185 protein-coding genes and 3 pseudogenes (1 of these 188 only partly in view) are annotated in these 229,863 nt (G+C 73.9%); 95 read left to right on the top strand and 93 right to left on the bottom strand.

Annotated elements, in window-relative coordinates; all coding sequences use genetic code 11:
- A protein-coding gene (locus FHX73_RS44010; RefSeq protein ID WP_145911756.1) for a serine/threonine-protein kinase crosses the window boundary here: on the top strand, window positions 1-776 show its 3' portion. It extends 1,027 nt beyond the left edge of the window; only the last 776 of its 1,803 coding nucleotides appear in the window; the start codon falls outside the window, past its left edge; it ends in the stop codon at window positions 774-776.
- Window positions 777-836: 60 nt separating this feature from the next.
- Here FHX73_RS44010 and FHX73_RS44005 read toward each other — a convergent pair whose 3' ends face one another.
- From FHX73_RS44005 to FHX73_RS43990, 4 genes are all read right to left on the bottom strand, one after another.
- Complete coding sequence (locus FHX73_RS44005; RefSeq protein WP_145911755.1) at window positions 837-2,489, bottom strand: APC family permease; 1,653 nt, start codon at window positions 2,487-2,489, stop codon at window positions 837-839.
- 340 nt (window positions 2,490-2,829) lie between these two features.
- Complete coding sequence (locus tag FHX73_RS44000) at window positions 2,830-3,471, bottom strand: DUF2461 domain-containing protein (protein ID WP_145911754.1); 642 nt, start codon at window positions 3,469-3,471, stop codon at window positions 2,830-2,832.
- Between the two features lie 171 nt (window positions 3,472-3,642).
- Complete coding sequence (locus tag FHX73_RS43995) at window positions 3,643-5,019, bottom strand: S53 family peptidase (protein WP_246214260.1); 1,377 nt, start codon at window positions 5,017-5,019, stop codon at window positions 3,643-3,645.
- 287 nt (window positions 5,020-5,306) lie between these two features.
- Window positions 5,307-6,191, bottom strand: coding sequence for a hypothetical protein (locus FHX73_RS43990; protein ID WP_145911752.1), 885 nt, complete (start codon window positions 6,189-6,191; stop codon window positions 5,307-5,309).
- A gap of 321 nt (window positions 6,192-6,512) precedes the next feature.
- On the opposite strand from FHX73_RS43990, the gene FHX73_RS45920 reads away from it, so the two are divergent.
- The 3 genes from FHX73_RS45920 (at window position 6,513) to FHX73_RS43975 (ending at window position 9,664) form a co-directional block, all read left to right on the top strand.
- Window positions 6,513-8,105, top strand: a complete 1,593-nt coding sequence (locus FHX73_RS45920) for an alkaline phosphatase family protein (RefSeq protein ID WP_211786525.1) — start codon at window positions 6,513-6,515, stop codon at window positions 8,103-8,105.
- 120 nt (window positions 8,106-8,225) lie between these two features.
- A complete protein-coding gene (locus FHX73_RS43980) occupies window positions 8,226-8,990 on the top strand; it encodes an MOSC domain-containing protein (protein WP_145911751.1) in 765 nt (254 codons plus the stop codon).
- Window positions 8,987-9,664 carry a Type 1 glutamine amidotransferase-like domain-containing protein gene (locus tag FHX73_RS43975; protein ID WP_145911750.1) on the top strand — a complete coding sequence of 226 codons (678 nt, stop codon included), beginning with the start codon at window positions 8,987-8,989 and terminating at the stop codon, window positions 9,662-9,664. The genes FHX73_RS43980 and FHX73_RS43975 overlap by 4 nt, the downstream gene beginning before the upstream one ends.
- Before the next feature lie 64 nt (window positions 9,665-9,728).
- Here the strand turns inward: FHX73_RS43975 and FHX73_RS43970 are convergent, their stop codons facing one another.
- Window positions 9,729-10,253: an RICIN domain-containing protein gene (locus FHX73_RS43970; protein WP_170305356.1), complete on the bottom strand. Its 525-nt coding sequence runs from the start codon at window positions 10,251-10,253 to the stop codon at window positions 9,729-9,731.
- A gap of 265 nt (window positions 10,254-10,518) precedes the next feature.
- On the opposite strand from FHX73_RS43970, the gene FHX73_RS43965 reads away from it, so the two are divergent.
- Window positions 10,519-11,706, top strand: coding sequence for an alpha/beta hydrolase family protein (locus FHX73_RS43965; protein ID WP_145911748.1), 1,188 nt, complete (start codon window positions 10,519-10,521; stop codon window positions 11,704-11,706).
- Window positions 11,707-11,736: 30 nt separating this feature from the next.
- Here FHX73_RS43965 and FHX73_RS45430 read toward each other — a convergent pair whose 3' ends face one another.
- Window positions 11,737-12,306 carry a hypothetical protein gene (locus FHX73_RS45430; protein ID WP_170305355.1) on the bottom strand — a complete coding sequence of 190 codons (570 nt, stop codon included), beginning with the start codon at window positions 12,304-12,306 and terminating at the stop codon, window positions 11,737-11,739.
- 248 nt (window positions 12,307-12,554) lie between these two features.
- On the opposite strand from FHX73_RS45430, the pseudogene FHX73_RS43950 reads away from it, so the two are divergent.
- From FHX73_RS43950 to FHX73_RS43935, 4 genes and pseudogenes are all read left to right on the top strand, one after another.
- Window positions 12,555-12,961, top strand: a pseudogene (locus tag FHX73_RS43950) (FAD-dependent oxidoreductase); the annotation flags it as partial.
- A gap of 14 nt (window positions 12,962-12,975) precedes the next feature.
- On the top strand, window positions 12,976-13,947 hold the full coding sequence (locus tag FHX73_RS43945) for a nitronate monooxygenase (RefSeq protein WP_145911746.1): 972 nt from the start codon (window positions 12,976-12,978) through the stop codon (window positions 13,945-13,947).
- Between the two features lie 67 nt (window positions 13,948-14,014).
- Window positions 14,015-14,761, top strand: coding sequence for a nucleotidyltransferase domain-containing protein (locus FHX73_RS43940; protein WP_145911745.1), 747 nt, complete (start codon window positions 14,015-14,017; stop codon window positions 14,759-14,761).
- Window positions 14,762-14,961: 200 nt separating this feature from the next.
- A complete protein-coding gene (locus FHX73_RS43935) occupies window positions 14,962-15,555 on the top strand; it encodes a hypothetical protein (protein WP_145911744.1) in 594 nt (197 codons plus the stop codon).
- 127 nt (window positions 15,556-15,682) lie between these two features.
- Here the strand turns inward: FHX73_RS43935 and FHX73_RS43930 are convergent, their stop codons facing one another.
- The 3 genes from FHX73_RS43930 to FHX73_RS43920 all read right to left on the bottom strand — a co-directional run bounded on the left by FHX73_RS43930 (window position 15,683) and on the right by FHX73_RS43920 (window position 18,498).
- The gene (locus FHX73_RS43930; RefSeq protein WP_145911743.1) at window positions 15,683-15,892 is read right to left on the bottom strand and encodes a hypothetical protein; all 210 of its coding nucleotides are present in this window, start codon (window positions 15,890-15,892) and stop codon (window positions 15,683-15,685) included.
- 207 nt (window positions 15,893-16,099) lie between these two features.
- On the bottom strand, window positions 16,100-16,921 hold the full coding sequence (locus FHX73_RS43925; RefSeq protein WP_145911742.1) for an alpha/beta fold hydrolase: 822 nt from the start codon (window positions 16,919-16,921) through the stop codon (window positions 16,100-16,102).
- Window positions 16,922-17,055: 134 nt separating this feature from the next.
- Window positions 17,056-18,498 (bottom strand): GntT/GntP/DsdX family permease, encoded by a 1,443-nt coding sequence (locus FHX73_RS43920; protein WP_211786524.1) that lies wholly within the window; start codon window positions 18,496-18,498, stop codon window positions 17,056-17,058.
- Window positions 18,499-18,692: 194 nt separating this feature from the next.
- Here FHX73_RS43920 and FHX73_RS43915 point away from each other — a divergent pair, with 194 nt between their 5' ends.
- Together FHX73_RS43915 and FHX73_RS43910 are read left to right on the top strand one after the other, a co-directional pair.
- On the top strand, window positions 18,693-20,321 hold the full coding sequence (locus tag FHX73_RS43915) for a sensor histidine kinase (protein WP_145911741.1): 1,629 nt from the start codon (window positions 18,693-18,695) through the stop codon (window positions 20,319-20,321).
- A complete protein-coding gene (locus FHX73_RS43910; protein WP_145911740.1) occupies window positions 20,318-20,980 on the top strand; it encodes a response regulator in 663 nt (220 codons plus the stop codon). Before FHX73_RS43915 ends, FHX73_RS43910 begins: the two co-directional genes overlap by 4 nt.
- A gap of 40 nt (window positions 20,981-21,020) precedes the next feature.
- Here FHX73_RS43910 and FHX73_RS43905 read toward each other — a convergent pair whose 3' ends face one another.
- Window positions 21,021-21,671, bottom strand: coding sequence for an ankyrin repeat domain-containing protein (locus FHX73_RS43905; protein WP_145911739.1), 651 nt, complete (start codon window positions 21,669-21,671; stop codon window positions 21,021-21,023).
- 237 nt (window positions 21,672-21,908) lie between these two features.
- Between FHX73_RS43905 and FHX73_RS45425 the strand changes: the two genes are divergently transcribed.
- Entirely contained in the window at window positions 21,909-22,061 is a 153-nt protein-coding gene (locus tag FHX73_RS45425; RefSeq protein WP_170305354.1) for a hypothetical protein, read from the top strand.
- Window positions 22,062-22,312: 251 nt separating this feature from the next.
- The gene (locus FHX73_RS45420; RefSeq protein WP_170305353.1) at window positions 22,313-22,465 is read left to right on the top strand and encodes a hypothetical protein; all 153 of its coding nucleotides are present in this window, start codon (window positions 22,313-22,315) and stop codon (window positions 22,463-22,465) included.
- Window positions 22,466-22,566: 101 nt separating this feature from the next.
- Here FHX73_RS45420 and FHX73_RS43900 read toward each other — a convergent pair whose 3' ends face one another.
- Window positions 22,567-23,991 carry an alkaline phosphatase family protein gene (locus FHX73_RS43900; protein ID WP_145911738.1) on the bottom strand — a complete coding sequence of 475 codons (1,425 nt, stop codon included), beginning with the start codon at window positions 23,989-23,991 and terminating at the stop codon, window positions 22,567-22,569.
- A 308-nt stretch (window positions 23,992-24,299) separates the two neighbouring features.
- Here FHX73_RS43900 and FHX73_RS43895 point away from each other — a divergent pair, with 308 nt between their 5' ends.
- Window positions 24,300-25,706 carry a S41 family peptidase gene (locus FHX73_RS43895; RefSeq protein ID WP_246214259.1) on the top strand — a complete coding sequence of 469 codons (1,407 nt, stop codon included), beginning with the start codon at window positions 24,300-24,302 and terminating at the stop codon, window positions 25,704-25,706.
- 77 nt (window positions 25,707-25,783) lie between these two features.
- On the opposite strand, the gene FHX73_RS43890 is transcribed toward FHX73_RS43895, so the two are convergent.
- Window positions 25,784-26,287 carry a DinB family protein gene (locus FHX73_RS43890; RefSeq protein WP_145911736.1) on the bottom strand — a complete coding sequence of 168 codons (504 nt, stop codon included), beginning with the start codon at window positions 26,285-26,287 and terminating at the stop codon, window positions 25,784-25,786.
- Window positions 26,288-26,350: 63 nt separating this feature from the next.
- On the opposite strand from FHX73_RS43890, the gene FHX73_RS43885 reads away from it, so the two are divergent.
- Window positions 26,351-27,082, top strand: coding sequence for an ArsR/SmtB family transcription factor (locus FHX73_RS43885; RefSeq protein ID WP_145911735.1), 732 nt, complete (start codon window positions 26,351-26,353; stop codon window positions 27,080-27,082).
- A gap of 123 nt (window positions 27,083-27,205) precedes the next feature.
- On the opposite strand, the gene FHX73_RS43880 is transcribed toward FHX73_RS43885, so the two are convergent.
- Complete coding sequence (locus FHX73_RS43880; protein ID WP_145911734.1) at window positions 27,206-27,898, bottom strand: SMI1/KNR4 family protein; 693 nt, start codon at window positions 27,896-27,898, stop codon at window positions 27,206-27,208.
- A 123-nt stretch (window positions 27,899-28,021) separates the two neighbouring features.
- Here FHX73_RS43880 and FHX73_RS43875 point away from each other — a divergent pair, with 123 nt between their 5' ends.
- Window positions 28,022-29,524: an ArnT family glycosyltransferase gene (locus tag FHX73_RS43875; protein ID WP_145911733.1), complete on the top strand. Its 1,503-nt coding sequence runs from the start codon at window positions 28,022-28,024 to the stop codon at window positions 29,522-29,524.
- Window positions 29,525-29,567: 43 nt separating this feature from the next.
- Here the strand turns inward: FHX73_RS43875 and FHX73_RS43870 are convergent, their stop codons facing one another.
- Complete coding sequence (locus FHX73_RS43870; protein WP_246214258.1) at window positions 29,568-30,749, bottom strand: MFS transporter; 1,182 nt, start codon at window positions 30,747-30,749, stop codon at window positions 29,568-29,570.
- A 188-nt stretch (window positions 30,750-30,937) separates the two neighbouring features.
- Here FHX73_RS43870 and FHX73_RS43865 point away from each other — a divergent pair, with 188 nt between their 5' ends.
- Both FHX73_RS43865 and FHX73_RS43860 read left to right on the top strand, forming a co-directional pair.
- On the top strand, window positions 30,938-34,639 hold the full coding sequence (locus FHX73_RS43865) for a choice-of-anchor D domain-containing protein (protein ID WP_145911731.1): 3,702 nt from the start codon (window positions 30,938-30,940) through the stop codon (window positions 34,637-34,639).
- Between the two features lie 29 nt (window positions 34,640-34,668).
- A complete protein-coding gene (locus FHX73_RS43860) occupies window positions 34,669-35,142 on the top strand; it encodes a COG4315 family predicted lipoprotein (RefSeq protein ID WP_145911730.1) in 474 nt (157 codons plus the stop codon).
- On the opposite strand, the gene FHX73_RS43855 is transcribed toward FHX73_RS43860, so the two are convergent.
- From FHX73_RS43855 to FHX73_RS43835, 5 genes are all read right to left on the bottom strand, one after another.
- On the bottom strand, window positions 35,132-35,662 hold the full coding sequence (locus FHX73_RS43855; RefSeq protein ID WP_145911729.1) for a GNAT family N-acetyltransferase: 531 nt from the start codon (window positions 35,660-35,662) through the stop codon (window positions 35,132-35,134). The genes FHX73_RS43860 and FHX73_RS43855 overlap by 11 nt on opposite strands.
- Before the next feature lie 32 nt (window positions 35,663-35,694).
- Window positions 35,695-35,901 carry an MbtH family protein gene (locus tag FHX73_RS43850; RefSeq protein ID WP_145911728.1) on the bottom strand — a complete coding sequence of 69 codons (207 nt, stop codon included), beginning with the start codon at window positions 35,899-35,901 and terminating at the stop codon, window positions 35,695-35,697.
- 21 nt (window positions 35,902-35,922) lie between these two features.
- Window positions 35,923-55,644 (bottom strand): non-ribosomal peptide synthase/polyketide synthase, encoded by a 19,722-nt coding sequence (locus tag FHX73_RS43845; protein ID WP_145911727.1) that lies wholly within the window; start codon window positions 55,642-55,644, stop codon window positions 35,923-35,925.
- Between the two features lie 106 nt (window positions 55,645-55,750).
- Window positions 55,751-72,697: a non-ribosomal peptide synthase/polyketide synthase gene (locus FHX73_RS43840; RefSeq protein WP_145911726.1), complete on the bottom strand. Its 16,947-nt coding sequence runs from the start codon at window positions 72,695-72,697 to the stop codon at window positions 55,751-55,753.
- A 133-nt stretch (window positions 72,698-72,830) separates the two neighbouring features.
- Complete coding sequence (locus tag FHX73_RS43835; protein ID WP_145911725.1) at window positions 72,831-74,162, bottom strand: serine hydrolase domain-containing protein; 1,332 nt, start codon at window positions 74,160-74,162, stop codon at window positions 72,831-72,833.
- A gap of 977 nt (window positions 74,163-75,139) precedes the next feature.
- Between FHX73_RS43835 and FHX73_RS43830 the strand changes: the two genes are divergently transcribed.
- Window positions 75,140-76,876 carry an ABC transporter permease gene (locus tag FHX73_RS43830; RefSeq protein ID WP_145911724.1) on the top strand — a complete coding sequence of 579 codons (1,737 nt, stop codon included), beginning with the start codon at window positions 75,140-75,142 and terminating at the stop codon, window positions 76,874-76,876.
- Window positions 76,877-76,885: 9 nt separating this feature from the next.
- Window positions 76,886-78,217, top strand: a complete 1,332-nt coding sequence (locus FHX73_RS43825) for an ABC transporter ATP-binding protein (RefSeq protein ID WP_145911723.1) — start codon at window positions 76,886-76,888, stop codon at window positions 78,215-78,217.
- 25 nt (window positions 78,218-78,242) lie between these two features.
- On the opposite strand, the gene FHX73_RS43820 is transcribed toward FHX73_RS43825, so the two are convergent.
- Window positions 78,243-79,202 (bottom strand): LysR family transcriptional regulator, encoded by a 960-nt coding sequence (locus tag FHX73_RS43820; RefSeq protein WP_170305352.1) that lies wholly within the window; start codon window positions 79,200-79,202, stop codon window positions 78,243-78,245.
- A gap of 129 nt (window positions 79,203-79,331) precedes the next feature.
- On the opposite strand from FHX73_RS43820, the gene FHX73_RS43815 reads away from it, so the two are divergent.
- Entirely contained in the window at window positions 79,332-79,991 is a 660-nt protein-coding gene (locus FHX73_RS43815) for a hypothetical protein (RefSeq protein WP_170305351.1), read from the top strand.
- A 12-nt stretch (window positions 79,992-80,003) separates the two neighbouring features.
- Here FHX73_RS43815 and FHX73_RS43810 read toward each other — a convergent pair whose 3' ends face one another.
- The gene (locus FHX73_RS43810) at window positions 80,004-80,834 is read right to left on the bottom strand and encodes a class I SAM-dependent methyltransferase (RefSeq protein ID WP_145911720.1); all 831 of its coding nucleotides are present in this window, start codon (window positions 80,832-80,834) and stop codon (window positions 80,004-80,006) included.
- Between the two features lie 57 nt (window positions 80,835-80,891).
- Here FHX73_RS43810 and FHX73_RS43805 point away from each other — a divergent pair, with 57 nt between their 5' ends.
- The gene (locus FHX73_RS43805; protein ID WP_145911719.1) at window positions 80,892-81,488 is read left to right on the top strand and encodes a TetR/AcrR family transcriptional regulator; all 597 of its coding nucleotides are present in this window, start codon (window positions 80,892-80,894) and stop codon (window positions 81,486-81,488) included.
- Window positions 81,489-81,491: 3 nt separating this feature from the next.
- On the opposite strand, the gene FHX73_RS43800 is transcribed toward FHX73_RS43805, so the two are convergent.
- On the bottom strand, window positions 81,492-81,908 hold the full coding sequence (locus FHX73_RS43800; protein ID WP_281292795.1) for a universal stress protein: 417 nt from the start codon (window positions 81,906-81,908) through the stop codon (window positions 81,492-81,494).
- Window positions 81,909-81,951: 43 nt separating this feature from the next.
- Window positions 81,952-82,098: a hypothetical protein gene (locus tag FHX73_RS47015; protein WP_246214256.1), complete on the bottom strand. Its 147-nt coding sequence runs from the start codon at window positions 82,096-82,098 to the stop codon at window positions 81,952-81,954.
- A 606-nt stretch (window positions 82,099-82,704) separates the two neighbouring features.
- On the opposite strand from FHX73_RS47015, the gene FHX73_RS43795 reads away from it, so the two are divergent.
- On the top strand, window positions 82,705-83,130 hold the full coding sequence (locus FHX73_RS43795; protein ID WP_145911717.1) for a DUF6542 domain-containing protein: 426 nt from the start codon (window positions 82,705-82,707) through the stop codon (window positions 83,128-83,130).
- The gene (locus tag FHX73_RS43790; protein WP_145911716.1) at window positions 83,123-84,439 is read left to right on the top strand and encodes an LCP family protein; all 1,317 of its coding nucleotides are present in this window, start codon (window positions 83,123-83,125) and stop codon (window positions 84,437-84,439) included. The genes FHX73_RS43795 and FHX73_RS43790 overlap by 8 nt, the downstream gene beginning before the upstream one ends.
- A gap of 7 nt (window positions 84,440-84,446) precedes the next feature.
- Here the strand turns inward: FHX73_RS43790 and FHX73_RS43785 are convergent, their stop codons facing one another.
- Window positions 84,447-85,031: a helix-turn-helix domain-containing protein gene (locus FHX73_RS43785; protein ID WP_145911715.1), complete on the bottom strand. Its 585-nt coding sequence runs from the start codon at window positions 85,029-85,031 to the stop codon at window positions 84,447-84,449.
- A gap of 79 nt (window positions 85,032-85,110) precedes the next feature.
- Here FHX73_RS43785 and FHX73_RS43780 point away from each other — a divergent pair, with 79 nt between their 5' ends.
- Window positions 85,111-86,712, top strand: a complete 1,602-nt coding sequence (locus tag FHX73_RS43780) for an FAD-dependent oxidoreductase (protein WP_145911714.1) — start codon at window positions 85,111-85,113, stop codon at window positions 86,710-86,712.
- A 140-nt stretch (window positions 86,713-86,852) separates the two neighbouring features.
- Here the strand turns inward: FHX73_RS43780 and FHX73_RS43775 are convergent, their stop codons facing one another.
- The 6 genes from FHX73_RS43775 to FHX73_RS43750 all read right to left on the bottom strand — a co-directional run bounded on the left by FHX73_RS43775 (window position 86,853) and on the right by FHX73_RS43750 (window position 94,241).
- Window positions 86,853-88,016: a cytochrome P450 gene (locus tag FHX73_RS43775; RefSeq protein WP_145911713.1), complete on the bottom strand. Its 1,164-nt coding sequence runs from the start codon at window positions 88,014-88,016 to the stop codon at window positions 86,853-86,855.
- 259 nt (window positions 88,017-88,275) lie between these two features.
- Complete coding sequence (locus FHX73_RS43770) at window positions 88,276-89,991, bottom strand: methyltransferase (protein ID WP_145911712.1); 1,716 nt, start codon at window positions 89,989-89,991, stop codon at window positions 88,276-88,278.
- 49 nt (window positions 89,992-90,040) lie between these two features.
- A complete protein-coding gene (locus FHX73_RS43765) occupies window positions 90,041-91,210 on the bottom strand; it encodes a 4-hydroxybenzoate 3-monooxygenase (protein WP_145911827.1) in 1,170 nt (389 codons plus the stop codon).
- A gap of 174 nt (window positions 91,211-91,384) precedes the next feature.
- Complete coding sequence (locus tag FHX73_RS43760; RefSeq protein WP_145911711.1) at window positions 91,385-92,224, bottom strand: hypothetical protein; 840 nt, start codon at window positions 92,222-92,224, stop codon at window positions 91,385-91,387.
- Between the two features lie 89 nt (window positions 92,225-92,313).
- A complete protein-coding gene (locus FHX73_RS43755) occupies window positions 92,314-92,958 on the bottom strand; it encodes a response regulator transcription factor (protein WP_145911826.1) in 645 nt (214 codons plus the stop codon).
- A 38-nt stretch (window positions 92,959-92,996) separates the two neighbouring features.
- On the bottom strand, window positions 92,997-94,241 hold the full coding sequence (locus FHX73_RS43750) for a sensor histidine kinase (RefSeq protein WP_145911710.1): 1,245 nt from the start codon (window positions 94,239-94,241) through the stop codon (window positions 92,997-92,999).
- A 154-nt stretch (window positions 94,242-94,395) separates the two neighbouring features.
- On the opposite strand from FHX73_RS43750, the gene FHX73_RS43745 reads away from it, so the two are divergent.
- Window positions 94,396-95,139 carry a hypothetical protein gene (locus FHX73_RS43745; RefSeq protein WP_145911709.1) on the top strand — a complete coding sequence of 248 codons (744 nt, stop codon included), beginning with the start codon at window positions 94,396-94,398 and terminating at the stop codon, window positions 95,137-95,139.
- 16 nt (window positions 95,140-95,155) lie between these two features.
- Here the strand turns inward: FHX73_RS43745 and FHX73_RS43740 are convergent, their stop codons facing one another.
- Complete coding sequence (locus tag FHX73_RS43740; protein WP_145911708.1) at window positions 95,156-96,157, bottom strand: DUF3048 domain-containing protein; 1,002 nt, start codon at window positions 96,155-96,157, stop codon at window positions 95,156-95,158.
- An 88-nt stretch (window positions 96,158-96,245) separates the two neighbouring features.
- Window positions 96,246-97,055, bottom strand: a complete 810-nt coding sequence (locus FHX73_RS43735; protein ID WP_145911707.1) for a DUF6585 family protein — start codon at window positions 97,053-97,055, stop codon at window positions 96,246-96,248.
- A 91-nt stretch (window positions 97,056-97,146) separates the two neighbouring features.
- Between FHX73_RS43735 and FHX73_RS43730 the strand changes: the two genes are divergently transcribed.
- Together FHX73_RS43730 and gap are read left to right on the top strand one after the other, a co-directional pair.
- The gene (locus FHX73_RS43730) at window positions 97,147-98,103 is read left to right on the top strand and encodes a GlxA family transcriptional regulator (protein WP_145911706.1); all 957 of its coding nucleotides are present in this window, start codon (window positions 97,147-97,149) and stop codon (window positions 98,101-98,103) included.
- 114 nt (window positions 98,104-98,217) lie between these two features.
- A complete protein-coding gene (gene gap / locus FHX73_RS43725) occupies window positions 98,218-99,216 on the top strand; it encodes a type I glyceraldehyde-3-phosphate dehydrogenase (RefSeq protein WP_145911705.1) in 999 nt (332 codons plus the stop codon).
- A gap of 43 nt (window positions 99,217-99,259) precedes the next feature.
- Here gap and FHX73_RS43720 read toward each other — a convergent pair whose 3' ends face one another.
- On the bottom strand, window positions 99,260-99,817 hold the full coding sequence (locus tag FHX73_RS43720; RefSeq protein WP_145911704.1) for a hypothetical protein: 558 nt from the start codon (window positions 99,815-99,817) through the stop codon (window positions 99,260-99,262).
- Between the two features lie 143 nt (window positions 99,818-99,960).
- Here FHX73_RS43720 and FHX73_RS43715 point away from each other — a divergent pair, with 143 nt between their 5' ends.
- From FHX73_RS43715 to FHX73_RS43705, 3 genes are all read left to right on the top strand, one after another.
- Entirely contained in the window at window positions 99,961-102,351 is a 2,391-nt protein-coding gene (locus FHX73_RS43715; protein ID WP_145911703.1) for a helix-turn-helix domain-containing protein, read from the top strand.
- A gap of 163 nt (window positions 102,352-102,514) precedes the next feature.
- Window positions 102,515-103,651, top strand: a complete 1,137-nt coding sequence (locus tag FHX73_RS43710; RefSeq protein ID WP_246214255.1) for a serine hydrolase domain-containing protein — start codon at window positions 102,515-102,517, stop codon at window positions 103,649-103,651.
- Between the two features lie 43 nt (window positions 103,652-103,694).
- Window positions 103,695-104,798, top strand: coding sequence for an alpha/beta hydrolase (locus FHX73_RS43705; RefSeq protein WP_145911702.1), 1,104 nt, complete (start codon window positions 103,695-103,697; stop codon window positions 104,796-104,798).
- A 72-nt stretch (window positions 104,799-104,870) separates the two neighbouring features.
- On the opposite strand, the gene FHX73_RS43700 is transcribed toward FHX73_RS43705, so the two are convergent.
- The 3 genes from FHX73_RS43700 to FHX73_RS43690 form a co-directional block, all read right to left on the bottom strand.
- Complete coding sequence (locus FHX73_RS43700) at window positions 104,871-105,881, bottom strand: alpha/beta fold hydrolase (RefSeq protein WP_145911701.1); 1,011 nt, start codon at window positions 105,879-105,881, stop codon at window positions 104,871-104,873.
- A 130-nt stretch (window positions 105,882-106,011) separates the two neighbouring features.
- Complete coding sequence (locus FHX73_RS43695) at window positions 106,012-106,374, bottom strand: fluoride efflux transporter FluC (RefSeq protein WP_145911700.1); 363 nt, start codon at window positions 106,372-106,374, stop codon at window positions 106,012-106,014.
- Window positions 106,371-106,832, bottom strand: coding sequence for a fluoride efflux transporter FluC (locus tag FHX73_RS43690; RefSeq protein WP_145911699.1), 462 nt, complete (start codon window positions 106,830-106,832; stop codon window positions 106,371-106,373). Before FHX73_RS43690 ends, FHX73_RS43695 begins: the two co-directional genes overlap by 4 nt.
- Window positions 106,833-106,973: 141 nt before the next feature.
- Between FHX73_RS43690 and FHX73_RS43685 the strand changes: the two genes are divergently transcribed.
- The 3 genes from FHX73_RS43685 (at window position 106,974) to FHX73_RS43675 (ending at window position 107,907) form a co-directional block, all read left to right on the top strand.
- The gene (locus tag FHX73_RS43685; protein ID WP_145911698.1) at window positions 106,974-107,264 is read left to right on the top strand and encodes a hypothetical protein; all 291 of its coding nucleotides are present in this window, start codon (window positions 106,974-106,976) and stop codon (window positions 107,262-107,264) included.
- 171 nt (window positions 107,265-107,435) lie between these two features.
- A complete protein-coding gene (rpmG, locus tag FHX73_RS43680; protein WP_145911697.1) occupies window positions 107,436-107,600 on the top strand; it encodes a 50S ribosomal protein L33 in 165 nt (54 codons plus the stop codon).
- 58 nt (window positions 107,601-107,658) lie between these two features.
- The gene (locus FHX73_RS43675) at window positions 107,659-107,907 is read left to right on the top strand and encodes a type B 50S ribosomal protein L31 (RefSeq protein ID WP_145911696.1); all 249 of its coding nucleotides are present in this window, start codon (window positions 107,659-107,661) and stop codon (window positions 107,905-107,907) included.
- Window positions 107,908-107,969: 62 nt separating this feature from the next.
- Here FHX73_RS43675 and FHX73_RS43670 read toward each other — a convergent pair whose 3' ends face one another.
- The 5 genes from FHX73_RS43670 to FHX73_RS43650 are packed head-to-tail and all read right to left on the bottom strand — an operon-like array spanning window position 107,970 to window position 112,125.
- A complete protein-coding gene (locus FHX73_RS43670) occupies window positions 107,970-108,446 on the bottom strand; it encodes a Fur family transcriptional regulator (RefSeq protein WP_145911695.1) in 477 nt (158 codons plus the stop codon).
- Window positions 108,447-108,469: 23 nt separating this feature from the next.
- A complete protein-coding gene (locus FHX73_RS43665) occupies window positions 108,470-109,318 on the bottom strand; it encodes a metal ABC transporter permease (RefSeq protein ID WP_246214254.1) in 849 nt (282 codons plus the stop codon).
- The gene (locus tag FHX73_RS43660; RefSeq protein WP_246214253.1) at window positions 109,315-110,229 is read right to left on the bottom strand and encodes a metal ABC transporter permease; all 915 of its coding nucleotides are present in this window, start codon (window positions 110,227-110,229) and stop codon (window positions 109,315-109,317) included. Before FHX73_RS43660 ends, FHX73_RS43665 begins: the two co-directional genes overlap by 4 nt.
- Entirely contained in the window at window positions 110,216-111,157 is a 942-nt protein-coding gene (locus FHX73_RS43655) for a metal ABC transporter ATP-binding protein (RefSeq protein ID WP_246214252.1), read from the bottom strand. The genes FHX73_RS43660 and FHX73_RS43655 overlap by 14 nt, the downstream gene beginning before the upstream one ends.
- A complete protein-coding gene (locus FHX73_RS43650; protein WP_145911693.1) occupies window positions 111,154-112,125 on the bottom strand; it encodes a metal ABC transporter solute-binding protein, Zn/Mn family in 972 nt (323 codons plus the stop codon). The genes FHX73_RS43655 and FHX73_RS43650 overlap by 4 nt, the downstream gene beginning before the upstream one ends.
- Before the next feature lie 228 nt (window positions 112,126-112,353).
- Between FHX73_RS43650 and FHX73_RS43645 the strand changes: the two genes are divergently transcribed.
- Window positions 112,354-113,592: a GTP-binding protein gene (locus tag FHX73_RS43645; protein WP_145911692.1), complete on the top strand. Its 1,239-nt coding sequence runs from the start codon at window positions 112,354-112,356 to the stop codon at window positions 113,590-113,592.
- Window positions 113,593-113,664: 72 nt separating this feature from the next.
- Here FHX73_RS43645 and FHX73_RS43640 read toward each other — a convergent pair whose 3' ends face one another.
- Window positions 113,665-114,231, bottom strand: coding sequence for an ArsR/SmtB family transcription factor (locus FHX73_RS43640; RefSeq protein ID WP_145911691.1), 567 nt, complete (start codon window positions 114,229-114,231; stop codon window positions 113,665-113,667).
- Window positions 114,232-114,360: 129 nt separating this feature from the next.
- Between FHX73_RS43640 and FHX73_RS43635 the strand changes: the two genes are divergently transcribed.
- Together FHX73_RS43635 and FHX73_RS43630 are read left to right on the top strand one after the other, a co-directional pair.
- Window positions 114,361-115,308, top strand: coding sequence for a DUF2218 domain-containing protein (locus tag FHX73_RS43635; protein WP_145911690.1), 948 nt, complete (start codon window positions 114,361-114,363; stop codon window positions 115,306-115,308).
- A 179-nt stretch (window positions 115,309-115,487) separates the two neighbouring features.
- Window positions 115,488-115,913 (top strand): hypothetical protein, encoded by a 426-nt coding sequence (locus FHX73_RS43630; protein WP_145911689.1) that lies wholly within the window; start codon window positions 115,488-115,490, stop codon window positions 115,911-115,913.
- Between the two features lie 64 nt (window positions 115,914-115,977).
- Here FHX73_RS43630 and FHX73_RS43625 read toward each other — a convergent pair whose 3' ends face one another.
- A complete protein-coding gene (locus FHX73_RS43625) occupies window positions 115,978-116,724 on the bottom strand; it encodes a serine hydrolase (protein ID WP_145911688.1) in 747 nt (248 codons plus the stop codon).
- A 97-nt stretch (window positions 116,725-116,821) separates the two neighbouring features.
- On the opposite strand from FHX73_RS43625, the gene FHX73_RS43620 reads away from it, so the two are divergent.
- On the top strand, window positions 116,822-117,241 hold the full coding sequence (locus tag FHX73_RS43620) for a cytidine/deoxycytidylate deaminase family protein (RefSeq protein ID WP_145911687.1): 420 nt from the start codon (window positions 116,822-116,824) through the stop codon (window positions 117,239-117,241).
- Window positions 117,242-117,275: 34 nt separating this feature from the next.
- The gene (locus FHX73_RS43615; protein WP_145911686.1) at window positions 117,276-118,340 is read left to right on the top strand and encodes a hypothetical protein; all 1,065 of its coding nucleotides are present in this window, start codon (window positions 117,276-117,278) and stop codon (window positions 118,338-118,340) included.
- Between the two features lie 3 nt (window positions 118,341-118,343).
- Here the strand turns inward: FHX73_RS43615 and FHX73_RS43610 are convergent, their stop codons facing one another.
- Window positions 118,344-118,868, bottom strand: a complete 525-nt coding sequence (locus FHX73_RS43610; protein ID WP_145911685.1) for a hypothetical protein — start codon at window positions 118,866-118,868, stop codon at window positions 118,344-118,346.
- A 192-nt stretch (window positions 118,869-119,060) separates the two neighbouring features.
- Window positions 119,061-120,584 carry an FAD-dependent monooxygenase gene (locus tag FHX73_RS43605; protein WP_145911684.1) on the bottom strand — a complete coding sequence of 508 codons (1,524 nt, stop codon included), beginning with the start codon at window positions 120,582-120,584 and terminating at the stop codon, window positions 119,061-119,063.
- A gap of 84 nt (window positions 120,585-120,668) precedes the next feature.
- Between FHX73_RS43605 and FHX73_RS43600 the strand changes: the two genes are divergently transcribed.
- From FHX73_RS43600 to FHX73_RS43590, 3 genes are all read left to right on the top strand, one after another.
- Window positions 120,669-121,316 (top strand): TetR/AcrR family transcriptional regulator, encoded by a 648-nt coding sequence (locus FHX73_RS43600; protein WP_145911683.1) that lies wholly within the window; start codon window positions 120,669-120,671, stop codon window positions 121,314-121,316.
- 78 nt (window positions 121,317-121,394) lie between these two features.
- On the top strand, window positions 121,395-121,886 hold the full coding sequence (locus FHX73_RS43595; protein WP_145911682.1) for a hypothetical protein: 492 nt from the start codon (window positions 121,395-121,397) through the stop codon (window positions 121,884-121,886).
- Window positions 121,883-122,317: a hypothetical protein gene (locus tag FHX73_RS43590; protein WP_145911681.1), complete on the top strand. Its 435-nt coding sequence runs from the start codon at window positions 121,883-121,885 to the stop codon at window positions 122,315-122,317. The genes FHX73_RS43595 and FHX73_RS43590 overlap by 4 nt, the downstream gene beginning before the upstream one ends.
- Here the strand turns inward: FHX73_RS43590 and FHX73_RS43585 are convergent.
- A complete protein-coding gene (locus tag FHX73_RS43585) occupies window positions 122,307-123,071 on the bottom strand; it encodes a metallophosphoesterase (RefSeq protein ID WP_145911680.1) in 765 nt (254 codons plus the stop codon). The two genes, FHX73_RS43590 and FHX73_RS43585, sit on opposite strands and share 11 nt — an antisense overlap.
- Complete coding sequence (locus tag FHX73_RS43580) at window positions 123,068-124,135, bottom strand: NAD(P)-dependent oxidoreductase (protein WP_281292794.1); 1,068 nt, start codon at window positions 124,133-124,135, stop codon at window positions 123,068-123,070. The genes FHX73_RS43585 and FHX73_RS43580 overlap by 4 nt, the downstream gene beginning before the upstream one ends.
- Here FHX73_RS43580 and pdxR point away from each other — a divergent pair.
- Entirely contained in the window at window positions 124,048-125,445 is a 1,398-nt protein-coding gene (pdxR, locus tag FHX73_RS43575) for a MocR-like pyridoxine biosynthesis transcription factor PdxR (RefSeq protein ID WP_145911678.1), read from the top strand. The genes FHX73_RS43580 and pdxR overlap by 88 nt on opposite strands.
- Window positions 125,446-125,465: 20 nt before the next feature.
- On the opposite strand, the gene FHX73_RS43570 is transcribed toward pdxR, so the two are convergent.
- Window positions 125,466-125,921 carry a VOC family protein gene (locus FHX73_RS43570; RefSeq protein WP_145911677.1) on the bottom strand — a complete coding sequence of 152 codons (456 nt, stop codon included), beginning with the start codon at window positions 125,919-125,921 and terminating at the stop codon, window positions 125,466-125,468.
- Window positions 125,922-125,959: 38 nt separating this feature from the next.
- Between FHX73_RS43570 and FHX73_RS43565 the strand changes: the two genes are divergently transcribed.
- The 4 genes and pseudogenes from FHX73_RS43565 to FHX73_RS45915 all read left to right on the top strand — a co-directional run bounded on the left by FHX73_RS43565 (window position 125,960) and on the right by FHX73_RS45915 (window position 128,582).
- Window positions 125,960-126,424, top strand: a complete 465-nt coding sequence (locus FHX73_RS43565; protein ID WP_145911676.1) for a DUF6193 family natural product biosynthesis protein — start codon at window positions 125,960-125,962, stop codon at window positions 126,422-126,424.
- A 906-nt stretch (window positions 126,425-127,330) separates the two neighbouring features.
- Window positions 127,331-127,608: pseudogene (locus tag FHX73_RS47005) on the top strand (NF041680 family putative transposase); the annotation flags it as partial.
- Between the two features lie 75 nt (window positions 127,609-127,683).
- On the top strand, window positions 127,684-127,995 hold the full coding sequence (locus FHX73_RS43550) for a transposase (RefSeq protein ID WP_170305349.1): 312 nt from the start codon (window positions 127,684-127,686) through the stop codon (window positions 127,993-127,995).
- On the top strand, window positions 127,926-128,582 hold the full coding sequence (locus tag FHX73_RS45915) for an IS3 family transposase (RefSeq protein WP_211786528.1): 657 nt from the start codon (window positions 127,926-127,928) through the stop codon (window positions 128,580-128,582). Before FHX73_RS43550 ends, FHX73_RS45915 begins: the two co-directional genes overlap by 70 nt.
- 75 nt (window positions 128,583-128,657) lie before the next feature.
- Here FHX73_RS45915 and FHX73_RS43540 read toward each other — a convergent pair whose 3' ends face one another.
- Window positions 128,658-130,385, bottom strand: coding sequence for an IS1634 family transposase (locus FHX73_RS43540; RefSeq protein WP_145908878.1), 1,728 nt, complete (start codon window positions 130,383-130,385; stop codon window positions 128,658-128,660).
- A 130-nt stretch (window positions 130,386-130,515) separates the two neighbouring features.
- Between FHX73_RS43540 and FHX73_RS45405 the strand changes: the two genes are divergently transcribed.
- Together FHX73_RS45405 and tgmC are read left to right on the top strand one after the other, a co-directional pair.
- A complete protein-coding gene (locus FHX73_RS45405; RefSeq protein WP_342795374.1) occupies window positions 130,516-130,926 on the top strand; it encodes an IS3 family transposase in 411 nt (136 codons plus the stop codon).
- 206 nt (window positions 130,927-131,132) lie between these two features.
- The gene (gene tgmC / locus FHX73_RS43530; protein WP_145911672.1) at window positions 131,133-132,275 is read left to right on the top strand and encodes an ATP-grasp peptide maturase system methyltransferase; all 1,143 of its coding nucleotides are present in this window, start codon (window positions 131,133-131,135) and stop codon (window positions 132,273-132,275) included.
- A 122-nt stretch (window positions 132,276-132,397) separates the two neighbouring features.
- Here tgmC and FHX73_RS43525 read toward each other — a convergent pair whose 3' ends face one another.
- Window positions 132,398-133,534 carry a barstar family protein gene (locus FHX73_RS43525; RefSeq protein ID WP_145911671.1) on the bottom strand — a complete coding sequence of 379 codons (1,137 nt, stop codon included), beginning with the start codon at window positions 133,532-133,534 and terminating at the stop codon, window positions 132,398-132,400.
- Window positions 133,535-133,860: 326 nt separating this feature from the next.
- Here FHX73_RS43525 and FHX73_RS43520 point away from each other — a divergent pair, with 326 nt between their 5' ends.
- On the top strand, window positions 133,861-134,586 hold the full coding sequence (locus FHX73_RS43520; protein WP_145911670.1) for an MgtC/SapB family protein: 726 nt from the start codon (window positions 133,861-133,863) through the stop codon (window positions 134,584-134,586).
- A 43-nt stretch (window positions 134,587-134,629) separates the two neighbouring features.
- Here FHX73_RS43520 and FHX73_RS43515 read toward each other — a convergent pair whose 3' ends face one another.
- Window positions 134,630-135,166, bottom strand: a complete 537-nt coding sequence (locus tag FHX73_RS43515) for a GNAT family N-acetyltransferase (protein ID WP_145911669.1) — start codon at window positions 135,164-135,166, stop codon at window positions 134,630-134,632.
- 207 nt (window positions 135,167-135,373) lie between these two features.
- Here FHX73_RS43515 and FHX73_RS43510 point away from each other — a divergent pair, with 207 nt between their 5' ends.
- From FHX73_RS43510 to FHX73_RS43500, 3 genes are all read left to right on the top strand, one after another.
- Window positions 135,374-136,024 carry an acyl-CoA-like ligand-binding transcription factor gene (locus FHX73_RS43510; protein WP_145911668.1) on the top strand — a complete coding sequence of 217 codons (651 nt, stop codon included), beginning with the start codon at window positions 135,374-135,376 and terminating at the stop codon, window positions 136,022-136,024.
- Window positions 136,025-136,091: 67 nt separating this feature from the next.
- Window positions 136,092-137,681: an FAD-dependent monooxygenase gene (locus tag FHX73_RS43505; protein WP_246214251.1), complete on the top strand. Its 1,590-nt coding sequence runs from the start codon at window positions 136,092-136,094 to the stop codon at window positions 137,679-137,681.
- Between the two features lie 168 nt (window positions 137,682-137,849).
- Window positions 137,850-138,218 (top strand): hypothetical protein, encoded by a 369-nt coding sequence (locus tag FHX73_RS43500; protein ID WP_145911667.1) that lies wholly within the window; start codon window positions 137,850-137,852, stop codon window positions 138,216-138,218.
- A 78-nt stretch (window positions 138,219-138,296) separates the two neighbouring features.
- On the opposite strand, the gene FHX73_RS43495 is transcribed toward FHX73_RS43500, so the two are convergent.
- Entirely contained in the window at window positions 138,297-139,760 is a 1,464-nt protein-coding gene (locus FHX73_RS43495; protein ID WP_170305346.1) for a DUF2207 family protein, read from the bottom strand.
- 310 nt (window positions 139,761-140,070) lie between these two features.
- Here FHX73_RS43495 and FHX73_RS43490 point away from each other — a divergent pair, with 310 nt between their 5' ends.
- Complete coding sequence (locus FHX73_RS43490) at window positions 140,071-140,781, top strand: N-acyl homoserine lactonase family protein (protein ID WP_145911665.1); 711 nt, start codon at window positions 140,071-140,073, stop codon at window positions 140,779-140,781.
- A 97-nt stretch (window positions 140,782-140,878) separates the two neighbouring features.
- Here FHX73_RS43490 and FHX73_RS43485 read toward each other — a convergent pair whose 3' ends face one another.
- The 5 genes from FHX73_RS43485 to FHX73_RS43465 all read right to left on the bottom strand — a co-directional run bounded on the left by FHX73_RS43485 (window position 140,879) and on the right by FHX73_RS43465 (window position 146,567).
- Entirely contained in the window at window positions 140,879-141,922 is a 1,044-nt protein-coding gene (locus tag FHX73_RS43485) for a sugar ABC transporter substrate-binding protein (protein WP_145911664.1), read from the bottom strand.
- An 80-nt stretch (window positions 141,923-142,002) separates the two neighbouring features.
- A complete protein-coding gene (locus FHX73_RS43480) occupies window positions 142,003-142,737 on the bottom strand; it encodes a FadR/GntR family transcriptional regulator (RefSeq protein ID WP_145911663.1) in 735 nt (244 codons plus the stop codon).
- Window positions 142,738-142,867: 130 nt separating this feature from the next.
- On the bottom strand, window positions 142,868-143,899 hold the full coding sequence (locus FHX73_RS43475) for an ABC transporter permease (RefSeq protein WP_145911662.1): 1,032 nt from the start codon (window positions 143,897-143,899) through the stop codon (window positions 142,868-142,870).
- A complete protein-coding gene (locus FHX73_RS43470) occupies window positions 143,883-145,439 on the bottom strand; it encodes a sugar ABC transporter ATP-binding protein (protein ID WP_145911661.1) in 1,557 nt (518 codons plus the stop codon). The genes FHX73_RS43475 and FHX73_RS43470 overlap by 17 nt, the downstream gene beginning before the upstream one ends.
- Before the next feature lie 81 nt (window positions 145,440-145,520).
- Window positions 145,521-146,567, bottom strand: a complete 1,047-nt coding sequence (locus tag FHX73_RS43465; RefSeq protein WP_145911660.1) for a sugar ABC transporter substrate-binding protein — start codon at window positions 146,565-146,567, stop codon at window positions 145,521-145,523.
- Window positions 146,568-147,108: 541 nt separating this feature from the next.
- Between FHX73_RS43465 and FHX73_RS43460 the strand changes: the two genes are divergently transcribed.
- The 4 genes from FHX73_RS43460 to FHX73_RS43445 all read left to right on the top strand — a co-directional run bounded on the left by FHX73_RS43460 (window position 147,109) and on the right by FHX73_RS43445 (window position 150,640).
- Window positions 147,109-148,488 (top strand): L-fuconate dehydratase, encoded by a 1,380-nt coding sequence (locus tag FHX73_RS43460; protein WP_246214250.1) that lies wholly within the window; start codon window positions 147,109-147,111, stop codon window positions 148,486-148,488.
- Window positions 148,485-149,249, top strand: coding sequence for an SDR family NAD(P)-dependent oxidoreductase (locus FHX73_RS43455; RefSeq protein ID WP_145911658.1), 765 nt, complete (start codon window positions 148,485-148,487; stop codon window positions 149,247-149,249). The genes FHX73_RS43460 and FHX73_RS43455 overlap by 4 nt, the downstream gene beginning before the upstream one ends.
- 2 nt (window positions 149,250-149,251) lie before the next feature.
- A complete protein-coding gene (locus FHX73_RS43450) occupies window positions 149,252-150,241 on the top strand; it encodes an aldo/keto reductase (protein ID WP_425461489.1) in 990 nt (329 codons plus the stop codon).
- Window positions 150,242-150,328: 87 nt separating this feature from the next.
- On the top strand, window positions 150,329-150,640 hold the full coding sequence (locus tag FHX73_RS43445) for an L-rhamnose mutarotase (RefSeq protein ID WP_145911656.1): 312 nt from the start codon (window positions 150,329-150,331) through the stop codon (window positions 150,638-150,640).
- 110 nt (window positions 150,641-150,750) lie between these two features.
- On the opposite strand, the gene FHX73_RS43440 is transcribed toward FHX73_RS43445, so the two are convergent.
- Window positions 150,751-153,840 carry a hypothetical protein gene (locus FHX73_RS43440; RefSeq protein WP_145911655.1) on the bottom strand — a complete coding sequence of 1,030 codons (3,090 nt, stop codon included), beginning with the start codon at window positions 153,838-153,840 and terminating at the stop codon, window positions 150,751-150,753.
- A 731-nt stretch (window positions 153,841-154,571) separates the two neighbouring features.
- Here FHX73_RS43440 and FHX73_RS43435 point away from each other — a divergent pair.
- Window positions 154,572-157,352 (top strand): hypothetical protein, encoded by a 2,781-nt coding sequence (locus tag FHX73_RS43435; protein WP_145911654.1) that lies wholly within the window; start codon window positions 154,572-154,574, stop codon window positions 157,350-157,352.
- Between the two features lie 99 nt (window positions 157,353-157,451).
- Here the strand turns inward: FHX73_RS43435 and FHX73_RS43430 are convergent, their stop codons facing one another.
- Entirely contained in the window at window positions 157,452-157,919 is a 468-nt protein-coding gene (locus FHX73_RS43430) for a GreA/GreB family elongation factor (RefSeq protein WP_145911653.1), read from the bottom strand.
- A gap of 594 nt (window positions 157,920-158,513) precedes the next feature.
- Here FHX73_RS43430 and FHX73_RS43425 point away from each other — a divergent pair.
- The 6 genes from FHX73_RS43425 to FHX73_RS43400 all read left to right on the top strand — a co-directional run bounded on the left by FHX73_RS43425 (window position 158,514) and on the right by FHX73_RS43400 (window position 163,227).
- A complete protein-coding gene (locus FHX73_RS43425; RefSeq protein WP_211786523.1) occupies window positions 158,514-159,365 on the top strand; it encodes an ABC transporter substrate-binding protein in 852 nt (283 codons plus the stop codon).
- Window positions 159,366-159,405: 40 nt separating this feature from the next.
- Entirely contained in the window at window positions 159,406-160,182 is a 777-nt protein-coding gene (locus FHX73_RS43420) for an amino acid ABC transporter permease (protein WP_145911652.1), read from the top strand.
- Window positions 160,175-160,915, top strand: coding sequence for an amino acid ABC transporter ATP-binding protein (locus FHX73_RS43415; protein WP_145911651.1), 741 nt, complete (start codon window positions 160,175-160,177; stop codon window positions 160,913-160,915). The genes FHX73_RS43420 and FHX73_RS43415 overlap by 8 nt, the downstream gene beginning before the upstream one ends.
- Window positions 160,916-161,243: 328 nt before the next feature.
- A complete protein-coding gene (locus FHX73_RS43410) occupies window positions 161,244-161,762 on the top strand; it encodes a MarR family winged helix-turn-helix transcriptional regulator (RefSeq protein WP_145911650.1) in 519 nt (172 codons plus the stop codon).
- Between the two features lie 118 nt (window positions 161,763-161,880).
- Entirely contained in the window at window positions 161,881-162,321 is a 441-nt protein-coding gene (locus FHX73_RS43405; RefSeq protein ID WP_145911649.1) for a hypothetical protein, read from the top strand.
- Between the two features lie 39 nt (window positions 162,322-162,360).
- Window positions 162,361-163,227, top strand: a complete 867-nt coding sequence (locus FHX73_RS43400) for an NmrA family NAD(P)-binding protein (protein WP_145911648.1) — start codon at window positions 162,361-162,363, stop codon at window positions 163,225-163,227.
- A 7-nt stretch (window positions 163,228-163,234) separates the two neighbouring features.
- Here the strand turns inward: FHX73_RS43400 and FHX73_RS43395 are convergent, their stop codons facing one another.
- Window positions 163,235-163,537 (bottom strand): hypothetical protein, encoded by a 303-nt coding sequence (locus tag FHX73_RS43395; RefSeq protein WP_145911647.1) that lies wholly within the window; start codon window positions 163,535-163,537, stop codon window positions 163,235-163,237.
- 220 nt (window positions 163,538-163,757) lie between these two features.
- Here FHX73_RS43395 and FHX73_RS43390 point away from each other — a divergent pair, with 220 nt between their 5' ends.
- From FHX73_RS43390 to FHX73_RS43365, 6 genes are all read left to right on the top strand, one after another.
- Entirely contained in the window at window positions 163,758-164,492 is a 735-nt protein-coding gene (locus FHX73_RS43390) for a response regulator transcription factor (protein WP_145911646.1), read from the top strand.
- Window positions 164,489-165,868, top strand: coding sequence for a sensor histidine kinase (locus FHX73_RS43385; protein ID WP_145911645.1), 1,380 nt, complete (start codon window positions 164,489-164,491; stop codon window positions 165,866-165,868). Before FHX73_RS43390 ends, FHX73_RS43385 begins: the two co-directional genes overlap by 4 nt.
- A 668-nt stretch (window positions 165,869-166,536) precedes the next feature.
- Entirely contained in the window at window positions 166,537-167,511 is a 975-nt protein-coding gene (locus tag FHX73_RS43380) for an FAD:protein FMN transferase (protein WP_145911644.1), read from the top strand.
- Window positions 167,508-168,221 carry a ferric reductase-like transmembrane domain-containing protein gene (locus FHX73_RS43375; protein ID WP_145911643.1) on the top strand — a complete coding sequence of 238 codons (714 nt, stop codon included), beginning with the start codon at window positions 167,508-167,510 and terminating at the stop codon, window positions 168,219-168,221. The genes FHX73_RS43380 and FHX73_RS43375 overlap by 4 nt, the downstream gene beginning before the upstream one ends.
- Window positions 168,218-169,534, top strand: coding sequence for an NADH-ubiquinone oxidoreductase-F iron-sulfur binding region domain-containing protein (locus FHX73_RS43370; RefSeq protein ID WP_145911642.1), 1,317 nt, complete (start codon window positions 168,218-168,220; stop codon window positions 169,532-169,534). Before FHX73_RS43375 ends, FHX73_RS43370 begins: the two co-directional genes overlap by 4 nt.
- A gap of 5 nt (window positions 169,535-169,539) precedes the next feature.
- Window positions 169,540-169,749 carry a ferredoxin gene (locus FHX73_RS43365; protein WP_145911641.1) on the top strand — a complete coding sequence of 70 codons (210 nt, stop codon included), beginning with the start codon at window positions 169,540-169,542 and terminating at the stop codon, window positions 169,747-169,749.
- 315 nt (window positions 169,750-170,064) lie between these two features.
- Here FHX73_RS43365 and FHX73_RS43355 read toward each other — a convergent pair whose 3' ends face one another.
- Window positions 170,065-170,580, bottom strand: a complete 516-nt coding sequence (locus tag FHX73_RS43355) for an RICIN domain-containing protein (RefSeq protein ID WP_170305345.1) — start codon at window positions 170,578-170,580, stop codon at window positions 170,065-170,067.
- A 381-nt stretch (window positions 170,581-170,961) separates the two neighbouring features.
- Here FHX73_RS43355 and FHX73_RS43350 point away from each other — a divergent pair, with 381 nt between their 5' ends.
- The 4 genes and pseudogenes from FHX73_RS43350 to FHX73_RS43335 all read left to right on the top strand — a co-directional run.
- Window positions 170,962-171,165, top strand: coding sequence for a helix-turn-helix domain-containing protein (locus tag FHX73_RS43350; protein ID WP_211786522.1), 204 nt, complete (start codon window positions 170,962-170,964; stop codon window positions 171,163-171,165).
- Window positions 171,166-171,217: 52 nt separating this feature from the next.
- On the top strand, window positions 171,218-171,733 hold the full coding sequence (locus tag FHX73_RS43345) for an RES family NAD+ phosphorylase (RefSeq protein WP_170305344.1): 516 nt from the start codon (window positions 171,218-171,220) through the stop codon (window positions 171,731-171,733).
- Window positions 171,734-171,774: 41 nt separating this feature from the next.
- A complete protein-coding gene (locus FHX73_RS43340) occupies window positions 171,775-172,263 on the top strand; it encodes a toll/interleukin-1 receptor domain-containing protein (RefSeq protein WP_170305343.1) in 489 nt (162 codons plus the stop codon).
- A gap of 217 nt (window positions 172,264-172,480) precedes the next feature.
- A pseudogene (locus tag FHX73_RS43335) lies at window positions 172,481-172,761 on the top strand (helix-turn-helix domain-containing protein); the annotation flags it as partial.
- 219 nt (window positions 172,762-172,980) lie between these two features.
- Here FHX73_RS43335 and FHX73_RS43330 read toward each other — a convergent pair.
- Window positions 172,981-173,577, bottom strand: coding sequence for a hypothetical protein (locus FHX73_RS43330; protein ID WP_145911636.1), 597 nt, complete (start codon window positions 173,575-173,577; stop codon window positions 172,981-172,983).
- A 146-nt stretch (window positions 173,578-173,723) separates the two neighbouring features.
- On the opposite strand from FHX73_RS43330, the gene FHX73_RS43325 reads away from it, so the two are divergent.
- Entirely contained in the window at window positions 173,724-174,296 is a 573-nt protein-coding gene (locus FHX73_RS43325) for a suppressor of fused domain protein (protein WP_145911635.1), read from the top strand.
- A 31-nt stretch (window positions 174,297-174,327) separates the two neighbouring features.
- On the opposite strand, the gene FHX73_RS43320 is transcribed toward FHX73_RS43325, so the two are convergent.
- Both FHX73_RS43320 and FHX73_RS45910 read right to left on the bottom strand, forming a co-directional pair.
- Window positions 174,328-175,005, bottom strand: coding sequence for a class F sortase (locus tag FHX73_RS43320; protein WP_145911634.1), 678 nt, complete (start codon window positions 175,003-175,005; stop codon window positions 174,328-174,330).
- On the bottom strand, window positions 174,992-175,681 hold the full coding sequence (locus FHX73_RS45910) for a hypothetical protein (RefSeq protein WP_211786521.1): 690 nt from the start codon (window positions 175,679-175,681) through the stop codon (window positions 174,992-174,994). Before FHX73_RS45910 ends, FHX73_RS43320 begins: the two co-directional genes overlap by 14 nt.
- 563 nt (window positions 175,682-176,244) lie before the next feature.
- Here FHX73_RS45910 and FHX73_RS43310 point away from each other — a divergent pair.
- Window positions 176,245-177,360 carry a hypothetical protein gene (locus tag FHX73_RS43310; RefSeq protein ID WP_145911633.1) on the top strand — a complete coding sequence of 372 codons (1,116 nt, stop codon included), beginning with the start codon at window positions 176,245-176,247 and terminating at the stop codon, window positions 177,358-177,360.
- A 79-nt stretch (window positions 177,361-177,439) separates the two neighbouring features.
- Here FHX73_RS43310 and FHX73_RS43305 read toward each other — a convergent pair whose 3' ends face one another.
- On the bottom strand, window positions 177,440-179,047 hold the full coding sequence (locus FHX73_RS43305) for an FAD-binding oxidoreductase (protein WP_246214249.1): 1,608 nt from the start codon (window positions 179,045-179,047) through the stop codon (window positions 177,440-177,442).
- 170 nt (window positions 179,048-179,217) lie between these two features.
- Here FHX73_RS43305 and FHX73_RS43300 point away from each other — a divergent pair, with 170 nt between their 5' ends.
- Both FHX73_RS43300 and FHX73_RS43295 read left to right on the top strand, forming a co-directional pair.
- The gene (locus FHX73_RS43300; RefSeq protein ID WP_145911632.1) at window positions 179,218-180,666 is read left to right on the top strand and encodes an NAD(P)/FAD-dependent oxidoreductase; all 1,449 of its coding nucleotides are present in this window, start codon (window positions 179,218-179,220) and stop codon (window positions 180,664-180,666) included.
- Between the two features lie 81 nt (window positions 180,667-180,747).
- On the top strand, window positions 180,748-181,386 hold the full coding sequence (locus FHX73_RS43295) for a LysE family translocator (RefSeq protein ID WP_145911631.1): 639 nt from the start codon (window positions 180,748-180,750) through the stop codon (window positions 181,384-181,386).
- A 22-nt stretch (window positions 181,387-181,408) separates the two neighbouring features.
- Here the strand turns inward: FHX73_RS43295 and FHX73_RS43290 are convergent, their stop codons facing one another.
- On the bottom strand, window positions 181,409-184,273 hold the full coding sequence (locus FHX73_RS43290; protein WP_145911630.1) for a helix-turn-helix transcriptional regulator: 2,865 nt from the start codon (window positions 184,271-184,273) through the stop codon (window positions 181,409-181,411).
- 266 nt (window positions 184,274-184,539) lie between these two features.
- Between FHX73_RS43290 and FHX73_RS43285 the strand changes: the two genes are divergently transcribed.
- Together FHX73_RS43285 and FHX73_RS43280 are read left to right on the top strand one after the other, a co-directional pair.
- The gene (locus FHX73_RS43285; protein WP_145911629.1) at window positions 184,540-184,884 is read left to right on the top strand and encodes a recombinase family protein; all 345 of its coding nucleotides are present in this window, start codon (window positions 184,540-184,542) and stop codon (window positions 184,882-184,884) included.
- Between the two features lie 161 nt (window positions 184,885-185,045).
- On the top strand, window positions 185,046-185,936 hold the full coding sequence (locus FHX73_RS43280) for a class I SAM-dependent methyltransferase (RefSeq protein ID WP_145911628.1): 891 nt from the start codon (window positions 185,046-185,048) through the stop codon (window positions 185,934-185,936).
- Between the two features lie 18 nt (window positions 185,937-185,954).
- Here the strand turns inward: FHX73_RS43280 and FHX73_RS43275 are convergent, their stop codons facing one another.
- The 4 genes from FHX73_RS43275 to FHX73_RS43260 form a co-directional block, all read right to left on the bottom strand.
- Window positions 185,955-187,043 (bottom strand): NAD(P)-dependent alcohol dehydrogenase, encoded by a 1,089-nt coding sequence (locus FHX73_RS43275; RefSeq protein ID WP_145911627.1) that lies wholly within the window; start codon window positions 187,041-187,043, stop codon window positions 185,955-185,957.
- A gap of 9 nt (window positions 187,044-187,052) precedes the next feature.
- Entirely contained in the window at window positions 187,053-188,441 is a 1,389-nt protein-coding gene (locus FHX73_RS43270; RefSeq protein WP_246214248.1) for an aldehyde dehydrogenase family protein, read from the bottom strand.
- Window positions 188,438-189,166: a (5-formylfuran-3-yl)methyl phosphate synthase gene (locus FHX73_RS43265; RefSeq protein WP_145911626.1), complete on the bottom strand. Its 729-nt coding sequence runs from the start codon at window positions 189,164-189,166 to the stop codon at window positions 188,438-188,440. The genes FHX73_RS43270 and FHX73_RS43265 overlap by 4 nt, the downstream gene beginning before the upstream one ends.
- A 186-nt stretch (window positions 189,167-189,352) precedes the next feature.
- On the bottom strand, window positions 189,353-189,775 hold the full coding sequence (locus tag FHX73_RS43260; RefSeq protein WP_145911625.1) for a MarR family winged helix-turn-helix transcriptional regulator: 423 nt from the start codon (window positions 189,773-189,775) through the stop codon (window positions 189,353-189,355).
- A gap of 57 nt (window positions 189,776-189,832) precedes the next feature.
- Here FHX73_RS43260 and FHX73_RS43255 point away from each other — a divergent pair, with 57 nt between their 5' ends.
- Complete coding sequence (locus FHX73_RS43255) at window positions 189,833-190,342, top strand: DUF6790 family protein (RefSeq protein ID WP_145911624.1); 510 nt, start codon at window positions 189,833-189,835, stop codon at window positions 190,340-190,342.
- A gap of 15 nt (window positions 190,343-190,357) precedes the next feature.
- Here the strand turns inward: FHX73_RS43255 and pyrF are convergent, their stop codons facing one another.
- Genes pyrF through FHX73_RS43240 form a run of 3 tightly spaced genes read right to left on the bottom strand, consistent with a single transcriptional unit; the run spans window position 190,358 to window position 193,285 of the window.
- On the bottom strand, window positions 190,358-191,062 hold the full coding sequence (pyrF, locus tag FHX73_RS43250; RefSeq protein WP_145911623.1) for an orotidine-5'-phosphate decarboxylase: 705 nt from the start codon (window positions 191,060-191,062) through the stop codon (window positions 190,358-190,360).
- 34 nt (window positions 191,063-191,096) lie between these two features.
- On the bottom strand, window positions 191,097-192,485 hold the full coding sequence (locus FHX73_RS43245) for an MFS transporter (RefSeq protein ID WP_145911622.1): 1,389 nt from the start codon (window positions 192,483-192,485) through the stop codon (window positions 191,097-191,099).
- Window positions 192,482-193,285: a glycerophosphodiester phosphodiesterase family protein gene (locus FHX73_RS43240; RefSeq protein WP_246214247.1), complete on the bottom strand. Its 804-nt coding sequence runs from the start codon at window positions 193,283-193,285 to the stop codon at window positions 192,482-192,484. The genes FHX73_RS43245 and FHX73_RS43240 overlap by 4 nt, the downstream gene beginning before the upstream one ends.
- A 321-nt stretch (window positions 193,286-193,606) precedes the next feature.
- Here FHX73_RS43240 and FHX73_RS43235 point away from each other — a divergent pair, with 321 nt between their 5' ends.
- The gene (locus FHX73_RS43235; protein WP_145911620.1) at window positions 193,607-194,026 is read left to right on the top strand and encodes a TOBE domain-containing protein; all 420 of its coding nucleotides are present in this window, start codon (window positions 193,607-193,609) and stop codon (window positions 194,024-194,026) included.
- Window positions 194,027-194,093: 67 nt separating this feature from the next.
- Window positions 194,094-194,618, top strand: coding sequence for a hypothetical protein (locus FHX73_RS43230; protein WP_145911619.1), 525 nt, complete (start codon window positions 194,094-194,096; stop codon window positions 194,616-194,618).
- 123 nt (window positions 194,619-194,741) lie between these two features.
- Here the strand turns inward: FHX73_RS43230 and infA are convergent, their stop codons facing one another.
- Window positions 194,742-194,966: a translation initiation factor IF-1 gene (gene infA / locus FHX73_RS43225; RefSeq protein WP_145911618.1), complete on the bottom strand. Its 225-nt coding sequence runs from the start codon at window positions 194,964-194,966 to the stop codon at window positions 194,742-194,744.
- A gap of 74 nt (window positions 194,967-195,040) precedes the next feature.
- Complete coding sequence (locus FHX73_RS43220) at window positions 195,041-195,814, bottom strand: GNAT family N-acetyltransferase (protein WP_145911617.1); 774 nt, start codon at window positions 195,812-195,814, stop codon at window positions 195,041-195,043.
- Between the two features lie 418 nt (window positions 195,815-196,232).
- On the opposite strand from FHX73_RS43220, the gene FHX73_RS43215 reads away from it, so the two are divergent.
- The 3 genes from FHX73_RS43215 to FHX73_RS43205 all read left to right on the top strand — a co-directional run bounded on the left by FHX73_RS43215 (window position 196,233) and on the right by FHX73_RS43205 (window position 202,777).
- Window positions 196,233-197,945: an LCP family protein gene (locus FHX73_RS43215; protein ID WP_342795373.1), complete on the top strand. Its 1,713-nt coding sequence runs from the start codon at window positions 196,233-196,235 to the stop codon at window positions 197,943-197,945.
- Window positions 197,946-198,162: 217 nt separating this feature from the next.
- Window positions 198,163-200,406 (top strand): protein kinase domain-containing protein, encoded by a 2,244-nt coding sequence (locus tag FHX73_RS43210; RefSeq protein ID WP_145911615.1) that lies wholly within the window; start codon window positions 198,163-198,165, stop codon window positions 200,404-200,406.
- Window position 200,407: 1 nt separating this feature from the next.
- Window positions 200,408-202,777, top strand: a complete 2,370-nt coding sequence (locus tag FHX73_RS43205; RefSeq protein WP_145911614.1) for a protein kinase domain-containing protein — start codon at window positions 200,408-200,410, stop codon at window positions 202,775-202,777.
- On the opposite strand, the gene FHX73_RS43200 is transcribed toward FHX73_RS43205, so the two are convergent.
- Window positions 202,778-204,976 carry an MMPL family transporter gene (locus FHX73_RS43200; RefSeq protein WP_211786520.1) on the bottom strand — a complete coding sequence of 733 codons (2,199 nt, stop codon included), beginning with the start codon at window positions 204,974-204,976 and terminating at the stop codon, window positions 202,778-202,780. It lies immediately after the preceding gene.
- 131 nt (window positions 204,977-205,107) lie between these two features.
- A complete protein-coding gene (locus FHX73_RS45905; RefSeq protein WP_246214246.1) occupies window positions 205,108-207,618 on the bottom strand; it encodes a collagenase in 2,511 nt (836 codons plus the stop codon).
- Between the two features lie 295 nt (window positions 207,619-207,913).
- On the opposite strand from FHX73_RS45905, the gene FHX73_RS43190 reads away from it, so the two are divergent.
- Window positions 207,914-208,642 carry a heparin lyase I family protein gene (locus tag FHX73_RS43190; protein WP_246214245.1) on the top strand — a complete coding sequence of 243 codons (729 nt, stop codon included), beginning with the start codon at window positions 207,914-207,916 and terminating at the stop codon, window positions 208,640-208,642.
- Window positions 208,643-208,698: 56 nt separating this feature from the next.
- Here the strand turns inward: FHX73_RS43190 and FHX73_RS43185 are convergent, their stop codons facing one another.
- Window positions 208,699-210,660 carry an APC family permease gene (locus FHX73_RS43185; protein WP_145911612.1) on the bottom strand — a complete coding sequence of 654 codons (1,962 nt, stop codon included), beginning with the start codon at window positions 210,658-210,660 and terminating at the stop codon, window positions 208,699-208,701.
- Window positions 210,661-210,868: 208 nt separating this feature from the next.
- On the opposite strand from FHX73_RS43185, the gene FHX73_RS43180 reads away from it, so the two are divergent.
- Complete coding sequence (locus FHX73_RS43180; RefSeq protein ID WP_145911611.1) at window positions 210,869-211,732, top strand: FAD-dependent oxidoreductase; 864 nt, start codon at window positions 210,869-210,871, stop codon at window positions 211,730-211,732.
- A 62-nt stretch (window positions 211,733-211,794) separates the two neighbouring features.
- Here FHX73_RS43180 and FHX73_RS43175 read toward each other — a convergent pair whose 3' ends face one another.
- From FHX73_RS43175 to FHX73_RS43150, 6 genes are all read right to left on the bottom strand, one after another.
- On the bottom strand, window positions 211,795-212,916 hold the full coding sequence (locus FHX73_RS43175; protein WP_246214244.1) for a hypothetical protein: 1,122 nt from the start codon (window positions 212,914-212,916) through the stop codon (window positions 211,795-211,797).
- Window positions 212,917-213,015: 99 nt separating this feature from the next.
- Entirely contained in the window at window positions 213,016-213,414 is a 399-nt protein-coding gene (locus FHX73_RS43170; protein ID WP_145911610.1) for a nuclear transport factor 2 family protein, read from the bottom strand.
- A 109-nt stretch (window positions 213,415-213,523) separates the two neighbouring features.
- The gene (locus FHX73_RS43165) at window positions 213,524-214,882 is read right to left on the bottom strand and encodes an aldehyde dehydrogenase family protein (RefSeq protein WP_145911609.1); all 1,359 of its coding nucleotides are present in this window, start codon (window positions 214,880-214,882) and stop codon (window positions 213,524-213,526) included.
- Between the two features lie 15 nt (window positions 214,883-214,897).
- Window positions 214,898-215,911, bottom strand: a complete 1,014-nt coding sequence (locus FHX73_RS43160) for an NADP-dependent oxidoreductase (protein ID WP_145911608.1) — start codon at window positions 215,909-215,911, stop codon at window positions 214,898-214,900.
- Between the two features lie 28 nt (window positions 215,912-215,939).
- The gene (locus tag FHX73_RS43155) at window positions 215,940-216,479 is read right to left on the bottom strand and encodes a TetR/AcrR family transcriptional regulator (RefSeq protein ID WP_246214243.1); all 540 of its coding nucleotides are present in this window, start codon (window positions 216,477-216,479) and stop codon (window positions 215,940-215,942) included.
- A gap of 1 nt (window position 216,480) precedes the next feature.
- Window positions 216,481-217,179 carry a type 1 glutamine amidotransferase domain-containing protein gene (locus tag FHX73_RS43150; RefSeq protein WP_145911607.1) on the bottom strand — a complete coding sequence of 233 codons (699 nt, stop codon included), beginning with the start codon at window positions 217,177-217,179 and terminating at the stop codon, window positions 216,481-216,483.
- Between the two features lie 185 nt (window positions 217,180-217,364).
- Between FHX73_RS43150 and FHX73_RS43145 the strand changes: the two genes are divergently transcribed.
- Both FHX73_RS43145 and FHX73_RS43140 read left to right on the top strand, forming a co-directional pair.
- Window positions 217,365-218,282 carry a LysR family transcriptional regulator gene (locus FHX73_RS43145; RefSeq protein ID WP_145911606.1) on the top strand — a complete coding sequence of 306 codons (918 nt, stop codon included), beginning with the start codon at window positions 217,365-217,367 and terminating at the stop codon, window positions 218,280-218,282.
- An 80-nt stretch (window positions 218,283-218,362) separates the two neighbouring features.
- A complete protein-coding gene (locus FHX73_RS43140; protein ID WP_145911605.1) occupies window positions 218,363-219,400 on the top strand; it encodes a LacI family DNA-binding transcriptional regulator in 1,038 nt (345 codons plus the stop codon).
- A gap of 7 nt (window positions 219,401-219,407) precedes the next feature.
- Here the strand turns inward: FHX73_RS43140 and FHX73_RS43135 are convergent, their stop codons facing one another.
- The 3 genes from FHX73_RS43135 to FHX73_RS43125 form a co-directional block, all read right to left on the bottom strand.
- Complete coding sequence (locus FHX73_RS43135; RefSeq protein WP_145911604.1) at window positions 219,408-220,322, bottom strand: glutaminase; 915 nt, start codon at window positions 220,320-220,322, stop codon at window positions 219,408-219,410.
- Between the two features lie 112 nt (window positions 220,323-220,434).
- Window positions 220,435-220,671, bottom strand: coding sequence for a hypothetical protein (locus tag FHX73_RS43130; protein ID WP_145911603.1), 237 nt, complete (start codon window positions 220,669-220,671; stop codon window positions 220,435-220,437).
- 24 nt (window positions 220,672-220,695) lie between these two features.
- Window positions 220,696-222,360, bottom strand: coding sequence for an alpha/beta hydrolase (locus tag FHX73_RS43125; RefSeq protein ID WP_246214242.1), 1,665 nt, complete (start codon window positions 222,358-222,360; stop codon window positions 220,696-220,698).
- A 137-nt stretch (window positions 222,361-222,497) separates the two neighbouring features.
- On the opposite strand from FHX73_RS43125, the gene FHX73_RS43120 reads away from it, so the two are divergent.
- Together FHX73_RS43120 and FHX73_RS43115 are read left to right on the top strand one after the other, a co-directional pair.
- A complete protein-coding gene (locus FHX73_RS43120) occupies window positions 222,498-223,175 on the top strand; it encodes a response regulator transcription factor (RefSeq protein WP_145911602.1) in 678 nt (225 codons plus the stop codon).
- A 7-nt stretch (window positions 223,176-223,182) separates the two neighbouring features.
- Entirely contained in the window at window positions 223,183-224,472 is a 1,290-nt protein-coding gene (locus FHX73_RS43115; protein WP_145911601.1) for a sensor histidine kinase, read from the top strand.
- A gap of 20 nt (window positions 224,473-224,492) precedes the next feature.
- Here the strand turns inward: FHX73_RS43115 and FHX73_RS43110 are convergent, their stop codons facing one another.
- The 5 genes from FHX73_RS43110 to FHX73_RS43090 form a co-directional block, all read right to left on the bottom strand.
- Window positions 224,493-225,014 (bottom strand): hypothetical protein, encoded by a 522-nt coding sequence (locus FHX73_RS43110; RefSeq protein WP_145911600.1) that lies wholly within the window; start codon window positions 225,012-225,014, stop codon window positions 224,493-224,495.
- A 125-nt stretch (window positions 225,015-225,139) separates the two neighbouring features.
- Window positions 225,140-225,703: an NADPH-dependent FMN reductase gene (locus FHX73_RS43105; protein ID WP_145911599.1), complete on the bottom strand. Its 564-nt coding sequence runs from the start codon at window positions 225,701-225,703 to the stop codon at window positions 225,140-225,142.
- 5 nt (window positions 225,704-225,708) lie between these two features.
- Complete coding sequence (locus FHX73_RS43100) at window positions 225,709-226,269, bottom strand: YceI family protein (RefSeq protein ID WP_145911598.1); 561 nt, start codon at window positions 226,267-226,269, stop codon at window positions 225,709-225,711.
- A gap of 130 nt (window positions 226,270-226,399) precedes the next feature.
- Window positions 226,400-226,819 carry a nuclear transport factor 2 family protein gene (locus FHX73_RS43095; RefSeq protein WP_145911597.1) on the bottom strand — a complete coding sequence of 140 codons (420 nt, stop codon included), beginning with the start codon at window positions 226,817-226,819 and terminating at the stop codon, window positions 226,400-226,402.
- A 126-nt stretch (window positions 226,820-226,945) separates the two neighbouring features.
- Window positions 226,946-227,458, bottom strand: a complete 513-nt coding sequence (locus FHX73_RS43090; protein WP_145911596.1) for a MarR family winged helix-turn-helix transcriptional regulator — start codon at window positions 227,456-227,458, stop codon at window positions 226,946-226,948.
- A gap of 116 nt (window positions 227,459-227,574) precedes the next feature.
- Between FHX73_RS43090 and FHX73_RS43085 the strand changes: the two genes are divergently transcribed.
- Window positions 227,575-228,126 (top strand): hypothetical protein, encoded by a 552-nt coding sequence (locus tag FHX73_RS43085; protein WP_145911595.1) that lies wholly within the window; start codon window positions 227,575-227,577, stop codon window positions 228,124-228,126.
- A 147-nt stretch (window positions 228,127-228,273) separates the two neighbouring features.
- On the opposite strand, the gene FHX73_RS43080 is transcribed toward FHX73_RS43085, so the two are convergent.
- On the bottom strand, window positions 228,274-228,993 hold the full coding sequence (locus FHX73_RS43080; RefSeq protein ID WP_145911594.1) for a DUF2470 domain-containing protein: 720 nt from the start codon (window positions 228,991-228,993) through the stop codon (window positions 228,274-228,276).
- A gap of 341 nt (window positions 228,994-229,334) precedes the next feature.
- Here FHX73_RS43080 and FHX73_RS43075 point away from each other — a divergent pair.
- The coding region (locus FHX73_RS43075; RefSeq protein ID WP_246214241.1) for a G1 family glutamic endopeptidase at window positions 229,335-229,863 on the top strand (529 nt) is incomplete at its 3' end.

Below are 229,863 nucleotides of genomic sequence, written 5' to 3'. Positions count from 1 at the left end.
CGAGCGGGAGCCCGTCGGGCGCCTCGGCGTCGGCGGCGCCGAGCGGGAGCGCGTCCGGTGCGGGAGCGGTGCCGTCCGCCGTCGCGCCCTCGTCCGCGCCTGCCGCGCCGTCGTCGGCGCCGCCGTCGTCAGCGGCACCGTCCTCGGCACCGCCGCCGAACAGCGCGCCGGCCGCGCCGGTGACCTCGGCCGCTCCGGCCGGGGGCGGCGGCGTGTCGAAGCCGGCGAGCGGCTCCGGGGGCGGCAGCGCGGGCGGCACCTCGGGCGGGGGCGCGCGCGGCACCGGCGGCGGGTCGGGCTCCTCGGGCGGGGGCACGAGCGGCGGTTCCGGCGGGGGCGGCAGCTCGGGGGGCTCCTCGGGCACGGGCGGCGGCACGTCGGGCGGTACTTCCGGCGGCACCAGCGGCGGCTCCAGCGGCGGAGGCGGCGCAGGTGGCGGTACGTCAGGCGGTGGCGCGCCGACCCCCGCCCCGCCGCAGGGTTCCCCGCCGGCGGCCATGCCCGGGTTCGACGCGCGGTACAACGAGGCGTGCTTCGGCTACTGCGCCTCGATGCCGCTGACGCTGACCTGGAACACGGTGGCGAACGCGACCCGCTACGACATCCAGTACGACAACCAGACCTCGAAGGTGAGCAACGTCTACTCGTCCGGCGGGACCAGCTACGTGATCACCGGTCCGGCCTCCGGCGACCACATCTGCGTGGCGATGCGGGCGGCCAACCAGTTCGGGGCCTCGGCCTGGACCCAGAGCGGCTGTTTCGACACGCCGTACTGACAGCGGCCGGGCCCGCCACCGCGCAACGCGGTGGCGGGCCCGGTGAGCCGTGACGACGGGTCAGGCAGGCACCGCCGCGCCCTCGGTCGGCTCGGCCGACTCGGCCGCCCGCTCGGCGGTCAGCTCCGCGGTCACCTGCGCCAGCGAGGGGTTCGCCCAGGCGCTGCGCACGCCCCAGTAGTAGAAGGCCAGGCCGAGCAGGGCCACGACCACCAGGTCCAGCGGCTCGGGCAGGTAGCCGCGGCCCCCGTAGGCCTTGCTGCCGGCCCACGAGACGCCGGCCATGACCAGCAGGTAGGCGATCATCCAGGCGCCGGCCTTCAGGTGCGGCTTGAGCACCTCCCACGGCTTGCGCAGCTCGTACCAGGCCCAGATCGGCAGGCCGGCGGCCATCAGCAGGATCACCTTGCCGGTGAGCGGCCAGCGGGCCCAGTAGAGCACCAGCGAGCCGAAGACCATGGCGACCGGGGCGATCACCGGCATGGCGCGCAGCCGCACCGGGCGCGGCAGTTCGGGGGCGAGCCGGCGCAGCGCCATCACGGCGACCGGGCCGGTGACGTAGGAGATCACGGTGGCCACCGAGACGATCGAGGCCAGCGAGCCCCAGCCGCGGAAGACGGCCAGGAAGAGGAAGGCGATGAACAGGTTGAGCAGCAGGGCCGGGCGCGGCACGCCGGTCTTGGGGTCCACCCGCCCGAAGATCGTCGGCAGGTGGCCGTTCTCCTGGACGCCGTGGATCATGCGCGAGGTGGTCGCGGCGTAGATCATGCCGGTGCCGCTGGGCGAGATGAAGGCGTCCGAGTAGAGCAGCAGGGCCAGCCAGTTGAGGCCCCAGGCGGTGGCCAGGTCGGCCAGCGGCGACTTGTAGCCGATCCCGGACCAGCCGTGCGCCAGTGCGTCGTGCGGCAGCGCGCCGAGGAAGGCGGTCTGCAGCGCCAGGTAGATCACCAGGGCGATCAGGATGGAGCTGATCACGGCCTTGGGCAGCGACTTGCCGGGGGTCTTGGCCTCGGCCGCCAGGTTCAGCGGGGACTGGAAGCCGTTGTAGGCCCAGACGATGCCGGAGGTGGCGACGGCGGTGAAGACCGCGTTCCAGCCGTGCGGGGCGAAGCCGCCGCGGGCGGTCAGGTTGTGGCTGTCGAAGTGCGCGAGCAGCAGGGCGCCGGCGGTCAGCGTGGGGACGACCACCTTGAACACCGTGATCGCGGTGTTGGTCTTCGCGAAGAGCGTGATGGCGAACCAGTTGAGCACGAAGTAGACCACCAGCAGCACGCTGGCGAGCGCGACCCCGCTGCCGGTCAGCTTCTCGCCGTCGTACAGCCCGTGCGCCCAGCCGAAGCTCCAGGAGCTCATGTACTGCACGGAGGCGGTGGCCTCACCGGGGATCACCGAGACGATGGCGATCCAGTTGGCCCAGGCCGCCAGGTAGCCGGCCAGCGAGCCGTGCGAGTACTGGCCGTAGCGGACCATGCCGCCGGCCTTGGGGAACATCGAGCCGAGTTCGCTGTAGGTGAGCGCGATGACCAGGGCCACCGCCGCACCGATGACCCAGGCGAGCAGCGCCGCCGGTCCGGCGAGCTTGGCGGCGCGCTCGGCGCCGAACAGCCAGCCGGAACCGATGATCGAACCGAGACCGACAGCGGTCAGGCTGATGGTGCCGAGCGTTCGGCGGTAGTTGTGATGCGAGGCCTGGGAGGGCTCGGGCGCACTCAACGTCTAGTCCTTTCGTCCTGGGTCACGCGCGGGCCCCGGCGGCGACGCCCGCAGGCGTCGTCACCGGGGCCGGTGCACGTCCAGCCGAGGCTATGCGCCCGGTTTCGGTGCACACCTCAAACGAAGCTCAGATCCTTCGATCGTTGCGTTTTCGTGTCCTCAGACCATTGACTTATCGAATGCATTCGGAATGGGGCCGTGGAATCGTCTATGCTTTCGATCGGGCGCGCGAGCGAGGGCCCTTTCCCGACACATTCGGGTCGAGTACGAAGCCCTTGACCAGGGCGGACCCGGCGGCGGACGCAGTGCGCAGCGGCTCGGTTCAGCGCGGCGGCCCGGTTCAGCGCGGCGGGAGCTCGCTGGGCCCGACGTGGCCGTCCAGCCAGTCCTTCAGCGGCTGGGAGGCGCGCAGGAAGTCAGTGATGCGGGGGTAGGCCGCGGAGGTGCCGAGCCAGTCCGCCGGCTCCCACTCCTGCCACGCCACCAGCCCCTTGTTGCGCAGCAGCGCGATCCGCGCGTGGTCCTTGGAGTAGCCGCGCGGGGCCGTCTTCAGCGGGTCGCGCCCGGTGACCTCGGGGCCGGCCGCGACGACCCGGGCGATCACCCGCTCCAGCTCGGCGCCGGTCACGTCCTCGGCCACCGCGAGGCGATAGCGGTCCAACTGGTCGGGGGCCAGCCGGTACATGCCGTTGCCGCAGGCCAGCCCGTCGGCGGAGAGCTGGATGTAGCCGCCGGTGCGCAGGTGGGCGCCGATGTGGGTCTTGTACGGGGTCTTGTCCGCGCTGAACCGGACGTCGCGGTTGGGCCGGAAGACCTTCCCCGGCCCGAACTCCGGCTCCAGCTGCTCCAGCAGCGCCTCCATCGGCTCCCGCACCGCCCGCTCGTAGACCTCCCGGTGCTCGGTCCAGAAGGTCTTCGAGTTGTCGTGCTCCAGGCGCTCGTAGAACTCCAGCGCCTCGTCCTGCCAGCCTTCGAAGGTCACCGGCCCAGGCTATCCAACGGAGCGTCAGCCGCGCGCGCCGCCGCACGGGTGCGGCGGCGCGCGCGGCGCCGTGGGCGGCCTTCCCTGGTCGCCGCCCACGGCGCCTGATGGTGCGTCGGATGCCCACCGTCCCTGACGGTGCGTCGGGTCCCGCGCACCGGTCCTGCGGGCCTACAGGTCGTCGCGCCCGCTGAGCGACTTGACGAGCTGGTAGCCGTCGAGGGTGCCCCAGCCGGTGGCGAGGTTGTAGCCCGGGCCGGCCTGGTAGCCGGTGACGCCGTTGGCGCTGTTGTCGCCGCTGGTCACGTCGACGATCCCGTGCGGGTGGTCGGCGTCCTGGGTCTGCGCCAGCTGGTAGAGGCGCGGGCCCAGCGCGCCCAGCCGGGTGCCGGCGGCCTGGTCGGCCATCGCGGTGATCCCGGCCATCATCGGCGTGGCCTGGCTGGTGCCGCCGGTGACCTCCCAGCCGGTGTGCGCCGGGTCGTAGCTGCCGTAGATCCAGGCGCCGCCCTTGGGGGAGGCGCTCATGCTGATGTCGGGCAGGCCACGGTGGTCGCCGGTCACCCCGGCCACGCCGTCCTGGTAGGAGGGGCGGGCGAAGACCCGGGAGGTGCCGCCGCCGGTGGCGCCGCCGTCCCCGTCGTTCCACACCTCGTCGGGCTGCAGGCGGTTGCCGTCGTCGTCCAGGTACATCCGGGTGCCGCCGACCGCGGTGACCAGCGGGTCGGAGGCCGGCCAACCGACCTGCGGGTTCGGGAAGAAGGTCTTGCCGTCGAGCTTGCGGTCGGTGGCTCCGGCGTCGCCGGCGGCGGCCAGCACGGTGGTCTGCTGGGCGTCGGCGGCCTGCAGGCCGTAGCGCAGGTCGTTCAGCAGGTGGTAGTCACCGGGGCGGCCGGCCTCCTCGGCGAAGCTGTCCTCGGTGGCGCCCAGGCTGAAGCTGACCACGTCGCCCCGGCCCTGCGCGGCCAGCGACTTGACGGCGTCCATCATCTCGGGGAAGCCGGCCGTGCCCTCGGCCTCCGAGGTGCCGGTCTCCACCAGCAGCAGGTGCGCGCCGGGTGCCACCGCGTGGGCGTACTCGACGTCCAGGGTGGTCTCGCCGGCCCACTCGACCTGGTCCTTGACCTTGGGGTCGAAGGTCGGCACGTCGCCCCACTTGACCACCTCGACCTGGGTGTCCGGCAGGCCGTACTGGCGGTCGAAGACCTCCAGGTCGTGCTGGACGGTCGGCGAGCCGAAGGAGTCGACGATCACGATCGTGCGGCCGCTGCCGTCGATGCCCTGGTCGTAGAGCGGCTGCAGGTCGTAGGCGGCGCGGTACTGGGCGGGGCCGTAGCAGTCGCTGCCGTAGCGGTCCTGGCAGTCGGCGGTCGAGGACGGGGCCGTCGCGTCGACCGTGCGCAGGTGGCCGGCGATGGCCGGGCGCGGGCCTATTCGCAGGGCCGCGGCGCCGGCCGGCGCGGCGGAGCCGGTCGGCAGGAAGGCCGAGGTGGCAGCCACCGCGGTGGCGGAGGCGAGCAGGACCAGGCCGACGTGCTTGGAACGCACAGGGTTCTTCCTCTCCGGAGCAAGGTCGATCGGCGCGGCCCGCGACGCACGCTCCTGGGTCGTGGGCGGGGGCCGCGGGCCGCGCCGGCCCTGCCGACCGCGGATGCCCGTGCAGGGGCCGGTCGGCAGGCTGGGCAAAGCCTGGCGTCTGCCGGGGCGCGTGCGACACCCGCCGAACGGCTGGTCGGCGGGCCGTCGATCGGCGGTTCCGGCGCGAGCGGCCCGGCTGCTATCCGCTCCGGGGCTGGTCAGCCGGTCAGCCGGCCACCTGGGCATCCGTCAGCCGGTCAGCCGGTCCAGCGCACCCCGTGGAAGCCCGGCGCCGTGTCGGCGACCAGCAGGTGCGCCACCCGGTTGTCCAGCAGCCGCAGTTGGCCGAGGTCCTTGTGCGGGCGGCTGCGGTCGGTGCGCCAGATCCGGTGCAGCCGGGCGACGGGCACCTCCGGGGCGAACCGGATGGTGGCCTCGAAGGCGGCGCCGGCGTTGAACAGCCAGTGGCCGCAGTAGTCGTCGGCCGCCCCGGTCTCGGTGCGGTGCTCCAGGCAGTAGGTCTCGCCCTTGCCGAGCGGCGGGAAGAGCAGTTCGACGGCGGCCAGCGAAGCCTCCTCGTCCACCGCCGTGCGGCCTGCCGTGCAGTGGCGGCCGGCGGTGATCCGCGCCATCGCACCGCTCTGCGTGTGGCACATGACGACCCGTCGGTCCAGGCCCGCCCGCCGGGCCCGGATGGTGGTGCGGATCTCCTGCCGCAGGCCGTCGGCCCGGATCGCGGCGTCGATCCGCACGGCCAGCACGTCGAAGCCGGGGTCGTCCGACTGGTCCAGCCCGGCGCGCAGTCGGCTGACGGCCTGTCTGGGGGTGCCGATCGGGGCGGGCCTGGCGCGGCCGCGCGGGCCGGGCTCCCCGAGGTGGCCGAGCAGGGTGCCGGGCGGCAGGCCGAGGATCGCGTCGAGCCGGGCCACCGCGGCCAGGCTCCGCGGGCGGTGCGGGCGGGTCGCGCCGCGCTGCCAGTTGCTCAGGGTGGAGACGGCGACCGGCAGTCCGAGCTCGGCCAGGCGGTCGCGGATCCGGTCCAGGCTGAGTCCCTTGGCGCAGATCGCGCGGCTGAGCGCGGCGTGGAAGGGGCCCGCCGCGAGGACCTCGTCGGCACTGCCGGTGGGGGGCAGGGCGGTCATGGCGCCACACCCTACCGCCCGCCGTCCGGTCCGTGATCGGGGCGGGCGGCGGGAACCGCGCGGCGGTGCACGGCAGTTGGGTTACCGGCGGGTATCGAATTTTCCGCGGTTCCCAGCGTTTTCCCAGCTGGCGCGGACGGCGACCGCCCGGACCGTGCGGGGACGGCCCGCCGGCGGCTTCCCAGGGCGGGGGCGCAGCCCGCACCATGTCTGCCGACCCCGTCCACCACTCCCACTGGTGACCGCACACACGGGGTCTGGCAGTACACCGTCAATCCCCGCACCGCGCTCCCCCGCACCCGCCCTCACCAAGGACACTCCATGCGCGTACCCCGCCTCGCCGGCGCCGCCGCCGTGCTCGGCCTACTCTGCGGCCTCAGCACCTCGGTCGCCGCCGCCACCCCCGCGTCGGCCGCCGGCCCCGCCCTGCCCCGGCCCGACCACGTCGTGGTGGTGATGTTCGAGAACACCTCGGAGAGCTCCATCCTCGGCAACTCGCAGGCCCCCTACTTCAACCAACTGGCCAACACCGGCGCGAACTTCACCGACTCCTCGGCGATCGAGCACCCCAGCCAGCCGAACTACCTGGACCTGTTCTCCGGCTCCGACGAGGGCGTGACCGACGACTCCTGCCCGCAGACCTTCAGCACCGACAACGAGGCCGCCGAACTGGCCGCCAAGGGCCTGAGCTTCACCGGCTACGCCGAGGACCTGCCCACGGACCTGAGCACCTGCACCTCGGGCGAGTACGCGCGCAAGCACGTGCCGTGGGTGAACTTCACCAACGTCCCGGCCTCGGACAGCAAGCCGTTCAGCGCCTTCCCCACCGACTACTCCCAACTGCCCACCGTCTCCTGGGTGATCCCGAACCTGTGCGACGACATCCACGACTGCTCGATCGCCACCGGTGACACCTGGCTGAAGAACAACCTGGACGGCTACGTCCAGTGGGCCAAGACCCACAACAGCCTGCTGATCACCACCTTCGACGAGAACGACGGCACGGCCGGCAACCAGATCGCCACCTTCTTCGACGGCCAGCCGGTCAAGCCCGGCAACTACGGCGAGGCGATCGACCACTTCAGCGTGCTGCGCACCATCGAGGACATGTACGGCCTGTCCTACGCGGGCGCCGCCGCCCAGGCCACCCCGATCACCGACGTGTGGAACGGCGGGGGCACCACCGGCAGCGTCTCGGTCACCGCCCCCGGCAACCAGACCGGCACCGTCGGCGCCGCCGCCTCGCTGCAGTTGCGGGCCTCCGACACCGCCGGCGGCACGCTCGGCTGGAGCGCCTCCGGCCTGCCGGCCGGACTCTCGATCTCCCAGAGCGGCCTGATCACCGGCACCCCGACCGCCGCCGGCACCTCCAGCGTCACCGTCACCGCCACCGACTCCACCGGCCCGAGCAGCACCGCCACGTTCTCCTGGACCGTCAACCCGGCCGGCGGCGGCGGTTGCACGCCCGCCCAGCTGCTCGGCAACCCCGGCTTCGAGACCGGCTCCGCCGCGCCCTGGAGCAGCACCAGCGGCGTGGTCAACGGCGACCTGAACAGCGAGCCCGCCCACTCCGGCAACTACGACGCCTGGCTGGACGGTTACGGCAGCGCCCACACCGACACCCTCGCCCAGACCGTCACGATCCCCGCCAACTGCACGGCCTCGCTCTCCTTCTGGCTGCACATCGACACCCAGCAGACCGACGGCACCGCCCACGACACCCTCACCCTGCAGGCCGGTTCCACCACCCTGCGGACCTGGTCCAACCTCGACGCGAACACCGGCTACGCCCAGCAGACCCTCGACCTGTCCGCCTACGCCGGGCAGAGCGTCACCCTCACCTTCACCGGCACCCAGGACGGCGCCGCCCAGACCAGCTTCGTCATCGACGACACCGCCCTGAACATCTCCTGAACACACATCAGAAACGAGAGATCCTGCCCGGATCCGGGCAGGATCTTTCCGTTCCACCGGCGATTTCGGCTAGGTTCTCCGCTGCACCGACCGGCGGTGCGTCACGGGGGAGGCACGGACATGCGCGGCGCGGGCGGGATGACGGTCGAACGGATCTGGCGCTACCCCATCAAGTCCACCGGGGGCGAGCTGCTGGATCGCGTCGCCGTCGACGGCCGCGGCCTCGCCGGCGACCGCCTGCACGCGGTGCGCGACGCCGCCGGCGGGATCGGTTCCGGCAAGACCACCCGCCGGTTCCGCCGGATGCCGGGCCTGCTGCGACTGCGCTCCCGCTACCCCGGCGGCCTGGTCACCGAGCCGCCGGAGCTGCTGGACCCGGCCGGCGTCCCCGTCCCGGACCCGACCGCCTACCTGCGCGGCTACCTGGGCCGCGACGACGTCGAGTTGGCCGCCGAGGGGGCCGTCTCGCACTTCGACCAGCTCCCGCTCAGCCTGCTGACCACGGCGACCCTCGACTGGGTCCGCGCCGCCGTCCCCGGCGTCCCGGTCGACGAGCGCCGCTTCCGCCCGAACCTGCTGATCCGCACGCCCCCGGGCACGCCGCCCTTCGTCGAGGACAGTTGGATCGGCGCCGCCGCCCGGATCGGCGACGCCGTGCGGCTCACCGTCGAGCGCTCCAGCGATCGGTGCGCGATGGCCAACGAGGCCCAGCAGGACCTCCCCCACTCCCCCAGGATCCTCCAAGTCCTCGCCCACGCCCACGACATGCGCCTGGACGCCCTGGCCACGGTCGCCCACCCGGGCACCGTCCGGGTCGGCGACCGGTTCGCGGTCGACCTCGGGGCGGTGCCGGTGTCAGACCCCCGCTCTACGGTGGTGCGATGAAGCTTCTCCTCACCGACTCCGGTGTCAAGAACGCCAGCATCCTCGCGGCCCTGGTCGAACTCCTCGGCAAGCCCATCGCCGAGGCCACCGCACTGTGCATCCCCACCGCCGGGTACGGCGGCCCGTACGGCGGCCCGGGCGGACCCTGGCGGTTCGTCAGCGGCCGGGCCCCGAGCCCCATGACCGGCCTGGGGTGGAAGTCGGTGGGCCTGCTGGAGCTCACCGCGCTGCCCAGCATCGACAAGGAGCTCTGGGTCTCCTGGGTCCGGGAGACGGACGTCCTGCTGGTGAACGGCGGGGACGCGCTGTACCTGAGCCACTGGATGCGGGAGTCCGGACTCGCCGACCTCCTCCCGTCGCTGCACGACAAGGTCTACGTCGGACTCAGCGCCGGGAGCATGGTCCTGACGCCCCGCATCGGGGAGGCCTTTGTCGGCTGGAAGTCGCCCACCGGTGACGACCGCACGCTGGGAGTCGTCGACTTCTCCATCTTCCCGCACCTCGACCACCCGGACTGCCCGGAGAACACCATGGCCGAGGCGGAGCGGTGGGCCGCCACCGAGATCACGGGCCCGGCGTACGCCATCGACGACCAGACCGCCATCAAGGTGGTCGACGGCGAGGTCGAGATCGTCTCCGAGGGACACTGGCGGCCGTTCAACCAGCCGTCCTGACGGGCGGGGCCGGGAGCCTGCGCCGTGCTCGGCGGACCTAAGGGCGTGTCTCTCGGATCACGCCCTAGCCGAACCACTCGTCGGCGGCGTTCGGATCGCAGTAGTACTGGATGATCCACGCGCCGTCGTTGCCGCTGTTCCCGGCCACGTTCAGGCACTTGTCGCTGTTCTGGTTGCGCCACAGGTAGTAGCCGCTGCCGATCTCGCTGGGGTTGAACCGCTCGTCCGACTGGCCGTTGCAGTCCCACAGCACGATCTTCGCGCCCGCGTTCTGGCTCTGCCCCTGGACGTTGAGGCACTTGTTGGTGGCGACGTTGCGGATGCGGTAGTAGTACAGGCCGCCGTTGCTCTCGTAGTAGTCGATGCTCCACTTCTGGGCCGCGCTGCCGTTGCACTTGTACTGGTCGATCGTGTTCCCGTCGGCGTTGTGGCTGCGCCAGTTGTCCAGGCACTTGCCCGTGCTGCCGATCAGGATCTCGCCCCCGCCGCCGGCCGCCTGCGCGCTGGTCGCCGGCCCGAAGGCGATCAGACTGGCCGCGACGCCGAGCGCGGCGACGGTGGCGGCGCTCCTGCCCTTCCCCTTGGTCATGGCTGGCCTTCCCCTCTGTGATCGAGTCGCTCCGATGGCCAGTAGCTTCGCGCGGCGGGCGCGCCGCGTCGTCCACCCGCGGGTTGACGGCCGATCTCCAACCAGGGCGGTAGACGGGCCTGGTGAGCTTCGGCGGCACCCTCGGCCGGCCTCCCGGAGTACCCCCGCGGGCATACGGCGACGGCGGTTCGCGTCATCCTCCGGGCCGACCCGATCGTTCCCTGAGCTGACGTCAACTCCCGTACCACGAACCTATGGTCGTCACATGAACGGAATTCGCCGCACTGTCGCGGCGGCGGGGCTGTTGCTCGCCCTGCCGCTCTCCATCGCCACCTCCAGCACCGCGTTCGCCGCCGCTCCGGCCGCGCCCGCCGCCACCTCCGCCGCCACCGCCGCCGGGACGGCCGGCGCCCACGCCGTGCTGCCGCGCCCGACCGGCCCGTACGCCGTCGGCCGGGACGTCCTGCACCTGGTGGACCAGGACCGGCCCGACCCGTGGGTCCCGTCCGCCGGGCCCCGCCAGCTGATGGTCTCGATGTACTACCCCGCCAAGCCGGACACCGGCGGCCCGGCCCCGTACATGACGCCCGAGGCGGCCCGGCTGCTGCTGGACGCCAAGCTGCCGGGCAACAGCATCCCCACCGACGCGCTCGCCGGCGTCGGCGACTGGTCGCGGACCGACGCCCGCCCGCAGCCGGGGCGCTTCCCGCTGGTGCTGCTCTCCCCCGGGTTCACCATGCCCCGCGCCTCACTGACCAGCCTGGCCGAGGACCTGGCCAGCCGCGGGTACGTCGTCGCGCTCGTCGACCACACCTACGAGAACACCGGCACCACCTTCCCCGACGGGCAGACCCTCACCTGCGCCATCTGCGACGCCCCGCCGCCCGTCGGCCTGCCGGGCATCGAGACGAGCCGGGCGACCGACCTGTCCTTCGTCGTCGACCAGCTGACCGCCCACCCGCACCCCGCCTGGCAGTACTCCCGGATGATCGACGAGCAGCGGATCGGCGTGGCGGGCCAGTCGCTCGGCGGGGCGACGGCCGTGCCCGCCCTGGCCACGGACGCCCGGATCCGGGCGGGGGTCAACCTGGACGGCACGATGTTCTACCCCGTCCCCGCCGACGGGCTCGGCGGCAAGCCGTTCCTGATGATCAACCACCCGCTGCCCGGTGGGGCGGAGGACCCGACCTGGACGGACGCCTGGGCCAAGCTGGACGGCTGGAAGCGCTGGCTGACCTTCGCCGGCTCGGACCACGAGACCTTCACCGACGACCAGTTGCTGCTGAACGACTTCGGCTACCCGAACCCGCCCGGCAACACGCTGCCGGCCGAGCGCGGCATCCAGCTGACCCGCGAGTACGTCGCGGCCTTCTTCGACCTCCAGCTGAAGGGAATCCCGCAGCCGCTGCTGGACGGGCCGACGGCGCAGAACCCGGAGGTCGCCTTCCACTAGCGAGCGGGCCGCGGCGGCGGCCGGCCTGCTCTAGCCCGTCGCGGTCGGCCGGGGGATCGGCGCGAGCGTGACCACGGTGGCACAGCTCGCGCTGCCGTTGAGCTCGTGCAGGAGCACCTGGCCCGGCGGGCAGCTGGTCGGGTCGACGGTGGGCACGACGAAGGACGGACGCGGGCCGGGGTTCGGCAGTTGGGCGGCCTGCCGGGGCGTCAGACGCGTGGTGCCGGGCGCCGACGCGGCGGCGCTCCGGTGCGGGGCCGCCGACGGCTTCGGCCGGGCGCTGGGCGCGGTCGGGCTCTCCGGGGTACCGGCGGCCGGGGCGCTCGGGGCTGGGGTATTCGGGGGAGGCGGGGTCTGTTGCGGGCTGGGCGGGGCGGACAGGACAGGTGCCATGGCGGCGGCACCCGGGCTCGGGCCTGCTGCGGGCTGCGCGGGACCGGCCGCGACCGTGTGCCCGGGGTCAGCGGTCGTGGTGCCGTGTCCGCCGCTTGCGGCGAGCGCGGCACCACCGGCCAGCGCGAGGACGGCCACACCGACACCCGTGGCCAGGAGCGGCTTCCCGCGCAGTGCGGCCCACCTCGGCTCGTCGACGTCCGCCACCGCTTCTCCCACCCTGTTCCGACGTTCGGGCGCCCGGGCGTCTGAGCGTCCGGGCCGAGCGGATCGTAGCGAGCGCGCGGACCCGTTGCGGCGCCGGGGCCAGTGCTCAGCGGAGCGCGGCGGCCAGCAGCCCCACGAAGGTGTCACGGGAGATGGTGCCGCCGGTGAGCAGGCTCTCCATGACCAGCCCGTCGATGCAGGCGAGCAGGGTGCGGGTGCGGGCGCGGGTGCGGGTGCGGGTGCGGGTGTGGCACGCCGTGCTGACCCTGCCGCCCGGCACCCGGTTCGCCGATCCGCTCGCCGAGCTGCGCCGCCGGTTCGCCGGCAGGCACGAGCCGGTCGCCGAGCTGCTCGCGGCGACCCGCCCGGAGGCCGTCATCCAGCACGACGTCAACGAACTGCGCGCCCCGCTGCCCTCGTTCGTCGGTGGCAGGATCGCGCCGCGCTCGCCCCGTACGACGCAGAGCGGCGCCCGCGCAGCCAGGCCGTCGCCAAGGCGGCCCGGCAGGCGGGCCGGATGGGCCATCAGCTCTCCCACCCGCCGGCCGTGGCGCCGCGCAACACCGCGATGCGGCTCACCCCGTCGCGCGCCGCGGTGCGGATGATCCTGCGTCACCACACCTGGGAGCCGCCCCGGTTGACCTCGGCGGCCTGAGGGATGATGGTCCCATGGCATTGACCACGGAGCTGACCGAACTGCTGGACCTGCGCTACCCCATCGTGCAGGCCCCGATGGGCGGATCGGCCGGGGGCGCGCTGGCGGCGGCCGTCTCCCGGGCCGGCGGGCTCGGGATGGTCGGCGGCGGGACCGGCGACCGGGAGTGGCTGGACCGGGAGCTGCCGCTCGTCGCGCGGGCCACCGACCGGCCCTGGGGCGTCGGCTTCCTGACCTGGGGGGTCGACGCCGCCGCCGTGGAGCGGGCGCTGGAGTTCGGGCCGGCGGCGGTGCTGCTGTCCTTCGGCGACCCGGGCCCGCTCGCCGAGCGGATCCACCGGTCGGACGCCCTGCTGATGGTCCAGGTCACCGACCTGGACGAGGCCCGGCGGGCGCTCGACGTGGGTGCTGATGTGATCGTGGCCCAGGGCACCGAGGGCGGCGGCCACGGCGCCCGGCGCGGGCGGTCCACGCTGCCGTTCGTGCCGCTGGTGGTGGACCTGGCGGGGTCGGTGCCGGTGCTGGCCGCCGGCGGGATCGCCGATGGCCGGGGCATCGCCGCCGCGCTGGCGCTGGGCGCGGCCGGCGCGCTGCTCGGCACCCGGTTCCAGGCCACGGCCGAGGCCTTGGTGGATCCGGCCGTCACCGCCGCGATCCTCGCCGGACGCGGCCAAGACACCGAGCGCAGCGCCGTGCTGGACCTGGCGCGTGGCTCGCACTGGCCCGTCGGGAAGTACACCGCCCGCACCCTCGGCCACCCCTACCTCGACCGCTGGCGCGGCCGCGAGGCCGAGCTGGCGGCGGACGCCCCGGCCTGCCAGGAGTACCTGGAGGACGTCGCGCGGGGCTCGGTCCCGCCGCTGCCGGTCTGGGCGGGCGAGGCCGTCGACCTGGTCACCGACGTTCCGTCAGCGGCCGAGCTGGTCGCCGCCCTGGCCGAGCAGGCGCAGCAGGCCCTCGCCCGCGCGGGCCGCCTGCGCCCCTGACACGGCTGGCGAAACGGCTCGTGAAACGGCTCGCGCCCGGCGGCCCCGGTCTGGAACCATGATCACCATGGATCAGGACCTGACGGCCCAGGCGCACCGCCTGGTGGCCGAGTACTTCCCCGACGCGCTCGCCGCCCTGCTCGCGGGGTCGGCCGCGGCGGGGCGGGCGAGTGCGTCGAGCGATCTCGACCTCGCCGTCCTGGTTGCGCCGGGCGGCGAGACCTACCGCGAGACGGTGCGCTTCGAGGGGCGCCCCGCCGAGCTCTTCGTGCACACCGAGCCCGGCCTCGCCGAGCTCTTCGCGTTCGACGCGGCGTCACGTCGCGCGGTGCTCCAGCACATGTACGCCGACGGCGTGCTGCTGCTCGACCGTGCCGGAGCGGGCGCCCGGGCGCGGGCCCGGGCGGCGGCGGAGCTGCGGCAGGGCCCGCCGGTGCTGGGCCCGCAGGCCGTCGAGGCGAAGCGGTACGCGCTCACCGACCTGCTCGCCGACCTGCCGGACGCCCGCGAGCCGATCGAGCGCCTGGCCGTCGCCGGGGCCGTGCTGGACACGGCCGCGGACCTGCTCTGCGACCACCGGCGGGCCTGGACCGGCAGCGGCAAGTGGCTCCCCCGCCGCCTCCTGGCCGCCGACCCGCAGCTCGGCGCAGCGCTGCTGGAGGGCCACCGCCGGCTCTGCGAGACGCACTCCCCCACCCCGCTGGCCGACGCCGCCACCGCCGTGCTCGACCTGGTCGGCGGCCCGCTCTGCGCCGGGTACCGCCGCACCTGGTCGGGCACCGGCGGCCCGGCCCACTCGGCGCCGCGCGGCTGACGGTCACGCGGCTGACGCCCTGTCAGCTGCGCGCCTGGATCGGAGGGAACCATTCCGCGCCGAAAGCGGCTCACACGGGTGGGGAACCCGTCAACTTCCTACCTTCAATGCTCCCGAATTCCAGCTCGGGCAGCGGGCACTCCCTCCGCCCGATGAGTTACTGCTTCAACCCCTACACCGAGTAGGAGCGAGCAAGCACGATGAGGCACTCAACGTCTCTGGCGAGTGCGGCGGTCATCGCGACCGCCGCACTCGCGGCCGCCTGCACGAGCAGCAGCCAGCCCGCCGTGCAGGCGCGAACGCCTTCCGCGTGGGCGCTCGAATCAACACCGCAAGTACAGATCAGCTCCGACACGGCGGCGGAGATCAATACCCCGTCATCGAGCTCGCGCCCCCGAGTGATCGGGCTGGTCACGGTCCACAATGCGACGATCGTGTTAGCGACAATCGACAACCTTTGCAAGGCATACGTCCTGCCCGAAGGCTCTACGCCCGATTCGACCCCCCAGCTCTTCGCGGTCGGGGCACAGCGGCCGGAAGGCAATTATCCGAAAGTCGATCCGAGCAACTTCGCGGGGGCGGTCATCACCGAGAACTACTCCCAGGGTTCCGCCAGCGCCTCGCCGTATTTCGACTACCTGACCACGATCTGCTCCGAGCACGCCGTGCTCGTGAGTATCGAGGGCATACCGCCAGGATCCAGCGCCCAGAGCACCGGTGCTTCCGTTCGGACCTGGGAGTCCGCCGGATACCTTTTCATCGCCGCGGGAGACCCGAAGGTCATTCACTCATGATGAGCCGCAACCCTTCGGTTGAGGCTGATCATGAGGTCCGAACAGGTCGAACTGCCGACGACATCGGCATGCGCACCGCGGAGCTCCTCCCCTGCCGCCGCTACGCGATCTCCGGGGACGGTCGGATCTACCTGTCCGGGTCGGAGAAGGTCAGGCCGCCGACCGCGAGCGGACGCTGGATCGGGGCGGGAACGGCCGCGGTCTCGCCGGGCGGCTGGCGGAAGTCGGCGCCCTGCTCGATCGGCGGCAGCCGACGCTCGCCGGACTGGGCAGGCAGGGGCGCATCGGCGGCGGGGTCGGAGAAGGCGGGCAGCGAGATGCTGCGAGGGTCAGTCATGATCACCAGTGTCGCAGGCCGGGCGGGCAAGGCGGACCGGATTAATGTCACAGGCGCTTCTGATCGGGCCGGCCAGCAGGCCCGAACACCCGCCGAGCGCTGGTGGCGCCCGGCGAGGCGGCCCTGGTCAGGCCTGGTGCGCCCCCCTTTGGGCAGCGCGACCGCGGCGCGGGGCCGCAGCTGCCAGAAAACCGCCTGACGGAGCCGTCAGCGGCGGAGCCGGTCCTCGGCGAACGCGGTCAGCAGGGCCGCCAGCGCCTCCGGGCGCTCCAGCTGCGGCGAGTGCCCGACGCCGACGATCGTCTGCACCCCGCCCCGCCACAGCTCCGGCAGCGCGAGGGAGTCCAGGTGCGCGCCGCTGACCAGCTGGTCGTGCTCGCCGTGCAGGATCGCCAGCGCCGGGCCGAGGGCGACGGCCACGGCGAGCTCGTCGGCGAAGCCGCCGGTGGTGAGGCTGGCGCCGAGACCGCCCCGGGCGGCGGGGTCGGTGGCGAGGATGTCGGCAGCGAGCGGCGCGACCGGATACTCGGAGCCGGGCGCGAACTGGCCGGCCGCGTAGGCGCTCGCCTCGGCGGCGGTCGGGTTCGGGGTGAAGCCGATCTCGACCAGCGGGTTCGGCAGGAAGGCGTGCGGCATCGCCGCCAGGTCGGCCATCGGCGGTGTCCCGAACACTGCGAACCCGGCGGCCCGGCCGAGCGCGGGCGCGGCCTCCAGGGCGATGTGCCCGCCGAGGCTGTGGCCGACGATCAGTGCGTCCTCGGCGCCCAGGGCCTCGGCGAACCGGCGCAGCACCGCCGCGTAGCCGGGCAGCGAGTAGCTCTCGGCGTCGGGTGCGGGCGCGGAACCGCCGTGCCCGGGCAGGTCGAACGCGAGGCAGCGGAAGCGCTCGCCGAAGGGGCCGTCGAGCAGGGGCTGCCAGGTGCGCGAGGACGAGGAGTTCCCGTGGATCAGGATCACGGGGTGGTCCTGGCCGGCGCTCTGGCGGTACGCCAGGTGCCGGCCGTCGAGACGGAGTGAGCTGATGGTCATTCAGGCACCCTACGACTCGGGCACTCTACGGCTCACGGACTGTACGACTCACGGACCGTACGACTGCGGGCCGGCGGCGGCCGGGCATGGGGGTCTCGGCCGGCGCCGGCCCGCAGGACCGGGGGGTGCGTCCGCTAGGACGTCACGGCGTACAGCGCCAGCACGCCGGCCAGCGAGGTGACCGAGAGCAGGGTGTGCGAGACCGTCCAGGTGCGCAGGGTGCCGCCGACGGAGAGGCCGAAGTACTCCTTGAAGAGCCAGAACGCGGCGTCGTTGACGTGGCCGAGGAAGGCCGCGCCGGAGCCGAGGGCGAGCGCGAGCAGTGCGGCGTGCGAGTCGGAGAGGCCGTGGGCCATCGGGCCGATGATGCCGGCGGCGGCCACCGTGGCGACGGTGCCGGAGCCGGTGGCGGTGCGCATCAGCGCGGCGACCAGCCAGGCGAGCAGGATCAGCGGGATGTGCAGGTGGCCGGCGGCGCGGCCGATCGCGGCGTTGACGCCGGAGTCGGCCAGGGCCTGCGAGTAGCCGCCGCCGGCGCCGACGATCACCAGGACGCCGGCGATCGGCGGGAAGGAGCGGTGCAGGGTGCGCTGGACCTGCTCGCGGGTGGCTCCGAGCCCGTAGCCGAAGGTGACCAGGGCGACCAGGATCGCCACCAGCAGCGCGACCGCCGGGGTGCCGAGGAACTCCAGCACCTGGTAGGCGGTGGTGCCGCGGGCCCAGCCGAAGGTGTCGCAGCCGGCCTTGACCATCATCAGCGCGATCGGGAGCAGCACGGTGGCCAGGGTGACCGAGAACCGGGGCAGCTTGCGCGGGCCGCGGTCGGACAGCTCCTCGTCGGCCAGGGTGGTGAAGGCGGCCAGCGCGGTCTCGGGGATGGTGGCGGGCACCTTGGGCCAGATGTAGGCGGTGAAGAGCGGGCCGACCACGACGGCGCACGGGATCGCCACGATCAGGCCGTAGACCAGGGTCAGGCCGATCTGCGCGTGCACGGCGGCGATCGCGACCAGCACGCCGGGGTGCGGCGGGACCAGCGCGTGCACGGTGGCCAGGCCGGCCATCGCGGGGATGCCGACCCGCAGCACCGGGTAGTCGGCGCGCTTGGCGATCTGCAGCACCAGCGGGACCAGCAGCACGAAGCCGACCTCGAAGAACATCGACAGGCCGACCAGGCAGGCGACCAGGGTCACCGCCCAGGGCAGGCCGCGCGGGCCGACGGCTCTGGTGAGGGTGGCGACGATCTGCTCGATGCCGCCGGAATCCGCCATCAATCGGCCGAGCACCGCGCCGAGAATGATCAGGATCCCGACCTTCCCGGTGATTCCGCCGAGACCGGTGGTGAACGAATCCGCGACCTTTCCGAGACTTTCCCCGGAAAGCAGCGAAACCGCGAAGGAACCCACCATCAGGGCCAGGAAGGCGTGCAGCCTGACCCAGCTGATCAGCACCACGACCAGGGCGATCGATATGCCGACCACGGCCAGCAGCCAGCTGTCGTGCCCGGTCCAGGCGGTCCCGGCGGAGGCCTTCGCGGTCTGCGCCAGGAGTGCCGGCGATGATGCCAACGCTGCCATCATGCGTGATTCCTTCTCTGCGTGCGGGGGTGCGCGATTCGGTTCTCATTCGCGCTGCCGGGCACCGTATGCGGCCCGGTGTCGGCCGCACCAGATCCGGTGGAATTGCGCTGGTTGCGTGCGGCGGAAAAACTTCCGCGCGTTCTGTGCGATTTGTGCACGGCGGCCGTCGGCGGACCCGCCGGTACCCTGGTCGGATGCTCCGCCGCCCCCGTCCCCGGCTCGCCACCCAGACCCTGCTCGCCCAGGTCGCGGTGCTCTGCCTGGTGCTCGGCGGCGGCTTCGCGCTCACCGCGGACCTGCTGACCGGCTCGGCCGAGCACAACTACGAGCAGCGCGCCCTCGCGGTGGCCCGGGCCACCGCGGAGAACCCGGTGGTGGTGTCCCGGATCGCGGCCGGCGACGACCCGCGGGGCGAGGTGCAGCAGGCCGCGCTGGCGGTGGCGGGCCGCACCGGGATGCTCTTCGTGGTGGTCACCGACAGCCACGGGATCCGCTACTCGCACCCGGACCCGGCGCAGGTCGGCAAGGAGGTCTCCACCACGCCGACCGCGCTCGACGGGCAGGAGTCGGTCTCGATACAGCGCGGCACGCTCGGCGACTCGGCCCGGGCCAAGGTGCCGCTGCGGTCGCCGGACGGCCGGGTGATCGGCGAGGTGAGCACGGGCGTGCGGCTGAGCACGGTGGACGGGGCGGCGACCCCGCTGATCCGCCGGGAGGGCTTCTTCGCCGGCGGCGCGCTGCTGGCCGGCGCGGGCGCGGCGGCGCTGCTGACCCGGCGGCTGAAGCGGCAGACCCTGGGCCTGGAGCCGGTGGACCTGGCCGACCTGCTGCGCGAGCAGCAGGCGGTGCTGCACGGGGTGGGCGACGGCGTGCTCGCGGTGGACCCGGACGGCCGGGTGACGGTCTGCAACGAGGAGGCGGCCCGGCTGCTCGGCCACCCGCTGCCGGCCGGCACCGCGCTCGCCGACGCCGGGCTGCCGCCCGCACTGGAGCGGATCCTGACGGGTCGTCAGGAGTTGCGGCAGAGCGTGCTGGTGGTGGGCGAGCGGGTGCTGGTGGTGACGGCGCAGCCGGTGCGGCGCGGCGAGCACCAGCTGGGCCACGTGCTGACCCTGCGCGACCGCACCGAGCTGGACGAGCTGGAGCGCGAGCGGTCGGCGCTGCGGGCGCTGTCCGACGCGCTGCGGGCCCAGGCGCACGAGTACACCAACCGGCTGCACACCCTCTCCGGCCTGCTGGACACCGGCGCCACCGCCGAGGCCCGCGGCTACCTGCGCGAGCTGGCCGCCGCGCCGCTGGCGACCGAGGGCCGGGACGGCGCCCGGCTGGCCGACCCCTACCTGCGCGGGCTGCTGGCCGCGAAGGCCGCCACCGCCTCCGAGCACGGCGTCGCGCTGCGGCTGGACCAGGACTCCTACCTGCCGCGCCGGCTGACCGAGCCGCTGGACGTGGTGAGCGTGGTCGGCAACCTGCTGGACAACGCGGTGAAGGCGGCCGCGGCCGGGCACCGCCGCCCGGCCTGGGTGGAGCTGAGCGTGCTGGCCGAGGGCAGCACGCTGCACGTGGCGGTGCTGGACAGCGGTGACGGGGTGGCCGGGGCGGACGCCGAGCGGCTGTTCCACCAGGGCTTCACCACCCGCGCGGGTGCCGACCGGGACGGGCACGGCATCGGGCTCACGCTGGCCCGGCAGCTGGTGCTGAAGTACGGCGGCGAGCTGCGCCTGGAGCGCACCTCGGGTCCGGAGCACGGCGCCGTCTTCGTGGCCCGGGTCCCGGACGTGCTGGAGCGGGCGGACGACGAGGGCGAGGGAGGCGAGCGGTGATCCGGGTTCTGGTGGTGGACGACGACTACCGGGTGGCGGAGCTGCACGCCCGGTACGTGACGGCGACCGACGGCTTCCAGGTGGTGGGCACGGCCGGGTCGGCGGCCCGGGCGCTGGAGCTGGACCGGGAGCTGGCACCGGACCTGGTGCTGCTCGACCAGTACCTGCCGGACCGGCTGGGCAGCGAGCTGCTGCCCGAACTCGGCGCCGACGTGTTGATGGTGACGGCGGCCGCGGACGCCGGCCAGGTGCGGGCGGCGCTGGGCGGCGGTGCGGTCGGCTACTTGATCAAGCCGTTCGACGCCGCCGCGCTGACCGACCGGCTGGCCGGCTACGCCCGCTTCCGGCTGCAGCTGGGGGCCGACCGCACGCTGGACCAGGAGCAGGTGGACCGCGCGCTGCGGGCGCTGCACGGCACCGACCGCGGCGGTCGGCCGCGCCGACCGCGCGAGACACCGACCGGCGAGCGGGTGGCCGAGGCGGTGCGCGGCGCGGCCGGCCCGGTGACGGCCAGTCAGCTGGCCACCGTGCTGGGCGTCTCCCGGCCGACCGCCCAGCGCTACCTGGCTGACCTGGCGGCCGACGGCACGGTGCGGGTGGAGCTGCGGTACGGCGCGGCGGGGCGGCCGGAGCACCTGTACTCGTGGAACGGCGGCTGACGCTCCCGCTGCGGCTGCGGCAGTGTCAGCTGAAGCGCCGTCACCCCCAGCCGTTCTCGATCAGGGCGCACTCCTCGGGGGTGATCCGGTGCGTCTGGCCGGAGCCGCCGGCCACCCGGCAGAAGCTGCGGACCTCCAGCTGGACCTGATCGGCCTTCAGTTCGGTGGTGAATCCGCCGTACATGCCCGGCACCGCGAAGTGCAGGCGGGCGTCCGGGAGCTCGCCGAGCACACTGACCTGCGGCGGCAGCAGTCGGGCGGTGATCCCCATCGACTCGGTGCGCACCCGGATCAGCGCGTGCAGGAAGTGCTCCATGGCGCGCAGGTCGCCGTCCGCCACCTCGTGCCGCGGGGCCGGGCGGAGCAGCGGAACCAGCTGGTGGTGCCCGAGCCTGGTGGCGATGTCCACCGGCCGTTCACCGTCCACCGCGCGGATGGTGCGCCAGGCGCCGGCGGCCAGCAGCTGTTCGGCCACGGCGACCGGGGCCCCGTGGAAGGCGGCCTGGTGGAGCGGTGTCCACCCGCTGCGGCCGCCGACCCGGCGGGAGTTGGCGAGCTCCGGCGTCGCGTCGACCGCCGTCAGCACCGCGTGCCAGTCGCCGCGGTAGGCGGCGTCGGCGAGTGCGTCGCGTTCCGCGAGGAACCGCTCGCTGTAGACGTCCCGATCGGCCACTCCGTACCAGTCGGCCACGTGCCCCTCCACTGTCCCGTCACTGTCCGTCAGATCAGACGGATCATCGTAGTCCCGCGCGGCGATGGTGGACGGCAGGCGTCCGGCCCTTGAATCGGCTGGCGAGCGCCTGAACGGACCGTAAATTGAAAGGCGCGAGCCTCGTTTGGGTGTAGAATCTCAACCAGAAGGGCGGATCCGGCAGAAGATCTCAGGCCGAGACCGACGGACCGTCCGCATCCTTGGGGGAAGACGAAGATGACGTACCAGCTCGACACCGCACGGGTCACCATCGACGCGCGCCTGCTGGAGGCCAAGGAGTACCGGGTCGCCCGCGCGCTGCAGCTCATGAACCGCGCCGAGCGCACCGGCCGCCGTGCCCGGCGGGCGCTGACCAGCCTGATCGCATGAGCACCCGCACCACGGAGGGGCCGTCACCACGCCGGTGACGGCCCGTTCTGTCTGTCCGGCAGGCGACGATCGGGACAACCCAGGTGAATCACCGGTGAATCCTTCGATCGATAGGTGACCTGCCACACAGGGCGCGAAATTGAAGGACTCGGGTCACGATCTGGTGTAGAATCAGAAGTGCCAGGGCGGGACCGGCAACAGACTCCACGAAGGAGCCGACGGACCGTCCACTACCAAGGGGGCAGAACACCATGACGTACCAGCTCGACACCGCGCGTGCCACCATCGACGCCCGCCTGCTGGAGGCCAAGGAGTACCGGGTCGCCCGCGCGCTGCGCCTGAAGAACCGCGCCGAGCGCACCAGCCGTCGCGCCCGCCAGGCGCTGACCAGCCTGACCGCATGAGCACCCGCACCGCAGACCGGCCGTCACCACATCGGTGACGGCCGGTTCCGCTTGTCGGGGGTGACTGTTCGTCAGGGGATCGGTTCGTCGGTGGTAGTCGGTCAGCGCCGGGGGCGCCGGCCCGGCTCCTGGCGGGGGAAGGACTGACGGGCACCGGGCAGGGTCGGCTTGGGGTTGTCGGCCACCTCCTGCTCGGCCAGCGCGAGCTGAGCGGCCGTCGGGGGCAGCGGCGGCGCGGCGGCGGCCCGGCCGAACTGGAAGGCGGAGGTCAGGTCCCCGAAGGTCCGGCGCCGCCAGTCGGTGACGTTCGCGGCGCTCACGCCGGTGAAGCGCTCCAGGAACTGCAGCACCGAGGTGTGGTCGAAGGCCTCGGAGGCGACCCAGCCGCCGACCGTCCACGGCGAGACGATGATGCACGGCACCCGGAAGCCGCCGCCGATCGGCAGGCCCTGGATGTGCTCCCCCGGTTCCTGGGGGTCGCTCGGGACCGGCGGGGCGACGTGGTCGAACAGGCCGTCGTTCTCGTCGTAGTTGAGGATGAAGACGGTCTTGGCCCACAGCTCCGGATTGGACGCGATCGCCTCGATCTTGGCGGCGACGAAGTCGGCGCCGGCCGCCGGCAGGTAGTCGGGGTGCTCGGACTGGTAGCTGGTCGGCAGGATCCAGGAGACGGCGGGCAGGTTGCCGTTGCGGGCGTCCTCCTCGAAGGTGCCGGTCGGCTGGGCGGCCATGCCCTTGTCGTAGAGCGGGTCGCCGGGCTGCGCGTTCTGGAAGTTGGCGAACAGCGAGAGCACGTCGGTGCCGTAGTTGTCGCTCTCCTGGTAGACCTTCCAGGAGACGCCCGCGTCCTCCAACTGCTCCGCGTAGGTGGTCCAGGTGAGCGGGGTCGGCGCGGAGTTCTGGATGATCGGGCCGCCGCCGGTGCCGTCCGGGTCGATCGAACCGGTCATCCAGTAGAGGCGGTTGGGCCAGGTCGGGCCCTGCACCGAGCAGAAGTAGTTGTCGCAGATGGTGAAGGCGTCCGCCAGCGCGTACTGGAACGGGATGTCCTCGCGGGTGTAGTAGCCCATCACGTACGGGCCGTTGACGCCGTCGGCCGCCCGGTGCGCGGGCAGCCACTGGTCCATCCGGCCGTTGTTCCAGGCCTGGTGCTGCACCGCCCAGGCGTGGCTGGTGGACGGGATCGCCTGCGCGCTGGTGGTGCGGGTGTCCAGGTGGAACGGGAGCAGGTAGCCGTCCGGGTTCACGCTGTCGGGCTGGTAGAAGACCGGACGCCCGTCGGGCAGCCGCAGCGCGTGCGGGTCGGCGAAGCCGCGCACCCCGGACAGGGTGCCGAAGTAGTGGTCGAAGGACCGGTTCTCCTGCATCAGCAGGACCACGTGCTCCACGTCCTGCAGCGAGCCGCTGCGCGGAACACCGGCCGCCACCGCCTGCTGGACGCTCGGCGGCAGCAGCGACATCGCGGCCGCGCCGCCGGCCACGCCGGCCGCCGCGCCCAGCAGCCTGCGTCGGGTCATCGGGGACATGGTGGTGCACCTGCCTCTCGGTCAGAAGGTGTGGGGTTGAGCACATTTGACTGTGCATCAGCTCGATGGCCGGACCGGCCGCAACTCGGGTGAACATGTCACGAACTTCCGGCTGGCCGTACCCCGCGGCTCCTCCTGCCGGTGGAAGGTCGATACGCCGGGAGAACGGTTCGCGGATGACGGACCATCAGCCGATCGGCTGGCCCGGGCGAGCTCTTCGGGTGACGCCCGGCAACGGACGCGCTCCATAGTCTTGGTGCATCGCGGAACCGCGGTATCGCTGTACCAAGCACCTGGAGGTGAGCAAGGTGACGCGACGTCACACCACGGCGGCGGTGGCACTCGGCCTGGCGGGAGTGCTGGCTCTCGGGGCCGCCCCGGGCACCGCCTGGGCCGGCCCGTCCGGCGGTCGGCTGGACGGGATCTGGCAGACCGACGGGTACGGCATGGTCCTCAGCATCCGGGGCGGGCAGCTGACGGTGTACGACCGCACCGCCGCCGACTGCCTGCCGGACCAGCTCAGTGCCCAACAGCTCGGCTCCCCCGGGCCGGACGGTACGACGGTGTTCGCCAGCGGCGGGGTGCCCGTGCTGACCATCACCCCGCAGGGGCGGCGGCGGGCCGTGGTCGCGCCCGACGGTTCGGTCGGGCACATCCACCTCGACCGGCTCGCCACGCTGCCCGCGCTCTGCGCGTCGCCGCCGCCCAGCACCCCGCTCACCGTCTTCGACGACTTCTGGGCCGGCTACGCGGAGAACTACCCGTTCTTCGCCCTGCGGGGCGTCGACTGGCAGGCCGTCAGGGACCGGTACCGACCGTTGGTCACGCCCGGCACCACCGACGACCAGCTGCGGCAGATCCTCACCGACATGATCAGCCCGCTGCACGACGCCCACACAGCGCTGCTCTACCAGGGAACCGAGGTCTACGGCGGCCTGCGGCCCGGCACCCAGGTGCCGACGCCGCAGCTGCGGGCCGCGGCCCAGGCCGTGATCGACGGTCAGCTGGTGGCGCCCGAGCAGACCTGGGCGGGGTGGCGGCTCGGTGTCGGAGAGCTGCCGGGTCACATCGGGTACTTGCGAGTCTGGTCGTTCGACGGGCTGGCGGACGGCGGGTACCAGCAGCAGGCGGCGGTGCTGGACCAGGCGCTCGACGCTGTGCTCGGTCAGCAGGGCCTGCGCGGGCTGGTCATCGACCTGCGGCTGAACGGCGGGGGCTCGGACGCCCTGGGACTGCGGATCGCCTCTCGACTGACCGACCAGCCCTACACCGCGTACCGCAAGCGGGCGCGGAACGACCCGGGCGATCCGACCCGGTTCACCCGGCCGGAGCCGATCACCGTCGCTCCCGCCCCCGGTCCCCGGTGGGACGGACCGGTCGCACTCCTCACCAGCGACCGCACCGCCAGCGCCGGCGAGACCTTCACCCAGGCGATGATGGGCCGCAGCCCGGCGCCGACCCGGATCGGGAGCACCACCCAGGGCGTCTTCTCCGACGTGCTGACCCGCACCCTCAGCGCGGACTGGACCGCTGTGCTGCCCAACGAGGAGTACCTGGACCCGCAGGGGCACACCTACGACGCCACCGGCATCCCGCCCCAGATCTCCACCCCCGTCTTCACCCCGGCCGAACTCGCCGCCCACCAGGACAGCGCGCTGGCCGCCGCCGAACGCGCCCTCGGGCCCGCCGCTCCGCGGACGGCGGGATCGCCGTGAGCGGGGCGGCGGTGCGCCGGAGCCGATCCTGGCGGGGCCGGGCGGGGCCTGGCGGACCTGGCGGACCTGGCAGTGGGTCAGCCCCGGTTGTGGTCGCCGGTGGCGCCGTCGATGAGCTCGCGCAGGATGTCCATGTGGCCGGCGTGGCGGGCGGTTTCGGTGGTCATGTGGGTGAGCACCCAGCGCAGCGCCACCTCGGGGCCGTACCAGGCGGTGCCGCGGTGGTCGAGGTCGAACCGGTCGATGACCTCGTCGGCGGCGGCCCGGGCGCGGGCGTAGAAGGCGAGCACGTCGGCGGTCGTCTCGTGCGGCTCGACCCGCATGTCCGCGCCGTCCTCCGCATCCAGGTCGAACGGGAGCGGGCCCATCTCCAGGCCGAAGGTCTCCCGGAACCAGCCGAGTTCGGCGCCCCCGAGGTGCTTGACGAGGCCCAGCAGGTTGGTCCCCGTGGGCGTCATCGGCCGGCGCAGCTGCTCGTCGTCCAGGCCCTGGAGCTTCCACACGACCGCGTCGCGGTGCCGGTTCAGGGCGGCCCGCAGGATCTCCTTCTCGCTGCCGGTGTACGGCACGTTCTTGGTCATCCGGGGAAGGTACCAGAGGACGCTTCGGTCCCCACCGAACCGTTCCCGCCCTACGGTAGGGGCATGAACGGAGACGTCGACTTCGCGCCGGTCGCCGCCCTGCTGGGCGAGCCGGGCAGGGCCCGGGTGCTGGCCGCGCTGGCGGACGGGCGGGCGCTGCCGGCGAGCGTGCTCGCCGCCGAGGCCGGCCTGGCCGCCTCGACCACCAGCGGCCACCTGTCCAAACTGCTGGACGGCGGGCTGCTCGTGGTCGAGCGGCACGGCCGGCACCGCTACTACCGGCTGGCCGGCCCCGAGGTGGCGGTGGCGCTGGAGGCGCTCGCCCGGCTCTCGCCGACCCGTCCGGTTCGCTCGCTGCGCCAGGGCAACCGGGCCCACGCGCTGCGGGCGGCCCGCAGCTGCTACGACCACCTGGCCGGCCGGCTGGGCGTGGCGCTGATGCGGGCGCTGCTCGAACGCGGCGCGCTGACCGGGCACGACGGCAGCTTCGATCCGACCGCGGCCCAGGCCGACCGGCTCTCCGCGCCCGGCTGGGACGTGGAGTACCGGCTCACCGAGAGCGGGCGGCAACTGGTCGACGGGCTCGGCCTGGTGGTCCCGGTCGGCCGGCGCCCGCTGATCCGCTACTGCGTCGACTGGAGTGAGCAGCAGCACCACCTGGCCGGCCGGCTGGGCGCGGCCTTCCTCGACCACGCGCTGGCCGAGGACTGGGTGAGCCGCACCCCCACCCGGGCGCTGCGGCTGACCGAGCGCGGGCGCGAGGCGTTCGAGGGCCGGCTGGGGCTGGCGGTCTGATCAAGGCGCGCCGACACCTGCCGACCGACCCGCCGACCGACCTGCCGACCGACCTGCCGGCTGCCTGACGGTCGGACCCGCCAGTCGGACCCGCGGCGCCGGCTGACGGTGGGTCGGGCCAGGTCAGCCGTTCAGCCAGTCCCCCGGCACGGTCTCGCGCAGCGCGTCCAGCGCCTGCGGGGTGCGGGCGCGCGCCTGGAGGCAGAAGCCGTCGAGCTCGCGGATCAGCACGCCGTCCCCGGCGAACCAGCGCAGGTCCCGGCCGAACCCGGGCAGGCGCTGGAACAGCCCGTCCAGCGGCTCCCCGGTCCCGTCCACCTCCAGGTAGTCGGTCAGCCCGTCGTCGACCAGCACCGACTCCGACATCACCAGTTCGACGCAGGCCTCGGTCAGGCTCTGCTCCCAGGGCTCCCAGCGCTCCTGGGACTTGTCGGCGAGGTCGGGGCGGATCACCGTGCCGGGGTCGTCCCGGTCCAGCTCGGCCAGCGCGATGCCCCAGGAGGCGGCGCCCTGGTTCTCCGCCCGGTACACCAGCGCGCCGTCGGTCACGTACAGCTCGTCCGGGCCGAGCAGTTCGTCGTGGTTGCTGGTCAGGTCGGTGCGGCGGCCGAACCGCAGGTAGGCCTCGCGCAGCGGGTCCGGCAGGCGCAGGCCCAGGCGCCGCTCGGCCGCGTCCAGCTCCGCCGGGTCGAAGCCGTCGCCCGGGGCGATCGGCTGCCGCCAGTGCGCGGCGAAGTCGGCGATGAACTGCCAGGCCGTGGCGCGGTCCTGCCGCACGCGCAGCAGCCCGGCCCGGAGGTCGAAGATCTCGGTCATGGCCAGCACACTAGGCCGGGATTCTGACACCCCATCAGTGGGCGCCCTCCGCCGGGCCAGCCTCCACGGGCCCGGCTCCCCACCGGCCTCCCCTCGCCGGGGCGGGTCTGCCACAATCGCGCCGTGGACATTCGGGGGAATGTGCCGGCGGTGGACGGGGAGCCCGTTCCCGCCGTGCCGGAATTCGGTGCGCGGCCGGTGCTCGTCGTCGCGGCCGTGCTGATCGTCGTTCAACTGCTGCTCGCCGGGCGGTACGGGTTCCACCGGGACGAGCTCTACTTCATGGTCGCCGGACGGCACCTGGCCTGGGGGTACACCGACCAGCCGCCGCTGACCCCGCTGCTGGCCCGGGTCTCGGTGGACCTGTTCGGTGCCACCCCGACCGGTCTGCGGGTGGTGCCGGCCCTGCTGGGCGGGCTGGACGTGCTGCTGGTGGCGCTGCTGGCCCGTGAGCTGGGCGGTGGCCGGCCCGCGCAGCGGCTGGCGGCGGTCGGCGCGGCCTGCTCGGCGATCGTGCTGGGGGTGGGGCACATGCTCTCCACCGTCAGCTTCGACCTGGTGGCCTGGCTGGCCCTCGCCCTGCTGACGCTGCGTCTGCTGCGCACCGGGGAGCGCCGCTGGTGGCTCGCGATCGGCGCGGCGACCGGGCTGGCGCTGCTCAACAAGGACCTGGTGGTGCTGCTGGTGCCCGCGCTGGTGCCGGCGGTGTGGGTGCTCGGGCCGCGCCGGGTGCTGCGGGGCTGGTGGCCGCCGGCCGGGGTGCTGGTGGCGCTCGCGGTGGCGGCGCCGAACCTGTGGTGGGAGGCCCGGCACGGCTGGCCTGAGCTGACCGTGGCGGGCGGGATCAGCGGCCAGGACGGCCTGGCCAACCGGATCACCTTCGTGCCGATGCAGTTGCTCTACCTCTCCCCCGTGCTGGTGCCGGTCTGCCTGGCCGGGCTGCGCCGGCTGTGGAGCGCGCCGGAGCTGCGCTGGGCCCGGGCGTTCGCGGTCGGCTATCCGGTGGTCTGCCTGCTGGTGCTGGTCTCGGGCGGCAAGCCCTACTACGCGCTGCCGCTGCTGCTGGTGCCGATGGCCGCCGGGTGCGAGCCGCGGGTGCGCCGGCCGCTGCGGCGGTTCGCGCTCTGGTTGGCCTTCGGCGCGCTGCTGAACGCGGTGATCACCCTGCCGGTGCTGCCGGCCCGGGCGCTGCCGGCGGTGAACTGGATCTACCCGGAGCAGGGCGCGCAGCTGGGGTGGCCGCGGCTGGTCGCCGCGGTCGGGCAGGGCTGGGCCCAGCTGCCGGCCACCGACCGGTCGCGGGCGGTGGTGTTCACCGCCAACTACGGGGAGGCCGGCGCGATCGCGCAGTACGGCGCGCGGTACGGGCTGCCCGAGCCGTACTCGGGGCACATGTCCTTCGCCGACTGGGGTCCGCCGCCGGACGGCGCGGACGGGCCGGTGCTGGTGGTCGAACCGGCCGGGCCGAGCGGGCTGACGCGGGCGTTCACCGGCTGCCGCCAGGTGGCCGTGGCGGACAACGGCGTCGGGGTCGCCACCGACGACCAGGACGCGGCGGTGCTGCTGTGCACGGGCACGGTCGAGCCCTGGTCGAAGCTCTGGCCGCACCTGCGCCACTACTACTGACGCACTGCTGACGCCCTGCCGACGCACCACCAACGACGCGTACTCAGGCGGCCACCGGCTGCGGCAGCACGCCCTGCCGGGTGCGCGCGCCCCAGGAGGCGACCGCCGGGCCGCCGGCGCCGAGCGCGGCGAAGGCGAGTCCGAGGGCGCACCAGCCCCAGCCGCCCAGGCCCAGGCAGAGGGTGGTGAGCAGGGCCGGCCCGATCGCCTGGCCGAGGTCGAAGCCGAGCCCGAGCAGCCCCTGGTACTGGCCCTGGGCGTGGTCGGGGGCCAGGCCGAAGCTGACCGCGAAGGCGGCCGAGCTCTCCCAGATCTCGCCGAGGCTGTGCAGCACGATGGCCACCACCAGCAGGGCGATGGCCGCCCAGGAGGGCACTCCGGCGGCCAGCGCCATCAGCGGGCAGCTGACCAGGAAGAGCAGTCCGGCCCGGCGGAAGGCCCGCCCGCCCTGTTCCGGGGTCTCCACCCGGCGGCCGAGCCGGGCCTGCAGCAGCACGCAGACCGCGGCGTTGAACGCGCTGATCGCGGCGACGGTCCAGCGCGGGGCGTGGGTGTGCGCGGCGATCCAGATCGGCAGCACCAGTCCGACCACGGTGTACTGCAGGCCCATCGCGCCGTACAGCGCGGCGAAGGTGACGAACGGTCGGTCGCGCAGCGCGCCGAACCGCGGCTGCTCGGCCGGGCGGGGCAGCGGCGGGTAGTTGGGCACCCGCAGGAGCAGCAGCCCGCAGACCACGTAGCTGGCGGCGTTGGCCAGCACCAGCGCGGTGTAGGCGGCGCGGCTGTCCAGCTGCACGGCGAAGCCGGCGCCGACCGTGCCGAACACCACCCCGAGGTTGACGTAGGAGCGCAGGGTGGCCCGGAAGGCGGCCGGCTTCTCGCCGCCGACCCGGGCGATCACGGCGCCGCGGGCGGCGTTGTTGGCCGAGAGGGCGAGCAGGTCGAGGGTGGCGACGGCGGTGAAGGCGCCCCAGCTGCGCACCACGACGAAAGCCAGCATGCTGAGCGTCTGGACGGCCAGGGTGACCAGCATGACGGTGCGCGGGCCGCGCCGGTCGGCGAGCCGCCCGGCGGGCACGCCGGCCAGCAGCCCGATCAGTCCGGCCAGGGTGAGGCCGAGGCCGACGCCCGCCGGGGTGAGGTGCACGACGCGGGTGAAGTAGAGCGCGGCGACGGGGTTGAAGAGGCCGTTGCCGACCCGGTTGGCGAAGCTGGAGAGGATCATGGCCCGCTCCTCGCGGGCCGCCGGCAGCAGTCTGACGGCGCGTCGGCCCGCCCTCCCCCGAATGATCATATGAGGAGGTTAGCAGTCGACCGACCACCTGTTCGGCGGCGTCGACGGTGCCGCCACCCGCGTGAACCGGGCCGTGTCCTGCCCGGAATTCGAGTTGCGTAGACCCGACGATCCTACGTATGACCATCCGAGCATCAGGACTGCGCCGCCCGATCTCCGCGCTGCTGACCGTCGGCCTGCTGCTCGGCGGCCTCCTGACGGAGTGCGGGGCCACCGCGCGGGCCGACGAGACGACGGTCTCCCAGGAGACCCTGCGCACCGGCTGGGACGCCAACGAGCCGGGGCTCGCGCCCTCCCAGGTCTCCAGCACCGACTTCGGCCAGCAGTTCGCCACCGCCGTGGACGGCCAGGTGTACGCGCAACCGCTGGTGGTGGGCGGCACGGTGGTGGTCGGCACCGAGAACGACAACGTCTACGGCATCGCCTCCGGCAGCGGCGCGGTCAGCTGGTCCCGCTCGCTCGGCGCGCCCTGGCCGGCCTCGACGATCGGCTGCGGCGACCTGGTCCCCAACCTCGGCATCACGGCGACCCCGGTGGCGGACCCGACCACCGGCACCGTCTACCTGACCGCGAAGGTCAACGACGGCGCGGACGCCAACCACCCGCACTGGTACCTGCACGCGCTGGACGCGGCCACCGGCGCCGAGAAGCCGGGCTGGCCGGTGGTGATCCAGGGCGCGCCGGTGAACGACCCGACCCACCCGTTCGACCCGTTCTCGGTCAACCAGCGCCCGGGCCTGCTGCTGATGGGCGGCTCGGTCTACGCGGCCTTCGGCTCCGAGTGCGACCTCGGCAGCTACGCCGGCTACCTGGCGGGGGTGAACACCAGCACCGGCGCGGTGACCCTGTGGACCACCGAGAACACCTCCAGCAGCGCCCGGGCCGGGATCTGGATGTCCGGCGGCGGCCCGGTCTCCGACGGCCCCGGACGGATCATCGTCAGCACCGGCAACGGCATCAACCCGCCGGCCGGCCCGGGCACCCTGCCACCGGGCACGCTGTCGGAGTCGGTGGTCCGACTGGGCGTCAACAGCGACGGGACGCTCTCCGCGCAGGACTTCTTCAGCCCGGCCAACGCGCCGACCCTGGACCAGAACGACACCGACTTCGGCTCCGGCGGCCCGGTGGCGCTGCCCTCCCCCGCCTTCGGCACCGCCGCCCACCCGCACCTGCTGGTGCAGGTCGGCAAGGACGGCCGGATCTTCCTGCTCGACCGGGACAACCTCGGCGGCCGCTCGCAGGGCGCCGGCGGCACCGACGCGGTGCTCGGCACCACCGGCCCGTTCGAGGGCGTCTGGGGCCACCCGGGGGTGTTCGGCGGCAGCACCCCGTTCGTCTACACGCTCGGCAGCGGCGGCCCGCTGCGCGCGCTCTCCTACGGCACCACCGGCAGCGGCCAGCCGGCGCTGACCGCGACGGCGGCCAGCAGCGAGACCTTCGGCTACACCTCCGGCTCCCCGGTGGTCACCTCCACCGGCTCGGACCCGTCCACCGCGCTGGTCTGGGTCGAGTACACCGACGGCGGCAACGGCACCAACGGCCAACTGCGGGCCTACGACGCCGTCCCGGTCAACGGCAGCCTGCACCTGCGCTACTCCGCACCGATCGGCACCACCTCGAAGTTCGCCGTGCCGGCCACCGACGGCGGCCGGGTCTTCGTCGGCACCCGGGACGGCCGGCTGCTCGCCTTCGGCCGCCCGGACAGCGCGGCGCTGTCCGGCCAACCGGTGGCCTTCGGCAACGTGATGGTCGGCGGCACCGGCAGCGCGACCGCGACCATCACCGCGATGCGCACGGTGACCGTCACCGGACTGTCCGCCGCCGCGCCGTTCGCGGCCAACCCGCCGAGCCTGCCCGTCACCCTGACGGCGGGTCAGTCGCTCGCGGTGCCGGTCACCTTCTCCCCCACCACGCCGGGCCCCGCGGTCGGCCAACTGACCGTCAGCACCGCGGCCGGCGCCACCGGCCTCGCGCTGACCGGCTACGGCACCCAGCCCGGGCTCCAACCCAGCCCCGGCACGCTGACCTTCGGCACCGTGCCGACCGGCACCACCCGCACCCTCGGCGTGACCTTCACCAACACCGGCACCGCACCCGAGACGGTGAGCGCCACCGCCGCGCCCGCCGCGCCGTTCAGCGCGAGCGGACTGCCCGCCAACGGCACGGTCATCCAGCCGCAGCAGTCGGTCGCCGTCCAGGTGACCTACACGCCGACCACCGCCGAGGACGACACCGGGAGCCTGTCGGTCACCAGCACCAGCGGCACCGCGACCGTGCAGCTCAACGGCACCGCGGTGACCGGGCAGGCGGTGCTGACCCTGACCCCGACGGCCACCGACTTCGGGCAGGTCCGGGTCGGCACCACGGCCACCGCGAGCTTCGACGTGAGCAACACCGGCAACATCCCGCTGACCATCACCAAGGCGGCCCCGCCGGCCGCCCCGTTCACCACCAGCAACCCGCTGAGCGAGGGTCAGGTGCTCGGCCCCGGGCAGGTGATCCACCAGAGCGTCGCCGTCACCCCGACCGCCACCGGCGCGCTGACCGGCAGCTACCAGATCAGCTCGGACGACGGGCGCGGCCCGCAGAACGAGACCCTCACCGTGACCGGCACGGTGCCGACCGGCGACGTGGTGCTGCCCACCCCGGGGGCCGGCGGCTGGCAGCTCAACGGCAGCGCCCAGCTGGCCGGCGACGACCTGATCCTCACCCAGGCCACCGCCTACCAGACCGGTTCGGCCGTCTTCCCGACCCCGGTGCTGACCAGCGGCCTGAGCGCCTCCTTCACCGCCGTGATGGGCGGCGGCACCGGCGCCGACGGCGAGACCTTCGCCCTGCTCGACCCGACCACCGCCACCGCCACCTCGCTCGGCTTCGGCGGCGGCGGCCTCGGCTGGTCCGGCATCCCGGGCGTGGCGGTCACCCTGGACACCTACAAGAACGCCAACGACCCGTCGAACAACTTCGCCTCGATCGCGATCAAGGGCACCAAGGACGCGCTGACCTACGCCCAGACCAACACCAACGTCCCCAACCTGCGCTCCGGCCCGCACCAGGTCTCGATCGCGGTCACCGGTACCACCGTGACCGTCTCGCTGGACGGCGCCCAGGTGCTCAGCTCCACCGTGCCGAGCCTGCCGCCGGCCGCCCTGGTCGCCTTCACCGGCGCCACCGGCGGCCTCACCGACATCCACACCGTGCGCGGGGCGGCCGTCTCCGCCGCCGGCTACGCGCTGGCCCCGCCCGGCCCGGCCGCCTGGACGCTGAACGGCTCGGCCAAGCTGAACGGCACCGACCTGGTGCTCACCCCGGCCGTCGGCAACCAGGCGGGCAGCGCCTTCGACCGCACCCCGGTCTCCGGGGCCCGGCTGCACGCGCGCTTCACCTCGCAGATCGGCGGCGGCACCGGGGCCGACGGCACCGCTCTGGTGCTGCTGGACGCCGCCAAGGCCGGCCCGACCTCGCTCGGCTTCCCCGGCGGCGGGCTCGGCTGGTCCGGCCTGCCCGGCCTGGCCGTCTTCCTGGACACCTGGCACAACCCGGGCAACCCGTCGAACAACTTCGTCGCCGTCGCCGTCAAGGGCGTGCGCGACTCGATCACCTACGCGGCCACCTCCACCGCGATCCCCGCCCTGCGCCAGGGCACCCACACGGTGGACGTGACCGCCACGCCGGCCGGGCACCTCCAGGTCGCGGTGGACGGCACCCAGGTGATCGACACGCCGGTGACGCTGCCGCCGAACCTGCTGGTCGGCTTCAGCGGCGGCACCGGCGGCGCGACCGACGTGCACACCGTAAGAAACGTTACGATCAGTTACTAGAGGCCCTGTACCGGGCCGAGGAGCACACCATGCGCAGCAGAGCAGCAGCCACCGTCCTCGCGCTGACCGCGGCCACCGTACTGGCCGGGTGCGCCCAGCAGCCCCAGGCGCGGATGGCGCCGGTCGCCGCGACGGCCGCGCCCTCCCCGCCGCCGCTCTCGGTGGAGGTGGTGGACACCCCCACGATCGGACGGGTGCTGGCCGACACCAACGGCCACACCCTGTACCTGGACACCCAGGAGCACCCCGGGGTGTTCGTCTGCGTGGGCGGCTGCACCAAGACGCGACCGCCGCTGGCGCACCAGGAGGGCGCGGCGCTGCGGCTGCCGACCGGGCTCGCCGGCATGCTCACCGTGGTCACCCGGCCGGACGGCTCGCAGCAGCTGGCCTACGACGGATCGCCGCTGTACACGTACACGGGCGACCAGCAGCAGGGTGACGTGTGCGGCATCGCCCTGCACTGGCACGCGGTGCAGCCCGCGAACGCGCCGCTCAGTCGCTGACGCCGGCGCTGCCGGTGGCGCCGGTGGAGATCACCACCACCTTGGTCACCGTGCCGTCCTCGTCGGTCAGGTCGTGCAGTTCGCGGAAGCCGATCCGGCGGCACAGCGCCAGGCTGGCCGTGTTCCCGGCGCCCACCAGGCCGTAGGCCTCGGTGAGGCCGAGGGTGTCGCCGGCGTAGCGGATCAGCCCGCGCACCGCCTCGCTGCCCAGGCCGTGCCGCCAGAAGGCGGGGGCGAGCGCGGTGATCATCTCGTGGCCGGGCACGTTGCCGGTGGGTTTGATCTCGGCGTGGCCGGCGTACTCGCCCTGGTGCCACAGCCCCCAGACGTCGAAGAGCGCACGGGGGTAGACCTCGCCGAGGATGGCGCGGAACAGCGTGCGCAGGTCGGGCTCGGGCACCAGGTCCTGGCCCATCCAGCGGCACACCTGCTCGTCGCGGAGCAGGCCGACGAAGGCGTCCTCGTCCTGCGGCCGGTAGGGCCGGAACTCCAGGCGGTCGGTTCTCAGCTCGGGTGTCACTTCGGTTCTCCTCCAGTGCTGCTGACGGTGGTTCAGGCCTGGCCGGACATCCGCTCGCGCAGGCTGCGCGGGCGCATGTCGGTCCAGACCTCGTCCACGTGGGCGGAGCACTCGGCCTCGGTGCCCTCCTTGCCGACCGGCTGCCAGCCGGCGGGCACCTCCAGGTCGGCGGGCCAGAGCGAGTACTGGTCCTCGTCGTTGCGCAGCACCTGGTAGCGGGCGGTGTCCTGGTCGTCCATGGCGGCTCTCCTCACGAGTGGTCAGCGGCTGTGCCGGGCGTGGTCGGCGATCCGGCGCAGGGCCGAGGCGAAGTCCTCGGCGAGCCGCGCCACGTCGGCCGGGTGGTGGCTGTCGGTGCGGTGGTGCCAGGTGAAGGCGAGCCGGCCGTCCTGCACGGCGCCGACCACCTCCAGGGGGTGCGATCCGGGGTCGCGGGGGTCGTGGTGCTCGCCGACCGAGCCGAGCTCGGCCAGCACCAGGCCGGTGGCGGCGGCCGGCCGGTCGGCGTCGGGCGCCGGGCCGGCGTGCTGCGGGCGGGCGTCCCACTGGCCCAGGTAGTTGAAGACCAGCTCGGCCTGGCCGAGCGCGCCGAGCCGCTCGCGCACCTCGGGCGGGCCGAAGGTGCGCAGCGCGCCGAAGCCGATCCCGTTGCCGGGCACGGCGCGCAGCTGGCGGCGGACCGATTTCACCAGGGCCCGCCAGTCCCGCTCGCCGTCCACCTGCCCGGGGTCCTCGACGGTCAGCTCGACCGGCTGGACGGTGGTGAACCAGCCGACGGTGCGGGTCAGGTCGACGCCGTCGAGCAGTTCCTCCCGGCCGTGGCCCTCCAGGTCGAGCCGGATCCGCCCGTCGCCGCCGTCGCGGCGGGCCAGGGCGAGCGCGAGGGCGGCGAGCAGCACGTCGTTGACCCTGGTCCGGTAGGCGGCCGGGGCGGCGCGCAGCAGGGCGGCGGTGTGCTCGCGGTCCAGCTCGACGGTGAGCGCGGCGGCCGGGCCGGCCGCCGCCGGGACAGTCCGGGCGGTCGGGCCGGTCGGGCCGGGCTCGGCGGCCAGCCGTTCCCAGTGCGGCAGTTCGTGGTCCAGGCCGCCCTCGCGGACGTGGTCGGCGAGCCGGCGGGCCCAGTCCCGGAAGGAGGTGGTGCGCTCGCCGAGGGCGACCGGTTCGCCGCGCCGGGCCTGCTGGTAGGCGGTCTCCAGGTCGTCGCTGAGGATCCGCCAGGAGACGGCGTCCACCGCGAGGTGGTGGGCGACCAGGAGCAGCAGCGGGTGGCCGTCGGGGTGGCCGGTGAAGAGCGCGGCGCGCAGCAGCGGGCCGTGCGCGAGGTCGAAGCCTCGGTGCAGCCGGTCGGCGACCCGCTCCAGTTCGGCGTCGGCCTGCGGCGGGGTGAGTCCGGTCAGGTCGTGTCCGGTGAGCACCTGGTCACCGGGGGCCGGCGGCGGGTTGAACTGGCGCCAGCCGTCGGGCTCCTGGGTGAAGCGCAGGCGCAGCGCGTCGTGGTGTTCGAGCAGGGCGTCGAGCGCGGCGTGCAGGGCGGCCGGGTCGGGGGCGGTGGCCAGGCGCAGCAGGGCGGACTGGTTGAACTGCCGGTGGCTGGCCCTGGGGGTGGTCAGGAACCAGTGCTGGATGGGGGTGAGCGGCAGTTCGCCGGTGACCGGACCGCTGTCGCCGGTGCGCGGCAGCACCCGGATCACGCCGGCCAGTTCGGCGACGGTCTGATGGGTGAACAGGTCACGGGTGGTCAGGTGCAGGCCGTCCCGGCGCAGCCGGGAGACCACCTGCATGCTGAGCACCGAGTCGCCGCCGAGGTGGAAGAAGTTGTCGTGCGCGCCGACCACGGGCACGCCGAGCACGTCGGCCCAGATCGCGGCGATCCGGCGTTCGGTGTCGGTGCGGGGCTCGGTGACGGGTCCGGTGGCCAGGGCGGCGGGGTCGGGGTCGGGCAGGGCCCGGCGGTCGGTCTTGCCGTTGGGGGTGAGCGGCAGTGCCGCCAGTGGGACGAGGACGGCGGGGACCAGGTGCGGGGGCAGTTCGCCGGTCAGCCGGCTGCGCAGTGCGGCGGTGTCCAGGTCGCCCGCGGGGACCAGGTAGCCGACCAGGCGGGCGGGTTCGCCGCGCACGGCCACGGCGGCGTCGGCGACCTGCGGGGCGCGGCGCAACGCGGCTTCGATCTCGCCGGGTTCGATCCGGAAGCCGCGCAGTTTGATCTGGTCGTCGGCGCGGCCGGCGTAGCGCAGTTGGCCGTCGGCGTCGCGGCGGGCCAGGTCGCCGGTGCGGTAGAGCCGGTCCCCGGGGGCGCCGTGCGGGTCGGCGACGAAGCGCTGGGCGGTCAGGCCGGGGCGGGCCAGGTAGCCGCGGGCCAGGCCCGGGCCGCCGAGGTAGAGCTCGCCGACCACGCCGGCGGGCACCGGCCGCAGGGCCCGGTCCAGCAGGTGCACCCGGGTGGCGGCGGCGGGCCGGCCGATCGGCGGCGCGGCGGGTGCGGGGGTGAGCGGGCCGGTCCAGCTGGCGACGACGGTGGCCTCGGTCGGGCCGTAGGAGTTGATCATCCGTCGGCCCGGTGCCCACTGCTCCACCAGGTCGGCTGGGCAGGCCTCGGCGCCGACGATCAGGGTGCGCAGGTCGGGCAGTGCGGCGGCGGTGCCGGCCGGCGCGGTGGCCAGCACGGCGGGCGGGATCAGCGCGTGGGTGATCCGCCGTTCGGCCAGTGCCTCGGCCAGCCGTTCGCCGACCAGCGGGCCGGGCTCGCCGGTGACCAGGGTGGCGCCGGTGAGCAGCGCCGTGCACAGCTCCAGTACCGAGGCGTCGAAGCTGGGCGAGGCGAACTGGAGCACCCGGTCGCCCGGCAGGGCCGCGTACTGCTCGGCGGCGGCCGCGGCGAAGGCGGCCAGGCCGCGGTGGGTGACCACGACGCCCTTGGGGGTGCCGGTGGAGCCCGAGGTGTAGATCACGTAGGCGGGGTGGCCGGTGTCGCGGGGCGCGGCGGGTGCGGTGTCGGGGCCGTCGGCGGTCCACAGGGCTTCGGGGTCGTCCAGCACCACTGCGGCGGCGGAGTCGCGCAGCAGGAAGGCGCGGCGCTCCTCGGGGTAGTCCGGGTCGACGGGGAGGAAGGCGCCGCCGGCCTTGCTGACGGCCAGTTGGGCGAGCACTGCGGCCGCGCCGCGCGGCAGCACCAGGGCGACCAGGGTCTCGGGGCCGACGCCCCGCTCGATCAGCCGGTGGGCCAGCCGGTTGGCGGCGCGGTCGAGTTCGGCGTAGCTGACGGGGCCTTCGGAGAGGGCGGGCGCGTCCGGGGTGCGGGCGGCCTGGCGTTCGAACAGCTCGGCCAGGGTGGCCTCGCGGACCGGCCGGGCGGTGCCGGCGGACTGCTCCAGCAGTGCCTTGAGCTCCTGGTCGCGGGCGAGCGGCAGCTCGCCGAGGCGCCGGTCCGGGTCCTCGGCCAGCGCGGTGAGCAGGGCGGCGAGCTGGGCGGCCATCCGTTCGGCGGTGGCCGCCTCGAACAGGTCGGTGCTGTAGGTGAGCAGGCCGTGCAGGGCGCCGGTGTCGGTCTCGGCGAACTCCAGGGTGAGGTCGAAGGCCGAGTGCTGGAGCTCGGGTTCCAGGTCGGCGACGGTGAGGCCGGGCAGGTCGAGCCCGGCGGCCGGGGTGTTCTGCAGCACCACCATGACCTGGAAGAGCGGGGTGCGGCCGGGGTTGCGGACCGGCTGGAGCTCGTCGACCACCCGCTCGAACGGCACGTCCTGGGCGGCGAGGGCGTCGAGCACGGTGTGCCGGACCAGGTCCAGGAAGTCCGGGAAGGCCTGGGCGGGGTCGGCCTGGGCGCGCAGCACCAGGGTGTTGACGAAGAATCCGATCAGGTCGCGGGTCTCGGCCCGGTCGCGGCCGGAGACCACGGTGCCGACGGCCACGTCCTGATCGCCCGTCAGTCGGGACAGGTAGGCCTGGGCGGCGGCGACCAGGGTGGTGAACAGGGTGGCGCCCCGGTCCCGGCCGATCCGGGCGAGCCGGCGGGCGGTCTGCGGGGGCAGCACCAGGCGGGTGCTGGCGCCGCGTCCGGTGCGGATCGGCGGGCGGGGCCGGTCGGTGGGCAGTTCCAGCGGGGCCAGGCCGGCCAGCCGTTCGCGCCAGTGGGCCAGCTGGGTCTCGTCCTCGCCGGCGGCGCGCTGGTGGTGGGCGTAGTCGGCGTACTGGATCGGCAGCGGGGGCAGGGCGGGGGTGCGCGGGTCGAGGGCGGCCCGGTAGTGGTGGGCGAGTTCGGCGGTGAGCACGGAGGTGGACCAGCCGTCGGTGACGATGTGGTGCAGGGTGAGCGCGAGCACGTGCTCGTCGGCGGCGAGCCGCAGCAGCCGGGCGCGCAGCAGCGGGCCGCGGCGCAGGTCGAAGGGGCGCTCGCGGTCGGCGGCGAGTTCGGCGGCCAGCTGCTCCTCGTCGAGTTCGGTGAGCGGCAGCGGGACGGGTCGCGGCGGGTGGACGGTCTGCCGGTCCTCGTCGAAGGTGGTGCGCAGCGCCTCGTGCCGGGCGACGACGGCGCTCAGTGCGGCGGCGAGGGCGGCCGGGTCGAGGGCGCCGCGCAGCCGCAGGGCGAGTGCGGTCGTGTATTCGGCGCTGTCGGGGGCGAACTCGGCGAGGAACCACAGGCGCTGCTGGGCGTGCGACATCGGCGAGCTGACGCCGCGTTCCACGGGGCGCAGGGCGGCGGCGGCCGGCGCGGTCGCGGTGTCCAGCAGGGCGGCCAGGCCCGCGGGGGTCGGGTGGGTGAGGACGGCGCGGGGCGACAGCTCGGTGGCGAACTCCTCGGCCAGCCGGGCGGCGAGGCGCAGGCTCAGGATGGAGTCGCCGCCGAGCCGGAAGAAGTCCTCGGTCACGCCGGGCTCGGCCTGCCCGAGGACTTCGCCGAAGATCCGGGCGGTGCGCTGCTCGGCGGGTGTGCGCGGCTCGATCCGCCGGGCCTGCGGTTCGGCCTGCGGGGCGGGCAGGGCGGCGCGGTCGAGCTTGCCGTTGGCGCTGAGCGGGAGGGCGGCGAGCGGGACGACGGCGGACGGCACCAGGTAGTCGGGCAGCTCCCGGCGGGCGTGGTCGAGCAGCTCGTCGGGGGTGGCGGCGCCGACGGTGTAGGCGACCAGTCGGCGCTGCCCGGGCGCGTCCTCGCGCGCGAGCACCGCGACGTCGGTGACGGCGGGGCAGGCGGCCAGCACCGCCTCGACCTCGCCGGGCTCGATCCGGAAGCCGCGGATCTTCACCTGGTCGTCGGCGCGGCCGAGGAACTCCACGGTGCCGTCGAGCCGGCGGCGGGCCAGGTCGCCGGTGCGGTAGAGCCGGTCCCCGGGGGCGCCGCAGGGGTCGGCGACGAAGCGGGCGGCGGTGTCGCCGGGCCGGCCGAGGTAGCCGCGCGCGACGCCTTCGCCGCCGAGGTACAGCTCGCCGGCGCTGCCGGGCGGGACGGGGCGCAGGGCGGCGTCCAGCACGTGCACGCGGACGTCGTCCAGCGGGCGGCCGATCGGGAGGGTGTCGGGCACGGCGGCGGGGTCGGTGAGGGGGTGGGCGGTGGCGAAGGTGGTGGTCTCGGTCGGCCCGTAGCCGTCGACCAGGGTCAGCCCGGGGCAGGCGGCCAGCACCCGGCGGGCGGCGGTGGCGGGCACGGTGTCGCCGCCGGTCCACAGGCGGCGCAGACCGGTGAAGCAGTCGGGCGCGTCCTGGGCGAGCAGGCGGAACAGGCCGGCGGTGAGCCAGAGGGCGGTCAGTCCGGCCCCGGTCACCAGACGGCGGATCAGCTCCGCGTCCACCGGCCCTTCGGGCGCGATGACGATCCGTCCGCCGGTGAGCAGCGGCGCCCACACCTCGAAGGTGGCGGCGTCGAAGGCGACCGGCGAGTGCAGCAGCACGCCGTCGCTCAGGCCCCCGGCGAACCGGCTGTCGGTGGCGAGCGCGGCGACGTCGCGGTGCCGGACCGCGACGGCCTTGGGGCGCCCGGTCGAGCCGGAGGTGAACATCACGTAGGCGAGCTGGTCGGGGTGCGGGGCGGGCAGGCCGGTGCGGGGCGCGGGGCGGTCGCGGACCGCCTCGACCTGGTCGGCGGTGAGCCGCAGCGCCGCGCCCGCGTCGGCGAGCAGCGCCTCGCGGCGGGCGGCCGGGGCGCGGGTGTCCACCGGGAGGTAGGCGGCGCCGGCCTTGAGGACGGCGAGTTGGGCGACCACGAGTTCGGCGGAGCGGTCCATCAGCAGGGCGACCCGGGATTCGGGCGCCAGGCCCTCGCCGCGCAGCTGGGCGGCGAGGGCGTCGGACCAGTCGGCGAGCCGGCGGTAGGTCAGTTCGCGGGGGCCGTCGAGGATCGCGACGGCGTCGGGGGTGCGGGCGGCCCGGGCGGCGAAGAGCGCGACCGGGGAGCGCGGGTCGGCGGGGCGGGCGGTCGCCTGCCAGTCCTGGAGCAGCAGCCGGTCCGCGTCGGTGAGGGCGTCCAGGTCGGCGAGGTCTCCGCCCAAGCCGGTCGCCAGGTGGGTGAGCAGGTGGGTGAGGCGCTGCGCCGCGCGTTCGGCGGTGGCGGCGTCGAACAGCGCCGGGTCGTAGGCGAGGTCGAAGCCGAGCCGGTCGTCCAGGTAGGCGCGCAGGCAGAGCGGGAAGGTGGTGGCGTCGTCGGTCCGGACCTCCTCGACCCGGACGCCGGAGCGGGCGGCGGCGGCCTCGTCCACCGGGTAGTTCTCGAAGACCACCATGCTGTCGAAGAGCGCCTCGCCGGCCGGCACCGCGCTCAGTGCCTGGATCCGGGCGAGCGCGAGATGGTCGAACGGGCGGGCCTCGCTCTCCCGGCGCTGGAGTTCGCGCAGCCAGGGCAGTACCGCACCGCCGCGCGGCACCGGCACCCGGGTCGGCACGGTGTTGATGAACATCCCCACCATGGTCTCGACGCCGGGCAGTTCGGCGGGCCGCCCGGCGACCGTGGTGCCGAAGACCACCTCGTCGCGGCCGCCGGCGCGGGCCAGCAGCAGCGCCCAGGCGCCCTGGACCAGGGTGTTGACGGTCAGTCCGCCGTGCGCCGCGCGCTCGCGCAGGCGCCGCGAGAGTTCGGCGTCCAGCTCCTGGTGCACCATCGCCGAGGAGCGGGCCCGGTGGGCCTCGGCGGGCGTGCGGTCGAAGGGCAGCGGGGTGCGGGTGGTGAAGCCGGCGAGGACGTCGGCCCAGTGGCGCTCGGCGAGCCGCTCGTCCTGGGCGGCGAGCCAGCGCAGGTGGTCGGCGAACGGGCGGCGGGTCGGCGGCTCGACGACCCCGCCGGGCGCCGGCGGCTCGACCAGGCCCGCGTACCGGTCCTGTACCTCGGCGAGCAGTTGGCCGCTGCTCCAGCCGTCGAGCGCCAGGTGGTGGGTGGACCAGAGCAGCAGCAGCTGGTCGTCGGGCAGCCGGGCCAGGGTGAGGCGGGTGAGCGGGGCCCGGGCCAGGTCGAGGCCGGCGGCCCGGTCCTCGGCGAGCAGCCGCTCGGTGCGCTGCTCGCGTTCGGCCTCGGTCAGCTGCCGCCAGTCGACCAGGGTGATCGGCAACTCGACCTGTTCGTGGACGAGTTGGACGGGCTGCGGGAGGCCGTGGCGGCCCCAGTGCACGCTGGTGCGCAGCGCCGGGTTGGCGTCGGCGGTGCGCTGCCAGGCGGTGGCGAAGGCGGCCGGGTCGGCCACGCCGGAGAGCCGGACCAGGATCCGGTCGAAGTAGGCGTCGGCGTCGTCGACCAGGCCGTGGAAGAGCATGCCCGCCTGCAGCGGGCTGAGCGGCAGCAGGTCGCTGACGCCGCGTCCGTCGCCGACCAGCGCGTCGACCTGGGGCTGGGTCAGCTCGACCAGCGGGTAGTCGCAGGGGGTGCGGCCGCCCGCGCCGGGCTCGGCGCAGTGCGCGACGATCTCGCGCAGCGCCTGGCACATCCGCTCGGCGAGCTCGCGCACGGTGGGCTCGTCGTAGACGGCCGGCGGGTAGGTCCAGCCGAGTTCGAGCCGGCCGTCCTGCACCACGCCGGTGACCTCCAGCAGGTACGGGCGTTCCTGCGCCGGGTCGCTGTCGCGTCCGACCGGCGGCAGGGCGGACCGGAACAGGCCGGTCTCGGCGGCGCCCACCTCCCACTGGCCGTGGTAGTTGAACCCGACCTGCGGGCTGGGGAGTTCGGCCAGTGCCGGGTCGGCGGCCAGGTGGCGCAGCGCGCCGAAGCCGAGGCCGTGGCCGGGTACGGCGCGCAGCTGCTCCTTGACGGAGCGCAGTGTGTCGCGCACCCAGTCGTCCTGCTGACCGATCGTCAGGGCGACCGGGTACTCGGCGGTGAACCAGCCGACCGTCCGCGAGAGATCCAGTTCCTCGAACAGGTCCTCGCGGCCGTGGCCCTCGACGCCGATCAGCACCGTCTCCCCCGCGCACCAGTGGGCCAGGGTGCGGCCGAGGGCGCTGAGCAGCACGTCGTTGACCTGGGTGCGGTAGACGTCCGGCACCTGGCGCAGCAGGGCGGCGGTCGTCGCGGTGTCGAGGGTGGCGGTGAGGGTCTCGGCGGCGCCCTGGGTGTTGCGACCGGGACCGCCGGGCCGGCCGGCGGGCAGTGCGGCCCCGGCGGCGCGCGACCAGTGGGCCGACTCGCCGTCGAAGGCGCCGTCCTGGGTGTGGCGGGCGAGGCGGGCGGCCCAGCTGGTGTAGGCGCTGGTGGTCTCGGGCGCCGTGTCCCGGTCGTTCTCCAGGTCGGCGAGCAGGATCCGCCAGGAGACGCCGTCGACGGCCAGGTGGTGGATGGTGAGGACGAGTCGGGGACTCTGGTCGGGCCCGAGGTCGAAGAGCAGGGCGCGGATCAGCCGGCCGGCCACCGGGTCGAGTGAGGCCTGGGCGGCTTCCACCTCCTGCTCCAGCGAGGCGGTGCCGTGGTGGCGGCTGACGACGGTGTGCGGCGGCGCGTCCAGCACCTGCTGGCGCCAGCCCGCGGCGTCGCGGTGGAAGCGGGTGCGCAGTGCGGCGTGCCGGCGCACCAGCGCGTCGATCGAGCTGCCGAGGGCGTCGAGGTCGGTGCCGGGGGCGAGTTCCAGGTGCTGGGTCATGCTGAACCGCATCGGGTCGCCCGGCTGGAGGCCGTCCAGGTACCAGCGCTGGATCGGCGTCAGCGGGGCCTCGGTCGGGGCCGGTTCGGCGAGCGCGGCCGCGCGCGTGCCGACGTGCGGGGCGAGTTCGGCGATGGTCTGGTGGCGGAAGACGTCCTTGGTGGTGAGGGCGAGTCCGGCCTGCCGCGCCCGGGAGACGATCTGGATGCTCAGGATGGAGTCGCCGCCGAGCGAGAAGAAGTTGTCCCGGGCGCCGACCGGCCGCACACCCAGCACCTCGGACCAGATCCCGGCGAGCGTGCGCTCGACGCCCTCGCGCGGCTCGACGTGTCCGGCCGCCGCTGCCAGCACCGGGGCGGGCAGGGCGCGCCGGTCGGTCTTGCCGCTGCTGGTGCGCGGGATCCGGGCGAGGCGGACGAAGGCGGCCGGAACCATGTGCTCGGGCAGGGTGCGGCGCAGCTGGGCGCGCAGCTCCTCGTCGTCCGGGGTCCGCTCCCCCGCCAGGTAGCCGACCAGCAGCACGCGTCCGGCGTGCTGACTCGTCGTCACTACGGCTTCGGTGACGCCGGGTTGGTCGAGGAGGGCGGCCTCCACCTCGCCGGGCTCGATCCGGAAGCCGCGGACCTTCAGCTGCTGGTCGGCGCGGCCGAGGAACTCCAGCTGCCCGTCGGCTCCCCAGCGGGCCAGGTCGCCGGTGCGGTACAGGCAGGCCCCGGGAGCGCCGAACGGGTCGGCCACGAACCGCTCGGCGGTCAGGGCGGGCCGGCCGGCGTAGCCGCGGGCGACCTGCGCACCGCCGAGGTACAGCTCGCCCGGCACGCCCGGCGGCACCGGCCGCAGCGCCGCGTCGAGCACGTAGGCGCGCTGGTTGCGGCCGGGTCGGCCGATGGCCGGCAGCGGCCGGTCGGCGATCCGCAGGTAGGTCGCGTCGACGGTGCACTCGGTGGGCCCGTACATGTTGTAGGCGCTCACCCCGGCGTGCGTCCGGGCGGCGGCCAGCTGCGCCCAGAGGTCGGGCCCGAGGGCCTCGCCACCGACGAGCAGCACGGCCGGGCGGTGGCGCTCGGATGCCAGCAGTCCGGCGGCGAGCAGCTCGCGCAGGAAGGACGGGGTGACGTTGACCCAGTCCAGCCGCTGCTCGGCGACCTGGGCGCAGAACGCCTCGGGGTCGAGCCGGACCTCCTCGTCGATCAGGTGCAGCTGCTGGCCGGCGGCGAGCAGCAGCGGGCCGATCCAGAAGGTGTCGAAGGAGGGCGAGGCGCTGAGCGCGGCCTTCAGCCGGCGGCCGTCGGCGGTGTGCGGGGCGATCAGGCCCTGCTGGTGGTCGTGGCAGAGCGCGGCGAGTTGGCGGTGCTCGACCGCGACGCCCTTGGGGCGGCCGGTGGAGCCGGAGGTGTGCACCAGGTAGGCGGTGTGCTCGGGGCGCAGCGGCGCGGTCCGGTCGGCGTCGGTGGGGTCGTGGGCGGGCAGCGCCGCCCAGGGCACTCCGCCGAGCGCCTCGGGCGTCAGGACCAGCCGGGGGTTGCTGTCCCGGAGCAGGAACTCGGCGCGTTCAGCTGGCAGTTCGGGCTCGATCGTGACGACCGTGCCACCGGCCTTGAGCACGGCGAGCAGGGCGACCAGCAGGTCGCTGGTGCGCGGCAGGCGCAGCGCGACCAGCTGCTCGGGGCCCACACCGGCCGCGATCAGGTGGTGGGCGAGGCGGTTGGCGCGCGCGTTCAGGGCGGCGAAGTCGAGGGTGGCGTCGCGGGCGACGAGCGCGGTGGCGTGCGGGAGGCGTCGGGCCTGCTCCTCGAAGCGGGTGTGCAGCGCTCCGCCGGGGACCGGTTCCACCGCCCCCTGCCAGTCGGCCAGCACCCGCTGCCGCTCGCCGTCGGTGAGCAGGCGCAGGTCCGCGGCGGTGCGGCCCGGGTCCTCGGCGGCCGACTCCAGGAGCATCCGCAGCCGGTCCGCGAGTCGCTCCACCGTGGCCGGGTCGAAGAGCCCGGTGTTGTACTGGAGGTACCCGGTCACTCCCCCGTCGCGTTCGACGAAGTCGAAGGCGAGCTCGAAACTCGCCTGCCGCACCGGCGGGGTGACGGCCGCTACGGTCAGGCCGGGCAGCTCGGGCAGCTCGCCGCCGAGGTTGTGCAGGGCGACCATCACGGCGAACAGCGGGGTGCGGCTGGTGTCGCGCTCGGGCTGGACGGCGTCCACCACCCGCTCGAACGGCACCTCCTGGTGCTCGAAGGCCGTCAGCACGGCGGCCCGGGTGCCGGCCAGCAGCTCGCGGAACGGGGTGCGCGGGCCCATCCGGCCGCGCAGCACCAGGGTGTTGACGAACATGCCGACCAGGTCGGTCAGTTCGGAGCGGTCCCGGCCCGCCGTCACGGTGCCGACGGCCACGTCCTGCTGTCCGGTCCAGCGGGCCAGCAGCAGCTGGACGCCCGTCACCAGCACCATGAAGAGCGTCGCGTCGGCCTCCCGGCCGCGCTCGCGCAGCCGTTCGGTGAGCGCGGCGGGCAGGGTGAACTCCAGTAGCGCGCCGTCGCGGGTGCGCTCGGCCGGGCGGGGGCGGTCGGTGGGCAGCTCCAGCGGCGCCAGGCCGTCCAGTTCCCGCCGCCAGTGGTCGAGCTGGCGCGTGACGTCGCGGCGGCGCTGCCAGGCGGCGTAGTCGGCGTAGCGCACGGGCAGTTCGGGCAGCCGGGCCGGGCGCTGGTGGTGCGCGGCGGCGTAGAGCTCGCCGAGGTCGCGACCGAGCACGGCGGTCGACCAGCCGTCGGTGACGATGTGGTGGACCGTCAGGACCAGCACGTGCTCGTCGGCGCCGGTGCGGACCAGCCGGGCCCGCAGCAGCGGGCCGGCGGCCAGGTCGAAGCCGGTGGCGGCCTCCTGTTCCAGGGCCGCGTCGAGGTCGCCGTCGGTCAGCGGGCAGTCCACCGGTCGGGGCGGGTGGACCAGCTGGTGCGGGCGGCCGTCGCGTTCGGCGAAGGTGGTGCGCAGGCTCTCGTGGCGGGCCACCAGGGCGTCGAGGGCGACGCGCAGGGCGCCGAGGTCGAGCGGGCCGCGCAGGCGCAGCGCGGAGAGCGTGTTGTACTCGGCGTTGCCGGGTTCGAAGCGGTCCAGGAACCAGAGCCGCTGCTGGGCGGGCGAGAGCGGCACCTCGGCGCCGGGGTCGAGCGCCGGGATGTTCCCAGCAGTGTCAGGGAGTTGGCTGGTGGTCAGCTCGGCGGCGAGCGCGGCGACCGTGGGGTGGGTGAAGAGCAGCCGGGGGGAGATCTCCGCGCCGAAGGCCTCGCGCAGCCGCGCGGTGGCCCGCACGGCCAGGATGGAGTCGCCGCCGAGCGCGAAGAACCCGTCGCCCGCGCCGAGTTCGCCGGTCAGTCCGAGCACGTCCGCGAAGGCGGCCGCGACGGCCCGCTCGGCGGGGGTGGTCAGGGTGGTCCGCTCGGCCTCGGTGGCCAGCCCGTCGGCGCCCGGTGCGGGGAGCGCGCGCCGGTCCAGCTTGCCGTTGACGGTCAACGGGAGGGCGGCGAGCGGGACGTAGGCGGCGGGCACCATGTGCGCGGGCAGCAGCGCGCCGAGGTGTTCCCGCAGCTCGGCGGCCGAGGGCGCGCCGGCCGTGCCCGCGGGCGCCACGGGCACCACGTGTGCGACCAACCGCCGTGTGCCGCCCGCGTCCTGGTGCACCCCGACCGCCGCCGCGGCGATGCCGGGGTGGCTGCGCAGCGCGGCCTCGATCTCGCCGGGCTCGATCCGGTAGCCGCGCAGCTTGACCTGCTGGTCGGCGCGGCCGAGGTAGGCGAGGGTGCTGCTCCCGTCCTGCGCTGCCCGGCGGCGGGCCCGGTCGCCGGTGCGGTACATCCGGGTGCCTGGCGCGCCGAACGGGTCGGCGAGGAACCGGGTGGCGGTGAGGCCGGGGCGGGCCAGGTAGCCGCGCGCCAACCCCTCGCCGGCGACGTACAGTTCGCCGATCGCGCCGGGCGGCACGGGCGCCAGGTGCCGGTCCAGCAGGTAGACCCGCAGGTCGGGTATGCCGGTACCGAGGCCGTCGCCCGCCAAGTCGAGCGGCGCGTAGGTGACGTGCACGGTGGTCTCGGTGATGCCGTACATGTTGACCAGGCGCGGCGCGCCCTGCGGGTGGCGCGCGTACCACGGCGCCAGCTGGCCGGTGTCCAGCGCCTCGCCGCCGAAGACCACCGTGCGCAGCGCCAACCGGTCGCCGAGCTCGGGGTGTTCGGCGTCGGCGCGGATCAGCGGGTAGAACGCGGAGGGGGTCTGGTTGAGCACGGTGACCCGCTCCTCGACCAGCAGCCGCAGGAAGTCCTCCGGGGAGCGTGCGGTGTCCTCGGGCACCACGACGAGCCGGCCGCCGTGCAGCAGCGGGCCCCACAGCTCCCAGACCGAGAAGTCGAAGGCGTAGGAGTGGAAGAGGGTCCAGACGTCCGCGCCGGAGAACGCGAACCAGTCCCGGGTCCGCTCGAACAGCCGGACCACGTTGGCGTGCGGCACCACCACGCCCTTGGGCACGCCGGTGGAGCCGGAGGTGTAGATCGCGTAGGCGGGCGTGTCGGGCAGCGCCCGGCGGGCCGGCGCCAGGGGCTGACGCGCCGCCAGGTCGGCCCGCACGCCCGGCTCGTCCAGCCGCAGCACCGGCACGGCCGCCGCCACCGGGCCGGCCGCGACCACGGCGACCGGCGCCGCATCGGCGAGCAGCCGGGCGATCCGCTCGGCGGGCAGCGCCGGGTCGACCGGCAGGTAGGCGGCGCCGGTCTTGAGCACGGCGAGGATCGCCACCACCTGGTCGGCGGAGCGCGGCAGGGCGAGCAGGACGAACCGCTCGGGCCCGGCGCCCAGCTCGGCCAGCCGGTGGGCCAACCTGGCGGCGCGCCGGTCGAGTTCGGCGTAGTCGAGCCGCTCCTCGCGGTGGCTGACGGCGATCGCGTCCGGGGTGCGGGCCGCCTGCGCCTCGAAGAGCTCGGCCAGGGTCGGCTCGGGGCGGCCGTGCGCGCGGCCGCTCCCCTCGGCCAGGATCCGCTGCCGCTCCTCGGGGGTGGTCCAGGCGAGCCGGTGCAGCGGCCGGTTCGGGTCCTCGGCCAGCTCGGTGAGCAGCAGGCGCAGCCGGTCGCCGAGCGAGCGGATCGTGGCGGCGTCGAACAGGGCCGGGTCGTAGGCGAGTTCGAGGCCGAGCCGGTCGGCCTGGTGGGCGCGCAGCACCAGCGGGAAGCTGGTGGCGTCCCGGGAGGAGACGTCGAGCAGGCGCACGCCCGCGGCGGCGGTGCGCTCGGCGTCGAAGGGGTAGTTCTCGAACGCGACCATGCTGTGGAAGAGCGGTTGCCCGGCGCCGAGCGGGTGCTCCCCACCGCCACCGCCGCCGAGTTCGGCGAGCGAGACGGTGGCGAACCGGCGGTCCTCGGCCTGGGCCTGCTGGAGGTCGCGCAGCCAGTCGGCGGCGGCCCGGTGGCCGTCGACCCGGACCCGGGTGGGCAGGGTGTTGATGAACATGCCGACCATCGACTCGACGCCGGGCAGTTCGTCGGGGCGGCCGGAGACGGTGCTGCCGAAGACCACCTCGGGCTCGTCGGCGTAGCGGGCCAGCAGCAGCGCCCAGGCGCCCTGCACCAGGGTGCTGACGGTCAGTCCGGACTGCCGGGCGGTGCGCGCCAGCCGCTCGGTGAGCGGCTCGGTCAGGCCGGTACGGTGCACGGCGTCCGAGCGGCTGCGGTGGGATTCGCGCGGCGGGCGGTCGAAGGGCAGCGGGGTCGGCTCCGCGAGGCCGGCCAGCACTGTGCGCCAGTGCGCGCGGGCGGCGCCGGCGTCCTGCTCGGCGAGCCAGCGCACGTAGTCGCCGAACGGTCGGCGCAGCGCCGGCTGGGCCGGGCGGCCGGCCACCAGCGCGGTGTACTCCTCGCAGACCTCGGTGAGCACCTGGGCCAGGCTCCAGCCGTCCAGGATCAGGTGGTGCGAGGTCCAGAGCAGTCGCAGCCGGGCGCCGGGCAGGCGGATCAGGGTCAGGCGCATCAGCGGGGCGGCGGCCAGGTCGATGCCGAGGGCCTGGTCCGCGGCGCGCAGCCGCTCCAGGTCGGGCTCGGTGTCCCGGCCGTCCAACTGGGTGACGGGCAGCCGGACCGCCCGCTGGACGACCTGCACGGGCGCCGGGACGCCCTCCCAGACCACCCGGGTGCGCAGCGCGGGCGTGCGGTCGGTGACGCGCTGCCAGGCGAGCGCGAAGGTGTCCGGGTCGCTGATCCCGTCGAACAGCAGGGCGGCCTGGTCCAGGTAGACGTCGTCGGGCCCGCCGATCAGGCGGTGGAAGAGCATGCCCTCCTGGAGCGGGGTGAGCGGCAGCACGTCCTCGACCCCGCGCCCGTCGCCGACCAGCGCGTCCAGCTGGGCCTGGTTCAGCCCGGCGAGCGGGAAGTCGGACGGGGTGCGGCCGCCGGCGCCGGGCTCGGCGCAGTGCTCGACGATCGCGGCGAGCGCGCCGGCCATGCCGTCGGCGAGGGCCTGCGCGGTGGCCGCGTCGTGCACCGATTCGCTGTAGTGCCAGGTGAGTTCGAGCTCGCCGTCGGCGACCAGGGCGACCACGTCGAGCAGGTGGTCGAGCGGCTCGTCGGCGGCGCTCTCCCGCCCTGGCACCTCGCCGGCGGGTGCGAAGGCGCCGCCGGGGGCGGCCTGCCACTGGCCGTGGTAGGTGAAGCTGACCTGGGGCAGCGGCAGTTCGGCGAGCGTGCGGGCGGCGGGGTCGGGCGAGCCGAGCCGGGCGAGCGCCTCGAAGCCGAGGCCGCGCCGGGGGACGGCGCGCAGCTGCTCCTTGACAGCCTTCAGGGTGGCGGCCCAGCCGTCCGGCGCCGGGGTGAGGGTGACGGGGTACTGGCTGGTGAACCAGCCGACGGTGCGGGAGAGGTCGAGCTCCTCGCGGCCGTGGCCCTCCAGCAGCACGGTGACCCGCTCGGCGCGGGCCCAGTCGGCGAGCACCCGGCCGAGCGCGCTGAGCAGCACGTCGTTGACCTGGGTGCGGTAGGCGGCGGGGACGGTGCGCAGCAGCGCCTCGGTGGTGGCGCGGTCGAGACGGGCGCGGACGGTGCGGACCGAGCCGGCCAGTGGGGTGCCCGGGCGGTCCACGGGCAGCGGGCTGCGGGGCGCGGCGGCTTCGGCGAGCCAGTGCGGCAGGTCCTCGTCCAGTTCGCCGGCCCGGACCCGGTCGGCGAGGTGGGCGGCCCAGTCGGCGAACGGGACGGGTTCGGGGGCGAGTTCGATCGGCCGGCCGGCGGCGGCCTGCTGGTAGGCCTGGGCCAGGTCGGCGAGCAGGATCCGCCAGGAGACGCTGTCGACAGCGAGGTGGTGCGCCGTCAGGAAGAGCTGACGGTCGTTCAGCAGGGCGGCCCGGAAGAGGGTGCCGGTCTGCGGGTCGAGGGCGCCCCGGGCGGTGGCGGCGGCCTCCTCGGGGTCGGTGTGGCCGGTGCTGAGGATGTTTCGCGGGATGTTTCGCGCACCCGCGAAACCTGGCTGCTGCCGCCAGCCCTCCCCCGTGCGGCGGAACCGGGTGCGCAGCGCGGGGTGGCAGGCGGCCAGCGCCTCCAGTGCGGCCGCCAGCGCCGCCGTGTCCAGCGGCTGCGGCAGGTCGAGCAGCAGCGACATGCTGAAGTGCCCGAGCGGCCCGTGGGTGGCCAGGAACCACTCCTGGACCGGGGTCAGCGGGGCGGGCCCGTCCGCCCGGACCCGTGGCGCGGCGGAAACCTCGGGCCCCGCCGCCCCTGCCGCCCCGCGGGCCACCGCCGCAGCCGCCAGGTCGGCGACCGTCTGGTGCCGGAAGACGTCCTGCGAGTCCACCCGCAGCCCGGCCGCCCGGGCCCGGGTGACGGCCTGGATGCTGAGGATGGAGTCGCCGCCCAGCTCGAAGAAGTTGTCCGTGGCGCCGACCGCCGCCACGCCCAGCACCTCGGCCCAGATCCCCGCCAGGGTGCGCTCCTCGGCGCTGCGCGGCGCGACGAACTCCCGCTCGCGCTCCTGCGGCTCGGGAGCGGGCAGGGCGCGCCGGTCGAGCTTCCCACTGGTCGTCAGCGGCAACTCGGCGAGCAGCGTGTAGGAGCTCGGCACCAGGTGGTCGGGCAGCACCCGGCGCAGCGCGGCGCGCAGCTGACCCGCCGTCGGGCGGGCCCCGGCCGCGGGCACGGCGTAGGCGGCGAGCCGGGTGTGCCCGCCGCGGTCGGTGACGGCGACCACGGCGGCGCCGGCCACCTCCGGCAGGTCCAGCAGGGCGGCCTCGATCTCGCCGGGTTCGATCCGGTGGCCGCGGACCTTGATCTGGTCGTCGGCCCGGCCGAGGTAGTCGAGCTGCCCGGAGGCTGCCCAGCGGGCCAGGTCGCCGGTGCGGTACATCCGGCTGCCGGGCGCGCCGTACGGGTCGGCGAGGAAGCGTTCGGCGGTCAGGCCGGGGCGGTTGGCGTAGCCGCGGGCGAGCTGCTCGCCGGCGAGGTAGAGCTCGCCGCCGACGCCCGGCGGCACCGGCTGGAGCCGCCCGTCGAGCACGTAGGCCCGCACGCCCGGCAGCGGCCGTCCGACCAGCGGCCGGTCCGCACCGTCCACAGCGTCCGGGGCGCCCACCCGGCAGGCGAGCGCGTCGATGGTGCACTCGGTGGGCCCGTAGAAGTTGTACGCGGCCAGCCCGGCCCGCCCGCCGAGCTCGCGCCAGAGCGCGGGCCCGAGCGCCTCGCCGCCGAGCATCAGGGTGCCGGGCCGGTGGCGCGGGTCGGTGAGCAGGCCGGCGGGCAGCAGTTGCCGCAGGTAGGAGGGGGTCAGGTCGAGGAAGTCGATGCGGTGCTCGACCACGTACTCGACCAGCGCGGCCGGGTCGAGCCGGGTGGTCTCGTCGACCAGGTGCAGCGGGTGGCCGTCGGCCAGCAGCAGCAGTCCCTCCAGCGAGGTGTCGAAGGAGAAGGCGGCGGTCAGCGCGACCCGCAGCGGCCCGCCGCCGGTCTCGGCGACGAAGCCTTCGCGGTGCGCGGCGAGCAGGTTGCCGAGCGAGCGGTGCTCGACGGCGACGCCCTTGGGTCGGCCGGTGGAGCCGGAGGTGTAGACGAGGTAGGCGGTGTGCCGGGGCAGCAGCCCGGTCACCGGGTCGTGCTGCGGCAGGCCGTCCGGCAGCTCCCGCAGGGCCTGCTCGTCGAGCACCAGCGCGGGCCGGGCGTCGTCCAGCAGCAGGTGCACCCGGTCGGCGGGCAGCGCGGGGTCCAGGTAGAGGAAGGCTGCGCCGGACTTGAGCACGGCGAGCAGCGCGGTGACCAGCTCGGCGGTGCGCGGCAGGCGGACGGCGACCAGCCGTTCGGGCCCGGCGCCGAGGCCGATCAGGTGGTGGGCGAGCCGGTTGGCCCGGGCGTTCACGGTCGCGTAGTCGAGCCGGTCGGGGCCGGCCACCAGGGCGAGGGCGTGCGGCGTGCGGGCCGCCTGACGCTCGAACAGCTCCGGGTAGGTGGTGGGCGGCAGCTGACGGGCCGTGCCGCTCCACTCCTCGGTCAGCTGCCGGGCCTGCTCGGGCGAGAGCAGCGGCAGGGTGTCCAGCGGCCGGTCGGGCTCGGCCGCGGCGGCGGTGAGCAGCCGCACCAGCTGTTCGGCGAGCCGCTCGGCGGTGGCCGGCTCGAACAGGTCCGTGCGGTACTCGACCAGGCCGGCCAGCGCCTCGCCGTCGGGCACGAACTCGATGCTGAGGTCGAACACGGCGGCCTGCCGGGGCACTTCGACGGTGCTGAGCTCGCCGCCGGCGGCCGGCGGGTCGGGGTGGAGCAGCACCATGACGTCGAAGAGCGGGTTGCGCCCGGCCTCGCGGGCGGCACCCGCCACCTCGACGACCCGCTCGAACGGGGTGTCGCCGGCGGCGAAGGCGTCGTTGACGGTCTCGGCGGTGGCGGCGAGCAGCTCGCGCAGCGGGCCGGCGAGCCGGACGGGGGTGCGCAGGGCGACGGTGTTGACGTAGAGGCCGACGGCGCGTTCCAGGTCGGTGCGGGTGCGGCCGGGGGTGAGCGAGCCGACCGTCACCTCGCTGCGGCCGGACCAGCGGGCCAGCAGCGCCTGGCTGACGGCGACCAGGGCGCCGAACAGGGTGGTCCGCTGCTCGGTGGCCAGCCGGCGCAGCCCGGCGGTGGCCTCGGCGGGGACGGTGAAGGTGTGCACGGCGCCGGGCCCGGCTTCGGCGCCGCGCCGGGGGTGGTCGAGCGGCAGTTCGGGGGCCGGGTCGGCGCCGGCCAGCCGCTCGCGCCAGTGGGCGAGGCGGCGTTCGAGTGCGGGCCCGGTGAGTTGGCCGCGCTGCCAGGCCGCGTAGTCGGGGTACTGGACGGCCACCGGTGGCAGCGGTGGTGCGGCGGGGTCCAGCAGGGTGCGCAGCTCGTCCAGCAGGATGCCCATCGACCAGCCGTCGGTGACGATGTGATGGGCCGTCAGGACGAGCACCTGGGATCCGGTCGGCTCGCCGAGCAGGCGGGCGCGCAGCAGCGGGCCGGTGGCGAGGTCGAAGGGGCGGGCGTACTCGGCGAGCAGGGCGGCGTCCAACTCGCCCTGGTCCAGCTGCTGGACGGGCAGCGGCACGGGTGCGGCCGGCCGGACCAGTTGGCCGGGTGCGCCGTCCGCTCCGGCCGGGGCGAAGACGGTGCGCAGCGCCTCGTGCCGCTCGACCAGCCGAGCGAGAGCCCCGGCCAGCCGTGCCGGGTCGGGCGCGGTGGCGAAGCGGACGGCGACGGCACTGTTGTAGCGGGGGTCGCCGGGGCGCAACTGATCCAGGAACCAGAGCCGTTGCTGGGCGGAGGAGAGCGGCAGCGGTCCGTCGCGGTCGGCGCGCGGCAGCCCGGCGGGGGCCGCGGCGGCGCCGGCGGGGGTGGTGCTGCCGCGTCCGGCCAGCCGGCGCCGCAGCTCCTCCTGCAGGGCCTGCGGCAGGGCGGCGGCGCGGTCTCGGTTCGAAGACGTCATGCTGGTCGGGTCCTTCACCGTGTCGTCGGGTGCGCCGGTGTCGCGTGCGGCGGCGGGTGGGCTCGGCTCCGGCCGGGGTGGCGCCGGATGGTTCGGTCGCGGGGCGTCAGCCGGCGGATTCACCGGCGGCCGCCTCCAGTTCGCTCAGGACCTGCTCCTCGACCAGTTCCGCGAGGCCGGCGACCGTGCGGCCGACCAGCACGTCGCGGGGGGTGAGGGTGACGCCGAAGGCCTCGTTGACCCGGGAGGCGATCAGCAGGGCGCGCATCGAGTCGCCGCCGAGGTCGAAGTAGTCGTCGGTGACGCCGACCGGGCCGCCCAGGATCTCGCTCCAGGCCTCGGCCAGCACCTCCTCGACGGCGTTGCGGGGCTCGACCCGTTCGGCGCCGGGCTGTTCGGCGGGTGTGGGGGCGGGCAGGGCCCGCCGGTCCACCTTGCCGTTCTCGGTGAGCGGGAAGGCGTCCAGCACCGCGTAGGCGGTCGGCACGAGTTGGCCGGGCAGGTGGCGGGCGGCGCTCTCCCGCAGCTCGGCGGCGGTGGGCGCCTCGGCGCCCGGCACGGTGAGCAGGTGGGCGACCAGCCGGGGCAGCCCGGGCTCGTCCTCGCGGACCGTCACCAGGGCGTCCAGCACCGCCGGGTGGCGCAGCAGCACCGCCTCGACCTCGCCGGCCTCGATCCGCAGGCCGTTCAGCTTGAGCTGGTGGTCGGTGCGGCCGAGGTGGCGCAGTTCGCCGCCGTCGCGCCGCACCAGGTCTCCGGTGCGGTACATCTGGGTGCCTGCCTCGCCGAACGGGTCGGCGAGGAAGCGTTCGGCGGTCAGGCCGGGGCGGCCCAGGTAGCCGCGGGCCAATCCGGGCCCGGCCAGCCAGAGTTCGCCGGGCACGCCGTCGGGCACCGGGCGCAGCCGGGCGTCCAGCACGTAGCAGCGGACGCCGGGCAGCGGGCGCCCGATCGGCGGGGCGGCGCCGTCGGCGGTCAGCGGCGCGGACCAGGTGGCGACCACGGTGGCCTCGGTGGGTCCGTAGCAGTTGACCATCCGGTGGTGCGGGGCCCAGCGGCCGACGAGTTCGGCCCGGCAGGCGTCGGCTCCGACGGCGAGGGTCTTCAGTGCGGGCAGGGTGCCGGGGGTGTCGGGCGGCAGGGTGGCGAGCGCGGCGGGCGGCAGCAGGGTGTGGGTGATCCGCTCCTCGCGCAGCACCTCGGCGAGCCGGGCGCCGAGCAGCGGGCCGGGCTCCGGCACCACCAGGGCGGCGCCGTGCGGCAGGGAGAGGCAGAGCTCCAGCACGGCGGCGTCGAAGCTGGGGGTGGCGAAGGCCAGGATCCGGTCGCCGGGGGCGACTTGGAGGTGCTCGGCTTCGGCGGCGGCGAAGCCGGCCAGGCCGCGGTGGGTGACCAGGACGCCCTTGGGGGTGCCGGTGGAGCCGGAGGTGAAGATCAGGTAGGCGGGGTCGTCGAGGTGCAGCGGGCGGGTGCGGTCGGCGTCGGTGGGGCGGTGGGCCGCCCACGCGTCGGTGGCCGCGGTGAGGGCGGCGAGTTCGGCCGCGTCCAGGGTGAGTGCGGGCGCCGCGTCACGGAGCATCAGTTCGATCCGCGCGGCGGGGTAGCCGGGGTCCACCGGCAGGAAGGCGGCACCGGCCTTGCTGAGGGCGAGTTGGGCGAGCACCATCTCGGCCGATCGGGGCAGCAGCAGGGCGACCAGGGTGCCGGGGCCGGCCCCGCGGGCGATCAGCCGGTGAGCCAACCGGTTTGCCTCGGCGTCGAGTTCGGCGAAGCTGCGGCTGTGTCCGGGCGCGTGCAGGGCGGGGGCGTCGGGTGAGCGGTCCACGGCCGCCTCGATCAGCTCGGGCAGGGTGGCCGGGGCGGTGGCGGGCCGCTCCGGGCGGGTGGGTCCGTGCAGCAACCGCTCGCGTTCGGCGGGCGGCAGCACCTCCACCCGGCCCAGCGGCACGGGTTCGCCGCTCTCGTCCGGATCGAGGCCGTCGGCCAGCGCGAGCAGGGTGTGGCGCAGCCGGGCGGCCAGGGCTTCGGCGGTCCGCCGGTCGAAGTAGCGGGGGTCGTGGCCGAGTTCGAGGCTGAGCCGGTCGCCGGGCGAGACCACCACGGTGAGCGGGTAGTTGGTGGCCTCGCGGGCGTCAAGCTCGCGCACCAGCAGGCCATGCGCGCCGGCGGTGGCGTCGCCGACCGGGTAGTTCTCGAAGACCAGCAGGCTGTCGAAGAGCGGGCGGCCGGCGGGCAGTTCGGTCAGCGCGTGCAGGGCCGGCAGCGGCAGGTGGTCGAACCGGCGGTCCTCGGCGCTCGCCTGTTGCAGGGCGCGTAGCCAGTCGGCCACGGGGGCGGCGCCGTCGACGGCGACCCGGGCGGGCAGGGTGGTGATGAACAGGCCGGTGATGGTGTCGGCGCCGGGCAGGTCGCTGGGGCGGCCGGAGACGGTGGCGCCGAAGAGCACGTCGTCTCCCCCGCCGCTGCGGGCGAGCAGCAGCGCCCAGGCGCCCTGGACCAGGGTGTTGAGGGTGAGCCGGTGCCGGCGGGCGGACTCCTGGAGCCGGCCGGTCTGCTCGGCGGTGAGCCGGGTGGAGAGCCACTGGTCGCAGCGGGCGGTCTCGCCGGGTGCGGGCCGCCGGTCGTAGGGCAGGGTGGTGGCGGCCCGGTGGCCGGCCAGCACGGTGCGCCAGTGCCGCTCGGCGGCCTCGGTGGAGCGGGTGGCGAGCCAGCCGACGTAGTCGGCGAAGGGGCGCCGTTCGGGCAGCCGGGGTTCGGTGCCGGCCGCGAGTGCGGCGTGGGCGGCGAGCACGTCGCCGAGCACGTGGAAGACGCTCCAGCCGTCGAGCAGCACGTGGTGGAAGGTCCACGCCACCCGCACGCTCGCCGGGCCGAGCCGGACCAGGGCCAGGCGCAGCAGCGGCGGGTGCTCCAGCGGCAGCCCGTCCGCCCGCTGCTCCGTCAGCAGCCGTTCCAGTTCGGCTTCTTGGTGCTCCGCCGGGAGGCCGGTCCAGTCGTGCCGGGTGATCGGCAGGGTGGCGGTGCGGTGGACGAGTTGCAGGGCGCTGCCCTGGTGCAGGACGACGGCGGTGCGCAGGATCGGGGTGCGGTCGACGACGTGCTGCCAGGCGGCGGCGAGCAGTGCGGGGTCGTGCACGCCGTCCAGCACGAAGGTGATCTGCTCGGTGTAGAAGGCCTGGCCGTGCACCACCAGCCCGGCCTGGCTGGGGGTGAGCGGGTACACGTCCAGGACGTCGCGCCCGGTGCCGACCAGCCGGTCCACGCCCGCCTGGTCGAGCCCCGCGAGCGGGAAGTCGGACGGGGTGCGGCCGCCCGCGCCGGGCTCGGCGCAGTGCGCGATGATGTCCCGCAGCTCCCGGGTCAGTTCGGCCGCGAGCCGGGCGACGGTCTCCCGGTGGTGCACGTCCCGGCCGTAGGACCAGGTGAACTCCAGCCGTTTGTCGCTGACCTGCCCGACGACGTCGATCAGGTGCGGGCGCTCGGCGGCCGGGTCCAGGCCGCCGGTGAGCCCGCCGCTGGGGGCCCGGAGCAGTCCGCCGGGGGTGGCCGTCCAGTCCTGCTGGCCGAGGTAGTTGAAGCTGAGCCGGGGCAGCGGGGGCAGCTCGGTGCCGCGCAGGTGGCGCAGCGCGCCGTAGCCGAGGCCGCCGCGCGGCACGGCCCGCAGCGCCTCCTTGACCGCCTTGAGCGCGGCGCCGGGTTCGGCGTCCGGCTCGGCGGGCAGCACGACCGGGTGCAGGGCGGTGAACCAGCCCACGGTGCGGGAGAGGTCGAGGTCGGCGAAGAGCTCCTCGCGGCCGTGGCCCTCCAGGGCGACGGCCACCCGGTCGCGGCCGGTCCAGCGGCCGAGCACCCGGCCGAGCGCGCAGAGCAGCACGTCGTTGATCCGGGTGCGGTAGGCCTGCGGCACCTCCTGGAGCAGCCGACGGGTCTCCTCGGCGTCCAGGCCGGCGGTCAGCGACTCCTCCTGGGCGGCGGTGTTGCCGCCGGGCAGGTCGACCGGCAGGCCTGACGCACCGTCAACCACGGCCTGCCAGTGGGCGGTCTCCTGGTCGAAGCCGCCGTCGGCGGTGTGCGCGGCCAGGCGCCGGGACCAGCTGCGCAGCGAGCTGGTCTTGGGGCCGAGGTCGGGGCGCCGGCCCGCCAGCAGCGCGCGGTAGGCGGTGTCCAGGTCCTCCAGCAGGATCCGCCAGGAGACGGCGTCCACCACCAGGTGGTGGGCGGCGAGCACCAGCACCGGGGGCCGGTCGTCCTGCGGCCGGCAGAGCGCGGCGCGCAGCAGCGGGCCGGTGGCCAGGTCGAAGCCGGCGCAGAGCTCCTCGGCGACTGCGGCGGGCTGTTGGGTGCGCTGCTCCAGCCACGGTTCGGCGCCGGGTTCGGCGTGCCACTGGCGCCACCACCCGTCGGCGCCGGGCGCGGCGAGCAGGCGCAGCGCGTCGTGCTGGTCGAGCAGGGCGGCGAGGGCCGGGCGCAGCAGCGTCTGGTCGGCCTGCGGGGCGAGTTCGAAGGCGACGGCCTGGGTGAGGCGGGCCGGGTCGCCGTCCAGGGTCCCGAGGAGCCAGTGCTGAACGGGGGTGAGCGGGACCTCGCCGGTGATCGGGCCCTGTTCCGCGAGGACCTGGGGGGCGGGCAACTGCTCGGCTGCTTGGGCGAGTTCGGCGATGGTCTGGTGGGCGAACAGGTGCCGGGGGGTGAGCGCGAGGCCGGCCCGGCGGGCGGCGGAGACGATCTGGATGCCCAGGATGGAGTCGCCGCCGAGGGTGAAGTAGTTGTCCCGGGTGCCGATCCCGGGCACGCCCAGCACCTCGGACCAGATCGCCGCGAGGGTGTGCTCGGCGGCGGTGCGCGGCTCGACGTGCCGGGTGCTGGGCGCGGGCGCCCAGGAGGGTTGCGGCAGGGCGCGGCGGTCCAGTTTGCCGGAGGGGCCGAGCGGGAGCTCGGCAAGCTCCAGCACGGCGGCGGGGAGCAGGTGTTCGGGCAGCCCGGCGGCCAGGAAGGCGCGCAGCTCGGCCGGGTCGGCGGTGGCGCCCGGGCGGAGCACGGCGTAGGCGGCGAGGCGGCGGTGGCCGTCCTGCTCGACCACCCGGGCCGCGGCGGCGGCGACCGCCGGATGGCGGGCCAGCGCGGCCTCCAGCTCGCCGAGTTCGATCCGGAAGCCGCGCACCTTGACCTGGTCGTCGGTTCGGCCGAGGTACACCAGTTCTCCAGCACCGGTCCAGCGGGCCAGGTCGCCGGTGCGGTACATGCGGCTGCCCGGCGCGCCGTACGGGTCGGCGAGGAAGCGCTGGGCGCTCAGCCCGGGCCGCCGCAGGTAGCCGCGGGCGATGCCCGGGCCGGCCAGGTACAGCTCGCCGGGCGCGCCGGCGGGCACCGGGCGCAGCCGCTCGTCGAGCAGGTAGGCGCGGGTGGCGCCGACGGGGCGGCCGATCGGCGGGTCGGTGTCCGGGTCGGCGGGGTCACAGGGGTGGGCGGCGGCGTAGACGGTGGCCTCGGTGGGCCCGTAGATGTTGAACACCCGGGCGCCGGGGACGGCGGCGCGCACCTGACGGACCGTCCGGGCGGGCAGTGCCTCGCCGGCCAGCACGACGGTGCGGGCGGTGAGCGCCACGGTGTCGTCGGCGAGCAGGCGGCCGAGGGCGGAGGGCACGGCGCTGAGCAGTCCGGCCTGCCGGGGGCCGGGCCGGTCGGCGAGGGCGAGCAGGTTCGGCAGCAGTTCGACGGTGCCGCCGGCCAGCAGCGGCGCGAGCAGTTCGAAGACCGAGACGTCGAAGCTGAGCGAGGTGGTGGCGAGCACGTGCTCCAGGCCGTGCGGGCCGAACTCGGCGGCGGCCCAGTCGGTGAGGGCGAGCACCGAGGCGTGGCTGACCACGACGCCCTTGGGGCGGCCGGTGGAGCCGGAGGTGTGGATCACGTAGGCCGGGTGGGCGGCGGTCAGCGCGGTGGCGGGGGCGGTGGCGGGGTAGCGGTCGGTGAGCCCGGGGGTGTCGAGCAGCACGGTGCGCCCGGCCGGCAGCCGCTCGGCCAGCGCCGAGGTGGTGAGCACGGTGTCGGGCCGCACGTCCGCGAGGAGGAAGGCGATCCGGTCGGCCGGGTAGCCGGGGTCGACCGGGAGGTAGCCGGCGCCGCTCTTGAGCACGGCGAGCAGGGCGACGGCCAGGTCGGCGGTGCGGGGCAGGGCGAGGGCGACGAACCGCTCGGGTCCGGCGCCGGCCTCGCGCAGCAGGTGGGCGAGTCGGTTGGCGCGCTCGTCGAGCTGACGGTAGGTCAGCCGCTGCTCCCCCGCCTGGACGGCGAGCGCGTCGGGGGTGCGGGCGGCCTGTGCGGCGAAGGCCGCCGCGACGGTGTCCGGGCCGGACCGGCCGTGGGCGAAACGTTTCGGCGCATCGTCCACGAAGGAGAAACGTTCCAGCAGGGCGCGCTGCTCCCCCGCGTCCAGCAGCGGCAGCTCGGCCAGGGTGCGCTCCGGGTCGGCGGCGATCGCGGCGAGCAGCGTGCGCAGGCCCGCCCCCATCGCCTCGACGGTGGGCCGGTCGAAGGCGCCGGCGTCGTGGTCCAGGTGGACGGTCAGCACCTCGCCGGGCGCCACCACCACGCTGAGCGGGTAGCTGGTCGGCTCCACGTCCCGCTCCGGGTGCACGGTGAGGCCCAGGCGAGCCGGGGCGTCGCCGTCCAGCGGGTAGTTCTCGAAGACCAGGATGCTCTCGAAGAGCGCCGTCCCGCCCGGCAGTCCGCTCCAGTTCTGCAGCTGCGCCAGCGAGACCGCCTCGTGCCGGCGGGCCTCCGACTGGGCGGCCTGGAGCTCGCCGAGCCAGTCCAGCACCCGGCGCCCGCCCTCGATCCGGGCCCGGGTCGGCAGGGTGTTGATGAACAGTCCGACCATCCCGGTCACCCCGGGCAGTTCGGCCGGCCGGCCCGACACGGTGCTGCCGAAGACCACGTCGGCCCCGCCGCCGAAGCGCGAGAGCAGCAGCGCCCAGGCGCCCTGCAGCACGGTGTTGACGGTCAGTCCGGCCCGCTGCGCCGCCTGGCGCAGCCGGGCCGAGTGCTCGGCGTCCAGGGTGACCAGCACGGAGGCGGGTGCGCCGCCGCCCGGCCCGGTGCGCGGCAGCGGGGTGGGCGCGGTGAAGCCGTCCAGCACCGCGCGCCAGTGCCGCTCGGCCACCGCGCCGTCCTGCCCGTCCAGCCAGCGCAGGTACTCGGCGAACGGCGCCCGCTCGGGCACCGCGAGGCCGGCGTACCGGGTGCAGACCTCGTCGAAGACCTGGGCCGCGCTCCAGCCGTCCAGCAGCACGTGGTGGAAGGTCCACACCAGCCGCACCCGGTCGCCGGAGAGCCGGATCAGCGCGAGCCGCCACAGCGGCGCGGCCGCCAGGTCGATCCGGGCCGCCCGGTCCTCGGCGAGCAGCCGGTCCAGTTCCTGCTCGCACCAGTCGGCCGGCCGGTCGGACCAGTCCAGCCTGGCCACCGGCACGGTGGCGCGGCGGGCGACCAGTTGCAGCGGTTCGGCGGTCTCCTGCCAGACCAGGCGGGTGCGCAGCACCGGGTTGGCGTCGGCGGTGTGCTGCCAGGCCCGGGCCAGCGCGTCCGGGTCGGTGACGCCGCCGAGCACCAGCACCACCTGGTTGAGGTAGCTGTCGCCGTCCGGCTCCATCAGGTGGTGGAAGAGCATGCCGGCCTGGGTCGGCGTCAGCGGGTAGAGGTCGTCGACCTCGCGTCCGGTCCCGGCCACCCGGTCCAGGGCGGCCTGGTCGAGGCCCGCGAGCGGGAAGTCGGAGGGGGTGCGGCCGCCCGCGCCGGGCTCGGCGCAGTGCGCGAGGATGCCGTCGAGCGCCGCCAGCATGGCCTCGGCCAGGCCGGTGACGGTGCCGGGCGCGTGCCGCCCGGTGCTGTAGTGCCAACTGACGGCCAGTTCGCCGTCCTCCACCCGGGCGACCACGTCGAGCAGGTGCGGGCGCTCGGCCCCGGGCGCCTCGGCACCGGCCAGCCCGTGCGGCACGGCGCGGACCAGGGCGCCGTCCTCGGCGCTCCAGTCGAAGCGGCCCAGGTAGTTGAAGCTGACGGCGGGCGCGGGCAGGGCGGCCAGCTCGGCGTCCCGGGCCAGGTGGCGCAGCGCGCCGTAGCCGAGGCCGCGCTGCGGCACGGCGCGCAGCCGCTCCTTGACGGCCTTCAGGGCCGCGCCCCACCCGCCGCCCTCGGGCAGCTCCAGGGCGACGGGGTAGAGGCTGGTGAACCAGCCGACGGTGCGTGACAGGTCGAGGTCGGTGAAGAGCTGGTCCTCGCGGCCGTGGCCCTCCAGGCCGACGGCGACGGTGGAGCGGCCGGTCCAGTCGGCGAGCACCCGGCCGAGCGCGGTGAGCAGCACGTCGTCGATCCGGGTGCGGTAGACGGCGGGCACCCGGCGCAGCAGCCGCTCGGTGCGCTCGCGGTCCAGCCGGACGGTGACGGCGGCGGTGCTCGCCACGGTGTTGGGGCCCTCGCGGTCCGCCGGCAGCGGCGCGCCGCTGTGCCACGCGGCGGTGCGCCAGTGCTCGCGCTCGGCGTCGAAGGCGCCGGCTTCGGTGCGGGCGCGCAGTCGGCGGGCCCACTCGCGCACCGAGCTGGTGCGGGCGGGCAGGTGCACGGGTGCGCCGTCGCGGGCCTGGCGGTAGGCGGTCTCCAGGTCCTCCAGCAGGATCCGCCAGGAGACGCCGTCCACCACCAGGTGGTGCGCGGCGAGCAGCAGTTGGGCCGAGCCGGTGAACAGCTGGGCGGTGAACAGGGGTTCGGCCAGACCCAGGCGGGCGTGCACCTCGGCGATGGCCTGCTCGGTGGCGAGCTCGGCGACGCGCAGCAGTTCGGGGGCCGGGTCGTCGGCGGGCGCGCAGCTCTGCCGCCACTGCCCGTCGGCGTGCTCGAAGCGGGCGCGCAGCGCGTCGTGCCGGCGCCAGAGCGCCGCCAGGGCCTGGCGCAGTGCGTCCTGGTCGACCTGCGGCGGGGTGTCGATCAGCAGGTACTGGTCGTTGTGTTCGGGTTCGGCGGCCAGCAGCCAGTGCTGGATCGGCGTCAACTCGACCGGGCCGGCGACCGGTTCGGTGCCGGCGACGGTCGCGGCGGTGCCGGCCGCGGCGGCCAGCGCGGAGAGCACGGGGTGGCGGAACAGGTCGCGGGGGGTGAGCGCGAGGCCGGCGGCCCGGGCCCGGGAGACCACCTGGATGCTCAGGATCGAATCGCCGCCGAGCATGAAGAAGTTGTCGTCGGCGCCCACCGGGTCGACGCCGAGCAGCTCGGACCAGATGCCGGCCAGCAGCTCCTCGGCGGGCGTGCCGGGCGCCCGGTGGGCGGGCCCGGCGGTGCCGAACTCGGGTGCGGGCAGGCGGCGGTGGTCCACCTTGCCGTTGGCGGTGAGCGGCAGCACCGGGACGGTGACGAAGGCGGCGGGCACCATGTAGTCGGGCAGTTCGGCGGCCAGCCAGGCGCGCAGCTCGGCGGTGGCCGGGGCCGCGCCGGCGGCGGTGACCAGGTGGGCGACCAGCAGCTTGCGGCCGCCTTGCCGGTGCAGCGAGACCACGGCCTCGGCAACGGCCTGATGGTCCGTCAGTCGGGCCTCGATCTCGGCGGGTTCGACCCGGAAGCCGCGGATCTTGAGCTGGGCGTCGGCCCGGCCGACGAAGCGCAGCTCGCCGTCGGCGCTCCAGGCGGCCAGGTCGCCGGTGCGGTACATCCGGGTGCCGGGCGCGCCGTACGGGTCGGCGAGGTAGCGGGCGGCCGTCGCGCCGGGGCGGGCGAAGTAGCCGCGGGCCAGGCCGGCGCCGGCCAGGTACAGCTCGCCGGGGACGCCCGGCGGCAGCGGCCGCAGCTGCCGGTCCAGCACGTAGGTGCGGGTGTTGTCGAGCGGGCGGCCGATGGGCAGCGCGGCGGGCAGCACTTCGCCCGCGCGGAACGGCCGCTGGGTGGCGAAGGTGGTGGTCTCCGTGGGGCCGTAGCCGTTGACCACGGTCAACTCCGGGCAGGCGTCCAGGACTCGGCGCACCACCGCGCCGGGCACGGCCTCGCCGCCGGTCCACACCTCGCGGGCGCCGCGCAGGCAGGCGGGGTCCTCCTGGGCGAGCAGCCGGAACAGGCCGGCGGTCAACCAGAGGCAGCGCACGCCCTGTTCGCCGATGGCGCGGCGGACGGCGGCGGCGTCCAGGTCGGCGCCGGGCGGCGCCAGCACGGCGGTGCCGCCGCGCAGCAGCGGCACCCAGAACTCGTAGGTGGCGGCGTCGAAGGCGTGCGGCGAGTGCACCAGCACCCGGTCGTGCCCCGCGAAGGCGCGGTCCAGGGCGAGCGCGGCGACGTCGCGCTGGCGCACCGCGACGCCCTTGGGCAGGCCGGTGGAGCCGGAGGTGAACATCAGGTACTGGAGGGTGTCGGGGTGCGGGAACGGGAGGTCCGAGGGCTCGCCCGTCCAGCCCGCCGGCTCCAGCACCTGTCCGCCGGGCAGCACGGCCCGCGCGGTCTGCTCCCAGCGCCCGTCGGTGAGCAGCAGGTCGGCGCCCGCCTCGGCGAGCATCCGGCGCAGCCGCTCCTCGGGCGCCCGCCCGTCCAGCGGCACGAAGACCGCGCCCAGGCGCACCAGCGCGAGCTGGACGGCCGCCAGGGTGACCGAACGGTCCATCAGCACCGCGACCGGCCGCTCCGCGCCCACGCCCGAGGCCGCCAGCCGGGCGGCGATCGCGGCCGCCCGCTGGTCCAGCTCCCGGTAGCTGAGCCGCTCGGGCCCGCTCTCCAGGGCGATCGCGTCGGGGTTGCGGCTCACCTGGGCGGCGAACAGCTCGGCGACGCCGGCAGCCGGCGGCTCGACGGCGGTGTCGTTCCACTGCTCCAGCACCTGCGCGCGGCGCTGCGCGGTGAGCAGCGGCAGCAGCGCGGGCGGACGGTGCGGGTCGGCGGCGAGGCCGGTGAGCAGCACGGTGAGGTACTCGGCGAGCCGCTCGACGGTCGCGGCGTCGAGCAGCCCGGGGTCGTAGCCGAAGCGCAGGGTGAGCTCGGGGCCGGGGTAGGCGATCAGGTTGAGCGGGTAGTTGGTGGTCTCGACGCCGTCCAGCCCGGTCATCCGCAGGCCGTGGGCGGCGGCGAGGTCGCCGTCCACGGGGTAGTTCTCGAATACCACGATGCTGTCGAACAGGGCGACCCGCTCGGGCAGTTCGGTGGCGGCGGCGAGCCGGCCGAGCGGCAGGTGGCCGTGCCGGCGGTCCTCGCTCTGGGTCTGCTGGAGGTGGCGCAGCCAGTCCAGCGTGCTGCCCCGCCCGGGCACGGTGACCCGGGTGGGCAGGGTGGTGATGAACAGGCCGGTGATCGCCTCGGCGCCGGCCAGCTCGGGCGGGCGGCCGGAGACGGTGGTGCCGAAGACCACCTCGGAGCGGCCGGAGAGCCGGCTCAGCAGCACCGCCCAGGCGCCCTGGACCAGGGTGTTGAGGGTGAGTCCGGCGCTGCGGGCGAGTTCTTCCAGGGCCCGGGTGGTGGCGGCGGGCACGGCGGCGCGCAGGGCGGCGGTGGACTCGGCGCGGTGGCTCTCGCGCGGTTCCCGGTCGTAGGGCAGCGGGGTGGCCTCGGCCAGTCCGGCCAGCCGGCGCTGCCAGTGGGCCTCGGCGGCGGCGGTGTCCTGCTCGGCCAGCCAGCCGAGGTAGTCGCGGAACGGGCGGCGTTCGGGCAGCTCGGCGCCGGGGTCGGCGTGTGCGGCGAAGACGTCGGCGAGCACCTGGAACAGGCTCCAGCCGTCGAGCAGCAGGTGGTGGAAGGTCCACAGCACCCGCACCGAGCGGTCGGTGAGCCGGGCGATCACCAGGCGTTGCAGCGGGGCCCGGTCGAGCTCGATGCCCGGGTCCTCGGCCGTCAGCCGCCGCAGTGCCTCGCCCTGCTGCGGCTGCGTCAGCTGACGCCAGTCCAGCTGACGCACCGGCAGCGCGATGTTTCGCTCCACGGCGAAAACCGGCTCGGGGACGTCCTGCCAGACCGCCCGCCCGCGCAGCACCGGCGTGCGGTCGGTGACCCGCTGCCAGGCGGCGGCCAGCCGCTCGGGGTCGCTCACGCCGGCCAGCTCGAAGGTGAGCTGCTGGTGGTAGACGCCCCCGTCGCCCTGGGCGAGGCCGTGGAAGAGCATGCCGGCCTGGGTGGGGGTGAGCGGGTGGACGTCGTCCAGCGCGCCCGGGTCGGCGCCGGCGATCCGGTCGACGGCCGCCTGGTCGAGCCGGGCGAGCGGGAAGTCGCCCGGGGTGCGGCCCGCGCTGCCGGGCCGGGTGGCGTGCCGGGCGATCGCGGCCAGCGCGCTGGTGAAGTGCTCGGCGAGCTCGGCGGTCCGCTGCTCGTGGCCCGCCGGGTGGAGCCAGCTGAACTCCAGCTCCTCGCCGTCGAGCCGGCCGACCAGTTCGAGGGCGTGCGGGCGGGCGGCGGCCGGGTCGGCGTCCAGCTCCAGCGGGCGCAGCTCGCCCCGGAGCAGGCCGTCCGGGTCGTCGGCGGCGGTCATCCGGCCCAGGTAGTTGAAGCTCAGCAGCGCCGTGGGCGGCTCGGGCAGCGCGCCCGGCACCAGGTGGCGCAGCACGTCGTGCCCCAGGCCGCGCCGGGGCACGGCGCGCAGCTGCTCCTTGACCCGCTTGAGCGCGCCGTCCACCCAGTCGGCCCCCGGGGCGGCGGGGAGCAGCAGCGGGTGGCGGGAGGTGAACCAGCCGACGGTGCGGCTGGTGTCCAGGTCGGCGAAGAGCTCCTCGCGGCCGTGGCCCTCGACCTCCACCAGCACCCGCTCCCGGCCGGTCCACTCGCCCAGCGCCCGGCCGAGCGCGGCGAGCAGCACGTCGTTGATCCGGGTGCGGTAGGTCTCGGGCAGGGTGCGCAGCAGGGCGGCGCTCAGGCCGGCGCCGAGGCGGGTGGTGAGCATGCGGGTGTCGGCGTAGCGGCCGGGCGCCGGCCCGTCGGGCGCGGGCAGCGCGGCGGCCTGCTCGGCGATGCCGGTCCAGTAGGCGCGCTCCGGGTCGAAGCCGCCGTCGGCAGCGAACTCGGCCAGCCGGGCCGCCCATTGGCGCATCGGCGTGGTCTTGGCGGGCAGCTCGGGCGGCCGCCCGGCCCGGCGGGCCCGGTAGGCGAGGTCCAGGTCCGCGAGCAGCAGGCGCCAGGAGACCCCGTCCACCACCAGGTGGTGCACGGCCAGGTGCAGCACGGGCGGGCGGTCCGGCCCGCGCTCGTGCAGCACGGCGCGCAGCAGCGGGCCGCCGTCCAGGCGGAACGGGCCGTGGTGCGGGGTGTCGGTGTCCGGGCCGGTGTGCCGGTCCAGCGTGATCCGTTCGCCCGGCTGCTCGACCTGCCAGTGCGGGCCGCCGGGGAACCGGGCGCGCAGCGCGTCGTGATGGTCCGTCAGGTCGCCCAGCGCCTGTTCCAAGGCGTCCGGGTCCAGGTCGGCCGGTAGCAGGAGCGAGACCGCCTGGGCGAAGTGGGCGGCGCCGTCGCGGGCCAGCAGCCAGTCCTGGATGGGTGTCAGCGGGGCCGGTCCGGTGGCCGGTTCGGCGGGGCGGGCGTCGGGCACGAGCGGCCCGGCCTCGTCGGCGCGGCGGGCCAGCGCCGCGACGGTCTGGTGCTGGTAGACGTCCCGGGAGGTGAGCGCGAGCCCGGCCTGCCGGGCCTGGGCGACCAGCTGGATGCTGAGGATGGAGTCGCCGCCGAGCTCGAAGAAGTTGTCGTCCGCGCCGACCCGCTCCGCCCGCAGCAGCTCGGCGAGCAGGGCGGCCAGGGTGCGTTCGGTGGGCGTGCGGGGCGGCACGTGGCGGGCGGCCCGCCCACGCCGTTCGGTGCTCGGCTCCATCGAGCGGGCGGGCGCCGCGGCCGGCTCGACGGGGCCGAGGTGGACCGTTTCGCCGTCGGCGCGGATCCGGGCCAGCTCCCCGGTGGCGGCGCCGTCCCGGTACAGCTCGCCCGCGATGCCGGGCGGCACGGGCACACCGAGCCGGCGGTCCCGCACGGGGCCGGTCAGCGCGCGCTGCTCCGACTCGGTGACCAGCGGCAGTTGGGCGAGGGTGCGCTGCGGCCCGTCGGCCATGCCGGCCAGCAGCTGGTGCAGGTAGCCGGCCAGTCGGCGCACGGTGGCGGCCTCGAAGAGCGCGGTGCTGTACTCCAGCGTCAGCTCGAAGCCGCCGTCGGGCACGGGGGTGAACTCCAGCACCAGGTCGAAGCGGGCCACCGGGCGGGGCAGCGGGTGCTCGGTGACGGTGAGCGGGCCGGCCGCGATCGGCGCGGGCGGGGCGAGCTGCTGCACCACCAGGGCCTGCACCAACGGGGTGCGGCTGGGGTCGCGGGGCGGGGCGAGTTCGTCGACCACCGCGTCGAAGGGCACCTGGTCGTGCGCGAAGGCGTCCAGCAGGGTGCTCCGCAGCCCGGTCAGGTAGTCGTCCACCGTGGCGGTGTCGTCGACGTCGGCGCGCAGCACCACGGTGTTGACGAAGAAGCCGGCCACCTGCTCCAGTTCGCGGCGGTCGCGGCCGTTGGTGACGGTGCCGAGCGCCACGTCGCGCCGGCCCGAGCTGCGGGCCAGCAGCAGGGCGGCGGCGCCGGCGAACAGGGTGAAGACGGTGGTGCCGCGCCCGGCGGCCAGCCGGCGCAGCCGGGTCACCAGCTCGGCGGGCAGCCGGTGGCGGTGCGCGTCGCCGGCGGTGGCGCGCACGGCCGGGCGGGGGTGGTCGACGGGCAGCTCGGGGGTGTGCAGCCCGGTCAGCTGCCGCCTCCAGTAGGCGAGTCCGTCGGTGTGCGTGCGGCCGCTCTCCCAGAGCGCGTAGTCCGGGTACTGGGTGGCGGGGGCGGGCAGGCCGTCGGGTGCGCCGGTGGTCTCGGCGCGGTAGAGGGCGGCCAGTTCGCGGGTGAGCAGGCCGACCGTCCAGCCGTCGGTGACGATGTGGTGCTGGGCGAGCAGCAGCACCTGGTCGTCGTCGGCGCGGCGGACCAGCAGGGCGCGGGTGAGCGGGCCGGTGGCGAGGTCGAAGGGGCGGCGCAGCTCCTCGGTCAGCAGCTGCTCGACGCTGCGGCCGGGGCCCGGTTCGGCCGTGCGCAGCGTCAGCTGCGGCTCGGCGTCGACCAGTTGGACGCCCCGGCCGTCGACGGTGGCGAAGCGGGTGCACAGCGCGTCGTGGCGGGCGGCCAGGCGGTGCAGGGCGCGTTGCAGGGCGGGCTGGTCGAGCGGGCCGCGCAGGGCGAGGGCGAGGCCGGTGTTGTAGGCGGTGCCGCCGGGTTCGAGGTCGTCGAGGAACCAGAGCCGGCGCTGGGTGCTGGAGAGCGGCAGCGGGCGGTCGCGCGGCGCGGGCGGGATCGGGTCGGGGTCACCGCCTTGTGCGGCCCGGTCATCGGGGACGGCCAGTTCGGCCAGTTCGGCGACGGTGCGGGCGGTGAAGGCCTGGCGCAGCGTCAGGCGCGCGCCGAGCCGCTCGCGGATCCGGGCGAGCAGGCGGGCGGCGAGCACGGAGTCGCCGCCGAGCTCGAAGAAGTCGTCCTCGACGCCGACGCTCCCGAGGCCGAGCAGCTCGGCCCAGAGCTCGGCGATCGCCCGCTCGGCGGGCGTGCGGGGCACGGTGGCGCCGTCGGTGCGGGCGGCGGCGGGCTCGGGCGCGGGCAGGGCGCGGCGGTCGATCTTGTGCTGCGGCGTCAGCGGAAAGGCCGTCAGGACCATGACGGCGGCCGGCACCAGGTGGGCGGGCAGTTCGGCGGCGAGCGCGGCGCGCAGCCCGGGGCCGTCGAGCGCGGGGCCGTCCGGACCGGGTTCCGCGGTGACGTAGCCGACCAGGCGTTGGCGCCCCGGCTCGTCCTCGCGCACCTCGACGACGGCCTCGGCGACGCCCGGCTGCCGCACCAGGGCGGCCTCGATCTCGCCGGGTTCGATCCGGAAGCCGCGCAGCTTGACCTGGCGGTCGAGGCGGCCGAGGAACTCCAGTTCGCCGTCCGCCGTCCAGCGGGCCCGGTCGCCGGTGCGGTAGAGCCGGGCGCCGGGCGGGCCGAACGGGTCGGCGACGAAGCGGGTGGCGGTCAGGCCGGGGCGGCCCAGGTAGCCGCGGGCCACGCCGTCGCCGCCGACGAAGAGCTCGCCGTCCGCGCCGGGCGCCGCCGGCCGCATCGCCGCGTCCAGCACGTGCGCCCGGGCGGTCGGGAGCGGCACGCCGATGGTGGGCTCGCCGTCGCCGGGGGCGAGCGGGCCGGTCCAGCTGGCGACGATGGTGGCCTCGGTCGGACCGTAGGAGTTGATCATGCGTCGGCCGGGCGCCCAGCGGCGGACCAGCGCCGCCGAGCAGGCCTCGGCGCCGACGATCAGCGTGCGCAGGTGGCGAGCGGCCCCGGTGGCGGCCGGGTCGGGCAGGGTGGCCAGCGCGGCGGGCGGGATCAGCGCGTGGCTGATCCGGTGCCCGTCCAGCACCTGGGCCAGCTCCTCGCCCAGCCACGGCCCGTCGGGCGGCACCACCAGCGTGGCACCGCAGAGCACGGAGACGCACAGCTCCAGCACCGAGGCGTCGAAGCTCGGCGAGGAGAACTGGAGCACCCGGCCCCCGGGGCCGACGGCGTACCGCTCGGCCGCGGCGGCGGTGAAGCCGGCGATGCCGCGGTGGGTGACGGTGACGCCCTTGGGGGTGCCGGTGGAGCCGGAGGTGTAGATCAGGTAGGCGGCGTGGTCGGGGTCGACCGCGGCGGGCGGGCACGGGTCCTGCGGCTGACCGTCCGTCAGTTCCCGCAGCAGCGCCTCGTCCAGGACCACCGCCGGCGCCGCGTCGGTCAGCATCAGGGTGCGGCGGTCGGCGGGGTAGGACGGGTCCACGGGCAGGAACGCGGCGCCGGCCAGAGTGGTGGCGAGCTCGGCGGTGATCAGCTCCGGCGAGCGGGGCAGCACCAGCGCGACGGTGCGCTCGGGGCCGGCGCCGAGCCGGCGCAGGCCGGCCGCGAGGTGGGCGGCCCGGTCGGCGAGCTGCCGGTAGGTCCAGGTCCGCCGGCCGTCGGTGAGGGCGGGCGCCTGCGGGGTGCGGGCCACCCAGGCGGTGAACAGCTCGCCGAGGGTGGGCCGGGCGTGCGGGTCCGTCATTGCGAGGAAGTCCTTCGGGCGCGGCGGGGACGGGTTGCGGGCAGGCGGGCGGGGAGCAGCGTGGACGGGTGCGGGCAGGGCAGGGCAAAGCCAGGGGCACAGGAGGCTGACGGCGCGCCGGATTGACGGACCGTCAGCTCACCCGTCGGGCCGTGCGTCCGGAGATCTGCAGCCGGTCGATGGCGCCGCCGGCCGGGTCGCGGCGGAAGCCGCCGCCGGCCTGCAGCAGGCCGCTGTCCGGATCGACCAGGTCGCAGCTGAGGTCCGGGTAACAGCGCAGCGGGAGCGGCAGGTCGCCGTCGACCGAGAGGGTCGGTGAGCCGTCCGGCCCGGTCGCGACCAGGTACTCGGTCCCGCCGTTGCGGTAGCGGCCGGCGCTCTCCGGCAGCGGGACGCCCGGGCCGCGCCGGGCGGCGGGGACGGTGGCGGGCACCGGTCGGCCGGTGAACCGGGCGAGCTCGGCCGCGACGTCCCGCCAGAGCGCGGTGGCGGCGCCCGCGTTGCCGGTGAAGGCGACCACCAGGCCGCTGACCGGCTCGATCCGCAGGTGGCAGGAGGTGCCCTGGGCGTTGCCGTCGTGGCCGTACCAGGTGGGCCCGGCCGTCCGGTAGGCGGCCAGGCCGGGGCCCCAGCCGTCGGCCAGCGCACTGGGGCCGGCGGCGGGTTCGACGGTGCGCAGCAGGTCGGCGACGGCCGGGGGCAGCACCTCGGAGCGGCCGGCCAGCGCCCGGCCGAAGACCATCAGGTCCACGGCGCTGGCCAGCAGCGCGCCCGCCGGGGCCTCGGCCGGGGCGAGGTTCTGCCGGGCCGGGCGCAGTTCGCCGGAGGCGGTGTTGACGGCGTGTCCGCCCGCCAGGGCCCGCCGGACCGGGCCGCCGAGCACGGCCGGGACGGTGCCGAGCGGGTCGAGCAGCAGCACCCGGAGCGCCTCGGCCCACTCCATTCCGGTGACGGCGGCGACCAGGTGTCCGGCGGCCACGTACCCGGCGTTCGAGTAGGAGAAGTCGGTGCCGGGATCGAAGAGCAGCTCGTCCGGGGCGCAGGCCCGGGCGAGGTAGTGGGCGCGGGTGGTGCCCGCGGCGGTGTCGGAGTCGGGTCCGCTGGGCAGCCCGGCGGTGTGGCTGAGCAGCTGGCGGACCGTCACCGCGGGCAGGGCGCGCAGCTCGGGCAGGTGCTCGGCGACCGGGTCGTCGAGGTCGAGGTCGCCGTCCTCTGCGAGCAGCAGCACCGCGGCGGCCGTGTAGGGCTTGGTGAGGGAGCCCAGGGGCACGGCCGTGTCGGCGGTGAAGGGGGTGGCGGTGGCGGCGTCGGCGAGGCCGGTGTGCCAGGTGATCACCTGGCTGCCGGTGTCCACCGCGAGTTGGGCTCCCGGCACCTGGTGGGCGGCGGCGAGGGCGTCCAGACGGCTCGTCAGTTCGTCGGCTAAGCGGGGTCGGTCGACCGCGGTGGCGGTGGTGTACGGCATGAGGATGGGGCTCCCACGGGACGGGCTCAGCTTGGGGTGGCTGGATCGCGCGGCTTCCCGGTCGGCTCGGCCGAGAACTCGGCCGAAAACCTTCGGGCTCCGGTCGCCGGGGCGTGGAGGTTTTCCTGCCCCGCGGCTCCGGAACTACGGAATTTCGCTTGGCGGTGGCTTTGCCGACGGTCCGGGTCGACGGTCCGCCGGAAAGGAAGCCTGAGAATTCCCTGAGAATCTTCCGGATTCTTCGGAAGGGCGCCGGAAGCACCCTGGCACCGGATCGGACAAGGTCGGCGGAATTCACCGCGCGCCGGAATCCCACCCGGGCGCACGCCGGAGCGCGCCATGGGATCCGCGAGCGGAAGGAACTCGCTCCGACCTCGACATCGCAGGCATTCGCACAGGTCAGAGCAGTTGTCCGGGACAAGGAAGGACAACCCGTCGAGCCCCCGGCAACGGACCGGCACGGCCTTTCCCCCTCCACCAATCCGGCCCGCGCAACCCTTGCGCGAGGTCTTTCCGAATGCGACCGGCTTTGGCGCCGAAGACGCTCAGCACCGAATGCCCGGGACCGAAAGTGAACATACCCCCGGAACGTCGGCTCTGTCCGGAGAATGACCGAAGATGTCGGTCGGCCGAGTGCAAGCCCACCCGAACCACGCACAGTCTTCACTGTGGGTCCCGTGATCCGCAAGCGCCACCCGCGCCGGATATCGGCGTTTGGGGTGACGCCGGTTGTTCCATGGGAAATGCGCGACCTGAGCAATCAGCGGGATTTCCGGTGACCGGAGTTGCGCAGCGAAACCGGTGGGACGGGCGGGACGCGCACGGCTGCCGAAGCGCTCGGGGTTGGCCCGTGTCGGTGACTGTTCCGTTGTTCGTCATCCAGACGAACCGCCGCGCCTCCCGCACGTGCTTCAGTGGCGGCGGCAGGGTGGTCCCTGGCGACACGGGTCCCGGGCACGGCGGCGCAGGAGGCAGGAGTGGCGGGTGGCGGCGGGTTCCCGTCCCGGGGCGTGTGGCGGCGGCCGGCCCTGCGCTGGGTGGACGTGCTGGTGGCCGCGGCCCTGATTGCCCTGCTCTACGGACTGCTGCGGCTGGCGCCGGGCCTGAACGCGCCGTTCCTGCCGAACCAGGCGCCCGGGACGGTCTCCACCGATCCGGCCAACCTGCCGTACTACGCGGTGCGCTCGCTGCTGCGGATGTTCGCCGCGCTGGTCGCCTCGGTGCTCTTCACCTTCGTCTACGCCACTGCCGCCGCCCGGGTGCGGCGGCTGGAGAAGGTGCTGCTGCCGGTGCTCGACATCCTGCAGTCGGTGCCGGTGCTGGCCTTCCTCTCGGTCACCGTCACGGCGTTCATCAACCTCTTCCCCGGCTCCGCCCTGGGCCTGGAGTGCGCCTCGATCTTCGCCGTCTTCACCGCGATGGCCTGGAACATGACCTTCGCCTTCTACGCCTCGCTGATGAGCCAGCCGCGCGAACTCGACGAGGCGTCCCGGGTGATGCGGCTGACCAAGTGGCAGCGGTTCTGGCGCCTGGACGTGCCCAGCGGCATGATCCCGCTGGTCTGGAACGGCATGATGAGCTTCGGCGGCGCCTGGTTCTTCCTGGCCGCCTCGGAGAGCATCAGCGTGCTGGGCCACCACTACGCGCTGCCTGGGATGGGGTCCTACGCCGCAGCCGCGATCGCCGCCGGCAACCTCGGGCAGGTCGGCATCGCCATCGCCGTGATGGTCGTCATGGTGATCGGCGTCAACGTGCTGTTCTGGCGGCCGCTGGTGGCCTGGTCGGAGCGGTTCCGGGTGGAGGAGTCGGAGGCAGCCGAGCGCCCGCGCTCCTCGGTGCTCGACCTGCTGCGCCGCTCCAGCGTGCCCGCGCTGCTGGGCCGCCCGCTGCGGCCGGTCGGCGCCGCGCTGGACCGGGGCACCCGGGTCTTCGGCCTCGCCGAGCACCCGCTGGCCCGCCCGGCCGCGCGCGAGCGCACCGGCGACGTGTTCTTCGCCGGCGCGGTCGCCGCGCTGGTGGTCTACGGCGCCTGGCAGGCCCTGGACTACGTGCACTCCACCATCGGGCTCGGCGAGTTCGGGCACGCGCTCTGGCTGGGCGCGGTCACCTTCGCCCGGGTGCTGGTGCTGCTCGCGGTGGCCACCGTCGTCTGGGTGCCGATCGGGGTGTGGATCGGGATGAACCCGAAGGTCACCCGCTACGCGCAGCCGGTGGTGCAGGTGCTGGCCAGCTTCCCGGCGAACTTCGTCTTCCCGTTCGCCACCGCCTTCTTCGTGGCCGCCGGCATCTCGCTGAACTTCGGCGCGGTGCTGCTGATGGCGCTCGGCGCGCAGTGGTACATCCTGTTCAACGTGATCGCCGGCGCCTCGGCCGTCCCCTCCGACCTGCGCGAGGCGATGACCGGGTTCGGCGTCACCGGGCGGTTGCGCTGGCGGGCGTTCATCCTGCCCGCGATCTTCCCGTACTACGTGACCGGCGGGATCACCGCGGCCGGCGGCGCGTGGAACGCCTCGATCGTCGCCGAGGTGGTGGACTACGGCTCGCACCACCTGGCCGCGACCGGGCTGGGCGCCTACATCACCGACGCCACCGGCTCCGGGGACTTCCCGAAGATCCTGGTCGGCATCACCGTGATGAGCCTCTACGTGGTGGCGCTCAACCGGCTGTTCTGGCGCCGCCTGTACCGCCTGGCCGAGACCCGCTACGCGATCTGAGGACCCGTCATGACCGAGAGCAGCGAACGCGTCACCATCGTCGAGGCCGACGGCGTGACCAAGACCTTCACCACCCCCGACGGGCGCGCCCTGCCGGTGCTGGACGACATCGGGCTGCGGCTGCACGAGGGCGAGATCGTGGCGCTGCTCGGCAAGTCCGGCTCCGGCAAGTCCACCCTGCTGCGCTGCCTGGCCGGCCTGATCTCGCCCTCCAGCGGCACCGTCAGCTACCGGGGCCGGCCGCTCACCGCCGCCAACCCCGGGGTGGCGATGGTCTTCCAGAGCTTCGCGCTGCTGCCCTGGCTGACGGTGCAGCAGAACGTGGAGCTCAGCCTCCAGGCGCGCGGCGTCGAGGAGGCCGAGCGGCGCGAGCGGGCCCTGCGGGCGATCGACCTGATCGGCCTGGACGGCTTCGAGGGCGCCTACCCCAAGGAGCTGTCCGGCGGGATGCGCCAGCGGGTCGGCTTCGCCCGGGCGCTGGTGGTCGAGCCGGACTCACTCTTCATGGACGAGCCGTTCTCGGCGCTGGACGTGCTGACGGCGGAGAACCTGCGCAACGAACTGGTCGGCCTGTGGGAGGGCCACGCGGCGCCGGTGAAGTCGATCCTGATCGTCACCCACAACATCGAGGAGGCCGTGCTGCTGGCCGACCGGATCCTGGTGCTCTCCTCCAACCCGGGCCGGATCCGGGCCGAGCTGACCGTCGAGCTGCCCCGTCCCCGCGACCGCCGCACCCCGCAGTTCGAGGCCCTGGTGGACACCGTCTACGGCATCCTGACGGGCCGTGAGGAGGCGCCGTCCGCCGCCGTCGCCGAACCCGCCGCCGCCCGCTCGGCGGCCACCCCGGTCAGCACCCCGCTGCCGCCGGCCAGCGTCGGCGGGCTGGCCGGCCTGCTGGAGATCCTGCTGTCGATGGGCGGCGAGGAGGGCCTGGCGGAGATCGCCGACGAGCTCAACTTCGAGGTGGACGACCTGCTCCCGCTGGTCGACGCCGCCGTGCTGCTCGGCTTCGCCACCGTCTCCGCCGGACGCCTGGCGATCACCCCCGAGGGGCGCGAGTTCAGCGCCGCCGACATCCTCACCAGCAAGCAGCTCTTCGCCCGGCACGCCGCCCGGCGGGCCCCGCTGGTCCGGGCGATCGTCCAGTCGCTGGCGGCCAAGGACAGCCAGAAGCTGCGCGAGGACTTCTTCGTCGACCTGCTGCGGCGCGGCTACGACAGCATCGACGCCGGCCGGCAGCTGGAGACGGCGATCGCCTGGGGCCGCTACGGCGAGCTCTACGACTACGACGCGGACGACACCGAGTTCGCCCTGGAGCCGGGCGCCGAGGCCTATCTCTGACGCTCAGTCAGACCTGTTCGACGTCTTACTCGGTGGGGTCCCGCAGGGTGCGCACGTGGATCTCCTGGGCGATCCGGCCGGCCGCCGTCTCCGCCTCCAGGTGGTTGCGGCCCGCCTGGAGCAGCGCGTCGGCGGCCAGCCGGGAGGCCAGGTCCTGGGCGGCGTGGCCCTCGCGGTGCAGCACCCGGGTGATCAGGGTGCCGCCGACCGGCAGGGCGGTGGTGGTGGCCCGGGGCAGCTGGGCGGCCAGGAAGGTGGGCGCGACGACCGCGCCGAGTCCGGCCGCCATCAGGGCGATCACGGCGGCCGGGTGCTCGGCCAGGTGCGCGCCGGCCGGGTCGAGGCCGTGCTCGGCGGCGAACCGGGCGAAGGCGCGGCCCCGGGCGGACTGCGGCGGTGCGCCGATCCACGGCCGGCCGGCGAGCTCGCGCGGCGCGGCCGGCGGCTCCCAGGAGTCCGGCACCACCAGCCGGTACTCGTCCTCCCCCATCAGCCTGGCCCGGATGCCGGGCGGCAGCGGCACGGCGGTGTCCCGGTCGTCGGCGAGCACCGCGGCGTCCAGCTCGCCGACCCGCAGCGCGCGCAGCCCGGTCGTCAGGTCGCACTCCTGGAACCGCGGCTCCAGCCCCGGGTGGAAGTGGTTCAGCAGCCGCGCCACCCCGGCGGCCAGTCGGGCGATCACCCACGGGCTGGCGCCGATCACCACCTGGCCGCGCACCTGTCGGCCGTCCGTCAGCTGGTCCCGGGCGGCGGCGAGCTGACGGCTGATCTGCTCGCCGGTGCCGGCCAGCAGGCGGCCGGCGCCGGTGAGTTCCGGGCGCGGGCCGGCGCGGTCGAGCAGCGGCAGCCCGGTCTCCTGCTCCAGCGCGGCCAGTTGCTGGGAGACGGCCGACCTGCTGACGCCGAGGGCGCGGGCCGCGGGTGCGATGCCGCCGGTGCGGGCGACGGCGGCCAGCACCAGCAGGCGGCGGGGGTCGAGCTCCACGATGGCCGTCCAGGGTGTCGGTTCTGCTTGCGGGCGGGGTAAGTATGCCTGGACGAGGGTGCTGCGCGGGCCGGTCGGGGTTGCCAGACTGACGGCGTTCCCGCACCGCGCTCCCCCAGGAGGCTTCCCGTGCCCGCTCGGCGTCTCGCCCTCGGCTGCTCGCTGCTCGCGCTCCCGGCCCTGCTGACCGCCTGCGGGCCGTCCGGCTCGCCGTCGAGCTCGGCCGCCGGCGGACCCCCGCCCGCGGCCGCCCCCGCCCCGGTGGCCGCCGCCCACTGGACGCTGACCGCCCCGCAGACCGCAGGCGGCTACCCGATCGGCCAACCCCCGGCGCAGACCACCCAGTTGGTCGACTCCGACCTCGGCCAGAATGCCAAGCTGCTGGGCCTGTCCGGCACCCCCGTGCGCGCCACCTACGACGACCAGGCCGACGGCGCCTGGGTCTTCTACTCCGGCCTCAACGGCACCGGCTTCGACCCGAACCGCCTGCACGACGCCCTCACCCACCCGGCCATCAGCGGCGACAACGGAGCCGGCGACCACACCAGCTTCAGCTACGCCGACACCGACCCGGGCCCGCACGGCGGCCGGGCGATCTGCGACAGCCTGCTGGTCCGCAACGCCTTCCTCACCACCATGGCGACCACCTGCTCCTGGTTCACCCCCACCACGGCGGCCCGGGTCACCCTGGTGATCAAGGGCGACGGCACCAACACCAAGATCGGCTTCACCGCCGCCGACGTCGGTCCGGTGATGCGCGCCGTGCGGGCCGACGTGGAGCAGCAGTAGGGGTGCCGTGACTCACTGGGCGCCGGCGCGCACGGCGGTGGTGGCCAGGGTGGTGTACCGCATCGTGAAGCTGCCGCCCAGGTCGTCGATGGCCCGGCCGACGGCGCCCAACACCTCGGCCAGCTGATCGGGCGTCAGCCGGGTCAGACCGCCGGTGGTCGGGAGCAGGTCCAGCCACTGCTCGCGGGTGTAGGGCCGCTCCCAGTCGAACCGCCACTGTTCCGGCTCGTCGAACCGCCCGGTCGCGCGGATCGCGTCGGCGGTCGCCGCGTACCCCGCCAGGTACGCCTCCAGCGGCCGCCGAGCCGGCTGACCGCTGAACGGGGAGTCGGGCGCCACCCGCCGCAAGGCCGCCGCGAACGGCTCGGCCACCTCGGCCGGCGGTTCGAAGACGTGCCCGAAGACCGCCAGCCGCCCGTTCGGGCGCAGCACCTGAGCCGCCTTCAGGGCGCCGGCCGCCGGGTCCACCCAGTGCCAGGACTGGGCGGCGGTCACCGCGTCGAAGGTGCGGCCGGCCGGCTCCCAGTCCTCGAAGGTCGCGACCTCGACCCGCAGGCCGTCGGCCCGTGCGAGCCCGGCCATCCGGCCGTCGGGTTCGACCCCGAGGACGGCGCAGCCGGCGGCCCGGAACTGACGGGCCGCGATGCCGGTGCCGCAGCCGACGTCGAGCACCTCGGGCCCCGGGCTCCCGGCGACGATCCGTGCCACCAGGTCATCGGGGTAGCCGGGTCGGGCCCGGTCGTAGCGTCGCGCGTCCGTGCCGAACGATTCGGCGGTCTGCCGGGCCTGGTGCGACGGCACCGGCCGGGGCTCTTCTCGCTCTTCTCGCGGTAAAGTGGGCATGCGTTCACTCTAGTGGGCAAGCGCCCACCTGCCAACGGATTCGCGGAGGATCGACACGTGCCGACCGGGGTGCACCTGCGCGACGCGCGCCAGCAGCTGTTCGACGCCGCCGAGCGCGTCCTGCTCCGGGACGGCGCGAACGGCCTGACCAGCCGGGCCGTCACCGACGAGGCCGCCTGCGCGAAGGGCGTGCTGCACCGGCACTTCGCCGACTTCGACGCCTTCCTCGCCGAACTCGTGCTCGACCGGGCCGCCCAACTCGACGCACAGGCGCGGGCGCTGCGCGAGACCGCCGGCACCGGCACCGTCACCGACAACCTCACCGCCGCGCTCACCACGCTGTTCGGCCCGGTCCCGGTGGCGATCATCCCGCTCATCACCTTCCGGGACGAACTGCGCGCCCGGCTCCGGCAGGCCACCCCCGGCGGTGGCATCGCGATCCTCGCCCAGGCCACCACCGCGGTCACCGCCTACCTGGCCGACGAGCGCGAACTCGGCCGCATCGCGGCCGACGCCGACATCGACTCCCTCACCCTCTCCCTGGTCGGCGGCGGACACCTGCTGTTCGCCGACCGGGACGCAGCGACCACCTCGACCGTCGACAAGCTGGTCACCACCGTGCTCGCCGACGTCCTGCAACGGCGCCCGCGCTGACCCCTACGGACCGGGCACCGTCAGCACCGGACACCCCGCGTGCCGCAGACAGTGCGCCGTCACCGAGCGCCGCAGCCCCCGCCGCAGCAGACCCCGGCCCGCACCCACCACCAACAGGTCGGCACCCCGATCGGTGACCGCCACCAGCACCCGCCGCGGCCGGCCCCGCACCAGCGCACCGCGCACGGCCGTCCCCGGCCCCGCCCCGGCCAACGCACTGCGCAACGCCTCGTCGAGCCGCCCGGCCGCCGCCTCCCGCACCTCGGCCAGCCCGCGCGCATCCGGGTGCCGCCGGAAACTCCGCTCACCCCCCGGCGGCCGCCACGCGTGCACCAGCACCAACTCCACCGCCCCACCCCCTGCCTCCCGCAACGCCCGCCGCACCGCGCCGGCACTCCCCCGCCCCCCGCTCACGCCCACCACGATCCGCCGCACCGCCCCGGCCCGCCCGCCCGACGCCCCGTCAGTCCTCGTAGTGCAGCGCGAACCGGCAGTGCGTCCACGCGACGCACTCGTCCTGCCCGTCCGGCTCGTCCTGCTCACCACCGCCGACGCGCGGCAGGACAGTGGTCGTATGGTGCTCCGGCTCGGCGGGAAGGTGATCCGTCATGGCGTGCGTGCCCTTTCCGGGTACGGGGGTTGGTTGTCGGTTCCAGTACAGGCACCAGGGGCGCCGTTCGCACCCGTCCTTGACGCATGGACTACGGCTGAGCGGCCGGTTCTGACGGGATCTTGACGGGCCGACGGGTCAGCTCAGGAGCTCGGTGGCGATGAGCTCCAGTTGAGCCCGGGCGGGCGGTACGCCAACGCGGACCACCGCGATGTTCACCAGGACCGTGAAGGTCACGGCAACTCAACTCCACTTCGCTCCAGGCCAGTCCAGGTCAGCTCTGGCACAGGAGCGTAACCGACGCTTCGGAACGCCTGTCCTTCGACAAGTGATCTTGATGATGGCCGCTCACCGCCCGCGGGCGCTGGTACGACCGGTGTGCGACCGGCTGACCGTCTGTCCTGGCGACCGTGGCTAGAGAACGGAGCAGGCCGGCTAACCCGCGCGGTCGACGTCGGACGGGCCACGGACCGGCGGGCAGCCGCGGATCTCCGTCCCCCGTTCGGCGTCAACCCCTCCCGGCCTCGGCGTTTTCCGGCGTGCGCGTTGCTAGATTGCCGCAACCAGGCAACCACTGAGCCAGGCAACCACTGAGGGGGCACGCGCGTGGCGGGACCGGCTGAGCCGCAGGGCGGTGGTGCGGTGGCGCGGTCTCCGCGTGCCCGGTCGGCGGTGGTGCTGCTGCTGGTGGGGCTGCCGGTGGCCGGTGCGCTGGTGGACGAGGCGATCGGGCCGGGGCTGGGGCTGATCTTCGGCGGGTCGGTGGTGGTCGGGACGGCGGCGGCGACCGCGCTGGCCAGCCGGGCGGGGTGGTGGTGGGTGCTGCCCGCCTGCCCGACGCTGGTGCTCGCGCTGTCGGCGGCCGCCGAGCTGCTCGGTGACCCGCACCGGTACCGGGGCACCAAGGGGCTGGCCACCGGGGCGATCCGCTGGGGCGTCGACGGGTTCCCGGTGATGCTCGCGGCGCTCGGGGCGGCGGCGGTCGTGGTGCTGGTGAGGATCGTCCGAGACAGGAGGAACCGTCGTGGCTGAGCCCGATCGGCCGGGCCGGGTGCGGGCCGGGGGCCGCGGCACCGGGGTGGCGACGGTGGCCGGGCGGGCGGTGGTGCTCGGGGCCGGGCTGGCCGTGCTGGCGGCCAGCGGGTTCACCTACTACACCTACGCCTCGCTGAGCGCGGGGCTGACCACCTCCAAGGCGCTCGCGGGCGTGCAGCGCAGCGCGCCGCCGCACCTGGACAACTCGGTCAACCTGTTGCTGATCGGCCTGGACAGCCGCAAGGACATGAACGGCAACGACCTGCCCCCGCAGTTCGTGCAGGACGAGCTGCACGCCGGGGACAGCAGCGAGGTCGGCGGCTACAACACCAACACGCTGATCGTGCTGCACATGCCGGCCGACGACGGCAAGGTGACGGCGCTGTCGATCCCGCGCGACGACTACGTGCAGACGTACGGCGCGGACGGCGGGATGCACAAGATCAAGGAGGCCTACGGCATCGCGAAGGCGGCGGCCGAGCCGAAGCTGGCCGCCCAGGGGCTGAAGGGTGCTCAGCTGGAGCAGCAGAGCCGGGACGCGGGGCGGGCGGCGACGCTGGCCACCGTGCAGAACTTCCTCGGCATCCCGATCGACCACTTCGCCGAGATCAACCTGCTGGGCTTCTACGACATCGCGCAGGCGGTGGGGCCAGTGACGGTCTGTCTGAACCACGCGACCAGCGACCCGGCGGAGGACGGCCAGGGCTCCGGGTTCTCCGGCCAGGCGGGGCTGAACACGCTGAACGCCTCGCAGGCGCTGGCCTTCGTGCGCCAGCGGCACAACCTGCCGGGCGGCGACCTGGACCGGACGCACCGTCAGCAGGCCTTCATCGCCTCGGTGGAGAACAAGCTGAAGGACGAGGGGCTGTTCAACGACCTCGGCCGGATGCAGTCGCTGCTCGACGTGGTGAAGAAGGACGTGGTGATCGACGACAAGCTGGACATCCTGGACTTCGCCCAGCAGGCCACCGATCTGACCGGCGGCAACGTCGAGTTCAACACCCTGCCGATCACCGGCTTCGCGACCATCGGCGGCGAGGACGTCAACACGGTGGACCCGGCGCTGATCGCCCGGGAGGTGCAGCAGCTGTTCGGCCACGACCCGGGTCCGGCGCCGACGGCGAGCGGCACCCCGGGGCCGACTCCGCCGCCGACCCCGGCGCCGGCCACGACCTCCCCGGCGGCCGCGCCGTCCCCGTCACAGGCCCCGGTCGCGGCGAGCGGGTCGAGCAGCTCCGATCCGGCGGCCGGCCTGCCGATGCAGGGGCCGGCGGTGAGCATGGGCGGCATCCCGTGCGTGAACTGACTATACGTCAGCTGCTGGCACCCCGAGGCTGGGCGCGCACGTGCACCCGCTCGCCCTGCGGGCCGAACAGGCTGAGCAGTTCGACCGGGGCCGCGCCGGTGCTGCCGAACCAGTGCGGCACCCGGGTGTCGAACTCGGCGGCCTCGCCGGCCTTGAGCACCAGGTCGTGGTCGGCGAGCACCAGCCGGAGTTCGCCGGCGAGCACGTAGAGCCACTCGTAGCCCTCGTGGGTGCGCGGGTCGGGGTCGTGGCGCTCCGGCGGGATGATCATCTTGAAGGCCTGGACGCCGCCGGGGTTGTGGGTCAGCGGCACGATGGTCGCCCAGTCCCGGCGCACCGCGCGCAGCCGCACCCGGGGGTCGCCGACCGCCGGCGCGCCGACCAGCTCGTCCAGCGGCACCTGGTGGGCCCGGGCCAGCGGCAGCAGCAGTTCCAGGGTGGGTTTGCGCTCGCCGGACTCCAGCCGGGACAGCGTGCTGATCGAGATCCCGGTGGTCTCGGCGAGCTTGGCCAGCGTGGTGCCGTGCTTGCGGCGCAGGTCGCGCAGGCGCGGCCCGACCCCGGCCAGCACCTCGGCGTCGTCGTTTGCCATATCGGCAACTTTACTTTGCCGCTCGGCCCACCCCGGCGCACCGTGGTCGGGACACGGCAGGGCGAGCGAGGGAGTCCCGGTGAACGCGAACGAGACACACAAGACGTACGACGTGGTCGTGGTCGGCGGCGGGGCCGCCGGACTGAGCGGCGCGGTGACGCTGGCCCGGGCCCGGCGCTCGGTGCTGGTGGTGGACTCCGGTGAGCCGCGCAACGCGCCGGCCGGCCACGTGCACGGCCTGCTGGGCCGCGAGGGCACCCCGCCGGCCGAGCTGCTGGCCCTCGGCCGCACCGAACTGGCGGGCTACGGCGGCGAGTTCACCACCGGCCGAGTGACCGGGGCGAGCCGGGACAGCGAGCACTTCAGTATCAGTATCGAAACCGACGAGAGCACCACCGAACTGCGCGCCCGCCGCCTGCTGGTGACCACCGGCCTGACCGACGAGCTGCCCGACCTGCCGGGCCTGGCCGAGCGGTTCGGCAAGGACGCGCTGCACTGCCCGTACTGCCACGGCTGGGAGGTGCGGGACCGCCGGATCGGCATCCTGGCGACCGGCCCGCCGGCCTGGCACCACGCGGAGCTGTGGCGCCAGTGGAGCGAGCGGGTCGTCGTGCTGCTGCACGGCGTCGACGCCCCGGACGCGGAGCTCGCCGAGCGGCTCGCGGCCCGCGGCGTGCACCTGGCGCACGGGCCGGTCGAGCGGGTGCTGGCCGAGGACGACCGGCTGACCGGGGTGCGGCTGGCCTCGGGCGAGACCGTTCCGCTGGACGCGCTGGTGGTCAGCACGGGGCTGGCCGCCCGCGCCGGGCTGACGGCTTCGCTCGGGCTGGCGACCGTCCCGGTGGAGTACGCCGGCGCGGTGATCGGCAGCCGGGTGGCCGCCGATCCGACCGGGGCGACCGAGGTGCCGGGCGTCTGGGTGGCGGGCAACGTCACCGACCCCACCGCGCAGGTGGTGGTCGCCGCGGCGGCGGGCCTGCGGGCCGGCGCCGCGATCAACGCGGACCTGATCGCGGCGGAGACCGACGCGGCGCTGCGGGAGTACCGCGAGCAGCGGGTCGCCCTGTTCGAGCGGGCGGGCTGGGAGGAGCGCTACCGCGCCCGCCCGGCGCTGTGGAGCGGGCGGCCCAACCCGCAGCTGGTGGCCGAGGCCGCCGGGCTGACGCCGGGCCGGGCGCTCGACGTGGGCAGCGGCGAGGGCGCGGACGCGATCTGGCTGGCCGCGCGCGGCTGGACGGTCACCGGCACGGACATCTCCGCGCTCGCCCTGGAGCGCGCGGCCGGGCACGCCCGGGCGGCCGGCGCCGAGGTGGCGCGGCGGATCACCTGGTCGCGGGTCGACCTGCGGGAGGAGCCGCCCGCGCCCGGGTCGTACGACCTGGTCACGGCGCAGTTCATGCACCTGCCCACGCAGGCCCGGCGCGCGCTCTTCGCCGCGCTCGCCGAGGCGGTGGCGCCGGGCGGCACGCTGCTGATCGTGGGTCACCACCCGCGCGACAAGCGGGAGTCCACCGGCCCCTGGGGGCACCTGGACATGATGTACCCGCCGGAGGAGGTGGCCGCCGGTCTGGACGGGTCGGCCTGGCAGGTCAGTGCCGAGACCCGGGCCCGCCCGGGCCTGGACCCCGAGGGGCGCGAAACGGTGCTGCACGACGCGGTGGTGGTGGCCCGGCGACGCTAGGGTCGCGCCGACGGCCCGGTGGGCCCGCACGAGCATGCGGGTCCACCGGGCCTGATGGCTTCCCACTGGCTTCCGGGTGGCTCAGCCCCAGAACCAGAGACGGGCCGGCTTGCGGTTGAAGACGCGACGCAGCACCTGGATCACCTCCTCACCTCTCGGGACGCGTGCCTGACGGTGCGGTGGACGGTGAAGGGCCGCGGGATGGCGCCCTCGACCATGACCGGGCGCGGGTCGCCACCACTGACGGTGATCCGGTGGTCCTGGGTGAGGGCGGTCAGCGCCTCGGTCAGCAGCACCATGGCCACCGACGCGCCGGCGCAGGCGAACGGACCCGCGCCGAACGGTATGTAGGGGCCGCGCGGTTGCGCGTCGGCCCAGCGGCCGGGCCGGAACTCGTCGTGGTCGGTCCAGCCGCGGTCGTCGTGGTGCAGCAGGTAGGGGCTGACCGAGAGCAGGTCGCCCGCGTGGAACGGGACGCCGCCGAACTCGCCGGAGTCCGGCAGCGAGCGGCCGACCATCCAGACCATCGGCCGGTGCCGCATCGCCTCGCGGACGATCCAGTCGGCCGGCCAGGGCAGCTCGCCGTCCCCGGTGTGGTGCGTGCCGGCCAGGAAGACGGACCAGGCCAGGGTGCCGGCCACCGGCGCGACGATCGAGCGGAACATCACCAGGAAGACCTCGGCGACGGTGCGGTCGGGCAGTTCTGCCGGGCATCCGCCGATCACCGCGTCCAGCACGTCGCGGGGTTCGGCCGCCGGGTCCGCGCGCCGGTCGCGGACCTGCTCGGCGATCGCCGCGATGAAGCGGGCGCGCAGCGCCTCGGCCCGGGCCCGCCGCCACACGGTCGGCGCCTCGAAGACCACCCCGCCGTGCACCGCGCGGTCCGTCAACCGCCGTGCGCGCGCAGGCGTCGCGGGGTGCAGCAGTTGGTCGGCCAGCGAGCGGTGGACCAGCTCGGTGGCGGCGTCGGGCCACCGGCTGGCGGCCGGTAACCGTGCCAACTGCCCTGCCAGGGCGGTCCGGTAGTCGGGCAGCCGGCTCCGCAGCAGGTTGCGCACCGCGTGGCCGACCTCGATCTGGTCCGCCCTGGTGGGCAGCAGTTCGCCGAAGAAGCCCGAGCGGTCGGCGTTGAACTCCTCGGCGCGCAGCAGCTCGTGGGCCAGCGCCGGATCGCTCACGCACCAGCCGCCCCACGGGAGGCGCAGCAGCGCGGCCGGTTCGCCCGGTGCGGGCGCTTCGGTGCGCCGCAGCTCCCTCAGGTACCCGAACGGATCGTCGTGAAGCGCACGCCGATAACCTGCCATCACCGACCCCCCGAATGAGACTCCGTCATGCCGGGGGCGCGGTGCTCAACCCGGCTGCGCTGGCTCGTCCTTGCGGTGCAACGAGGAGTGACTGTAGTCCAGCATTCGGGACTCGGGAACGGGTCGTGCAGATTATTTGTTCATTGGTATTCATCGCACGGCTCTGCGAAAGCGGAACAACGTCCTGACCGGCAGGGGAGTCCGCCGAGCCCGGCCGGGAGTCCACCGCGCCCGGCGGCGGACTCCCCCGCAGCCGGCGTCAGGACAGCCGGCTCGCCTCGGCCGGCGCCGGCACCGCGGCCCTGCGGGCGTGCAGCACCGCGGCGTCCAGCGGCAGTGCCGCCCGGCCGACCAGCTCCAGCCCGGCGTCGGCGAACAGCCGGGCGTAGTGGTCGGCGCGGCGCTCGCGGCCGCCGACGTTGCAGCGCATGTGCAGGTCCCAGGCGGTGGCCAGCGAGGGCGACCCGTCCGCGGGCAGCAGCCGCTCGACCACCAGCAGGTCGGCGTGCGCGGGCATCGCGCGGGCGCAGTGGCGCAGGATCTCGCGGCAGCGCTCGTCGTCCCAGTCGTGCAGGATCCGGGAGAGCAGGTAGACGTCGCCGCCTGACGGCACGTCGGCGAAGTCGCCCACCTGGAAGGCGCAGCGCTCGCCGAGCGAGCCGAGCGAGCGGCGGGCCGCCTCGATCACGTGCGGGCGCTCCAGCAGCACCCCGCGCAGCCCGGGGTGCGCGGTGAGGATCCGGCGGAGCAGCTCGCCGTTGCCGCCCGCGATGTCGACCACCGTCCGGGGGCCGGGCGCCGCCGCGCCGGCGGCCGCGATCACCGGGTGGGTCGGCAGCGGCTCGAACATCCGGGTGCTGGCGGCCATCGACTGGTCGAACTGCTCGGCGAGTTCGGGGTCGCGGGCGAAGTGGTCGAAGTGGTTCTCGCCGAAGAGGTGGTCGAAGGCGGTCTCGCCGGTGCGCACGGTGTGGTCCAGCTCCGCGAAGGAGCGGTAGAACGGGCCGCCGTACATCAGGGCCAGCGCGCGCATCGAGGCCGGCTCCTCGGCCCGCAGCAGCGCGCCGACGCCGGTGAGCCGCCAGCCCCCGTCCTGCTCGGCGACCGCGCCGAGCATCGCCAGGTAGCGCAGCAGGGTGGCCAGGGCCTGCGGGTCGGCGCCGACCCGGGCCGCGACCGCCTCGGTGCCGCGTGCCTCGGCGGTGTCCAGCGCCTCGGGCACCCGCAGCCGGGCGGCGCTGGCCAGCGCCTGGGTGGTCCAGGCGCCGGTGAGCAACCGGAGCAACGTTTCGGCGGGCTGGCGGCTCCGGTACTCGTCCAGGTGGGCGGCGAGCACCTCGGGGTGGTCGCCGGCGACGTGCAGCTCGATCCGCCGGTAGTCGGTCTTGGAGCCGGTGGGCGCGGTGAAGTAGAGCACCGTGCCGTCCTCGTGCGGGTTGTAGCCGCCGCCGTCGGCGTGCGCGCCGTGCCGGGCCAGCACCGCGCGCAGGCCGTGCAGCACCAGCGGGTCCGGCCGCTCGACCTCGAAGGCGAGGTGCGCCTCGTGCTGGTGCGCGCGCTCCTGTTCGACCAGGCCGGTGAGCGCGGAGCCCGGCGGCACGGCCAGCGCGAACACCTCGACCTCCCGGCGGGTGCCGTCCAGGCCGAGCACGGCGGGGCGCAGGATCCGCACTTCGAGCTCGGCCGGGTCGCGGCGGTGGCGCTCGGCCAGCCGCTGCCGGACCACCACGCTGGGCTGCGGCGGGCTCTCCACCACCAGCCCGCAGTCGGCGAGTTGGTCGTCCAGGGTGGCCAGGTCGGGCGGGAAGACCAGCACCGCGGTGTGGGCGAACCGGCAGCGCTCCAGCAGGGCCCGCAGTTCGGGGCCGTCCAGCCCGGGCAGCAGCAGCGGGAGCAGGGTGGCGGTGTCGTGCTCCCTGGTGAAGTCGACCGTTCGCCGCAGGCAGGCCTGGTCGGCCTGGATGCTTGTGGTCATCGGTGGGTGATCCTCACTTCGGTGATCGGGGTGGTCCGCGAGGACGGGTTCACAGGCCGACGTAGTGCTCGGCGAACCAGTCCTGCTGGGTGCGCGAGGTGCGCAGGGATTCCAGGCGGGAATCCCGCAGGGCGTCCAGGAACAACGTTTCGGCGCCGTCCGCGCCGGGCGTGCCGTGCAGCAGCCGGATCATCCAGTGCGAGAACTCCTGGGCGCGCCAGATGCTGCTCAGGCAGCCGGCGGAGTAGGCGTCGAGCCCGGCCTGGTCGCCGTGGGCGAGGGCGTCGATCAGGGCGCGGGCGAGCAGCTCGGCCTCCAGCACCGCGAGGTTGGCGCCCTTGGCGGCGGAGGGGCTGATCAGGCTGGCCGCGTCGCCGGCGAGCAGCAGCGAGCCGTGGCGCAGCGGCTCCAGCACGTCGGAGCGCAGGTCGATGAGGGTGCGTTCGAGGATCGGGCCGCGGTGCAGCGGCCCGTACTCCCCGGCCCGCATCCGCAGCTCCAGTTCGGTCCAGATCCGCTCGTCGGTCCAGCTGTCCGGGTCGGTGCCGGGTTCGCACTGCAGGTAGTAGCGGGTGACCTCGGGGGTGCGCGCCATGTGGCCGGCGAAGCCGCGGGGGTGCACGGCGTAGCCCACCGCGTCCAGGCTCGGCGGGGCCTCGGCGAGCAGGCCGAGCCAGCTTATGCCGTGGTCGCGGTGGTGGCGGCGGACGGCGCCGGGCGGCAGCGAGCGGCGGGCGGCGCCGCGCCAGCCGTCGCACCCGGCCACGTACCGGGCCCGCCAGCGGGTCGGCCGGCCGTCGGCGCCGCGCGCGGTGACGGCCGGTTCGGGGCCGTCGGCGTCCTGCACGGCGAGCGCCTCGGTCTCGAACCGGATCCGTCCGCCGTTGTCCAGGTAGCGGGCCAGCAGGTCGGTCACCAGGGCCTGTTGCGGGTAGACGGTGTGCGGTTCGCCCCGGCCGAGCTCGCGGTAGTCCAGCCGGAACCGGCCGCCCTCGGTGCGGAACTCGCAGCTGCCGTGTTCCTCGCCGTGGCGCTTGAGGCCGTCGGCGAGGCCGTGCCGGTCCAGGGTGCGCACGGTGTTCGGAGCGAGGAAGCCCGCGCGCGCCCGGGTCTCCAGGTTCGCGCGGGTGGACCGTTCCAGGATGGTGCAGTCGATGCCGCGGTCGTGCAGCAGGTTGCCGAGCACCAGCCCGGCCGGGCCGGCCCCGAGGATGACCACGTCGGCCTTTTCGCTTGCCGGGTCACACTTCTGACTTTCTGTCACGGGGATCGAGCTTAACCACTGAAAACTATCCAGTTGGTTGAGATTCACTCGAATGGCCAGTCCCTGCCGGCCTGATCGAACGTCAGCCCGCCGCTGGGACGGCCCGACCGGCCAGGATTGCGAATCCCGTCACCAACCGCCCTCGAAGAAGCCCAGCAGTGCGGGCGCCGGATCGGCCGCAGTGCCCGCGTTGGCCACCGCGATCACGGCCAGGGCCAGCGCCGACAGCCCCGCGACCGCGCCGAGCAGCCCCAGCACCCGCCGCGCCCGCTGCTGCTGCGCCCGAACAGCTGCCCGCACGAGCAGCACGCCCAGGCCCACCAGCGCGACGGCCAGCACCGTCGCCAGCACGGCGATCACCAAGTGGTAGCGCCCGAAGTCGTCGACCATCACCCGCAGTGCGGCGGGCTCCCGCCCCGCCGGACCGCTCCCGTAGCCCGTCAGCCCCTGCCGCACCTGAGCGACCGCGCCACCGACCGCACCAGCATCACCACCATCGCCGCCACCGCCACCCGTCGGAAGCATCGTCAGCAGCGAGGCGAACGGCGCCAGCGTCCCCTGCACGTTGGCCAGCACCAGCAGCACCGAGAACGCCGCCGCCAGCGTGGCCAGCGCACCCGCCGCACCGGTCGCCCAACCCCGGCCGGCCCCGCCGGCCGCGAACCTCCGCCACAGCCGCGCGCCGAGCACCCCCAGCACGGCGGCCAGCAGCGCGGCGAGCACCGCCTTGGCGAGGTGGTAGCGCGACCAGTAGTCGACGACCCCGGCCAGCTGCGCCGGGTAAGCCCGCTCGCCGGAGCGCCAGTAGGCGACGAACGCCCGCCCGAACTGCGCGGCGAGCGCGGACCGGTCGGCGTACTCGCCGCCGGCCAGCAGCCGCGGGGCCAGGACGAAGGCGGCGGCGAGCACCACCGCGAGGAAGGAGAGCGTGCGCGTGCCCCGGGCGCCCCGGGGTGTGGATGTCGTCATGCCGCCCACTGTTCCGGGGCGGCACCGACGGATCACCGGAGTGCGCCGGACACTCCATGGTGTGGCCAGCCCTACCCTCAGACCCGGGATCAGCCGCCCAGGTAGGCGAGGACGGCGAGCACCCGCCGGTGCTGGGCCTCGTCGGGCGGCAGGCCCAGCTTGGCGAAGACGTTCCCGATGTGCTTCTCCACCCCGCTCGCGGACAGCACCAGCCGCCGGGCGATCGCGGTGTTCGAGTGCCCCTGCGCCATCAGGCCCAGCAGTTGCCGCTCGCGCGCGGTCAGCGCGCCCAGCGGATCGTCGCGGCGCCGCCGGTCCAACAGCCGGGCCACCACCTGGGGGTCGAGCACGGTCGCGCCACGGGAGACCCGGTCCAGCGCGTCCAGGAACTCCTCGACCTCGGCGACCCGGTCCTTGAGCAGGTAGCCGACCGCGCCGGAGCCGTCGGCGAGCAGCTCGGCGGCGTAGGCGGGCTCCACGTACTGGCTGAGGATCAGCACCGGGGCGCCGGGCAGCTGCGCGCGGGCGGCGATCGCCGCCCGCAGGCCCTCGTCGCGCTGGGTCGGCAGCATCCGCACGTCGACCACCGAGACGTCCGGACGGTGCGTCAGCACCGCCGCGACCAGCGCGGGGCCGTCGCCGACGGCCGCCACCACCTGGTGGCCGTCCTCGACCAGCAGGCGCACCAGGCCCTCGCGCAGCAGCACCGCGTCGTCGGCGACCACGATCCGCAGCGGGCGCCGGGCCGCCCCGCCGCCGGGGTCCTCACCGGTCAGCGGCACGGCAGTTCCGCGGTGACGGTCGTCGGGCCGCCGGCGGGGCTGGCGACGCGCAGTCGGCCGCCGACCGCGCCCACCCGCTCCTCCAGTCCGCGCAGCCCGTGCCCCTTGCCCGGGGCCGCGCCGCCCACCCCGTCGTCGCTCACCCAGACCCGCAGGGTGCCCGGCGCGTGGCGCAGGCCGACGGTGCAGCGCTCGGCCCGGCTGTGCTTGGCCGCGTTGGCGAGCGCCTCGGCGACCACGAAGTAGGCGGCCGACTCGACCGCCGCAGTCAGCTGACTGTCCGTCAGGTCAGCGTTTTCGTCGTCCAGTTCGGCCGGCACCGGCGAGCTGGCGGCGAGCACGGCCAGCGCCGCCCGCAGCCCCCGGTCGGCCAGGATCGGCGGGGCGATGCCGCGCGAGAGCGCCCGCAGCTCGTCCAGCGCCTCCCGGGTCTGCGCCAGCGCGTCGGTCAGCGCCTCGCGCACCGCCTCCGGCCGGCTGTCCAGGTGCCGCCGGGCCCGGCCGAGTTCCAGCGCCAGGCGGACCAGCCGCTGCTGCGGCCCGTCGTGGATGTCGCGCTCCAGCCGGCGCAGCGCCGCCCCCTCCGCGCCGGCCTCGGCCGCGGCCCGGGCCCGGGCGGTCCGGTCGGCGAGCAGCGCCCGCCCGAGCCCGGCCTGCACGGCGACGCAGGCCCGGGTGGCCAGCGGGAGGGTGAGCAGCAGGGAGAGCCCGAGGGTGACGGCGAAGGCGGTCCGCTCGCCGGGCGAGGTGAGCCCCAGGCTCAGCGCGACGTGCGACTGCTCGCCGCCCGCGTACAGCGTCATCGGCCGCAGGGTGCCGGGCCGCACCTCGACGCGCAGCGGGAAGCTGACGGTGGCGAGCCCGACGAACCACCACATCGCCGTCACCGCCCAGGTGGCCAGCGTCAGCGGCAGCAGGGCCAGCGCGTGCAGCGGCTCGCGCCAGGAGGCGGGCCCGACCCGCCGCCAGGCCCCGCTGCGGGCCCCGACCGCGCCGATCCGCCACCACTCCAGGTCGCCCGCCCACCGCGCCGGGCCCCGCGCCCGGGCCGACGACGGCACCCCGGGCGCCGCGAGGACCAGGCCGGCGGCGGCCAGCGCCAGGCCCGCCACCGCGGTCACCGGCGCGGTGAGCAGGTACAGCGACTCGGCGCAGCAGCGGCGCCCGGCCCGGATGACGGGCGCGGTGCCGGGCCGCCACCGGCGCACGCCCACGGGGAGCAACGACTCGGCCATTGCCCCAGCATACGAGCAGCCTCCCCGGCCCCGTGACGGGTTCGTCCGCGCACCGATGTTCACCGGTACGTCAGCCGGCCCTCCCCGGGCGGCAACTGAGGCCGGATTGGATCAGACCACTTCAGGTCGACGCCCCGTCAGCGAGGAACACCCGATGAACCGCCGTCACTTCGCCGCCACCGCGACCGCCGCCCCGGCCGAGGCCGCACCGGCCGCCGGGGGCGCGGCCGGCCGGGAGGCGCTGCGCCGTCAGATGCTGGGCGTGCTGGCGGCCGACCTGGACGACCGGGCCACCGCCGCCGTGGAGGTGCCGCGGATCCTGGATGTCTGCTTCACCTGGGAGCCGCCGACCGTCGAGCCCGAGCGGATGGACTTCCTGCTCGCCTACAGCTTCGGCAACCGCGCGCCGGCCGGCGGCGGGGACCCGGCCAAGGTGCTCTACGAGCCCGGCCCGGTGAACGAGGCGCTGGCGGACACCGTGGCCCGGATCCACCGCCGCCGCCCGGTGCCGGTCTACGCGCAGTGGGAGATCGCGCACTTCCTGACCGGCAAGCACGGCCTGACCGACGTCACCGCGATCAACCCGGTGATCGCCGCCGACGGGACCATCACCTACCTGAGCACCTACGGCGTGGCGGCCCAGGTCGCGGCGAGCCGCAAGGGCCTGCCGGGCGGGATCGGCACCGCGGGGGTGGTGGGCTTCCGGGACCATGTCAAGCGCTGCGTGCTGACCACCCGGCTGGCCGGGATCGCTGCGGCGGGTGCCCCGGCCGGCCAGCGGATGCCCGGCGACTACGACCCGCAGTCCGGCCAGGCCTGGACCCGCTCCCGGGCGGTCTACCTGGTGCACGACATGGGCGCCCAGTTGCAGATGCTGGAGCAGGAGTTGCTCGCCTGACTCCACGTCGGACGGGTCAGGGGACCAGCACGACCAGCACCGGCCCGGTGGCGAAGGGCATCGCGCTGCCGTCGGGCAGGGTGTAGGAGGTGCCGCCGTTGGGGTCGGGCCGGTTCCAGGTGACGTTCCACACCTGGCCGCCGCGCAGCACCTGGGCGGTGCCCGAGCCGGTGGTGTGGGTGAACACCTCGTTGGCGGCGCTGCCGGCGTTGTAGTCGGTGAAGCTGCCGGGCACGATGCTGACGTGCTGCACCACCACGGTCGCGGTGCCGGACCAGGAGGAGTGGCCGTCGACGGCGACGTCGTAGCCGCTGCCGTTGTAGTGCACGCCGATGGTGGCGGCGGGCTGACGCCAGGTCATGTCGTTCAGCGGGGTGCCGCCGCCGGGGGCGTCGCCGAACCTGAAGCCGGGTGAACGGGCGGGCACCGAGGGGTACTTGGCGAACAGCTTGTGCGGGTCGACGAAGGTCGGGCCGATCCCGCCGTTGCTGTACAGGCCCGGGTCGGTGATCGGCGTGATGTTGGTCAGGTCGGCCTGGGCGAGCAGCGGCTTGAGCCCGCTGATCGCGCCGCTGTACGCGAAGTCGAGCCGGCCGTACTGCTGGAGCAGCGGGATGTCGGTCTCCCGGGCCGAGCGGACGGGGCCGATGCTGCCCGGCAGGTGGTTGCTGTCGTAGAGGGCGAGGAAGCGGGAGAGGCCGCCCTCTACCTGGATCCAGTAGACGATGTCGGCCTGGGCGAGCCCCTGCTGGAGCGCCTGGGTCTGCCGGCCGACGTTGTCGATCTTCACGGCCAGGGTGTTGCCGGCGGTGCCGACGTTGTCCAGCGGGTTGGGGAGCTGGGTCGCGCTCGGCTGCGGGGTCGGCGAGTTGGCCGCCGACGGGCTGCCGGTCGAGGCGCTGGGGTGCGGCGCGGGCTTGGAGCCGCCGCCGCACCCCTGGACGGCGAGTAACGCGGCGGCCACGAAGAGCAGTCCGGTCCTGGTGCGGCGCGCCCGGGAGTTGGATCGATCGTCCACCGGAGCCCCCTTTCCGGAAAGGCCGGGGCTTTCGGACCAGTGTCACTCCGACGGGCGAACGCCGACAGTCGGCCGGACGGACTTCCCGCTACCGCTGCCCGCGCGCCGACTCGGTCAGGTGGTCGGCGAGGGTGCGGAAGACGAAGAAGTTGGGGATCCGGCTGACCGGCATCGACGTCAAGCTCAGCCAGCGGCCCTGCTGCTTGATCGAGAGGAACCCGCGCTCGGTCTTGATCTGCTGCACCTCGGCCCAGGCGACGCCCTTGTTGCCGGCGGTGAGCCCGTGGGCGTTCACCGTAAACGAGCCGAAGGTCAGGACCTGGCCGGCCTGCACGGCGGCCAGTGCGGGCGGCAGTTGGGCGTTGGTGACCTGCTGCTGGATCTCGGTGCCCCAGGTGACGGGGTCGTGGAAGGTGCCGACCACCCCGCCGTTCACCTGGGTCGTCGGCATGCCGGGCCCGGAGAGCGTGTAGGCGTAAGTGGTGTGGGTGTGCACGCCGTTGCGGGTGTGCCGGACGATGTTCTGCAGCACCGACATCTCCGCCCAGCGGAAAATCGCCATGCTCGCGCCGCCAGTGCCCACCACCGCCACGCCGTGCTCGTGGATGCGCAGTTCACGACCCACATTGACCCGGGCCAGCCTCTTCGACTTGTAGTAGTTCCCCCAGACCAGGACCAGGACGAAGGCCAGCAGCACCAGCCCGACCGCCGGCACGGCCATGATGAGCGCGACGATGATCAGCCCCAGCAGGCCGAGCCCGAACACCATCGCGACCACCGTGCCGACCTTCTGGCCGGTCTTCTGCTCGGACCACTTCCGCCGCCGGGTCGGGTAGAAGGACTGCCGGTGCCCGCCCAGCCCCGCCCGCTCGATTATCGCGTCCACCTGTGCCGTCATCGCTCCCCCTTGAGGTGCCGTCATCATCTGCCTGCCGCTCCTGAACCACGCCGCCGGACCGTTCCCGGTTGCGTTTCCCTACCCTGGTGCTGTGTCGATCACCCGCCTGCGCCGCGTCACCGTCCTCGTCCTCGACGGGGCCAAGCCCCTGGACGTCGGCATCCCCGCCCAGGTCTTCACCAACCGCGCGAGCATGCCCTACGAGGTACGGGTGTGCGGCGCCCGGGCGGGCCTGGTGACCGGCGGCGACGGACTGTCCTACCACGTGGCCGACGGGCTGGAGGCCGTCGAGTGGGCCGACCTGGTCTTCGTGCCCGGCTACCGGCACCCGGACCGGGAGGACCCGCCGCCGGCCGTGCTGGAGGCGCTGGTCGCCGCGCACGCGCGCGGCGCCCGGGTCGCCGCGATCTCCACCGGTGCCTTCGCGCTGGCCGCCACCGGCCTGCTGGACGGGCTGCGGGCCACCACCCACTGGCACTACACCCGGGCGCTGGCCGCCAAGCACCCGCGGGTGCGGGTGGACGAGAACGTGCTGTTCGTCGACGAGGGCAGCGTGCTGACCTCGGCCGGCGCCGCCTCCGGGATCGACCTGTGCCTGCACGTGCTGCGCCGCGACCTCGGGGTGGCCGCCTCCAACCACGCGGCCCGCCGGCTGGTCGCCGCGCCCTACCGCAGCGGCGGGCAGGCGCAGTACGTGCCGCGCAGCCTGCCCGAGTCGGTGGGCGAGCGGTTCGCCGCCACCCGCGAGTGGGCGCTGCACCGGTTGGACGAGCCGCTGACCGTGCCGATGCTGGCCCGGCACGCGGCCGTGTCGCCGCGCACCTTCTCCCGCCGGTTCGTCGAGGACACCGGGTACACGCCGATGCAGTGGGTGATGCGGGCCCGGGTCGACCTGGCCCGGGAACTGCTGGAGCGCTCGGAGCGCAGCGTCGAGCAGATCGCCACCGAGGTCGGCCTCGGCACCGGCTCCAACCTGCGACAACACTTCCAGCAGATCCTCGGGACCTCCCCGGTGGAGTACCGGCGCACCTTCACCCGGGGCGAATGATCCATTTGGCACGATCCTTGCGGACCTTGGCATTGTTGCCACTGCCGCCGGGCTGTCCGACGCACCAGAGTGGAGGGCGTCAACCCGGACACCCCGGTTAAGGAGCAAGACCCGATGACCCGCATCGCCATCAACGGCTTCGGACGGATCGGCCGCAACGTCCTGCGCGCCCTGCTGGAGCGCGACAGCAAGCTTGAGGTGGTCGCCGTCAACGACCTCACCGAGCCCACCGCGCTCGCCCGCCTGCTCGCCTACGACACCACGGCCGGCCGCCTCGGCCGCCCGGTGACCGTCGAGGGCGACGAGCTCGTGGTGGACGGCCGCCGGATCAAGGTGACGGCCGAGCGCGACCCCGCGCAGCTGCCCTGGGCCGAGCTCGGCGTGGACATCGTGCTGGAGTCGACCGGCCGCTTCACCTCCGCCACCGCGGCCCGCGCGCACCTGACCGCCGGCGCCAAGAAGGTGCTGGTCTCGGCGCCCGCCGACGGCGCGGACATCACCCTGGCCTACGGCGTCAACACCGACTCGTACGACGCCGAGCTGCACACCATCGTCTCCAACGCCTCCTGCACCACCAACGCGCTCGCGCCGCTGGCCTCGGTGCTGGACGAGCTGGCCGGCATCGAGCACGGCTTCATGACCACCGTGCACGCCTACACCCAGGAGCAGAACCTCCAGGACGGGCCGCACCGCGACCCGCGCCGGGCCCGGGCGGCCGGCGTGAACATCGTGCCGACCAGCACCGGCGCCGCGAAGGCGATCGGCCTGGTGCTGCCGAACCTGGCCGGCAAGCTGTCCGGCGACTCGATCCGGGTGCCCGTGCCGGTCGGCTCGATCGTCGAGCTGAACACCACGGTCTCCCGCGACGTCACCCGCGACGAGGTGCTCGCCGCCTACCGCGAGGCGGCGGCCGGCCGGCTGGCCGGCGTGCTGGAGTACTCGGAGGACGCGCTGGTCTCCGCCGACATCGTCGGCAACCCGCACTCCTCCATCTTCGACTCGGAGCTGACCCGGGTCGAGGGCCGCCACATCAAGGTGGTCGCCTGGTACGACAACGAGTGGGGCTTCTCCAACCGCGTGGTGGACACCCTGGACCTGCTGGCCGGCGCCTGAGCCGCCGCCCCGCAGGTGCCGGCATGGCTGGTCCGCTCCCGGATCAGCCATGCCGGCCCACCGAACTGACGATCCGTTCGGTGAACTCGTCCCGGCCGCCCGCCGGGATCAGCGGCACCGTGAACGAGGTGCCGTCCCGGGTGACCAGCCGGTAGCCGAGCAGGCGGCCGGGCGTGCCCCGGGGGCCGCGCTGGTGGATGGGCCGCAGCCGGGTGACCGTCGGCCAGGGCACGGCCCGGGCCCCGCGGCGGTCGGTGTGCACCAGGCCGCCCGCGTAGAGGTAGAGCGCCCGGGGACCGGCCAGCAGGGCGCGGATGCCGTAGGCCGTGCCGGCGGCGAAGACGAAGAGGAACGCGATCGTCAGCGCCTGCAGCAGCGCGTGCAGCGCGCTGGGCGCGGCCGCCTTGGTCGTCTCCTGGGCGAACGTCAGGGTCAGCAGCAGCGCCAGCGCGGCGCTCCCCCAGCCCACCGTGACCACCCGGTGCGGCGACACCCCGCGCCGCACGTCGGTGAGCTTCCCGAGCCGGTGCGCCCGGGCCAGGGCGGCGACCTCCTCCGGGACCTCCTGCCGCGCGGCCGTCCCCGGTCTGCCGTCCACCATCCGAACCCGCTCCCTTCACCCGTTCCTCGCCCCGCCGATGGTGCTGCCCCGCCCGCCCGCTGAACAGGCCAGGGCACCGGCCATATCTGACCGGCCGTCGCATAGGCTCCTGCGAGGCTGTCGTCGAGGAGGGGAGACGCCTGGTGGGTGATCGGCTCGGCATCCTGTTGCGGGAGCTCCGCGGGCGGGCGGGCCTGACCCAGGAGCAGCTGGCACAGCGCTCGGGGCTCAGCGTGCGCACCATCCGCCGGCTGGAGAGCGGCGGCTCCGCGGGCCACCGGCTGACCACGGTGCAGGAACTGGCCGACGCGCTGGAGCTGACCGCCGAGCAGCGCAGACGGCTGGCGGACGCGCTCGCGGGCGAGCGGCCGGCGACCGACGACGAAGGCGCGCCGGACCCGGCGGACCTCGCGGACCCGGCCGATCCAGTGGACCCGGCACGCTCGGCGGACCGTTTGACGACCCGTCCGCCCGTCCCCCGTGCGCTGGCCGAGGCCGCCGAGGAGCTGGCCCGGGAGATCCGGCGGCGCTGGCGGCGCGAGGAGGAGCAGCGCCGGGTGCACGACCCGTTCCCGCTGCTGGTGCGCTGGCGCCCGGCCCCGGCGGAGCTGACGGACCGTCCGGACAACGTGCGCCGGCTCGGCCCGGCCACCGGGACGCCCGAGCTGTCCGACCCGTCCGAGCTGCCCGAGCTGGACCTGAGCGGCGACCTGCACCGGGTGGCCGAGGTCTACCGGCGGATCTCCTCCGGGCGCCTGCTGGTGCTCGGCCGGGCGGGCTCCGGCAAATCCGTCCTGACCATCCGCTTCGTCCTCGACCTGCTCGACTCCCCCGCACCCGCCGACCGGGTGCCGGTGGTGTTCAGCCTCGGCTCCTGGGACCCGACCGCCCTGGAGCTGCGCGACTGGCTGGCCGAGCGGCTGCTGCGCGACCACCCGCACCTGGGCCGGCGCAGCCCGGGCGGCGCCACGCTGGCCGCCGCACTGCTCGACGCCGACCTGGTGCTCCCGGTGCTGGACGGCTTCGACGAGATCGCCGCCGGCCTGCGCGAGGAGGCGCTGCGGGCGCTCAACGAGACCTCGCTGCCACTGGTGCTGACCAGCCGCCGGGAGGAGTTCGCGGAGGCGGTCAAGGCGGCCAACGCGCCGCTGGTCTGGGCCGGCGGGATCGAACTGGCCGACCTGACGGTGGACGACCTGGCCGGCTACCTGCCGCGCACCGCCCGCACCGGCGGCGCGAACTGGCGGACCGTGCTGGCGGAGCTGCGCGAGGGGCGGACGGTGGCCGCGCGGCGGCTGGCCGAGGTGCTGACCACCCCGCTGATGGTGATCCTGGCCCGCACCGTCTACAGCGACGAGCCGGACCGCGACCCGGCCGAACTGCTGGACACCGCGCGGTTCCCGAGCGAGCGCGCGCTGGAGGAACACCTGCTGGCGGGCTTCGTGCCGGCCGTCTACCGCCGCCGGGCACCGGGCCCCGACCGGGGCGGCGCCGGCCGGGGCCGCTGGGACACGGAGCGCGCCCAGCGCTGGCTCGGCTACCTGGCGCACCACCTGGTGCGGTTCGACCGGGACCGGCAGGACCTGGCCTGGTGGCAGCTGGGCGAGTCGCTGCGCTACTCCAGCCGGGTGCTGGCCGTGGTGCTGGCCACCACCTTCTGCGTCACCTTCTCCTCCTGGCTGCTCAGCCCGCTGGTGGTCGGGGGCGGGATCGCCGACGCGGTGCTGCTGGGCACCATGGTGGGGCCGGTGGCGGGGCTGGCCTTCGGCAGCGTGTACGCGGTGACCATCGCCTACCGGGGCGGCGCCGTGTTCGAGCCGAGCCGGGTGCGGCTGCGGCTGCCCCGGGGCAGAGGCAGCGTGGACCGCCCGGTGCGCCTGGTCCGCACGGTGGCGCTGCGGTGCGCGGACGGGCTGCTCGGCGGGGTGGTGGTGGGCGTCGGCTACGCGTGCGCGCTCAGCCTGGAGCGGGCGATCTACTTCGGGGTGCCGCTGGACCGGCCCGCGCTGTTGGAGGGCACGAAGGTCAACATGCTGGTCTTCGGGCTGGTCTTCGGCCTGGCCGGCGCCCTGGTGCTAGGCGCGGCGGCGGCGCTGGAGGCCCCGGTGGACGTCAGTTGCGCGGCAACGCCCACCAGCCTGCTCGCCTCGAACCGGGCGACGGTGGGCCGGCAGGTGCTGGTGCTGGCGCCGCTGCTGGCGCTGACCATCGCGGGGACGGGGCGGGTGGCCGTGGAACTGCTCCAGGGCACCCTGGGCCAGCTGAGCTGGGGGTTGTGGGACGGGCTGTTCATCGGGGCGGTGGCCGGGCTGGGCGGCGCCGCCTCCTACGCCTTCGCCTTCACCGCCTGGGGCCAGTGGGTGCTGCTGTCGCGGATCTGGCTGCCGCTGACCGGCAACCTGCCCTGGGACACCGTCGCCTTCCTGGACGACGCCTACCGGCGCGGGGTGCTGCGCCGCACCGGCGCGGTCTACCAGTTCCGGCACGCCCGGCTCCAGCACCACCTGGCCGGGCGCCTCGACCGGGCGGCCTGACGGGCGGTCAGTTCAGCATCCATTGGCCAGTCGGCAGGTACATGACGGCAGGTCAGCGGCACCGTCCGCCGACCGGTCACAAATGGCCGCCGCCGTGGCCTGGGCCCCGGCCGGGCGGTAGCCGAGGCTGGGAGCCGTCCACCCCACCCGAGGAGCGAGCCCCTTGAAGCCCGTACGACTGATCGCCACCGCCGCCGCCGCACTGACCCTCGCCACTCTGGCCGGCACCGCCCCGGCCCAGGCCGACATGCCGACCGCCATCGGCCTGCTGCAGGCCGGCGCCCAGCAGGGCGTCAAGGACGGCTACCCCGGCGTGATCGGCCTGCTCCGCGACGGCGACACCGTCCGCTACGCACAGGCCGGCACCGGGGACACCGCCACCGGGGTGCCCGCCGACCCGAAGGCGCAGTTCCGGATCGGCAGCAACACCAAGGCGTTCACCGCCACCGTGCTGCTCCAGCTGGAGGCGGAGGGCCGGCTCTCGCTCGACGACACCGTGGCCAAGTGGCTGCCCGGCGCGGTCGCCGCCAACGGCTACGACGGCAGCAAGATCACCCTGCGCGAGCTGCTCAACCACACCTCCGGGCTGCCCGACTACGACAACGCCGTCCAGTTCGCGCTCTCCTACAGCACCGACCCGAACCGCGCCTGGCCGCCGCAGAGCCTGGTCGACCTGGCGCTGGCCCAGCACGCCCCGAGCGCCGCCCCGGGGCAGCAGTGGAGCTACGCCAACACCAACTTCGTGCTGGCCGGCATGGTGATCAAGGCCGTCACCGGCAACGACCCGGCCACCGAGATCCAGCACCGGATCATCGACCGGCTCGGCCTGACCGGCACCAGCTTCCCGACCAGCGACCCGACCCTGCACGGCAACTACCTGCACGGCTACGAGTACCAGTGGCTGGGCCTGACCCGCGCCGACGTGACCGTCTCCAACGTGCAGGCCTTCGGCCCGGCCGGCGCGATGGTCTCCACCCTGGACGACCTGGCCGCCTTCACCCGGGCGCTGCTCAACGGCACGCTGCTGCCGCCCGCCCAGGAGGCCGAGCTCAAGACCACCGTGCCGACCACCAACACCGGCATGCGCTACGGGCTCGGCATCGCCCAGGAGCAGACGTCCTGCGGCAAGACGGTCTGGACCCACAACGGCGCGGTGCTCGGCTACTTCTCCTTCTGGGCGGCCACCGACGACGGCCGCCAGCAGCTGGTGGAGGCGAACGACGAGTACCACTTCGACGCGGGCACCAAGGGCATCCAGGACACCGGGACCGCCGCGTTCAACGCCTTCTGCTCGCTCTGACCCAGCGTCACGTCCACGCTCCCGACACCCTCAAGGACCACCGATGACCGCCCGACCCACCACCGGCCGACCCACCACCGGCCGCCGCGCGCGCCTGCGGACCGCGCTCGCCACCGCCGCCCTGGCCACCACGCTCTTCACGGCCGCCCCCGCCGCACACGCGGACACCGCCGTCCCGCCGACGCTGACGAACGGGTTCGGGCTGACCCAGGTCGGCTCCCCCGTGGTGCACTCCGCCACCGACTTCAGCATCACGGTGACCACCCCGCAGCTCTCCGGCACCCACGAGATCCGGATCTTCCTGCCCAAGGACTACGCCGCCGAGCCGGGCAAGCGCTGGCCGGTCGTCTACTTCCTGCACGGCGGGGCGGGCACCGCGGACGACGCGGCCGCCGCGCCCGCGCTGCACTCCGACTCGGCGATCACCGTGGCGCCGGACGGCGGCCTGAAGGGCTGGTACGCCGACTGGGTCATGCAGAACACCGTGCTGGGCGCGGCGAACTGGCAGACCTTCCACCTGGACCAGGTGGTCCCGTTCATCGACGCCAACCTGCGCACCCTCACCGACCGGGCGCACCGCGCGGTGGTCGGCCTGTCGATGGGCGGCTACGGCGCGCTGCACTACGCCGAGGCCCGCCCCGACCTGTTCGGGCACACCGCCTCGCTCTCCGGCGGCATCGACCTGGACCAGGTGGCGATCCGCGGCACGGTGGTGGCCACCGAGCTCAACCTGCCGAACGCGATCTGCGCCGCCAGCACCTCCGGGCTGAACGCCGGCGGGTGCGCGACCTACGGGCCGGTGGTGGACAGCGACGCAGTCTTCGGCTCGCCGTACCCGGTGTTCGGCGCGGACCACGTGTGGACCGAGCTGAACCCCGCCAGTCCGGCCAACCTGGCCAAGCTGGCGAACACCGGCATCGACCTGTACACCGGCACCACCGCGCCGATCGACGCGTTCACCGCGATCGCCAGCCACACCGTGAAGGACCGGCTGGACCAGCTCGGCATCCCGAGCCGGCTGGACGACTACGGCAACGGCTCCACGCTCTCGCCGACCTGCGACGGCGGGCACGACTACGGCTGCTGGGCCCCGGCCTTCGCCGACTACATGCCGCGCCTGCAGGCCGAGTTCGACGCGGCGAACTGAGCTCCCGTCGGGGGTGGGCGTGCAGGGGCGCCCACCCCCGACGGGCCGTCCCGACGGGCCGTCAGCCGCGGCTCAGCGGGCGAACAGCGCCTTCAGCGCGGCGGTCACCTGGGCCGGCTGCTCCTCCAGCACCCAGTGGTTGGCGCCGGCCAGGTCGACGGTGGTGACGTCGTCGGCGATCCGCTTCTTCAGGTCGGTGCCGATCCCGGCACCCATGCTGTACTGGCCGCCGAGGCCGAGCACCGGCATGGTCAGCCGGCCGCCCTGGGCGAGCAGCGCGTCCACCTCCCGCTCGCCGGTGTCCTGCTGGCGGAAGTACTCGAACCCGGCGTGCGTGCTGCCGGGGCGGCTGTAGGCCGCGATGTACTTCTTCTGCTGGGCGGGGGCGGGCTCGCCGCCACCGCCGGCGGCGTCGCGGGTGTAGATCGACCCGTAGAAGGTCTTCTCCCGGCCGGCCACCAGCTGCTCGGCCACGCCGTCCTGCTGGCCGTTGATGAAGGAGTCCCACCACAGCTTGTCCGGGAGGGCGGCGACCAGGTCCAGGTAGTCGGTGGTCGGCGGGGCCTCCATGACGGCCAGGTGGGCGACCGTCTCCCGGTAGCGGGCCGCGTAGGCCAGCGCGACGGCGCCGCCCCAGTCGTGGCCGGCCACGTCGATCTTGGCGTCGCCGAACCCGAGCTTGCCGACCACGGCGTGCACGTCGGAGGCCAGGGTGAGCGCGGAGTAGCTGCCGTAGGCGTCGCTGTCGGCGGCCTGGGAGAGGCCGAGCCCGCGCAGGTCCACGGCGATCACGGTGTGGTCGCCGGTGAAGGCCGGGGCGACGGTGTCCCAGGCCTGCAGGGTCTCCGGCCAGCCGTGCAGCAGGACCAGAGCGGGCCCGTGGCCGGCCACCGCGTAGTGGATCCGCAGGCCGTCGTTGACCGCGTAGCCGTCCTTGAAGCCGGCGATCGAGCCGGGCGCCGCCGAGCTGGCCGAGGCCGGCCCGCCGGAGGCGGTGAACAGGGTGGCGGCGGTGGCGGCGGCCACCAGCGCTGCGGCCAGGCGACGCTTGCGGCGGGCCGGCTTGGTGCGTATCGCGGACATCGTTCGCTCCAGGATGATCAACGGTGTGCCGCGCACATGCTACTGATCATCCCGATCGTCCACGATCGTAATCCGGCCATTCTGCGGCCGAATTGACGAACCGTCAGGTCGGGGCCGGCGACCCCGGCCGTCAGCCCCAGAGCGCCTGCCCCAGGGCCACGCCCGTCCAGGCCGCGCCGAGGCCGGCGAAGACGCTGCCGGCGGTGTTGGCCAGGGCGAGCAGTCCGGCACCGTCCTCGGCCAAGCGCAGGGTCTCGTAGGAGAAGGTCGAGTAGGTGGTGAGCGCGCCGCACAGGCCGGTGCCGAGCAGCAGCTGCAGGTGCGGCGGGGCGGCGGCGCCGGTCAGGGTGCCCAGGATCAGGCAGCCGGCCACGTTGATGACGAAGGTGCCCCAGGGGAACCCGGTGGTGTGCCGGGACTGCACCGCACGGTCCGTCAGGAAGCGCAGCGGGGCGCCCAGCACGGCCCCGGCGACGACGAGCAGCCAGTTCACGCGCGCCTCCGGGCGAGCAGCAGACGACGGGTCAGCCGGGCGGCCGCCCAGACGGCCAGCAGCGCGGCCGTCAGGGTCCCGGCCAGGTAGGCCAGGGCGGTGCCGGGGTGGCCGGAGGCGACCAGCTTCTGGGCGTCCACCGCGTAGGTGGAGAAGGTGGTGAAGCCGCCCAGCACGCCGGTGCCGAAGAACGGCCGGAGCAGCGGGTGGGCGGTGAAGCCCTCGGTGACGGTGACCAGGAAGGCCCCGATCACGGCGCACCCGACCACGTTGATCACCAGCGTGGTCCACGGGAAGGCGCCGTGGGCGGTGGGCCAGAGCAGCCCCATCCCGTAGCGGGCGCAGGCGCCGATCGCCCCGCCCGCCGCGACCACCGCGACGGCGGGCCCCTGGCCGCGCCAGGGGTGGGGTGCGGCGGGCGCGGCGGCGGGCGCGCTCTGCGTCTCGGTTCCGGACATCGGCCCCTCCTGGTCGCCGGGTGCCCGGCCTGCGGAAAGCTCTCAGATTACTACCTGTCCGGTGACGCCGTCGGCGTTGCTCTTTGTCCTGGTTCGCCCTGGATGCCTAGCCTGGAGGGCAGTCGAGGAGAGGCGGACACCATGGACCACCGCACGCACGGCGAGCACGGTCACCAGCACGGCGCGGGCTGCGGTCACCAGGCGGTGCCGCACGGCGACCACACCGACTACGCGCACGACGGCCACCTGCACCGGGTGCACGGCGCGCACGTGGACGAGTGCGAGAGCAGCCGCCACGTCGAGCACTCCGGCCACGCCCACGCCCACGGCGAGGGCTGCGGTCACTCCGCCGTCCCGCACGGCGACCACCTGGACTACCTGCACGACGGGCACCGGCACGCCGCGCACGCCGGGCACTGGGACGACCACTGAGCCGCGGGCGCTGAGCCGCACACCGTCATCGGCTGAAGCACGAGCGGGGCCACGGGAATGCCGTGGCCCCGCTTCGGTGTTCCCGGGATCAGCGACTTATTGAAAACGACAACCGTTTCACTATGATGCTGCTTCGACACCCGTCGCACCCACGAGGTCCAGGAGGACGCCATGGCCCGCAGCGAACTGCGCCCGATCGTCAAGCTCAGGTCCACCGCCGGCACCGGCTACACGTACGTGACCCGCAAGAACCGCCGCAACGACCCCGACCGCCTGGTGCTGCGCAAGTACGACCCGGTGCTCGGCCGCCACACCGACTTCCGCGAAGAGCGCTGAGCCCGCCCACCGCGCGACCCCGTCCACGAACCCGCCCACGCACCCCAGGAGCACCCGCATGAAGCCCGGAATCCACCCCGCCTACCGCCCCGTCGTCTTCCGCGACCGGGTCGGCGGCCTCACCTTCCTCACCCGGTCCACCGCCACCAGCACCCGGACCGTCGAGTGGGAGGACGGCAACACCTACCCCGTCGTCGACGTCGAGATCTCCTCGGCCAGCCACCCGTTCTACACCGGCACCGCCCGGGTGATGGACACCGCGGGCCGGGTCGAGCTGTTCAACCGCCGCTACGGCAAGCAGGACTGACACGACGACGGAAGGGCCCCACGGTGCTCCGTGGGGCCCTTCCGTCGTGGTGCCGTCCTCGCTCAGTCCCGGCAGTCGCCGCACAGCCCGGAGAGCTCGACGGTGTGCCGGACCTCGGCGAAGCCGGACAGTTCGGCGACCCGGTCCGCCCAGGCCTCCACCGCGCCGGAGTCCACCGGCGTGCTCAGGCCGCAGCCGCGGCACAGCAGGTAGTGCTGGTGGTCGGGCCCCGGGCGGTAGCGGAACAGCCGCTCCCCGTTGGCGTCGCGCACCATGTCGGCCCGCCCGGCCTCGGCCAGTGCGGCGAGCGTGCGGTAGACCGTGCTCAGGCCCACCCGGGAACCGCCGTTCACCAGGCGGGCGTAGAGCAGCTGCGCGCTGACGAACTCCCCGACGGCGGCCAGCGCGCGCACCACCTCGGTCCGGCGCGGGGTCGGCCGGCCCGGCACCCCCGCGTCCACGGCGGCGGCCCGGTGTGCCCGCCGGGCCGCCGCCTTCTCCTCCGCGAGCACCAGGGCGCTCGCCGTCAGCTCCGTCATGCGCTCCCCCGGGTCCACGGTGTTCAGGCCGCCGCCGGCTCCGGCCCGGCGGGGACGGGGCGACGGCGGCGGACCAGGAAGGTGGCCGCGTAGACCGCGCTCGCCGTCGCCATGATCGCGAAGCTCGGCGGCAGCTTCGGCGCGGCCGCGCTGAGCAGCAGGCCGCCCCACATCTCCAGCACCGCCAGCCCCGCGGAGAGCGCGAGCCCCCGGAACGGACGGTCCGTCAGCCGGACGGCCGCGCCGGCCGGCGCGGCCAGCAGGCCGAGCAGCAGCAGCGAGCCCACCGCCTGGGTGGCCTCGCCCGCGGTCGCGCCGACCAGCACCAGGAAGCCGAACCCGAGCACCCGCACCGGCACGCCGCGGGCGGCGGCCACCGCCTCGTCCAGCGTGGCGAACAGCAGCGGACGGGCGATCACCAGCACCAGCAGGCTGATCGCCCCCGCGATCAGCACCGCGACGGTGGTCTGGTTGCCGTGCAGGCCGAAGATCGAGCCGAACAGCACGCTCGTCCCGGCCCCGCCCTGGGCCGCGCTGCGGGAGGTGGTGTAGATGGTCAGGAAGAACGCGCCCAGGCCCAGGATCCAGGCGAAGACGCCGCCGATCACCACGTCGTCGGGCCGGCCGCGCCGGCCGAGCCCGCCGATCAGCAGCCCGACGCCGATGGTGGCGGCGAACAGGCCCAGGCGCAGGTCGTAGCCGCCGGCCAGGGCCGCCATGGCGCCGGTGAAGGCGACGTGGCTGAGCGCGTCGCCGGTGAAGACCTGCGCCCGCAGCACCAGGAAGTAGCCGACCAGCCCGCAGGCCAGCGCGATGAACGTGCCCGCCAGCAGGGCGTTGCGGAAGAAGTCCTGGCCGAGGATCGAGATCACGCCGCACCTCCGGTCAGCGTCAGCGGCATCCGGCGGCGCTCCAGCGAGTCCCTGAGGTAGCGGAACAGGTGGGCCAGCACCAGGCCGGCGAAGGCGAAGCCGGTGACGAAGAAGCCGAGCGGGTACGGCTGGTAGTAGGCGGCGATCAGCCCGGCCCAGCAGGCGCCGAGCCCGAGCAGCGCGGACAGCAGCAGGCTCGGGCCGGGCCGGGCGGTGAGCTGCTGGGCGGTGGCCGGCGGGATCACCAGCAGCGCGAAGACCAGCAGGGTGCCGGTGATCTGGCTGGCCTCGGCGGTCGCCGCGGCCAGCAGCACCAGGAAGACCGTGCCCAGCAGCCGCACCGGCACCCCGCGCCCGGCCGCGACCTGCGGGTCCAGCGAGGCGAAGAGCAGCGGGCGCCCGATCACCGCGAGCACGGCCAGCACCGCGGCGCCGACCACCGCGAGGATCTCCACCTGTCCGGTGGTGATGCCCAGGAAGTCGCCGAAGAGCAGCGCGGTCGGCCCCTCCAGCAGCCCCTTGTAGAGGCTGATGAAGAGGTAGCCGCAGGCCAGTGCGAAGGCCTGCACGGTGCCGGTGGCCGCCGACTCCTCGGCCCCGCCCTCCTGGCCCTCGCGGCGCAGTGCGGCGATGACCAGGGCGGCGGCGATGCAGAAGCCGAAGTAGCCGAGCGTGGTGCTGAATCCGACCAGCACGGCCAGCGAGGCGCCGGGGAAGGCCGCCACCGAGAGCGAGTGCCCGGCGAAGGCCTGCCGCCGCAGCACCATGAACCAGCCGACCACCGCGCAGACCACGGCGACGATCAGGCCGGCCCGGAAGGCGTTCACCATGTAGGCGTAGGACCACATGTCCTGGAAGTCGGCGACCGGGTTCCAGGAGAAGACGGGTGACGTGTCGTCAGCCAGCAGCACCGGGGCCTCCTCCCGCGACATCGGCGTGGCGGTCGGCGTGCGCGTCGGCGTGCGCGTCGGCGTGGCGGTCGGCGTGCCGGGCGGGCGCCTCGGGCTGGCCGACCACGACCAGCCGCCCGTCGCTGGTGCGCAGCACCTCGACCGGCGTGCGGTACAGCCGGGTCAGCGTCTCGGAGGTGATCACCTCGTCCGGCGTGCCGGCGACGGCGCCGCCCTCGGCGAGGTACACCACCCGGTCCAGCTGGTGCAGGATCGGGTTGACGTCGTGCGCGACCATCACCACCGAGACCTGCTCCTGTCGGCAGATCCGCCCCAGCAGCGCGGCGACCGCGCTCTGGTTGGGCAGGTCGAGGCTGTCCAACGGCTCGTCCAGCAGCAGCAGTCGGGGCCGGCGGACGAGCGCCTGGGCGATCAGCAGCCGCTGCTGCTCGCCGCCCGAGCACTGGCCGATCGGGCGGTGCGCGTAGGCGCTCGCGCCGACCAGCTGCACGACCTCCTCGACCCGGGCCAGGGCGGCCCGGCGCTTGGCGCGGCCCAGGAACGGGACGGGGACCCCCCACTGGTCCCCGTCCAGGCCGAGCCGCACCACGTCCACGCCGCGGATCCGGGCGCTGGCATCGAAGTTGCGCCGCTGCGGCAGGTAGCCGACGGCGCGGTTCTGCTCGCCGGGCCGGCCGCCGAGCACGGCGACCTCGCCGGCCGCGGCGGGCAGCAGCCCCAGCAGCACCTTGATCAGGGTGGACTTGCCGACCCCGTTGGGGCCGAGGACCGCGGTGAACTCCCCGGCCCCAACCGTCAGGTCGACGCCCGACCAGAGGGTCCGGCCGCCCACCCGCACTCCCGCGCCGCGCAGCGCCAGCACCGGCGGCACCTCGGGCCGGCCCGGGCCGGCTGCTTCTCGGACCTTCTCGGTCGGGCGGGTGCTCACTTGCCGGTCGCCTGCTTCAGCGCGTCCTCGATGCCCTGCAACTGCTTGACCTGCCAGTCCTGGAAGCTGGCGTTGGCCGGGGCGAGGGTCTCGGTGACCTGGGCGACCGGGATGCCCTGGGCCTTGGCGGCGTTCACCTGGGCGACCACGTCGGGGTCGGAGTTCTGGGTGTTGAAGACGTAGACCTTGATCTGCTTGCCGCTGATCTGCTGGTCGATGGTGGCCTTGTCGGCGGCGGTCGGGTCGGTGCCCTCGCTCTCCGCGTCCAGGAAGGTCTCCGGGGTCAGCATCTTGAGGCCGAGGCTGTCGGCGAGCGGGGTGACGATCGACTCCGAGGCGCCGATCGGGGTGCCGGCGTACTTGGCCTTGATGTCGGACTCAAGCTGGTTGTACTGGGCCAGCGTCTGGTTCTCGAAGGTGCTCTTCTGGGTGTCGAAGTAACCGGCGTCGGCCGGGTCGACCTTCTTGTAGTCGGCGGTGATCTGGTCGATCACCTTGTGCAGGCTGTCCGAGGAGTACCACTGGTGCGGGTTGTCGCCCTCCTTCTTGCCCAGCAGGTCGCCGACCTTGAGCAGGGTGCGGGAGGAGCTCGGGTTGGCCGCGAGCAGCTTGTCCGACCAGGCGTCGTAGCCGATGCCGTTGGTTATCGCGTAGTCGGCGCCGGCGATGGTGCGGCCGTCGGCGGCGGTCGGCTCGTAGGAGTGCGGGTCGGTGTCCGGGTTGGTGATGATGCTGGTCACCTTCACGTGCTCACCGCCGAGTTGGGTGGCGATGCTGCCCCAGAAGTTCTCGGCCGCGACCACCTTGATGGTCTTCGAGCCGCCGCTGCCGGATCCGCCGGAGGCGCTCTTGGAGGCGGAGGCGGTGGAGCAGGCGCTGGTCACGGCGAGGCCCGCGACGGCGGCGGTGGCGACGAGCGCGATCCTCAGCGGACGGCGGTGGGCCTTGCCGGTCTGGACGGCGGTCATGGGTGGGTTCGCTCCTTGCGCACACGGCCCGTGCGAGGGCCGGTTCGGTAGACGTCCATCAGACTAGGTGGCAATGGTTTTCATCACCAGGGGTTCTGAGGACAAGATGACAATCATTGCCAAAGCTTGACTCGGCCGCCGGGCACGGGCAGTGAGCAGCACCGGGTGCACTGGCGGCCGCCGCACAGCATAGATGAAAACGGATGTCATTTCGCTATAGTCCTCGGCATGACCACCGAGCTGCTCCCGACCCCACTGCCCGTCACCGTGCTCTCCGGCTTCCTCGGCGCGGGCAAGACCACCCTGCTCAACCACCTGCTGCACAACCGCGACGGGCTGCGCGTCGCGGTAATCGTCAACGATATGAGCGAGATCAACATCGACGCCGCCCTGGTCCGCGGCGGCGGCGCCGAACTCTCCCGCACCGAGGAGCGGTTGGTCGAGATGACCAACGGCTGCATCTGCTGCACCCTGCGCGACGACCTGCTGGAGGAGGTCGACAGGCTGGCCCGGTCCGGCCGCTTCGACTACCTGCTGATCGAGTCCAGCGGCATCTCCGAACCCATGCCGGTGGCCGCCACCTTCGCCTTCCCGCGCGACGACGGCGCGACGCTGGGCGACATCGCCCGGCTCGACACCATGGCCACCGTGGTCGACGCGGTGAACTTCCTCCCCGAGCTGCGGGCCGGCTACGACCTCAGCGAGCGCGGCCTCGACCAGTACGAGGACGACGAACGCACCGTCAGCGACCTGCTGGTGGACCAGGTCGAGTTCGCCGACGTGATCGTGCTCAACAAGACCGACCTGGTCAACCCCGAGCAGGCCGACCAGCTCGCCGCCGCGCTCAGCCGCCTCAACCCGGCCGCCCGGATCGTCCGTTCCTCCTTCGGCACGGTCGCGCCGGGCCACCTCCTCGGCACCGGGCTGTTCGACCTCGCCCGGGCCCAGGAGGCGCCCGGCTGGGTCGCCGAACTCAACGGCGACCACGTGCCGGAGACCGAGGAGTACGGCATCTCCAGCCTGGTCTACCGGGCCGACCGCCCGTTCCACCCGCAGCGGCTCTGGGACCTGGTCGGCCTGCGGCTGGACTCCGGCGAGTTCGGCACCGTGCTGCGTTCCAAGGGGTTCTGCCGGCTCGCCACCCGACCCGCCGTCACTGCCCTGTGGTCCCAGGCGGGTTGCGTCGCCCGGCTGGAACCGGCGGGCGCGCACGCGGACGACGCCGGAACCGAGCCGGCGGGGCACGGGGGAGCGGCGCATGGGGCAGCGGGGCACTCGTCAGCGGGGCGCGAGCTCGCCCAGGGGCAGGAACTGGTCTTCATCGGCACCGGGCTGGCGGCCGACGGCCTGCGGGCGGCACTGGACGCCTGCCTGCTGACGGACCGTGAGCTCGCCGACGGCCCGGCGGCCTGGGCCGGCTACCCCGACCCGTTCCCGGCCTGGGAGGTGCACTGCCCGGTCGGCTGAGACCGGCCCGGCCCGGGCAGGTAGGGCCGGCGCCGTCACCCGGCCGACGGCGCCGGGCCCGCCGAAGCGGCGTCAGTTCCCTTCGTCCGGCGGCAGGCTGGGCACGTCGGCGCGAAAGAGGCTGACCAGCAGCCCGTAGGCCTCGCCGCTCGCGGGATCCGTCGGCGCCGGCTCGTCGGCCATCGCCCGCAACCGCACCTCCATGGCCTCCGCCTCGGCCCGGGTGAGCCAGAGGTGGCGCAGCACGGTGTGGGTGGCCTGGCCCGGTTCGGGCGGCAGCATCTCGTCGAGCGCCGCGTTGATCAGGAACTGCGCGCCGGCCTTGGCGTCCGGGTGGAACTTGAAGCTCCGGCTGACCAGCGCGAAGTACTGCTCGGTGCCGCCGCGCACCTGTCGGGTCTCGGCGAGCCGGACCATGCCGGCCTCGCGCAGCACCCGCACGTGGTAGCCGATGGTGCCCTTGCTCATGCCCAGCGCCTCGGCCAACTGGCGCAGTGTCGCGGGGCGCTGGCGCAGGGCGTTGACCATGCGGTGGCGCACCGGGTGCCCGAGGGCCTTGAACTGCTCTGCCGACTGCAGCACCAGGTGCTGCTCCCCGCGCTCGGCGTCGTTCTCGTCTTCGGAGGGCTGCTCGTCCATGCGGAAAGTGTCGGGGAATCCAAACGCTTTGACAACTCCGCCGCGCCGACCCCAGAATCCTGTCGTCAGGAAGTGGCGAGAAACCTCACCGCTTTCACCACGAACCATCACCAGACCTCAGGAGCACCCATGCCCATCTCCATCGCCCACGTCGCCACCACCCGTCCCGAGCGCTACCTCAAGCAGCTCGTCTCCCACCTGGGCCACAAGGCCACCACCTCGCTGACCCCCGACGGCCGCGGCACCGTCACGGTCGCCTCCGGCAGCTGCACCCTGCGGCCCACCCCCGACGAGCTGGTGCTGACCGCCACCGCGGTCGACGCCGAGTCGCTGGCCCGGGTCGAGGACGTGATCGCCCGTCACCTGGTGCGCTTCGGCACCCAGGACGAGCTGGTCGTCGAGTGGACCGCCCCGCTCGACGGCGGCGACCTGGAGCCCACCGCCCCCGTGGTCGGCGAGTACCTGCTGTCCCACCACACCCCGGCCGACGACATCCTCAGCGAGCTGGCCGCCGCTACCCGCGAGGCCACCTCCGGCGCCGCGCACATGCAGGTCGCCTCCGACGAGGGCGCGCTGCTCAGCATGCTGACCCGGCTGACCGGCGCGCGCCTCGCCGTCGAGGTCGGCGTCTTCACCGGCTACTCGACGCTCTGCATCGCCCGCGGCCTGGCCGCGGGCGGCCGGGTGCTCGCCTGCGACGTCAGCGAGGAGTGGACCGCGATCGGCGCGCCGTACTGGGAGCGCGCGGGCGTGGCCGACCGGATCGACCTGCGGATCGCGCCCGCCCTGGAGACGCTGCGCGCGCTGGACGCCGAGCCGGTCATCGACATCGCCTTCATCGACGCCGACAAGGCCAACTACCCCGCCTACTACGAGGAGATCGTGCCGCGGCTGCGGCCGGGCGGCCTGGTGGTGCTGGACAACGTCTTCCTCGGCGGCCGGGTGCTCGACCCCGCCTACCAGCAGGAGCACCACCTGGCGATGCGCCGGCTGAACGACCTGGTCGCCGCCGACGAGCGGGTGGACGCGGTGATGCTGCCGGTGCGCGACGGGGTGACCATCGCGCAGCGCCGCTGACCCCCGCCGCCCGTCGGGCACTTGAGAGCTTCGACACTTGGAAACCCAGTCGTATTGAACGCGTTCAAAGTCAGGCCTACAGTACTTCCAGCGCCTCCCTCGTACCGAGGGCGGCCGCTCATCGGTGCTGAGGGGGAGACATGCGCTGGGGATACCTGCGGTCCCGACTGGCGGTCGTCATGACGGGCACGGGACTGGGCCTGTTCGTCGCCGGGGCCACGACCGGCCTGCTCGCCGGCTCGGTGGGCGCGTTCGCGGAGGTCCGGTCCGGAGAGGGTGCCGCCGGGTTGCTCGCCCTGCCGGTGCTCGGCATGATCGCCGCGTTATTCGGCGCACCCGCGGGCATCCTGCCCGGCGCCGCGTCCGGGCTGCTGATCGCCTGCGCCGGCTCGCGCGGCCGGATCCGCGGCGGACTGCTGGGCTGGCTCGCGGCCCTGACCGCGGTCTGCACCCTGGCCCTGGAGGGGATCGGCGTGGGCCTGCTGACCGGCGACCGGGCCCTCGTGCTGCCCTTCCTGGCCGGCGTCCCGTTCGCCCTGTTCGCCACCCGCTTCCTCACCCCACAGGTGGGCGAGCTCAGCCGCCGGCTGACCGGGCGGCGCTGATCCGGGTTCAGCCGCCGCGCAGCGCAGCGGTGGCGCCCCACCGTCTTCGGTGACGCTGGTGACGCTACGTCAGACCGATGTCCCGGCGCCGCCGCCAGATGCCCGCCGAGATCCGGGCCAGCAGACCGGCAGCCGGATCGGCCACGTCCTCGCCGTTGGCCAGCGGACCGGTGTAGCAGACGCAGAGCACGTACGGACGGGCGTCCGGCGGATGCACCAGGGCCACCCCGTGCCGGGCACCGGGGAGCCAGCCGTTCTTGCCGGCCAGCCGGATCCCCGGCGGCAACCCGGCGGCCAGGTCGACCCGGTGGACGTTGTGCTCCAGCTCGGCCAGCACCGCCGGCTCCAGCGACTCCAGCAACCGGACCAGGTCCATCGCGCTGACCAGGTTGTCGATCCCCGCCTCCCGCGCCGCGACGTCCTCGATCCCTCGCGGACTGGCACCCACCGCGCCGGCCTCCCGCCACACCCGGGCCACCGCCTCGGACCCCACCCGCGCCAGGCAGAGATTGGTCGCCAGGTTGGAGGAGTGACTGACCATCCGCCCGGCCAGCCAACCGAGCGGCACCCGCTCCCCCAGCCGGCGCCAGGGCAGCGGATCGCTGTCGTACGACTCGGTGGCGCGGAACTCCCCGCCGGCCGCCGAGCGGAACCGGTCCACCACCAACACCGGTGTGTCCCAGGCGATCCCGCTGCGGTGCAGGGCGGCCAGCACGGCCACCTTCATGGTGCTCGCCGCCTGGTGCGGCACCTCCGCGTTGCGCAGCACCACCGGCGCCCGCCGCCAGGGCGCGACCACGACCGAGAGCATCCCGCCATGGTAGGTCCGCCCGCCGCCCGATTTCGGTAGCACCGCCGCCCGCGTTCCGGGCAGAATGATCACTCCCGTACGAACGAAGGCCGAACCGATGACCAGTCACCCCCACCCCGACGTCGACCACGAGCTCGTCGAGGCCGCCGCCGAGGTCGCCCGCACCCGCTGCCGGGGCGACAACCACACGATGGCCGCCGCCGCCCGCGCCCGGGACGGACGGATCGTCACCGCCGTGAACGCCTACCACTTCACCGGCGGCCCCTGCGCCGAACTGGTCGTCATCGGCACCGCCGCCGCCCAAGGCGCCTACGAGCTCGACACCATCGTCGCCGTGGGCGACCGCGAACGCGGCGTCGTCCCCCCGTGCGGCCGCTGCCGCCAGGTCCTGCTCGACTACTTCCCCACCATCCGCGTCATCGTCGGCGCCGGCGAGGACATCCGGGCCGTCCCGATCGCCGACCTGCTCCCGGTCGGCTACGTCTGGGCGGACCACCAGATCGAGGCCGACCAGTAGCCGGCCTGACGGACCCGGGCGGTACCGTCCCGGTATGTCGATCACCGCACAACTGCGCGACTCGGTGGAACTGCCGGGCGGCGACGCACTGGTCAACGGGTTCGCGTTCGAGGCCCGCCGGGCCGGAGCGCGGCGGGCGCTGCTGCGCCGCGGGGACGGGCTGGCGGTCTACCAGCTGGCGGACCTCTTCGCGCAGAACGCGGCGCCGGCCGTCGTCTTCCCCCTGCCGTGGCCGGGTTGGGCCTGGGGCGTGCACTCCGTCAGCCCCGACGGCCGGTTCGCGGTCTTCGCCGGGCAGCGCGCGGTGCGGGCCGTGGACGCGGACGGCCGCACGCTCTGGGAGTACCGGCACGCCTGTTGGGGCCCCGCGCTCGGCCACCCGCACAGCGGCGACGACCAGGAGGTCTGCCGGGGCAGCGAGCACGGCTCCTGCCGGGTCTCGGACGACGGCCGCCTGGTCTGGGCCCACGTGCTGGGCGAGGAGGAGGAGCTCTGGGTGGTCCTGGACGCCCGCGACGGCACCGAACTCGCCCGGCTCCCACTGGAGAGCGCCGCCTCCGGCTCGCACCAGCTCTCCCACCCGGACGGCGTGCACGTGGGCCTGTGCGTCGGCATGGGCCAGGACGGCATCATGACCTACTGGGCCCGCTGGGACGGCGAACAGCTGACCAGCTGGGACCTGAACGCCACCGAGGACCGCATCCTCGGCGACGTCCACCCCGCACACCCCGGCTTCCTGACGGTCGAACACTACGGCGCCGACCTACGACTGCACGCCCTGGACGGCACCACCCTCGCCACGGCCACCCCCGAGGAGGCCTGGGACTACGCCTGCGGCTTCGTCGACGCCGACACCGTGATCGCCTCCACCACCGAGGCCGACCAGGACCACGACGAGCCGCGCCACTGGCTCCTCGACGCCCGGACCCTGCGGATCCTCGGCCCCGTGCGCTACCCCGACGGCCCGGTCGACGGCTACGTCCGCCCGCTCGGCGACGGCAGCTGGCTGACGTACGACGACCGGGACGGGACCCTCAGGCGGTGGTCCCGTGCCGGTGCCACTGCACAGCCGAGGCCACACCCCGTAGCGCGCCTGTGAGTACTACGCCCAACCCGACTCCCCCTTCGCCATCGCCGGCAGCCCCAGTTCCCGCCGGGCCTGCGCGAGGAACTGCCGTTCGGCGGCCCACAGAGCCTCGAACGCCTCGGCGGGAACGTCACTCGCGCCGTGAGTGGCCCGCGCCGACGCGATCGTGCGCGCCTCGGCGACAAGAGCGTCGAGCGCGTTCACGGTCTGCGGCCATTCCGACACCAGCCTCGCAGCCGTCTTCGCAGCCTCCAGCCGCTCCACGTAGGGCCGGCCCGCCTCATCGAAGAACGGCATCGACACCCCGGCCTTCCTCGGGTGCGGAGCGGTCGTGATGCTGGCGGTGGGCTCCCGCATGAAGGCTATGTACTCGCGGAAGGCGGTCAGGAAGTCACGGTACGTAGCGAGCCGAATGTCCCTCCATTGGCGTGCGTGGTCGCGCCTCCAGAGCCGGTCCTGCGCCCTCGTCGACAGCCACCCGCCCAGCATCACAGCCAAGAGCGTGACCAGAGCCGTGATCCCGCTGTTCAAAAGGTCCACCCGATCCTCCCCGCCTTCGTCCTCGCGAACGCCTCATCCTCAGTGGACAGGTGACAGTAAGTCAGCGGTTCCGTCGAAGATCGTCGAAGATCCCGCTGACGGTCGCCCTTTCGGGAGGAATGCCAGCGGCGCCAACCATGATCCCCTCGTGGGTTCCGTCAGGGTTCGGGACCGCGTCCCGGCTGTCAACTGTCACGTACGTCCAGCCTCCTCCTGATGGCCCAGCAGCCCGTCCAGGTACGCCCGCACCGACTCCCCGTCAGCGGCCTCGGCCAGGAGCGCCACGTGGTTGTCGGGGCGCACCAACACCAGGCCGCCCCGCTCGCCCAACCCGTAGGCGCGCGGCGCGGGGGCGGTCAGGGCGTGGGTGTCGACGACGGGCGTGTGCGGGCCGAGCGGCGGGGGCGGGCAGCCGAAGGACAGCAGGGTGAAGTGCGGGCCGGCGAAGAGGTCGAAGAGCCGCACCTCACGGCAGAGGAGGTCGCGGCAGCGGCCGTCCGGTGCGCGGTCGCCCGGGGCGAGCGGGCCGTCGGCGCGGCCCGCCGCGAGTGGGCTCCAGCGGTAGTGCAGGCCGACTGGCGGGGCGAGCGCGGTCTCCACGCCGTTGCCGGGCCGGCGGACGGCGGCCACCGAGCGCGCGAGGCCCTCGCTGGTGATCCGCAGGGTGTCCGCGGCGACCGGCAGCCGCTCCTGTTCGTAGCTGTCCAGGAGCGCCGGGCCGGCCTGGTGACGGATCGTCAGGGCGAGCTTCCAGCCGAGGTTGAAGGCGTCCTGGACGCCGGTGTTCAGGCCCAGGCCGCCGGCGATCGGGTGCACGTGCGCCGCGTCGCCGGCCAGCAGCACCCGGCCGACCCGCAGCCGGTTCGTCATCCGGACGTTGACGCGCCAGGTGGAGAGCCAGGTCGGGTTGGCCAGCCGGATGCCGGACAGGCGGGCGTAGCGGTCGAACTGGCGCTGGAAGCCCGCGAGCGAGGGCGGCAGCGGGTGGCCGTCGGGGTCGCGTTCCGGGGCGGCCTGGAGCTGGAAGCTGTCGGTGCCGGGAACCGGCCAGAGCATCAGGCCGCCGTCCGGGCCGAACCACTGGTGCCAGACGTCGCGGCTCAGCCCGGGTGCCTCGACGTCGCCGCAGACCATCGCCTGCTCCTCCTCGCCGCGGCCCTCGAAGGCCAGGCCGAGGGCGCGGCGCACGGTGCTGCGGCCGCCGTCGCAGCCGACCAGGTGGGTGGCGCGGATGGTGCGGCCGTCGGCGAGGCGGGCGGTGACGCCGTCCGCGTCCTGGGTGAACCCGGCCAGCTCGGCACCGAGTTCGACGGTACCGCCGTGGTCGGCGAGGCGGTCCCGGAGGAGCTGCTCCAGTCGGGCCTGGCCGAGGAAGACGGTGCTGTCGTAGGGCTCCTCCGGGGTGGGGCGGCGCTCGGCGAACGGTTCGCTGTCGGCGGCGTGCGCGCCTTCGAAGTACTTCCGGTAGACCAGGTGGGACTGCCCCTCGGCCAGCACCCGGTCGGCCAGGCCCAGGTCGTGCAGCACCTCCATGCTGCGGGGTTGCAGGGTCTTGCCGCGGGACTCGCCGTGGTGCGCCGCACGCCGTTCGATCAGTCGTACCGCGACGCCCCAGCGGGCGAGTTCGCAGGCCAGGGTCAGGCCGGTCGGACCGGCGCCGACGATCAGTACCTCGGTGGCGGTCGTCGTTGTGCTGTCGGTTGGGTTCGATCGCATGGCGTCCAGTGAAGTCGAGCCCGAAGCAAAACACAACCAAGTTACATCATTGACCTGGTAACGCGAAGTGCTACTCTCGGTGCCATGGACGAGAGCACCCCCGGACTCCGGGACGCCAAGAAGCAGCGCACCCGCGACCAGCTCGCCGAGGTCGCACTCCGGCTCTTCCTCGAACGCGGCTTCGACGCAGTGTCGGTCGCCGAGGTGGCCGCGGCCGCCGACGTCTCCAAGCCGACCCTGTTCCGCTACTACCCGAGCAAGGAGGACCTGGTCCTCGACCGCTTCGCCGACCACCAGGACGAGGCCGCGCGGATCGTCCGCGAGCGCGCCGCCGGCGAGGGTCCGGTGCAGGCGCTGCACCGTCACTTCCGCGCGGCGCTCGCCGCGTTCGACCCGATCACCGGCCTCAACGACCACCCCTCGGTGATCGACGTGCAGCACCTGCTCTACGGCACCCCGAGCCTGCAGAGCCGGCTGACCCACTACACCGAGCGCGAGATCACCCTGCTCGCCGAGGCACTCACCGCCGACCCGCTCGCCACCGACCCCCTCACCGCGCGCCTCGCCGCCACCCACATGATCGCCACCCGCCACGAACTCGGCCGCGCCAACTGGCACCGCATCAGCACCGGCCGGTCCGCCGCCGATTCGCTCCCCCAGGCCCTCGCCGACGCCGACCGCGCCTTCGCCCTGCTGTCCTCCGGCCTGGACGCCGCCCTGCGGGAGGAGTAGCGGGCCTGCGGCCGCACCCGCGCCGGTCGCGCGGGAATCACGTTGTGGCGCGGGGGCCGACACGGTAGACAGGTGGCGATGACGATCTTCCACTGTTCCGCCTGCGGTGCCGCCCTCACCGGCACGCTTCAGCTCCTCCCGGCCGTTCCCCCGCGACACGTGTTCGACGGCGTGCTCGTCGACGGTCGGCGGCAGGCCCCGCCCACCGTGCCCCGGGGTGGTTACGCCGTCGATCCGGAGCCGCACGGGCCGCCGTTCGTGCCGGCGCCGGACCAGGACGGCTTTCCGCCCGCCTACCCCGGCGGCCCGTGCACCAGCGATGTTGACGGAGTGATAGTCATCTCGGCCGGTCCGCGGAACACCTTCGTGCTGCACCCCGAGGACGCGCCCGACCTCACCTGGCACGCGACACCGGACGGGCCGCCCGGCTGCTGCGGCGCCCCCGGCGACGGCCCGCCCAATCAGGCCTGCCGGTGCGGCGTCGTGGTCGGCAGCGTGATGTCGGACTGCTTCACGCCCTACGAGCTGCACCTGCTGCCCGACGCGGTCCGCGCCGCTCCCGCCCCGTGAGCGCGACCCCGCCCGACGAGCACGAGCAGCGCGCTGCCGTTCGGCGCGCCGACTCGCCGGACTGGTCCGTCCGCGCCGCCGCCGGGCGGCAACTCGCCGCGGCGGAGCGGCTCGACGAGGTGGCCGAGGTCCTCGGCCGCCTCCTCCTGGATCCCCTGGACACGGCCGTCACCCAGGAGACGGCCGTGGCCCTGCTCGCCCGCAAGGACACCGCCGGGCTCCGACTCGTGCTGCTGGCCCGCAGCCGGGCCGTCGAGACCTGGACCGCGGACGAGATCAGCGCCGAGCTGTACGGCGACCCCGACTGGCTGACGCCCGACGGCGCGGACCGGATGACCCGTCAGCTGCGCGACCTGGCGGCGCAGGATGACGACGCCGGTGTCCGCGACGAGGCGCGGCGGGTCCTGGCGAGGCTGGGGATCAGCCGGTGACGCACCGGTAGTGGGTGGTCAGCCGTCCCTCGTCGTCCAGCACGTGGAAGGCGAGGGCGGGCGGCTGGTCGAGGTGGACGTGGTCCTCGGGGTGCGCGTACCGCTCCCAGGGGAGCCGGATCGTGGAGACCACCCCTGGCGCCACCAGCAGCGGGCGTCCGGCGAAGGTGGTCGCCGCGGCGGTGTGGGCGTGCCCGCACAGGAAGGCCACGAGGTTGGGGTGACGGTTCGTCAGCTCGGTGAGCCGCTCCGCTCCGAACTGGCGGATGCCGTCGACGAACGGGGCGTGCAGCGAGGTCGGCGGGTGGTGGAAGCCGACCAGCACGGGCACCTCGGCCGGGGTCCGCGCCAGCACGTCCTCCAGCCATGCCAGGGTCTCGTCCTCCAGGAAGCCCTCGTCCTTGCCCGGCACCGAGGAGTCGCACAGTGCGATGACGAAGCCGGCGGTGCGGTGCACCTGGTTGACCGGTGCGGTCGGTACCTCTGCATCCGGCTGGCCCAGCAGGAACTGCCGGAACGCCGCGCGCTCGTCGTGGTTGCCGGGGCAGACCAGGACCGGGTGCCGGGAGGTCAGCAGCCGGCGGGCCTGCTCGTACTCGGCGGGCCGGGCGTGGTCGGCGATGTCACCGGTGACCAGGACCGCGTCCAGGTCATGGGGGAGGTCTTCGAGGTAGTCCATGACGGCCCGGGTGCGGTCGGAGCTGCGCTGCCCGTCGTCGATGTGGGTGTCGCTGAGGTGCGCGATCACGATCACTGCTGGGGCCCTTTCTTCACAGCGTGAAGTATGTGGGCCAGCACGGCCGAGTAGTCCTGGTCGGCGCGCCCCGCGCGTTCGGCGTCGCGGAGCCAGTCCCGGGCCGCGGCGGTCAGACCGAGGCCGGGCCCGCCGTCATCGGCCGCACCAACCGCGCCGACCTCACCCGCCACCTCGGCGACGAGGTCGGCGTCCTTGCGGGCCAGGGCGAGCGCGAAGCGCGCCGGGTACTCGTCGGCCTCGATCGCCGGGCGTCGACGCGCGGCCTGCGCCGCCAACGGCGTCACGGCCAGCACCTTGTGCAGGACCTCCCACGACAGCCCCAGTGCCCCGCCCAGCGCGAGGGACTCGCCCAGCACGCCCAGCACACCGAAGAGCGCGTTGTTGGCGACCAGCTTCGCCGCCGTGCCGGCCCCCAACTCCCCGACGTGCAGCGGTGAACCCAGCTGCGACAGCAGGGGCAGACACCGTTCGGCCAGCACCGGCGGGCCACCCACCAGGATCCGCAGGGCTCCTGACGCGGCCTCGGCCACACTGCCAAGCACCGGGGCGTCCAGCAGTCCCGTGCCGGCGGGCAGCGCATCCGCCAGCCGCGCCACCGCCGCGGGCGACACCGTCGACATCTGGATGACCACCGCCCCCGGCCCGATCCCAGCGGCGATCCCGTGCTCGCCCTCGGTCACCGCCAGCAGCGCCGGCGGGTCCGTGACCATCACGATCACCGCCTCCGCCCCGCGCACCGCGTCCGCCGCGCTCTCCGCCACCACGGCGCCCGCCTCCCGCAGGGCCACCGCCCGCTGCGGCGAGCGGTTCCAGACGGTGACCTCGCAACCGTGCCCCAGCAGCCGGCGGGCGATCGGCGCACCCATCGCGCCGAGCCCGATGACAGCGACCCGTTTCATACTCATGCCCCCTTCGTGCAAACTCTTGGCCCCGAACCTAACGGACCACCGGACCAGAAATAAGATCCGGTTCCATGCTGAATTCCTGGTCCAGTTCCCGACTCGACCTGCACATCTCCCCCGATCCCGGGGGCGGCCGGCGCTCCGGCCTGGAGTCCGCACTCCGAACCGCGATCCGCGGGGGTCGCCTGCCCGCCGGGACCCTCCTGCCGTCCACCCGCGGCCTGGCCCAGGAGCTCGGACTCTCCCGCGGCACCGTCAGCGCCGCCTACGACCAACTGGTCGAGGAGGGCCTGCTGACCACCCGTCCGGGATCGGGCACCAGAGTGGCCGACCTACCGCAAGCGGCCCAGGCCCCCGCACGCCCCGCGCCCGCGCCGACCGCCCCCAGCCACGACCTTCGCCCCGGCCTGCCCGACGTCAGCGCCTTCCCCACCCGGGCCTGGCTCGCCGCCACCCGCCGCGTGCTCACCCACGCCCGCCCCGAGGTCTTCGGCGGCGGAGACCCCCAGGGCCGGATCGAGCTGCGCACCGCCCTCGCCGACTACCTGGGCCGCACCCGCGGCGTGATCACGACGCCGGACCGCATCGTGATCACCTCCGGCTACTACCAGGGCCTGGGCCTGCTCGGTGGCGTACTGGCCGCGTCCGGCACCCGCACGGCGGCCGTGGAGGACCCGGGCCACAACCTCTTCCGCGAGGTCGTCCAGCGCTCCGGGCTCACCACCCTCGCCCTGCCCGTCGACGCCCACGGCGCCCGCACCGACGAGCTGACCCAGCGCACGGGAGCGGCCTTCCTCACCCCCTCGCACCAGTACCCGACCGGCGTCCCGCTGCATCCGACCCGCCGTCAGACGCTCTGCGCCTGGGCCCGCTCCACCGGCGGCCTGATCGTCGAGGACGACTACGACGGCGAATACCGCTACGACCGCCAGCCCGTCGGCGCCCTCCAGGGCATCGCACCCGACCGGGTCGTCTACTGCGGCACCGCGTCCAAGACCCTCGGCCCCGCCCTGCGCCTGGCCTGGCTGGTGCTACCGCCCCACCTGGTGCAACCGGTGCTGCGGGCCAAGCAGCAAGCCGACCTGTACACCGAGACCCTGGGCCAACTCGTCCTCGCCGACCTGATCACCACGCACGCCTACGACCGCCACATCCGCGCCGCCCGCCTGCGCTACCGCCGACGCCGCGAACTCCTCCTCGGCCGCCTGGCCGCCCACCCCGGCCTCACCGCCCACGGCGTACCCGCCGGCCTGCACACCCTCGTCACCCTCCCACCCGACGGCCCCACCGAAGACCACCTGCTCGCCGAATGCGCCCGCTCCGGCGTCGCCTTGCGCGGCCTCACCGAACTCCACCACGCCCGCGCCGACCGCCCCCAGGGCCTGCTGATCGGCTTCGCCGCCTCCTCCGAGCGCGCCTACCCGGCGGCCCTGGACGCCTTGTTCGGCGTCCTGGCCTCAACCGCATGAGGACTCGTGCGCCTACTCGCCTAAACGACGCAGAACTCGTTCCCCTCGGGGTCCCCCAGCAGGGCGCCGTAGAGCGCCGCGTCCGACTCGTCGGTGATCCGCAGCACGGCGGCACCGGCCGCGGTGAGCCGCTCCACCGCGGCGCCGACCCGCTGGACGCGGACTGCCAGGGGGACCTCGCGCCCACCGCCCACCTTCACGTCAAGGTGCAGCCGGTTCTTGGCGACCTTCGGCTCGGGAACCTGCTGGAACCACACCCGCGGCCCCCGTCCCGCCGGATCGACGATCGACTCCGCCATCTCCCCGGCCCCGACGGGCAGTTCCTCCTCGGGCACGCCCACGGCCACCCAGTACTCGCGCCAGGTCGAGTACCCGCTCGGCGCCGGCTCGGGCACGTACCCCAGCGCCTCGGCCCAGAAGCGCGCCAGCCGCTGCGGGTCGGCGCAGTCGATCACCAGTTGCCACGTCGTCTCCATGTCTGGAGGATGCCAGCCGGGTCCGACACACTGTGGCCGTGAACACCCAGGACCGGACACCCCGTCACCAGCCGCCCCTGCCGGCCCGCCCGGTGCTGCCGGACCTGGCCGCAGCCCGCCGCCGCGGCCCCACCCACGCCGTCGACGCCGCCTGGCAGGCCCTGCACCTGCGCTGGCAGTGGCACCACGAGACGCACCGGGCCCGCCCGTTCCCCGCCCTCCTCCCCCTCTGGGAAGCCGCCGCCGCCCAACCACGACTGCGCCGGCTGTACCCGTTCACCAGCCACTACACGCTGCGCTTCAGCAGCACCACCACGTTCCCGTGGACCCCACAGGCCGGCCTGATCGAGCCCCTGCACAACGGCCGCTTCACCGTCCGCAGTTGCCACCCCAGCGCGGTAGTCGGCGAGGTCGGGAACGCCGAGGACGCGGTGGCCCTGCTGCTGGACCTGCTGCCCGCCGACTCAGATCCTGTGGTCACCAGCGGGCAGGAGGACGCGTGACGCTGCCTGACGGGGTGCGTCGCCGGGGCGTCAGCACCGGCCCGCCGTCGACGGGGTGAATGCGACCGGCAGTGACGGCTGGGGGTGACCCGCCGCAGTGTTGGTATGAGAATGCGCACCGATCGAGGTACCCACGTCGGGCGCGCGTGGGGTCGCCGACCATCTCGCCGAACTCCGTTTGAAATAAGGCGCGTTCGACCTCGATGTGACCACCGAAGGTGGCCGGTTTGTCTCATCGAAGCTGTACCACCAGGTCCAGGGGTGATGCTTCGGCCCAGTCTGCTGTGCCTGAGTGCCGTGGTGGGAGGCTAATTGGGTTGGCGGGTTCCTCGGGGGGTGTTAAAAACTGCGGGTGATGGTGTTCGCGTGTGTGGCCTGTGATTCTGCGATCACGGGACCGTTGACCGAGTTGACTGAGATCCCCGTTCGTCCGATGGACCAGGGCTATTCGAAGGACGGTGGGACGCGGACGGCGTCCGCCACCGTGCCGCGGGGGTGCTTCGCGGTGGAACCGGAGCCTTGGGGCGCACCGTTCATGCTGTGCGAGGACCCGGTGGCGATCTTCCCGGGCGGCCCGTGCGTTGGTGGTCCGGACGGTGACTACTTCCTGATGTCTGCAGGGCCGCGAGGGACTGTGGTTCTTCATCCTGACGACGCGCCGGGCCTGGAGCCGGTCCGTGCCCCGAGCTTCGACGATGTCGGCTGTTGCGGCTTGTCGGGCCGGGGCGGGGTAAACCGCCGGTGCCCGTGCGGTGCCCCGGTGGGCACGGAGATCAGCGACTGCTCGACCCCGTACGAGCTGCACCTCGACCCCGGAAAGGTCCGTCAGCTCGCGGTCTGACGGAGCTACGGTTGCTGTTCATCGCCAAGGCCACCAGCCGTGCCGTCCAACCGCTGATGAACGGGCAGACGGTCGGCTGGACCCGGCTCAAGCCCCCCCGAAGAGGCGCACCGCTGGACGTGGCTGATCAGCGGTGCACACACCCAACCCAGTCTCACCCGGCCGCTTGCCGAGGACATCCGCCGCCCCCTGGGAGAGACCAGTGGGACCGAACAGGCTTACCCCGGCCTGGGTCTGCCGGGGGTTCAGGAACCTCGGCCCGGCTTTGCCCTGCCTGGCCCGTGCGCCGAAACCATCGCGGCCCGGCCTCGGCAGACCGCTCGGCTCGAAGAACCAACGGCCCGCCACTTGAGGTTCCCCCGGGGTGCGGCAGGTCGTCGGATATGGCCTGATGGGCCATGAGAAGGGAGCCTCTGCGATGGCTGCACCGATGAAGTACCCGCCCGAGTTGCGGCAGCGTGCTGTTGCCGCGTACCGCTCAGCCGACCCGAAGCCGGTGATCCGTCAGATGGCCCGCGATCTGGGCGTGCACCACGAGGCCCTGCGCAACTGGATCCGCCAGGACGAAGCAGACCGGGGCGAGCGCGAGGACCGGCTGACCACCGTCGAGAAGGAGGAACTGGCCCAACTACGCAAGGAGAACGCCGAGCTGCGCCGGTCCTGCGAGATCCTCAAGGCCGCCTCGGCTTTTTTCGCCCAGGAGCTCGACCCGACCCGGCGACGGTACTGAAGCTCATCGACGAGCACCAGGACCGCTTCGGGGCCGAGCCCGTCCTCCGGGAACTGCACATCCCCGCCTCCACCTACTACCGCTGGCGCCGAGAGATCCACGAGCCGTGCGAGCGCAAGCGCCACGACGCCGAACTGACCGAGCACATCCGCCGCATCCACACCGACTCCGACGCGACCTACGGCTCCCCGCGCGTCCACGCCGTCCTACGACGCGAGGGCACCCACGTCGGCCGCAAGCGGGTCGAGCGCCTGATGCGCCAGGCCGGCCTTCAAGGCGTCAGCCCGCGCCGGCCCCGCGGCTTCACCCGCCGCGACCCGGCAGCCGACCCCGCCCCGGACCTGGTCCAGCGCGACTTCACCGCGAGTGCCCCCAACCGGCTGTGGGTCGCCGACATCTCGCTGATCCCCACCGGCCAGGGCCCGTGGTGGCTGGCCACGATCCGCGACGCCTTCTCCCGCCGGATCGTGGGCTGGCACACATCCGAACGAGCGGACGCCGACCTGGTCCTCACCGCATTGGAGTACGCCCTGCACCCCGAGTTCGACAGTTGGCGGGCACACGATCATGTCGGATTTCGGGTGTGACCTGCGGGAATAGGCGTGAGGTGCCGTCGGGGGCGTGTGTCCACGCCTCCGACAGGTCTTTGTCCTGGTCAGGGCCTATTCGGCGGTGGTGAGGCCGCTCAACTTTGCCGGCATCGGGATGCCGCAGCTCTTGAAGATCCGCTCGTGGGTGTCGGTGGTCTGGGTGGTCTGTTCGAGCCGTCCGGCGGGCCCGGCGAGGGTGACCTGATGGATGCGCTGCAGTTCGGTTCTGATGGTCCGCCAGGTGAGGTCGGTGCGGCGTTCGGCGACGCGGATCAGTAGCAGCGCGAGCCAGCAGAGCAGGACGTGAGCGCGGATGCGGTCGTCGAGGCGGTGGTAGACCGGCCGCAGATACAAGGTCGACTTCATGGTGCGGAAGGCTCGTTCGGCTTCCAGGAGGTTCTTGTAGCCGAGTGCGACATCCTCGGCCGTCAGGTCCGGGTCGGACGTGGCCAGCAGGTACTTCCCGTCGAGGTTGGCCTCGGTCTTGGCCTTGGCGCGGTCGATGGACAGTCGGCCGGTCGTGGACTGCTTGAGCCAGCGGCCGAGGGAGGGGTGGTCCCGCAGTGCGCACTCGGCCTTGCGGTGGGGCGCGTCGGACGGCATGACGGCTCGCTTGAGGCCGGCCTTGGCGGCGCGCTCCCTGGCCTTCTTGGCGTCCGCCGCGCGGGCGGCGGCGATCCGGTCGAGTTCTTCGGTGATCGCCTGGAGTTGCTGCTCGCGCCGAAGCTTGTCCCGTTCGGCTTCGGCGGGGTTGTGGCAGATGATCCAGCGTCTGCCGGGATCGGAGTCCAGGCGGACCTCCTTGACCCGCAGGTTGTCCCGGACGTGCTGGTAGCGGCCCTGCCTGGCGAGGGCCTCGGCAGCTTTTGCGGAGCCTTCGCGCATCTTGACGCCGGTGATGTAGTGCCCGCCGGCGCGGGCGAGGCAGGCGAGGTTGGCCTCGCCGGAGAAGCCGGAGTCGGTGACGGTGACCACCCGGCCCAGGCGCCAGGCCCGCAGATCGGCTTTGACCTGCTCGATCACGCTCTGGTCGCTCGTGTTCCCGGCCCAGGTCCAGCAGCGGACCGGGATGCCCTCGCGAGTGACGGCCAGGCCGATCACGACCTGCGGGAGGTCCTTGCGGTGGTCCTTGGAGTGCCCGTAGCGGCGAAGGGCCCCGTCCGCGGTGTCGGCGTCGTCGCGTTCGAAGTAGGTGCTGGTGGTGTCGAAGAAGATCAGGTCGACCTCTAGGTCGAGGAGGTTCGCCGCGGCGAAGAACACCGCTTCCTGCACGGCGGATTGGGTGTCTTCGCCGACGAGCAGATCCATGGCCCGGTAGGCGTGCTGTTCGGCGATCTCACCCGCGCCGGGGATCACCACGTCCCGACTCGCCCACTCACTCGCGGCCCGCTTGGAGTCCGGTGCCACCGCCCGGTTGGCGACCAGCGCGAACAGCGCCCGCTCCACGTCCGTGCGAAACCGGCGCGCGTCCAGCACCTTGGCCAGGGCCTGGTCGATGCCCAGCAGCTTCCACAGGCCGTCCAGCAGCCAGACCGCACCGAGCGGGCGGGAGGCCACCACCTCCAGCGGGCCACCCTCGACGCCCAGCGGCTCGGCGACGTCCACGTCCGTGTCGCCGAGGTAGCGGTTCAAGGACGCGACCAGACGCCGCAGGGAGTCCAAATCAAGCTTGTCCTCCCGCCCGAGGTTGAGCAGCACGTCAGCCTGCGTCGTGCCGCCCACCCGCCGGTTCGTGGCCAGCTGCACGTACCGAACAACGCTGCCGTCCTTGTTCCGCCGCTGGGTCTTCCGCACGTACATGCCCGCATGATGCCCAGTCAGCCCGGGCCACAGCAGCAGAACACCTGAACTCGCGTGCCCGCAGCCCGATACCGCTCCAGACCACTCAAATCACGCTGACCTGCGATGACATCCGATCGCACCCGGTCGTGTGCCCGCCAACTGTCGAAGCCGGGTGCACGGCCGCCCCATCGAGCCCGGGAAGCTGATCCACCACAGTGACCGTGGCTGCCAGTACACGTCCGTCAAGCTCACAACTCGTCTGCTGAAGGCAGGAATCGAGCCGAGCATGGGAAGCGTGGGCGACTCGTTCGACAATGCCCTCGCGGAGAACTTCTGGAGCGTCCTGAAGACCGAGTGCGTGCGCCGCACGACTTTCGAGACCCGCACCGACGCCGACCTCGCCCTGTTCGCCTACATCGACGGCTGGTACAACACCCGCCGCATCCAGAAGCGACTCGACTGGCTCAGCCCGGACGAGTACGAGACGAAGTACTACGCCGACCAGGCGACGACCGAACCGATGACAATCGGACCACCCACACCCGTTCTGACCAGCTAATCAGCGCCTCTCGCACAGCGGGGGAAGCTCAACTCGCTACAACATGGGCAAGGCCGTCCGGTCCCCCGAGACCATCATCGAACGCGACCGGATCAGAGCATAAAGAACAACTTGAGTGCAAACGGCCAGTGGGCGTGGCAGCCGGCACAGACCACCGGAGCCATCGCCCAAGCTCTCACCGACCAACTGGAGAAAGGCCCCGACACGTGAGCACATCGGATCAGCTCCGCAGCGCCCTGGCGGACAGGCTCGCCGAGGACGGCGCCCTCGCCGAGCCCGAGTGGCGCAGCGCGGCCGTCGCGGTTCCCCGCGAGCTGTTCACGGGGTCGTACTTCCTGCCGGTGGCGGGCAGCGTCCCCACCGGCTACCGGCCTGTCCGGGAGGGCGATCCCGGGTGGCTGGAGGGGGTCTACTCCGACGAGACGCTGATCACCCAACTGGACGGCCGGGTCAGGCCCGACGACGTGACCGAGGATGCCGTGACCGGTTCCCCGTCGTCCTCGTCCACCCTGCCGTCGCTGGTGCTGCGGATGTGGCAGCAGCTCGGCGCGGAGGCAGGTCACCGGGTGCTGGAGATCGGGACCGGAACCGGATACTCGACCGCCCTCGGCGCGCACCGCCTCGGGGACGCCAACCTGACCAGCATCGAGTACGACCCGGTGGTCGGCGGGGCTGCTGCCACGGCGCTCAAGGCGGCCGGTTACGCGCCTCGCCTGATCATCGGTGACGGGCTGCGCGGCGACCCGGAGGGCGGGCGCTATGACCGGCTCATCGCCACCTGCTCGGTCCGGTACGTCCCGCTGCCGTGGCTGCACCAGGTGAAGCCCGGCGGAAAGATCCTGGCCACCATCTCCGGGTGGAGTTACGCCAACGCCCTCGCTCTGCTCGACGTGACCGGCCCCGGAGAGGCCAGGGGTCGCTTCCTCCCCGGCTACACCAGTTTCATGATCGCCCGGCCGCACGACCGGCCGCCCCGTCCGATGCTGGCCCTCCTGCCCGGAGACGAGCGTCCGAGCCGGATCGACCCCGCGAAACTCGATGACTGGACCGGCGGTTGGGTAGCGCAGCTCGCCGCACCCTCGGCCGAGCGCATGGGGGCGGGGGCGGAGCAGATCCTCTGGGACGTGTCCACCGGTTCACAGGCCCGCACGACCGCCGACCCCGATGGCGGGTGGACCGTCATCCAGCGCGGTCCCGTTCGTCTCTGGGATCGGGTGGAACGGGCCGTGCAGCGCTGGCAGGACGCCAACGAGCCCCACCAGGAGCAGTTCGGGATCACGGTCTCCACTGCCCGTCAGCGCGTGTGGCTGGGCACCGAGGACGGCCCCGGGTGGGACCTGCCGATCTGACACGCGCGGGCCAGGCGGTCAGCACCGCGCACAGCCCGACGAATGGACAGTGGACAGACGGGGCACCGTCCCGTTCGGTCAAGAGCCGGGCTGGGCTCTTCCCACAGAAGCCTTCGTGCGGGCTACCGGAGCACGACCGTGACGCCGCGCTGTTCGAGGAGTCGCACGATCTCCTCGAAGTAGGAGAGCTGGCCCTCCGGATCCTCTACGACGTCCGCCAGTGCGCGGCGTGCGACTTCGGAGTCGTGCCAGGTCAGGGTGAAGGGCGGTGCCACTCCGAATCCACCGCACAGGCAGTCCCTGAAGGCGTTCCACTCCCGGCCGAAGTAGCGGCCGGGGCCGAGCAGGGCCTCGCCGATCGCGCAGTGCAGCCCGGGGACGTCCGTGACGAACCGGCCGTCGAGGTGGTGGTCGCCGCCGGAGCGGTCCGGTCGGGGCGCGGGCACCCGCCAGGCACGGGTGGTGAGGTCGAGCCACGCGGCCCTGCCCTGCGAGTCGTACGGCGCCCACAGGTTGGGGGCGGCCGGCGGGCCCTGGTACCACTGCGCCCAGATCGGGCGGGCCGCCGGCGATGGTCGGTCGGCGCCGCCGTCGGTGAGGGTGATGTCTTCCAGTCCATCGCCGAGCACGGACGGGCGCGCTCCGGTGATGGCCAGGTCGACGGTGCGCGAGGCCATCACAGCGCCGTGGCGATCCAGTACCAGGAGATCGGCCCAGCCCGGTGTTCGCCGGCGCGGTCGCCGAGTCCCCATGAGCACTGGCTCCGTGGCCTCGCAGCCGATCAGCTCCATCGGGACGGGAGCGGGGTCCGCTCGCTGCTTGAACAGACCGTCCACGGCGGAGCACCGGCCCGCGCTCGCAGCAGCAACCATCCGTCCCGCGAAGAGCTCGAAGCGTGGTGTCGCTGGCAGTTCGAGGAAGCTCTCCTCGTTCCTCACGCCGGCGCCGAGCACGATGTCGTACCGCGCCGGGTCGCCGGGGTGGGGTTGACGGGCCACCACGACCGCATCGACGAGAGTCCACCACTGCACGGGCTGCTCGTCGTCCCAGACCTCGACGCACATGTCGCCCAGGCTCCGCATCGAGCTGTCGGGCTCGGCCAGGACCTCGCTCAGGAGACCGTCGGGGCTGCATCCGCGCAGGGTGAGGATCTCCCGTGGCGGCGGGACCGGGTCGACGAACAGCCCTTCAACGCCCGCGCACCTCCCCCAGAGCTGTTCCACGCCGTCCTCGTCCTCCTGGACGACGAGGTACTTCACCGGGAAGCCCCGATCCCACCGAACGTGATCTGTGATGCGCACCCAACCCCCGAACACGTGAGCAACCTGCGCGCCTACGATACGGGCCCCCTCCCGGGTCGGGCAGGAAGGGGACGGGCTGCCGGTTCGGTTACGTCTCGTGGACAGCGCCCGGATCACGTAGGCGCGTGTGCGCTGCCTGACGAGGCGGGTCGACGGGCCGTCAGCACCGGCCCGCCGTCGATCGGGTGAACGCAACCGGGCGGCGATGGCCGGAGGCGGCGCGCTGCGGCGCGGGTGTGGGACGGTCGGGGGGCGGGGTACGCGCCCGGAGGTGGAGGACGAGAATGAGCGGGGTCTACGAGCCGTTCGGGGAGGGGTGGACGCAGGCGGCCGAGTTCGGGATCGCGCTGGTGCTGTCGGGTGCCATCGGGTTGGAGCGCGAGATCCGGCAGAAGGCGGCGGGCCTGCGCACGTACACCGTCGTCGGGCTCGGCGCGGCGCTGTTCACGCTGATCAGCAAGTACGGGTTCACCGATGTGCTGCGGTCGGGCCTGGTGCAGGTGGACCCGTCGCGGATGGCCGCGCAGATCGTGTCGGGGCTCGGGTTCATCGGGGCCGGGGTGATCTTCGTCCAGCGCGGCTCGGTCCGCGGGCTGACCACGGCCGCGACAATCTGGCTCACCGCGGCGATCGGGTCGGCCGCTGCGGCCGGGCTGCCCGTGCTGGCGCTGCTGGCCACCGGCGCGTACTTCCTGCTCGCCTACGGTCTGCGGCCGTTGGCGCACCGGCTGCCGCAGTTGGGCTCCGTCCCGGCCACTTACCGGATCACCTACCGGGCGGGCATGGGGCTGCTGCGCGAGTTGCTCGCCGAGGTCACGCGCGGCGGGTTCACCATCGTCGAGCTGAGCACCCTGTCCTCGTCCTCCCGGGAGCTGGAGCCGACGCACCAGGCGACCGCCGAGGTGTCCCTGTCCGTCCTCGGGCGGGGCGACCAGGACACGCTGACCACACGGCTGGCGAACATCTCCGGGGTACTGGCCTGCAGCCGGTCCAGCCAGCCGGACGAATGACCGGCTGGCTGATGAGAGGCCCCGGCCCTGACGGACCGTCGGGTCAGGCGCGGGCCACCAGCAGGACGCCCTCGCCGCCGCCGAAGGTGACGCCCTGGAAGGACGGGCCGCGCCGTTCCTCGGTGAAGCCGAGTGCGCGGTGGAGGTCGATCGAGGCGGGGTTTCGCGCTGAGACGAAACACCAGACCTCTGCATCGCGTTCGCGCAGCCAGGCCATCCGCCACTCGGTGAGGGCGCGGCCGATGCCCTTGCGGCGCCAGGCGTGGGCGACGGTCACGCCGCTGAGGTACCAGCCGGCCGGGGCGCCGTCCTCGTGCTCGGGCAGCAGGGACGCCGTGCCGTAGCCGGCCGTGTCGCCGTCGACCCGGGCCACCACCACGAGTTCGCCCGCGCCGGCGGAGACCCGGCGGGCTACCCGCTCGGCCCAGTACTCGGGCGTGTTCCCGCGCACGTCCGACTGCACCCGGGCGATCGGCAGCACGTCGGCGGCCACCGCCAGGACGATGTCCACCTTCGCCCGCTCGGCGCGCTCGCCCGGCTCGGGTTGGTACTCGGCGAACGGTCCCACGGCATCCGGCATGGTGTCGGTCCCCCTGTCAGCTCCGGCGATCCCAGATGATCAAGAGCCACACCCTAACCCACCGTTCCCCGCCGGGACTTGTCCGACCCGCAGTCCCGTCCACCCGGGCTACGGCCCGGGCTGCAGACCGAGCAATCTTGCCATCACGGCAAGTTTTCCATGCTGGAAAGCTTGCCGTCGCGGCAAGAATCGCCGTACGCTCCTCACATGGCACCAACGGACGAGGACCACGCCCCCGGCACCCCCAGCACCCCGTCGCAGCAGGGACTCCGCGAGCGCAAGAAGCGGGAGACCAGGGTCGCACTGAGCCAGGCGGCGATCCGGCTCTGCGTGCTGCACGGCTGGGCGAACGTGACGGTCGATCAGATCGCCGCCGAGGCGAACGTCTCGGTCCGCACCTTCCGCAACTACTTCGCGGGCAAGGCCGAGGCGATCGCCGCCAGCCACCTGGAACGGATGCTCCGGGTGGGCGACGACCTGCTCGCCCGCCCGGCCGGCGAGCCGCTCTGGGACGCGCTGCTGCACGCCGTGCTGAACCAATTCGCCCCGCCGGGCTCGTCCAGCCCACAGAACGAGCGCTGGGCCGAGGGCGTACGGCTGATGCTGGCCGAGCCCGCGCTGGCCGGCGAGATCGTCAAGGCCAACGCCACCGCCCAGCAGGAACTCGCCACCGCCATCGCCCGACGCACCGGCACCGACCCCGAACGCGACGTCTACCCCAAGCTGGTGGCCGCCGTGGTCGGCGCCGCCAACGGCGTGGCCGTCGAGCACAGCCTGAGACCCGGCGCAGCCCAGCCGCTCGGCGCCGTGCTGGCCCAGGTCTTCGACCAGGTGGCCGCCGGCCTGCCGGCTCCGTGAGCGCCCCCGGCCCCGGCCCCGGCCAGTGGTGCCATCCCATTCCCGTTCACACCTAGGAGTGTGTCCCGTGACAGACGAAGTGACGGCCGGTCCGACAACCGACCCGACAACCGACCCGACAGCCGATGTGATCATCGCCGGAGGCGGCCCCAACGGGCTGATGCTGGCCTGCGAGTTGAGCCTGGCCGGTGTGCGCCCGATCGTGCTGGAGCAGCTCGTCGAGCCGAGCACCGAGCCCAAGGCCAACGGCCTGCTCGGCCAGGTCGTGCGCCTGGCCGACCACCGGGGCCTGTACGAGCCGCTCGGTGGCGGCTCCGCTCCCCCGCAGCCCAACACCGCCTACTTCATGTTCGCCAGCGCGGCCCTCAACCTCGGTCTGCTGGAGGCGAGTCCGGTCTTCGGGCTGGCCGCCCCGCAGCACCGGATCGTCGAGCTGCTGGCCGAGCGGGCCCGCGAGCTCGGCGTCGAGGTGCGGCGCGGCCACCGGGTCACCGCCGTGGCGCAGGACCCGGACGGCGTCACGGTCGACGTCGTCGGCCCGGACGGCGTGCGGCAGTTGCGCGCCCACTACCTGGTGGGCGCGGACGGCGCGCACAGCGTGGTGCGCAAGAGCACCGGCACGGCCTTCCCGGGCGTCAGCTACGACCGCCGCACCAACCGCACGGCGCACGCCTCGGTGCCCACCGACTGGATCGACCCGGTGACCGGGGCCCTGGACATCCCGGGCCACGGCCGGGTGCTGCCGTTCCTGCCGCACCTCACCGAGCAGGGCGGCTTCTCCTACGCACCGTTCCCCGGGCACCCGCCGCTGGTCAGCACCACCGAGTGGGACCAGCCGGCCACCGAGGAGCCCATGACGCTGGCGGAGTTGGCGGCGAGCGTCCGCCGGGTGCTCGGCGTCGAGCTGCCGCTCGGCCCGCCGGACGGCCCGGGCCCGCACGTGCTGCGGCGGCTGGCCGGCGGCAACACCCGGGTGGCCGAGCGGTTCCGCGACGGCCGGGTGCTGCTGGTCGGCGACGCGGCCCACGTGTACGCCTCCGGCGGCGGCCCCGGCCTGAACCTGGGCCTGCAGGACGCGGCCAACCTCGGCTGGAAGCTGGCCGCCGAGCTGCGCGGTGGCGCGCCGGCCGGCCTGCTCGACTCCTACGACGCCGAGCGCCGCCTGGCCGCCCGTCGGATGGTGCTCAACTCCCAGGCGCAGGCGGCGCTCAGCGCTCCCGGCGGCGACGCCACCGCGCTGCGCGAGCTGTTCGGCGAGCTGCTCACCGAACAGCCGGTGGTCCAGCGGCTCGCCGATCTGATCGCGGGCAGCGACGTGCGCTACGACATGGGCCTCGCCGACCCGCACCCCGCCGTCGGCCGGTTCGCGCCGGAGCTGGAGCTGGTGGTCGACGATCGGAAGGTCCGGCTGGCCGAACTCGCCCGGAGCGGACGGCCGTTGCTGGTCGATCTGACCGAGGGCGGCGGCCCGGCCGCGGCGCTGCCGACGGACCAGGACGGGATCGAGGTGGTCCGCGCCCAGGGCGGCCCGTCCGGCCTGACCGCCCTGCTGGTCCGCCCCGACGGCTACCTGGCCTGGGCCAGCGGCTCACCCCGCCCGGACCGAACCGAGCTGGCCGGACTGCGGTCGGCGACCGGGCGCTGGTTCGGCGTCTGAGCGCGGCAGTTCGACGGCGCGAGAGCAAGACACCGTCGCCGCCGCCCGTCAACATCCCGAGCCGCATCACCCGATCGGATGCATCTGCTCAACCCGCTGCGCCATTCGGCCGATCCCTTCAGTAGTGCGGGAACGAACGAGCTTCCCGCCGCAGCGGAGGGACACCAGATGACGCGTCGTCACACCACCATCGGGGCAGGCCTGCTGGCAGTCGTGCTGGCCGGCGGGGTCGGGCTGGCCGTGCAGGCGAACGCCTCCGGCGAGCGGTCGGCGAACACGCCGAGCCAGACCCGCGCGATCCCCGGCTACCAGGTGGTCAGGCTGGGCAACGCCAACGTCGGCAACTTCGAGCGCCGCACCGTCTACTGCCCGGCCGGCAAGAAGGCGATCGGCGGCGGCGCCGAGGCGCGCGGCAACGACTCGATCCTGAACGGCAGTTTCCCGACCGACAACAACGACGGCTGGATCGGCGTCGGCCACCAGCCCGGCGCCGGCTCCGTGGGCATCAGCGTCTTCGCGATCTGCGCCGACGCCTGACGCTCTCCGACACCCTGACACCCTGACACCCTGACCTCGGACGGCCCAGGACCCCGGGGTCCTGGGCCTGACACCCGGTCAACCCATTCCCGATCCGTCCATCCCTGACGCCCCGCCGATCGCACCCGGCCGGCCCCCAGCGGCCGGGTGCGCGTCGTCGGGGACGACGTCGTGCACGTACCCGCGCCAGCGGGAGCGGGTGAGCCGCACCCGCTGACCCTCCGTCAGCCCGTCCAGCAGCTCCGGGCGCACCGGCAGCACCCAGATCGTCCCGCCGGTGCCCGGATCCACCGCCACCCGGGCGGGCTGCTTGCCGCCCACGGCGGTCCGGTGGGCCCGGACCAGCTCGCCGACGACCTCCTGACGGTGCCGCAGGTCGAGGATCCCGATCGCCGCGCAGGCCAGGCCGACCAGGGCCAACGCGCCCAGCAGGCCACCGCCGTAGACGGCGGCGGGCGCGGAGACCACGGGCTGGCCCCACGCGTCGCGCTGCCCGGCCGCGCGCACCACCAGGGCGACCAGGCCGAGCAGCAGCAGTCCGGCGGTCCCGCCCACCGCCGCCATCCGGCCGGGCGCCGCGAGGCTGCCGAACCGGGCCCGGCGCAGCTGCACCTGGTGCCACTGCCCGCCCTGGGTGGACCAGGCCCGGCGCGGGTCGGGGGTGCCGAAGCGGACGGCCGCGGCGGCGGTGCGGGCGACGCCGAGCGCCGCCGCGTAGGCGAGGGTGCGGTCGCCAGTGGTCGCCGAGGCTGGCGTGCGGGTGGCGGCGCCCTCGGCGGCCAGCCGCTCGCCGTACTGCTGCCAGTGCTCCGGGCGGGCCGCCGCGGTGGCCACCGGGAACTTGCCGGCCGCGTCGGCGGTGCCGGCCACCAGCAGCCACGGCAGCAGGGCGAGCGGCGGGCTGCCGATCCAACTGCCGTGCGGGAGAGCCATCGCGAGCCAGAAGGCGGCGACGGGCAGCACCGCGAGCAGCATCAGCAGGCGCCGCCGACTGCGGTCGTAGCGGTCCCGCAGCAGGCCGCGCTCGCGGCCCTCCGCCTCGACCGCCTTGCGGAACTCCCGCTGCCAGGTCGAGCTCTGGCCGGTGCCGCCGCGGGCCAGCGCCCCCAGCGGCACCTGGCCGCCGACCGCGATCCGGGCCACCCTGTGCAGCACCTGCCGCTCGTACGGCAGCAGCGCCTCCGCCTGCGCGGCGTCGGCGGTCACGGTGACCAGCGCGTCGCGCGCGCCGGGGCCGGTCGGGTCGATCCTGATCAGGCCGCGGGCGGCCAGGTCGAGCAGGGTGGCCGCCTCGGCGTCGGCGCGGGCCCAGACGCCGCCGACGATCAGCGCGGCGAGGGCGGGCGAGACCGGCGCGGAGTCGGCGGGCGGCCCGGCGGTGAACCCGGGTCCGGTGCCGAACCCTGCCTTGCTGCGCCGCAGCTCCCTGCGGAAGACCGCCACCCAGCCGAGCAGCAACGCCAGGGCGATCAGCCCCCAGATGCCGTCGAACCCGAGCGGGTGGGCGTCGTGCCCCACCCTCCCCACCGCCAGCCACACCACGGCTGCTCCCCCGTTCCCCGTCCTGCTCCCGCACCGCGGGCGCCGTGCACCGTACGCGATGCACCGTCAGTCGGGGATCCTAGATGCTGGCGATGCTCGGTTTCACGTCCGAGGCCAGGTAGCTGCGTCACGCGCACACCCACCTGCGGCACACCGGCCGGCCCGTCATGCGGTCACTGGCCGCCTATGATCACTGGCCCGGAATCGGCACGGCGGGGAGCCGGATCGGCTGTCCGCACAGCACGTCCGTCCGCGTCCGCTCTCGGCGGACAGCCCCGGAACGGACGCGGCTGCCTGCCACGATGACCGGATGGGCAATGACACGGCGGTGCGTCGACTCGACCTGGGCTACTTCGTCCGACCTGCCTCGGAGACCGGTGGCCCTCAGCCGCGAGTTGAACCCGTGCTCGCCTATCTGGTGCGGCGCGACGACAGACTGATCCTCTTCGACACCGGCGTCGGTGCCGTGGATCCCGAGACCGAAGCCCACTACCGACCCCAGCGCAGGGCGTTGGAGAGCGCCCTAGCGGCTGCGGGAGTCACCCTCGCGGACGTCTCCCTGGTCGTGAACTGCCACCTCCACTTCGACCACTGCGGAGGGAACCCACTGCTCGGCGGCAAGCCGATCCTGGTGCAGGCCGTGGAGTTGGCCGCTGCCCGCCGAGGCGGCTACACCATCGACCAACTCATCGACTTTCCCGGCGCGACCTACGAGGAGATCGACGGCGAGGTCGAGGTCTGGCCGGGGGTCCGGATCATCCCCACCCCCGGGCACACCGAAGGGCACCAGTCGCTCGTGGTCCGACAGAGCGATGGCACCGTGGTCCTCGCCGGCCAGGCACACGACTTCGCGTCCCACTTCGCATCGGACCACCTGGCTCACCATGCAGCCCGCCAAGGCCTAGAACAGCCGCTTCCCACCTACCAACCCTGGCTGGAGCGCCTCAGCGACTTCGACCCACAACGAGTCCTCTTCGCCCACGACTGCTCGGTCTGGGAACCACCCCACCGGAACGGCTGAGACCACCCACCCGGGCGCCGCTGGGGCCCGCCCCGTGCGGCGGTCAGCTGCCTGCCGTCGGCACGAGCGCTGCCGTCAGGTGCCAGCGGCACCGCCGTCAGGCGCCGGTGGCGTTCCCCCAGAGCGCCTTGTCGTCGACGTTGTCCTTGGTGACCAGCGAGGACGGGAGCTGGTCCTCCAGGCCGTTGGGGAGCTGGATGACGGTCGAGTCGTGGTCGGTCGGGCCGGGCTGGAAGGTCTTGTCCTGGGCCGCGGCCTCGGCGTAGTACAGGGCGTACTTGGCGTAGAGGTCGGCGGGTTGGGAGACGGTGGCGTCGATCTGGCCCTTGCGGATCGCGTCGAGCTCCTGCGGGGTGCCGTCGTTGGCGGCGATGGTGATGTGGCCGGGCTGGCCGGCGGGCTTGAGCAGGCCCTGCTGCTGGAGCAGGGCGAGGGTGGGCTGGAGGAAGGCGCCGCCGGACTGCAGGTAGACGCCGTTCAGGTCGGGGTTGCCGGCCAGCGCGGACCGGAGCTTGGCGGAGGCGACGGCGCCGGTCCAGTCGGTGGCCAGCTCGATCAGCTGGATCCGGGGGAACTCGTTCTTCATGCAGGAGGCGAAGGCCTGGGAGCGGTCGTAGCCGTTGATCGAGGCCAGCGCGCCCTGCAGTTCGGCGACCTTGCCCGTGCCGCCGAGCCGTTTGCCGAGGAACTCGCAGGCCTGGGTGCCCAGGGCCCGGTTGTCGGCCCGCACCACCATGTAGACGTAGCCGGTCTCCGGCACGGTGTCGACGCTGACCGCGTCGATGTGCCTGGCGAGCAGGTCGTCGAGCACGGCTCCGGTGTTGACCGTGTCCTGCGGTGCCATGACGATCGCCTTGGGGCCGTGGGTGGCGAGTGCCGTGACGTTCGCGGTGAACTTCGCGTCGTCGCCGTCCGATTCGGTCGGCGGGAGCACGCTCAGGTGCTGGTCGGCGGCGTCGTGTGCGAGGTACTGCGCGTAGGCCTTCCAGAAGGCGGTGTCGGTACGCGGGTTGTCGATCCCGATGGCGGCCGCCGCGCCGGCGGGCGTCGGGGCGGGGCTGGTCGAGCAGGCGGCGAGGGAGCCGGTCAGTAGCAGGATGGTGGCGCTGACTGCCGCCGGGGGTGCGGTGCGTCTCTTCACGTGTCGTCAGACCGTCCTGGCAGTGGGGGTTCTCACGCCGGGCGGCGGAGAGTCGGAGGTCCGGGGCCTCGACGTGGGTGCTACGGGGTGATGCCGGCGAGGACGGCGGGGTCGTGCGTGCTTCCGCTGGCCAGCCAGTCCTCCACGGCGGCCACGTGCACCGCGCTGGCGCCGGCCGCGAGGGTGGCGTCGCGGGCGACCAGCGCCCGCCAGATGGTCTCGTGCTCGCGGTGGGCCTGTTCGCGCGCGCTGGGCGCGGGGGTCCCTCCGGCCGGGGGCTGGAGGATGGTGCCGCGGACGATGCGCAGGCGCTGGGTGTGGGTGGAGAGGATGCCGAGCAGGGTGGAGAGGACCGGGTTGCCGACGGCGTCGGCGATGGTGCGGTGGAACTCGACGTCGAGTTCGATGAATTCCTCGATGGTGGCGGCCTGTTCGCTGCGGTCGAGGATGGTGCGCAGGGCGGCGAGCTGGTCGCCGCTGAGCAGGCCGGCGGCCAGGGCGGCGGCCTGTGGTTCCAACAGGCGCCGGACTTGCAGGAGTTGGCGGGCGGTGTGGCCGTGGGAGACGTCGGCGGCGAAGGTCATCGCCTCCAGCAGCAGGTGCGGTTCGAGGCCGGAGACGTAGGTGCCGTCGCCCTGCTTGGCGACGAGGATCCGCATCGCGGTGAGGGCTCGGACGGCCTCGCGCAGCGAGCTGCGGGAGAGGCCGAGTTGTTCGGAGAGGTCGGCCTCGTTGGGCAGCCGCGCTCCCGGGCTCAGCGTGCCCGAGACGATCATCTCCTTGATCTTCTCGATCGCCTGGTCGGTCACCGCCATGGTTCCCGCACCTCCCTGTGCTGGTTCGGCTGTACTGGTACGACCTGGGGGCCGGGGCGGCGCGATCGGCGGCCTCGCACCGGGTGATCGCGCCGCTCCGGCGGCTCCGTGGTTCAGATCTGACGGTCCGTCACTCCTGCTTCTCGCCGGAGGCGAAGCGGGAGATGATCAGCGCGACGATGATGATCGCGCCGTTGAGGAACTGGTTCCACAGCGGCGGGACGCCGGCCAGGGTCATCACGTTGACGACCAGTTGGAGGGTGAGCACACCGGTGAGGGCGCCGAACAGGGTGCCGCGGCCGCCGTTGAGGCTCACCCCGCCGATCACGGTGGCGGCGAAGACCTGGAAGATCCAGCCGTTGCCCTGGTCGGCGGAGATCGAGCCGTAGTGGCCGGTGTAGAGCACGCCGGCGAAGGCGGCCAGGGTGCCGCCGAGGATCAGCACGATCCAGACGATCCGGTCCACCCGGATGCCCGCCGCGCGGGCGGCCTCGGCGTTGCCGCCGATCGCGTACAGCGCGCGGCCGTGCCGCAGCCAGGCCAGCGCGCAGCCGCCGAGCAGGAAGAGCAGGGCGCAGATCCAGATCGCGGCGGGTGCGCCGAACCAGCTGGCGGAGCCCAGGTAGCGGAAGGAGGAGGGCACGTCGACGATGGACTGACCCTGGGAGACGGCGACTTGGAGGCCGCGCAGCAGGGTGAGCGCGCCGAGGGTGACGATGAAGCCGTTGAGGCGCAGCTTGAGGATCAGGAAGCCGTTGATCGCGCCGATCACGGCGCCGACGGCGAGGCAGAGCGGGATGGCGGTCCAGCTCGGGAAGAGGCCGATGCCGTTGAAGCGGCCGCCGTGGTCGGGCAGGACCAGCCACATGGCGATCACCGGGGCGACGCCGATGGTGGACTCCAGCGAGAGGTCCATCCGGCCGGCGATCAGGATCAGTGCCTCGCCGAGCACCAGCAGGCTGAGCTCGGTGGCCTGTTGGCCGACGCCGAGCAGGTTGTCGGTGGTGAGGAAGGCGGGCGAGACGGCGAAGCCGATGATGCCCAGGACCAGCAGGACCGGCACCAGGGACAGGTCGCGGTAGCGGGCCAGGTCGAAGCGGCGACCGGCGGGGACCAGGGCGGCGGTGGCCGGGGGCCCACTGAGGTCAGTGGTGGGTGACATGGTCTTCCTTCGGGTCGGTCGGGCCGGTCATGCCCTCCATGGCGGTGACCAGCTGTTCGTCGCTCCAGCCGTGTTCGAACTCGGCGACGACGCGGCCGTGGAACATGGCCAGCACGCGGTCGCAGGCGCGCAGGTCGTCGAGTTCGTCCGAGACGATCACGGCGGTCCTGCCCTGGTCGGCGACCTGGCGGATGGTGCCGAGCAGGGACTCCTTGGACTTGATGTCCACGCCGTTGGTGGGGCGGATGGCGACCAGCACGTGCGGCTGGGTCGCGAGTGCTCGGGCGATGACGACCTTCTGCTGGTTGCCGCCGGAGAGCGCCGAGACGGGGGTGGTGGCCCCGGGGGTCTTGATGTCCAGGTCGGCGATCATGCGCTCGGCGAAGGCCTTGGTGCGCGAGGGCAGCACGGTGCCGAACGGGCCCAGCTGGTCGCCCACGGTCAGGGTGGCGTTCTCCGCGACGCTGCGCTGCGGCACCAGGCCCTGGATGTGGCGGTCCTCCGGGACGAAGCCGATGCCGGCGGCGAGCGCGGCCGGGACCTTGCCCGTGCGCACCGGGCGGTCGGCGACGGTGATCGTGCCGGCCTGCGGGCGGTGCAGTCCGGCCAGCGTCTCGCCGAACTGGACGTTGCCGCTGGCGGCCGCGCCGGCCAGCCCGACCACCTCGCCGGCCCGGGCGGTCAGCGAGCAGTCCTGGTAGGAGCCGGCCAGGCTGAGCCCGGTGGCCTGCAGCAGCGGCGTGCCGGCCGACGTGCCCCGTCCGGTCACGGACCAGGCGGGCCCGGTGCCGCGCGAGGCCTCGCCGGTCATCGCCTCCACCAGGGCCTGCTGGTCGAGGTCGGCGACCGGGGCGGTGGTGATGTGCCGGGCGTCGCGGTACACCGTCACGGTGGCGCAGAGGTCGTAGACCTCCTGGAGGTGGTGCGAGATGAACAGGAACGCGACGCCCTGCGCCTGGAGTTCGCGCAGCTTGGCGAAGAGCCGCTCGATGCCGCGGGCGTCCAGCTTGGCGGTGGGCTCGTCGAGGATGATGAACCGGGCGCCGAACGAGAGCGCCCGGGCGATCTCCACGAACTGCCGCTGCTCGACCGTCAGTTCCTCGGCGCGGGCGTTCGGATCGACGTCCACGCCGTATTCGCCGAGCAGTTCGCCGGCCCGGGCCCGCAGCTTCTTCCAGCTGACGGGCCGCAGGGCGCTGAGGCTCTGCCGGTTCAGGAAGAGGTTCTCGGCGACGCTGAGCGCCGGGATGATGGTGGAGCGCTGGTAGACGCAGGCGACCCGGGCGCGCCAGGCGTCGGTGTCGCCGGCGGCGGGGGCCGGCTCGCCGTTGAAGCGCAGGGTGCCGGTGTCGGCCTGCTGAAGGCCCGTCAGGATCGAGACGAGGGTGGACTTGCCCGCGCCGTTGCGCCCGACCAGCGCGTGCGACTCGCCGGGGGCGACCGAGATGCGGGCGTCGCGCAGGGCGACGGTGGCGCCGAAGCGCTTGCTGATCCCGTCGGCCTCGACGACGGGGCCCCGGGCGGGGCTGGGGTCCGCCATGGCGGGTGTCCTACCTTTCCACGGAGAGGGCGGCGGCTGTCGCAGGGGTGCGGTGGGCCGCCGCGCCGGGTGGGTCGGGGGTCAGTGGCCGACGTTGTTGCCCCACAGGGACTTGTCGTCGACGTTGTCCTTGGTGACCAGCGGGGCGGGCAGCTGGTCCTCCAGGCCGTTGGGCAGCGAGATGATCGTCGAGTTGTGGTCGGTGGGGCCGGGCTGGAAGGTCTTGCCCTCGGCGGCGGACTCGGCGTAGTACAGGGCGTACTTGGCGTAGAGGTCGGCGGGCTGCGAGATGGTCGCGTCGATCTGGCCCTTGCGGATCGCGTCGAACTCCTGCGGGATGCCGTCGTTGGAGACGATGCTGATGTGGCCGGGCTGGCCGGCCGGCTTGAGCAGGCCCTTCTGCTGGAGCAAGGCCAGGGTCGGCTGCAGGAAGACGCCGCCGGCCTGCATGTAGATGCCGTTCAGGTCCGGGTTCTGGGCGAGCGTGGTCTGCAGCTTGCTGGAGGCGACCGAGCCGTCCCAGTTGGTGGCCAGCTCGATCACCTGGATGCCGGGGAACTCGCTCTTCATGCAGGAGGCGAAGGCCTCGGAGCGGTCGCGGCCGTTGATCGAGGTGAGGTCGCCCTGGAGTTCGGCGACCTTGCCCTTGCCGGCGAGCTGCTTGCCGAGGAACTCGCAGGCCTTGGTGCCGTACGCCTTGTTGTCGGCGCGCACCACCATGTACACCTGCCCCTTGTCGGGGCGGGTGTCCACGCTGACCACCGGGATCTTCTTGGCGGCGAGGGTGTCCAGGGTGGAGGCGATCGCGCCGGTGTCCTGAGGGGCCATCACCACGGCCTTGGCGCCGGTGTTCTCGAAGACCTGGACGTTGGCGACCAGCTTGGTGACGTCGTTCTGCGAGTTGGTCACCGGCAGGGTGTTCAGGCCCTGGGAGGAGACGCCCGACTTGATGTACTGCGCGTAGGAGTTCCAGAAGTCGGAGTCTGCGCGCGGCAGGTCGATGCCGATCTTCGGCTTGCCGCTCGCCGCGGAGCCGGCCGAGCTGCCGCGGTTGCAGGCGGTGGCGAGACCCGCCAACACGATCACGGTGGCGGCGGTCGCCGCGACTCTGGAGGAGCGAGTGGCCATGGTGCTGGTCTCCTTGACTGAAGTGCAGATCGCGCGCTGCGGCGCGGGTGGGGGGAGCAGTGCGGTAGGGCTCTTCGGACGGGACCCGCGTGAGCGTGGTCGTGGTGAGTCCGCTCGGGGCCCGGGACCGGCTGCCCACTCGGCCCTCGTTTCCGGGCGGGCAGCCGGTGCCGATCCATGACGCTCGCAGGGGTGGTGGTGACGGAGAGCGCCCTCGCAATCATCGGATGGCTTGCGGTACCGAGGACCTTACGAGCCGGAAACGTGGCTGACAAGAGCAGACCTCTGATGATTCCCATTTGTGACATCCGGGCTTCCAGACAGTGCAGCGTGGACCGCAATCACTTCCTTGAGGTGCGGAATTGCCGGTAGTCCCAGCTGACCCCGGAAGAGACATCGGATGACTTCTTGCGCCCGTCGAGCCCCTGCTCGTATGGTCGGAGTCAGCCAGAGAGCTCCGATGTATCTGGCTGTGTATGGGCAATCCACGATGCGTCTCCAGCAACTGACCCGGCAGCAAGCGCCAGTCGTTCAGCGACGCGTGAAAGGCACCGACGTGCTCGCCTCCTCCCCCACCCCTGCGCGGATCACCGCCCTCGACACCTACGACATCCGGTTCCCCACCTCCCGGGAGCTGGACGGGTCCGACGCGATGAACCCCGACCCCGACTACTCCGCCGCCTACGTGATCCTGCGGACTTCCGCCGGCGGGCACGAGGGCCACGGCTTCACCTTCACCATCGGCCGCGGCAACGACGTGCAGGTCGCCGCCATCGACGCGCTGCGCGAGCACGTGGTCGGCCGTTCGGTCGCGGACCTGTGCGCCGACCCCGGCTCGCTCTCCCGCGACCTGATCGGCGACAGCCAACTGCGCTGGCTCGGCCCGGAGAAGGGCGTGATGCACATGGCGATCGGCGCCGTGGTCAACGCCGTCTGGGACCTGGCCGCCAAGCGCGAGGGCAAGCCGCTGTGGCAGCTGCTCGCCGACGCCGAGCCCGAGTGGCTGGTCTCCCAGATCGACTTCCGCTACATCAGTGACGCCCTCACCCCCGAGGACGCGCTGGACCTACTCCGCCGGGGCAGGGCCGGTGCCGCCGACCGGGCCGACCACCTGCTGACCCGCGGCTACCCCGCCTACACCACCTCGCCCGGCTGGCTCGGCTACTCCGACGAGAAGCTGATCCGACTGGCCAAGCAGGCGGTCGCCGACGGCTACACCCAGATCAAGCTGAAGGTCGGCGCCGACCTGGCCGACGACATCCGGCGCTGCCGCACCGCCCGGGAGGCCGTCGGCCCAGACATCCGGATGGCGATCGACGCCAACCAGCGCTGGGACGTCGACCAGGCGATCGAATGGACCTGGGCGCTGGCCGAGTTCGACCCGTACTGGATCGAGGAACCCACCAGCCCCGACGACATCCTCGGCCACGCCACCATCCGGCGCGAGGTCCACCCCGTCAAGGTCGCCACCGGCGAGCACGTGCAGAACCGGATCGTCTTCAAGCAGCTGCTCCAGGCCGAGGCGATCGACGTCCTGCAACTGGACTCCGCCCGGGTCGCGGGCGTCAACGAGAACCTGGCGATCCTGCTGCTCGCCGCCAAGTTCGAGGTCCCGGTCTGCCCGCACGCCGGCGGCGTGGGCCTGTGCGAACTGGTGCAGCACCTGTCGATGTTCGACTACGTCGCGCTCTCCGGCACCACCGAGGACCGGGTCATCGAGTACGTCGACCACCTGCACGAGCACTTCCTCGACCCGGTGGTGATCAACAACGGCCACTACCAGGCCCCCTCCCGCCCCGGGTTCTCGGCCCAGATGCACCAGGCCACCATCGACACCTTCAGCTACCCGCTCGGCGCGTTCTGGGCGGCCGACCTGGCCGGCACGACCGCGGAGCCCATCACGACGGAGCCGACCGCATGACCGCCATCAGCCTCGACGGCCTGAAGGCGGTGGTCACCGGCGGCGCCTCCGGCATCGGCCTGGCCACGGCGGAGCTGCTGAGTGCGCGCGGCGCCCAGGTCGCCGTGCTCGACCTCGACCCGAGCAGCCTCACCGAGCCGCTGCTCGGCTTCACCGCCGACGTCAGCGACGACGCCTCGGTCCGCGACGCGGTGGCCGGCGCGGCCGAACGCCTGGGCGGCATCGACATCCTGGTCAACAACGCCGGCATCGGCGCCACCGGCACGGTGGCCGACAACCCCGACGAGCAGTGGCACCGGGTGCTGGACGTCAACGTGCTGGGCATCGTGCGGGTGAGCCGGGCCGCGCTGCCGCACCTGCGGAACTCCGCGCACGCCGCGATCGTCAACACCTGCTCGATCGCAGCCACCGCCGGCCTGCCGCAGCGCGCCCTCTACTCGGCGAGCAAGGGCGCGGTGCTCTCGCTGACCCTGGCGATGGCCGCCGACCACGTGCGCGAGGGAATCAGGGTCAACTGCGTCAACCCCGGCACCGTGGAGACCCCGTGGGTCGGCCGGCTGCTCGACGCCGCCGACGACCCGTCAGCCGAGCGCGCCGCGCTGAACGCCCGTCAGCCCACCGGCCGCCTGGTCACCGCCCGGGAGGTGGCCGCCGCCATCGCCTACCTCGCCTCCCCCGCCGCCGCCAGCACCACCGGCACCGCGCTCCCGGTCGACGGCGGCATGGCGGGCCTGCGCCTGCGAGCGGAGCCGGCGCCGTGACGATCCCCCGGCACCGCCTCGGCTCCAGCGCCGTCCGGGTCAGCGCGCTGGCCTTCGGCGCCGCCGGCATCGGCAACCTGTTCACCCCGGTCTCCGACGCCCAGGCCGAGGCGGCGGTGGACGCCGCCTGGCAGGCCGGTATCCGCTACTTCGACACCGCCCCGCACTACGGCCTCGGCCTGTCCGAGCGGCGGCTCGGCGAGGCGCTCCGCGACCGGCCCCGGGACCAGTACGTGCTGTCGACCAAGGTCGGCCGGCTGCTCGAACCGGCCCCGGAGGCCGACGGCGACGACCTCGCCAACGGCTTCGCCGTGCCCGCCACCCACCGGCGGCGCTGGGACTTCAGCGCCACGGGCGTGGGGTTCTCCGTCGAGGAGAGCCTGAACCGGCTCGGGGTGGACCGGATCGACGTCGCCTACCTGCACGACCCCGACGACCACGCCGAACAGGCCCTCACCCAGGCCCTCCCGGAGCTGGCCCGGCTGCGCGACCAGGGCGTGCTCGGCGCGATCGGCGTCGGCATGAACCAGGCCGACCTGCTCGCCCGGTTCGTCCGCGAGGCCGACCTCGACGTGGTCCTGCTGGCCGGCCGCTACAGCCTGCTCGACCAGCGCGGCCTCGACGAACTGCTGCCGCTGGCGGCCGAACGCGGGGTCGGCGTGGTCGTCGGAGGTGTCTTCAACTCCGGCCTGCTGGCCGACCCCAAGCCCGGCGCCACCTTCGACTACGCGGCGGCGCCCGACGACCTGCTGCACCGCGCCCTGGAGCTGAAGGCCGTCTGCGAACGCCACGGCGTGCCGCTGCGGGCAGCCGCCCTGCAGTTCCCGTTCGGGCACCCGGCCGTGGCGAGCGTCCTGGTCGGCACCCGCAGCGCCGCCGAGGCCGAGGACGCCGCCGCACTGCTCCAGCACCCCGTGCCGGCCGAACTCTGGCACGACCTCAAGGACTTGGGCCTGCTGTCGCCCGAGGTCCCCACCCCTACGGGGAGCTGAGCCGAGGCGGACCGCCCGGGCCGTCGCCCGCGAGAACCAGACCTGCACGTCATCATCGTCGAACCCCAGCCACCCGGAGTACCAACCATGAGGATCGCCCTGCACACCCGGGTCCGCGAGGACCGGATCGAGGAGTACGAGGCCGCGCACCGAGCGGTGCCCGCCGAGCTCGCCGCCGCCATCCGGGCGGCCGGGGTCGGCTCCTGGACGATCTGGCGCAGCGGATGCGAGCTGTTCCACCTGCTGGAGTGCGAGGACTACGCCCGCCTGCTCGCCGAGTTGGAGCACCTGCCGGTGAACATCGCCTGGCAGGCCCGGATGGCCGAGCTGCTGGACGTGGTCCACGACTACTCCGCCGACGGCGCGGCGGCCGGCCTACCGGTGGCGTGGGAACTCTGACGGACCATCAGTTCACCTTGGAGGCACCGGCTGTGTGGCCGGGATCACCGACCGCGAATGACTCCGGCGGAGCGTCTGGACGCTCCGCCGGAGTCATTCGCGGTCGGTGGCTACAGGGCTCCGAAGCCGTCGAGCGTGGCGTAGGTGCCGGAGAGCTTGGTGACGACGACGGTGTGGGAGTCGGGGCCGAGGCCGCTGACGGTGTAGACGGGCACGTTGCTGTGGCGCTGTCCGTCGGCGGGCACGGTGTTGACGATCTGCTGGGTGCCGTTGTCGATGGAGATGCCCAGGGTGCCCTGGTCGGTGGACTGCTCGCCGAAGACCTGGAGGTAGCTGCCGGTGAAGTGGTAGGTGGCGGTGGAGCCGTCCTCGGTGGCGGCGTGGACGTCGTCGCCGAGGTCGCCGTAGCCGCGGTGCGCGCTGGTGGTGAACCCGTCGTAGGCGATCGCCTCGTCGGTGTCGTCGAGGCGGGTCCAGGACGGTGCGGTGGCCCCCGTGCCGAACCCGTCGAGGGTGGCGTACTGGCCGGAGAGCTTGGTGACGGTGATGGTGTGGGTGCCGGAGTCGAGGCCGCTGGCGGTGTAGACGGGCACGTTGGTGTGGCGCTGTCCGTCGGCGGGCACGGTGTTGACGGTCTGCTGGGTGCCGTTGTCGATGGTGACGCCCAGGGTGCCCTGGTCGGTGGACTGCTCGCCGTAGACCTGGACGAAGCCGCCGGTGAAGGTGTAGCTGGCGGTGGAGCCGTCCTTGGTGGCCCAGTGGACGTCGTCGCCGAGGTCGCCGTAGCCGCGGTGCGAGCCGTCCTTGAACCCGTTGTAGGCGATCGCCGGGTCGGTGTCGTCGATGCGGTTGCCGACCCAGATCTGGCTGCTCTGGGTCCCGGGCCGGACCGTGGCGACGAGGAGTCCGCTGGACAGGACGTGGATGTCGGAGCTGCTGACGGGCGTGTCGCCCTCGTAGACCTGGGTGTTGGCGGTGAAGCCTTCACCGGCTACCAGCACCTGGTCGGTGGCCGAGACCTCCGAGGTGTAGAACGACTGGGCCCCCGCGGCGGGCAGCGGGTGGTTCGCGGCGCGCACGCCCGCACCGTTCAGCAGCGCCGCGGGCAGCGCCGACAGGTCGTCGGGCCCGGGGTGTCCGGGGATCTTGGTGTTCCCGCTGACGTGCATGTCGGTCGGGCCGTTGCACGACTGGACGTTGACGGCGGCCGAGGTGTAGTTGCCGGTGACCCAGATGTGTCCGGTCGGGCTGCACCCGCCGGTGGCGTACCGCCCTGCGCTGAAGGCGACGTTGCCCTGCCAGTTGATCCACTCGGAACCGGCGTCGTCGTAGTAGGTGAAGTTGGCGTTGCCGCCGTTGTAGGCGACGTTGCCCGTCACCTGGAGGCCGTGGGCGAGGGTCCGGGTCGGGTCGGCGGCCTTGTAGCCGACCGGCTTCCCGTTGGCGTCGTAGTACTGGGCCTGGTGGCCCTCGACGTAGACCGCGCCGCCGTCCGAGCGCACGGAGAGGTAGTCGTGGATGAGGTTGTCGCTGATCGTGTTGTCCTGGTTGATGTTGACGCTGTTCTGCGGCGTCCTGGCCTGGTCGACGTGGCCCTGGATGACGCCCGCGGTGATCCCGGTGTAGGGCAGGTCGTAGAGGTCGTTGTGGGTGATCGTGGTGCCCTGGGAGAAGAGCAGCGTGATCCCGGGGGCGGCGGGGTAGTCGGTGCCGACGTGGTGGATCACGTTGTCGGAGACCGCGGTGCCGGTGAGGATCTCATTGGTGCCGATGGTGTCCCCACTGACCGCCGAGGCATCGGGCGTGCAGCCCTGCTTGATCACGTCGGGGGTGTCGGGGTCGGTGGTGGGGTTGGGGTTGGTGGGGTTGGGGTCGGAGGTGCAGCCGAGCAGCAGGCCCGTCGAGGCGATGTCGGTGAACTCGTTGCCCCGCACCTGGGTGTCGGCCGCGCCGTACATCAGGCTCAGTCCGGCGCCGCCGAGTTCGGCGAAGCGGTTGCCGGTCAGGGTGACGTTCTTCGCGGCGGTGAAGGCGACGTTGGCCAGCGGCTGGGTCAGCGAGCCCCACGGGCAGGAGCCGGCGGGGTGGGAGTGGGTGCACATGTTCTGGTTGGTGGCGCCGGTGAACCGCAGGTTGCTCTGCACCTCGGCGAAACCGGACGGGGCGGACGGCGCGTTCCAGGTGGCGTAGGAGAACTGCAGGCCCTTGAGGGTCAGGTCGTGCAGCGGCGCGGCCAGCGTCCCGGCCCCCTGGACCAGGCTCTCCAGGTGGGGGAGTTCGACGTCCAGGCCGCTCATCTGCTGCCCGGCGGACGGCTGGTAGTAGAGCGTGTTCGCGGCGGAGTCGAGGAACCACTGCCCGGGGTGCAGCAGGGTCCGGGCGTTCTCGATCAGGGTCGGCCTGGAGTTGGGAGGCATCGAGGGCAGGCCGCCGCTGCCTTGGCTGAAGCCGGAGCGCGCGGTCGTGTCGGCCCAGCACGGCTGGGCCATGGTCAGCTTGCCGTCGGCGTAGGAGGCGACGCGGCAGCGGGGCTCGGTCCACTGGCCGTTGCCACCCGGGTAGGTGAACTCCACCCCGGCCACCTGGGCGGGGGTGAGGGCGGCGAACCAGGCGGTGGCCGTGCTGTCATTGCTGATGTCGTAGCCGGTGGAGGAACCGCCCCACCTGCCGGCGGCGTTGAAGCCCAGTTCCGTCCGGCTCGCCTGCGCGATGGGCGCTTCGTGCCCGTTCACGTAAAGCTGCCGGCTCGCGCTCCCGGCGGGCACCGGGGCGGACCAGACGCCGGAGGTTCCGACCTGGGTCCAGCCGGTGACCTGGGAGGCGCCGGAGATCACGGGGTGCGCGCCGGGCGCGGCCTGCCAGACGACCGGGTGGCCCGGGCTCCCGGAGTCGGCGGCGGAGAACGCCCAGGTGCTGGTGGGCCGGTAGGTGCCGTCCAACAGGTCGACGGTGACATCTCCGCCCTTGCGGCCGGGGTTGAGGCCGCGGACGGCGCTCTGCGCACCGCCGAGCGAGCAGGGCTCCGAGGCCGAGCACTTGGATCCGCTGCCGGTGGGCGAGGCGTAGAGGGTGACCGGGGCGGCGGGGCTCGCGGCGTTGGCGGCGCCGAAGGTGAACGCGGTGAAGCCGGCCGCCAGGGTGACGGCACCGGCGGAGGCCAGGAGTCTGAGCCGGAGGGTTTGGGGAGGGATGGGTCGCATCTGTGCAGTCCTTCTGTCCGCGGCGGAGCGTTCGCGGCTCCCCGCCGCGTCGCGGGGGGTGGGGTGGGTGTCGAACTGGGGCCCGCAGCGTCGCCGGGGCCGGAGAGGCCTGGGTGGGGCCTGATGCGGGGTGCTGGTGGGGCACCACGGTGGCGTGACAATACATCCGATGTCAAGCCCCGCAGCCCTGTTGATTGGGCGCCGATTTAGGAGATGTGTCCCGGTTTCATAGGGAAATCCGCGACCGCTTCACTCGGCGGGAACCTCGGCCACCGCGGCATGGTCCGACGAATCAGCCCTGCCCCCCGAAGCCGCGACGGTGCCGGCCATGCAGTCCGGAGCCCTGCTTCGAAGCCCGTGGGTGACGCACTGCGAGCCGCTCGGAACCCTGCGCCTCACAGGATGTCGGACGTATTGCCAGCACGTTACGGGCTGCTATAGCATCCTCGATCAATAGATCCGATGTATTGCATGTCATGAGCTGCCGCCGGGACGCTGGCAGGGCGCCATGACGTCGATCTGGTCGACGTTGCATTCCTGTCGATGTCACGACCCATCGTAGTGACGAGCCGTCAAAGTCCTTGGCTAGCGCCCGATATGGCAGGCCGGCTTGCCCACACGCTGTCATCGCGATGGTCCCGAGCCGCTCGATCCCCCACCCTGAGAGGTTTCGCATGACGCGATTCCGAGGCGGGAGTCTTCTCGCCACAGCTGGACTAATCATCGGAGGGATGAGCTTCGCGGGAACGGCCCAGGCGGCCGCCTCCACGACGTTCTACACCTCGCCGTCAGCCGACCCGAACGCGGCGTGCACCTCGTCGGCGCCGTGTTCCCTGTCCGCAGCGCAGGCACGGGTGAAGAAGGTCCTGAGCGCCAAGCCGGGCGCCGACGTGACCGTCCTGGTCGGCGACGGGACGTACCGGCTGACCACCGGCCTGTCGTTCGGCGCCGCCGATTCCGGCCGGCCGGGCCACCCGGTGGTGTGGCAGGCGGCGCCGGGTGCCCACCCGGTGGTCTCCGGCGGCTACCGGGCCACCGCGTGGACCCCGGTGGCGGGCAGCGGCCTGGTGTCCACGAAGGTGCCGGCCGGCACCCGCACCAGGCAGGTCTACATCAACGGGGTGGACACCCCGGTGGCACAGACGAAGCCCGCCGACCTGGGGTGGACGCTGAACTCCTCGGACTCGACCGGCTTCCAGGTCAAGGACGCGGACACCGCCGCCGCGCTGCTCGCCATGGCCTCGGGCCTGAACGCGGCGCAGGTGCACGACATCCAGTTCGAGTGGTCACCGCAGACGGGGATCGACTGGGCCTCCTCCGAGTGCCCGGTCGACAGCATCGCGGCCGGTGCGAGCCCCGGTACCGCCACGGTCAAGATGGCGCAGCCCTGCTGGAACAACCTCACCAACAAGTCGGCCACCGTGTATGGGGGCAACAGCAGCAACGTCACGCCCCGCAACCTGTTGGCGAACTCCGCGCCGACGCTGCTGGAGAACGCCCGCGCCTGGCTGCACCCGGGCCAGTGGTACCTGGACGACTCCAGCAGCACGCTGTACTACGACCCAGTACCCGGGCAGCAGATGTCCGCGCTCGACGTCGAGGTCCCGCAGGTCGAGTCGCTGGTGTCGGTGGCCGGCACGCTGGCCAAGCCCGTGCACGATCTCACCTTCACCGGGCTCCGCTTCACCACCGCGACCTGGAACGCCCCGTCCACCCCGACCGGATTCGCCGATGTCCAGGCCGGACTGATGGTCGACCAGCCGAACACCGTCTCCGGCGGCAAGGTGCAGCCGGCCACCCAGGGCGAGTGCAGCTTCGCCAAGCCCGCCGCCGGGTCGTGCCCCTGGGGTGCCTTCGGACAGCCCCTGGCCAACGTCCAGTTGACCGCTGCCCGCAACGTGGCCTTCCTCTCGGACAGGTTCGAGGACCTGGGCGGCACCGCGCTGGGCATGAAGTACGGCAGCGACGACGACACCGTGCGCGGCAGCGTCTTCGACCAGATCGGCGCAGCAGCGATCTGGCTGGGCTGCGCCGGCGACCCGACCCCCGGCAGCAGCGACGACCCGGCCTCCGCCGTCGTGCAGGACTGCTCGGCCGACCCGGTCGCCTCGGCGCACGACCAGCTCGGTGCCGGTGGCGTGAACGAGATCATGACCGGCAACACCGTGGACAACAACGTGCTCCACCACGCCGGATACGACTACCTCGGCACGGTCGGCATCACCATGATGTTCACCCGGCACACCACGATCAGCCACAACGACATCTCCGACATGCCCTACGACGGCATCACCTCCGGAGCCTGGCAGGGCCACGTCGACAGTGTCTTCAAGGGCCCGACCCGCAACGACCAGACCACCAGCAACATCAACGCCTACAACACCATCAGCAACAACCACATCCACAGCACCATGCAGGTGTACCGGGGTGACGGCGGCCCGATCTACACCGAAGGGCACCAGGGCCCGACCGTTCTGAACAGCGACGGCTCGGTGAACGCCACCGCCTCCTACGCCGGCGGGCTGAGCATCACCGGCAACGTGCTCGACCTGGGGCACGGCGGCTACGCCACCGCTCCCGACGTCGGATCGCAGTGGATCATGATGTCCGGCAACATCGAGTTCCACAACCGGTACTCGTTCTCCTGCAACTGGCCGACCCCCCGGACCTCCCGGGTGAGCTTCACCGGCAACTGGGCCGCCAACCGCGGGGACGGAAGCTGCGGAAGCGCACCCACCTACCACGACAACACCACCATTCCGGGCGACCCGGGCCCGGCCGACCTGCCGGCCGGCGTGCTGGCCGACGCCGGACCGACCGCGCAGTACCAGTACGTGGAGACCGCACTGCCCGCCACGGTCGAGTACATCGGCTTCTCCAAGAACGGCCAGGCCCTGCTCGACGGCTCCGGTTTCACCCCCGGCATCCCGGTGTCCGTCAAGGGCGTTCCGGCCGGCGGTGTGCGCTACCTGTCCGGCGGATTCCTGACCGTGCCGGTCCCCTCGGGGACGCAGGCCTCCGACATCGCCGTCGGGCTGCCCGCCGGGGCCACGCGGATCGACGACACCGACCCGTCCATCACCTACAGCGGCTACGCCCTCTCCAGCGCCCGCAACCTCGGCGATCTGAACGACGACGTCCACTACGCCAAGGCCAACGGCTCCACCGCGGTCTTCTCCTTCAGCGGCACCGGCGTCCAGGTGTTCGGCGAGCAGAACACCGACCAGGGCACCATCGGCGTCAGCGTCGACGGCGGCACGCCGACCGTGGTCGACACCGTGCCCGCCGACGGCCGGCGGCACTCCGACGTCCCCGTCTACACCACGACCGGGCTGCCGGTCGGCACCCACACCATCACCGTGACCAAGCTGTCCGGGAGCTACAGCACCCTGGACGGCTACCAGGGCCTGAACAGCGACGAGCCCGGCAGCACCGACCCGGCGAACGGCTACGGCGCCCCCGCCTACTTCTCCCAGCCCCGCGGGTTGGGCGACCTCACTGACGACATGTAAGGCGGCCTGCTTCGACACGACCCACCCCGCCCCACCGGGCCGGCTCCCCGCATGGAGCCGGCCCGGTGGGGCGGACGTGTGCTGCCTGGCCCGGCCGACCTAGGAGTCGATCGAGAGCACCTCGGCCGCCGCGTTGCCGACAGGGGTGGTGTACCGGACCGTGTCGCCGGCCCGGTGGCCGAGCAGCGCCAGCCCGAGCGGGCTGTCGGAGGTGACCAGGGAGTCGTCGAGCTCGTTCGCCAGCTCGCCGATCTGCACGGACCGGGTGGTCCCGTCGTCGAAGCGCACCGTGAGCGAGGTGCCGACGCCGATCGCGTCGGTGCGCGGCGGTCCGGCGACGGCGGCCTGCTCCAGCCGGACCTGGAGTTCGGCGATCCGTCGGTCGAGCCGGTTGGCCTGGTCGGCCCGCTGCAGCTCGTCGGCCTGGTCGGCCTGGTCGCCGACCTCGTCCGCGTCGTGGCCGCGCAGCGTGCTGCCGACGGCGGCGCGCTCGGCGCGCAGCTGGGCGAGTTCCTGTTCGAGCGCCCGCCGGGCGTCGTCGGCGATCGGCTCGGGCAGGCCTGTCATGCGGCGCTCCAGGGGTGCTCGGTGAGGGTGCGTCAGATGGGGCGCCGGACCAGCGCGAACTGGCACGGACCGCCAGAAACAGCGTAAAACGGATCCTTCCGCCCGGCAACGCTGCGTGGCGGATGCTGACCCTGTGTCATACCGTGGGCAGTGGACCGCCGCCGGCACGGTCCGGGGAACGGTTCAGGGAGCGGTTCGGGGAGCGGTTCGGGAGAGGTGAGCAAGGAGTGGCCCTGGCGGACGGGCCACGCCGGCCACCGCGCTGAGCTGGGCGGATTTGACTCCCGGGCGGCCCGGCACGCATAGTGCCCGCATGGCTGGTTTTCTGGTTTCCCGCAGGCACATCGACCTGCGCCGCGTGACGGCGATGAGCTGTCGCGCCAGCCGCTGACCCCTTTTCAGGCCGGCGCCCTCGGGTGCCAGGCGGGGTTCTCCACGCGGGCCCGGTTCGGGCCCGCTTCCTTGTGATTTCTTCTCCACCCCTTTCGCACACGGCAGTTCGCTGATGCCGACGGTTCGTGCCCCACCGGGCGCGGGCCCGGTCGGCATGGGCTGCGCCGTGCGTGCCTCCTCACGATCCCTCAGGAGCCTTACGTGCGCTCGCGCCTCGTCATGTCCGCTTTCACCGCCCTCGCCGCCGTGGTCTCGCTCGCCGCGTGCGGCGGCGGATCGTCCAACTCGGCCGCCGGCAACCCGTACCAGCTGATCGAGGCGGGGACGATACACGTCGGCACGCTCTCCGACGCCCCGCCGAACGTCTACCTGAAGGACGGCAAGTTCACCGGCTTCGACAACGACCTGTTCACCGCGGTCGCCGCGAAGGCCGGGCTGAAGGTGCAGTTCGCCTCGACGGACTTCTCCGCGCTGCTCTCCCAGGTGGCCAACCACAAGTTCGACGTGGGGAGTTCGTCGATCACGGTGACCGAGGCCCGGAAGAAGACGGTGGGCTTCACCAACGGCTACGACTTCGGCTACTTCGGCCTCGACGTGCCGGCCGGCTCACCGATCAAGAGCTTCGACCAGCTCTCCGGCAAGCGCGTGGTGGTGGTCCAGGGCACCGTGCAGGACGACTACGCGACCAAGAACAACCTGAACCCGGTGCGGGTGCCGGACTACAACAGCGCGCTCAACCAGCTGAAGTCGGGTACGGCTCAGGCCTGGATCTCGCCGGCCGAGATCGGCGAGCAGAGCGCGGCGGACAGCGGCGGCAAGGTGGTGCTGGCGCAGAAGCAGCTCAGCTCGGCGCCCACCGCGTTCGCCGTGGCGCACGACCGGCCCAAGCTGCAGGACGCGCTCAACAAGGCGCTGGACGAGGTGATCCAGGACGGCACCTGGACCAAGCTGCAGGAGCAGTACTACCCGGGCCGGGCGGTGCCCGCCGACTTCAAGCCCGGCAGCGGCTCGGTGGCCTTCCCGCCGGTGACCGGCGCCACCGCCTCGCCCTGATCCGCCGTCCTTTCCAACGAACCATCAACCGGAGGACGACGTGAGCCAGTTCAGCACGCTGGTGGAGACCTTCTTCGACTGGGGATCGATGCGCTCCGCGATCTCCGACCTGCTGACGACCGGCGTGCCGAACACGCTGGTCCTGGCCGCCTCCTCGGCCGCCGCCGGCACCCTGCTCGGGCTGCCGCTGGCGGTGGCCGGGACGGCCCGGACCCGCTGGCTGCGCTGGCCGGCCCGGGTCTACACCGATGTGTTCCGCGGCCTGCCCGCCGCGGTGACCATCCTGCTGATCGGGGTCGGCCTGGCGCCCCAGGGCCTGGAGATCTGGGGCCCGGACCCGTACCCGCTGGGCATCGTGGCGCTCTCGCTGATCGCCGCCGCCTACTTCGGCGAGATCTTCCGCTCCGGCATCCAGAGCGTGGAGGCCGGCCAGCTGGAGGCCGCGCGGGCGCTCGGCTTCTCGCAGTCGGCGGCGATGCGGCTGGTGGTGATCCCGCAGGGCGTGCGCCGGGTGCTGCCCGCCTGGGTGAACCAGCTGATCTCGCTGGTCAAGGACTCCAGCCTGATCTACTTCCTCGGCCTGACGGCGGGTCAGCGCGACCTGTTCCGGATCGGCCAGGACGCCGCCGCGAACACCGGCAACGAGTCCGCGCTGGTCCTGGCGGGCCTGTTCTACCTGCTGCTCACCGTGCCGCTCACCCACCTGGTCAACGTGGTGGACCGGCGGCTGCGGACCGGGCGGCAGGTGGTGGAGGAACCGGCCGAACAGCCAGCCGCCTTTCAGGACACCGCAGTTGAGGGGGCCACCCATGCCTGAGCAGTTCTCCCCGGTCAGCCTGGCCACCCGGGACGTCCACCTGTCGCTCGGCGGCAACCCCGTGCTGCGCGGGGTGAGCATCGAGGTGCCGCGCGGCGAGACGCTCTGCGTGATCGGGCCGTCCGGCTCCGGGAAGTCCACCCTGCTGCGGACCGTGAACCGGCTGCTCGAACCCGACCGCGGCGACGTGCTGCTGGACGGCGAGAGCGTGCTGACCCGCGATCCGAATCTGTTGCGCCGTCAGATCGGCATGGTGTTCCAGCAGTTCAACCTCTTCCCGCACCTGAGCGTGGAGCGCAACCTGACCCTGCCGCTGCGCCGGCTGCGCGGGCTCTCCCGGGAGGCGGCGGTCGAGGCGGCCCGGCAGCAGCTCGACCTGGTCGGGCTGCGGCACAAGGCCGGGGCGCGGCCCGGGCGGCTGTCGGGCGGCCAGCAGCAGCGGGTGGCGATCGCCCGGGCGCTGGCGCTCGCGCCGCAGGTGATGCTCTTCGACGAGGCGACCTCCGCGCTCGACCCCGAACTGGTGAAGGGCGTCCTGGGGTTGATGGCGGACCTCGGCGAGCAGGGCATGACCATGGTGGTGGTCACCCACGAGATGCGGTTCGCCCGGGAGGCGGCCGACCGGGTCGCCTTCATGGACCGCGGCACGGTGCTGGAGTCCGGCCCGCCGGAGCAGTTCTTCGAGGCGCCGGAGAGCCCGCGGCTGCGGCAGTTCCTGGCCGACGTGCTGTGAACTCCCGCGCACGGCAACGGCAACGGCAACCGTAGCGGGATCGCGCCCGTGCCCCGGCTCCGGCCGGGGTGCGGGCGCTTCGCCGTTGCGGCCCGGCGGGGCGGGCTCGGGCCCAGGGGGCCGACGGGCGGGCCGCGGCGTCGATCAGGTCGGCGACATCGAGCGGGCGGCCGGTGGCAGTGGCGGAGGTGGCGGCGGGGCTGCGCGCCGCGCACGCCGAACCCCCGCGGCCCGCGGCACGATCGCGCCGACCGGGCCCGCCGCCTGACGCCGTGCCACCCCGGCAAGGAGGTTTGACGGGCAACTGATTAGGCGCCATATTACTTCCATGACTCCGCAGGACCCGGGCCACGGCGCCCCTTCGCTTGACCAGGCCCGCCGACAGATCGCCCGGTACGGACTGGCCGCCGATCCGCAGGCGGTCCTGGTCGCGGCCCGGCTGATGGCGGCCGGCAGCCGCCTCGGCCAGGCCGGCGAGGCGCACTTCGCCCGGTTCGGCCTGTCCACCGGCCGCTACCGGCTGCTCGCCGACCTGGAGGACCACGGCGGCGAGAAGTCGCCCTCCCACCTGGCCGCGAGCCTCGGGGTCTCCCGGGCGACCGTGACCGGCCTGGTGGACGGACTGGAGCGAGAGGGGCTGGTCGCCCGGCGCGCGGCGGTCGAGGACGGCCGGGGCAACGTGGTGGTGCTGACCGCGCGCGGCGCGGACCGCCTGCGCGAGCTGGCGCCCGAGCACTACCGCCGGATGCAGGCCATGGTCGGCGGCCTCTCGACCGAGGAGCGCACGGTCTTCCTGGACCTGCTCGCCCGAGTGGTCGCCGGCATGGACGCGCTGACCGAGGACTGACCGGGAGCCGATCCAGGGACCAGCCCGGGACGGATCTCCGTCCCGCGCCATGCCCATGTAGTTAGGCACCTAAGCATTAATAGTTAGCTACCTAATCACTTTCCCGACAGGAGAACCCATGCCCAGGAAGCGCGGCGCCGCCGCCCCACCCCCCTTCGTCCTCTGGCGCGAGGTGCTGGTCGCCTACGCGATGCCCGCCGCAACCGCCGGCGCCGGCGGCCTCGCCACCGGCCGACCCCAGTTGCTGGCCGCCGCCCTCACCACCATCGCCGGCACCTCGGCCCTGGTCGCCGCCCTGATCGGCGCACGGCTGCGGCACCGACCCGACCGGTCATGGACGGTCCGGGTGCCGCGCGCCGTGCTGTCGGTCGGCTCCGGACTCGGCGCCGCCGCACTCGCACTGCTGCTCGGCAGCGCGGGCGCCCGCTGGCTGCCCCTGATACCCGCGCTGGCCGACAGCCCCTGGCCCGGCCGGCTCCGCCTGGACCTGCCGGTCTCCGCCGCCGTCGCCGCCGTGATCACCACCTGGCGCTGGCGCGGCACCCGCCGGCACTCCTGACCCGCCCTCCCCCGCCCCGTCCTCGAAAGGACCCCCACCATGATCGTCATCCTGGGCGCTTCCGGCGCCACCGGCGGCGCCACCCTGCGCAGCCTGACCGCAGTCGGCGTGCCCGTCCGCGCCGTCACCCGCGACCCGGCCCGGCTGGCGGCCGGCCTCGACCCGGCCACCCGCCGCCTGGTCCGGGCGGTGGCCGCCGACGCGGACGATCCCCGGTCACTGCGGGCCGCCTGCCAGGACGCCCGGCAGCTCTTCCTGACCATGGCCAACGGGCCGCGGCAGGTGGAGCGCGAGCTGTGCGCCGTCGACCAGGCGGTGGCCGCCGGTGTCGAACACATCGTCAAGATCTCGGCGCCGGCCGCCGAGCCCGACTCCCCCGTCGCCGTGTCACGCGGTCACCACCGGATCGAGCAGCACCTGCGAGCCTCCGGCGTCACGGCGAGCGTGCTGCGCCCCTACGCGTTCATGCAGAAGCTGCTGCTGCTCGGCCCCGGCGTCGCCGCCGGCGCCCCCGTGGTCGGATCGCTGGGCGCGGCCCGCCGCAACTACGTCGACTGCCGGGACGTCGGCGACGTGGCCGCGGCCCTGCTCACCGGACGCGCCCCGGCCGGCGGCACCCATCCGCTGACCGGCGGACGGGCCTACGGCAACCCCGAACTCGCCGCGCTGCTCGGCGAACTGCTCGGCCGCCCGGTGCCCTGCCTGGACCTGCCGCCGGCGGCGTTCCGCGCCCACCTGGTCGGGCGGGGCGGCCTGCCCGACTGGCTGGCCGCCCACGTCGTGGAGATCCAGCGGCTCGCCGTGCTCCGCCCGGAGGTGCCCGACGACACCGCCGAACGGCTCACCGGCCGCCCGGCACGGACCCTGGAGGCGTTCCTGCGCGAGCACCTGGCGGCATTCCGCTGACGTAGCGTCAGGAGGCGCCGGTCCTGGTGTGCGCGGGGGCGCCGTCACCGGGGACGGACGGCGGCTGGACGCCCGAGCCGGTTCCGGTTCCGGTGCCCGACCCGCCGCCGTCCGAGCCCGGGTGCGTGATGGCGGCCGGCAGGTGCGGCAGCGCGTGCGCGTAGCCGGGGCCCAGCAGCACCGCCGACACCGTCGAGCCGACGAGCGTCCAGCGGGTGGCGGCGCGGATCCGGAGCAGCCCGGCGCCGCGGCGCCGGGCGGCCTCCGAGGGGCGGCGCGAGGGCGGGAGCGGCGGCGTCGCTGCGGTCATGGCGGCCTCCTTGCCGGAGCGCGCGGAACGCTGATCGCCTCCAGCCTGCCCGCCGGTCCGTCAAAGGACGGTACAGCCCACCTTCAGATCTGGTGTGGACGCCCGGGCTGCGCCAGCGGAGATGCCCGCGCGGACCTGGAGCGGCTGCCCGCGCGGACCTGGTGCGGACGCCCGCGCCCCCTGCGCCGTCCGGCGGCCCCCGGCGCTCTACGCTGGGGCAATGGCACAGGTCCCCGAAGCCCCGGCAACCCCCGCACCGCTCTCCGTGCTCGTGGTGGAGGACGACGAGGGGATCGCCGCCTCGCTCGGCCGGGGCCTGGCCCGGGAGGGCTACGCGGTCCGCCACGCGGCGACCGGGACGGAGGCGCTGCGCACCCGGCCGGTGCCCGACGTGGTGCTGCTCGACCTCGGCCTGCCGGACCTGGACGGGGTGGAGGTCTGCCGACGGCTGCGCCGCGAGTCGGACGCCGCGATCATCGTGGTGACCGCGCGCGGCGAGGAGGCCGACCGGGTCGCGGCGCTCGACGAGGGCGCCGACGACTACCTGGTCAAGCCGTTCGGGCTGGCCGAACTGCTGGCCCGGCTGCGCGCCGTGCTGCGGCGCACCCGGCCGACCGCCGCCGAGCTGCTGGTGCACGGCCCGCTCACCCTCGACCCGCGCACCCACCGGGTCGCGGTGCACGGGCGGGAGATCGCGCTGACCCCCAAGGAGTTCGACATCCTGCACTGCCTGGCCGTCGATCCGGGCCGGGTGGTGACCCGTCAGGAGATCCTGGAGCGCGCCTGGGACGCGCACTGGTACGGGCCCACCAAGGTGCTCGACGTCCACATGGCGGCGCTGCGGCGCAAGCTGGCCGTGGACGGGCTGATCGAGACCGTCTACGGCCGCGGCTTCCGGCTCGCCGACCCGGCCACCCTGACCGGCACCGACCACCCCGCGGGCCCCACCCCGTGACCCGGCGGATCGCGCTGAGCGTGCTCGCGCTGGTGAGCGCGCTGCTGGTGCTCGCCGTGGTGCCGCTCGGCATCACCATGACCGACCGGGAGAGCGACTCCTTCCGCGAGCAGACCGCGGCCACCGCCCGGTCGATCGCCGCGGCGGCCGAGGAGCACCTCTCCGACGGCCGCAGCGACGCCGACGCCGCCGAGCAGCTCGCCCGGGCCGCCGAGCACGGCAGCTGCGCGCAGCTCTACGACGCGCACGGTGCCCAGGTGCTGGCCACCCCGTGCCGCCCGGCGGCGGTGCCGGCGGACGCGGTCGCCCAGGTGACGGCCAGTGGGCAGCAGCAGTCCCTGCGCCAGGACGACCGGTTGACGCTGGTGGTGCCCGTCGGCGACGCCGTCCCCGCCTCCGGCGCGCTGGTGCTCTCCCGCTCGACCGCCGACCTGGACGACCGGCTGATCACCATCTGGACCTGGCTGGCCGTGTGCGGACTGGGCGCGCTGGCCGCCTCCGTGCTGGTCGCGGTGCAGCTGGCCCGCTGGGTCGGCCGGCCGCTGGCCGAGCTGGACACCGCCGCCGCACGGCTCGGCGAGGGCGAGCTGGCCGCCCGCGCACCGGTGGGCCAGGGCCCGCCGGAGGTGCGGCGGGTGGCGGCCACCTTCAACGCGATGGCCGCCCGGACCGAGAACCTGATCCACGGTCACCGCGCGGTGATCGCCGACGTCTCGCACCAGCTGCGCACGCCGCTGACCGCGCTGCGGCTGCGGCTGGACCTGCTGACGGCGGATGCGCAGGGCGACACCGCCCAGGAACTCGCCGGCGCGCAGCACGAGGTGGCCCGGCTCTCCCGCCTGGTGGACGGCCTGCTCGCGGTCGCCCGGGCGGAGCACTCGGTCCCCCGGACCACCCCGGTCGCCGTCGGCGAGGTGGTGGCGGAGCGGATCGCCGCCTGGGAGCCGCTCGCCGAGGAGCGCGGCGTGCGGCTCTCGGCGCGCGGCCCCGCCGACCTGACGGCCCAGCTCGCCGCCGGGGACCTGGAGCAGGTGCTGGACAACCTGTTCGCCAACGCACTGGACGCGGTGCCCCAGGGCGGCCGGATCGAGGTGCTCACCCGCCGCGCCCCGGAGCAGGACGCGGTACTGCTCTCGGTCGCGGACAACGGCCCGGGCATGGACCAGGAAGCCCGCGACCGCGCCTTCCGCCGCTTCGACACCGGCAGCCCGGGCGGCACCGGCCTGGGCCTGGCCATCGTGCACCGCCTGGTGACGGCCGGCGGCGGCCAGGTCGCCCTGGAGCCGACCCCGGGCGGCGGGCTGACGGTCCGCCTGCAGCTGCCCGCCGCCCCGAACGGCCGCACGCCGCGCCGCGGGCGGCGGCAGCAGCCGTGACCTTGCGGGCCAAGCGCCCGGCCAGGTGGGCGGGCCCGGCCCTTGCCAGTTCTTAGGACTTCCTGAACCGGAATCCGACGCTCTGCGTCGCACCCTGGACGGTCAGAACAGCGACTCAGCGCAGCGACCAGGGTCAGGAGCCGGCATGGAGCAGTCCGAGCAGCACCCCGACCTGCGGTCCCACCTGCACCGCCGGAACCGCTCGGTCCGCCGGGTGGGGGCGACGACCCGCTGGGTGGCCGTGGCGGCCGCCGCCGGCTCGGTGGCGCTGGCCACCGGGTACGCGCAGGCGGCGAGCGGCGGCCCAGCCGGCGGCGGCGCGCGGCCGGCGGCGCCGTCGAGCCCGCCGCCGGTACCGACGCCCGTCTCGACACCAACCCCGGTGCCGACGCCGACCCCCACACCGACCCCGACGCCGACTCAGGCCGCCCCCTCGCCGACGCCGACGCCCACACGTGCACCGGTCCCCGCGCCACGCCCGAGCAGCACCCCTGCGCGCCCTCGGCCGGTGCCCGTTCCGGTGCCCAGCACGGCTGCCCCGGTACCCGTACCCGTGCCGGCGCCCACCAGCGCCGCACCCGTACCTGTCCCGCAGCCCGTCGTGCCGCAGCCGGTGGCGCCGCCGCCCACGCCGGTGCCGCAGCCGACCCACACCACCACGGGGGATCGTGACCGGGCAGGCGCGGTTCGAGGTCTTCGGGACCACGGCGCACCTGGTGGTCACCGAACCGGACCGGCTCGTGCGGGCGCTGCGGCTGCTGCGGGCCGAGCTGGCCGCGATCGACGCCGCGTGCAGCCGGTTCCGGCCGGACTCCGAACTGTCCCGGGCCAACGCCTCCCCCGGCACCGTGATCCGGGTCGGCCCGCTGCTCGCCGAGGCGCTGGAGGTCGCCTGGCGGGCGGCCGAGAGCAGCGGCGGCCTGGTCGACCCCACGGTCGGCACGGCGGTCCGCGGGCTCGGCTACGACCGCAGCTTCCACGACCACAACTTCCACGAGCGCAGCTTCCACGAGCGCAGCTTCGCCGCGCTGCGGCCCGAGCAGCTCGGGCCGCCGGTCACCGCCCCCGCGCCCGGCCACCACCGGGTCGACTGGGACCCGCAGACCCGCCTGCTCCGCCTGCCGGCCGGGACCACCCTGGACCTCGGCGCCACCGCGAAGGCGTGGGCGGCCGACCGCACCGCGCGCCTGCTCGCCGAGGCCGTTGGCTGCGGCGTGCTGGTCAACCTCGGCGGGGACCTGGCCGTCGCGGGCGAGGTCCCGGCGGGCGGCTGGCGGATCGCGCTGGCCGAGGACCACCGCGCCGCGCCGCCGGACGCCCCGGTGATCGCCATCCGCGGCGGCGGGCTGGCCACCTCCGGCACCACCGTACGCACCTGGCGGCGGGCCGGCCGGCAGCTGCACCACATCGTCGATCCGCGCACCGGGGGCAATCCGCCCGGGTGCTGGCGGACCGTCAGCGTGGCGGCCGCGAGCTGTGCGGACGCCAACACGGCCGCCACCGCGGCGATCGTCGCCGGCCCCGGGGCGCCGGCGATGCTGCGCCACTTGAACCTGCCCGCCCGGCTCACCGCACTCGACGGCACGGTGACCCGGCTCGGCGGCTGGCCCCAGGACTCCCCCACCCAGCGAGGTGCCGCATGACCTCCGCCCTGCTCGCCAGTGCCCCCAGCCCGCTCTGGTACGCCACCCGGGCCGGCGGCACCGTCGCGCTCGTGCTGCTCACCGCCACCGTCGCGCTGGGCATCGCGGTCGGGGGCCGCTACCTGCCCCGGCGGCTGGCCCGGTTCGAACTCACCGCGCTGCACCGCAACCTGGCGGTGCTGACCCTGGTCTTCCTGGCCCTGCACATCGTCACCGCCGTGCTGGACACCTTCGTGCACCTGGGCTGGTGGATCACCGTGGTGCCGTTCGCGGCCTCCTACCGCACGCTCTGGCTGGGGCTCGGCACGGTGGCCTTCGACCTGCTGCTGGCGGTCGCGCTGACCAGTGCGACCACCGGGGTGCGGATGCGGCTGGGGCAGCGCCGGTGGAAGGCGGTGCACTGGCTGGCCTACGCCTGCTGGCCCATCGCGCTCTTCCACGCCGCCGGCACCGGGACCGACACCCGGGCCCCGTACCAGCTGGCGATCTACGCGGCCTGCCTGCTGGCCGTGCTGGCGGCCGTCTGGTGGCGGCTGGTGCGGGCCGGCCCCGGGCGGGCCGTGCTGCGCCTGGGCGCCGGGCTGGCCGCGCTCGCGGTGCCGGCGGTGCTGATCGGCTTCCTGCACCTGGGACCGCTGGCCCCCGGCTGGTCGCACCGCGCAGACGCACCCGCCCCGATCATCACCGTCACTGAGGGAGCACGCGGATGACCATCGAGACCGTGCGCCTCACGGACGGCTCGCTGCCCGGGCCGTTCGGGACCCGGCTGCTGGCCGGCTGGTTCGCCACCGGCCGGGCCGCCGGCCTCGCCGACCACCTGGACCGGTACGGCCCGCCCCCGGAGCACCCGGCCGAGGCGCTGCTCCGGGCGGTCGAGGAGGCCGGACTGACCGGCCGCGGCGGGGCGGCGTTCCCGACCGGCCGCAAGCTGCGCGCGGTGGCCGCCGGCCGGGGCGCGCCGGTGGTGGTCGCCAACGGCATGGAGAGCGAGCCGGCCAGTGCCAAGGACCGCACGCTCCTCCAACTCGCCCCGCACTTGGTGCTGGACGGCATCGCGCTGGCCGCCCGCGCGGTCGGCGCCCGGGAGGCCCACCTGTGCGTGGCCCGGCCTCGCACCGAGCAGGCGGCCGAGCTGCGCGCCACGCTGGCCGAGCGAGCCCGGCACGGCCTCGACCCGGTGCCGGTGCGGCTGCACGAGCTGCCGCACCACTACGTGTCCAGCGAGGAGAGCGCCCTGGTCAGCTGGTTGAACGGCGGCGACGCCCGGCCGACCGCGACGCCGCCGCGCCCGTTCGAGCGGGGCGTGGGACGGCGCCCGACCCTGGTGGACAACGTCGAGACGCTGGCCCACCTGGCCCTGATCGCGCGGTACGGCGCCGCCTGGTACCGCGCGGCGGGTGCGCCCGACGCGCCCGGCACCACGCTGGTGACGCTGAGCGGGGCGGTGCCCGGGCCCGGCGTCTACGAGGCGCCGCTGGGCAGCCGACTGCGCGAGCTGCTGGATCTCGGGGGCGGGCCGAGCGAGCCGCTGTCGGGCGTCCTGGTGGGCGGGTTCTTCGGCAGCTGGCTGCCACCCGGCGCGCTGGACGTCCGGTTCACCAAGGCAGAGTTGGCGGCGCTCGGCGCGGGCCCCGGGGCCGGGGTGCTGGTCGCGCTGCCCGAGCAGGCCTGCGGGCTCGCGGAGACGGCGGCGGTGCTGGCCTTCCTGGCCCGCAACGGCGCGCAGCAGTGCGGCCCGTGCCGGTTCGGGCTGCCGGCCGTGGCGGAGGACTTCGCCGCGCTCGCCGCCGGCCGGCCGGACCCGGCGGTCGCGGCGCGGCTGGAGCGACGGGTCGGGCTGCTGGCCGGCCGCGGCGCCTGCCGCCACCCGGACGGCGCGGCCCGGCTGGCCGCAACCGCGCTGCACACCTTCGCCGGGGACGTCGAGCGCCACCTGCGCTCCGGCCCGTGCCCGGGCGCGCACCGACCGCCGGTTCTCGACGTGCCGGTCGGCGCCGTGCCCGCGCCGGACGAGTGGCGGTGAGCCGGGTGACGCGACGTCAGGGAATGGTGCTGCGCCTCGACCGGATCGCCTGCGAGGGCCACGGCGCCTGCGCCGAACTGCTGCCGGAGCTGATCTCACTGGACGAGTGGGGCTACCCGATCCTCCATCAGCCCGAGGTCCCCACCGACCTGACCGGCTACGCCCGCCGCGCGGCGGCCGCCTGCCCGGTGCTGGCGCTGCGCTTGACCCGCTGATCGTTTCAGCACGAGGAGCCCGACAGCCGGCGTGCTGCCGTGCGGCTACGGGTCAAGCACGGTCGTGCACTTGAGCCCAGACGTCGCCGCCGCACGCCCAGGTCCACAGCCAGTGCCGCAGTGACGGGCTCGCGTTACGGAGGCCATCGTGCGGGTCTTCGCCCCAGCTGGGCTCCCACCCGTCCACATCGAAGGTTGAGCGAGTGCTCGGGGACGAGAGTCGGTTCGGGACGTGTCTGACGCCGGGCTGCCGGCACCCGGCCAGGCCAGTGCTGACCAAGCCGGGTGCCGCGTCTACCAGCTGCTCGGCTCAGCTCAGGCGAGCGTGAACTGCTGGTTGGAGTTGCCGTCGCAGGTCCACTGGTCGATGCCGGCCCCGTCGTTGACGCTGCCATCCCAGACGTCGAGGCACTTACCCACGAAGGTGTGGATCTGGTAAGTGCCGTTGTTGGTCGGCACGAGCGTGAACTGCTGGTTGGAGTTGCCGTCGCAGGTCCACTGGTCGATGCCGGCCCCGTCGTTGACGCTGCCATCCCAGACGTCGAGGCACTTACCCACGAAGGTGTGGATCTGGTAAGTGCCGTTGTTGGTCGGCACGAGCGTGAACTGCTGGTTGGAGTTGCCGTCGCAGGTCCACTGGTCGATGCCGGCCCCGTCGTTGACGCTGCCATCCCAGACGTCGAGGCACTTACCCACGAAGGTGTGGATCTGGTTAGTGCCGTTCGAGTTGGCGGGCGCGGCCGTGGCGACGCCCGGAACCGCGGAGGCGGCTGACGCGGTGAGGGCCAGGACGGCCAGGGCACGCAGCCCGGTCTTGGCGGCAGAACGCATGATCTTCTCCTCATTTCTGGAAGGGAAGTGCTGACACAGGGTGTCCGTGCGCGTACAGACACGCCCATGGGCAGGGCTGGGGGGCGATGAGGCGCCGCAGCGGATGCCCATTGGTTGATCGCGGACAAGCAGAACACCGTGCCCGACATCAGCACCAGGAAGAAGGACAGGAAGAACCACCGGAAGTTCGGCCGGAAGAACCGCGCCCGCTCGAAGCGCAAGGATCTGCCGGGTAAGCGACAGGGACACACAGCGCCGTCCGCGCGGTAAGGCCTCATTCGATTACCGGTGAGTAGGATCCGGTGTGCGGCGCTTCACTGGGAGTCCCTAGCGGGGTACGTCTGGGACGCCTCCGGAGGCTGGGGAAGTGGGGGTGGGCGGGTGACGGCGTTCGGTGAGATGTTGCTGGAGTTGCGCCGGGTCGCGGGGCTGACGCAGGAGGAGCTTGCCGTAGCCGCCGGGCTGGCGGCCCGCTCGGTCCAGGATCTGGAGCGGGGGCGGCGGGAGCGCCCCCAGCACCGCACGGTGCAGCGGCTGGAGGAGTCGTCCGCATGCGGCCAGGCTTTCGGAACCATAACGTGGTGATATGAATACGACGCCATGGCCGATCGAATCCCTGCCATCACAGGAAACTCAGGTGGGATGGCGCCTTCATAGGCGCAATTACGATCCGGAATTCTATTTCCGCGGGCCCGCCCGATTCGTGCCAGACCAGCCAGAAACAGGAGTCCTGTACCTGGCCCCGGACGAGGTGAATGCGACATTTGCATTCATCGGAGGCCTGAAGGTCATCCGAAGCTCCGACCTGGAGAGGTACATTCTCAGCGAACTCCGGTTCCCAACTCCACTTCGCCTGATAGATCTCACCTCCCGAGATATTCCCAGAATGGGATTCCCGCTTCGGGAGCTCGTCGAGTCCGAAGATTACACGCTGGGCCAGGACTTCGCGACAGTCGCGCTCGAGTCCGGATTCGACGGAATCGCCTTCCCCGCGGGCCCCGGTCGACTATTTGCAGTCTTCGGCGAGGTCGGAAGTACCAGGTATGCCAAAGTCGCCAGAGATACTCTCATCCCCGATGAAATCCTGAAGAAGCTGGGCGTCGAAGTGCTGCCCGATCCAGAGTCGGGCAGCCGCCGGGTGGGCGTGTCATGACCAGCACTGTTCCCGCACTCGGACCTACGGGACCCGCCCCCGTGGTGTTCGTCTCCTACTCCTGGGACAGTGAGCCACACAAGCTATGGGTGCGCGAGGACTTTACCAACGGGCTGAGGTCCCTTGGAGTGGACGCGGTAGTGGACGTCCATGGAACTAGCTACGGCGATTCTCTCGATGACTTCATGGAACGACTTGTCGAATCATGCAACCATATCGCGGTGATTTGCACCCCAAACTATGCCGATAGAGCCAGGAGGGACGCCGGCGGCGTCGGCTATGAAAAGGTCCTCATAAAGAGATTCATGGCTTCAGCCGAGCCGGGCCGGCGAGTGATTCCAGTGCTTCGCGATGGCGATGGCCATTCCGTTCCCCCATTCCTGGGGAGTCGGCTGTGGGTAGACATGCGCAATGACGCTCTGACGCCTGTAATGCTCGACGAGCTTGCCGCATTGTTCTATGGCCGACAGCTTTATGGAGCCGTCACTCTTGCGGAACCTCCGGACTGGCTCAAGAAGCTGATTGCTTGACATTTCTCAGCCGACACGTGGTGCGCTCTCTCGATATGACGGCATGCCGAGATCGACGGCACGTTGAGGATTCGTGTTCTGCATGTTGAGTTGCGTGAGCTTGGCCTCCGCACCGGCGAGGCTGACTCCGAGTCCTTCGATCTCGCCGAGCCGGCCTTCGCGCTTGGCCTCCTCGATTCGGGCGAGATGAGGTTGTCATGGATCTCGGCAAGGCGGGATCACTGGGCGGGGTCGGGGCGGAGCATCGAGTGGTGCAGTCACGGCGTCGGAGCCGTCCTGGAGAGCCCCGTTCACCGGGTTGAGCCCGTGGGACTTCCGCAAGCTGGTTACGGCACTGCGCCGTGAGGGCGCCGAAACCGTCGGGCCGGGCCGACCCTGGAGTCTGCCGTTGGAGAACCGGGTTCTGCTGGTCGCCGCCTACGGCGCACGAACCTGACGCTACGGCAACTCGCGCCGCTGTTCGGCGTGCCCAGGTCGACGGCCGGCCGGATCATCGACGACAAGCGAGTCCGAGCCCGTGTCGAAGCCCTTGGCGCCGAGGTGAGGCGGAGCGTCGAAGATGGCCGGGCAGATGATCGAGCAGGCCCTGGTGAGCGACGTCGCGTCGAACGATCACCGGCTTGATACCGCGCGTCCAGGGCGGACGTCCTCCCAGACCGCGGATCGGCGGTACTGCGTCGCGCGGGGGCAGCAGCCGGCTGATGTCGTGACGAAGGGTCAGGATCGCCAGGCGTTCGCCAGGTGCTCGCCCGCGAGGCCGAGGGCGGTGCCGACGGCCAGCGCCAACGCGATCAGTGCCCAGCGGCGGGCGGCGCGGGGGACGGGGCGGTTGAGCAGGCGGGCCAGTTGCGGGAGGTTGAGCAGTACGTGCAGGGAGGTCAGGGAGATCCAGCCGACGAAGGCGAGCTTGTGCAGCAGGAGCACCGGGACGGAGCCGGTGTTGCCGCCGGTCAGGCCGAGGGTGAGGCCGGTGGCGAAGACGGCGAGGGTGGCGGCGATCAGCAGGGGGCCGAGCAGTCGGCGGGCGAGCGGCGGCGGGCCCTGGCGCCGGTAGGCGGGGGCGCCGGTGTAGTAGCGGACGAAGCGGTAGGCGGCGCTGGCGAGTTTGAGGCAGACCGGCGCGGTGAGCAGCAGTCCGACGAAGACGTGGATCTCCACCCGGCGGGTGATGGACAGGATCGTCCAGCCCTGGACGGCGAGCAGCAGCACCAGTAGGACGCCGGTGGTGGCGGTGAGCCGGGCGTTGGCCTCGGGTCCGCCGCGGGCTCTGCGGCCGGCTCGGTCCACCTGTGCTGCGTCACTCGTGAGGGTCACCAAGCCGTCCTCGGGCCGTTCCCGGCGCGGCCGGCCGAGCGTGCCGCGCTGCCGGCGGGCTGCCGGGCGGTCAGCAGTGTGCCTGACGGATGGTTAAGAACTGGTTCAGTACCGGCCGGTCGGTGCGGTGGTGCAGGCTGGGCCGCATGTCGAGTCGAGTGGAGAAGTTCTTCGCCCACCTGGAGCGCGTCACGGCGGAGGCCGAGCCGCGGTTCCTGCCGACCCCGTCGAGCAGGCCGGGGTTGCCGGGGGTGACCTCCGTGGTCTACCGGGGACTGCCGGAGCCGGGGATGCTGACGGCGGTCACGTACGGCCTGTCGCTGGCCGAGCACGCGGCCTGGCGGCACGGGAGGCCGGAGCTCTGCCTGAGCGTCAGCTCGCCGGACGAGGGCTGGGCGCACGCGCTCGGGTTCGTGGCTGAGCGGATGCGCGGGGTCTGCCCGTTCTCGTACGGGGACGTGGTGGATCTCGGGGAGCGGATCTGCGGGGAGTCGCCGATGACGGCGTTCGTGGTGTTCGCACCGGCGGTGCTGGCGAAGGAGGACTGCCTGCGCATCGACGTCTCGGCGCCCGGGCACACGGGGCCGGACCTGGTGAACGTGCAGGGCGTCTACCCGATCCACGAGGTGGAGCGGCAGTACGTGGCGGAGCGGGGGTTCGGGGCGCTCTGGCAGCACGAGTGGGACCCGTACGACGTCCAGCGGCCGCCCGTGGTCTGACGGCGCGTCGGCCGGCACGGGCCCGCAGGGCTCAGCCGATCCCCGTCAGGTGGGCGAAGACGACGGTGTTGGCCTGGTAGCCGGTGCGGTGGTCGTAGTGGCCGCCGCAGGTGATCAGGCGCAGTTCGGGCCGGCCGGTGGCGGCGTAGACCTGGGCGGTGGGGAAGTCGGCCTTCGGGTAGCTGCGGACCGCGTCCACGGTGAAGGTGACGGTGCGTCGGTCCTCGCGGGTGAGCGTGACGGTGCTGCCGGGGTGCAGGCGGCCGAGCAGGAAGAAGACGCTGGGGCCGCGCCGGTCGTCGACGTGTCCGACGATCACCGTGGTGCCGTTCTCGCCGGGGGTGGCGCTGCCGCGGTACCAGCCGGTGAGGTCGTGCCGTTCTGCGGGCGGGGTGGTGAGCCGGCCCTGGTCGTCCAGGCCCAGCGGGGTGACGGTGGCGTTGAGTTTGAGGGCCCGGATCCGCAGTCGGGCCGGGGGTGAGGGCGGCAGTACGGGGCCGCGGCTCGGGGCGGGCGTGGCGGTGCCCGGGGCGGGGGTGCTCGGGGCGGGGGCGCTGGGCACGGGTTCGGGCTGGGGCGGGCCGGCGGGGGCGCTGGCGCCGTCGGTGATCAGCCAGCCGCCGCAGAGCAGTGCCCCCGCCGCGGTGGCGGCCGTCAGCCGGCCGGCACCGCGGCGTCGTCGGGCGGGACGGCGGTCAGTGGTCGGCATGACGCCTGGCGCGCCGGCGGGCCCGGGCGAGCAGGGCGCCGGCCGCGGCGACCAGCGCGGCTCCGCCGGCGATCTCGGCGCGGCCGGAGCTGCCGCTGGCGCCGCCCTCACCGGCGCCGACCGGGCCGTTGGGGGTGCGGCCCGATCCGGGGCGCTGGCTGGGTCCACCGCTGGGTCCGCCGCTGGGCGCTCCGCTCGGACCGCCGGAGGGGCTGCCGGAGGGTCCGCCGCCGGTCGAGGGCGAGGAACTGCCGCTCGGCGACGGGCTGCCGCTGGCGCAGTCGACCGTGAAGACCTTGTGCTTGGCGCTGCCGGGCGCGCCGACGGGGTACCAGTCCAGCTTGTAGTGGCCGTCCGGCAGGCTGAGGTGGCCGGTGTGGCCGATGCCGCCGGCCAGCAGGATGCTGCCGTTCAGCACTTCGGCGGTGCCGGTGGGCGGCTGCTGCTCGATGGTCCAGACCGCCGCGGTGACGGTGTCGAAGGTGAAGGCGTCCAGGTAGAAGCCGCAGACCTTGGGTTCGTCGGCCTGGTCGCCGACGGCCTCGGTGGTGGTGTGGATCTTCACGTCGCCGGCGTCCCCGGGGGCGGCGTGCGCCGGGACGGGGAGCCAGGTGAGTGCGGCGGCGGTGGCGGTGGTCGCTAAGGTCTGGGCGATCCTGCGGGGTGTCGTGTGCATCGGCTGAGCCCTTTCTCAGTGCGCCGGTGTGCCGACGTGAACGGGCCCGGCGTTAGGAAAAACTGATGATCCGACAGTTAGTCGGGTCCGGGATCGAGCGTGCCCGACGGACACCGGACCACCCGGCCAGCGCGCCGTCGCGCCCGCCCCGGTTCAGCCGTTCGGTCCACTGGCGCGGGCCGCGACCCCACGCGGCACTGATCCACCGTCACCGCGCGATCACCCGCCGCATTGACCGGTCAAACCAATCACTAAAGCTCACGCAAGAGTGTTGACTCGGTCACGACACCACTGATTTCCTTTACCGCAAGCAAGCCGCCGGGGACCCGATGCCCGCAGGTCAACAGCCTGTCAGCACACGGAGCTTGGCGGATCCAGTCATCCGCCTCGGCGGCAGCACGGCTTGCACGGGTAAAGACCACGCCATGGCCCTGCCGGGGCCGCGGCGCACCCCGGCACGCCCGCAGTTCCGCCGCCGGACGCGATCACTGATCTTGCGTCATCGCCCCGGCCGCACCACCGACCCCCTCGGTGCGGCCGACCGACGAGAGGAACTGCTCACGATGGGTACCCCCACGCTCCGCGGCTCGGCCCGCGCCGCCTTCACCGGTGTCGCCGCCCTGTCCCTCGCCGCCGGAGCCTTCCTGGCCGCCACGCCCAGCGCGGTGGCGGCCGGTGCGCACAGCCACCCCGGCGCCGTCCCGTTCCTGGGCCAGGCCGCCGCTGCCCGGGACCACGCCGCCGCGCAGGCGGGCACCGCCGCCACCGGCCCGAACACCCTCGCCTACGGCGGCGGCATAGACGGGGTCGGCGTCAACGACGGCCACTCCAAGGTCTACCTGATCTTCTACGGCACCCAGTGGGGCAAGAAGGGCACCGACAAGAACGGGAACGCCACCTTCACCGGCGACCCCGACGGCGCCGCGCCGGTCACCCAGCAGATGTTCAAGGGCATCGGCACCGGCGGCGAGAAGTGGTCCGCCGACCTGACCCAGTGGTGCGACGGCAAGAACGTGAAGACCGGCGCCACCAGCTGCCCGTCGAACGCCTCGTTCGTCCCGTACCAGAAGGGCGGCGTGCTGTCCGGCGTCTGGTACGACAACTCCGGTGCCTCGCCGCAGGGTTCGACCGGCAACCAGCTGGGCCAGGAGGCGGTGAAGGCGGCCAAGCACTTCGGCAACACCTCCGCCGCCTCGAACCGGCACACCTACTACGTGATCCTCTCGCCGCACGGCACCGACCCGGACGGCTACCAGGACCCGAACACCGGCTACTGCGCCTGGCACGACTACACCGGTGACTCCACCCTCACCGGCGGCGCCGTGACCTCCCCGTACGGCCCGCTGGCCTTCAGCAACCAGCCGTACAACATGGACATGGGGCAGAGCTGCGGCGTCGGCTTCGTCAACAAGACCGGCGGCACGCTGGACGGTTGGACGATGACCCTGGGCCACGAGTGGCACGAGATGATGTCGGACCAGTTCCCGGCGGGCGGCTGGACCAACCAGCAGACCGGCGCCAACAACGGCGAGGAGAACTCCGACGAGTGCGCCTGGCTCGCCCCCGGCACCGCCGGCGGCGCCGCCATGGTGGGCATGGGCACCGGCAAGTTCGCCGAGCAGGCCAGCTGGTCGAACGACACCAACTCCTGCGCCATCTCGCACGCGATCCTGCACTGACCCCGTCCTGACGCCCGGGCAGCCCCGCTTCACCATCCGTGAGGCGGGGCTGCCCGTCGTCATCGCGCGCGGCGGCCGGTCAGAGCGGCACCGACTGCGGGAAGCGGAACAGGCCGCCCGGGTCGTAGCTCTGCTTGACCCGGCGCAGCCGGGCGGCGTTGGCGCCGTAGTAGGCCTGCTCCCAGCCCGTCAACTGCGGGTCGGCGTAGTTCTGGTAGGCCTCGCCGCTGGCGTACGGGCGCAGGCCGGTCCACAGGCCGTTCAGCCAGTCGCGGGACTGCGCGACGCCGGTGCCGTCGGGCGCGAAGTTGGCGGTGTACTGGGCCAGGAAGAGCGCGCCGCGGTGCACGAAGGCGGTGTCGCCCGGGGCCACCCGGTTCACCGCGCCGCCCAGCGCGTCGAAGGCCACGCCCGCGCTGCCGCCCTGCGGTGCGGTGTGCGCGTAGCGCTCGACGGCGGCGACCAGCGCGGTGGCGCCGGCCTGCGGGATCGGCCGGGTGAAGAAGTCGGAGCGCGCGGCGTAGGACTCCCGGGTCAGCCGGCCCGCCGGGTTCTGGCCGGGCAGGGTGCCCGGCAGGTGGGCGGCCGCCTGGCTCCAGCCCGCGACGCCGCCCATCTCCTGCATGGTGTCCAGGTAGGGCTTGGTGTGGATCGGGGCGGCGTTCGGCGCGACCGCCAACCGGTCGATCAGGTTGCCGAGTTCCCCGGCCGGGCCGAGGTAGACGACGGTGCTGCTGAGCTCCAGTTTGCCGCCGGGCCAGGCGAGCAGGTGCAGGTCGGCCCAGAGCTGGTCCGGCGCGGTCGGTGCCCAGGCCTGCCAGGCCGCGATCACCTGCGCCGCGGACGACCAGGGCCAGGAGAGGAAGGCGTAGCTGCACTCGGCGGCGGGCCGGGTGCGGAAGTCCAGCGAGGTGACCACGCCGAAGTTGCCGCCGCCACCGCCGCGCAGCGCCCAGAACAGCTCGGGCTCGCTGTCGGCGGCCGCCCGCAGGATCCGCCCGTCGGCCGTCACCACCTCGGCGCCGGTGAGGTTGTCGCAGGTCAGCCCGTAGGTGCGGCAGGTCACGCCGACGCCGCCGCCGAGGGTCAGCCCGGTCACCCCGACGCTCGGGCAGGTGCCGGCGGGGATCGTCACGCCCTGCGCGCCGAGGTCGGTGTAGACGTCGATCAGGCGGGCGCCGGCGCCGATGGTCGCGCCGCCGCCGCTCGCGGTGACGCCGTTCAGCTTGCCGACGTCCAGCACCAGTCCGGGGCCCGCCGACCAGCCGCCGTAGCTGTGGCCACCGCTGCGCAGCGCCAGCGGCAGCTGGTAGCGGCGGGCGAACCCGAGTGCGGTGGCGGCGTCCTGACTGTTCGCCGGGTAGACGACGCCGGCCGGCCTGGTCCCGTCGTACTGCGGCTGGTAGACGCGGGCGGCGGCGGAGTACTGGGCGTCGCCGGGGCGGACCAGGGTGCCCTGGAGGTCCTTGGCCAGGGCGGTCCAGTCGGCCGGGCCGGCCGGGCGGGTGGGGGACGCGGACACGGTGCCTCCCGGCGTGGCGGAGGTGCCTCCTGGCGTGGCGGAGGGGGACGCCGAGCGAGTGGGGCCGGGGCCGCAGCCGGTCAGCGCCGCCGCGGCGGCCGCGCCGGCGCCCAGCCGCAGAAGGGCGCGCCGGTCCACCGCCGGTGCCTGGATCTCTCGGGTCATGGTGCCGCTCCGCCTGGTGTGTCGGGTTCGCAGGGTACGACGCCGGGGCGGGAACGGGCGGTTGCACACGGCGGGACCGGGACCGATCGGATCCGCCCTGACCGGATCGGCCCGGCGCGGCACGCGTACGAACCCCTTTGCCGGGACAGGGATGACACCGAAGGTCAGGGGTGTCGAGAGGGGTCGGCGTGCGGCGGGTGGCGACGGATGTGCTGGTGCTGGGCGACGGGGTGCTGGGCCGGTCGATCGCCTTCGCGCTCGCGGGCGCGGATCCGGGCCTGCGGGTGGCGCTCGCCGGGCGGCGGGCCGCGGGGGCTTCGGCTGCGGCGGGCGCGATGCTGGGCGTGCTGGGCGAGGTGACGGCGGCCGGTCTGCGCACCCGGCACGGGCGGCTGCGGCTGGGGCTCGCCGTGGAGGCGGCCCGGCGCTGGCCCGCCTGGCGGGAGCGGGTGCGCGAGCGGGCCGGCGCCCGGGCGCCGCTGCGCGACGGGTACGGCGCCGGCACCTTCGTGCTGCTGAACGCCGTCTCCGGGCGGCTCGACGAGCAGGCCTTCGCGGCGATCGGCGCGGCCGGGCACGAGCACGGGCTGCCGGTGCAGGAGGTCGATCCCGCCGACGTTCCGGCCCACCGCCCGCTGGAGAACGACCGCGCGCTGCGCGCCCTCCACCTGCCGGCCGAGGCCTACCTGGACGCCCGCCGCTGGCTCGCCACCCTGGACGCCGCGCTCGCCGCGCTGCCCGGCCTGACCCGGGTGCCGGCCGGCCGGCTGCGCACCGACGGCGCGGGCTACGCGCTGCACCTGCGGGGCGCCGTGCTGACCGCGCCCACCCTGGTGCTGGCCGCCGGCGCCTGGACCACCCCGCTGCTGGAGGCGCTCGATCCGCGGCTGCCGGTGCTGCCGGTGGTCGCCGCCGAGGGCACCGCCGTGACGCTCGGCGCGCCGGCCCCGCTGCCCGCCGTGCTGCGCACGCCCAACCGCGCGTACGCCTGCGGCCTGCACGCCGTGCCGCAGGCGGACGGGAGTTGGTACGTGGGTGCCTCCACCGCCCCCGCCCTGGCACCGGGCGGCGAGCCGACCGCCGGGGCGCTGCGGTTCCTGCTGGAGGGCGCGCTCGGCCAACTGCACCACGGGCTCACCGGGGCCCGGGTGCGCCGACTGCACCACGGGAACCGCCCGGTCGGGCTGGACGGCCACCCGCTGCTCGGCGCCACCGCGCGGCCCGGCCTGTGGATCGCCACCGGCACCCACCGCGACGGGCTGCACGCCTCCCCGCTGATCGCCGAGGAGTTGGCCGCCGCGATCCTGCACCACCGCCCGAGCAACTGGCTCGCGCCGTGGCACCCGGACCGCTCCCCCGTGACCGACTGGACCCGCGAGGCGGCCGTCGAGGAGGCCGCCGTCCAACTCGCCGCACTGGCCGCCGAGTCGCGGATGCGGCCGCCGCTCACCGGCGCCTGGCCCGAGCTGCTGGTGGACGGCTACCGGCGGCAGCTGGGCGAGGCCTACGACCGGCTGCCGGAGGGCCTGGTGCTGCCGCCGGAGCTCGCGCCGCTGGCCTACGAGCAGGGGCCGGAGCTGGCCAAGCTGATCGAGCGGTACCTGCGCGGGCCGCGGTGACGGTCCGTCAGCCCGGTGCGCTGTCCCCCTGGCGGACCCCCGCGGCGGGGCGCCGATCCAGCACCGATAAGCTGAACATCCATGACAATCAGCACCGCACTGTGGTCGTTCTCCCTGGTCGTCGGGCTCCTGACCCTGACCCCCGGACTCGACACCGCCCTGATCCTGCGCACCTCGGCGCTCGGCCACCGACGGCGGGCCTGGGGCACCGTCCTCGGGATCCAGACCGGCACCCTGGTCTGGGGCGGCTTCGCCTCGCTCGGCATCACCGCCCTGCTGACCGCCTCGCACCTGGCCTACGAGACGCTGCGCTGGACGGGCGCCGCGTACCTGGTCTGGATGGGCATCCGGATGCTGCTCAGCACCCGGCGCGGCCGCGCGGCCGAGGCGGCGCCCGAGGAGGCGCCGGTGCCGCTCGCGGACACCGTGGCCGGCGGCTGGCGCCAGGGCACCCTGACCAACCTGCTCAACCCGAAGATGGGCGCCTTCTACGTCGCCCTGCTCCCGCAGTTCATCCCGCCGGGCGCACCGCACCTCGCGATGGGCCTGCTGCTCACCAGCGTGCACATCCTGCTGGGCCTCACCTGGTCGGCCGTGCTGATCGCCTTCACCCGCTCGCTGCGCGGCTGGCTGCGCAAGCCGCAGGCCCAGCGCCTGCTGGACCGGATCACCGGCACGGTCATCGTGGGTTTCGGGATACGGATCGCGCTCGGCGAGTAGCCGCACGGCAGCTGACGAGCCATCAATCACCCCTGGCGAGGCGGGCCCTGACGTCTTTTCGGGAGACGTCGAGCTTCTCCAGCACGTGCGCCACGTGGTGCTCGACGGTGCGCGGGGAGAGGAACAGGGCTTGGGCGATCTCCTGGTTGCCCAGGCCCTGGGCCAGGAACTCGGCCACCTGGCGTTCGCGCGGCGACAGTTGCCGGCCGTAGCCGCGGCGGCCCCGGCCGGTGGTCCGGGGCTGGCTGAGCTCGCGCAGCGCGTGCTGGCAGCGGGCCAGGTCGGAGGTGGCCCCGAGCTCGTCGAACGTCTCGGCGGCCGCGGCGAGTTCGGCCGCCGCCCGGTCCGGTTCCGCGGCGGCCAGCGGGCCGGCCAGCCGCTCGGCGGCGAGCGCCTCGTGGTAGGGCCGGCCGATCCGCTGCCAGGTGTCCCGGGCCGCCTCGAAGCACCGCACCGCCGCCGCGTCATCGGACCCGAGAGCCAGCAGGCCCTGGGCGAGCAGGAGTTCGGCAGTGGCGGCGGGCGCGTCGCGGCCCCGCAGGCCCTGCTCGGCCTCGGCTACGAGGCCCTGCGCGCCCTTGCGGTCGCCGCGGGCCAGCGCGGCCTCGACGGCGACGGCGACCAGGCCGGTGCCGCGCGGCCAGGCCCGCACCCGGCGCAGCTCGGCCAGCGCCGGCTCGGCCACCGCCCAGGCCCGCTCCGGCTCCTTGCGGGCCAGCAGCACGCCCACGGCGCCGGTGGCGGCCCGCAGCGCGGGGGTGGTGGTGAACTCCTTCTCCCGGGTCTCGGCGACCACCCCGAAGTGTTCGAGCGCGCGGGCCCACTCGCCCCGGGCCGCGGCCATCAGCCCGCCGGCCAGCCGCCGCTCCTCCTCGGCCATCACCAGGTCCGGGTAGTCGCGGGCGAGGGCGGCCATCCGCTCCTCCAGTCCGGCCCACCGGCCGGCCAGCAGTTCCAGGCGCAGCCGGTCGATCAGGATGTAGCCCTCGATCTTGGGGGCCAGCGCCCGGCGGCCCAGGTCGATCGCCTCGTCGAGCAGCTCGCCCGCCCGCCGGTCGTGGCCGAGCTCGATCGCCAGGTCGCCGACGTTGTAGAGCGCCCGCACGGTGTGCCGGCGCACCTCGGGGTCCTCGCAGCCGCGGGGCAGTTCGTCCAGCAGCGGCCAGACGGCCGGGTCGCCCTCCCGGGCGAGCAGGTTGAGGCGGGCGGCGCGGATCGAGGCCCGGGCCGGTTCGTCGCAGCCGCCCTGACGCTCCGTCCGTTCGGCCCGGTCGAGCCAGGCACTCGCGTCGCGCTTCTCGTCGATCGCCAGGGCCACCATGGCCCGCACGGCGCGCGAGGGCCGGTCGGCGAGCTCCTCGACGGAGCGTTCGATCTCGCGGAAGCCGGCCCGGTCCTGGCCCTGGTTGACCAGCAGCAGGCCCAGGCCCAGGCGGATCTCGCCGCGGTCGGGCCCCGGCAGCCGCGGGTCGGCGAGGATCCGGCCGAGGATTCGGGTGCTGTCGGCCGCGTCGGCGACGTCCACGACCATCCTGGCCAGCGCCAGGGCGGACCAGCTGCGCAGCGCCGCCGGCAGGTCGTCCTGCTCCAGCAGCTGGCGCAGCAGCCCGGCGGCGGTGCCCAGGTCGTCCACCTCGACGGCCTGCCGGGCGGCGGCCTCGGCGGTGGCGAGCCAGCCGTCGCGGTCGCCGACCGCCTGCAGGTGGTGGGCGATCTGCACCAGCGGCGGCGGGGTGTGGGCGCGCAGCACCTCGATCGCCCGGCGGTGCAGGCGGGTGCGGATCGGGGCGGGTACGCGTTCGTAGGCCACCTGCCGGGCCAGCACGTGGCGAAAGGCGTACCGGTCCGGGCCGCTCTCGCGCAGCGCGCGGGCCTGCAGGGCCAGCGCGAGGGCCTCGGTGCTGCGCTCGGGCGCGATCTCGGCGACGGCGGCCAGCAGCGCCTCGGCGGCCGGCACGGCCAGCACGGCGGCCGCGTCCACCAGGGCGGCGCTCTCCTCGGGCAGGCCGGCCAGCCGTTCGCCGATGGTCTCGCGCAGCGCGGCGGGCACCGGCGTGCGGTGCAGGTCGGTGGCGAGGGCGGCCGGGTCGCGCGGTTCGCGCTCGACCAGCGTGAGCAGGTCCTCCTCCACCACCAGCGGCAGGCCCTCGCTGCGGCGGAACAGTGCACGGACCAGCGGGGGGCTGCTGTCCGGTCCGAGTGCGGCGCCGGCCAGGTCGGCGACGTCGTGCTCCAGCAGCGGGTGGAGCTGGATGGTGGCGCCGGCCAGTTCGGGCGGGCGGCGGTAGGCGGAGCCGAGGACGTGTTCGCCCGGGGAGAGGTCCTGCGGCCGGTAGGCCAGCACCAGGCTGAGCGGGGCCGGCATGTCGCGGGCCAGCACCAGCAGCAGCTCCCGGGTGGCCAGGTCGGCCCAGTGCAGGTCGTCGATGACCAGCACCACCCGGCCGATCGCGGCCAGCAGCGAGCGCACCGCCTGGATCCGCAGCTGGCGTTCGGCCGGGGCGTCGCCGGGGTGAGGCGGTGGCGGCGGGAGGTGGTCGGCCAGGTCGGGCAGCAGCGGGGCCAGCGCGCCGGCCGTCGGCGGGATCCGGGCGACCGGCGGCAGCCAGGGGCCCGCCTCGCGCAGCGCGTCGGTGACCGGCCCGAACGGGATCGGTTCGCGCAGCGGGTGGCACAGGCCGGTGAGCACCGGGCGGCCCTCGGCGGCCAGCGCGAGCACGGCCTCGCGGATCAGCCGGCTCTTGCCGATGCCGGCTTCGCCCTCGATCAGCACCACGGCGGGCTCGTGCCGCACGGCCTCCAGCACCCGGGCCAGCTCCCGGCGCCGGCCGACGAAGCCGAAACCGGGGCCGCCGGCCGGGCTGCGGTCGGCGAGCTGCTGGGCCATACTGTGCCGTCCTTGTCACGTACGGTGAGGCGATCGGGTGCCCGCCGCCCCGCCCTTCCGAGTCTGGCCGGGGTCGCGTCCGGTGACAACGCGAGATCGGCGCAGCTCAGCGGGGTTGGACGGGCGAGTACCCAGCGCTCCCACCGTCGAATGGGTGCCGCTACCTATTGTCGAACACCGGGTCGGCGGCTTTGCTGGGAAGTGCCACCGGTCGGCCCAGGCGATCGTCCTCGGACCTCCGGTCCCCTTGTCCGTCCGGAGTGAGCATGAGCGCCACCACCGACCACCTCCCCACAACGACCCCGCCGCGCACCGCGGCGTACCTGAGGTGCTTCCCCTTCGACCACTTCCAGATGACCCCGCACCGCAACGCCGTGCTGGACCACGCCCAGGCGCTGGCACTGCCCGCCCCGGCGATCTTCATCGACAACGGCCGGCTGGCCTCGCAGGCGCTGCCGGAGCTGCAGCGGCTGCTGCGGGCAGTGGCGAGCGGGTTCTTCGGCGTGGTGCTGCTGCCCGGGCTGTTCGTGCTCTCGCTGGACGAGGCGGTGGCCCGCTCGATCGTGCGCGCGCTGGCCGGTCACGGGTGCCAGGTGATCGTGCTGCCCTGACGGGACGTCAGCCGAGGGCATTGACTAGCACATGTCAGCGAGAATCTGACCGAGATGACGGTGATTCACTCCAACGAGTGAGTCCCATTGCCTTCGCCCCGCCCGCCCGGCGCCGCCCCCGATAGTAGGGGGACGACGAACTCCCCTGACCTGGAGGGCACATGGCCGGCACCGAGGGCGTGGACGGGGGCGTCGGAGCGACGGCCCTGCTGGTCGCGGCGGCGCGGGCGATCGAGACGCACCGGCCCGACAGCCTGGCCCGGGACGTGTACGCCGAGCACTTCGTGCGGGCCGCCCCGGCCTCGGCGGGCTGGCCGGTGCGGATCGGGCAGGTGCCGGACGGGGACGCGAACCCGCTGTGGGGCCGGTTCGCCCGCTACTTCGGGCTACGCACCCGGGTGCTGGACGACTTCCTGGTCCGGTCCGCGGGCGCCGGGATCCGTCAAGTGGTGCTGCTCGGCGCGGGGTTGGACACCCGGGCGTTCCGGCTGGACTGGCCGGCCGGCTGCACCGTCTTCGAGATCGACCGGGAGGCCGTGCTGGCGTTCAAGCACCGGGTGCTCGGCGGCCTCGCGGCGGCGCCCACCGCGCTGCGGGTGCCGGTCCCGGTGGACCTGCGCGAGGACTGGGTCGGCGCGCTGACCGCCGCCGGCTTCGAGCGCAGCGCGCCGACGGTCTGGCTCGCCGAGGGACTGCTGTTCTACCTGCCCAGCGCCGCGGAGACCGAACTCTTCGACACCGTCGACCGGTTGAGCGCCCCGGGCAGCTCGCTGGCCTACGAGGTGAAACTCGACCGGGACTTGCTGGAGTACCGCACCAGCCCGCTCTACACCGCCACCGCCGAGCAGATCGGCATCGACCTGCTCAGCCTGTTCATCGGCGAGCCGCGCCCCGACTCCGCCGGAGCCCTCGCGGGCCGGGGCTGGTGCACCTGCGTCCGCACCCCCTTCGACTACACCCGGGAGCACGGCCGCGGGCCGCTGCCCGAGTCCAACGACGCGCTCGCGGGCAACCGGTGGGTCTTCGCGAACAAGCCGACCGCGCTCGGCTGATCCCGTGCCCCCGGGGGGTCACGGGATCAGCACCGGCTTCACCACCAGGCCCGCCTCGCAGTCGCGTTCGGCCTCGTTGACGGCGGCGAGCGGGTAACGGCGAATCAGCTCGTCGAAGGGGAACCGCCCGGCCTGCCAGAGCGCGATCAGGCGCGGGACCAGCAGGGCGGGCACCGCGTCGCCCTCGCAGATGTGCAGGATCCGCCGGCCCCGGTCCAAGGTGCCCGGCTCCAGCGCGAGCGCGGTGTTCAGCCGTGCCACCAGGCCGAGTTCGCCGGTCGGCCGCAGTGCCCGCAACGCGTCGTTGATCAGCGGTGCGCTGGCGGTGGTGTCCAGCGCGTACTGTGCGCCGCCGTCGGTGAGGCGCCGGATCCGCCCGGGCAGGTCCGCCCCGTCGGCGGGCAGCGGCGTGGCGCCGAACCGCTCGGCCAGCGCGAGCCGGCGCGGGTGCCGGTCGACCGCCAGGGCCGTCACCCCGGCGGCGCCGGCCGCCATCACCGCGGCCAGGCCGACCGCGCCCGCGCCGAGCACCACCAGGCTGTCGCCGGGCCCGGCGCCGAAGGAGTTGAACACCGCGCCGGCGCCGGTGAGGAACCCGCAGCCGAGCGGCCCGAGCAGCTCGACCGGCAGCGCGGAGTCGACCCGCACGGCGTTGCGGGCCGGGACCAGCGCGTACTCGGCGAAGGCGGACTGGCCGAACCAGCGGGGCGCGAGCACTCCCCCGGCGGCGTCGGTGAACCGCTCGGCGTGCTCCGCGCGGCCGCCGAACAGGTTGAGCGCGGCGAACGAGTCGCAGTAAGCCGGCGCCGCGGCCGCGCAGTTGGGGCACCGCCCGCAGGAGTCGAAGCTCAGCACCACGTGGTCGCCGACGCCCAGGCCGGTGTCCGGCCCGCCGGTCTCCACCACCACCCCGGCGCCCTCGTGGCCGAGCACCGCCGGCAGCGGCGAGCGGCCCGCCGAGCGCCGCACCGCCAGGTCGGTGCGGCACATCCCGCACCCCGCGATCCGCACCAGCACCTCGCCGGCGGCCGGGCCGGAGCGCAGGGCCACCCGCTCGACGGCGAACGGGTCCTGGTACGAGCGCAGCACCGCTGCCCGGAACTCCACCCCCGCCACCTACTCCGGCCGGTGCAGCACGAAGGGCCGGAGGTTCCCGTAGAGCCCCCAGGGCCCGCCCGCGACGCCGAGGCCGCTCTGCTTGGCGCCGGCGAACGGCTGGGCGAGGGAGAGCTCGGCGTGCTGGTTGATCCACGCCGTGCCGCACTCCAGCCGCTCGGCCACCCGCTCGGCCCGGTCCAGGTCGGTCCCCCAGACCGAGCCGCCCAGCGCGTACTCGCCGGAGTTGGCGGCCTCGACCGCCTCGTCCAGCCGCCGGTAGGGCAGCACCGGCAGCACCGGCCCGAACTGTTCGCGCGTCACCACCGGGCTGTCCGGCGGCACGTCGGTCAGCACGGTCGGCGCGTAGAAGAAGCCCGGCCGGTCCAGCCGGTGGCCGCCCGCCGCGGCCCGGGCGCCGTCGGCCAACGCCCGAGCCGTGTAGTGCTCCACCTTGGCAAGCTGGGGGCGGTTGTTGACCGGCCCCAGCCGGGTGGCCGGGTCCAGGCCGGGACCGACCACGACGGCCTTGGCCCGCTCGGCCAGCGCCTCGACCACCCGGGCGTGCAGCCGCTCGGGCGCGTAGACCCGTTTGACGGCCATGCAGACCTGCCCGCAGTTGCGGAACGCCGCCCAGAACAGCCGGTCCGCGACGGCCTCCACGTCCACGTCGTCCAGCAGCACCGCCGCGTCGTTGCCGCCCAGCTCCAGGGTGACCCGGGCCAGCGAGGGCGCCGCGCCGGCGGCGACGGCGCGGCCGGTGGCGGTCGAGCCGGTGAAGGTGACGTGCCGGATCCCCGGGTGCGCCACCAGCCGGGCGCCCAGCGGCTCGCGGCCGGTGACGACGGTCAGCACGCCCTCCGGCAGGGCGGCGGCCAGCACGGATGCGAGCAGCCGGGTGGCCAGCGGGGTGAACGGGGAGGGCTTGAGCACCACGGTGTTGCCGGCGGCGAGCGCGGGCGCGAACTTCGCCGAGGCCAGCTGCAGCGGGAAGTTCCACGGCACGATCGCGGCGACCGGCCCGAGCGGGCGCCAGCGCACCTCGCTGCGCACCGGGCGGCCGTCGGTGATCGGCTCGGGGGGCGTGCTCAGCCCGGCGAAGTAGCGCAACCGGGCCGCCGTGCGGGCGACTTCGGCGTGCGACTCGGCCAGCGGCTTGCCCTGTTCCCGGGTGAGAAGCGGTGCGAGCTCGTCCCGGGCGGCCTCGACGGCGTCGGCCGCGGCGAGCAGCGCGGCGGTGCGCACCTCCGGGTCGGCGCGCCAGTCGTGCCAGGCCTGCCGGGCGCGGTCGACGACGGCGTCCAGCTCCTGGTCCGGGCGCTGGTCGGGGGCCTCGTCGAAGGGCTCGCCGGTGGCGGGGTCGAGCACGGCGAAGCGGCTCAGGGCCTCGTTGGCCCGGCCGGTCGTCAACGGCTCGCCCAGCGGTCCAGCTCCGCCCGGAAGGCTGCCACCAGGTGCGGCTGGATCCGGCCGGCGGTCCGGTCCCCGCCCTCGCAGACGGCGCCGCGCACGCCGACGATGTCGGTGCCCATCGAGGTCAGCTCGCCCAGGTCGGCCGCCTTGACGCTGCCCGCCAGGGCGGCCAGCAGGTCCACCTGGTGGGCCCGTTTGACGAAGTCCGCGCAGACCTCGGGCGGCAGGTGGTCGAAGAGCCGGGTGCCGTCCTTGATCGCGGTGTCGAGCATGGCCGCGTCGGCGCCCGAGCGGAACGCGATGTCGGGCAGGGCGAGCGGGTTGACGCTGCCGATCCGGTGCGCGTCCGCGTAGCCCGAGGCCACCACGAACGCGTCCGCCCGGTACTCCTTGACCGCCCGGACCACCCCGCGCATCACCTCGATCGCCTGCTCGGGCGTGCCGCACCCGTAGAGGCCGACCTTGATGTAGGTGGCGCCGGACACCGCCGCCCCGAGCGCCGCCTGGGCGACCGTGCCGGGCTTGTAGGGCACGTCCCCCACGGTGGCCGAGACCGGCGTGTCCGCCGGGACGGCGGCGCGTATCTCCCGGATCACCCAGGGGTAGTTGGCGCCGAGCGAGCCCTCGTCGGGCTTCTTCACGTCGACGATGTCGAGGTGCTCGGCGGCCTTCGCGCAGTCGAGGGCCTCCTCGACGCTGTCCGGGGAGATGAGCAGCAACACGCGGGCGCTCCTTCCACCGCCCCCGCACGGCTGCGCGCGGAGCGGGTCGGATCACGGGGGGACCGGCTCATCATCACCACGGCCACCCGTCCGCCGGTAGAGCGCGCGGGGTTCGTCCGGGGCTCCCGCGCCCGCCCGCGCGCCCCGCTGACGCGCCGTCACTTCCGGTCGGCAGGGCGGTCGGTCTCAGGGCCGCTCCAGGATGCGGGCCAGCTCCTCGGTGTCGCGCAGGTAGCGCTCGTAGGGGAAGCCGGCGTCGAGCAGGGCCTTGCGCAGCTCGTCGTAGAGCGGCTTCCCGCTGTCGTGGAAGGCCTTGCGGCCCGCCTCGGTGAGGCCGACCAGCCGCCGCCGGCCGTGCTCGGGGTCGGGGCGGACCTGCACCAGCCCGGCCGCCTCCAGCGGGCGCAGCGCCCGGCTGATCGCCGGGTCGGAGACCGACAGGGCCTGCGCGAGCTGGTGCTGGGTGACCGGCTGGATGTCCTCCAGCGTGCCCAGCAGGCGCATCTGACTGTAGGTCAGATCGCCGCCGGAGTCGGCGCCGCGTTGTCGCGCGGCCTCCCCGAGCAGGAACACCACACGATGCAGCAGATCAGCGAGCCCGTCGTCCATGATCCGATCCTAGCAGAGTGTTGCCTTGTTAATATTAACCGTGCAAGACTGGTCGGCATGAACAAGACCCCCTTCCTCGTCCAGTCCGCCCTCCCCCTGCTCTGGGTGCTGATCGCCGTCGTCGGCGCACTGCTGCGCACCCGGCACAGCCCCTCCCGCCAGGCCGCGCTGGAGACCTGGCAACGGTGGTGGGCCGTCGCCGCCGTCGGCTGCGGGAGCCTGTGGCTGACCATCGCCTTCCTCGCCGTCCCCGACGGCATGGCCACCGCGATCGGCTTCACCCGGACCCCGTTCGAGTTCGAGATCGCCTTCGCCAACCTCGGCCTCGCTGCCATGGGCTTCCGCGCCGCCTCCCGCTCCGCCACCGCCCGCGAACGCATCACCATCGGGCTCGGCATCGGCATGTTCCTGTGGGGCGCGGTGATCGGCCACCTCTACCAGTGGTTCGCGCACGGCGACCACGCCCCGGGCAACACCGGCGGGGTACTGGTCTGCGACGTGCTCTTCCCCGCCGTCATGATCGCCCTCGCCCGCCGTTCCCAGCGCCTGGCCCCGGCCCGTGCCTGAACCCCTGAAGGCGGCTCAGCCCTTCCCCGCCAGGTCCGCCCGCACCAGGCGCAGCGCGGCCAGCGGGTCGGGTGCGCGGGTGACCCCGCGGCCGACGATCACGTGCGAGGCGCCGTCGGCGAGAGCGGCGCGCGGAGTGCCCGAGCGGGCGTGGTCGGCGAGCGGGCCCGCGCCGGGCAGCCGGACCCCCGGGGTGACGATCAGCGGCCCGCTCCCCAGGGCCGCGCGCAGCACGGGCACCTCCTGCGGGGAGGCGACCACGCCGTGGCAGCCGGCCCGGTGCGCGAGCGCGGCCAGGCGCGGGACCTGCCGCTCGACCGTGGCGTCGACGCCGGTCTCGGCGAGGTCGGCGTCGGTCATGCTGGTGACCACGGTCAGCGCCGGCACCCGCAGCCCGGGGTAGTCGGCGGCCGCCTCGACGGCGGCGGCCACGATGCCCGCGCCGCCCATGCTGTGCACGGTCACCAACGAGACGCCGAGCTCACCGGCGGCCCGGACCGCGCCCGCCACGGAATTGGGGATCTCGAACAGCTTGAGGTCGAGGAACACCTTGTTCCCCCGGTCGACCAAGTGCCGGACGAATTCGGGCCCGGCGCTGGTCAGGAGTTCCAGGCCGACCTTGTAGAAGCGGCATTCGTCGCCGATCCGGTCGACGGCGGCCTCGGCGGCTGAGCGATTGTCGAAGTCGAGCGCGACGATGATCGGTTCGATGCGGTCCATCAGCCACATTCCCGGGAGATTCGCGCGGCCGCGGTCAGATGCGCTCGGGCACCGGGTTGCCGACCGCCTCGATGGCGCGGCGGACCGGCACCTTGAGCAGCAGCACGAAGCCGATGACGAAGAACACCAGCAGCGAGATGATCGCCGACCGGTAGCTGCCGGTGAGCTGGAAGGCGAGCCCGAAGACCAGCGGTCCCATCCAGCTGGTGCCGCGGTCGCTGATCTTGTAGACGCTGAAGTACTCCGCCTCCCGGCCCGGCGGGATCAGGTGGGAGAAGAGCGAGCGGGAGAGCGCCTGGCTGCCGCCGAGCACCAGGCCGATCATGCAGGCCAGCCCGAAGAACCAGACCGGCTGGTGGGCGGGCATCAGGTAGCCGAGCGCGAGGGTGGCCACCCAGGCGACCAGGGAGCCGAGCACGGTGCGCTTGGCGCCGTGGCGGCGGGCGATCCGCCCGAGCAGCAGCGCGCCGCCGATCGCCACGATCTGCACCAGCAGCACGGCGACGACCAGCGAGGTCTGGCCCATGCCGAGCTCCTCGCTGCCGTAGATCGAGGCCTGGGCGACGACGGTCTGGATGCCGTCGTTGTAGCAGAGGAAGGCGGCCAGGAAGAGCAGGGTCAGCGGGTAGCGGCGCATGCCGCGCAGGGTCCGGCCGAGCTCGCGCAGGCTGCCGGCGGCGGGCTCGCCGGCCCGGGCGGCCTGCTTGGCGGCGATCGGGGTGTTGCTCGCCCGGGACGGCAGCCGCAGCAGCGGCACCAGGGTGAACAGCGCCCACCAGACCCCGGCCGAGGCCAGGCAGATCCGCACCGCCGTGCCGTCGGACAGGCCGAGCGAGGCCCGGCTCTCGAACAGCGCCAGGTTGGCGATCAGCAGCAGCGCGCCGCCCGCGTAGCCGAACGCCCAGCCCTTGGAGGAGATCGCGTCGCGCTCGTCGGCCCGGGCCAGGCCGGGCAGGTAGGCGTAGGAGAGCGCCACCGACACGGCGTAGGAGATGTTGGCGAGCACCAGCAGCCCGCCGCCCAGCAGGTAGCGGTTCCCGCCGAGGAAGAACATGCCCAGGGTGGCCAGCGCGCCGACGAAGGCGGCGCCGCACATCAGCTCCTTGTGCCGCCCGGTACGGTCGGCGATCGTGCCGACCAGCAGCATGACGGCGACCGAGAGCAGCACCGAGAACGAGAGCGTGTACGAGTAGAACGAGCCGGCCCGGACCGGCAGGCCCAGCGGGTGCACGTCGCCGTGGGCGTCCGCGGCGGCCTTGGCGACCGTGGTCAGGTAGGGGCCGAGGAAGACGGTCAGCACGATCGCCGAGAAGGCGGCGTTGGCCCAGTCGTTGACGTACCAGCCGAACCGCATCCGCTCCAGGGTGCGGGCGTCGGCGTCGGCTTCGGTCGGCTGCCCGGCGCGTTCGGGTGCGGTGGTCATGGGGTGTCACTTCCGCTGGTCGTTCCACGGCTGCCGGCAGTCCAGCAGCCGCGTTCGGCGAGGACGTCGCGCAGGACGTCGATGCGATCCGCCATGATGCCATCCACACCGAGGTCGAGGAGGGCGCGGATCCGGACGGGGTCGTCCACGGTCCAGACGTGGACCTGGAGGCCGAGCCGGTGCGCGGCCCGGACGAAGGGGCGGTCGACCACCGGGAGGCCGCGGTGGCGTTCGGGCACCTGGGCGCAGATCCCCGGCCAGGGTGCGCGCCGCCCGGCCAGCAGCGGCCCGGCCAGCGAGCGCAGCCGCAGGCGCAGCACCTCGCGCGGCGCGAGCGAGGTGGCCAGCCGCGGTCCGCCGGCGGCCCGGACGGCGGCCAGCCGGCTGTCGGAGAAGCCGCCGACGCAGACCCGGTCCCAGGCGTCGGCCCGGCGGATCGCCTCGACCAGCGGTCCGACGGCGGGCGCGGCCTTGACGTCCACGTTGAAGCGGGCCTCGGGGAAGGCCGCCAGCAGCTCCTCGAACCGCGGCACGGGTTCGGTGCCGCCTATCCGGGCCTGCCGAACGGTGCTCCAGGGCAGTTCGGCCACCAGGCCGGTGCGGTCGGTGACCCGGTCGAGCCGCTCGTCGTGGAAGGCGATCAGCACGCCGTCGGCGGTGGCGTGCACGTCCGTCTCCAGGTACCGGTACCCGAGTGCGACGGCCTGCTCGAAGGCGGCCAGCGAGTTCTCCGGCGCGCCGAGCGCCCCGCCGCGGTGGGCGAAGGCCAGCGGGCCTGGTTGGTCGAGATAGGGGTGCATCGCGTTCTCCGGGACCGGGTTCCGGGTACGCGGGAACCACATGATCATCACAGCTCGTGTGCAGGTCATGATGCCAGACGGAAGCTACTGAGCGGTACGGGTCGGCGTCGGGTTCTGCCGCCGACCCGTACCGCCGAGGCCTTCGGGACGGGCCGCGCCTCGCAATCGCCAGCCGGTCGCGCGAATTCACTGGATTATGCGAACGAACACGCCGCGAGGCATTGTGATTTCTTCGGACTGACATTTTCGAGGCCATTTCCGATACCGTTGTGGTGAAACCCCGAAGGCATATCACTCCTCTTTCTCGCGAGGTCGGAAGCCATGACCCTGAGCATTCGCAACCAGCTGCCCGGCACCGTCGTCTCCGTCACCACCGGGGAGGCGATGGCCACCGTCAAGGCCCGGCTGGCGGGCGGCCAGGAGATCACGGCCGCCATCACGGTGGACGCCGTGAAGGACCTCGGGCTGGCCGAGGGCACGGCCGTGCGCGCCGTGGTGAAGTCGACCGAGGTGGCCCTCGCCACCGGGCCGGTGGCCGGGCTGAGCATTCGCAACCAGTTGCCCGGGACGGTCACCGAGGTCGTCGCCGGGAACGCGATGGCCACCGTGAAGGTGTCCGTGCCGGGCGGCGAGCTCACCGCCGCCGTCACCAAGGACGCGGTCAGCGAGCTCGGCCTCGCCGACGGCTCCGCGGTGGTCGCGCTGATCAAGTCGACCGAGGTCGCGCTCGCGACGGTCTGAGCCCGCCCGAGTCCGCCCGCGGCAGGGCGGGGCGGGGCCCGCGCGGTCCATGCCCTAGCCTGCCGCGGTGCCCCTCTTCACCAAGCGACGCCGCATACGCCTGTCGAACCACCGCACCGCGCAGACCCCGGTCGGCCCGATCCGCATCAGCGCCAGCGACTGGCCCGGCGTCATCGTCGCCGTGCAGGTCCCGCAGATGCCGATCGTGACGGTGCTGCCCGACCGGGAGCTCGGCGCGATGAGCATCGAGAAGCAGCCGATCCCCTGCCCGGCGCCGCGCCGGCGCCTGGACCCGCGCCGCGCGGCGCGCACCCGCACCGCGCTGTTCGCCGGCCGGGCCTACGAGCTGCGGCACACCGGGCTGTGCACGGCGCAGCTGCGCCGCGACGGCGCGGTCATCGCCGAGGCGCGCGGGAGCCTGGCCGACTACGGCCCGTTCCGGACCAACCCGGGCCTGGACGCGACGCTGAGCTGGTCGCCCTGGGTGGATCCGACGGACGTGGCGATCGGCCAGTCGATGGTGGTCGCCTACGGCGCCGGGGCGCCGGGCGGGTTCGCGTCGCTGATCGGCTTCTGGCTGGACTCCCGCTGACCGAACTCGCACTGACCGACGGACCGTCAGGCACAGCCTGCCGGACAAAAAGCCGACCGCCCGGCGGGAAACCCGCCGGGCGGTCGGCTCAACGCACCCTGTCGATCGGCGCGGCGCGCCGGGTCAGTTGCGGTACCGGTAGAGGATCCGGCCCCGGGTGAGGTCGTAGGGGCTCAGCTCCACGAGCACCCGGTCCTCCGGGAGGATCTTGATGTAGTTCTTCCGGATCTTCCCGCTGATGTGCGCCAGCACCTTGTGGCCGTTCTGGAGCTCCACGGTGAAGTTGGCGTTGCGCAGGCATTCGGTGACGGTGCCCTCGACTTCGAGGCCACCTGCTTTCCTTGCCAAGTTATCTCGTTTCCAAGGTAGATGTGATGGTGGGTCAGTGGGGTCCACCGGTGCACGTCCCGGTGGACACAGCGTCAGCGGCGGTGGACGAATTCCAGGTTCCCGCCGCTGCGCCGGGCGCCGGCGCCCTCGATGAGCGCGATGGCCGCCGCGTTGGTCTCGTCCACCTCGGCCCAGGCGTGCTCGGTGCCCGCCCGGTGCAGCTCGCCGAGCGCGTGGGCGAGCAGGGTCCGGCCGATGCCGCGCCGCTGCTGATCGGCGCGGACGGCGAGCAGCCCGATCCGGGGCTGGCGCCGGAACGGCGCCAGCCGGATCAGGCCGACGTACTCGCCGTCCAGCTCGGCGACGGCGTACTTGGTCGGGTCCACCACGGTGGTCCCGGCCGGGCGGGGCAGGATCTCGGCCGGCATCCGGTCCCAGCCGAGGCCCGCGGCGATCTCGGCGCGGAGCCTGCGGTCGAGGTCGGTCAGCAGGTCGGCCCGGGCCCCGCCGACCGGCACGACGGTGACTCCGGCCGGCGCCGGCCGCTGCGCGAAGGGCTGCGGCGCGGTGGGCACCAGGTAGCCGTGCTCGCGGCGGCGGGCCCGGAAGCCGGCCCCGGTCCAGTCGGCGGCCAGCGCCTGGTCGGTCTCGTCGGCGACCGTGTAGAGGGTCTCCGGGAGGTCGGCGAGCACCGCGGCGGCCAGCGGCTCGAAGGCCTCGGCCTGCCAAGTGTCGATGCTCACGAAGAGCCGGCCGTCGGGCCGTCGGCAGGCGTCGGCCCGGCCGATGACCTCGCCGTTCGCGAGGGCCTGCCATTCCAGGTCCTCGACGCGGGTGATCTCAGGGGTGGAGGAAGAAGCGTTCATGATGGTGCCGCCTTTCGGGAGTGCCACGTGTTCCAGGGCGCTCCCGGCGACACCTACTTCTGGTCGCCCGCCGTGACGGATCGGGGGAACACCCACTGGGGTACTGCGTTCACGGGTGTCACCTCCTCGTTCCTTGCACGGTGCGGAGAACGTTACCAACCCCAGACACCGCGGCCAACCAGTTTGCCGGGCCGGACCGGACGAACCGGGGCGGATCCGGACCGAAGTGGCCACGGATGAACGTGAGCTGAAAGCAGATCTAAGAGGATCGAACCGAAGCTCATAGGAACGACAGTTATGCTGCGGCGCAAGCATGGGGAACCGGGATGCGAACGATCCGCGTCCCAGTGCCCGGAAGCAGCGATCCCCGACACGATCGGGCAGTGCCCGAGGAGATCGGGCAGCGACGGAGGCGCACGTGAGCGACACCCAGGCGGACACCACCGGCCCGCGCCGCCGTGCCCGCTCGGCGCAGCAGGCCGGGCCGGCCGCCGGGGGCCGGGCGGCGGCACGCAAGAGCAAGAAGAAGCCGAAGCGCAAGGGCCTGCGGATCCTGGCGTACACCACGGCGGGCCTGGTGCTGGTGGCCGCCGCCGGCGGCGGCTACATCTTCGAGATGCTCGACGGCAACATCAAGCACTCGCCGCTGTTCGCCGGCACCTCCGGCGACGCCGGCAAGGAGAAGCCGGACGCCTTCGGCCGCACCCCGATCAACGTGCTGGTCCTCGGCTCGGACACCCGCGACGACCCGACCGACTGCCAGATCGGCGGCGACTGCGGCCCGGGCGCCAACGCCGACGTGGAGATGGTGCTGCACGTCTCGGCCGACCGCAGCAACGCGACGGTGATGAGCATCCCGCGCGACACGGTGACCAACCTGCCGGGCTGCACCGACACCCAGACCCACACCACCATGAAGCCGCACCGCGACCTGATCAACAGCACCCTGGACTACGGCCCGGGCTGCACCGTCGCCGCCGTGCACCAGCTGACCGGCATACCCATCGACCACTTCATGATGGTCGACTTCAAGGGCGTGGTGAACATGTCGGACGCGATCGGCGGCGTGCCGGTCTGCGTCGACAACAACGTCTACGACCCCTACTCGCACCTGAAGCTGAAGAAGGGCGACCACACCCTGCAGGGCATGGCGGCGCTGCAGTTCGTCCGCACGCGGCACGGCTTCGGCGACGGCTCCGACCTCGGCCGCACGGTGGCCCAGCACATGTTCCTCAGCTCGATGGTCCGCCAGCTCAAGAGCGCCGGGACGCTGGCCAACCCGGCCGCGCTGCTCTCGCTGGCCAACGCCGCGACCAAGGCGCTCACCGTGGACGACGGCCTGAGCGGCATCACCAACCTGGTCAACCTGGGCGACGACCTGAACAAGGTGCCGACCAACCGCATCACCATGACCACGATGCAGAACGCGGCCGACCCCACCGACCCGAACCGGGTGATCGTCGCCCCTGCGGCGAAGAACCTCTTCAGCGCGATCATCAACGACGTGTCGCTGACCCAGGGCGACGGCTCCAAGTCCTCGGCCGCGGCCTCGGCCACCGCGACGGACAACCCCGCCGCCAGCCCCGCCGCCCCCGCCCCCAGTTCGGCCCCGGCGGCCACCGGCGGCGCGCCGAAGTCCGAGATCGCGGTGCACGTGAAGAACGGCAGCGGCATCGGCGGCCGGGCCGGCGACGTGGCCGACGCCCTCAAGGCGGCCGGCTACAGCTCCGGCACCGCCGCCACCAACGCGGTGGGCACCGACGACACCAGCTCGGTCACCTACACCGCCGGCCGCGAGGCCGACGCCCAGGAGGTCGCCGCCTCGGTCGGCCTGCCCGCCTCCGCCGTCAAGCCCGGCGAGGGCCCCGGCATCACCCTGGTGATCGGCAAGGACTGGCCCAGCGGCACCACCTTCGGCGGGTCCGGCGGCGGGTCCTCGTCCGCCGGCTCGAACGCCCCCGCCCCGGTCAACACCCAGGCGGCGCTGTCGAACTCGGACGCCCAGACCGCCGACGACTCCACCAAGTGCGCCCAGGTCTCCACCCAGGCCACCGTCAGCATCAACGGCGTCGGGATGAACCCCACCCAGGCCTACTCGCGCAGCCCCAACGTGCCGGACTCCGCGAACTGACGAACCGTCCGCTCCACCCGCCCCACCCGCTGCCCCCGACGGCCTCCCGCCGCCGGGGGCAGCCGCGTTCGGCGGAGTTCTGACTGACTGCGCTCCAGTACAAGCCGACTGACGTGCGATCAGCTCGCCGACGGGCTTGTGAAGGTCACGTGAGCGCCGTCGCTGCGGACGGGCCGCGCCACTACCCTGTGAGCCGCTGCGCAGGAGGGGGAGCGACGTGGAGCTGCTCGGCGACGGCGATCCGCGACGGATCGGGCCGTACGTGCTGATGGGTCGTCTGGGGACCGGCGGAATGGGCTCGGTGTACCTCGGGCGGTCCGCGGGCGGCCGGACGGTCGCGGTCAAGGTGGTGCGCGCGGGGCTGTCCGAGGATCCCGGGTTCCGCGACCGCTTCCGCCGCGAGGTGCTGGCCGCCAGGCGGGTCTCGGGGGCGTTCACCGCACCCGTGGTGGACGCGGACCCGGAGGCCGTCACGCCGTGGATGGCGACGGCGTTCGTGGTCGGGGTGTCGCTGCACCAGGCGGTGCTGCGGCACGGCCCGCTGCCGGAGGGCACGGTGCGCACGCTCGCCGCCGGGCTGGCCGAGGCGCTGGTCGAGGTGCACGCCGCCGAGCTGGTCCACCGTGACCTGAAGCCCGCCAACGTGCTGCTCGCGCTGGACGGCCCGCACGTGATCGACTTCGGCATCTCGCAGGCGGCCGACGGCACCGCGCTGACCACCGGCGGGGCGGTGATCGGCTCGGCCGCGTACATGTCCCCCGAGCAGGCGCTCGGCCGGCGCCTCGGGCCCGCCGGCGACGTCTTCTCGCTCGGCACCACCCTCGCCTTCGCCGCCCTGGGCGGCCACCTGTTCGGTGACGGGGCGTCGGCCGCGGTGCTGTTCCGCGTCGTCAACACCGAGCCGGACCTGTCCGGGCTGCCGGCGGGCCTGCGCGAGCTGGTGGCGGCCTGCCTGGCCAAGGACCCGGGCGGGCGGCCGACGCCCCGTCAGGTGATCGAGTACGTCACCCGGGACGGCTGGGCCGGCCCGACGGCGAACTGGCTGCCCCCGGCGGTGGCCGGCGACGTGGTGGCGCTGCGCTCGGTGCTGACCGCGCTGCCCGAGCCGCCGCCCGACGGCGGGCCCGCACCGGCGGACGCCGTGCCGCCGCGCGCGCCGAGCCGGCGCACCCTGCTGCTCGGCCTGGGCGGCGGGCTGCTGGCGGCGGCGGGCGCCGGCACCGCGGCCGCGCTGGCCTCCGCCGGCGGTGGCGGCAAGAACAACGGTCTGCACGGGAAGATCACGGTCACCCGCCCGGACTGGTCGAACGTCCGCGAGGGGGTGCTCTCCTGGAAGGTCAACCCGTCGCAGGACCCGAACGACGGACCGCGCCAGGTGCTGCCGTCCGGCGGGCTGGTGCTGACCGTCTCGCTCCAGCACGTGCAGGCGCTGGACTCCCAGGGCCACGCCAAGTGGACGGTGAACGCCGCCGACCACGGCGTGATGCTGGCGGTGGGCGAGCTGCCCGTGCAACTCGCCGCCGTGGACGGGGACGTGCTGTACGTGGGCGCCACCGCGGAACCGGCGCCGGGCGCCACCGCGGCCTCCGGCAAGCAGTACGGCTCGCCCGCCCTGCTCGCCATCGGCGTCGCCGACGGCGCCGTGCGCTGGACGGCCACCCTGGACCAGCCGAACACCATGAGCTCGACCCGCCTGCTCGGCTTCCTGGACAACCGCGCGTACCTGCTCGGCTCCGGCGACGGCACCGACGGGGGCAGCTCCGGCATGGCCACCAGCTTCCACGTCTGGGCGGTGGACCTGACCTCCCATCAGACCGCCTGGTTCCACGGCTCTTCCGACGTCCTGATCTCCGGTGCGCTCCCGCAGGGCGGTGACCACGCGGTCGTCGCGAGCACGAAGCAGTTCACGGCGCTCGACGGGAACGGCAACGTCGTCTGGACGAAGTCGCAGCCCGCGGCCTACGTCGCCGGTGCCGGCAAGTACGTCCTGCTCTACGCCCAGAGCGGCGCGCTGACCGCCTGCGACCCGGCGACCGGGAACCCGGTCTGGTCGGCGCCCACCGGACTGCTGGCCTCCGGCTCCGGCGACGCGATCGCGCTGAGCCCCGACGGCGCCACCTGCTACGGCCGCTGGCTGGACACCGACGGCGGGTCCTCGCTGGTGGCGCTCGACCCCGCGACCGGGCACCAGCGGTGGCGCGCGCCGCTGCCGGTGAAGGCCCCGAACACCGGGAACACCGGCGGCAGCCGCCTGCTCCAGGCCGACGGCAACCTCTACCTGATGGACGACGAGGCCGTGGTGTGGGCCTTCGACCCCGCGACCGGCAAGCCCCGCTGGCGGTTCTCCGGCTTCAAGGGCACCGACCCGGGCACGCTCGGCTGGGCGGCCGGCGACGGCCGGGTCTGCATCGTCGATCCCAACGGCACGGCGGTCGCCGTGCTGCCCTCGAACGGAGTGTGACGTGAAGCCGCTGGTACCCGGGGATCCGCTGCGGATCGGCCCGTACACCCTGCTGGGCCGGCTGGGCGAGGGCGGCATGGGGACGGTGTTCCTGGGCCGGTCGGCCGGCGGGCGGACCGTCGCCGTGAAGCTGGTCCGGCCCGAACTCGCCGGTGACACCGGCTTCCGGGCCCGGTTCCGCGCCGAGGTCGCGGCGGCGCGGGCGGCCTCCTCGGTGTTCACCGCCCCGGTGGTGGACGCCGACGCCGACGGGCCGGTGCCCTGGCTGGCGACCGCGTTCGTGCCCGGCGTCCCGCTCCAGCAGGCGGTGGACCGGACCGGACCGCTGCCCGAGGCGACGCTGCGCGCGCTGACGGCGGGGATCGCCGAGGAGCTGCGGAACATCCACGCGGCCCGGCTGACCCACCGTGACCTGAAGCCCAGCAACGTGCTGCTGGCGCTGGACGGCCCGCACGTCATCGACTTCGGGATCGCCCGCGCCGCCGACGGCACCGCGCTCACCACGGCGGGCGCGGTGCTCGGCACGCCCGCCTTCATGTCTCCCGAACAGGCGCTGGGCGAGCAGGTCGGGCCGGCGGCCGACGTGTTCGCGCTCGGTGCGACCATCGTCTGCGCCGCGACCGGCAGCAGCCCGTTCGCCGGGGGCAGCGCCATGGAGATCCTGCGCCGGGTGGTCGAGGAGGAGCCCGAACTGGGCGGCCTGCCCGCCGGGTTGCGGCTGCTGGTGGCGGCCTGCCTGGCCAAGCGGGCGCAGGACCGGCCGGCGCCGGCCGAGATCGTCGCGGCGGTGGAGCGCTCGGGCGGCTCGACCGCGTACGGCAACTGGCTGCCGCCGCAGCTGATCGCGGCCGTCGAGGAGGCCGCCGCGGTGCTGGCCCCGGTGCCGCTGGCCGCGCCCGACCTGCGGCTCGCGTCGAGCGGGCGCACCGAGCCGCTGCCGGCGGCCGGTCAGCCGGGTCAGCCAGGTTGGCCGGGCGGGCCGGGGCCGCTGACCGGCCCGACGGTCGACCTGGGCCGGGTGGGCGGGCGGCCGGGCCCCGGGCTGAGCCGGCGCCGGCTGCTGCTGGGCGCCGGCGGCGGGCTGGTGCTGGCCGGCGCCGTCGGCGCGGCGGCCGCGCTGACGCTGCGTCAGGGGCCGTCGAAGGCGGCCTCCCCCTCGGCCGGCGGCTCGCCGCGGCCGGCCGCGACCGATCCGAGCCGCTCGCTGGACGTCAAGGCGACGGCGACGGCGCTGTGGACGGCGCCGAGCGACCCGCTGCTCCAGGTGCTGATCGCCAAGGACAAGGTGATCGCGGTCGGCGACCAGGGCATCCGGGCGTTCGACCGGTCGGGCAAGCCGGTCTGGGGGCCGGTGGCCAACTCCACCTTCGGCGCGAAGGCGGGCATGGGCGGGCTGCCGGCCCTGGTGGTCGGCGACCTGCTGTTCGCGGCGGGCGGCACTGGCGCGCTGCAGACGGACCACGCGGTGAACGCCCTCTCGGTCGACACCGGCCAGACCGCCTGGAGCATCGGATCGTCCGGTCTGTCGATGCAGTCGATCTGGCTCCCGGGCGCGCTCAACGGGATCGTCTACGCCACGGGCAGCGGCTTCGGCACCATGAACGCGGCGGGCGGGCCCGCGTTCAGCGTCGGCGACTTCCTCTGGGCGGTGGACCCGTCGACCCGTCAGATCCTCTGGCAGACCACGCTCGGCCAGACGCAGGGTCAGCAGCGCGTCCTGGTGCCCGCCACCGGTTCGCACCTGCTGCTGGTCAGCGCGAACACGGACCGCACCGACCCGAAGCTGATCGGCGTCGACGTCGGCGCGGGCGGCAGGAGCAGCTGGCAGCAGAACGCCCCGGGGGCCGGCACCAGCGTCGGCATGGACGACTTCTCCGTCGCCTCGAACGATCCCGCCCACTGCTGGGCGAACGGCCTCTTCCTCTACGCCTCCGACCACCTGTACGCGGTGGACCCGGCGAACGGGAACCTGGTCTGGCACACCCAGCAGCAGAGCATGTTCAGCTCCGTGGTCGCCTCCGCGGACGGGACCTGGGCCTACGCCGCGGGGATGGACGGCAAGGGGAACATCCAGGTCCACGCCGTCGACACCGCCGACGGCACGCTCCGCTGGGCGGGTTCGGTGCCGGCCTCGGTGCAGTCCCCGGTCGCCTCCCTGCAGTGCGCCGACGGCAACCTCTACCTGTGGGTGACCGGCAAGCTGTGGGCGCTCGACCCGGCCACCGGGAACGGCCGCTGGACCTACGAGTTCGGCAGCGGCGACCAGTACGCGGTCGCCATCCCGCTCGCCGCCGGCGGCGGCCGGGTCTACGGGATGGGCGACACCGGCCTGGTGGCGCTCGACGCGACCGGGAAACCCAGCGGGTCCTAGTCAGTCGGCCTGGGCGGCGCCCTCGGCGTCGATGTGCGGCAGCAGCCGGTCCAGCCAGCGGGGCGTCCACCAGGCGCGGTGGTCGAAGAGCACCATCACGGCCGGCACCAGCAGCAGCCGCACCACGGTCGCGTCGATCAGCACGCTGACGGCGAGGCCGAGGCCGAGCATCTTCACCACGATGTCGTGGCTGAGGATGAACGCCGAGAACACGCTGACCATGATGAGCGCGGCGCAGGTGATCACCCGGGCGGTGATCCGCAGGCCGTGGGCGACGCTCTCGTGGCCCTGACCGGTCGTCAGCCAGAACTCGTGCACCCGGGAGAGCAGGAAGACCTCGTAGTCCATGCTCAGTCCGAAGACGATGGCGAACATGATCATCGGGGCGTAGCTCTCGATCGGCACGGTGCCGGCCACGCCCAGTCCGGGTCCGCCCCAGCCCCACTGGAAGACGGCGACCAGCACGCCGTAGGAGGCGGAGATGGAGAGCAGGTTGAGCACCGCCGCCTTGACCGCCACCAGCAGGCCGCGGAAGACGGCGAGGATGATCAGGAAGGCCAGGCCGACCACCACCGCGATGATCACCGGGAGCCGACGGGCCATCAGTTCCACGAAGTCCAGCTGGGCGGCGGTGCTGCCGGTGACGTAGGTGGTCGCGCCGGTGCCGGCCACCGCCTGCGGCAGCACGTCCTTGCGCAGGTGGTCGAAGAGCTGCTGGGTCTGCTTGTCCTGCGGGCGGGCGGTGGAGACGGCGGTCGAGGTGAGCAGCACGCCGTTGCTGCCGGTGGCCTGCGGCGGGCTGATGCTGGCGGCGCCGGGCACGCCGGTCAGGGCCTTCTGCAGGTTGGTGGCGAGCGCGGCCCGGTTGTCCTGCGGCACGTTGGCCTGGTCGACGACGACGGTCAGCGGGCCGTTGGCGCCCGGGCCGAAGCCGGTGGTGATCAGGTCGTAGGCGCGGCGGTCGGTGAAGCTGGTCGGGTCGGCTCCGTCGTCGATGTGGCCGAGCCGCAGCGAGAAGAGCGGGATGGCGAGCACCCCGATCACGATCACGCCGGCGGCCAGGAACCACCAGGGGCGCCGGGCCACCGACTGGGCGTAGCGGTAGAGGGCGCCGCTCTCGCCGGCGGTCTCCTCCGCGATCGGCTTGCGCACGTGCAGCCGGTCGATCCGGCGCCCGACCAGGCCGAGCAGGGCCGGCACCAGGGTCAGGGCGCCGACCACGGCGGTCGCCACGGTGACGGCGGCGGCCGCGCCGAGTTTGCCGATGAACAGCACCCGGGACACGTACAGGCCGGCCAGCGCGACGATCACGGTGCAGCCGGAGACCAGCACGGCGCGGCCGCTGGTGGTGTTGGCCCGGCCGGCGGCGCGGACCGGGTCCACGCCGTCCATCAGCTGCTGGCGGTGACGGGTGGTCAGGAAGAGCGCGTAGTCGATGCCGACGCCTAGCCCGATCATGGTCGCCAGGGTCGGTGAGACGGTGCCGAAGGTGAAGGCCCGGGCCAGCAGGGCCAGGCAGCTGAGTCCGACGATCACGCTGATCAGCGCCGTCACCAGGGGCAGCCCGGCGGCGAGCACGCTGCCGAAGCCGATCAGCAGCACCACGATCGCCACCGCGAAGCCGATCGCCTCGCTCTTCAGGTCGGTGGCCTTGGGCCGGGCCAGTTCGCCGAGCGCGCCGCCGTACTCGACCTGCACGCCGGCCGCGCGCACCGGGGCGACGGCGGTGTCCACCTCGCCGATGTAGGACTGGTCGAAGGAGGTGGGGTTCTGGTTGAACCGGACGGTGATGTAGCCGATCTTCCCGTCGGCCGAGAGCGCGGGGGCCGGCTGGCCGGCCGAGGCGGGCAGCGGGCTCTGCGCCGAGACGACGTGGTCCAGCTTGCCGAGCGCGGCGACGGCCTGGTTGATCTGGCCCTGCACTGCGCTGAGCGGCCCGTTCGGGTCGGACATCACCACCTGGCCGGCGAAGCCGCCGAGCGCGGGGGCGTTCACGCCGAGCAGGTCCTGACCGGTCTTCGACTGGGTGCCGGGCAGCTCGAAGTCGTCCGAGTAGGTGCCGCCGACGGTGTTCTGCAGCCCGTGCAGCACCCCGAGCGCGGCCAGCCACGCCAGGATCACCACCACGAAGCGCCGCGCGCACCACTCCCCCAGTCCGCGCAGCCCGCGTACCCGCTTCTTCGTCGGCTCGTCTCCCATGCGGACAAGCGTGGGAGATGGCCGACCGGATCGACCGCAGACACGTAGGCCGCTCACTCGATGGAACCAGTGGGCCCACGGGGCGGGCGCGCCGCATGCAGCGCCCGCCCCGTGGTGTTCGGGGGTGTTGCTCAGTAGCTGGTGCTGACGGTGACTCCGGAGAAGGCGGTCGCCCCGTAGAGGCTGACGTACCGGTAGCCGGCCGTGGTGTTGGTGACGGTGAGGGTCTGGGTGGTGCCGGAGTGGGTGGAGGCCGCGGTGTGGTTGGTGCCGGTGGCCCAGGTGGTGGGGTCGTAGTAGAGGTAGGCGCTGCCGGTGCCGGCGCTGGTGGTCACCTTGAGGGTGGTGGTGCCGGCCTGGAGGTAGAGGTAGAAGTAGTCCAGGCCGCCGGCGGCGGCCGACTGGCCGGTCCGCGCGCAGTTCTGGCCGAGCAGGCGCGGGTCGGCGCCGGTGCAGGCGACCGGGCCGGTCACCGTGACGGTGGCGGAGGTGGTGGCCGTCTGCTTGCTGCTGTCGGTCACCGTGAGGGTGACGGTGTAGCTGCCCGGCTTGGCGTAGGCGTGCTGGGGGTTGGCGCTGGTTGCGGTGGCGCCGTCGCCGAAGGCCCACTTCCAGCCGGTGATCTTGGCGGTGCCGCCGGTCTCGGTGGAGGTGTCGTGGAAGGCGGCGGTCAGGCCGGTGACCGTCTGGGTGAAGGCGGCCTTCGGGGTGCCGGCGGCGCTGCCGGAGAGGCCGTTCAGCCAGGAGGCGAAGTCGGCGTCGTCGCGGGTGCCGAGCGAGTTGTAGACCTGGTACCCGCCGGTGTAGTCACCGGTGCGGAAGTGGCCCAGCATCGCGGCCATCACGTCGGGGTGACGCTCCCACATGTAGCGCACCGCCAGGTAGCCCCACGGGTAGGTGCGGGTGGTGTCGCTGTTCTCGTAGGTGTTCTGGAAGAGGGTGCTCAGCGCGTAGGTGTGCAGCGGCGCGTCGGTGAGCGCCTCGGTGTCGGGCACGCCCCGGTAGGTGTAGGAGGTGTACTCGGCGATGCCCTCGATCCACCAGACGTCCGGCACGGCGGTCTCGGCGGTGAAGTCGCCGCGGGTGTTGTAGACCGCGTCCAGGTAGTGGGTGAACTCGTGGTTGAGGTTCCAGATGTCCGCGGGGAAGTCGGTCGCGTACGGCGCCTGGTACATCACCGAGTAGGAGGAGTTGCCGGCCTGGGAGGGCTCGCCGGTGACGGTGAGGCCGCCGTTGTCGGTGTCGATCCCGAAGATCGCCGGGGCGTAGACCTGGTAGTCCTGCCGGCTGGAGAAGACCACCATGTTCTCGCCGGTGATGGTCTGGCCGGGTATCGGGCCGGTCGCCTTGACCAGCTTCTGGAACCAGGCGGCCTCGTTGGTCAGGCTGGTGCAGACCGCGGCGAGCTGGGTCGGGTCGAGCGACTCGGCCGAGACGGTGAGGGTCGGGCTGCAGGTGTGGCTGATCGGCAGGGCGGCGGCGCGCAGCTTGGTCGGCAGGTCGCAGGTGCCGTAGGTGGCGCAGTTCGCGGCGTCGAAGTCCGCGCTCTGCTGGGCGACGGCCACCCAGAGCGCGGCGGTCGGCCCGGCCGGCTTGGAGGCGTTGAGCATGCCGATCATCAGCGGCTGGACGGTGGAGCGCAGGGCCGGCACCTGGATGTAGGAGGCCAGGTCCTGGCCCGCGCCGGAGACCATGTTGGTGTTGTCCCCGCCGAGCAGGTCCAGGTGGCCGAGGACGAACCCGTTCAGCGTCTTGATCACACCGGGGTCGGCGGTGACCGCGGAGACGAAGGCCGGGTTGTTGACGGCCCGCCAGAGCGCGCTGTTGGCGTTGTAGACCGCGTTGTCCATGCCCGTGACGGCGTCCCAGGAGCTGTTGTAGCTCTGGTAGAGGTGCTCGTAGAGCCCGATGTAGTGCGCGTCGGTGTCGGCGCTGTCGGTGAGGGTGACCGCCTCGCCGAGGATCGGGGCGTTGCCCGCGGTGACGTCCTGCGAGTGCGGGTTGGCGAAGAAGGCGTCCATCGCCGCCGTGGCGGCCGAGGTCACCGAGGCGTCGTAGGAGCCGACGTCGGCCGCGTCGTTGAACTGCACGTAGTAGGCGGCGCGCAGGAAGAGCACCAGCTGCTGGATGCCGCTGGAGTCGTCGCCCTGGTATCCGGCGGCGAGCTGCTGCATGGCCTGGGCGACGGGCAGCACCTGGCTCTGCTGGAACACGCCGTGGGCGGCGCTGCCGGTGACGGCGAACAGGGTGTTCACGCAGTCGGTGGTCGAGGACTCCAGGTAGGCGGCGAGCGCGGCGCCGCTGCGGCTGCTGAAGTCGGCGGGCGTGCAGGACTGGGCGGCGGCCCGCACCGCCTGGTGCGGCTGGGCGGCCTGGCCGGTGCGGTGTGCCAGTGGGCGTGGCGGCGGCAGCTGGGCCGGCGTCAGCCGGCCGACCTGGACGGCGTCCTGGTCGCTGCCGTCGGTCGAGACTCCCATGGGGGCGTAGGGCGCCGGCGGGTGGGCCGGGTCGTGGCCGGGCAGGCCGACCACCAGTGGTGCGCTCGCCGGTGGCGCGGCCTGTGCGGTGCCGCAGCCGGCGGCGAAGAGGGCGGCGGCGGTCAGACCGGCCGCCAGGTGTCCGAAGAAGGGACGGCGTTGCATCGAGCTCCTCATGAGGGCGTGGGGGGCTTCGGTGCCGGTACTCGTGTCCGGCGAGGGAACACTTCCAGCGCGGTGAACTCCCAGGGAATATCCAGGGACATGCCAGCTTCGCCGGTCGAGCCATAACATCCGCACTGGTCCAGACCGTGGAAGCGCTCCCGCGCCCCTGCCGGTTGCCCGAAGGGACACGAAATCCGCCGGTGCCTTGCGCCGCCCCGCGCGGCTGGCATGCTTGGCGCACCTGACCCCGTTTCAGCCAGCCAGGGAGCACCGATTGCCCTCACCGTCCCGTCCCTTGACGCACGCCCTCGGGGCGGTGGCCGTCGCCGCCCTGGCGGTCTCCTGCGGCACGGCCGGGGCCGCCGGTGACGCGGCCGCGCCCGCTCCCTCGCCCTCGGCCGGCCAGGTGCTCTGGACACCGAGCACCACCGCCGGGCCGTCGTCGTTCGCCGACGTGCAGTGCGCCGCGCCGGGCAGCTTCGGCGTGGTGAGCGACGCCAAGGGCAAGGTGTGGCAGGCCGAGCAGCCCGCCGGGCTGCAGCGCTGCGAGGTCCGCGGCCCGGCGCTGACGGCCGGCAGCACCTTCTACCTCGGCTGGTCGTCCAAGGTGCACATCGGCGACGGCAACGACCGCTACGTCTTCCAGCTCAAGTGCGAGCCGAGCACCGGCACCGCGAACCACCCGATCGACCTGGACGCGAGCAACGGGCGGATCCGCCTCCAGGAGTGGGACACCGACCACACCTCGCACGACCTGTGGAGCGCCCCGTTCAGCAACGACAAGTGGCACTCCTACGCGCTGCGGATCCACCTGGACCGCACCGCCGGCACCATCGACTTCTGGTTCGACGGCGTCAAGCAGACCTTCGCCACCGGCTCGGGCACCTTCACCGGGACGACCTACGACGGCACCGGCGACTACCTCAAGTGGGGTTCGTACCACCAGTCCGACGGCGCCGCGAGCAACACCTTCACCAGCCCGGTGATGGCCACCACCCTGGCCACGGCGACGGCCGGCTCCTGAGGGACGCGCGCAGGCCCCCGGTTCCGCGGGGAACCGGGGGCCCGGGTGACCACTCGTCAGCCGACGTGCACGCGCGGGCGGCGGGCCCGGTCCGGCTCGGCCTCGCGGAGCACCTCGCGGGTGACCGGGGCGACCTCGCCCTGGCCGAACAGGAAGAACCGCAGCAGGTGGTTGAACGGACCGCCCTCGGTCCACTCGAAGTAGATGTGCGGGAGCTGGCCAGTGCGGTCCCGGATGGTCAGCAGCAGCGCGGCCAGGGCGTTCGGGACGCTGGAGCTCTCCAGCGCGAGCACCCGGTAGCGGTCGTGCAGCACCTCGCCGCGCACGGTCAGCTCCGACTCGAACTCGGAGGGGTCGCGGACCGTCACCTCGACGAAGACCACGTCCACCTCGGACGGGACGTCGTGGTGCTCGCGGATCTCCCGCTTCTTCTCCTGGTACTCGGCCAGGCTGCGGTTGTCCGGCTCGTTGGCGATCAGCCGCATCGGGCGGTGCGTGTAGTCGCGGATGAACCGCTCGGCGGTCTGGTCCAGCACCACGTCGGTGACCCGCAGCTCGAAGGACCGCTTCACCCGGGAGAGCAGCGAGACCAGGATGATGCCGGCGATGAAGCAGGCGCCGATCTTCACGCCGTCCGGGCGCTCGGCCACGTTGATGGCCGTGGTGTAGAGGAAGACCGCCGCGATCGCCGCGAAGCCGATGGTCGCCTTGCGCTGCCCGGCCTTGTGGGCGGCGATGGTGACGGCGACGGCGGCGGAGGAGATCAGCACCAGCACGCCGGTCGCGTAGGCGCCGCCCTGCTTGTCCACGTTCGCGTCGAAGAGCCAGGTGACCAGGAAGCCGATCAGCGTCAGCACGATCACCATCGGCCGCACCGCCCGGGCCCAGTGCGGCGCCATGCCGTAGCGGGGCAGGTAGCGGGGCAGCAGGTTGAGCATGCCGGCCATCGCCGAGGCGCCGGCGAACCAGAGGATCGCGATGGTGGACAGGTCGTAGATGCTGCCGAAGGTGCCGCCCAGGTTCTGGTGGGCTAGGTAGGCCAGGGCGCGGCCGTTGGCGGGCCCGCCGTTCTGGAAGTCGGCCTTGGGGATCAGCACGGTGGTGATGAAGCTGGTGGTGATCAGGAAGACGCTCATGATCACGGCGGCGGTGGTGAGCAGCTTGCGCGCGCCGCGGATCCGGCCGGTCGGCCGGTCCTCGGTGTCCTCGGGGTCGCCCTCGATGTGCGGCATCACGGCCACGCCGGTCTCGAAGCCGGACAGGCCGAGCGCCAGCTTCGGGAAGACCACCAGGGCCACGCCGATCATCACGATCGGGTTGCCGTGCTCGGCGGTGAGCGCGTTCGACCAGTCGGTGACCAGCTGCGGGGACTGGATCACCTTCCAGATCCCGTCCACCACGACGACCACGTTGAGCGCCAGGTAGAGCCCGACCAGGTAGACGGCCAGGCCGATCGCCTCGCTGAAGCCCTTGAGGAAGACGCCGCCGAGCAGCGCGACGAGCAGCAGCGTGATGAGCACCTGCTTGCCCGCCAGGGTGCTGTGCAGGTGCGGGTTCTCCACCAGGTGGGCGGTCGCGTCGGCCGCCGACAGGGTGATCGTGATCATGAAGTCGGTGGCCGCGAAGCCGAGCAGCGCCAGGACGAACAGCTTGCCCTGCCAGAACGACAGCAGCCGCTCCAGCATCGCGATCGAGCCCTCGCCGTGCGGGCTCTCCTTGGCCACCCGCCGGTAGACCGGCAGCGCGCCGAGCAGGGTCACCAGCACCAGCACGATGGTGGCGATCGGCGACAGCAGCCCGGCCGCGAGGGCCGCGATGCCGGGCTGGTAGCCGAGGGTGGAGAAGTAGTCGAGGCCGGTCAGGCACATCACCCGCCACCAGCGCTGGCCCTTGTGCTCGACCGGCGCCTCGGCGTGCGGGCCCGGGTACTGCTTGGCCATGTCGGACAGGCCTTCGAGCAGCCATGCCCGCAATCTCGTTCGCCTCGCTGACGGTGCCGCACCCGTCGAACTCACCATGCCCCCTGTCGGACGTTCCGTGTCGGTGCCACCGGCTGGCAGCAGGGCGTAGGCTACGCGACCTTGACGCCGCCTTTATGCATCCCCCACCCCGTGTTGCCCCATCCACCTGCGCTATCGTCCCCCGCCCGGCCGACAGCGGCCGGACCGCGCCGGGGCCGGTCGTCCGTCTGTTTCCCGGTACCCGCCGCGCCTATGCTCTTGCTCCGTGTCCGACACCGATCTGCTGATCATCGGCGCCGGCCCGGCCGGCTGCGCCGCCGCCGTGATGGCCGCCAGCCTGGGCCTGCGCTCGGTGCTGGTCGAGCGGGCCGCGCAGCCCTGCGGGAGCCTGCGCGGGATCCCGGTGCTCGACAACGTGCTCGGCTTCGCCGGCGGCCCCGCGTACGCCGCGGCCGTCGAGGGGCAGTTGGGCCGCACCGCGCTCTGCTCGCTGCGCCTCGGCACCGAGGTCGTCGGGCTCGAAGCGACCGACCGTCAGGTCACCGCCCGATTGGCGGACGGCACCGCGCTCACCGCCGGGCACGCCGTGGTCGCCACCGGCGTGCGGCCGGCGACGCTGGCCGAGACGCCCTGGGCCCGGGCGGACTTCCCGGTGCGCCCGCTGCGCGGCGCCCCGGCGGCCGCCGCGCTGCTGGTGCTCGGCGCCGACCGCCCGCTCGGCACCTTCCTGCGCGCCCACCCCGGACACGCCGTCAGGCTGACGGTGCTTCACCCGGCCGCGGACGAGTACAAGACGCACGAGGTGCGCCCGGACCCGCGCGTCACCCTGGTGCCCACCGCAGCGGCCCGGCTGCGCCGCGCGCCGGACGGCCGGGTCAGCGCGGCGGTCACCACCACGTCCGGCGAGGAACTGACCCTGACGGCCGACGCCGCCGTCCTGAACGCCGGCTCCCGGCCCGCCGCCCTGCCCGGCCTGCGCCCGGGTCCCGACGGCTACTGCCCGCCGGAGCTCCAGCACCCGCGCGTCACGGTGGCCGGCGACCTGCGCTCGGCCCGCGCGCAGCGGATCGCCACCGCCACCGGCACGGGCGCCCAGGCCGCCCTGGACGCCTACTACGCGGGGATCTGACGGGTCGGCCGAGGGGCGGGCGGTGCGCCGAACGCACCGCCCGCCCCTCGGCCGAGCCGGCCTCAGTGGAACAGGTCCAGCTGGTTGCCGGCGTCGTCCACGAAGTAGACGCCGCTGTTGTCGTCCACGGCCAGGCCGAACAGCGCGCCGGCGCCGGGGACTCCGGTGCCGCTGCTGTCCAGCTGGAACTTGGCCACCTGCTCGCCGTGCGGGGTGGTCTCCACGATGAACCCGTCGAGCGAGTTGACCGTGAGGAGGTCGCCGCAGGGGGTGCGGGCGAGGCCGAGCGGTCCGTTGAGGTCGCCGCCGGAGGTCACCACGCGGCCGGTGCCGGCCGAGTCCGGCCGGGTGTCGGCGTGCCGGATCTCGGTGATCCGGTTGCCGACGGTGTCGGCGACGTAGAGCGTGCCGTCGTGGTTGAGGGCGACGCCGGTCGGCCCGATGACCAGCGCGCTCGGGTCGGTCTTCTCACCGAAGCCGGAGCCGATCACGGTGGTGGACTCGCGCCGTGGCGGTTCGTCACCGACGCCGTCGCGCAGCGAGATCCGCAGCACGGTGCCCTCGTCGACCTCGTTGCCGCCGCCGGCCTGGGTGTTGTTGAGCACGTTGGTGACGTACAGGTCGGTGTGGTCGCCGTGGCTGGCCGAGGTCATGTCCCAGGGCCCGTTGATGCCGTCGCCGGCCAGCGTCTCGCGGACCCGCCCGTGCTTGTCGAGCACCAGCAGGCAGCCGGCCGAGGCGGTGGCCGAGCTGCCGTCGGTGGTGGGCAGCGAGCCGACCACCACCCAGCCGCCGGGCAGCACGGTCAGCGCGGTGGTCAGGCCGACGCCGCCGGGGCACGGACCCGGGAGGTTGTTCGGGTCGATCTGGGCGAACTGACTGGCCGTCCCGTCGGGGGCCACCTGCACCAGGGTGGTGCCGGTGCCCTGCAGGTTCGCCGCGTTGTTGAAGTTGCTCACCAGCACGTCGCCCTTGCGCAGGTCGCCCTCGTCGTGCTTGATCAGCACGGTGCCGTACGGGTTCTGGTCACCGTTGCCGGGGACGGTCGAGGCGATCGTCGTGACCTGGCCGAACGGGCCGATGAACGGGTCCTGGGCGGTGGCGGCCGACGGTGCGGCCAGGCCTGCGGCGCCGGCGGCTGTTATCAGCGCGGCCAGGGCGGCGAGACGGGTGTGGACTCTCACGTGCGACCTCCTCGGGGGTGGGGCCCGACGTGCTGCGGGCCTGGCCACGGTAGGCAGCAGCGCAGTGGCCACGCATCGTGACGGCCGCCGAACGGTTGGTCACCCTCCGTGGGCGGCGGCCTCGTTCGCGATCCGCTCGAACTGGGCGCCCATCGCCTCGGCGAGCGCCTGCGCGGCGGAGAGCGGACGGACCATCACGGTCAGCTCGTCGATCAGGCCGGCCTCGTCGAAGTGCAGGAAGTCGCAGCCGTGGATCCGCCGGCCGCCGACCGTCGCGGTGAACAGGAGGGCGTGGTCGCGCCCGCCCGGGTCGGCGATCTCGCGCTCGTAGCGGAAGTCCTCGAAGACCCGCAGCACGCCGCGCAGGATCGCGGCCGTGATCGGCTTGCCGGGGTAGGGCTTGAACGCGACGGGGCTGGTGAAGACGACGCCCTCGGCGAGCGTCGCCTCGATGGCCTGCTCGTCGCGGTCCTCGACGGCCTTGCGGAAGGGGTGCACGGGGAGCTCCACTCTCGTCTGCCATGAATGTGCAACTGGTTGCACAACTGGTTCGACGAGTATGGAGCTCCCGTGGCGGGGTTGTCCACGGGCCTGACGGCCCGTCGGATCAGCGCGGGGCCAGCGGCACGTCGAGCCGGGCCTTGCGGTGGCTGAACGTGGCGATCGAGTACGGACCGTGGTAGCTGCCCAGGCCGCTCTCCCCGACGCCGCCGAACGGCAGCGCCGGCACCCGCAGGTGGGCCATCGGCAGGCCGAAGCCGAGGCCGCCGCTGGAGGTCTCGGCCGCCAGCCGGCGCCGGGTCGCCTCGTCCTCGGTGAACGCGTAGAGGGCCAGCGGCTTGTCGCGGTCGTTGATGAAGTCGATCGCCTCGCCGAGGTCGGCGACGGTGACGATCGGCAGCACCGGGCCGAAGATCTCCTCCCCCATCACCGGCTCGTCAGGGCGCACGTCGAGCAGCACGGTCGGCTCGATGTAGCGGTCCGCCCGGTCGGTGCGGCCGCCGTGGGCGGTGCGGCCCGAGTCGAGCAGGGCGGCGATCCGGTCGAAGTGGCGCTGGTTGACGATCCGTCCGTACGCCGGCGAGCGCTGCGGGTCGGCGCCGAAGAGCCGCTCGATCGCCCGTCCCAGCGCCTCGGCGAGCGCGGGCGCGGTGTCCGGGTCGGTGAGCACGTAGTCGGGGGCGACGCAGGTCTGCCCGGCGTTGCGGAACTTGGCGTCGGCCAGCCGCCCGGCGACGGTCTCCAGGTCCGCCCCGCGGTCGACGAACACCGGTGACTTGCCGCCGAGTTCGAGGGTGACCGGGGTGAGGTGCTCGGCGGCGGCGCGCATCACGATCCGGCCGACGGTGCCGTTGCCGGTGTAGAGGATGTGGTCGAAGCGCTGGGCCAGCAGTGCGGTGGTCTCGGCGACGCCGCCCTCGACCACGGCCACGGCCTCGGTGTCCAGGTAGCGCGGGATCAGCCGGGCCATCAGGGCCGAGGTGGCGGGCGCCAGTTCGCTGGGCTTGGCGACCACGGTGTTGCCGGCCGCGAGCGCCCCGGCGAGCGGGGCCAGCAGCAGCTGGGCCGGGTAGTTCCAGGGGGCGATCACCAGCACGGTGCCGAGCGGGTCGTACTGGGTGCCGGCGGTGGACCCGGCCGGCAGGCCGGCCAGCTCCTCGGCGGGCAGCGCCTGCGGGGCCAGCCACTGCTCCAGGTGGGCCAGCGTGTGGTCGATCTCCCGGACGGGGAGGGCGACTTCGGCGGCGTCGGACTCGGCGCGCGGCTTGCCGAGGTCGGCGTGCACGGCGTCCGCGATCGCCTCGCGGTTCTCGGTCAGCAGGGCGCGCAGCCGGGTCAGCTGCTCGGTGCGCCAGGCCAGCGGGCGGGTGCGGCCGGTGCGGTGGACCGCGCGCAGCCGGGCGACCAGCTCGGCGGCGTCCTCGGCGGTGAAGGGGGTGACGTCCTGGGTGGTGGAGGTGCTCATGGGGATCGCTCGCTCTCAGTCCTGGTCCAGGCGGACCAGCATCTTGCCGGTGTTGCCGCCGCGCATCATCGAGAGGAAGGCGTCGAGGGTGTTCTCGATGCCGTCGGCCACGGTCTCGTCGGCGCGCAGCGAGCCGTCGCGCAGCCAGCCGGCCGCCTGCCCGACGTACTCGGGGACCAGGTCGAAGTGGTCGCTGACGTTCATGCCGCGCAGGGTGATCCGCTTGCCGATGGCGAGCGGCAGGTTGCGCGGGCCGGCCGGCAGCTCGGTGGCGTTGTAGACGGAGATCGCGCCGATCAGCGCGATCCGGCCATTGAGGTTCATCGCGCCGATCGCGGCCTCCAGGTGGTCGCCGCCGACATTGTCGATGTAGACGTCGATGCCGGTCGGGGCGGCCTTCGCCAGCTGGGCGGCCAACTCGCCCTCGCGGTAGTCGATCGCCGCGTCGAAGCCGTAGTCCTCGACCAGGCGGCGGGCCTTGACCGGGCCGCCGGCCGAGCCGATCACCTTGGCGGCGCCGAGCTTCTTCGCCAGCTGACCGGTGATCGAGCCGACGGCGCCGGCCGCGCCGGAGACGAAGACCACGTCGCCCTCGCGGACCGGGGCGATCTCCTTGACGCCCGCCCAGGCGGTCAGGCCGGTGGTGCCGAACACGCCGAGGTAGGCCTGGGCGGGGGCGAGCGCGGTGTCGAGCAGCTGCACCGCGGCGGCGTCCAGCAGCGCGTACTCGCGCCAGCCGGCGAAGTGCGCGACCGTGCTGCCGACCGGCACGCCCTCGGCGCCGGAGGCCACGACCACGCCGACGGCGCTGCCGCTCATCGGCTCGCCGAGCTCGAACTGCGGGATGTAGGAGGGGCCCTCGTTCATCCGGCCGCGCATGTAGGGGTCGACGGAGAGCCAGGTGTTGCGGACCACCAGCTCGCCGGGGCCCGGGTCGGGCACGGTCGCGGTGGTGAAGGTGAAGTCGGCGGGCGTGGGCTCGCCGACCGGGCGGGCGGAGAGCTGCCATTCGCGGCTGGTGTACGACACGGTGGTTCCTCGGGAATCGATCGGGGGCTCAGGGGGTGGTGAGCCCGGTGTGCAGGGCGTCGGCGGCGCGGTCGAAGAGCCGTTCCGGCTCGCCCGCGGCTTCCAGGCCGACGACCAGGGCGGCGCAGATGACGGCCGCCTCCTCGGGGTCGGCGGCGCCCGCCTCGCGCAGCAACGCGGTGAGCAGCGCGAGCAGTTCGGTGGTGTAGGCGGTGCAGATGTCGCCGAACAGCCGGGCCTTGGCGTCCAGCAGCTCGGCGGTGTGCGGGGAGTCGCCGCGCAGCTGGAGGACCAGGTCGAGCTTGGCCCGCAGCACCTCGCGGATCCGGTCGGCGACCGGGGCGTCGGCCTCGGCGGCCGCCCGGGCCCGGTCGAGGGCCTGCTGGTGCAGGCGCCCGGCGAGCAGGCGGAACGCGTCGTCCTTGTTGCGGACGTACTGGTAGACCGCCGATCGCGAGAGGCCCATCTCGGCGGCCACGTCGTCCATCGTGGTGCGGCGCACCCCGTACCTGGTCAGGCAGGTGTAGGCGGCGTCCAGCACCTGGTCGGTGCGATCGGCGGCGGGCACGTCAGACCAGCTTCGTCAGCAGTTCGGCGGCGAGCGGGGCGGAGGAGGCGGGGTTCTGACCGGTGATCAGGTTGCGGTCGGTCACCACGTTCGGCGCCCACGGCTCGCCGACCCGGACGTCGACGCCGGCCTCCCGCAGGCGGGTCTCCAGCAGCCACTTCGCCCGGTCGGCGAAGCCGGCCTGGGTCTCCTCGGCGTCGCTGAAGGCGGCGACCCGGTAGCCCGCGAAGGAGTTGCTGCCGTCCTCCTCGACGGCGGCGAGCAGCGCCGCCGGGGCGTGGCAGACCACGCCGAGCGGCTTGCCGGACTTGAGGGCGAGGGTGAGCAGGCGGCCGGAGTCGGCGTTGACGGCGAGGTCCTCCATGGGGCCGTGGCCGCCGGGGTAGAAGACGGCGTCGTAGTCGGCCAGGTCGACCTCGGCGAGCTCGACGGGGGCGGCGAGCTCGGTCATCGCGGCCAGCCCGTCGGCGATCCGCCGCGCGCCCTCCTCGCCGCCGTTGACCTGGGGGGCGAGGCTGCCCGCGTCCACGGTCGGCACGACGGCGCCCGGGGTGGCCACGGTGACGGTGTGGCCGGCGGCGGTGAAGGCATGGTGGGGCGCGACGGCCTCCTCGGCCCAGAAGCCGGTGGGGTGCTTGGTGCCGTCGGCGAGCGTCCAGTGGTCGACGCCGGTCATCACGAAAAGGATCTTCTTGGACATGGTGCGGTATCCGTCCTCGGGCCGACTGACGCGGTGCACGCGCTGACGAAGTGCACTCGGAACGTCAGTAATGTTCACGGACTCGAAGGTAGACCTTCTCAAGCTTTTCGCACCAATAGGAAAGCCTATGGGTGCCATCGGAACCCGGATGGATCGCCTCGTGATCAGGGGAATACCCTCGACAGGTGAGTGATAGGGATTCCCATGGCAGCGGCGGGCAGCTGGACCTCAACCAGCTGCGCACCTTCCTGGCGGTCTACCGGACCGGCTCCTTCACGGCCGCCGCCCGGCGCCTCGGCCTCTCCCAGCCGACCGTCACCGCCCAGGTCCGGGCCCTGGAGCAGCGGCTCGGCCGGGACCTGTTCGAGCGGCAGGCCCGGGGCGCCGCCCCGCTGCCGCACGCCGAGGAACTCGCCGCCCGGCTCGCCGACCCGTTGGATCGGCTCGCCGAGCTGGCCGGGCCCGAGCGCGCGCCCGAGCCGGTGCACCTGGCCGGTCCGGCGGAGTTCCTCTGCACGGTGCTGCTGCGCGAACTGGCACCGCTCGCCGAACAGGGGGTGCGGCTGCGGGTGGTCACGGGGCTGACCGACCCGCTGCTGGAGGAGCTGCGGGCCGGCCGGCACGACCTGGTGGTCGCCACCGGGCGCCCGCGCGGGCGCTCCCTGCACGCCGAGGCCTTCGCCGACGAGGAGTTCGTGCTGGTCGCCGCGCCGCTGTGGGCCGACCGGCTCGGTCCGGCCACCCCGCTGACCGACCTGCCGACCGCCTTGGAGGCGCTCCCGCTGGTCAGTTACGCCGAGGACCTGCCGATCGCCCGCCGCTACTGGCGCCACGTCTTCGACCGGCGCCTCACCGCCCGCGCCGCCCTCACCGTGCCCGACCTGCGCGGCGTGCTGGCAGCCGTCACCGCCGGGGCCGGCTGGACGGTGCTGCCCAGCTACCTGTGCCGCGGCGAACTCGCCTCCGGTGCGCTGCGGTTGCTGCACCAGCCGGCCGATCCGCCGATCAACACCGCCTACCTGGTCCAGCGCCCCGGCGGCTCCCCCAACCCGCACGTCGCGCTGGTGCGCGAGCGGATGGTCGCCGCCGCCAGGACCTGGTGACCACCGGCGCGGGCCGGGGCCACGAGGAGCGACCTGACATCCTGAGGGCAGCAACGGGTCCGGAAGGGGTGGCGAGGGTCATGTCAGGTGCAGCGGGGACACCGGCGACCGGCGCCGCACGGGCGACCATGAAGGACGTCGCGGCGCTCGCGGGGGTGGGCCTGAAGACGGTCTCGCGCGTGGTGAACGGCGAGCCGGGGGTGAGCGAGGAGACCGCCCGCAAGGTGCACGCGGCCATCGAGCACCTGCGCTTCCGGCGCAACGACGGCGCCCGGCTGCTGCGGCAGGGCAGCCGCACCCGCTGCGTCGGCCTGGTCCTGGAGGACCTGGCCGACCCGTTCTACTCCCAGCTCAGCCGCGCGGTGGAGGAGGTCGCCCGGGCGCACGGCTCGCTGCTGCTGACCGGCTCGTCCGCGGAGGACCCGGTGCGGGAGCGGGCGCTGGCGCTGGACTTCTGCGCCCGCCGGGTCGACGGCCTGATCATCGTGCCGACCGCGGCCGACCACTCCTACCTGGACGACGAGCTCGCGGCGGGCACGGCCGTCGTCTGCGCCGACCGCCCGGCCCCGGGCCTGGCCGTGGACACCGTGCTGGCCGACAACCGCGGCGGCGCGGCCACCGGGGTCGACCACCTGCTGCGCCAGGGCCACCGCCGGATCGGCTTCCTCGGCGACGCGCCCGACATCTACACCGCCACCGAGCGCCTGGCCGGCTACCGCCGGGCGATGACGGCCGCCGGCTGCGCGGTCGACGAGCGCTGGGTGGCGATGGCCACGCCCGATCCGCTCGCCCTCGGCCGCGCGCTCGACCGGATGCTGGCCGCGCCGGCGCCGGTGACGGCGCTGCTGTGCGGCAACGGGCGCACCACGGTCGCGGTGCTGCGCGAGCTGGCCGCCCGCCCGGCGCGGCCCGCGCTGGTCGGCTTCGACGACTTCGAGCTGGCCGACCTGCTGCCCCTCCCGGTCACCGTGGTCGCCCAGGACCCGGCCGCGATGGGCCGGCTGGCGGCCGAGCTGCTGTTCCGCCGGATGGCGGGCGGGGGCGCCGAGCCGCAGCGCTTCGAGATCGCCACCCGGCTGATCGCGCGCGGCTCCGGGGAACTGCCGCCCACCGATTGACGGACCGTCAGAAGACGGACCATCCGGTGTTGGTGGTGAACGCGTCCAGCGCGGTGACCGCGCCGACCGAGTTGCCCGCGCGGTCCAGTGCCGGGCCCCAGGCGCAGAGCGTGCCGCGGCCCGGCACGACGGCCAGGATGCCGCCGCCGACGCCGCTCTTGCCGGGCAGACCGACCCGGTAGGCGAAGTCGCCGGCCGCGTCGTAGGTGCCGCAGGTGAGCAGCACGGCGTTGATCCGCTTGGCGTCGCTGCGCGAGAGCAGCCGGCTGCCGTCGGCGCGCAGGCCGTGCCGGGCCAGGAAGAGGCCGGCCAGCGCCAGGTCGCGGCAGGAGGCGGCGATCGCGCAGTGCGCGTAGTAGTGGCCGAGCACCGCCTCGACCGGGTTCTCCAGGTTGTCGTAGCTGGCGATGAAGTGGGCCAGGGCCGCGTTGCGGTGGCCGTGCTGGGCCTCGGAGGCGGCCACCGCGAGGTCGGTGTCCAGGCGCGGGTTGCCCGACTCGGCGCGCAGGAACTCGCGCACCGCGCCGGCCGCGTCGCCGGTCAGGCTGAGCAGACGGTCCGTCACCACCACGGCGCCCGCGTTGATGAACGGGTTGCGCGGGATGCCCTGTTCGGCCTCCAGCTGGATCAGCGAGTTGAACGGCGTGCCGGAGGGCTCGCGGCCGACCCGGTGCCAGAGCGCGAGCGCCTCCTCGCTGGCGAGCGCGAGGGCGAGGGTGAAGAGCTTGGAGATCGACTGGATGGAGAACTGGGTCTCCCAGTCCCCCACCCCGTGCACCTCGCCGTCCACGGTGGCCAGGGCCAGCCCGAACGCGTGCGGGTCGGCGGCGCCGAGGGCCGGGATGTAGTCGGCCACCCGGCCGGTGCCGAGCACCGGGCGGGCGGCGTCGAGGGCGCGCTGCAGTTCGAGCCGATAGTCCATGCGATCAGCATATTTACCTGCCGCTGCTCGCCGCGCACCGAGCTCCCGGACCGGTCGGCCGAGGCCGTTCGGCGGCCGAGCGGGGGCCGACCGGACGGGCACTGATCGGACGTCAGCCGTGGCCGCCCGAGGCCGCCGCCCCGTGCCCGGGCCGCCCGTCCGGCGCGTGGTGGCGGTGGTGGTGGCAGTGGTGCAGCGGGAGTTGGACGCCCAGTGGGGCGGCGACCTTGGCGCACACCGCGCCGGCCGGGGCCGGACCGTGGTGCGGGAGCTCGGCGGCCATCGTCCAGATGCCCAGCACGGCGGCGAGCGCGGCGGCGGACACGACGGGAACGGCGGGTCGGTTCATGGTGGGGGTTCCTCCGGTCCGGCGTCAGCAGGTGGTGCCGGCCGGCACCGGCTTGAGGGCGACCAGGTAGGCGTCCACGGCGTCCGTGACGCAGGAGTTGCTGCGCCCGTAGGCGGTGTGGCCCGAGCCGCGGTAGGTGAGCAGCATCCCGCCGGGCAGCTGGCCGGCCAGGCTCTGCGCGTCCTCGTACGGGGTCGCCGGGTCGCCGGTGGTGCCGACCACCAGCACCGGGGGCAGGCCGGCCGGGCTGATCCGGTGCGGCGTGGACGCGCCGGCGGGCCAGGTGCGGCAGCCGAGGTCGGCGAGCACGTTGCTCGCGCCGAACACGCCCGCCTGCCGGTAGGCGCGGTCCAGGGCGTCCCAGTAGGCCTGCGGGTCCGCGGGGTGGGGCGTGTCGAGGCAGTCGACGGCCGTGAGCGCGGCGTCGGAGTTGTCGGGGGCGGCCGCGCCGGGTGACGGGGCTCCGCTGGGGTCCCCGGCGTCGCCCGTGGGGGCGGTGCTCGAAGCGTCCCCGCCGTCGTGCGAGGCGTCGTCCGCCGCCGGCTGCGCGAGGGCGGCGAGCTTGCCGGCGTCGCCGTGCCGCGCGGCGGCCAGCGCCTCGGACAGCGGCTGCCACTGGCTCTCCGGCGTGTACATCGACATCACGATGGCGCTGTGCAGGGTGTTCGCGTCCAGCCCGGCGGCGGAGCCGGCGATCCGCAGCGGCCCGCGGGCGGCCTTCGCGTAGAGGTCGGCGATCAGCTTGCGGATCCCGTCCGGCGTGTCGGCGGGGCAGTCCCGGCCGACGACGTCGGCGCAGTGCTCGGCATAGTCGTCCACCGCCCGCTGGAAGCCCTTGGCCTCGTGCAGGGCCGCCTCCTCCCAGCCGAGTGACGGGTCGATGGCTCCGTCCAGTACCAGGGCGCGGACCCGCTGGGGGAACTGCTCGGCGTACACCGAGCCGAGGTAGGTGCCGTAGGACCAGCCCAGGTAGGTCAGCTTCGGGTCGCCGAGCGCGGCCCGCAGCACGTCGAGGTCGCGGGCGGCGTCCACGGTGCCGACGTGCGTCAGCAGGTCGCCGCTGGCCGCCCGGCAGTCGGCGGCGGAGCGGTCGGCGCTCGCCAGCGCGGCGGCCCGCTCGGCGGGGGTGGTCGGGTGCAGCGGCACCGGGGTGTCGTCGGCCGACCCGTTCCGCTGGTCCGCGCCTCCCGCGCCGCCGGGCGGGTCGCAGCTGATCGCCGGCTTGCTGCCGGCCACCCCGCGCGGGTCGAAGCCGACCAGGTCGAAGTGGGCCCGGGCGCTCGCGCCGACCGAGGCGGCGCCGTCGTTCTTCATCAGCTCGACGCCCGAGCCGCCCGGCCCGCCGGGGTCGAGCACCAGCGAGCCGGTCCGCGCCCCGGCGTCGGTGGCGGTCTGCTTGATCACCGGCAGGGTGAAGGTCTTGCCGTTCGCCGGCTGCGCGTAGTCCATCGGCACGGTGAGGGTGGCGCACTGCAGCCCGTCGCACGGCTGCCAGTCGAGCCGCTGCTGGTAGAAGGCGCGCAGCTCGGGCCGGTCGGCCGACTCACCAGCGGTGACGGTGAGCGGTGCGGCGGCGGCCGGGCCGCCCTGCCCGGGGCCGCCGTGCTCCGGTCCGCACCCGCTCGCGCCGACGACCAGCCCGACCACCAGCACTCCCGCCCACCGACCGCCGCCCGCTATTCGCCGCACGTCCCGCTCCTCCAGCCGTCACCGTCTGCCACTGGCCCCACCTACTGGCCCTGTTCACTGGCCCTGCCTACTGGCGAGGAGTCTGCTGGGAGCTTCCTGAGGATTTGATGAGGCCGGTCCGGGCTATCCTGTGCGCCGTGCGCGTACTGGTGGTCGAGGACGACGATGATCTGCGGTTCGCCGTTTCGGCGGCGCTGCGCGGCGACGGGCTGGCCGTCGACGCGGTCGCCGACCTGCCCGCGGCCGACGAGGCGCTCTTCGTCACCGACTACGACTGCGCGGTCTTCGACCGGATGCTGCCGGCCGGCGACTCGCTCGACTACCTGCGCGAGCTGCGGCTGGCCGGCCGGACCGTGCCGGTGCTCTTCCTCACCGCCCGTGACCAGGTCGAGGACCGGGTCGCCGGGTTCGCGGCGGGCGGCGACGACTACCTGGTCAAGCCGTTCGCGCTGCCCGAGCTGACCGCCCGGGTGCGCAGCCTGTGCCGCCGGGCCGGCACGGTCCGCCCGCCCGTGCACCGGGTCGCCGACCTGGAGGTGGACACCGCCCGCCGGCAGGTCCGCCGGGACGGTGTGCTGCTGAGCCTGACCGGCAAGGAGTTCGCCGTGCTGGAGACCCTGGCCGCCCGCGCGGACCTGGCCGTCTCGCGGGGCGAGTTGGTCGAGAAGTGCTGGGACGAGCTGACCGAGCCCAACTCCAACGTGGTCGACGTGCTGATGTCCCAGCTGCGCCGCAAGCTCGGCGAGCCGGCGCTGATCCACACCGTCCGCGGCCTCGGCTACCGGCTGGCGGCGACCGACGGCACCGAGGGCTGACCGCCCGATGCTGACCGCCGCGGCCCGGATCCGCCGCCTGCGCCGCCGGCTCACCGCGCTCTTCGCCCTCACCAGCGCCGTCGGCCTGGTCGCGCTGTCCGCGCTCGCGGTCAAGGTGGACGGCGACTCCCACCACCACCAGCTCGACGACTCGCTGAAGATCCAGACCAGCGCGGCGATCCCGCAGCTCGGCGCCGACGACAACGGCGCCCTGGACGTCAGCGCCATGCTGGAGGCGGTGGACGCCGACTGCCCGCCACTGACCGTGTTCGCCGTGCACGGCACGGCGCTCCAACTCGCCTACACCGCCAAGCAGCCGTGCGCCAAGGTCCGGCCCGCCGACGCCGAGCAGCTCGCCGCGGCGGCACTGCGGCTCGACGGCCCGGCCTGGGCCGACCGCACCGGCACCGACGACCACCCGCTGCGCCTGATGGCCGCACCGTTCACCGGCGCGGACGGCCAGACCACGGCCGGCGTGATGGTCAGCGCCGCCGACGCCTCGCACGACCAGTCGGCGCACCGCCAGCTGATCCTGCTGCTGGCCGGCGGCTGCGCGGTGCTGGTGACGGTCTCCTCGGTGATCGGCCACCTGCTCTCCGGCCGCGCGACCCGGCCCGCGCTCACCGCGCTGCAGCAGCAGGAGGCCTTCCTCGCCGACGCCGCGCACGACCTGCGCACCCCGGTCGCCGCCCTGCGCACGCTGGCCGAGACCGCCCTGGCCCAGTCCACCCGGCCCGTCGACGGCGCCGCCGCCGAGACCATGCGCACCGCCGCCCTCCAGCGCACCGTCCGACTGGCCGGCCGGATGGGCGACTTGGTGGACGGCCTGCTCACCCGGGCCCGACTGGCCGCCGGGGTCGGCGAGTTGGAGCGCTCACCACTGCGCCTGGACCAGCTGGCCGACACGGTGCTGGAGGAACTCCCGCAGCAGGGACAGCAGGTGACGACCCGTCTGGAACCGGTCGTGGTCAACGGCGACCCCGACCTGCTGCGCCGCGCCATCGCCAACCTGCTCGGCAACGCCCTGGCCCACGGCCACGCCCCCGGCCGGCCCGCCGAGATCGAACTGACCGTCACCGCCGACGGCACCCTCACCGTGGACGACGCCGGCCCCGGCCTGCCGCCCGAGCACGCGGACACCCTCTTCGAGCGCTTCCACAGCACCTCCGGCTCCACCGGTCTGGGCCTGTCCATCGCCTCCTGGGTCGCCCACGCCCACGGCGGCACCCTCACCGCCGGCCCCAGCCCGCGCGGCGGCGCGCGGTTCACCCTGCGGATCCCGGCGCACCGGCGGTAGTTCGGCACCCAGCAGGGGCGCTACCGCACCACGCCGAGCTCCTGGGCCAGCGCGTCGAGGCCGTAGCGGGCCACGTGGTCCGGGTTGGCGAGGTCGACGGTGCGGATGCCCTGGTCGGACAGCCGCCGGTTGACCTCCTCCAGCTGCTCCTGGACGAGCTGCTTCTCGGCCTCGGTGATGCGGCCCTTGTGGGGCTTGCCGGCGTGCTCCGGGCTGGCGTAGTTGATCCGCTCCTTGGCACCGGCCGCGCGCGCCGGCCCGGGGGTGCCGCCCGTCACCCGCTGGGCGCCGCGCAGCACCTCGGCCATGGCGGCGGCCGAGGCGAGCCGGTTGAACGCCGACACCTCCATGACGACGGTCTCGGGCCCGTCGGCGTCCGGGTGGTGCAGTTCGAAGGTCACCAGGTCGAGCGCCAGCTCCTCGACCCCGGTGAGCTCCTCGGCCAGGGCTTCGATCTCCACCGGCCCGTCCTCCAGGTCCGGGTGCTCCCGGACGACGATGCGCACCAGCTCGGCTTCGTCCTCGACGTGCTTACCCGTCAAGTCCGAGAACCGAATGACTTTCTGACCCATGGGATCCCCTCGTAGCTGCTTCGATGCAGGCGAGAGCATACGCGCCGCAGGCGTCCGGGCCGGGCGCCCGCGGCGCCCGCGGCGCCTGCGGCGGCTCAGCCGCGCAGCGTGCGCATGGCCGTCGCCCAGGCCTCGACCTGCTCGAACAGCTTCGTCGCGGCGGCGTCGTGGCGCGCGGCTGGCTTGAAGAGCGTCAGGTCCTCGAAGTCGGTGAACAGCGAGAAGGCCAACTGCTGGTTGACGTGTGCGAGTTGGACCGCGCTGGCGATGCCGCGCAGGTGCTCGGCGGCACGGATGCCGCCGACGGTGCCGTAGGAGACGATGGCGGCGGCCTTGTTGTTCCACTCCGCGTAGGCGAAGTCGATCGCGTTCTTCAGCACGGCGGGGACGGAGTGGTTGTACTCGGGGGTGACGAAGACGTAGCCGTCGAACTCGGCGACCTTGGCCGCCCACGCCTTGGTGTGGGCGCCCTGGTACTGCCCCATGGCCGGCGGCATCGGCTCGTCCATGAACGGCAGCGGCCAGTCGGCGAGGTCGACCAGCTCGTACTCGGCGCCGGTGCGGGCGCCGGCCCGGTCGACGATCCAGTCGGCGACCGCCTTGCCGTTGCGGCCCGGTCGGGTGCTGCCGAGGATCACGGCGATCCTGAGAGCGGTCATGGCGCTCACTCCCCCGGGCTGCCCGGCCCGGCGGGGCCGTCGTCGGCGCGGCGGGCGCGGACGGTCGCGGTCAGGTGCAGGTACCGGCCCGCCAGGCCCTTGAGCTTGGTGACGCCGTGGGCGTAGCGGTCGACGGTCGTGGTGGCCTCGATGGCGATCTCGTCGCCGACGGCCTCGGCCTTCGTCACGGCGAACGTGACGGGCGCGCTGACGCCGTGGGCGGTCAGCTGCCCCCGCAGCACCCAGGCGCCGGCCCCGTCCGCCTCGACCGCGGTGGAGTTGAACGCGATGTCCGGGTAGCCGGCGGTGTCCAGCAGGGTCTTGGACAGCACCTGGCTGTCCCGCTTCTCGTTGCCCGTGTCGAAGCTGGCGGCGTCGGCCACGGCGTCCACCCGGGTTCCGGTGGGCGGATCGGTGAGGGAGACGGCCCCGCCGCGCAGCCGGAAGCTGCCGTGGACCGTGCCCAGGCCGAACAGGTGCTTGGTGGTGAAGGTGATCCCGGAGCGGGGGACGTCGATGGCGTAGCGTCCCGGTGTTGGCGTCGGCGTCGGTGTTTCGGTGGTCATGGCGACCTCCTCGGTGACTTCCGATGACTCTCGATGACTTGAGCCTTCAAGTCCGACTTTATGCCTTCGCACATGAAGGCTCAAGCCACAACGGACGGACGGTGGACCTTGTTCCCCCTTCCGCTCCGGCTCAGCCGAGGCCGAGCTGGGCGGCGATGACCGTGCCGGACGGGTAGCAGTCGAACCGCTTGATCTTGCCGTCGACCAGCTCGAACACGTCGCAGCACGGCGCGTCCATCCGGCGGCCGGTGGGCGGGACGGTGCCGGCGGGCAGCTCCAGCGGACCGGTGTGCGTGCCCTGCAGGCGCAGCTGCACGACCACGATGTTGCCGGTGACGTAGACCCGCTCCAGCTCGCGGTGCATGTCGGGGAAGGCCTTGGCGTAGACCTCGACCGTCTTGCCGAGCTCCGCGGGACCCCGGTAGGTGAACGGGATGGACGTGTCGGTGAAGGTGCCGTCCTCGGTGAAGGCCGCCACCCAGCCGGCGATGTCCTGCTCCTCGGCGACCTGGTAGGCGGCGCGGATGATCTTCTCGTTGTCGTACGACATCTCGACTCTCCTGACCCGGCGGCTGTTCGCCGCACGCCTTGAGGTGATGTATTCACTTTAACCTTCAAGTCATGCGAGAGTGCAAGGGGCGCACTGCCACGGGTTTCCGGATCTACGGCGAGGAGGTCAGCGGGCGGGCGAGTCGATGCGCTGCAGGATCCGCTCGGCATCCTGGCCCAGCCGGCGCAGCCGCTCGGCGGAGAGGTTGTCCACGACCAGGCGGCGCACCTGGGCCACGTGCGCGGGAGCCGCGGACTCCAGCTTGCCCAACCCGGCGGGCAGCAGGATCGCGTTGGTGAACCGCCCGTCGGCCGGATCCGGCTCGCGGCGGACGTAGCCGCGGCTCTCCAACCGCTTGACCAGGTGCGAGAGCCGCGAGAGCGAGGTGCTGGTGCGCTCGGCGAGCACGCTCATCCGCACCGTGTACTCGGGGGCCTCCGACAGCATCGCCATCGCCATGTACTCGACCATGCTCAGGTCGGCGTCGCGCTGCAGCTGGGCGTCGATCGCCCAGGGCAGCCGGGTCATCAGGCGCACCACCGAGAGCCAGGAGGCCAGCTCGGCGGGAGTGAGCCAGAGCGGCGCCTGCTCGTCCGCCTGCCCCTGGGGTGCCTCGGGTGCCTGGTCCTGAGTAGCCATCTTGACAGCCTATCAACCGCATGCTGCCGATCAGCGGGGCCGACGAAAGGCTGTTGAGCCACCCGGCCGACCGGGGGACCATGGGGTGGTCAGCCCAACTAGCCTAGGGGGAGCCGTTGTTCCGCATTCCGCCCGGCGAGCCGCACCCGCACATCCCGTCGTCGGCCGAGTACCTCGCCGCGTTCGGCCACCGCTTCGCGATGCTCGCCACCCCACCCGCGCACTGGCACACCAGCGGCGGCGCCACCAGCACCAACGGCATCGCCAACCGCTTCGACGTCTCGTACACCGCACACTGGGTCCCCTGCCTGCACGTCACCACGGTCCGCCCGCACCCGGCGGACCCGGTCGGCCTGGCGACCGTCACGCTCACCAACGAGCTGGTGAACCTCGCGATGAACTCCCAGGAGCAGCCGGACGGCGAGGCGTTCTTCGCCTGGCTGGACAGCTGGGGCTTCGTCGACGAGCTGACGCCGGAGCCGACCTCGCTGCTGCTGGACGGGCAGGAGGTCGCGGGCCGGCGGTTGGCCTTCGACGGGGTCTTCGGCATCGAGCTGGCACTGGAGGAGGAGCAGGTGTTCGTCTACGGGCAGGCGGCCGCGGAGGAGTCGGTGCGCGAACTCGTCCTGGTCACCGAGCCGTTGGGGGGCTGGACCGCCCGCCGCTGACCGGGCCGGGCGCGGACCCCCGCGCATCGGGGCAGGTGTAGATGCGAGACGCGGCCTCGGCGGCCCGGATGATCGCGGCGACGGTGTTCCCGTCCGGCACGCACGGCACCGCCGGGCCGCTCGCCCCGGCCGGCGGGGAGGCGGCGGTCACGGCCGGGCCGCGGGCCAGTGCCGGCGGTGGCAGACGCGGGCACTGGCGACCAGCTCGTGGATGCGGGCGCCGGCCTCCGCGGCCTGCTCCAGCGGGGTGCGGAACAACAGCCGCACATCCCACTGGCCCCGGGCACGTTCGGTGCGGAGCACCATGCCGTGCCGGTCCAGGCGCACCGGTTGGATCCGGGTGACGCCGACCAGGAACCGGGGCTCGATCAGGCGGGCCAGTGCGGCGACGGCCTCGGGGTGGCGGTCGGCGAGGTGGGTGAGCAGGTCGGCCTCGCGGGTGGCGAGCGGGTCGGGCGCGGCGAGCAGCAGGTCGTCGAGCCCGACCGCCTGCACCTGGCCGTCGGCACGCAGCGCGGCCAGCGCGATGTCGAAGCCCAGCCGCCCGGATCCGCCCGGCTCGGCAGGGATCAGCCAGCCGCCGAGGGTGACCTTGGCGCGCACCCGGTCGCGGACGGCGGTGGCGGCGATGTCCGTGAACTCCAGTGTGGCGGGCAGCTGTTGACGACGCGTTGCCGCCAGCTCGCCGTGCAGTCCGCCGCCCGGCGCATCGGACAGCAGCAATCGACCGCCGGCGCCCACGTCGTGCAGGACGGCGTACTCGACGGCGCCTGCCTCGGTGGTCACCGTCAACGACGTGGCGGCGGCCAGCACCGTCCGGACGCGTTCGGCCGAGGTGGGCTCTCCGGGCTGGGTCGGAACGGACATGCGCACTCCCTCACTTAGGTAAGCCTAACCTTAGCCGAGCCGCCCGGCCTTCGTCATGCCACCCCCAGAAAGCTCCCAGCGGATTGTCATGTGAAATCTGATGCCCGCTCCTGGCCGACATGTCCGCGTCATGCCTACCCTCTGCTGTACGCCGCACTGACGCGGCGTCACCGATGGGCAGCCGCCTGCGTCCAGGCGCGCCCACGGCCCCTCAGCACGCGCGCGTCGGACCGGCAGCCACCGGTCCTGGCCCACGGGGACCTCGCCGCCACGCCACCGCGCCGCCGCACCGGGCCCGGGCGGGGCGCGCTCCCCGCTCCCCCACCTGAGAGGAACTCCCCATGCAGCTGCGCCGGATGCTCGCCCCCGGATCGGCCCTCGCCCTGCTCGTCGCCGCGTTCGCCCCCGCCGCCGCGGCCGCCCCCACCGCCCTGCTGTTCCAGGCCCCGATGCACCCCGTCACCGGACAGCACGGCGCCGCCCCGTTCTTCGTCAGCCACGGCGGCGGGCTGCACGCGACGAGCACCAGCGACAACTGGTCCGGCTACGCCGCCACCGGCTCCACCTACACCAGCGTCAGCACCACCTTCGTCCAGCCCGCCGTCGACTGCAGCCAGGGCGACGGCTACTCCAGCTTCTGGGTCGGCCTCGACGGCTACAGCTCCTCCTCCGTCGAGCAGACCGGCACCGAGGCCGACTGCTCCGGCGGGCAGGCCCAGTACTCCGCCTGGTACGAGATGTACCCGGCCAACCCCGTCACCTACGGCAACGCCGTCTACCCCGGCGACACCATCACCGAGACCGTCAAGTACTCCTCCAACACCTACACCCTCACCCTCAACGACAAGACCGAGGGCTGGACCAAGACCA

The sequence above is a fragment of the Kitasatospora viridis genome, assembly GCF_007829815.1.
Lineage (GTDB): Bacteria > Actinomycetota > Actinomycetes > Streptomycetales > Streptomycetaceae > Kitasatospora > Kitasatospora viridis.
This window is presented reverse-complemented; position numbering and strand designations above follow the sequence as displayed.

What these genes read in the sequence shown, in the direction of transcription:
- FHX73_RS43690 (WP_145911699.1), bottom strand. Translation starts at nt 106,832, where the DNA reads ATGTCCGGAACCGAGACGCAGAGCGCGCCCGCCGCCGCGCCCGCCGCA.
- FHX73_RS43640 (WP_145911691.1), bottom strand. Translation starts at nt 114,231, where the DNA reads ATGGACGAGCAGCCCTCCGAAGACGAGAACGACGCCGAGCGCGGGGAG.
- FHX73_RS43620 (WP_145911687.1), top strand. Translation starts at nt 116,822, where the DNA reads ATGACCAGTCACCCCCACCCCGACGTCGACCACGAGCTCGTCGAGGCC.
- FHX73_RS43745 (WP_145911709.1), top strand. Translation starts at nt 94,396, where the DNA reads ATGAACCGCCGTCACTTCGCCGCCACCGCGACCGCCGCCCCGGCCGAG.
- FHX73_RS43370 (WP_145911642.1), top strand. Translation starts at nt 168,218, where the DNA reads ATGACCATCGAGACCGTGCGCCTCACGGACGGCTCGCTGCCCGGGCCG.
- FHX73_RS43165 (WP_145911609.1), bottom strand. Translation starts at nt 214,882, where the DNA reads ATGAGCACCTCCACCACCCAGGACGTCACCCCCTTCACCGCCGAGGAC.
- pdxR (WP_145911678.1), top strand. Translation starts at nt 124,048, where the DNA reads ATGCTGAATTCCTGGTCCAGTTCCCGACTCGACCTGCACATCTCCCCC.
- FHX73_RS43470 (WP_145911661.1), bottom strand. Translation starts at nt 145,439, where the DNA reads ATGGCGGACCCCAGCCCCGCCCGGGGCCCCGTCGTCGAGGCCGACGGG.
- FHX73_RS43920 (WP_211786524.1), bottom strand. Translation starts at nt 18,498, where the DNA reads ATGATGGCAGCGTTGGCATCATCGCCGGCACTCCTGGCGCAGACCGCG.
- FHX73_RS43500 (WP_145911667.1), top strand. Translation starts at nt 137,850, where the DNA reads ATGACGCGTCGTCACACCACCATCGGGGCAGGCCTGCTGGCAGTCGTG.
- FHX73_RS43140 (WP_145911605.1), top strand. Translation starts at nt 218,363, where the DNA reads ATGTCAGGTGCAGCGGGGACACCGGCGACCGGCGCCGCACGGGCGACC.
- FHX73_RS43135 (WP_145911604.1), bottom strand. Translation starts at nt 220,322, where the DNA reads ATGGACTATCGGCTCGAACTGCAGCGCGCCCTCGACGCCGCCCGCCCG.
- FHX73_RS43245 (WP_145911622.1), bottom strand. Translation starts at nt 192,485, where the DNA reads ATGACCACCGCACCCGAACGCGCCGGGCAGCCGACCGAAGCCGACGCC.
- FHX73_RS43510 (WP_145911668.1), top strand. Translation starts at nt 135,374, where the DNA reads ATGGCACCAACGGACGAGGACCACGCCCCCGGCACCCCCAGCACCCCG.
- FHX73_RS43880 (WP_145911734.1), bottom strand. Translation starts at nt 27,898, where the DNA reads ATGACCGAGATCTTCGACCTCCGGGCCGGGCTGCTGCGCGTGCGGCAG.
- FHX73_RS43700 (WP_145911701.1), bottom strand. Translation starts at nt 105,881, where the DNA reads ATGTCCGCGATACGCACCAAGCCGGCCCGCCGCAAGCGTCGCCTGGCC.
- FHX73_RS43760 (WP_145911711.1), bottom strand. Translation starts at nt 92,224, where the DNA reads ATGACGACATCCACACCCCGGGGCGCCCGGGGCACGCGCACGCTCTCC.
- FHX73_RS43970 (WP_170305356.1), bottom strand. Translation starts at nt 10,253, where the DNA reads ATGACCAAGGGGAAGGGCAGGAGCGCCGCCACCGTCGCCGCGCTCGGC.
- FHX73_RS43445 (WP_145911656.1), top strand. Translation starts at nt 150,329, where the DNA reads ATGAGGATCGCCCTGCACACCCGGGTCCGCGAGGACCGGATCGAGGAG.
- FHX73_RS45910 (WP_211786521.1), bottom strand. Translation starts at nt 175,681, where the DNA reads ATGCACACGACACCCCGCAGGATCGCCCAGACCTTAGCGACCACCGCC.
- FHX73_RS43540 (WP_145908878.1), bottom strand. Translation starts at nt 130,385, where the DNA reads ATGTACGTGCGGAAGACCCAGCGGCGGAACAAGGACGGCAGCGTTGTT.
- FHX73_RS43105 (WP_145911599.1), bottom strand. Translation starts at nt 225,703, where the DNA reads ATGACCGCTCTCAGGATCGCCGTGATCCTCGGCAGCACCCGACCGGGC.
- FHX73_RS43605 (WP_145911684.1), bottom strand. Translation starts at nt 120,584, where the DNA reads ATGCGATCGAACCCAACCGACAGCACAACGACGACCGCCACCGAGGTA.
- FHX73_RS43825 (WP_145911723.1), top strand. Translation starts at nt 76,886, where the DNA reads ATGACCGAGAGCAGCGAACGCGTCACCATCGTCGAGGCCGACGGCGTG.
- FHX73_RS43100 (WP_145911598.1), bottom strand. Translation starts at nt 226,269, where the DNA reads ATGACCACCGAAACACCGACGCCGACGCCAACACCGGGACGCTACGCC.
- FHX73_RS43355 (WP_170305345.1), bottom strand. Translation starts at nt 170,580, where the DNA reads ATGCGTTCTGCCGCCAAGACCGGGCTGCGTGCCCTGGCCGTCCTGGCC.
- FHX73_RS47015 (WP_246214256.1), bottom strand. Translation starts at nt 82,098, where the DNA reads ATGACGGATCACCTTCCCGCCGAGCCGGAGCACCATACGACCACTGTC.
- FHX73_RS43630 (WP_145911689.1), top strand. Translation starts at nt 115,488, where the DNA reads ATGACGGGCACGGGACTGGGCCTGTTCGTCGCCGGGGCCACGACCGGC.
- FHX73_RS43305 (WP_246214249.1), bottom strand. Translation starts at nt 179,047, where the DNA reads ATGACCCGAGAGATCCAGGCACCGGCGGTGGACCGGCGCGCCCTTCTG.
- FHX73_RS43405 (WP_145911649.1), top strand. Translation starts at nt 161,881, where the DNA reads ATGCCCAGGAAGCGCGGCGCCGCCGCCCCACCCCCCTTCGTCCTCTGG.
- FHX73_RS43635 (WP_145911690.1), top strand. Translation starts at nt 114,361, where the DNA reads ATGCCCATCTCCATCGCCCACGTCGCCACCACCCGTCCCGAGCGCTAC.
- FHX73_RS43185 (WP_145911612.1), bottom strand. Translation starts at nt 210,660, where the DNA reads ATGGTGAGTTCGACGGGTGCGGCACCGTCAGCGAGGCGAACGAGATTG.
- FHX73_RS43870 (WP_246214258.1), bottom strand. Translation starts at nt 30,749, where the DNA reads ATGATCCTCTCCAGCTTCGCCAACCGGGTCGGCAACGGCCTCTTCAAC.
- FHX73_RS45425 (WP_170305354.1), top strand. Translation starts at nt 21,909, where the DNA reads ATGACGTACCAGCTCGACACCGCACGGGTCACCATCGACGCGCGCCTG.
- FHX73_RS43550 (WP_170305349.1), top strand. Translation starts at nt 127,684, where the DNA reads ATGGCTGCACCGATGAAGTACCCGCCCGAGTTGCGGCAGCGTGCTGTT.
- FHX73_RS45905 (WP_246214246.1), bottom strand. Translation starts at nt 207,618, where the DNA reads ATGCAACGCCGTCCCTTCTTCGGACACCTGGCGGCCGGTCTGACCGCC.
- FHX73_RS43990 (WP_145911752.1), bottom strand. Translation starts at nt 6,191, where the DNA reads ATGACCGCCCTGCCCCCCACCGGCAGTGCCGACGAGGTCCTCGCGGCG.
- FHX73_RS43490 (WP_145911665.1), top strand. Translation starts at nt 140,071, where the DNA reads ATGGGCAATGACACGGCGGTGCGTCGACTCGACCTGGGCTACTTCGTC.
- FHX73_RS43130 (WP_145911603.1), bottom strand. Translation starts at nt 220,671, where the DNA reads ATGAACCGACCCGCCGTTCCCGTCGTGTCCGCCGCCGCGCTCGCCGCC.
- FHX73_RS43200 (WP_211786520.1), bottom strand. Translation starts at nt 204,976, where the DNA reads ATGGGAGACGAGCCGACGAAGAAGCGGGTACGCGGGCTGCGCGGACTG.
- FHX73_RS43375 (WP_145911643.1), top strand. Translation starts at nt 167,508, where the DNA reads ATGACCTCCGCCCTGCTCGCCAGTGCCCCCAGCCCGCTCTGGTACGCC.
- FHX73_RS43455 (WP_145911658.1), top strand. Translation starts at nt 148,485, where the DNA reads ATGACCGCCATCAGCCTCGACGGCCTGAAGGCGGTGGTCACCGGCGGC.
- FHX73_RS43940 (WP_145911745.1), top strand. Translation starts at nt 14,015, where the DNA reads ATGGATCAGGACCTGACGGCCCAGGCGCACCGCCTGGTGGCCGAGTAC.
- FHX73_RS43945 (WP_145911746.1), top strand. Translation starts at nt 12,976, where the DNA reads ATGGCATTGACCACGGAGCTGACCGAACTGCTGGACCTGCGCTACCCC.
- FHX73_RS43410 (WP_145911650.1), top strand. Translation starts at nt 161,244, where the DNA reads ATGACTCCGCAGGACCCGGGCCACGGCGCCCCTTCGCTTGACCAGGCC.
- FHX73_RS43735 (WP_145911707.1), bottom strand. Translation starts at nt 97,055, where the DNA reads ATGACGGCACAGGTGGACGCGATAATCGAGCGGGCGGGGCTGGGCGGG.
- FHX73_RS45420 (WP_170305353.1), top strand. Translation starts at nt 22,313, where the DNA reads ATGACGTACCAGCTCGACACCGCGCGTGCCACCATCGACGCCCGCCTG.
- FHX73_RS43325 (WP_145911635.1), top strand. Translation starts at nt 173,724, where the DNA reads ATGTCGAGTCGAGTGGAGAAGTTCTTCGCCCACCTGGAGCGCGTCACG.
- FHX73_RS45920 (WP_211786525.1), top strand. Translation starts at nt 6,513, where the DNA reads ATGCGCGTACCCCGCCTCGCCGGCGCCGCCGCCGTGCTCGGCCTACTC.
- FHX73_RS43980 (WP_145911751.1), top strand. Translation starts at nt 8,226, where the DNA reads ATGCGCGGCGCGGGCGGGATGACGGTCGAACGGATCTGGCGCTACCCC.
- FHX73_RS43080 (WP_145911594.1), bottom strand. Translation starts at nt 228,993, where the DNA reads ATGTCCGTTCCGACCCAGCCCGGAGAGCCCACCTCGGCCGAACGCGTC.
- FHX73_RS43480 (WP_145911663.1), bottom strand. Translation starts at nt 142,737, where the DNA reads ATGGCGGTGACCGACCAGGCGATCGAGAAGATCAAGGAGATGATCGTC.
- FHX73_RS43115 (WP_145911601.1), top strand. Translation starts at nt 223,183, where the DNA reads ATGCTGACCGCCGCGGCCCGGATCCGCCGCCTGCGCCGCCGGCTCACC.
- FHX73_RS43430 (WP_145911653.1), bottom strand. Translation starts at nt 157,919, where the DNA reads ATGACAGGCCTGCCCGAGCCGATCGCCGACGACGCCCGGCGGGCGCTC.
- FHX73_RS43720 (WP_145911704.1), bottom strand. Translation starts at nt 99,817, where the DNA reads ATGGTGGACGGCAGACCGGGGACGGCCGCGCGGCAGGAGGTCCCGGAG.
- FHX73_RS43295 (WP_145911631.1), top strand. Translation starts at nt 180,748, where the DNA reads ATGACAATCAGCACCGCACTGTGGTCGTTCTCCCTGGTCGTCGGGCTC.
- FHX73_RS43095 (WP_145911597.1), bottom strand. Translation starts at nt 226,819, where the DNA reads ATGTCGTACGACAACGAGAAGATCATCCGCGCCGCCTACCAGGTCGCC.
- pyrF (WP_145911623.1), bottom strand. Translation starts at nt 191,062, where the DNA reads ATGGACCGCATCGAACCGATCATCGTCGCGCTCGACTTCGACAATCGC.
- FHX73_RS43850 (WP_145911728.1), bottom strand. Translation starts at nt 35,901, where the DNA reads ATGGACGACCAGGACACCGCCCGCTACCAGGTGCTGCGCAACGACGAG.
- gap (WP_145911705.1), top strand. Translation starts at nt 98,218, where the DNA reads ATGACCCGCATCGCCATCAACGGCTTCGGACGGATCGGCCGCAACGTC.
- FHX73_RS43645 (WP_145911692.1), top strand. Translation starts at nt 112,354, where the DNA reads ATGACCACCGAGCTGCTCCCGACCCCACTGCCCGTCACCGTGCTCTCC.
- FHX73_RS43390 (WP_145911646.1), top strand. Translation starts at nt 163,758, where the DNA reads ATGGCACAGGTCCCCGAAGCCCCGGCAACCCCCGCACCGCTCTCCGTG.
- FHX73_RS43915 (WP_145911741.1), top strand. Translation starts at nt 18,693, where the DNA reads ATGCTCCGCCGCCCCCGTCCCCGGCTCGCCACCCAGACCCTGCTCGCC.
- FHX73_RS43890 (WP_145911736.1), bottom strand. Translation starts at nt 26,287, where the DNA reads ATGACCAAGAACGTGCCGTACACCGGCAGCGAGAAGGAGATCCTGCGG.
- FHX73_RS43685 (WP_145911698.1), top strand. Translation starts at nt 106,974, where the DNA reads ATGGACCACCGCACGCACGGCGAGCACGGTCACCAGCACGGCGCGGGC.
- rpmG (WP_145911697.1), top strand. Translation starts at nt 107,436, where the DNA reads ATGGCCCGCAGCGAACTGCGCCCGATCGTCAAGCTCAGGTCCACCGCC.
- FHX73_RS43785 (WP_145911715.1), bottom strand. Translation starts at nt 85,031, where the DNA reads ATGGCAAACGACGACGCCGAGGTGCTGGCCGGGGTCGGGCCGCGCCTG.
- FHX73_RS43465 (WP_145911660.1), bottom strand. Translation starts at nt 146,567, where the DNA reads ATGGCCACTCGCTCCTCCAGAGTCGCGGCGACCGCCGCCACCGTGATC.
- FHX73_RS43090 (WP_145911596.1), bottom strand. Translation starts at nt 227,458, where the DNA reads ATGGCTACTCAGGACCAGGCACCCGAGGCACCCCAGGGGCAGGCGGAC.
- FHX73_RS43280 (WP_145911628.1), top strand. Translation starts at nt 185,046, where the DNA reads ATGGCCGGCACCGAGGGCGTGGACGGGGGCGTCGGAGCGACGGCCCTG.
- FHX73_RS43860 (WP_145911730.1), top strand. Translation starts at nt 34,669, where the DNA reads ATGCGCAGCAGAGCAGCAGCCACCGTCCTCGCGCTGACCGCGGCCACC.
- FHX73_RS43615 (WP_145911686.1), top strand. Translation starts at nt 117,276, where the DNA reads ATGTCGATCACCGCACAACTGCGCGACTCGGTGGAACTGCCGGGCGGC.
- FHX73_RS43395 (WP_145911647.1), bottom strand. Translation starts at nt 163,537, where the DNA reads ATGACCGCAGCGACGCCGCCGCTCCCGCCCTCGCGCCGCCCCTCGGAG.
- FHX73_RS43965 (WP_145911748.1), top strand. Translation starts at nt 10,519, where the DNA reads ATGAACGGAATTCGCCGCACTGTCGCGGCGGCGGGGCTGTTGCTCGCC.
- FHX73_RS43400 (WP_145911648.1), top strand. Translation starts at nt 162,361, where the DNA reads ATGATCGTCATCCTGGGCGCTTCCGGCGCCACCGGCGGCGCCACCCTG.
- FHX73_RS43520 (WP_145911670.1), top strand. Translation starts at nt 133,861, where the DNA reads ATGAGCGGGGTCTACGAGCCGTTCGGGGAGGGGTGGACGCAGGCGGCC.
- FHX73_RS43150 (WP_145911607.1), bottom strand. Translation starts at nt 217,179, where the DNA reads ATGTCCAAGAAGATCCTTTTCGTGATGACCGGCGTCGACCACTGGACG.
- FHX73_RS43935 (WP_145911744.1), top strand. Translation starts at nt 14,962, where the DNA reads ATGAGGCACTCAACGTCTCTGGCGAGTGCGGCGGTCATCGCGACCGCC.
- FHX73_RS43770 (WP_145911712.1), bottom strand. Translation starts at nt 89,991, where the DNA reads ATGACCACAAGCATCCAGGCCGACCAGGCCTGCCTGCGGCGAACGGTC.
- FHX73_RS43320 (WP_145911634.1), bottom strand. Translation starts at nt 175,005, where the DNA reads ATGCCGACCACTGACCGCCGTCCCGCCCGACGACGCCGCGGTGCCGGC.
- FHX73_RS43475 (WP_145911662.1), bottom strand. Translation starts at nt 143,899, where the DNA reads ATGTCACCCACCACTGACCTCAGTGGGCCCCCGGCCACCGCCGCCCTG.
- FHX73_RS43750 (WP_145911710.1), bottom strand. Translation starts at nt 94,241, where the DNA reads ATGGCCGAGTCGTTGCTCCCCGTGGGCGTGCGCCGGTGGCGGCCCGGC.
- FHX73_RS43865 (WP_145911731.1), top strand. Translation starts at nt 30,938, where the DNA reads ATGACCATCCGAGCATCAGGACTGCGCCGCCCGATCTCCGCGCTGCTG.
- FHX73_RS43835 (WP_145911725.1), bottom strand. Translation starts at nt 74,162, where the DNA reads ATGCCGTACACCACCGCCACCGCGGTCGACCGACCCCGCTTAGCCGAC.
- FHX73_RS43885 (WP_145911735.1), top strand. Translation starts at nt 26,351, where the DNA reads ATGAACGGAGACGTCGACTTCGCGCCGGTCGCCGCCCTGCTGGGCGAG.
- FHX73_RS43515 (WP_145911669.1), bottom strand. Translation starts at nt 135,166, where the DNA reads ATGCCGGATGCCGTGGGACCGTTCGCCGAGTACCAACCCGAGCCGGGC.
- FHX73_RS43435 (WP_145911654.1), top strand. Translation starts at nt 154,572, where the DNA reads ATGAGCTTCGCGGGAACGGCCCAGGCGGCCGCCTCCACGACGTTCTAC.
- FHX73_RS43600 (WP_145911683.1), top strand. Translation starts at nt 120,669, where the DNA reads ATGGACGAGAGCACCCCCGGACTCCGGGACGCCAAGAAGCAGCGCACC.
- FHX73_RS43775 (WP_145911713.1), bottom strand. Translation starts at nt 88,016, where the DNA reads ATGGCAGGTTATCGGCGTGCGCTTCACGACGATCCGTTCGGGTACCTG.
- FHX73_RS43285 (WP_145911629.1), top strand. Translation starts at nt 184,540, where the DNA reads ATGAGCGCCACCACCGACCACCTCCCCACAACGACCCCGCCGCGCACC.
- FHX73_RS43925 (WP_145911742.1), bottom strand. Translation starts at nt 16,921, where the DNA reads ATGACCATCAGCTCACTCCGTCTCGACGGCCGGCACCTGGCGTACCGC.
- FHX73_RS43840 (WP_145911726.1), bottom strand. Translation starts at nt 72,697, where the DNA reads ATGACGGACCCGCACGCCCGGCCCACCCTCGGCGAGCTGTTCACCGCC.
- FHX73_RS43415 (WP_145911651.1), top strand. Translation starts at nt 160,175, where the DNA reads ATGCCTGAGCAGTTCTCCCCGGTCAGCCTGGCCACCCGGGACGTCCAC.
- FHX73_RS43220 (WP_145911617.1), bottom strand. Translation starts at nt 195,814, where the DNA reads ATGAACGCTTCTTCCTCCACCCCTGAGATCACCCGCGTCGAGGACCTG.
- FHX73_RS43255 (WP_145911624.1), top strand. Translation starts at nt 189,833, where the DNA reads ATGAACAAGACCCCCTTCCTCGTCCAGTCCGCCCTCCCCCTGCTCTGG.
- FHX73_RS43440 (WP_145911655.1), bottom strand. Translation starts at nt 153,840, where the DNA reads ATGCGACCCATCCCTCCCCAAACCCTCCGGCTCAGACTCCTGGCCTCC.
- FHX73_RS43235 (WP_145911620.1), top strand. Translation starts at nt 193,607, where the DNA reads ATGACCCTGAGCATTCGCAACCAGCTGCCCGGCACCGTCGTCTCCGTC.
- FHX73_RS43705 (WP_145911702.1), top strand. Translation starts at nt 103,695, where the DNA reads ATGACCGCCCGACCCACCACCGGCCGACCCACCACCGGCCGCCGCGCG.
- FHX73_RS43595 (WP_145911682.1), top strand. Translation starts at nt 121,395, where the DNA reads ATGACGATCTTCCACTGTTCCGCCTGCGGTGCCGCCCTCACCGGCACG.
- FHX73_RS43310 (WP_145911633.1), top strand. Translation starts at nt 176,245, where the DNA reads ATGGGTACCCCCACGCTCCGCGGCTCGGCCCGCGCCGCCTTCACCGGT.
- FHX73_RS43240 (WP_246214247.1), bottom strand. Translation starts at nt 193,285, where the DNA reads ATGCACCCCTATCTCGACCAACCAGGCCCGCTGGCCTTCGCCCACCGC.
- FHX73_RS43900 (WP_145911738.1), bottom strand. Translation starts at nt 23,991, where the DNA reads ATGTCCCCGATGACCCGACGCAGGCTGCTGGGCGCGGCGGCCGGCGTG.
- FHX73_RS43930 (WP_145911743.1), bottom strand. Translation starts at nt 15,892, where the DNA reads ATGACTGACCCTCGCAGCATCTCGCTGCCCGCCTTCTCCGACCCCGCC.
- FHX73_RS43650 (WP_145911693.1), bottom strand. Translation starts at nt 112,125, where the DNA reads ATGACCGCCGTCCAGACCGGCAAGGCCCACCGCCGTCCGCTGAGGATC.
- FHX73_RS43670 (WP_145911695.1), bottom strand. Translation starts at nt 108,446, where the DNA reads ATGACGGAGCTGACGGCGAGCGCCCTGGTGCTCGCGGAGGAGAAGGCG.
- FHX73_RS43810 (WP_145911720.1), bottom strand. Translation starts at nt 80,834, where the DNA reads ATGCCCACTTTACCGCGAGAAGAGCGAGAAGAGCCCCGGCCGGTGCCG.
- FHX73_RS43625 (WP_145911688.1), bottom strand. Translation starts at nt 116,724, where the DNA reads ATGCTCTCGGTCGTGGTCGCGCCCTGGCGGCGGGCGCCGGTGGTGCTG.
- FHX73_RS43290 (WP_145911630.1), bottom strand. Translation starts at nt 184,273, where the DNA reads ATGGCCCAGCAGCTCGCCGACCGCAGCCCGGCCGGCGGCCCCGGTTTC.
- FHX73_RS43260 (WP_145911625.1), bottom strand. Translation starts at nt 189,775, where the DNA reads ATGGACGACGGGCTCGCTGATCTGCTGCATCGTGTGGTGTTCCTGCTC.
- FHX73_RS43845 (WP_145911727.1), bottom strand. Translation starts at nt 55,644, where the DNA reads ATGACGTCTTCGAACCGAGACCGCGCCGCCGCCCTGCCGCAGGCCCTG.
- FHX73_RS43675 (WP_145911696.1), top strand. Translation starts at nt 107,659, where the DNA reads ATGAAGCCCGGAATCCACCCCGCCTACCGCCCCGTCGTCTTCCGCGAC.
- FHX73_RS43570 (WP_145911677.1), bottom strand. Translation starts at nt 125,921, where the DNA reads ATGGAGACGACGTGGCAACTGGTGATCGACTGCGCCGACCCGCAGCGG.
- FHX73_RS43975 (WP_145911750.1), top strand. Translation starts at nt 8,987, where the DNA reads ATGAAGCTTCTCCTCACCGACTCCGGTGTCAAGAACGCCAGCATCCTC.